The sequence below is a fragment of the Priestia sp. TRM10 genome, from assembly GCF_057808375.1.
The window spans coordinates 1-230,686 of the sequence record NZ_JBJZOT010000011.1 but is presented as its reverse complement, the minus strand read 5'-3'; the positions used below and the strand labels follow the sequence as shown (position 1 = coordinate 230,686).

The window sequence follows — 230,686 nt, the reverse complement described above, 5'->3', positions numbered from 1 at the left end:
TTGACGCTTGTCGTCTTCTTTAGTCATCTTTTTATAAATGCTAATAAAAGCCGTTGTAATAGCTCCTCCTAACACAGTATAAAGGAACATTGGAATCGTATAGGCTAATATAATAGAATCAGCCTTATCTGATGTTCCAAATTGATATCCGATAACTGCTTCCCTAAAAAAACCAAAAAAACGGGAAAGAATATTGAGTAGAGCCACAACGCCTATTACAGCTAAAAGCGATTTTTTTGACATACCCTTAGTTCTTTCCCTTCACATTCTCATCTATAAATGATTCAATCAGTGAGAGAATGTTATTTTTCCCACTATAAAAAGGCTGTGGTGTAAAGTGAGTAGCTCTTTGAAGGACCTCTTCAAAATTATCTTCATCTGTCCAAGGAATAAGGTGACCTGTTCTTGAAAATTGATTAACAATCTCAAGCTGATGATCATCATTATGCTCACCATATTTAATAAGCCGAGGAGCTGCAATTAATGTCTTTCCTTTTTTAAGACCTGATGTAATTGATCCTGTGCCACCATGCGTAATAATGACTCTTGCTTCATCGTACAAGCGATCCATTTCATCATAGCTTGTAAAATCGATAAGCTTCATATGTTTTGAATTAAATGGTGTATGTCCGACTTGAACAATAACATCCTCTTGAATTAACCCTGCTTCTATTGCTTCTTCAACAGCTTCTAGAAGCCTTGTGAAAGGGAGCTCATGAGTTCCTAAGACAACTAAAATCAATAGATTGAACCTCCATGCACTGCTTTTGGATAATGTACTTTCATCGTTTCCCACTGCACAATAAACAAATCAGCAATCGGATAAACAAGACGTCCTGATATTGTTGGAGTCGTTGTTTTTGCGAAGCTTTCTATAAAGATAACTTTCTTTCCGAATAGCTTTGCGATATAGCACATTGGAACAGCTGTATGAGCTCCTGTTGTTACGATAACATCAGGCTTTTCTCTTAAGAATAGATACAGCGATTTGAAGCAGTTATAAGTGAACTTAAATAAGTATCGAAACAAATAGTTACGAGCCCCATATACAAGAAAGGACATTTTATATTCCTTTTGAAGGGCTTCTGTAATAACAGAGCGTTCTGTAATAATATGATAATCATATTTTTGAAACAGTGGTTTTAACTGTAAGAGCTGTGTTAAATGTCCACCAACAGAAGCAATAAATAAAACTTTCTTTTGTTTGTTTTTCTTTCTTCCCATTTTCTACCCTCCAAGAGGAGAATAAACGTTGATTACTTTCCGTATTAACGTTTGTTGATCATTCTCTTGTGCTCTTTTCTCGCCATTTGAAATCAATTGTTCTCTAGAAGAAACATCAGTCAACACTTTATTCATTCCTTCAAAAAGCGATGAAACATTTTGCGGCTCTACTAATATACCGCTGTCTTCATTTAATAAATAACGCAGACCACCTACATTTGTGCCCACAACAGGCGTATGACAGCTCATTGCTTCTAACGCAACAAGACCAAACCCTTCAATATGAGATGGCAATACAAAGGCATCTGCAGCACTCATCCATAATGCAACCTCCTGTTGTGCTCGAGGTTCCAAGATATCTACATTCCCTACATTATGATCTTTAATGTAAGCTTCCAATTCTTCTCTAAAACGAACATCTTTTGTTGCTCCCATTAAAATGAGACGTTTATTATCCTTTGGAAGTTTCTCATAAGCTTGAACAAGATCCATTAGTCCCTTTTGCTTAATCAAATTGCCCACAAACAAGAAAATATGCTCATTCTGCAACAAATCTAACTTCTCTCGAGCTACTCCTTGGTCTGTAGGTTTGAATACTTCTCGATTCACGCCCATATTAATAATAGAGAGCTTTTCTTTTGGGACATGAAAGCTTTCATGAATCTCTTCATAAAGCTCATTTCCAACTGCAATCACATGATCTGCTTCTCTTAATATCTTTGCCGTCCACTTACGAATACGCGGAGATTTTTTCGCCATTTTATCAATATCTCCACCATGAGCTGTTATAATCATTCTACATTTAAATAATTTCTTATATAAAAGGGCTAACATCCCTGTTGGAAATACGTAATGAGCATGAACAGCATCATAAGAACGCCCTTTTGTAAGCAAGTTACCTGCTGTTTGGAGCGCCCATTTCCCATACTTTTTCAATACATTTGCTTTTCCCATATTTGGGTTTTGAACTGCTACTACGTCTACTTCTAGTCCCTGTTCTCTTAATGCGTTCACTTGGTTTTTAACAAAAATGCCAAATGTTAAAGCCTCTTTACTTGGGTACATATTACTTAATACTAGTAATTTTTTCGGTTTCATTTTCGTATCACCGCACTGTATTATTTTCTCGCTAACTTTTCTAACCCTTTTGCAGCACGCTGTGCGAAAGTTTCAGAAAGATCTTCATAAGCACACTGTGTCTCATCCCACTGTCTTGTCATTGCTTGTACTTTTTGCAGAAAAGTATCTTTTTCTTGTAAAGCTCCAATCTCTACAAAATATTCTTCCTTGCCAAGCGCTTGAAGAAAGTGCTCCACCTTATGATGATAACCAACGCCAAGCACAGGTGTACTTGCCACAACTGACAAAATTAAAGAATGAAGTCTAGTCCCGATAATTAAGTCTTGCTCTGCACAAAGCTTAACAATTTCGTCTGGGTGCAAGTTTTCATCTTCAAGATGGACAAACTGTTTATATGTCATCATATCATAAATCTCTCTTGTAACCTCAACATCTTGAGGGTACTTCGTTGAGAAAAATGTGACAATGGCGCCCTTTTTTTCAATAAGTTCATCTAGATTTTGAGCCATACCTTTTACATATGCCTCATATTTACTGTCATCTCGCTGTGGCCAATATTGTTTACTAAAGTAAGGAACAGCTGTAACAGCTACTTTTTTAAGCTCATTTGTTTTACTTCTTTTGCGAACTGGTTCAATAGCAAAGGCAGGGTCTCCGATAATGTCAATCTCTTTTCGGATTCCAATGTCCTTTAATAACTCTTTAGACTTTATATCTCTTACTGAGATAGAGTCTGCTTTATTTGCTAATGTTTTAATAAAAAACTTTCCTGCCTTTGTTGTAATAGGGCCAGCTCCTACTCCATAAATCACTACCTTACACTTAGCATAGTATCCGAGTAAACCGAGCGTACTATAAAGAGGCGCATCTCTTTTATACATATCCATTAAGAGACCACCGCCGCCAATAATAAGTAAGTCAAGGTCTTTCATAATTTTAAAACTTTGCTTGACAGTATGAAGGACAGAGAGAATAAAGTTACCTTTCTTATGTAAAAGAGGAACTGCCTTGATGTTGTAACGAGACTCTGTATTGCTTGGATTGTTACTAAAAATGACAATTTCACCTTTACGAATACCTAATGTATTTAACTGTGTTAAGATGCCTGACAAAATGGCCTCATCTCCATTATTGTCATGCCCGTAATTTCCAATAATACCTACTCTCATCATGTGTGCACCTATTATCCGACTTTCTGTTGTATTTATAATAAAATGTTGTTTTTAGCTGAAATTCGTCAACTTTTTTATTATACTACTCTTACTAAAAGGATTAAACCTTTGATACCATAATTTTTGTCGAAACTCGGACAATGAGATGGTCTTATTAAAATACGAAAAAAGAGAAGGATTTCTCCTTCTCTTTTTCTATTATAAGCTGTAGTAATTCTTAATTCCTAAGTAGATTGCTTCTGCAAAAAGATTGCGATAGTAATCAGATTTAAACTTAGCGGCATCTTCTGAATTTGTAAGAAAACCTAATTCAACAAGAACACTCGGCATATCTGTATTACGCACAACATAAAAATCGTTATCTTTTGTTCCTCTATCGTTCATTCCAACTAAAGAAACAAACTGTTCTTGAATTTCTTTTGCTAGAACTGCACTTTCTGATCCATTAGTATTTTGAGATGTATCATAGTACACTTCAGAGCCATTTGCAGAAGGTGCTGAAGGCGCTGAGTTTGCATGAACACTTACAAACATATCTGCATATTTGCTTTGCGCAAGGTCTGTGCGGTCTTTAAGCTCTGGATATGTTGCTGCATCAGTTCTTGTCATAATAACTGTTGCTCCAGCAGCTTCAAGCTTTTTCTGAACACGTTGTGCCACATCTAACACAAGTTCTTTTTCAACAACTCCATTACCGCTAGCACCTGGATCTTTTCCACCATGACCTGCATCAAGCACAATCACTCGGTTTGCTACAGAGCTTCCTTGCTCATTTTTAAGTTTTAAGTAGAGCTTATGTACATATCCAGTTTGTCCATTATAACGGACTTTTACCCAATAACCCTGTTGGTCCCCAAGATAGTCTACTTTTGTCCCTCTCTTTAAAGAAGCAACAACCCCACTGCTTGTAGATGGACCACTACGCATATTAAGAGAATCAGTTTTTACAATCCCATATGTACTTGTTGTTGCTGGAGGAGTTGTGGATGAATCACCGCTCTCTGCGCTACTAGTGCGATAGCTCGGTTCAATTGTTCTACTTAAGAATACAGAAAACTGAGCACGGTTCACACTGTTATACGGGCCATAGTGGGTACTATCAGTTCCAGTTGTAATTCCGTGTTGATAAAGTTTACTTACATACGGACGAAATTCTTGATTAATCCATACATCGCTAAACGGTTCAACTGTATCATCTTTAACAGAGAGATCATACTCTTGCTCAAAGGTTCTAACAAGAAGTTTACTCATCTGCGCTCTTGTTAATGTTTCCTCCGGTTTAAATGTACCATCATCGTATCCACTGATAATCCCTTTTTGTTTCGCTAAGCTGATCCATCCCGCTGCCCAATGGTCTTTTTTAACATCAGAAAATACATCGTTTGAAACAGTTGGTTCTTTTTCCCCTAAAGCACTTAAGATCATTTTAGCTGCCTGAGCTCTTGTAACTTTGTTATTAGGTAAAAAAGAACCATTGTTATACCCCTCAATAATTCCTTTTGAATGTAAGAAATTAATTTCCTTACTCGCCCAAAAACCACTTGAAACATCGTTAAAATTTGCTGCTGCATGTGCCTCTCTTGCGTTGCCTCCAAGAACAGACGGAAGCGGCGCAGAAGCTAGTAAAAAACCTGCTGCTGCACAAGAAACAACTTTCTTCCACATAAAAAAAATAGCTCCTTTCATTTTTGGTATAGCAGCGCAAAGCAACAGCTGCTCTGCTCACCTAAAAATACTAATATTTACTCATTTTTATAAGTTGTGACTCATTTGCCAATTATATCAAATTTTGTCGTAAATTCAATGTATGATAATAGATTGATAACTTAATAATCCCTTGACTAGCAAGGGATTAATCTATATAAACATCTAAATATTTTATTTTCTTTACAAATCAAAAACCACTTCTACATTCCTATTTCTTTATACCTAAATTAAGGGATAATAAGGGAACAAGAAGGAAAATAGGCATATCCCTTCCCTAGACAAATTTCCGCAATATTCGACAATCTTTATTTTATCATTTTATGGTTTAATTTCCATTTGCTCTTATACCTAACTTTTTGCATTTTTCAGGAAGTTTTTCTAGCTATTTGTGAGGAGTTTTGGTGAAAAAGGGAGATTTGACGCATACTAAAAGGTGGAATGAATTAATTTTACGGTATGTAAAAATTCATTCCACCTTTTTTCTTTTATCATTAATGTGTCCATATGTTCATTCCTTTGACAAGTGAGCCTATGCTATTTTAAATGCTTGCAAGCTGCTCTTGTTTTTCTAATAGTTTTGATACTTTATCTGCTACAGCTGAAATGTCTTCTCCTTCAACAACAACGTAAGTTTCTTGTGTTTTCTTAGCTGTTAATATAAAAGGAACAAGTTTTGTTAACTCTACAACATTACAAATCTCTAAATCTTTGTAGAAGAAAATTTTGCATCCATGTGTTTTCGTAAGCTTGTACAAATACGTTATTTCCTTAAGAGTTAACCGACTTCCTGCTAGATTAAATGAAACGATGTTTGACATTTTAACTGCACTCCTTATTTAAATAGTTAATTTTTGTAATTCTATTGTTTCATATATATACTGGTTTTGAAACCGGGTTATTTTGTCATAGAGACACTTTTATTGTTGAATAAGGATTTATCTTTCTACTTATTAAATACCCTTATTTTTATTTTGTAAACGTTAGCATTCACTCTTTTTGCGAGCGTACATTTTATAGATAACAAACACAATAATAACAATGCCTGCAATCACAAAAATATACGTCTGAGCCTGTGAGATAATGGAATTAGCCATTTTTAGATTACCTGCTCCCCCTACTAGAATCATTGCTAGTACCCATGGAAAGATACCTAAGAATGTTAGCAATAAAAATGGAAGAAGGCGTATTTTTGAAATTCCAGCTAGATATGAAACATAGTTGCCAACTCCAATTGGTCTTGCAAGCGCAATTGTCCATTGACCACATTTTTGGAACCAGTGCTGACTTTTCTTAAATACTTTTTTATCTTTCCATTTTTGAGATAGCTTATCTTCTAGCTTATAGCCAATTCCATAAGGGATAAGGCTGAATAGTGTATAGCATATGCTCCCTATAGTTGAGATCCAGAATGCATCGAGAAAAGAACTGTTTAGCAAATAACCATAAATAAGTGTGATGAGAGCACCTGGGAATGGTAGAGAAGAAGCCTCAACAGCAAGGCCAGCTAAAAGACCCCATATCCCAAAATCTTTAAGCGTTTCTGTAATAAAATCAATCATACCTTCCGACTCCTTCCCCTTTTGGAAAGAATATAGCCTTTATGATTGATTATTAAACAAGTTAATTAATGGAAAAGAAAAAAAGCGCATCGTGAAGACGCGCTAGGTCATAATTATAAGCGTACTGTTTCATTGTTTGTAATGATAACTAAAACTTTACCTTGATCAAGCTTTTCTTCATACATCTCAGCTTCAGTTTTAGAAAGACCAACCTCGCTTAATTTATGACGAAGCTCGTCCCCTTTTTTGTTAAACAAGTTGCTTGCAGCAGTGCCTAAACCCATTTCTTTAATGCCGATTGTATTTGCATCTGCATTATTAGCAACACGGTTTGTTCGTTCGTCATCATGTGATAATACGTAGATGTCTTTTGCATCTACTCCTTGGACTTGAAGTTTCTTCACATCTTCTTTTAATAACTCATCATTTGTATACTCGCGTACTACTGGTTTCATAATCTTAAATTCCTCCTTTATGAAATGTATAAATACTATTCCACAGAAAAAAAGATTTAAAACATAAAGAGCACATTTCAAAGGAGAAATTTAATAGTTTTATATATTAGGGACTTTGATGAAGTCGTTTGTTTTTTAACGTACGCCCTCCATAATAAAGAACTCCTCCTAGTATGAATGAAAGAATTAGGCCTAGGCTTGTAGCTTTTGATAAAAACTCTTGTTCTTCAATATTTAATACATAAAGCGCGTGTCCGAACAGCTCTGGGCTAGCAGTAAAAGTCGAGCTTCCTGTCATCATTAAAATCATCGGTGTCACAAACATTATAAATATATAAAGCAAAGATGCTGAAACACTTACTAATAAAGTGTTTAGGAATATTTTCATGCTCTTCCTCCTTAAAAAAAGGTTAATAATACCATTTTAACACAAGTCGCTATATAAATGTAAATTAATCCCTTTTATAAGGTATCTTTAATCCCTACTTTTAGCAGTATTTTACACAATGAAGAGGAATTAAATGCTCTATAAACATAAAATAAAAGCACTTTTTCAGTGCTTTTATTTTACCTTTATAGTGACATTTGATAATAATTCACCATTATCACTGCTAATAGTGCCTACAATACCTACTGTTTCAGCCTTCTTATTATTTGTAGAAGAACCCAAAGTTAAAATCACTTTATTCCTCTCACCCTCTACTTTTACAGGATGACTTCCTTCAACAGAAAAATCTTCCTTTGTAATGGACGTTTTTTCAACAGGTTTTGAGAAAGTTAATAAAACTTGTTCTTCATTTTCTGTTGCTTCATTAACTTCAAAATCTTCCTCCCCGCTCTCTCCTACTTCAAGAGCTCGATATACGAAAGAAGCAAACTGTGCTCGTGTAACTGCTTCACTTGGACGATACAAGCCATCATCAACTCGCGTTACTCCATTTTGAACAAGTGTTAGCACATATTTACGCATATTGCTTGGTACATAATCAAGATCTTGAAGATTATTAGGGTACGCAGTGCTCGGTTGTAAGCTTAGTGCTTCAACTAATACTTTCGCCATTTGCTGTCTTGTAATCGGCTTATTAGGCATCATTTTACCGTTAGATCCTGTCATAATTCCTTTATGATAAAGCTCGCTTGCAGCTAAAACAAGTTCTTGATCTTTATAGTCAGCTGGGACATCGCTGAATACAGATTCTTTCTTGCCTTCTCCATCAAGAAGACGAGAGAATATTTTCGCTACTTGCCCTCTTGTAATCTCTTGATATGGTCGATATGTTCCATCAGAAAATCCTTTAATAATGCCTCTCTCTGTTAAAGAAGTAATAGCTTCATAGTGATCAGAATCTTCTGAAACATCTTTAAATGAAGATGCATGTGCAACAGGAGCAACAATGCTTGCTATTACAGCTGCTGAAAGAGTTCCAACCAGAATTTTACGCGAAGTCTTCCCCATAAAAAAACCTCCATCTCTTTTTCTAGTTTCTAAAAAAAATGTCATATTATTGAATATACTCTCTTATCCTATCATAATTTGTTTCTTTGCTACATCCTCTTTTCTAACTAGAAAACAAAAAGTCACCAAAAGGCGACTTTTATTAAAGAGTAAAGTAATTTTCCGTAAAATATGGGACTCCTTCATTATTTATTGAAACACCAACTCCTAAATACGTCCAACGTTGATCAAGAATATTCGTACGATGACTTTTAGAATTCATCAATGCTTCGTGGGCAAAGATGCTGTTTTGCTGTCCCATAGCTATATTTTCTCCCGCAATAGAATAGTCTATATGGTCTTCTGCGATTCGATCAAAAGGCGTTTTGCCATTTTGGTTTTTATGACTAAAATAATCATTGTCAGCCATATCTAAACTATGATGCTGAGCTGTTTTAGCTATTTGGTCATTCCATACAAGAGGAAGAAGGCCATGTTTTACTCTTGTAGCATTAATAAGATCGAACATTTGCCATTTGAATCCTTCCTCTAACATTTGAGATGGATTACCATAGTAGCCTTCCTTTTCTTCTTCAGCACGTTTTGTAATGACTTGAACAGCCGTTACTTTTTGTCCATCTAGATTATCATAGAAAAATGTTACATAATATCCATCTAGCTCATACGTATCATATTCTTCATCTTCAACAGAATAGTTACTTCCATTTTTCTGGATAGTTTCAAGTGGAGAACCATATGCCTCTCTCACTTCATCAACAGTAGAGCCTGACTTTATCCCTTTGGTTGTTTCGAATACATCTTGGTTTGTATAAAGGGCAGCGACTTTTTCATCTTGATAACCAACCATAAAAAAATGATTGTAATTTTGATGATATGTGTTCCACTCTATTCCATAATCATTTGACGATTTTCTCATGGGGTCTCCGAGTTTTTGAAGAACAGATTCTTTGTTTTCTCCAATGAATATAGAATGAATTGTCACTAATGGCTTATTGTCTTGTTTTTCTACTTTCATGTCTTTATTAGAAGAAACTGTATTTACTTTCCCACTGTCTATTTTATTTTTATCTTGCTGTACTTCTGTTGTCCCTTTATCTATTACCTTATCTTCGTTCGAAATACTTTCTTTCTTTTCGTTAACCTCTCCCACACCATCTACTCTTTTATCAGTAGTTGCTGCTTCTGTTTGGGGTCCAATTATATTGTCAACGGCTGCTGCATACTCTGTTAACTTCATATTTGAAAGATCATTCTCTGAAAAAGGAGTCATATTGAATAAAAAGAAAAGGGCAACACTTGCACCAAATAATTTATTCATACTCTAGACACTTCCTTTATTAAAGGGGAATATCCTATCCCTTAAAAAACTTCTCTATGTGTTAACGTACAACACATACAAAAAGTTACACTGTATTAAACATTCTCCTTATTTCCTCACAAAACAGTCTCTCTACTGTCATACAATATAAAAAAGCTGCTAGAAAGATCTAGCAGCTTTTTATGGCTACTGAAACAGTAGCTTTAGGTTGTGAAAACCTCGATTGGTAGACTTAATATTAGTATGAAAAGAAAAAGATATCAACCAGTAATTTAAGCCATATATATAAAAAACAAGCCATTAGACTCTGTATAATAATGGAATGTAATCTTAATTAATTATTTTATTTCCAAATATAAACTTTAAGATTATAAAAGGGTTCTTTGTACCTACATATTTTCCAATATAATATTTTAAAGTAATAATAATACATAAATTATAAAATATATGAAATGAATTACGAATAAAAATTGAGTATAATAAAAATTGATAAGATTTTGGTTGGTAAACCATATTTTTGCTCATCTACTCATATAGATGGGCCTTTTTTATGTCCAAAAACTCACATTCTTCCATTTACTTCATTTTATTCCTCTCCTATTATTAAGAAGTATCTCTATATTAAAGGAGCAACAACATGAAAACTAAATATATATGTTGGCTAATTGTATTGTTTTCTTTTATTTTTTCTTTTTCTACCACTGTTAATGCTTCCTCTCTTCTCTACTTTCAAACTGAGGGAGAAGCTACAGCTTTTCTTGTTAAATATCCTGATGCGAAACAAAGTAACAATGTTGTCAAAACAGATCTCTCCAAATCAGAGATTCAAATACTAAAAAAACAAGGGACTATCTTATTTTATGAAAGTGAAAAAAAGAAAGAAGTAAGTGCTGAAACTCCTTCTCTTGTTAATGAACAATGGGGGCTAAAGCTTATTCATGTACCATCAACCTTACGGAAAAACAATAATCTCCTTTTAGACAAAGAAATCCAAGATGTTAATGAAGGAACATCTATAAAATATACAGGACAAACCTTTAAGACAGCTAACAAAGAAACGAAGCTAAAGATAGCATGGGAAAATCAAAAATTATCCCGCTTAAGCATCACACTTGATCATGTTGAGAAAGATTGGTCTGTTAAAGTATATAATGATGGCTCTCTGATTAGTGAACAAAAAGCAGGGCTAAAAAGGGCTGATGTGCTTCTTCCGAAAAAGATAACATATGGAAACATGGTTGTAGTGCTTTCCTCATTTGCAGGATGGAATAATACTCCATCTGTAGAGAACATAACAGCTGTGAACAATGCAAGAATTGCAGTTATTGATTCAGGTATAAATCAACACGAGGATTTCTGCGATAATATCTTAACAAGCCAAGGAAGGAACTATATCTCTTCTTATGATTGGCCTTCAGATAAGCTTGGCCATGGCACTCATATTGTAGGAATCATTGGAGCTTGTGCTTACAATAATAAGGGAATAGATGGAGCTATATTAAATGGAGCTGTAGATATTATTCCATTTAAAGTTCTTGATGATTTCGGGAATGGAAGTGACTTTGAAATTAGTCAAGCTATTGAAGATGCCGTAAAGAAAGATGTTGATGTTATTAACCTTAGTCTTGCTGGTAGTGGTGAAACTACTATATTACGTGAATCGATTCAAAATGCTCTTTCTCATGATATTGCTGTTGTAGCTGCAGCTGGAAATCAAAACAAAGATATTAGCACCATTTTCCCTGCTTCGTATCCTGGGGTAATTGCCGTTACAGGAATTACAAAAACTAGGACACCATTAGAAAACAGCAATAAAGGATGGGGAATTGATATAAGTGCTCCAGGAGAGAATATTTACAGTACATATGGCTTGAACGAGTACAAATCATACAGCGGCACTTCTGTTGCAACTCCCTTTGTAAGCAGTGCTGCTGCATTAATTAGAACAGTAAATCCAGACCTAGACTGGCTTTTAGTAAGAGACAAGCTTCTCTCATCAGCAGAGAATTTTTCAACAACCTACGGACTTCTAAATGTTGAAAAGGCTATTAATATGCCAACTTCGTCAGAAAAAGCAGAATTTCTTAATATAAAGAACGGACAATCTCTAACAGAACCTAAAAGTATCGCTCTAGCTTTTACTTCTAATCTTATAAACAAAAAACTTCTTATCACGAAAAATGGAGACATTATAAAGCAACAAAACATCACATCGCAGCTTGTTGATATTACTCTTCCCTTCTTAGATGACGGACTCCCTAACAGCGTAGGGTTATTCGTTGTAGACGAAGAAGGTACGATCTTAACTAAAAATAAACGAACCTTAACTTCTCGAGAAAAAAAGATGATTCCACAAGATTTAGACGGTGCAGTATGGGCGAAAAAGGAAATTCAGATAGGTCTTGAACAAGGATGGATTAGAGGATATAATAATAGATTTTTCAAGCCAAATGATTCTCTCACAAGAAGGCATGGTGTTATGATGATCTCTCGTTTTCTTTCATTAGAACCTAAATCAATCGACACCCCGTTTAATGATGTCGTTCTAGAACAAAGCGGAGGACTCGCTGTTCTAAGCGCCTATCAGCATGGTGTTGTAAAAGGTTATGATCATAAATTCAAGCCAGAAAACACCCTTACAAGAGCACAGATGGCCCTTATTCTAGATCGCTCACTGTCTTTGTCAGAGAAAAGCGCTTTTACTTTTGAAGATGTCCCTTCTTCCAATTTTTGCTTTGATGCAGTAAGTCGTTTAACCAAAGCTGGCATCATTACGAAACAAGACAAATTTAGACCATATGAACCAATTACACGTGCTCAATTTTCGGCTATGTTATATCGTGCTTCAAAACTGTAAAAGAGAAGACTTCATCGTCTTCTCTTTTCCTTCTATTTTTTTATTAATATCATTCATATTTTTAATGGGGAAGAGAAAGATTTTACCAAAAATATGTCTTTTTATGCTAATATATTGAATTAAGAGAATATTCTTTTATATCATTTTTAAGGTTCTTCTAAAGATTAATACCTCCTTTATGAAAGGTGTGATCACCAATGAATAAAGTATTAATTATTGTTCCTGCTTATAACGAGGAAGAAGCAATTTCAAATACGCTCTATTCATTACTTCATCTTAAGAATGAACATCCTAGCTTAGACATTTGTGTTATTAATGACGGTTCCAAAGATCAAACTTCAAAGATTGTAAAACGCTTCAAAGACGTTATACTCATTGATCTTCCCTACAATCTTGGAATTGGAGGAGCTGTTCAAACTGGTTATCAATATGCATATCGTCATAACTACGATATTGCGATTCAGTTTGATGCAGATGGACAACACGATGTAGATTCACTTCAAAGACTTATCCACCCCCTTCAAAAAGATGAAGCAGATATGGTTGTAGGCTCAAGATTTCTGAAAAAGACAGACTATAAAGGCGCTTTTTCAAGAAGAGTTGGGATTTATTACTTTACTTTGCTGCTTCGGTCACTAGCTGGACAAACATTCACAGACCCTACTTCAGGCTATCGAGCTATTAACCACAAAGTCATCAAAATATTTGCTAATACGTACCCAAAAGACTATCCAGAACCAGAGGTATTAATCCATCTCTCTCGTAAAGGACTTCGCATTCAAGAAATTACAGTTAATATGACGAATCGTCAAGGAGGACAATCCTCTATTACTCCTTTTAAATCTATTTATTACATGTTCAAAGTAACGCTATCTATTGTTATTCAACGAATTGTAAAGGAGTGACACCATGAAAATCACCATTATCTCTCTCATTATTGTAATTGGAATCTTTATATTTGTTATTGAGTCTGTAAGAAGAGGGATTCTTGAAACAAAGTACTCAATCATTTGGATTTTAACATGCTTAGGAATTGGTATTTTGAGTGCCAACTCTTCCCTTATCAATAAGATTGCTGATGTGCTTAACGTATACTATGCTCCATCAATCCTTTTTTTGTTTGGAATGCTTTTTCTTATTATTGTGATCTTTGACTTAACCCGAAGAATTTCTAAAATGAATCAGCAGCTTGTTACATTAACACAAGAATATGCCATCTTAAAACAAAAATATGAAGAAAAAGGACAACACCAACAGTGATTTATATTCTAATACTCTTAAATATTCTAATGCTCGTAACAGGACAAATTCTCTGGAAAGTAGCTGTAGCTAACGTTGATGCTTGGACTTTGCAAAAAGCTATTTCCGTTCTTCTTTCTCCATTCTTTATTGGTGGAGGAATTCTTTACGTTTTAGCTACTGGCTTATGGCTTGTTATCTTATCAAAGCTCCCTTTAAGCATAGCTTATCCCTTTCAAAGCATAAGCTATGTACTTGGAGCTATCGCTGCTTTTCTTATTTTTAAAGAAACCGTTACAGCTCAACAATGGTTTGGTATTTTTGTCATTATTATAGGCGTTTATTTCATAGCCCGATAATATTACTCAGTGAAACCTTGGAGGAAAATTTAACATGATGAAACTTGTAAAATTTCACACAGCTTTTCTACTACTGCTTCTTCTCTATTTAGTTTTTAACCTTTTCCTTCTGTTCACACATCCAGGCCTTGTGTTTAACAGGCCTGATATTTTTGGAGAACCGATTTCTACGTACGGTTCACGAGATGCTTCCCTGTATGCAAAAATGGCTTGGCAACTTATTCATGAAGGATTTTACGGATACAACGCAACTGTTTCAAATGCTTATGTAACATATGGGCACCCTCTTTATCTTGTAGCTATCTTTAAAGTTGCAGAACTTTTTAATACAAATCATATTATGCTCTATCGATTATCCAATATGATATTAAACATTGGTGCCTTCATCCTTATTTATGTAATTGCTCAAAAACTTTTTCACCGTCGTGTTGTTAGCTTTATTGCGGCTTTCTTATTTGCAATACATCCAGCACCAACTCACTACTTTCAAACAGCGCTAACAGAAACACCAACAATCTTTTTATTTCTATTAACAACCTTTATTTTTATTATTGCCCTTCAAAAAGAAGAATACCGCTATCATATTTTATTTGGAATCGTGGCTTCTATTCTCCTGATGTTTAGAGCTTCACCAGCTCTCTTACTTTGGCTCGCATGGGGTATTGTTGTATATCGAAATGGATTTAAAAAAGGGGTTAGGATTGGCTTAATATGGTGTATTGGACCTATTCTAATTATGGCCCCATGGGCGATTCGAAACTATGTAATGTTTGATCATATGTATCTTTTTTCATCACATGGTTCAAACCCACTCATTGCTGGAACTAATCCTTTTTACCTTGATGATTTTTCCCTATACGTACAGCAAGCAAAAGAGCTTGGAATGAGCACTGAAGAATTTTCCTTACATAAAATTCTAACTGGTCTACAAGATAATTTTCCACTTTACTTCTCATGGCTTACAATTGGAAAAACAACGTGGCTTTTTGTCGATCAAGCAGGGAACCCTGATGGACTTGGTGCATATGCTCACCTTTTACCAAACTGGATTGAAAAGCTTTCTAAATATCAAAACTTGCTCACAGTTGCAGCCGGATTTCTCTTTGCACTCATTTACTGTAAAAGAAAACCTGTCTTGTGCTTAGTTCTTTCTATTATTATTTATATTTGTTTCTCTAATGTCTTCCTTACTCTGCCACGCTATGGATTACTTATTTACCCTTTCCTCTGTATGCTAACTGGCTATGGACTCGTAGACATTGGCACAAAAGTGATCAAACGTCTAAAAGAGCGAAAAGTAAAAATGAAAGAAACTTCTGCTAAATATTAAAAAAACGTGTAGAGAAACTTCTCTACACGTTTTTTGCTACCTCTTGTGGAGGCGATGATTTTTCTTTTTGACTTTTAGCTTTCTTACTTTCAACAAACAAACTAAATCCATAACTTCCTATAATAATGAAAGATGGGATAATGAAGAAACGGTAACGTGTTTGAATTTCAATAAGAAAATGAATAAAAACATATCCAATAACAAGCAATAAAAATAGGGATTGATTCATATTACTCTTTCGAATAAGACTGTATAATAAGCCAAGAATACTACCAATAGCAATTGTCATGTACATGATTCGTTCACCAACATAAAAAATGTTATGAATAAATGATTGCCCTTGATAGCCAACACTCCACTTGATTGATGCATCTAAATCTCCCCACATTTTTTCGGATTTATTCCACATCAAATCAATTACAGCATCTTTATCTTCTAATCTTTCTTTAATAAGCTCTTTTTCAGCTTCTGTTCGCTCTTTCCCTAGCGTATATTGAGTCATAAAATTACTGTCTTCTGTTGAATACTGGCCAACTGTCTCATGGTTAAATCCAAGCACAAACTTCCACATTGGGTTGCGGTTTGATAACGGATAATCTGTTACACCAGCTGTCATAAAGGCAAAACTTACACCATAATGAAGAAGATAAAAAACAGCAACAATCCCAATAAATTTCTTAGCCACTGTCTTTTTCCGATCTTTCTTACTACTTATAAACTGTAAGAACATATAGCAAAATAATGCAACTAAAATAAATGCTCCAAGTGGACGCATAATATCTCCAAGTGAAAGAAGAATCCCAATAAAGAACCAACTGCTTTTGTGGTCTACTCCATTTTTCACGAGTAAATAAAATCCAGCATAAAATAAGATAATTGCAATATATTGATTTGTTAATACAGAGGTCATAAAAATACTTGGTAAGTATAATGTATAAAAGACACCTGCTACTCTACCTGCAGCCTCATTAAAAACATGCGTACCTATTTTATAAACCAAAAAGACGGTTCCAACTCCATATACGACATTTAGAAGTTTAAGTACAAATGCTCCTCCATCAAAAATGGATAAAACAAGAGCTTGATACATTGTAAAACCAATTTGGTACACCCATGATAAGAAGTATGGCGTTTGACTAAATGAGAAGTCTCCCTTACTCGCATCCACAGCAGCCGTATACAACACATTAAAATCAGATTGAATTGGTGTGTCTACAACAAGAATCCATATAAAGCGCAGTAAAAAAGCAACGCTTAACATTACAATTAAAAATGTCTTCTGACTTAACTTTTTTACATAGGAAGAAATTAAAAAGATAATCAACCCATAGATAATAATGCCCATTGCTATCACTAGAGTAGCTGTATTACTTGAAAAATTTAACTGTCCTACTTTTAGAAATTGAGATGTTGCTTCCCATGAAAAAACAAAGATGGCTCCAAAAATAACTAAAGTAAGTAGAACGAGAAATTTGTTAAAAAGACCACTAACAGCATTCATATTGAAATTCGACATATCGTATATACTCCTTACTTAATTGCTTGAAGCGCTATACACTTCATAAATAAAAAAGTTCACTTTCAACGCTTGTACTGTCTTAAGTGAACTTTTTAATTCTACTTTTCAATATGCTTAATTATACTGTATTCCGTTTTTGAAAACTAGATAGAAAAGGCTTAGTCTTCTCTAATGTCCGTACACTTTACAAGAGAAAAAGCCCTCTTCTTTCTATCAGCTTCTTCTTCCTTTACTCTACTGCGCTCTCTTCTTTATTCTTAAAAATAAAGTACTTACTTGCGATATAATTAACAAGAATAACAACAATGTTTGCTAAAATTTTAGCAATAATATCATCGATGGAAAGCCAGCTAACACATATAATCATAATAGCAAGATCTAATACGTATGAAAGTCCTCTAAAAAAGAAAAATGAAAGAAGTTCTCTAAACATAATACTAGTAGTAAGAGTTTTGCTCTTAAATACATAAAGCTTGTTTGTGACAAAAGCAAATAGAACAGATACAATCCAAGCAACCGTTGTGGCCCATCTAAAGTCTACAGAGAAGCCCTTTGTAAGTAAAATATATAAAGCAATGTTCACTACTGTTGTGAGAACTCCAAAAACAAGATAACTAATCATCTCTTTTGTTCGGCTGTTCATCCTTAAATCCCCTTAGATTCATAATAACGTTCTTTTTTCTCAAACATCACTTTCTCATTGTTATATTCATCAACAAAATAAAGTGGACGACGTTTCGTCTCAGTGAATATTTTTCCTAAATACTCTCCGATAATCCCTAAAGAAATAAGCTGAATTCCTCCTAGGAATAACATAACTGTCATAAGGGACGGATACCCTTGAACCATTTCCCCAACAACCAAGGTCTTTATAATAATAAAAATCATGTATATAAATGCACAAAGTGAAATAGTAAAACCAAAGTAAGTTGATAAGCGAAGCGGAGCTGTTGTAAAGGACGTAATACCTTCAATGGCTAAATCCATAAGCTTTTTATAATTCCATTTTGTCTCACCAGCCGCTCTTGGATTACGGTCAAATAAAATTTCCTTCTTATTATAACCGATCCAGCTGAACATTCCTTTTGTATAACGCTGTGTTTCACGTAGTGTACGAAGAGCCTCGATACAACGACGATCAAGCAAACGAAAATCTCCTGTGTTTTCTTGAACAGGAATCTTGGTGATTTTTTGAAGCACGCGGTAGAATGTTTTAGCTGTCCACTTTTTCATCCACGTTTCTCCTGCTCTGCTTCTTCGTTTTGCAAAAACGTCATCATAACCTTGCTCCCAATATTTAATCATCTCAGGAATAAGTTCTGGCGGGTCTTGAAGGTCAGCATCAATAATAATAACCGCATCCCCTTTAGCATAATCAAATCCTGCCATCATACCAATTTCTTTTCCAAAGTTTCTCGATAAATCAACATATGAAATGCGATGATCTGTTTCACGCATTTCTTTAATAATTTCTAACGTTCTATCTTTACTTCCATCATTGATAAACAAAAGTTCAAAATCATAGTTTGGAATAGCTTCAATCACAAACGTCAACTTCTCATATAGCTGCTCCAACACATCTTCTTCATTATAGGCTGGAATCATAATTGAAATAGTCTTCAATGATTTTTCTCCTTTCTATTAAACCTATGTTGGTGCCTATCTATACAAAATAGTCCATCCAACAAAAAAGTTCACTTGCGTCTAAAAAATAGAGCAAAAGTGAACCGAATTCTAAATTTTCTGTCACTTAATTATAACTTATCTTGTTTTTTTTCACTAGTAACACAGTGAAAATCATACATAGTTTAAGATTACTCCTCATCCTCCCTTCCTCTCCCTATCACTTAGCAATTTAGTATGATAAAAGAATGTAACAAATCCTAATGAAGCGATGATAGCTAGTGTTGGATTGATAAAAAACCGATATTTAGTTTGTACTTCAACGAGAAGATGAGCAAGAACATAGCCAAGAATAAGAATAAGGAAAAAAGCTTTCCTTTTGTCTATCTCTGTTCGAAAAGAAAGGAGTAAATAGGCTATCCCTCCAAAGAGTAAAAGAAGAAACATCATTCGTTCTGAGGCATAGAGTACTTTATGAATGTCTTGAGCAGATTCCTTTTGATGTCCCATGCTCCAGAAAATAGACTCATCTCGTATTCCCCACATGTTGTTAAACTTCTTCCCAAGTAAAACAGCCACCTCACTCTTATCTTCTAAGCGCTCTTTAATAAGCTTCTTTTCCACTTCATTACGTTCTGTACCTAATGAATAACGAGCAACATATTCTGCATCCTCTACTGAATATTGACCTTCTGTTTCATGATTAAATCCAAGAACAAATTTCCAGAGTGGATTGCGGTTAGAAAGAGGATATTCTGTAATTCCCCATGCAATGAAAGAAGCACTTATAAGGTAGTGAACAAAGTAAAATACCACAAATATCCCAATAAACTTTTTTACTACTCTTTCTTTATGTATCCTACCCTTCTTGAGAAAAGCTAAAAACATGTAGCAAGAAACAGCAAGTAAAATAAATGTCCCGAGCGGCCTCATGATATCTCCTAAAGCTAATAAAGCCCCAATAAAGATCCAGTTCCATTTATGATTAATGCCGTTCTTAATAAGAAGATAGAAAGCCCAGTAAAAGAAAAAGATAGCAATGTACTGATTTGTTAAAACGGAGGTCATTACAATAGCTGGGATGTAAAAGGCATAAAAGATTCCCGCTATTCTCCCTGCAAGTTCATTAAATAGAAGCGAGGCAATCTTATAAGTAAAGAAAACTGTGCCCACTCCATATAACACATTAAAAAATTTGATACTAGATGTTCCTTCACCAAATAAGAAAAGCAAAAACGATTCATATGCCGTAAACCCAAGTTGGTATGGCCAAGAATAGAAATATTCTCGCTGAATCGGTAACCAATCACCATAAAAAATTCCAACTGCACCATTATACATAGCTCTAAAGTCCGTTGCAGGTGGTGTATTAATAGTTAAGATCCATACAAGACGCACTGAAAAAGCTAAAGCTATAAGCAAAAATAAAAAAGTACGATTCTCTAGCTTCCTGATATAGTAACTTACTAAAAACACCAGTCCTCCTAATATAATAAGAAGAAACAATACAAGAACAAAGGTGCCTAAATTTGAAAATTTTAATTGTTCCTCAATATATTGTTGTTCTGTTCTCCACGAAAAATAAAACATAAGTCCAAAAAAAGAAAGTGTTATTATTATTAAAAGCTTATGTAATACCTTATTTAATCCATTAATCAATGCTGCCTTCACCTTCATCCACTAGTTCTTTTGTTATAATGAATTCACTTATATATATCTATTATACCTTATTTTGGAATAAAAACGGATCTAGGGACACTCTTATTTATATAAAAAAAGCCAACCACAGATGTGGTTGGCTTTTATGATTAGCTCCTATTATTTAGGAACGTTTACGCTAGTTGCTTTAATTGCATTACTAGCAAGATCTTGTACAGATGTAATGCTGATTGTTTGCGCGTCTGTTGGAGCTTGAGCAAAAGTAACTTTGAATTGCTTGTCAGATACTTTAGTAACAGAAGCTGCAGCGTTTTGAACTACTTGACCACCTTGGTTTACAGTGTAGTTGTCTTTATCAAGAGCAAACTTAGAGGCTACTTCGTTAGCTGCTTCTTCTGTTCCAGCTTGAACATCTTCACTGAAAGTAACAATAAAGTCGTTTTTATCTGACGTTTCTGTATCAGCAACAATTGTTACAGTAGGTGATACTGTATCAAGAACTGTATCTACATTTTCAACTCTTTCATTACCAGAAGTATCAGTTGTGCGAACTAGGATTCGGTATTTACCGTCAACTGATAGTAAATCGTAGTTGATTGTGTAAGCTTCCGAATCTGAGTTGATGCTTCCATCATTAATTGTAACACCAGTTTTTCCGTAAGCTTGAACTCGAGTTTCGTAGCTTCCGTCTTTGTCTGCATCACGGTATACTGCGTACTCAATGCTAGCTACTTCAACGTTGTCATTAGCTACGCCTGTAATCTTAACGTCTTTCTTGTTTGTAACGTCTCCAACGTTAGATTTTGGTGTACTTTCACCTGGGGTCGTTGTGTCACCAGAGTTTGCTGGAGTTTTGAAAGTTCCTTCTTTTGCATTACCACCAGCTGCTTCTACACCACTTACAGTAACGGTTTGAGCTTTGCTAGTGTTACCAGCTGCATCTTCACTTCTTACTTCAATTAGGTAAGTTGTTGATGCATTAAGTTGTGGTGTTGCAAATTTGTAATCTTCTTGTTTTTCATTGAATGAACCATCTGTTGCTGTTGCGTTTGTCCACTCAGTAGAAGTTGTATAAGCATTTGTTGATGCATTGTAAGTAGATACGCGATATTGCACGTTCTTAACATCGCTATCTACATCTGTTACTGAACCTTTAACTTCTACAGTGCGAGTTGCAGGTTTATAAGTTGCTTCACTGTTTACAGTTACTGGAGCTGTAATATCTTTCTTAGTGATTTCTAGAGTAGCTGCTACTGCAGAATCACTAACTTTTCCAGCTGCATCTACAGTTTGAACGTATACTTTATAATCTCCACCAGCAAAACCAGTAGTATTGATTGAACCTACAGCCGTTTCTGAAGTTTCATCAAAAGCACCATCTTCTGCATCTAGGGTTGTCCAGCTTGTGAATGTGTTATCTGGGTTTTGGATACGGTAACGAGCTGCAACGATATTGCTAGCATCGTCGTAAGCTTTAACATTTAATTTCACAGTAGTACCTGCATTAGCTGATACTTTTGTAGAAGTTTGAGCACCGTTAGTAAGTGTAGCACTTGCTTCTGGTTTTGCTCCATCAGTTACAGGAGTTACGTTAACTGTTTTAGAAGCAATAACAATTCCTTTATCAGATTTAACATTTTGGATGTTTAGAGAACCTTTATCTTCAGTTGATAAAGCACTATCATTGAAAGTTAATGTTACAACTTGACCAGCTGCATAAGGACCTACTGCTTCAGTGTTTACAGATGCACTTGTTGGATGAACAGGTACATTTGTAGTACTGTTACGGTCGTTGTCATAAGTGTAGTTAATAACATTTTGAGCTGTTGCTGTATCAACAGGGCTGTTGAAAATTACTGTCACTTGGTTACCTGCTGCACCTACAGAAAGAATAGAAGCTGCTGGAAGAGCGTCTACAGTAAAGCTTCCAGATTTAGCGTCAGTTTCTTTGTAAGATACAGAGTAAGATACAGTTTGCTTAGCAGTTGCTGCTTCTACTTTTTCTACGTTGAACGTAGCTGTTTTAGAGCTAGCATCGTAGTTGAAATCTGTTGGAGCTACAGAAGTTGCTGTACCACCGTTTACAGATTTGGTGATTGTGAAATCGTTAGCTGTTGGAGCTGTTTTAGGCGCTTTGTTAAACTCAACAGTTACTTTTCCATTAACAGCTGTTACATCTTGAACGCTTGGTTTAGCAGTTCTTGATTCTTTAACATCGTAAGCACGAACAATGAATGAAGCAAATTGAGCACGAGTTAGGTTTGTTTCTGGGTTGAACGTTTCAACATCAGTAACACCTAATTTAGAAAGAGTTTGAATATCTTCGCGATACTCACTGTATGCTTTGTCAAGATCCTTTACTTTCGAAGTATCATCGCTATCAACAAGCGCTTCTAATCCTAAGCCATTAACAAGTACTTTCGCCATTTGTTGACGTGTAATGTTTTGATCTGGAAGAAGTTCTCCACCGTTACCAGTAAAAACGCCAGCTGCACGTACTTTTAAAGAAGCTTCTACTAGCTCTTTATCAGAATAATTGCTTGGTACATCTGAGAAGTTCTCAGTTTTAGAAGTGTCTACATCGTCCCCCAGTGTACGAGCAAGGATTTTAACAACTTGTCCACGAGTTATTGTGTTATAAGGTTTGAAAGTTCCATCGCCATAACCTTTGATGTATCCTTTTTCAGATGCAGTTGCGATGTTTTGGTAGTGGTCTTTAACTGTTTCTTTTGTTACATCAGAGAAAGATGCAGCACTTGCAGCAGGAACGATTGCGCTTGCTACTACAGCAGCAGAAACAGTACCTACTAGGAATTTGCGATAAGATTTTGGTTGGTAAGCCATTGAGTTATTTCCTCCTTAGAATTGTGTTCTAGTAAAATAAGACTAATCTCAAGAGGTTGTTATATATGTATATCTCTTAACATTAGTTACTAAACAATTACAGATATTAGTATAGGTTTTCATAGATTTAATGTCAATATTTTTAACAAATGTAAAAAAAAGTTATTTATATGGGTAATCTATGAAAAATAACCAAAATAAATATATTAGGGAAAACCCTACCTATTATTCTACAATATTTCCTATAAGTTTCAATAGTTTTTACATAACTTTGTATTTTTTTAGGTCTTTATCGCCTGTTTTAACCTTATTTTTAAAGTGAAAAAAGACCTAAATTTAAATAAGAAAGGAGATGATTATAAAGATAATGTTATTTTTCTCAAGGTTTTATAAATTGCTTAATAAATTCTAAACACCCAAAATATATTGTAATATTTTTGTAATATAAAAGGTATAAAAAGGAAAAATAGAATTTATAATTCTAATTATTCAAAATTTTTACATTATTAATGCACATCTTTATCCCTATCTTTCTTCCACTATTGTAAAGTCCCTAACTTCAACATAACAAACTGTAGTTCTTTTGTTACATAACTGTAAAATAGAAGCGTGTTTTTCTATGATAAACTGTTATCATCTGTTGAAAAAGGTAGAATAATGAAATTTTAACATAGAAAATTTAGGAGAATTTGGAGGATACATATGATTAGACGAGTCACACTGACGTTGATTTCATGCTTTGTGTTACTATTATCAGGTCTACTGCTAGAACCATCTTCATCAGCCAAAGCGGCTAATCTTACAAACTATGATAAGTTATTACCTGCTGCTTATAAGTATATGGGCGTTCCTTATCGTTATGGGGGAACAACAGCTTCGGGATTTGATTGCTCTGGGTATGTACGCCAAGTATACAGTGAGGTAGGTATTTCCCTTCCTAGAACAGCCGCTCAAATGTATGGACAAGGTACAGCTGTTTCAAAAAGCAATCTACGTGTTGGCGACCTTGTTTTCTTCAAAACATCTGGTAAAGGGGTTTCACATGTTGGAATCTACGTTGGAAACAATGAATTTATCAATGCTGCAAGCTCAAAAGGTGTAAGTATCGCAAAGGTTAACGATCCATACTATTGGGGTTCTCGCTATGTTGGAGCAAAACGTATTTTCTCAACTGGAAGCGCAAAAGGCAACTTCCGTGATACTCAAAACAGCTGGATAGCTAAAGATGTAAATGCACTAGCAAATAAAGACATCGTAATAGGTTATTCAAATAACTACTACCGTCCGAACGAAAATATTTCTCGTGCACAAACTGCAACAATTCTTGCTAATACACTTGACTTAAAAATGACAAACCGCAAACAGCCATTTAAAGATGTAACATCATCATCTTGGTCTGTTGGAGCTGTAAATGCAGTAAAATCCGCTGGTATTTTTGAAGGAAATAACGGTTACTTTATGCCCGACAAAGCTTTAACACGCGCTCAAATGGCAGCTGTATTAACGGATGCATTTGATTTGAAAGCTAACTCTTCTTATACATTTAAGGACGTACCTAAAAACAATTGGGCTGCTGCAGATATTTCTGCTCTTGCTGCCGCAGGTATTACAACGGGATATGATGATGGAACATTTAAACCGAATGAGCCTGTTACACGTGCTCAAATGGCGGCATTTGTAAATCGTGCTGTAAACCGATAATACGAAAAGAGCTCCTTTCTCTAAAAGAAAGGGAGCTCTTTTTTATTTCAATGCTGCAGATCTCCGGAGAAAAAGAGCAAATTGACCTCTTGTTACATTTTCATAAGGGCGATAATACTCATTTAATACCGTAATCTTGTTCTCTGCTAATATATTAATATCGTTATAACTCCAAGAAGTTTTCTTTACATCTTTAAAAACTCTCTCTTGTTCTGCCTTCTTATATACTTTGCTGTAAGCTCTTGCTAGAACAGCTGCCATTTGTTCTCTTGTTAATGATTCTTTTGGACGAAGTTTCCCTCCTCGCCCCATAATGTCATATTGTTCTAAAATAGCGAGTTGTGTGTAGTAGAGATTATCTTTATTAACATCGGTTGCCATCATTTTGTATGTAGGATCTTTTGTTAGCTGCAGTTCCTGAACAAGCATTTTTGCTGCATGTTCACGGCTTAATGATTGATAAGGTCGAAATGTTCCATTTCCATAACCTTCAATAATTCCTCTTAGTTGCAGATAGCCTACTGCTGAAACAACTTCATTTTGAAAAACATCACTGAATATTGTTACATCTCCGCCTTTGATATATTCTGCTCGTATATATCCATTCTGCCCGTTAAATGTATTAACTTTATAAAAAAGATGACCATCTTTCAGCAGGGCATTTTCTCTAATTAAAACTGGAGTATATTTCGGGAGACTTGTAAGCGCTTTTCCCCCTGGTTGATTATATAAAACTCCTTTATCAGTATAAACATAGCCTTTTTGATTATTTATATATAAACTTGTTGATTCTGTTGTCTCTTCTAAAGGGTAAACTTTCTTTTTCAACTTAACTACCCCGTTATCCTGGCTAGCTTCTATATATGAGAGTTCCTGTAAATCCCTATCTATCATATCCTCAATATATTTGTATACAGAATGCTGAAAGTTATCTATTTTTTGGGGATTTGTATCTTCTGTAAAACCTCTATATGCTATAAGGGCAAAATACCAATGTTCTAACATTTTCTGATTTTTGTTCTTCATAGAGGGCAGCGTATTATCATTAAAATACTCTTTTAATAATTTCACTCCAATTTCAATATTATAAAGCGGGCTATATTTTAAGGATTCAAAATCAATATTTTGAGCCGTAGCCTGTTCAGCTGTTAATTTTACTCCCATAATGCCTATCCTACCGTTCTCATCTATCTTAGGCTGCTCATTTTGAAACTGCTCGTAATTAGAGCTTTCCGCTGCAACTGCTTTAATTAATTCATAGGGAACTCCCTGTCTGATTCCCTCCTGGAGCATTTTCTCTTCTATTTCCTCTTTAGTTAGATTTAAATGTTCAATAAGCTTAGCATTGCTTGTCTTACTCTCCTCTATATTTTGAAGATTGATTTTTAAGCGTTCTGATCCTCTATTAAAACCATCTTCGCTATGCTGAATAAGCTTGAACACTATGCCGCTATTTTGGTCTTTTGAGAAAAGCCAGCTTGATTTACTTCCAAGCTTCTCGCCCTCATACCATTTCCGTACTTGCATCACACCTTTAAAAGTATCAAAAAGGATTGGCAAATATTTATCTTCATCATCTTGGGCGACTAGGTAAGTGTCATATATTCCAAGGTTTAAAGCTGTTAATTGTAGGCTAAGCAAACTGGATGATTTATAATCCGTGAGATAAAGCGGAATAGTCTCTTCTGGCCTATACCCTTTTTCTTGTATGGCTTCTGTCCAATATTGCTGAATGCTCTTGTTTTCAAATGGTGATTGAATTTCACTATTCATTGGCATATGGGTAGCAATAGCTTTGCTAGAGCCAAATAACTCAACATAGTCTTCAGCTAATATCTCTGATAAATCCCACTTGTATGGAACGGGGCTTTGATTGAATGGCCCGTACTTTTTCATATGACGAATTTGTGCATATTGAGAGTCTTTCCACTTGTTAGGAACCAAATGCTCTCTTTTAAAAAGGTGATAAAACGTAAAATGATGTCCATACTCATGGGCCATAGTTGAAGCAATACTTTCCACTGTTGAATATTTATCACCTCCATAAAGATTAATTTTTCGATTTGGGGAAAGTGAGACTGATTTACTCCCATACGTATATTCCGCAAAATATTGTCCAAGCACATCTTGTCCAGCTGGATAGTCTGGAAAAATGTTAATTGTGGATAAAAGCTTGAGTTCTTCCCCATGCTTATTTTTAAGCAATTCTGTTTCAAGTGCTTTTAGTTTTTCTACTGTATTCCATTTTGTACTATAGCTTATAAAAGTAATCCCTGAATCTCCCCTGTACGTCATTACTTTATTTTGATAATAATCTTCATAATCAAACTGAGCTGTTTTTAGTTTTGTTTCATCCATAACTTGTGCAGAAGTATTTAAAGGGTGGATAATAAAAAATAAACTGACAACAAAAAACATAGGTAACAGCAGTTTCTTCATCATTTACTCTCCTTACATATTCATCCTTTTTTCAAGTAATATTCTCCTATTACCTTATTATTCTAGCTTACAGAAAAATGAAAAGCTAGCTTTCTTATATACTAGAAAGCTAGCTTACATCGTACTTATCTATTGTTTTGCAACTGTTAATTTGTAAGGCTTGGCACTAGAACGCATTTGCTTATCTTTAATTTCCATAAAATATTTTCCTTTGCTAAGATCTGCAAACCCAACTTCATTATCACCAATATAATAGTTGTTTAACTGTTTTACGAGTATACCTTTTTCATTGTAAACATTAATTACACCATCAATCTCTTTTGGAACATCCATATTTAGCTTATATGTGCCATTTTCCGAAACGTTAAGAGTATAGAAATCTCGATCACCAAAATCAATTCCAGCGTTTAAGTACCCTGCTGCTTCCCATGTATTCTTGCCTTTTGATTTAAAAGAGAGTGGTTTTGAAGGCACATTATTTTTAACAGTTGAGCCCTCATCCTCATCTTTCTTTGTTAACGTGTTTAGCAACATCTCGTACTCACCAATGTTTGAGCCACCGTAGTTTTCGGCAACGATGAAGTATCCTGTTCCTTTTTTCGCTTTAAATGATCCTGATTCAATTTCTCCATCAGTTTTATCAAAAAGGATAACTTTAGAGGCTTCATTATTATCTATTTCCATGTTTCCATTTGTATCTTCTACAATGGTGATCATAAGATCAAGTGGCAACCCCATTTCAAGCGGGAGGCCTTTCTTTTGATTTTCACTAACAGGTAGCGGATTTGCATAGAATCCATATAATCCATCTTCTTTGCGATGCTTGTAATAGAATGTATCAATGTCCCCTAATGGAGTGAAGTTTCCTTTTACAGGCTGATCTGGTTTTAAAACAGTTGCCTCAATCGGCTCATCGTTTGCTTCATTTTGATCAACTGGAGCATCCTTTACTTTTACGGATGTTAATTCATATTTATCCAGTGATAGCGGTGTGCCATTTTGAAGATGAATGTAGTATTCTTGACCTTTTTGAAGCATGATTGTTGTTTCAGAGGTTCCTTCATTCCCCCCTGTTAACAAGTCCATTAAAGGATCTCCTGAGCCACTTAGTTGGTTTAGCATACCTGATTCTTTATCATATTGGAATAAACCAATCATAGGTTTAAGTGTATGTGTTCCATTAGTTGATAGTTTATAGAAACCATCTTCCTTTACTTTTACTTTAAACCAATCTTCATCTTCTAGCTGTTGGAAATAGCCTGTTCCAACAGAGCCTATTTCATAACTTCTAGCACTTTTGAGAATAGCTTCTGTTGTTTCTTCATCAAATTCCATATACTCGCCTGTTAGTAAGTCAGTAAGAGCATCATATTTTTCCTTATATGTTGTTGGCTCTGGTAAGCTTTCTTCCTCCTCAGGCTCTTCTACAGGAGCGACAATAGCAAGTGGTAGACTATCTTCATCTTCTGGTAGATCTTTTACATTTGCTTTCAAGTCATACGGAATTAAAGAACCAAGAACTTCTTGTACTTCTCCGTCAGAGGAGCCCCCCATCATTAGTGCCATCATCATATCTAACATTTGTGACGAACTTACAGGACTTGACGTAACCTCTACAATATAAGAGGTATCTGGCAATGCTTCAAAAGCAAGTCCTTCCCCTTCACTCATTCCATTATTATTTGCCGCATATTCAGCAATTGGCCATTCTTCTCCTTCAGGAAGATCTGCTGGAGGCTTTTCTTTAAATGCTGCTTCATCGTATACTTTTATTTCTGTATCCACCCCTGGAAGTGCTGAAAGATCCAGATTTACTTTTTTGCCCTCTTTAAAGGACATACGGAAATAATCGCTATCTGCTCCTTCTTCACTATTAATAAGAGTTAAATCTCCTTCTGATTTTTTACTGCTATAAGGAAAGCTTTTAATTTTAGCTGGTTTCTCTTTTGATGCTTTACTATCATTAATATTCGTTCCTTTAGTTAACTGAAGGGTATATGTTGAAGCTCCTGATGTACTGTAATTTTCATTTCGGTCTTTAACACCAATTAACAGTTCTCCCTTTTGTTCTGCTTTATAAAGGTAACCTTCTGTTTTTCCTTGGGTAACACTGTCTACATCTACCTCTTGTTCTGTTCCATCTTCACCTCTAAATTTAAGTTCTAGCTTATAGTCATAGTTTTTAGAAGCATCTAGAACGGTTTGTAGAAATTCACCTTCTTCTACATTTACTTTATACCAATCTTGCTGAGCTGGTTTAATTAATGAGCCTGTTTTCTTAACGGTTCCTTTCCCAACATTAACAGTAGTTGCTTTTTTCACGATTTCATTCATTGTTAGCTTTTTAAATGAAGGAAGTTTATTTATATCAAAATCAAGGGCCTTTGATGGATCAACAAGTCCATATCCATAATCCATATCAAACCCTTTATTCCCCAAATCCTGAGCTGTTTGTTCTAAAATATATTCTACTTGATAAGAGTTTAAGTTAGGATACTTTGATTTAATAAGGGATGCTACTCCTGCTACTGCCGGTGAAGCCATCGATGTTCCACTCATTTTGACAAATGAGGATCCTGATTCTGGTGTATAAACAGTACTATAAATATCTTCACCTGGTGCTACAACATCAATGTTCGGGCCATATGTTGTAAAGTAAGACTTTTTATTTTGATCATTTGTTGCCCCAACCGTAATTACTCCATCATATGAACCTGGATAGTTATAGACCATATCCCCATCATTTCCTGCTGCAGCTACTACAACAACACCATTATCTACAGCTTTTTTAATAGCTTCTTCAACAAGCGGAATTTCAAATGGTGCTCCGAGACTCATATTAATAACGTCGGCTCCATTGTCAACTGCATGCATAATGCCATCAGCAAGTACATAATCAAAGCTACCATTTTGGTCAAAGATATTTACAGGCATAATATTGGCATTTGGATTAACACCATATCCACCAACTCCATTTCCTTTCTTACCGCTAATAATACCTGCAACATGTGTCCCATGGTCCCCTGCATCTCCAGGGTTTGCTGGATCTGTTACGCTATAAGGAGCAAGCAAATTTCCTTTTAGCTCCTCATGGTTTGTATCTATGCCTGTATCAATAACAGCCACATTCACTTTGTTTTTACCTGCTTTTTTCAGAGCTTCATCCACTTTTAATGTTTTTAAATGATACATACTGCTTGCTTTTGGATCACTCGTTTTTGAATTACTTTCTGTTGCAAATGTTTTAAGTTTCACACTTGGCGATACACTTTTAACGCCAGCTACTTTCTCATATTTTGAAATGGCCGTCTCGATTTTTTGCCCCTTACCTATTCTAACAACTTCATATTGAAATTCTGGGTATGAACGGATAACCTTTCCACCTAGCTTCTTATGTACTGAAGAAGAAAGTTTTTTGCTGTACTTTATAATGATTGTATTATTACTTAGGTTTTCCTTTTCTGCTTTTTTCTGTTGATAAAGTTTTTTGCTCTTTTCACTTTGGGACAAATTAAACTTCTCCATTACTTTGCTTTTCTTCTCTTTTACCTGTGATGCATTACTCTCTACTGCAGCTGAGGCAAAGGAGGGTACTAACAGGGTTAATCCTAATACTAGTGCAGTTAGAGTACGAATCCCTTTCTTCATATAAAATCCCCTTTCAAATTAAGAAAAATTTTCATCAGTATAGTTAGACGATTCAAAATCAAATAGGTTACAAAAATAATAGAATTTTCTTAATTTTTTATTGTTTTAATAGAATTAAAATAAAAAAGCAGATGCGAAATCTTTCATCTGCTTTTTATCTATCAATTTGTTATATGTTTTATAAAACGCTTTGCTTTGTTTTTAAAAGAATTTACTTCTGAAATATTTTCAAAATCCTTTATTGTTACTTTAGGTCCAATTCCTTGTCTTGCCAATTGGTATGAATCATCATTTGGGCTGACATATCCCGTTTTTGTTGTAAAGGCATACTTAAAACCAGCTTCCTTTACAAGATCAGCTGTATGCGGAGTATAATGACCAAATGGGTAAACAAATAGTTCTGTTTGATCAAGAAGATTTCTGTTTAACTTTAAGTCCTTTAGAATTTCTTCATCCGATTTCCTAAGCATATCCCCTTTTCCATCTTCACCTAGGTTATGTAAATTATCTGTATGTGCTCCTAACTCAAATACGCCTAAAGTATCTTTAATTTCATTCATTTTCATAAACTGATGCTTGTCTGGATTCCACGAACCATCGTTTCGATTTGTACGACTTGTAATAATATTTTCAATAGCGTGTAAATCATACTTCTCTAAAATAGAATATGCATAACGTTTCACATCCCTGCGTCCATCATCAAACTGAATCATTACAGTTTTAGTTGGAAACTCTCTTTTTCCATTTAGAAATTGATCTAACTCATCGATTGTCATTGTATGGTAGCCATTGTCATGAAGCCATTTCATCTGTTTCTCAAATGCTTCCACTGACAGAACATCTGGTTGGTTTTTATACAGTTTGTTTTCATCTTCTAACAATAAGCGGTGATATGTTAAAACAGGAATCATATCTGCCTTTTTAGTAAAACTTATAATAAATAAGGACGAAACTGCTACAGCAATTAGAACGACTAAAGCTACGACTATTATTATTTTTTTCTTCACATCATGTCATTCCTTTCAAAAGATTGGACATTGATGAGTATAACATTTTTTGACTTAATTTTCTAATTAATGAACATTTTTTCATAGGTCAATTGTCCTCTATTATCTTTTTATCTCCAAAATTTATATTTATTGATTTTTAAGCGTTACTTTATACCTTTAAAACTACTATTATTCCAATTTCATGAGGATTGTCCCTTCTCTTTTTATGTTTATATTTTCATTTATGCATTATTACCTTCTATTGTAATTACCTAAATCTTCTAATATACTTGGTTGTGGAAATCAAAATTAGGAGTTTTAGCATGAATAAAAGGAAATTATTGTACGCATTATTATTTTCATCCGTATTCGTTACTGCATTCGGGATTTATGCCTCATTCCAAAAAACTATGTCTAGAGCAGACGCATCCCAAGCACTAGTTGCCCAAGAGGAATCAGTAGCCATTTATGAAAAAGCCTCACATAGCAAAGGCACTAAAATTAAAGGCTATCTGGTGAAAGGAAATGCTTACATCAATTATGTTTCGTTTAATACGGATTGGTGGAGAATTCCTATTGGCAATTCATTTGGATATGTTTCTAAAAAAGAGGCTAAAATAGAGGAAACTGAGGCACCTCGCCCTAAACAGGTTTCTTCTACTTTTCATGGAGATGCTATTTTAACAGAAGAAAAAACCCCTGTTTATAGTTCTACTTCTACAAACTCTAAAAAAATGGGCCAGTTTAATGCACATATTCAAATAGAAGTGATAAATCAAAATGAGAATTGGTCAAAGGTTAATCTAGGAGGACTTGTAGGATACGTGCAAAAAGGAGATTTGCAGATTGATAACGGCATTCCGGTCTTAATGTATCATAATCTCTTTAGAGAAGAAGAAAACCATAAATTTAAAAGTACATTTGTAACGATTACTCCAGAATTTTTTGAAAGCCAGATGAAATGGCTCCATGATAACGGTTATCACACTATTTCCCTTAAAGATTTACAAGAATATGTTGAAAAGAAAAAGGCATTACCGGATAAATCATTTGTGATTACATTTGATGATGGATTTGTTTCGACTCGTCAATATGCTTACCCTATTCTCAAGAAATATGGTTTTAAAGCTGAAAATTTCATTATTACATCTCGTACCCCTGTTCAAAGCCAACCTTTTGATCCTGATCAGCTTACTACACAAGCTTTAAGTATGCAGGATATGGAGAAGATGAAGGATGTTTTTTCTTTTGGGGCCCACACTCATGCTCTACATGATCGCAAAGATGCCCATACAAGTGGATTATTAACACAGCTTCCATATGATGAAGTTGTGGCAGATTTAAAATTAAATAGAAATAAACTTCCTACTCCTTCTCCTTACTTTGCCTATCCTTATGGAAATCTAAATGAAACGGGTATAAGAGCTGTCAGGGATGCTGGATTTAAATTAGCCTTCACAACTCAGGAAGGGAGAGTCTTTCCAGGGGATAATCCATTAATTCTAGATCGCAAAGGGGTTTATCCAAATATGGATATGGGGGACTTCAAAAATATTTTTGCAACTTCGAATTAAAAAGGTGAAGAATTCCCCTCACCTTTTTATATAAATTTCTAAGTAGGAAATTATATATAATCTTTACCATATAACGGTGAAACAGTAAATAAAGAGTGCTATACTAGTTTTGTAGAAAGTCTAATATGCTAGGAGAGTTGTCGCATGGTGTTATCGTACATCAAGAAAGCAATGGGCGATAAGCAGGAAAAAGGGTTAAAAAAGCACTATAAAATTATAGAAGAAATTAACAGTCTTGAAGAACAATTTACACAGTTGTCAGATCAAGAGTTAAAACATAAAACAGTTCAATTTAAAGAAGCCTTAGCCGAAGGGAAAACGATATTTGATATCCAAGCAGAAGCATTTGCAACCGTTCGAGAAGCATCGAGACGGGTGCTTGGCATGCGTCATTACGATGTACAGATGATTGGCGGGCTTGTTCTGACAGAAGGAAATATTGCTGAGATGCCAACAGGAGAAGGAAAGACGCTTGTTGCTTCGCTTCCAAGTTATTTACGAGCTCTTGAAGGAAAAGGTGTCCATGTTATTACAGTAAACGACTATCTCGCAAAACGTGACTGTGAACTTGTTGGTCCAGTTCACACCTTTCTTGGTCTGACAATTGGACTTAACATAGCTGGCATAGATTATGAAAAAAAGAAAGAAGCTTATAACGCTGATATTACATACGGCGTTGGGACAGAATTTGGCTTTGATCACCTTCGTGATAATACAGTTATTGATCTAGCCCAGCGTGTTCAGCGGCCATACCATTTTGCTATTATCGATGAAATTGATAGTGTTTTGATTGATGAAGCAAAAACCCCCCTCATCATTGCTGGCAAATCTGGTGTAAGTTATAATCTTCATCAGCTTTGTGCTCAAATTGTGAAAGGCTTTGTGAAAGATGAAGATTATCACTTTGATGAAGAAACGAAAGCAACAGGATTTACAGAACAAGGGATTGAGAAGATTGAAAAAGGCTTTGGAATCGATAATTTATACGATGTAGAACATCAAACTCTATATCACTATATGATTCAAGCCCTTAGAGCCCATGTTATGTTTCAGAAAGACGTAGATTATATTGTAAAAGATGACGAAATTGTTCTTGTTGATGCATTTACAGGACGCACAATGGAAGGTCGTACATTAAGCAATGGTCTTCATCAAGCTCTGGAAGCTAAGGAATCTGTAACCATTACAGAAGAAAATAAAACACAAGCTTCTATTACAATCCAAAATTACTTCCGTCTTTATCCAACACTTAGCGGAATGACAGGAACAGCTAAAACGGAAGAAAAAGAGTTTCAACAAGTGTATGCAATGGACGTTATTCAAATCCCAACGAATCGTCCAATCCTAAGAATTGATGAAAGTGATCAAATTTATGAAACAGTGAACGAAAAATATAAAGCAGTAACAAAAGAAGTTATCCGTGTGCATCAAACAGGACAGCCTATTCTAATTGGCACAACTTCTATTCGTCAATCTGAAACAATTGCTCAATCTCTACAAGATGCGGGCCTTTCTTTCCAACTTTTAAATGCTAAAAGTGTTGAACAAGAGGTTGAACTTATCTCCAAAGCAGGTACAAAAGGTCAGATTACAATTGCCACAAATATGGCAGGACGCGGAACAGATATTAAGCTTGAAGATGGTGTTGAGGACCTTGGGGGCTTGTTTGTTCTTGGAACAGAACGACATGAATCAAGACGGATTGATAACCAGTTGAAAGGACGAGCTGGACGTCAAGGTGATAAAGGAAGATCACAGTTTTTCATTTCTCTTGAAGATGAGATGTTTGTACGCTTCGCCCATGAAGAAGTAACTAAACTGCGTAAAAATCTTCATAAAGATAGCACAGGGCTTATTCAATCAAAGAAAACTGCTGATTTTGTTGATAAGGTTCAGCGTATTTGTGAAGGAAGCAATTATGGAATTAGAGAGTATAATTTAAAACTTGATAACGTTATTAATGAGCAGCGCGGCGTTATTTATGAATTAAGAAATCGAATTTTAACAGATGAAAGCATTCTTACCCTCTTAACACCTATGATTTCCTCAACTGTTCATTATTATGTAGAAGGATACTGCTCACCTGAAGTCCTTCCAGAAGACTGGGATCTGAATTCTCTAGCAACTGATTTAACTAAGGTAATTGGGGAGAGTATTTCACTAGATATGCAAGGAATTGCAGAAATTCAGGATGTGCAAGATCAAGTAGAAGAAGCTACCCAAAACTATTTGAATTTAATTAAGGAAGTCATGGAAGAGGAAAAACCATTAGATGGTTTCCTAAGAACTACTGTGCTGCAAATTACTGACAGAGAGTGGATTAAACATATTGAAAATATGGAGCGTTTAAAAGAAGGAATTGGTATGAGAAGCTATAGCCAAGAAGACCCCATGCGTCAATACCAGCGTGAAGGTCTTGAGCTCTTCTCAACTTCATATCAAGAGCTTGAATACTATATGGCAGAAGCACTTTGTCAGGCAACAGCATCATTAAGAGCAGAGAAATAATCTACAAATAAGGGTGCTCCATTCATTTTTGAGTGACACCCTTTTATACTGAAAGGATGAGAAATTTGTTTCGCTTTTTTAAACGTGGAGAACAGAATATTAAGAAACAAGGTCTTGATAATACAATTGAACCTGAAGAAAGAGTAACAACAGAAAATCAAGAAGCTAGCATCTCCCCTAAACTTTCCTTACACCCTGATTGGCAAGCAACAGAAGAGGATCGCTATGTTTATCAGTTTTTGAATAATAGCTGTGCCCCACTGAAGCCTAATCAAGTTTCTTTATCAGGTGCAAATCTCGCAAAAGATGAAAATGGAAATGCTGTTGTAACAGCTCTTGTCCGCACGAGCTTATCAACCCCATTAACGCTAGATGTCATGAAACTTGTGTTAATGGATAGTGAGAAAAATATCATTGCTAAAAAATCTTTTAACTTTAAGGAGCTTGGCGAGATTCCTCCTGCTTCAAGCAGACCTTGGCAGTTTATTTTTGAAAAAGAAAACTTAAAAACAAAAGATCTTCCAAAGGAAAATTGGACATTAGCTTTTCAAGTAGCCCCTCCTCATAAGTTAGACTTAGATGAGACTTGGGAAAACAATTTATCAGAAAATGAAAAAGAGAGCCTAAAAAATCTTGTTGAAAAAGAAATGACTCCTCCTAAAGATGGAGAAGTAAATTTCCAAAGTCTACAAGCAGATCAGGCCAAGAACGGAAATCTACATATTTCCCTCCTACTAAGAAATGGAACAGATCAAGACGTAACATTTGAACAAATTCCTCTCATTGTAGAAGATGCTATGGGAGATCAAATAGCAGAAGGTGTCTTCCAAACAAAAGATCTACTAATTAAGGCATATACAACAAAACCATGGACATTTATTTTTCCAGCAAGCTTAATTCAAAAAGAAAATGCTGATTTCAGACGATGGAGAGCATATCCAAGTCAACCATAAATAGGATAAAAACGATCAAAAGTCTAGCATAAATGCTAGTTCTTTTGATCGTTTTTTCTTTCTACATTTCTTGTAAAAAACTTTTCATTTCCGTTACAAATACCCATAAAATAGGATAATATAATCTATTTATGGTAACATCTAACTTGTTATGAAACTTTAGACCTATTATGATTAATATTTTTATAGGTCTTAATATCTTTTAATTTATAACAAACTAAATCTATTAATCGTACAGAAAGGAGCTTTTGGTTTGAACCGTTTATCTTTGTGTTTGACGATTTCGTTTGCTGTTTTCATGCTTGTTTCTCCCTTCTCTACACAACGTGCAGAAGCTAGTAGCAATGTAAACAAAAACATTATGGGCGATTCAGTGTTGACAGCTTCACAAATGGCAGCATTTTTACATAGTAAAAACTCAAGCAATATTCACCTTTATGGCATTACGGTAGAGGAACTTGCTCAACTTTTTCTTATCGCTGGAAAACATGAAGGAGTACGAGGAGATGTAGCTTTTGTACAAGCTCTAAAGGAAACTGGGTATTTTAAATATGGCGGTGACGTTGTTCCAGAACAAAATAATTATGCTGGAATTGGGACAACTGGCGGGGGTGTAAAAGGACATTATTTTGATACCCCAGCTACTGGTGTTTACGCACAAATTCAACATCTAAAAGCATACGCTTCTAAAGAACCTCTAAATACTCCACTTGTTGATTCACGATATAAATATGTAACAAAAGGAATTGCTCCAACTTGGCCAGATTTGCAAGGTCGATGGGCAATGCAACCAAGAGGAAACTACGGGGATGATATTCTTTCGATTTATAAAGAAATGCAAGACTTTGCTTCTAAAATGAAGCCACCAGTTGAAAATGAAGGTTCTATTACTCTTCCAAGTAAAGATCCAAATCCATTCCCTTTAGACGTTTCTAAAAACAATGAAGAATATGAAGCTGTACAATTTTTCTTAAAGAACGACGTTATTGATGGCTATGATATTGACGGAAAAGTTTATGTAAAACCTTACGATAATATCACGAGATATCAATTTGTAAAGATTCTTGTTCAAGCTCTTGGCCTTGAGAAAGACGGAGATGCTTCAACATTTATAGACGTAAATCCTCACGATGAAGATTATGTGTACCTTGAAACTGCAGCAAGTTTAGGAATCGTAAAAGGAAGCGATGGAAAATTCATGCCTTATGAGAAAATTAAACGTGAACACATTGCAGCTATGATCTATCGTGCAACAGCACAGCTTTTAGACTATAACCAATATAGCGGACAAGAAAAAGCATTTAAAGATGTGAACATTTCTTCAGAGTTTTATGAAGCTATTTCTAAATCTTCTGCGGCTGGCGTTATTAATGGTTTCTCTGAAACAGAATTTGGTCCCACTAAGTATGCAACACGTGCACAAGGAATCATGATGATTTATAGAGTAATGGAAAAGATTAATGAACAAGCAAATTCATAATAACAAAAAAGCCTACTTCATCTGAAGTAGGCTTTTTTGTTATTATGCGTGACTTTCGGCCTATAGAACACTCTTTTTTATGCATAAGAAAAGACGCTATATATACAGCGTCTTTTCTTACTGGGTTACCAACCGAGGTTATTATTTCAAAATAAGGAAATATTTATCTCTTCCTCCATTTTATCATCTATACAACAAATCGACAATTTGTTTTTTCTACTTTTATGAAGGTTTTTAGGAAATTTATGATAGTCGATTAAACTGACCATCTCTGCGCTTATCTTGCTCAATAGATGTTGCAATAACGGCAAAACCAATCATGAGTAGGAAAATCAGATCAAGCAATCCTGTATGAATGGAAATCATAAAAATCGTTGTAACAAAACCATACGCAATTGTTTGATATGACTTTGTTGTTGTTTGTCTCATTCTGTTGTAAAGAAGAGATAGAATAATACCGAAGATACCCATTCCAATAACGATTCCAACGTATCCTCCGTCCATATACAACTGACCAATAACAGTTGGCGTTGTTGTTCTTCCAGGTCTTGTAACATACTCTCCAACCTGTTTTACTGCATAATCGTTAGCTGCTTCTGTTACAATCATACGTGGTGATTTTTGCTCACCTGGAAGCACTGTACCAAGAATACTTTTATGAAGTTCTCCGTTCAGGTAACCATGATCTTCTGTATAATCTTCAATTTTACTGATAACAATACGTCCTGTTACCATTGTTTCAGTTAAAGCTCGAACCCATTTTGGAGTTTCATTTACCTTACGAATAGCTTCTTGCTTTTCTGTGATTGCTTCTTCCTGCTGATGTTCCTCTTCAACTTGAGGTCCTTGACGTGTATTAAATTCTTTCGATGTATCCTCTGTTAATACACGGAAGAGTCCGAAGAGAGAGAATGAAATACCAATAACTGCTACCATTAAGATAATCCACGATGTTTTTACTCTCTTTACTAAGTAGTGGAAAGCAATGAGGGATGTAAAAAACATAATAGCAATTGGCGTACGATATCCCATAAGGATAAACGCAACAAGGATTAAGGCAATAATAACACCGTAAGAGATCTTCTGTTTCTTCGATAAACGGCCACCGCTTCCTACAACACCGTAGAAGACAATAAGAAGACCGCCAAACCATAATAGGGAACTTAGGAAATTAAGTTTTGGATCTAGATTACGACGTACAGATTCATCCGTAATTCCGATTTGACCTGTAAAAAGCATAGCTAAGTAGCTCACTAATCCTACAAGAGTTAGGAGATAAACAAAATAAATTGTTTTTCCCTTCAAGAAGGAAAGTCCAAATTTCGGGAATTTCCAACCGAGTTTTTGGATTAAAAATACCGCTATATAATAAGCAATAAGACCAACAATGACTGGTAGGAAAATATTGTTATAGGCCTTAAAGTATTGAATGCGACCAAAATCAAATAAACTCATAAAAAAGTAAATAGCAAAGATCGCTGGAAAGAAGATATAAGGTGAAAAAACGTCACCTTTATTAATAAATTGAATAAGTCGATTATTTTTAAACATAAATAAGGTTGTTACTACAAATATAGTAACGTTTACCTCCCCTCAGATGCTTCTCGTTTTAGTTGTTTAATGTTCAGAAGTTCTTTCATCGAACGTGATCTTGTTAGGAACAGAACAATAAAGTACGAAATAGCTCCTATAATAATCATAACCATTAAATATACATATTCATTCGGGCTGTATGTTTCTACAGTCCCCTTCATCAACATCAGCAATCCAAACATTGCACATGTAGCGATAAGTACTTTTCCATATTCCATTCCAACATAAGATAGAGAGAAACCATTTATCAATTTATACAAAGTTGTAAATGTAATAGCAGAATATATTAAGGCAACAAGTGAAAACGAAAGAGCAAGTCCTGATGCACCTAGAGTATTAACAAGAATAGCATTTAGAATAACGTTACATATGATAGATACAATTCCTACCCGTAACATATAATGTCCTTTTTCTAACGTATAAAACCCTTTTGCAATAACAGCTTGAATACTGTAGAAAAGTGCTGAGCCAACGTAGAATATTGCGTAATGGCTCGTGGCAGCAGTTGCTTCAGCCGTAAATTTCCCACGTTCATAGACTACTTTTACAACCTCAGGCATAAGAATAAGCATCCCTGCGAGAGTTGGTGCTAGGAATAAAAACATGAGTGAAAGTCCCTTTTCAATTCCTCTTTTAAAGAGCACCTTATCATCTTGTGATTTTGCACGGGCAAGCATAGGAAAGATAATTGTTGCAATTGTTACACCAAACACAGCCTGCGGAATATTAATAAGCCTGAAGGCAAGATTTAAATTTGTTGCCGCTCCGTCCCCAAGCTGAGCTGAAAAAATAGAGTTTACAAGCAAGTTAACTTGTCCAACTGCAATTGTTAAACCTACAGGAACAAAAATATAGTAGAAGGCTTTGATTTCGCTCCAATCCGACTTTTGCTTCCAATCAATAAAATTGGTTGGCTTAAGATACACAAGTTTGATTAGAAATGAAATTAGCGTCCCAACTAAATAGCCAAGCGGTACTGAATAAATACCAAGCTGCGCATGGAAGAAAATTGCTCCTCCAATTGTACAAAAGACAACAATAGTTTGGGAAAATACAGAGAAGGAAAATTTTCTTTGAGCGTCAAAATAGCCTTCAAAAACAGCGTTGACTCCAACAAGAAGAATGGAAGCAAAATAAATGACAGATGTCCAAATTGCTACATCTTTTGCTTCGCCTTGAAAATCATTATAAATGAGGGGCACTATAAAAGGTGACAACATCATTCCGATTAAAGCAATCAATGTCGCAATAACGGTTGTCCCCTTCACAACGTTTGTTAAGTGAGAAAATCCTTTTCCTTTTGCATCATATTTATAATAACTCGGTAAAAAGGCTTCTTTCATTCCCGTTAGCATAAATAAAACAATAGCATTTGGAATGACCATTGAAACTGTGTATGCATCTGTGATTCTAGTACTTCCAAAATAGTTTGTAATGGCTACATCCCTAAGCATACTAGAGAACTTTAATACAAACGTTGATACGAAAAATAGCAGTGTAACAAATTTAAGTTTTGACATTATACCACGTCTATCCTTTGAGTACTTTGATCAAAAATTTTGGTAAGATTAACTGTCTTTTAAAGCGCCAAGGTTCTTTGATAAGGCGGTAAAACCATTCAAGTCCAAGACGTTGGAAGAAAGCTGGGGCCCGATTTAATCGCCCAGAGATTACATCAAATGAGCCACCGACTCCTTGATAAACATATGGAGCTAATTTCTCCTTATGATTGATAATCCAATTTTCTTGGGTTGGACTACCTAGTGCTACAAAGATGATTTCTGCACCAGAACCATTGATAGTTTCTTCAATGACTTTCTCATCTTTTTCGTAGCCATTCAATGTACCGACGATGTGAATTCCTGGATACATTTCTTCAAGCTTTGCTTTAGCTTCATCTGCAATTCCAGGTTTTGCTCCGTAGAGGAAGACTTTTTTTCCATGAAGATGAGCTTGTTCACAAAGTTTCATCATCATATCAATTCCTGTTACTCGCTCTTTGATATTGCCTTTTTTTAACTTTGAAGCAATAAGTACACCAACGCCGTCTGGGATTTGGTATGTAGCAGCATTTAGCAGGTTCCTAAGAGATTCATCTTCCTGTGCCTTCATAATCTTTTCTGGATTAATGGCTACGATAAACGACTTACGCTTGTTCTCAATATCACTTAATAAATGGGACGCAAGCTGATCATACGTTTGGTCGCAAACATCTACTCCTAAGATGTTTTCCTTCATCTAATCACCTAATTTAGAAAATAGTAATAGTTTCGTAAACATAATGTTTCAAGCGGCACTCTTAATAAGCGCCGCTTTTAATTGTTCATCATACTTCTGAATGTTTAGAATCACCTAGTAAGAAAACATCAAACTGATTATCTTCCCAAAGCGTACGGTCAATACAGTTCTTAGTATCAAAGATCATCTTCGTACGCATACTACCCTCTACTACTTGTGGATCAAGGGTTTTAAACTCATTATGATCGGTTAAAATGACAATTAAGTCTGCATGATTAACTGCTTCTTCTAAGCTCTGTGTTTGTTTTGCTAAGTTATTTTGTTTAATATGAGGGTCATATGCTGTGTAGTCTACACCTAGTTTTTCTAAGTGTTCAACAACTTCAACAGATGGACTTTCTCTCATATCATCAATGTTACCTTTAAATGCTAGACCAAGCACTGCAACACGTCCGTTGTTAATTCCCTTTTCTTCCATGATCTGTTTTGCTTTTAGTGCCGTATATTCTGGCATAGAATCATTTGTTTGACGAGAAAGAGAAATGATTTTGGCTAGTTCTGGTTGAAGCTCAACAAGGAACCATGGATCAACAGCGATACAATGTCCTCCAACACCAGGACCTGGTAAATGGATATTTACACGAGGATGGTAATTAGCCAACTTAATCGCTTCCCATGCATTCACACCAATTTTCTCACTAACCTTAGCTAATTCATTCGCAAAAGCGATATTTACGTCACGGTAGGTGTTTTCAATTACTTTTACCATTTCTGCTGTTGTAGCATCTGTTACATGAATGTTTCCTTTTACAAATGTTTTATAAAGATCAACAGTAAGCTGGCTTGATTTCTCATTAATTCCACCAACAATACGGTCATTTTCAACAAGCTCTTCAAAAACTCGACCAGGAATTACTCGCTCTGGTGAATGAGAAACGAACAGCTGTGTACCAATTTCTAATGGAGATGTTTTAAGTACTGGCATCATCACATCTTCAACAGTACGAGGAGGCACTGTTGATTCAAGGATCACCAAGTTACCTTCTTTTAAAAATGGGACAATTGATTCTGTTGCTTCACGTACATAATCTAGATTTGCTGTCTTATCAGCTTTAATTGGAGAAGGAACAGCAATAATAAATACGTCTGCTTCTACAGGTTCTGTTGAAGCGGTAAAATGGCCGCTTTCAATCGCTGATACAAGACGATCTTGTAAGCCGTTTTCTTCTATATGAAGTTGCTTATTATTAATTAATTGTACTGCTTTCTCATTGATATCTACTCCATGCACTTTTAGTCCATGGTTTGCAAACATAACAGCCGTTGGCAATCCAATGTATCCAAGGCCGACTACGCATAACTTCTTTGACATTTCAAAAGGTCTCCTTTACATGACTTGCTTTGAAATTTAAACCTAACTGATATTATATCGAAAAATACAAATTCATGATAGCATTATTCGAAAAACATGAAAAGATTTTCTCGTTTTTTATAATTTTTTGCCATTTTATTAAGAATTATTTTCTACATTGTAGGATTCAATTGCCTTATAATATACAGGTTCCCTGCCAATTGACAGATACGTCACTTCCTCTTTTTTAGCTTCTTCAATATCATGACAGTTACGGCCATCTAAGATAACTGGCTCTTTCATAAGCTGTTTATATGTTGAAAAAGGAATCTCCTTAATTTCATCCCATTCTGTTACAATGAATGCTATATCAGCTTGTGCTAATGCATCTTCTGGTATTTCCATATAATTTAAAGTATCTCCATAAATATGTTGAATATGTCTAGTTGCAATTGGGTCATATACAGCGATTTGTGCCTCTTCTTGTTTGAGAGCATCAATTAAAAGGAGACTTGCCGCTTCACGAATATCATCAGTATTTGGTTTAAAAGCAAGCCCTAGCACTGCTACCTTCTTCCCTTTTAAAGAGCCATAAAGTTCCTTCGCTTTTTCATAAAGCAGTACTCGCTGATCATTGTTCACTTCAATCACAGATTTTAACAGATGAAAATCATAGTTAATATGATTAGCAAGCTGAGCTAAGGCTTTTGTATCCTTTGGAAAACAAGAACCTCCATAGCCAATTCCAGCACGTAAAAATTGATGCCCAATTCGTTGATCTGATCCAATTCCATTAGCTACATCATCGACATCTGCTCCGACTTTTTCACAAATGTTCGCAATTTCATTAATAAAGCTGATTTTTGTAGCCAAAAATGCGTTTGCTGCATATTTAATCATTTCTGCACTTCTAATATTTGTACTGATAATAGGAATGTTTAACGGTGCGTATAATTTTTCTAATGTTTCAATTACATAAGAATCTTCTGCACCAATCACAATTCGGTCTCCATGAAACGTATCATAAATAGCTGTGCCTTCTCGTAAAAATTCTGGATTTGAGGCAATACGAATTTTTACGTCATGCTTCTTGTGCTTTTCGATAATATCTTTGAGCCTGTCGTTTGTCCCAACAGGAACCGTACTTTTTGTGACAACGATTGTATCTTTTACAACATTTTCAGCAATTGCTTTTGCAACACTTTCTACATATTGAAGATTTGCTGAACCATCTTTCTGCTCAGGAGTTCCAACCGCAATAAAAATGATGTCTGCATCTTTATATGCTTCTTTTGGCTCATGAGTGAAAAAGAGGCGGTTTTGTTTGCTGTTTTTTTTCATAAGTTCACTTAAACCAGGTTCATAAATAGGAGAGAATCCATCTTTCATAAGCTGTACTTTATTCTCATCAATATCAAAACATGTTACTTTATAACCCACTTCAGCTAAACAAACACCTGTCACTAATCCTACATATCCTGTCCCAGCAATGGAAATATTCACAATCTTCCCTCCACCATCTTTACTTGTATAGTAAAATAATTTCTAAATTGCTAAGATGTCTTTCACATAAAAAGAGGAAGAATATCCTCCTATAAAGCTAAGAGGCTATTCTTCGCAGATTTTTATTGCTGAAGTTCATTTAGCTTCTTTTTCATATAATCTAAAAGAGCAGGCTTTAGCGCTTGACGCTCTAATGCAAAATCAATTGTTGCTTTTACAAATCCTAGCTTATCCCCCACATCGTATCGACAGCCTTCAAAATGGTACGCTCCTATGCTTTGAAAAGCGCTAAGTCTACTAATTGCATCTGTAAGCTGAATTTCATTTCCAGCTCCTGCTGGCAAATTCTCTAAAATGTGAAAAATTTCAGGTGTTAATATATATCGTCCCATAATCGCATAATTTGAAGGCGCTTCTTCTCTTCTTGGTTTTTCTACGAGAGACTTTACCCTAAAGTAGTCTTCTGTTAGTGTCTCTCCAAGTTCAACAATCCCGTACTTTGAAACATTTTTCCATTCTACTTCTTGAACGCCAATGACTGTATGATTTTCTTTTTCATACGCTTTTATAAGTTGCAGTAGGCAAGGTACCTTAGATTGAACAAGATCATCTCCAAGCATGACGGCAAAAGGCTCATTTCCAATGAAGGTACGGGCACAGTTTACAGCATCCCCCAGTCCCTTTGGCTCCTTTTGACGAATATAGTGGATGTTTGCAAGGCGTGAAATTTGTTGAATCTCTTCTAATGGGTCCCATTTTTGTCGCTTTGCTAACGTTTCTTCAAGCTCATACGATTTATCAAAATGATCTTCAATTGCTCGTTTCCCTCGACCGCTAACAATTAGAATATCTTCAATTCCTGAAGCTACTGCTTCTTCTACGATATATTGAATCGTTGGTTTATCTACAATTGGAAGCATTTCTTTCGGCTGCGCTTTCGTTGCAGGTAAAAAGCGGGTCCCAAGCCCTGCTGCTGGAATAATGGCTTTGCGAATTTTCCCCATACTCTTCACAACCCCTTTGAAAGTAGCTTTTATCGCTCATTTATGTTTTAAAGTAACAAAAGAGTGTTGCCAATATATAGTAGCCTTAATTTATCACATTCATATAATACCAAAATGAAAAAAAGGGCGCCAATTTTTACATTAAAGGTTAAAGTTTTACATCTTAATCCGATATGAGACATATTACGTGTTTTTATACTAATAGACGATAAATGTTAGCTCAAGTTTCAAAAATCATAGTATAATAAATTCAAGTATGATTGTTAAAAAATAACATATAGGAGGAATATATGTGAGGAAACGAGTACCATTTTTAACATCGTTAGCAGTTCTAGGCAGTGCTTATCTTTTTCAAACGTCCGCAGATGCAGCAAGTGTCGAAGTAAAGAAGGGCGATACCCTTTTTAAACTTTCAAAACAGTTTAATACAAGTGTCTCTGATTTGAAGAAGGTCAATAACTTAAGCAGCGACCTTTTACGTATTGGACAAGTTCTTCAATTACCAAATGGACAATCTGCAAATGAACAAAGCTCACAAGCCCAACCACCTACTTCAACAAGTAATCATACATCAACATATCAAGTGAAAAGTGGGGACACTCTTTACAAAATTTCATCCCAAACAGGGACATCTGTAGCAGAGCTCAGATCGTTAAATAATCTTAGCTCCAACTTAATTTACGTTGGCCAAACACTAAAAGTTTCAGGTGAAAGTACATCATCACCAACTACTGGATCTTCACCTTCACCAACAGGGGGACAAAGCGAACAAAGCAATGGTTCTTATACTGTTAAAAGAGGGGATTCCTTATGGAAAATTGCCTCTCAATACGGCATAAGCGTTTCTCAACTACAGAGCCTAAATGGATTAACAACCAATACAATATATGAAAATCAAGTATTGAAAATAACTGGTTCTCCTAAAACGGACAATAACACTTCAAAACCAGCACCACCAAAATCACCTGCTACACCTACACCAAATGGTTCGATTAATAAACAAAAATTTATTAATGATGCCCTATCTCTTCAAGGTATTCCTTATAAATGGGGAGGCACAACAACAAGCGGATTTGATTGCAGCGGATTTATTTATTATTTATTAAAAGATCAAACAGGCGGACAACGCTTAACAACGGCAGGATATTGGAGCACAACAACAAAAGTCTCTTCTCCACAGCCTGGAGACTTAGTTTTCTTCACTACATACCGTTCTGGTCCTTCTCATATGGGTATTTATTTAGGAAACAATCAATTTGTACATGCTAGTTCCTCAAATGGAGTAACCGTTTCATCACTTACAAATTCATATTGGAATCAACGTTATTTAGGAGCTCGAGCTCTTTAATAAAAAAAGACCAGCTACATATTGTAGCTGGTTTATTTTTGGAGAGGTAATAGAGGATAAGTTTATATTGTCTTTTTAGAAGGTATAAGAAGTGAGGTAATGTAAAACGACTTATCACCCCCTTTCAAGTTGTGATCTACCTAGGATGGTGCTCCTATTTTACGTTGCAAAAAGCGAATCCGGTCAGCTATGATTTCCGTTAGAAATACTTTTTCACCTCCATCACGTTCATACTGACGGGTTTGTACTCGACCTGTGATTCCAACTAAAGTTCCTTTTTCACAGTACTGAACTGTATTTTCTGCATTTTTTCTCCATACAGTAACAGAAACAAAGTCAGCGTCAAACTCTCCGTGTTGGTTGCGAAAAGAGCGCTGAACCGCTAATACTAAATGAGTATAAGCAACTCCGTCTGTTGTGTAACGAAGGTCCGGTATTCTTGCAAGACGACCAACTAACGTAACTTGATTAAACAATTAGTGTAACCTCCTTTCTCATTATTAGGGAGGATTAGAGTAGTTAAGGCTATAAAGGGTTTAAGTATGCTATACTAAATAATAATTTCTAATTTTGTGATGGAGGGATGTTATCTTGAAAACGTTTAAACTTGTCCACTTAGATATTGTAAGTCCGGACAAACGGAAGGATCTCTTACTAAAGGACGGATTAATCATTAATAAAGAAGATGAGCAAAACCTTTGGACAATTGAAGCATTGCTTCCCAAAACTGAATTAGACTACTTCCAAGAGCTTTGCAGATCAGAAGGAAAGCTAACTGTAAAAGCAACTATTTCTAAAAAAAATAATTTACCAGCTACTTTTCAAACAAAAGTAATTGCTACAACAGAGATGAAGAACTATGTTAGCGTGCTTATGAACGGCTATTTAAAAAACACACGCCCAAATATCGCAGAAGGAATTCTTGCTCAACTACTGCAAGAGGGTCTTGAAGGTGAAGCCCTGTTGAAAGAATTCAAAACAAAAGTTAATCAATCATATCAACGATAGTGCTTTTCGGGAAATGCCATAACATCATTTTCATATATAGGAGATAGAAAATTGTTTTTATAGGCTTTCCCAAGTACTATTGGCCTTCTTGCCTCCCGCTCTATGCTACTACACCATTTTGATTTACTTAAATAGAACTTCCTCATCTCTTTCATACCCCCTTTCGCATTTCTATCGTCATCATAATATATTCTCTCTCCTTTGCAACCTTCTTTTGCTATTAACATACTCCTCCTTTCTTTTTTTAGAAGGTTTTCACTGTAGATGTAAGGAAAACCTTTCGATAAGTTGACATAATTATACATATTTTATACAACAAGAGTAGACACACTTTTTAGTAGAAGATTTCTAGTTTTTCTTATTCAAAGATTTGGGTCTTTATACAATTAAAATTTTCCAAAAACTTTTCTACTTTTTATGATCTATTTAAGAACCGACAGGGCTATGTTCTCAAATAGCACTATGTTTTATTATTCTATTTAAAAGGAGCTTATTTATGGATTCTCTCTGTATGAACATTCGTCACTATCGTAAACAAAGAGGTTGGACACAAGCAGATCTTGCTGGAGAAATGGATATCTCACGTTCTACCGTTGCTAAATGGGAAAATGCTCATCTCTACCCTTCCCTTCAAGACTTCGTTAAACTCTGTGAAGTCTATCAAGTTTCCATGGACAAGCTATATGGAAAAGCAGAACAAAATACACCTTTCCTCAAAGAGTTTCAGCACACCTACAAAAACCATTATTCTAATGAAATTGAGCAGCTTGTTAAAGTCTTAAAAAAATATCCTAAGCTTCAAGAAAACCTCTACACTTTTATTTTTAAAAATGATAATGGGTCTAGAAGTCGTGTTCATTTCCTTACAAAGGTCCTTAAAACAATTATTGAGGAATAATAAAATAAAAAGACTGTTGATTTTATATCAACAGTCTTTTATGTAAGTTTATTAGTTAACAAATTTACGAATCCAGAATCTTGCTTCAGCTTTGCAAGAGTAATCTACGTTAATATTTCCTTGCTCTTTCGTTAAGCGCTCTAACTGTGCCACTTGTTCTTCCGTCGGCGGCTCTGTCACCACTTTTTGAATTGTCTCGTTAATCTTAACAGCGAGTTCTTGATGAAATTCAGGACTCTCTTTCATCGCCTCGTCAATTTTTTTAAACCAAGAAGCATTATTTCTAATATAGGTCTTCCATTGATCGATAAATTCATTAGAACTATATTGACCTTCATTCCACTTAATTTCATTCATATAGTCTTCAAAAGCTTTTGTAATAGAACGCGTAATACTGACTTTTACTCCTTGTGGCAAATCCTTTAACATTTAACGAAAGTACCTCCAAACTGTAAACTTTCTTTTAACTCATTATAACATAATCAGTTAAATTCTAGCATATTACCCTATTATATCTAAAGAAAAAAGCCGTGCTGCTGCAACGGCTTTTATCCTTCTTGCTTGTCCCCAAGTGCGAACATAATATCTGTCTCACATACAAGTTCTCCGTCAACAGTTGCTACCGCTTTTCCTTTACCAACAGCACCACGGAAACGCACCATTTCTACTTCTAAACGAAGCTGATCACCAGGACGAACTTGACGTTTAAAGCGACAGTTATCAATGCCTGCAAAGAAAGCCAAACGGCCACGATTTTCTTCTTTCATTAGCATCGCTACTGCTCCTACTTGTGCAAGTGCTTCCACAATTAAAACTCCTGGCATTACAGGATATGTAGGAAAGTGTCCGTTGAAGAAATCTTCATTCGCAGATACATTTTTAATACCAATTGCTTTCTTTCCTTCTTCAACCTCCAAAACGCGATCAACAAGCAAAAATGGATAGCGATGTGGAATAATTTCTTTAATTTGTTCAATATCAAGCATACTTTCTGCACTCCTTACTCTTTCACAATAAATTCCATAATGTGATTCCATGTAGACGGTTTTAAAGCATCGAAAACAGAGCCGTCCCCAATAAAGGCATAGCCAACGACAACCCCAATAAGAGCACTAACCGTCATTAGAACACTGACAATCATAACACGTAACCAAAGGGGAAACAATTTAACCCGATTTTTTCTCGCCTGCTGTAAATCATTCCATGCCGCTTTTAGAAATCCTTCTTTTTTCTTATGCTGGTGTCTTACCTCACTTGTTGGAGCTGTCATTGTCTTCCTCATCCCCCGTTCTTTTATAGGTTTATCTCATTGTATTAATTAAACCAAGCATTTGGTCTGAGAGGGTAATAGACTTAGCATTGAATTGATAAGCTCGCTGAGCATTCAACATATTTGCTAATTCATTACCTATATTGACGTTTGATTGTTCTAGCACGCCTTGTTCTAATCCAATTTGAGATCTCTCTTGCCCCCTAATGTTAATAAGCATAGGGTTCTCTATTCCCTGCTCCGCCGGGGCAGAAAAGAGATTGTCCCCATCCCTCATTAGAAGCGCAGGGTTCTGTGCATAAGCAATGCCGAGATCATATACGTTTAAAGGTACTGTTTCCTCTTCTCCATAAACAGCCAGTTCTCCTTGCGATGTAAAAGAGATTTTTTGATAGTTTGAAGGAATAACAATGGTTTCCCCATTTTCATCAAGAACAGGATTACCGTCTCCTGTTACAAGCACAATAGAGTTTTCATCTACTTGGGAAAGATTGAATGCTCCGTCTCTTGTATACTTTATTCCATCTTTTGTAGAAATAGTAAAGAAATAACCTTTTTTAGAGAGAGCCACATCTAAATCTCGCTTAGTTGTTGTAAGAGAACCTAATTCATTATTTGTACTCGTGTGGTCAAGCATCGCTCCTACTCCTTCTCTAATACCGCTCGGAGTTTTTCTGCCTTCGTTCCCTCTAGTATCATCAACAGGGATAGCAAATTGCTGATATAAAAGAGAATTAAAATTCGCTTCCTGCCTTTTATATCCTACAGTAGAGCTGTTGGAAACATTGTGCGAGATAAGATCAAGCTGCTGTTGCAACCCATTCATCGTATTTGCTGCATTGATCATCGAACGGTTCATAATAAGTCCCCCCTCTTAACTAATCCGTCCTACTTCATTTGCTGCTTTTTCCATACTTTTATCATAAGCCTGCATAACTTTCTGGTTTGCTTCAAATGAACGATAGGCAGCCATCATCTCTGTCATTGTTTGTGAGCTATCAACATTTGAATTTTCCAACATACCTTGATTTATCTTATAAGAAACCTCCGCATTTCCAATAGCGCTTGAAAGAGGAGTTTCAACGGAATAAAGTCCGTTTCCTTCTTTATTCAAGTCTTCAACATTATTTGAAAAAGCAATATCAATGGTACCAACCACTTCTTCATTTTGAGTGACTACACCTTGTTCACTAATCTCAAAATCGTCATCAGTTAACGAAATTCTTGTCCCATTTTGCCCTAAAACATAGTGGCCGTCGTTTGTTGTTAAGTAACCGTCATTGCTTAATGAAAAGTTACCGTTCCTTGTATAACGTACCTCATCACCTTGCTCTACTATAAAAAAGAACGAGCCTTCTTGTCCTGCTTCACCTTCTGGAACCTTTCCATCAATAAGGGCTACATCTGTAGAGCGGTCTGTACTCTGAAGTCCACCTTGAGTAAAATTAGGAGTTAATTCTTGCATATAAGCTCCTGTGTTCAGTGAACCTATTCTCTTACGAACCGGAATTTGATGATTATCAATTCCCTTTTCACGCTGCACCCTATCAAGCAACATCTCAGGAAAAGATCGAATTGAAGCCTGATCCTGTTTAAATCCAACTGTATTAACGTTTGCCATATTGTTTGTCAGCCGTTCAACATTACGCTGCTGCGTCATCATCCCGCTTGCCGCTGAGTAAAAGCCTTTGAACATATATAGACCTCCATTACTAAAATAAAGGGAAATTTCTATGTTACCGAAACTTCCCTTCTTTATGATAGAAACAATATAGAGTAGACTTCTTTTAAATAAATTGACGACGTGGTAGTTTATCCATATTCTCAAGCATAATACCTGTTCCAATAGCCACACAGTCCATTGGATTCTCAGCTACGAAAACAGGAACTTTTAGTTCTTCTGCTAATAGTTGATCCATTCCGTGTAAAAGTGCTCCACCGCCAGTTAAAATAATCCCTCTATCAATTATATCGGCAGAAAGCTCTGGAGGTGTTTGTTCTAGAACGCTTTTCGAAGCTTGCACAATAACGGCTACAGATTCTCGTAACGCTCCTTCAATCTCTTCAGACTTAATAGTAATAACACGTGGTAAACCACTCACCATATCTCGTCCTCTAATATCCATTTCTTCTTGACGATATTGATTAAAGACCGTTCCGATATTGATTTTAATCTCTTCTGCTGTTCTCTCTCCGATAAGCAGTTTATAGCGACGTTTAATGTAGTTAAGGATTTCCTGATCGAACTTGTCTCCGGCCATTTTAATGGATGCAGAAGTTACGATATCTCCCATTGATAAAACGGCTACATCTGTTGTTCCACCGCCAATATCAACGACCATGTTTCCGCTCGGTTGGAAGATTTCCATTCCTGCTCCTAAAGCTGCTACTTTTGGTTCTTCTTCTAAATACACTTTCTTTCCGCCACTTTTTTCAGCCGCTTCTCTAATTGCTTTCTTCTCAACAAGCGTAATGTCCGTTGGGCAACAGATTAGGATACGCGGTTTTGATAACACACCTTTTACATTTAATTTATCCATAAAGTATTTCAACATAGCCTCTGTTATATCAAAGTCTGCAATAACGCCGTCTTTTAACGGGCGAATAGCAATGATATTTGATGGAGTTCTTCCGACCATTTGACGAGCTTCCTCTCCGACCGCAAGAACTTTTCCTATATTTTTATCGATAGCTACAACAGAGGGTTCATTCAAAACAATCCCTCTTCCTCTTACATGAATCAAAACATTTGCCGTACCTAAATCTATCCCAATATCTTTTGCTAACATTACTGCTTTTTCCTCCTTCAAAATCTTCCTCTTAAAAACACGTTCTTTTGTCCTAATATAGTATTTTATCACAAAAGAGGATATATGTATGATTAATTTTAATATTTTCCCCATATACCAATATGAGTTATTTCTTTGATACTTTAGAACCTCTAAATCCTTATAAGTAGGGATTTAGAACTTAAGAAGCGAGCGCTCTAAAAAACAGACGATACCCTTTTAAAAATTAGAGTAATCGCCTGTTTTTTATCTTCTTAGACCTAACAAAACAACCATCTCTACAAATTATTTAACAGGTTCTTGAAGTTCTTCTTTCCTGTATTTTAACTTAGTGGCTTCTCCACCTCGTAAGTGACGAATTGATTTATGATAATCTAAAATCTCCTTCACTTCGTTAGCTAAATCAGGATTGATCTCTGGAAGTCGCTCAGTTAAATCTTTATGGACTGTACTTTTGGAAACTCCAAATTCTCTTGCAATCACTCTAACTGTTTTCTTTGTTTCCACAATATACTTGCCAATCTTGATTGTTCTCTCTTTGATGTAATCGTGCACACCACTCGCCCTCCCCAAATTGGATGTGAGAAGCGTAAGATGAGAGTTGTATACAAAGTTCTGTTTCAGCTTGTTCATGATTTAAAAAGAAGATAATAGAGGATAAGGTAGGATATATAGTTTCTCACCTCAAACATTCTCTTTGTTAGGTTTGTAACAGTGTATTAGCTTGGATGAAGATATATGCAACAAAAAGTCAATAGGGACAACAATTTATGAATATTTTTCTACTTTTTATTTTGGGGAATGAGCTTTTTGACAGAGTCAGTGACTTTTCAACAGAAATTGGGTCAATTTTCATTATTTGAGAATTTTGTCGTAAAAAAAGAAAGAGCTAGAAGTCTAGCCCTTTCTTTCACTTGTTACGCATTTAATTTTGCACTTGCTTGATCTGAAGAAGATTCTTCCTGCTTGTCTTGCTCATCTGAAGAGTTTTCTTGCTTCTCATCTTCTTTCTGATCATCAGCTTGCTCTTCTTCTACAGGAGCTTCTTCACTTGCTTTTACAGAACCAACTGTTTTTCCAAAATACTCATTTGGATTTACAACGTTATTATCTTTGCGCACTTCAAAATGCACATGTGTTTCAGCTTCTTTATTAAATAGACTTTGTCCTGCTTTTGCAAGTGCCTGTCCTTGCTTTACAGTGTCTCCAGCTTCCACTTTCACATCTTGTAGTGATTGATAATGTGTTACAACACCATCAGCATGCTCAACTTCAACAACATAGCCTAAAAGAGGATCTTTTTCTGCTCTTGTTACCGTACCACTTGCTGCTGCTGTTACTTTAAAACTTTTTCCATCTTCACGTGCATAATCAACACCTGTATTCTGATGGTACTGATTGTTGTAGAAAACAATTGCTTCTTCTTGTTCCTCCGGTTTTGCACTGTGGTCATAAAACTCTGTCTTTACAACCATTTTTTCTTCATTTGCAAAAGGTTTTGCAATTTCCTCAACACTTGAATTTACTTCTACAGCATCTTGACTTCCGTCATATACAGTTTGGTCATTATTTTTGTCATTAGCTTGATCATTGCTGTTTCCTTGGAACCAAAGAACTGCTGTAAGAATGATTGCTGCACTGAATAAGTAAACAGCCGGATATACCCAACGTTTTCTAAAAAACTTCTTGAATTTTGATGGTTGTGAAACGCGATTTTTTTCTTCGTCTCTCATATGTTATCACCTCAGCAACCATTCTGAACAAAAACAAGGCATTATATACACAAAAAGAATTTTTTCCACTTATTTTTTGCTAAAAACGTTAAATTATGCAGAAAATAAGAAAAAAGCTTAGAAAGTATGCTCTTTTCTAAGCTTTTATTTCTTGGCCATTAAACTATTCAACTCTTGATCATAGGAGGAAATAGAGACATCTTGATAATAGTGATGGACAATATCTTGATAATCTTTTCCTTCCTCTGCCATTCCATTTGCCCCATATTGACTCATTCCAATGCCGTGACCGTTCCCTTTTGTGTTAATGGTAATCTCGTTCCCATGCCTTTCAAATGAGAAATCGGTTGAAGCTAATTCTAATTTTGTACGTACGTCTTTACCAGTTAGTGTTTTGTTATCAAATTTCACTTTTTCTACTCGTTTACCAGGAGTAGTTGATATAATTTGCCCTATCTGTTCCCCATCTCCAAGAGTAACATCTAAACTTTTTTCAAACTGCTCAACTGATATGACTTTCTTTGCCGTAAACTTTGGTGATTTCTTATCCCAAGGACTTTCAACACTTTTCAAGTATGGAATTGAATTCGGCCAATATTCTTCTGAATTATCCGTATAACCATTACTTGTTGAAAAGAAGGTTGCCTCAATTGGATCACCATTATACGTTAAGATTTCTCCTGTCGTCTCTTCAACAGCTTCTTCAATCTTTTGAATTTTTTCTTCGTAGTTACCTTTCCAGAGTTTCTTTAGTTCTTTTCTATTGTGATAAACCTGATCTTGAACAGTATCCGTAACATTTGCTTTACCTGGAAGGTTAGAAGAGCCTGATGTTAAATGTTTTACAATATAAGTACGAGCTGCCAGAGCTTGAGCTTTCAAAGCTTCTTCTTCGAACTCTGCGGGCATTTCTGCAGCAACAACACCAACTAGGTACTCTTCAAGCGGAAGCTTCTCGATTTCTTTAGTTTCTGTTCTGTATACCGCCACTTTAACAGCTGTTGCGTTCTGTTTCTTTTTGGCACTAGCACTTTCTGTTTCCTTTTTGGGAGGTTGGACACTTTCCATACTCTCTTCACTAGCCTTTTCTCCAAAAGGAACAACTAGAAGAGCAGGAATGATTAAGACGACCGTAAATAGAACTGCTGCTGTGATAAAAAGGGGTTTGTAACGTTTCATGAACGCGTATAGCCTCCACTCTCTTAAAATTTAATCATCTATGTTCATTTTTATGGGAGTGGACAACCTTTTATGACTGAAGAAACCATAAAAAAAAGGTGGCTTTTAAAAGCCACCTTTTTATAAATTAAACGTTTATATCTGTTACTTTAGAAACTTCTGGTTTTACAGCTTCATCGTTCACGCGTTCAATGTCTGCTCCAAGGGCAAGTAATTTGCCATGGAAATTCACATAACCACGATCAAGATGCTTAAGCTCTGTAACACGCGTATAGCCTTCTGCTACAAGACCAGCAAGGATTAGAGCTGCTGCTGCACGTAAATCTGTTGCAGCGACTTCTGCTCCTTGCAATTTAGAAGGTCCGTTAATAATAACTGAACGCCCCTCAATTTTAATATCAGCATTCATGCGACGGAACTCTTCCACATGCATGAAACGATTTTCAAAAACGGTTTCTGTAATCATACCTGTACCAGATGCTTGAAGAAGCAATGACATCATTTGTGATTGCATATCCGTTGGGAAGCCCGGATGTGGCATTGTCTTAATGTCAACTGGAGTTAGTTTTTCTGGACCAATAATGCGTAAGCCATCGCCTTCTTCAGTAATGGTTACACCCATTTCTTCCATCTTCGCTACTAGAGAGCTTAAATGCTCCATAACAGCTCCTCTTACAAGGACGTTTCCTCCTGTAATTGCTGCAGCTACCATAAATGTACCTGCTTCAATACGATCAGGAATAATCGTATGTTGAGCGCCATATAATGTAGGAACGCCCTCAATACGCATTGTACCAGTGCCAGCTCCTCTGATTTTGCCTCCCATAGCATTAATAAAGTTAGCTAAGTCAACAATTTCAGGTTCTTTAGCACAATTTTCAAGCGTTGTTGTACCGTCTGCAAGAGCTGCAGCCATCATAATGTTTTCAGTAGCACCTACGCTTGGGAAGTCTAAATAAATTTTAGCTCCCTTTAGTCTTCCGTCAACATGAGCTTCAATGAAGCCATTTCCTACCTGTACTTTTGCACCCATTGCTTCAAAGCCTTTAAGATGCTGATCAATTGGTCTTGAACCAATCGCACAGCCTCCAGGTAAAGCTACACTTGCTTTTCCATTACGAGCCAATAAAGGACCCATAACAAGCACAGAAGCACGCATCTTACGTACATATTCAAAAGGCGCATCTGTTTTAAGTTCTTGTGATGCATCTACAACTACTTCATTACCGTTAATCTCTACTTTTGCGTTCAAGTAGCGTAAAACTTCGCTAATTGTAAATACATCGGAGAGAGCAGGTACATCATTCAGAATAGTTTTTCCATCACTAGCTAATAAAGTTGCAGCGATAACAGGCAACACAGCATTTTTTGCACCTTCAACTTTTACTGTGCCGTTCAACTGTTTTCCGCCGCGGACGATGATTTTTTCCAAGGTATTCCCCTCCGCGTCCATTTTCTATATATTAATATTCAGACGTAATAATGGGTGTGCCAACGACAAAGGTCGTCTTTTCGCCCATTCCTTGATTTCTTATTGCTATTTGTAAGTTCATTCTTTGTTGGTCTTGTGTCAGAAGAACGTCTTCCCACATTTCAGTATATGCTGTTACTGAAACAAATGCTTCTTCACTAAGCTCTTCGACAGAATCTGCTTTAAATGATTTCAATAGTTTCTGAGAGCCTAAAGACAAAACACCTTTAATATTATCATTGAAGTGCCCTCTAATACAAGCAAAACTTTCGAAATTTCCTGTAAATAATTCTTCGTTCTTCTTTGTTAAATATGGATTAAAATAAGACCAGACTTCCTGACTCCACTGCTTCCCTTTGACATCATATATAATATACGATTGATGATGTTCTTTTTTGAGGGTCATTAGCAGCTGAATTTTTTCATTAATTCCATACTTTTTCTCTTTCCCTACCCCAACAGCTTTCCAAACCTCTTTATCCTTTTGAATCGACCACTGAAAATGGGCATACTTCTTTTTTAATAAAGCCGCTTTGCTCTCAAAAGCCGCTTTTGTTGTTACATCAATTTTCTCTCGATTATAAATTGACCATTCTGTAACCGTTCCTTCTGATTTATGCACCCCATGAGCAAGCTCTTCAATTGGGTATTTTTCCCCAAAAGCAAAACTCACGTAATTACCATGATATAGGAATATAGCTAGAATGAAAATAGCTAAAAAGACACTATTTTTAAATTTTAACATCCAATTTCTCCCCCTTCTCCTTATCTCTCATTTTTTCCAAATGATAATGTCTCATACGTGAAAAAAATCGACAGAATTCAGAGGAGATTGTCTAACTATATGTCACTATAAAAAGAAGAAACATTCTGTCAGAACAATATTAGAAGAAAAGTGATGGCAACGATTGGGACCATGACAAAAAGTCCAGAAAAAAGTTGCTAACGCTTGTGCCGATGGCAATTGTAAGAAGCATTAATAAAAGTCGTGCTTGCACAACACGATTAGCTCTAATCATCTTATCAATGGAAAGAGCTTGAAGAGCCCACCATGTTACAACAAGAAAGATAAGATGTGAAAACATCCCAACTAATGCTTGTTGACCAATTGCTTGTAACATATTTTATCATTCCTTTTAAATCCTATTGTTTTTGCATGCTTGAATTGTTAATAAATATAGCTAAAAAAACCTCTAGGGTTTCTACGTTCGTTCCCTAGAGGTTTTTTTATGTTAAACGTTACGGCTACCTACTTTAATACGATTTAAAGCACGTCTGAGGGCAAGTTCAGCACGCTGAACATCAAGGTCAGCTTGCTTGTTAGCTAGTCGCTCTTCTGCACGTTGCTTAGCCTCTTCCGCACGTTTGATATCGATGGCACCTGCTGCCTCTGCTGCCTGTGCTAAAATTGTCACCTGATCCGATCTTACTTCTAGAAAACCGCCGCTTACTGCGATAAAGTCTGTTCCACTTGGCGTGTTAAGTTTTACAGCTCCGATTTTCAACGGTGAGACCATCGGAATATGACCTGGCAAAACACCTAGCTCACCGCCCTGTGTTTTGGCAATGACCATTTCTACATCTTCACTATATACCGGGCCATCAGGAGTTACCACACTGACATTCATCGTCTTCATCTAACACCCTCCTAGGTCCCTATCATTATGCTTGTTGCATTTCTTTTGCTTTTTCAACTACTTCTTCAATGCGTCCAACTAGACGGAAAGCATCTTCTGGAAGATCATCATACTTACCAGCAAGAAGTTCTCCAAATCCTTTAACAGTTTCTTTTACAGGAACATATGAACCTTTCTGACCTGTAAACTGTTCAGCAACGTGGAAATTTTGAGACAAGAAGAATTGAATACGACGTGCACGGTGTACTGTTAGTTTATCTTCTTCTGAAAGCTCATCCATTCCTAAAATTGCAATGATATCTTGAAGCTCTTTATAACGCTGTAGAGTTTGCTGAACTTGACGTGCAATATTGTAATGTTCTTCACCTACATATTCAGGTGAAAGCGCACGAGAAGTTGAAGCAAGCGGATCTACCGCTGGATAGATACCCATCTCTGATAACTTACGCTCAAGGTTTGTTGTTGCATCTAAGTGAGCAAATGTTGTTGCTGGTGCTGGATCTGTATAGTCATCGGCAGGAACGTAGATTGCTTGGATTGATGTAACAGAACCAACGTTTGTTGATGTAATACGCTCTTGTAATTGACCCATCTCTGTTGCAAGAGTCGGCTGATAACCTACGGCTGAAGGCATACGTCCTAGAAGGGCAGATACCTCACCACCTGCTTGTGTAAAGCGGAAAATGTTATCAATGAAAAGAAGTACGTCTTGACCTTGCTCATCACGGAAATGCTCCGCCATTGTAAGACCTGTTAGTGCTACACGTTGACGAGCACCAGGTGGTTCGTTCATTTGACCGAATACCATAGCTGTCTTATTGATAACTCCAGAGTCTTTCATTTCATAATAAAGGTCATTACCTTCACGTGTACGCTCTCCAACACCTGCGAATACTGAGATACCGCCATGCTCTTGAGCGATGTTATTGATAAGCTCCTGAATTAGAACGGTTTTACCAACACCCGCTCCTCCAAACAGCCCAATTTTTCCACCTTTAATGTATGGTGCTAATAAATCGATAACTTTAATACCTGTTTCAAGAATCTCAACTTCTGTTGATAAATTCTCAAATGTTGGTGCTTGACGGTGAATTGGATCACGCTGAATATCTGCAGGAAGATCTGGATCAAGATCAATCTTCTCTCCAAGAACGTTAAATACGCGTCCTAATGTAACATCCCCTACTGGAACAGAGATTGGAGCTCCTTTATCTTCCACTTCCATACCACGAACAATACCATCTGTTGATGACATTGCTACAGCGCGAACTGTGTCGTCCCCTAAGTGAAGAGCAACTTCTAGTGTAAGATCAATACTCACATTATTTTCATTATTTGCTTCACGAACAATGTGAAGCGCGTTATAGATTTCTGGAAGGTGTCCACTTTCAAATTTCACGTCTACAACTGGACCCAGAACTTGAGTAACGCGTCCTTTTGTCATCATGTTCCCTCCTAACGTACATTTATCAGTCTAAAACAAGGAATAGTATGTAAAATTCCTTTGTTTAATGTAAATTTCTATTCAAGTGCCGCTGCTCCACCGACAATTTCAGTGATTTCTTGTGTAATTGCTGCTTGTCGAGCACGGTTATAAACAAGTGTAAGCGAGCTAATAAGATCTTTTGCATTATCTGTCGCATTTTTCATTGCTGTCATACGTGCAGCATGTTCACTTGCTTTTCCATCTAATAAAGCTCCATAGATAAGGCTTTCTGCATATTGAGGAAGTAACACTTCTAAAATTTCTTCTTGAGAAGGTTCAAACTCATAAGATGTAAGGTTAAGAGACTTGCTCTCTGCTCCAATATCTGTTAGAGGAAGAAGCTGCTTCTCTGTTACTTCTTGCTGAATAGCACTTACAAAATGGTTGTAGAATAAATGAATTTCATCAAACGTCTCGTCACCAAACATGTTTACTGTTTGAGATGCAAGGTCTTTAATATCTGAAAAACTCGGTTGATCAGACAGACCAATAACTTCAAGCATGATTGGAACTTCACGCTTTTTGAAAAAGTCTCGACCAACGCGTCCAACGACAATAACGCCATATTCGTTTGGAGACTGATGATTTTGCTTAATTTTATTATAAACCGTACGAAGAATGCTGCTGTTATAAGCACCTGCTAAACCACGATCAGATGTAATGACAACGTAGCCTGTACGTTTAACTTCACGAGACTTTAACATAGGATGTGTAGCGTTACGGCTTCCGCTCGCAATACTTGCAACAACATCTTGGATTTTATCCATATACGGGTTAAAAGACTTTGCATTTGTCTCAGCTCGATTTAGCTTGGAGGCTGAAACCATCTCCATTGCTTTCGTAATTTGGCTTGTTTTCTTCGTCGAATTAATTCGAGACTGAATATCACGTAAAGATGCCAAAGGTCTCACCACCTTTTTTTCAAAAAGTCACGTTGAAGTTTAAAGAGGAAAGCTCTTTAAACTTCCCTTTTTATTCTTCTGATACAACGAACTTCGTTTTAAATTCTGCGATTGCACCTTTGAACTCTTCGTCTTCAGGTAAATTTCCTGTCGCACGGATAGAATTCATCATATCGCTCTTGTTCTTTTCTAACCATGTAAGATATTCTTCTTCAAAGCGTTGAATATCAACTACAGGGATATCATCAAGGAAACCACGAGTTAATGCATAAAGAATCGCAACTTGCTTATCAACTGTTAAAGGTTTGTTTAATCCTTGTTTCAATACTTCAACAGTTCGCTGTCCACGATTAAGCTTTGCTTGTGTTGCTTTATCAAGGTCTGAACCAAACTGTGCGAATGACTCTAGTTCACGGAAAGAAGCTAAGTCAAGACGAAGCGTTCCGGCTACTTTTTTCATTGCTTTAATTTGAGCAGATCCTCCAACACGAGATACAGAAAGACCTGCATTGATCGCTGGACGTACGCCCGAGAAGAACAAGTCTGATTGTAAGAAAATCTGTCCATCTGTAATCGAAATTACGTTTGTTGGAATGTATGCTGAAACATCACCAGCTTGTGTTTCGATGAATGGAAGAGCTGTAAGAGAACCTGCTCCTTTTGCATCTGAAAGCTTCGCTGCACGCTCAAGCAAACGAGAGTGTAAGTAGAATACATCACCAGGATATGCCTCACGACCTGGAGGACGACGTAATAATAATGAAAGTTCACGATATGCTGATGCTTGTTTTGTTAAGTCATCATATACAACTAGAACATGTTTTCCATTGTACATAAACTCTTCACCCATTGTTACACCTGCATATGGGGCTAAGAATAGCAATGGTGCAGGCTGTGAAGCAGATGCTGTCACAACAATTGTGTAATCAAGAGCTCCTTTTTTACGAAGCGTTTCTACTACATTACGTACTGTAGATTCTTTCTGTCCAATAGCAACGTAGATACAAATCATATCTTCGTCTTTTTGGTTTAAGATTGTATCGATTGCAACAGATGTTTTACCTGTTTGACGGTCACCAATGATTAACTCACGCTGACCACGACCGATTGGAACAAGAGCATCGATTGCTTTAATTCCAGTTTGCAATGGTTCATGAACTGATTTACGATCCATAACACCTGGTGCTTGGCTCTCTATTGGACGAGTTTTCGTTGCTCCAATTGGACCAGCTCCATCAACTGGTTGCCCAAGCGGGTTTACGACACGACCAATTAGCTCTTCACCAACTGGTACTTCCATAATTCTTCCTGTACGGCGAACCTCATCACCTTCACGGATGTCTGTATAAGGCCCTAAAATAACAATACCTACGTTATTTGTTTCTAAGTTTTGTGCTAATCCCATAACACCGTTTGAGAATTCCACAAGCTCTCCAGCCATAACACCATCTAAGCCATGAACACGAGCAATACCATCTCCGACCTGGATTACTGTTCCCACGTCATGAACTTGAACATCTGACTGATAGTTTTCAATTTGCTTTTTTATCAGTGCACTAATTTCTTCAGCTTTAATGCTCATGTGTTTCACCCCTATCTACGATCTCTTTGTAAGCGTGCTACGGACACGGTCTAGGCGTCCTTTCACACTGCCATCATATATACGATTGCCAATTCGAAGCTTTACACCACCAATAAGACTTGGGTCAACAATGTTTTCAATATGTAAAGACTTCTTGTTTACTTTCTTAGAAAAAGTATTGGAAAGCGACGATTTCTCATCTTCGCTTAGCGCTTTTGCAGAGTAAACCAGCGCTTTTGCCACGCTCTTTTCCTCATCATATAGTTCAAGGAAATGATCAATCACTTCAGTCACAATAGCAATGCGGTGACGATCTAAAAGTAATAAAAGCGCGTGCTGAACTGGTGGAAGACATGTAGAAAACGTTTCTTCCATCAACGCCTTCTTTTTCTGTCTATTAATCTTAGGATGTGTTAAAATTTCAAGAAATTGCGGATTTTCATTAAACACATTTTTAATGATTTCAAGCTGTTTGCTTGCCTCATCTAAAATATGTTGCTCTTTTGCTAATTGAAACAAGGCCACTCCGTAACGTCTTGCAACTACTCCGTTACTCATTACGCTCGCCCTACTTCATTAATATATTGTTTGATTAATTGTTCCTGATCATCTTCAGAAAGTTCTTTTTCAATAACTTTAGAAGCAATTAAAACAGATAGAGAGGCAACTTGCTCGCGTACAGAATCCATTGCTTGCTCTTTTTCAAGCTCGATTTCTCTTTTCGCAGATTCTTTCAAACGCTGTGCTTCATTTCTTGCAGCAGCGATGATTTCTTCTTTTTTCTCATCTGCTGTTTTACGCGCTTCTTCCATCATTGTTTGAATCTCTTGACGAGAATTTTTTAGAATTTCGCGTTGTTCTTCAGCTAGTTTTCTAGCCTCAGCATTGCTTTGTTCTGCTTGATCAATTTCATCCGCAATATATTGCTCACGCTTTTTCATAATACCCATAATAGGCTTCCATGCAAATATCTTTAAAAGCACTAGTAGGATAATAAACATAACAAGTTGGAAAAGCATATCTCCAACTAGAAAGCCTCCACCAGCCGCTCCTAACATAAGTGAATCTGGATTTAGAACAGACATCGCGATGCTCACTCCTTTCAGAGGGTTACCGTTTTTTTAATGTATTATAAAGAAAAAATAGTTTGTGAATAAAGGAAAGGCGAAGGTTCGTAGAGAATGATCTTCGCCATGTTCATCCTTGTAAGATTCTTGTTATTAACCTTGACCTTGGAAAATGAATGCCATTACTACAGCGATAATCGGTAATGCTTCAACAAGGGCAACCCCGATAAACATGATTGTTTGTAGTTTACCTTGTGCTTCTGGTTGACGAGCAACACCTTCTACTGTACGTGAAACGATTAATCCGTTACCAATCCCTGCACCAAGTGCACCTAAGCCAATTGCAATTGCAGCTGCTATTAAATTCATTTAAAAGCTCCTCCTTTAATTTATGTATTAATGTAGTTAATTTATATAACTTTTAATGGTCTTTTGTGACTTTATGAGCCATATAAACCATTGTTAACATAGTGAAAATAAATGCTTGAATTGTTCCTACGAACAAACTAAATCCTTGCCATAATAGCATCGGGATAGCTCCTCCAAGGATTCCAAAAACTCCACTTGCCGAAAGGCCTGCTAAAAGCCCTAATAATATCTCTCCGGCAAAAATGTTACCGTAAAGACGAAGACCTAACGTTAATGTATTGGCAAATTCTTCAATGATTTTTAATGGGAACAATAATGGCAATGGACGGAAATAGTCGCGTCCGTACTCTCCTACTCCCTTCATTTTGATGCCGTAGTAATGAGTTAGTACGACAACCATTGCTGCTAACGTTAGGGCAATTCCTGGATCTGCTGTTGGTGATTTCCACCAAAGCGTGTGATCTACAACTACAGCAAACGGTAATCCTAGCATATTAGAAACAAAGATATACATTAATAAGGTCGCACCTAGGAATAGAAAACGTCCTCCTGTCTTCCAGTCCATATTACTGCCAATGATTCCTTTTACAAAGTCTATGATCCATTCTACGAAGTTCTGCATTCCTGTAGGTTTCATAGCCAATGTCCTTGCACCAAGAACTGCAATGATGAATACAATGATCGAAGCTACTGTAATCATTAAGACATTACTCAAATTGAAAGAAAGTCCAAAGAATTCATGTATAGGCGCTTTATGATCCAATTTTGCTCACCTCTCTTCCCATTATTTATTACGTAAAATTTGAATAAGATAATCTATGACAATGACAATATAAACTGTCATTAAGCCAATCAATACTACAATGGGATCAAATAGCTCCGGATACTCTACTGCGATAATGACAGCAAGTAATGCTATCGCAAAGCGTGTAAAGGTACCAAGTGATTTAAGCTTTTTTCCTTCTTTCAGCGCCCTAGCTAATTTTTGCTGACCTCTTACCATTGTCCAAAGCATGTAAAAGCTAAAAGCTGCACCCATAATCAAACTAAGAAAGATGGTTTTATAAGGTGTAACTCCCCAGCCAACGGCAAACAGAGCTAGAATGGAAAACATGTACCCTCTTAACCTTATAAATAGATTTTGAATGTCTGACATAGGCATTAGTCTCCTGAGAAAAAGTACTTAATTGAGTAAAGCATCACATAAATCCCAAGGGCAATTCCAAGCAGTATACCTACTATAAGCCAAAGGGGATCTGTCCCAAACTTTCGATCAAGAAAGCCTCCAACAAACATACCAATCAATGGAAAGCCTGCTAGTTGTGAAACAATGGTTGTCATCAAAGACATTGCTTTAAGCAACTGATGAGGTCCATCTTTCATCACCTAGTTTCCCTCCCCCATTTTTTTAATATTTTTAAAATTCTTTTAATAATTTCTTGAAATTTTGATGTTTAAGAGTTGGGTTTGAGAGGAAAAATTTGTTACTGATTGTAAAAAACAAGGCTTTATAAATTGGTTGATTTTATGAGGAAAAACATTGATACTACAACTTTTTTTAGGGTGTGAAAACCTTACCATTCATATCCCCTGTTAGCATACAATACGACTATATTCATGTCAATGTGTTTAAAGTGAAAAACATCTTTATTCATCCAAAACTTCGCTTTTGTACACATTTTCGTCATATTTTCTCACAAACAAACCTAGATGTTAATATGCTTAACATTTAGGTTTGTTTACTATTCATTCTATTTTTATTTCACCTTCAAAAGTTTGCTGCTTTGCATTTTTATACACAAAAATGACTGCTTTATACTCCCCTTTCACAGGAAGTAATGAACGTTCAACAACAGAGGTAAATCTTCCTCTTCCAATATTTTCATGAACATCAACATATTGAACAAATCTTAATGTATCTTTTTCATAAAGAGCTATCCCTAACTTATCTGCTCCTTCAGGTAAGAAAAGCTCATATTGATAAAGATCGTCACTTTTAACTCGTGAGAATTGAAATCCCATAACTTTAGGATAGCTAGGTTCTCCTACAATAAAGAGATATGGAAGATGAACTTCACGATTAGAATCTTTTATAGACACAAGTCCATCATGAAGACCTTTTTTAAGCTTTGAGTTTTCAATAATAGCCTTTACTATAATTTCTTTTTTTTCACGTGGAAGAACATCTATAAATAAAGGTGCCTCCCAACGAATTCCTTCGCGTTTTGGAAACTGTAAGCTAAGTCTCTTAGGTTCTTCACTTATATTTTCAACTGTGAGAGCAGCCTTTTTCGTTGTTTCAACCTTTTTGGTTTCATGAATAATTCCAAGTGATAAAGATGGAGTGACAAATAACGTTTGTTCAATGGCTCTTTTTAAGTCAATGCGCCCTGATCCTTGAACATAAGCAGGTAAGTTTCTTTTTTTATCATCTTGAAGCGATATTGCTGTATTCATAAGAGCCGCTTTCACTTGGTTTGGAGACCAGGTTGGATGAGCTTGTAAAATAAGAGCACACGCTCCTGCCACATGTGGTGCAGCCATACTTGTACCATGAAGAGACATATAATCTTTCAATGCTGTACTATTAATCTCCATTCCTGGAGCTAATACGTCTGGCTTAATTTCCCATGTTGTTGTAACAGGACCTCTAGAGCTAAATGGAGCTATCTTGTCTTGAATCTCTTCATATTGAGTTACTCCATAAAGGCGGTTATCTTTTTTCTTTGCAAGAAGCTCTTTTCCATCATTATGACTAATTGCTGCGATGGGTATTCTGAGCTCAGATTGAAGAGCACCAGAAAATACCCCCCTCTCCCCCTCATTGTTTGAAATAAGAACTCCTTTTGCTCCAGCTTTTTCAGCATTAAGCGCTTTTTCTGTAAATGATATTTTCCCTCTTTTTACAAGAACTACTTTTCCTCTTGCATCTTCTAATTCGTTCTTTTGTCCATAACCCCCTGCTACAATTTCATAACTTTGTTCTAAATTCCAATTTGGCGATCCTTGTAGTTTTTGAAGCGCAACCTTCTTTCTGTTCACTTCAAGATAAGGCAGCTTTAATGGAGGAGCTGAAGCACCAACTGAAATAGCCTCAGAAGCGGTTGCTGGAGCACCGACGGTCCATAAATCAGGACCTGAGTTACCATTTGCAGCTACAACTACGACACCTTGGCGAACAGCTTCATTTACAGCTAGACTTGTGGGCCAATCAGGACCATTAATCTCGTTTCCTAAAGAAAGATTTAACACGTCCATTTTTTCTTCAATTGCTTTTTCTATTGCTAGAATAACTTGCTCTGAACTTCCCATCCCACCTGGTCCTAATGCTCTGTACATATAAATATCAGCTTCTGGAGCTACACCTTTCATTTTACCGTTTGCACCGATAATTCCTGCTACATGTGTTCCATGATAAGTAGGAGGTCCTTGCTTTTCCACCGTTTCCATTGGGTATTCATCAACATCAACGAAGTCGTAGCCTCCTTTGTATGAATGTTGAAGGTCGCGATGAAGCATGTTAATACCTGTATCAATAATTCCGATTTTTACACCTTTACCTGTCAAACGCTTATTTTCTTTGTCAAAGATCCCTCTCACTTCATCTCCACCAATAAATGGAACACTCTCATTCATTGTTTGCTGATAATAAGTTACTCCAAATAACTGTTCTGTCCACTTTTCTTTCTTGATTGCTTGAAGATCTATACCAAGCCCTTCTACTGAAAAACCTTCAAAAACATGATGATACATGTTCCTTATTTTTACATTCGGATAATGTGTCTTTACATTTCTTACAGCTTCTTGAAGATGTCCCTTCTTTACTACAATAATAGTCTTTTGTAATTTCTGAGAAAGGGCATTGTCAATTGAAGGAGGTTTTTCAAAAGCTTGGCTATATACATCTATAGGTAATAATAGAAAACATAAAACAATACTTATAAAGAAACATTTTCTCATAAAAAAACACCTCTCACATAGCATTTCACAAACAGCGCTTTTCATGCGAGAGATGTTTTTTTACAATATAGACCTTTTATGGATTGAATGTATCAGGTCGGTTTTCTTTTTGTTTAAAGTGATACAAAATAGCATCTGCAATACGAGCTGAAGCACGTCCATCTCCATAAGGATTTGAGGCTTTTGCCATTTGCTCATATGCTTCCTTATCTTCTAAGAGCTCTTTTGTAAGCTTATAAATATGTTCTTCTTCTAATCCTGCAAGCTTCAATGTTCCTGCTTCAATTCCTTCAGGACGCTCTGTTGTATCCCTAAGAACAAGAACAGGAACACCCAATGAAGGCGCCTCTTCCTGTACTCCACCTGAATCTGTTAGGATGATATGTGCACGTGAAGCAAAGTTGTGAAAGTCTACAACTCCAAGTGGTTCAATAAGCTGAATTCTCGGATCATTGCCAAGTACCTCATCAGCTAGTTCACGCACAACTGGATTAAGGTGAACAGGGTAAATTACTCGTACATCGTTATGCTCTTCGACAATTCGTTTTACTGCTTTAAACATGTTGCGCATTGGCTCACCTAAATTTTCACGACGGTGTGCTGTTAAAAGAATTAAACGATGGTCACCAAGACCATCCAAGATTTCATGATGATAACTTTCGTCTACTGTTGTTTGAAGTGCATCAATAGCTGTATTTCCTGTAATATAGATGTTTTCTTCTTCTTTGTTTTCTATCTTTAAGTTGTTTGCTGATTTATTTGTTGGAGCAAAGTGTAAATCTGCTAGCACACCTGTTAATTGACGATTCATTTCTTCAGGGTACGGAGAGTACTTATTCCATGTTCTTAATCCAGCTTCAACATGTCCAACAACAATTTGATTGTAGAAAGCTGCTAAACTTGCAATGAAAGTTGTTGTTGTATCTCCGTGAACAAGGACAATATCAGGCTGCACTTCTTTCATTACAGCATCAAGACCTTGAAGACCTCTTGTTGTTACGTCCATAAGTGTTTGGCGATCTTTCATAATGTTAAGGTCGTGGTCTGGTGTAATGTTGAAGATGGACAGAACTTGATCAAGCATCTCTCTATGCTGTGCTGTTACTGTAACAATTGATTCAAACTGTTCTGAGCGACTATTTAGTTCAAGTACAAGAGGAGCCATTTTAATTGCTTCCGGACGTGTCCCAAAAATAGTCATAACTTTAATCCGCTTAGCCATTTTTCATCACCTTTTATTTTGTTTATTTCGTTCCGTATAAACGGTCTCCTGCATCCCCAAGACCTGGCACAATATAGCCGTGATCGTTTAACTTTTCATCTAATGCTGCAATATAAATATCAACATCTGGATGAGCTTCTTGCATCACTTCTACTCCTTCAGGTGCTGCTACTAAACACATAAATCTAATGCTTGTTGCTCCACGTTTTTTCAGAGAGTTAATCGCTTCAACCGCAGATCCCCCTGTAGCTAACATTGGATCTACAACGATAAAGTCACGTTCTTCAACATCACGAGGAAGTTTTACGTAATATTCAATTGGTTTTAGTGTTTCAGGATCACGATATAAACCAACATGCCCTACTTTTGCCGCAGGAATAAGTTTTAAAATTCCTTCCGTCATTCCAAGACCCGCACGTAAAATTGGTACAATCCCAAGTTTTTTACCTGCTAATACTTTTGATGTAGCTTCACAAACTGGTGTTTCAACGTTTACTTCTTGCAAAGGTAAATCTCTTGTAATTTCAAAAGCCATTAAACTTGCTACTTCATCCACAAGCTCACGGAATTCTTTCGTTCCTGTACTTTTATCACGAATATACGTTAACTTATGCTGAATTAACGGATGATCAAACACATATACTTTTCCCACAATTACATCTCCTTTAGTTAAAATGTTACACATGGAACAAGGCATTCTAAAATAAGAAATCTTACTTTTAGAATACCTCTCAAATCTTGTTAGCCTCACATGTTCTGCCGTCAAGTACGCACAGCAATAGCGTTCACCAGCAATATGTAATACTGTTTATCATAAATAACGGTTCGTTTGTAATATCGCCTAAACGAAATAAACACATTGCGTTTATTTTACAGAAAAAAAAAAGTGAGTTCAAGTCCTTCTTCTAGAATGAAGCTTTTTTAAGACGATAAAAAGGCACGCCTTGAGCTATCCTCAAGACGTGCCTTTTTGATCTTTAGTATGTTGGGTAAAGCTTAAATTTGCTTGTTAAAGCTTCAACACGTTCTTTTGCTTCTGCAAGTTTGCTTTCATCTTCTACATTTTTCAATGTTAGACTCATAATTGAAGCAATTTCTTTCATATCTTCTTCCCCAAAGCCACGGCTTGTAACTGCTGCAGTACCAATACGAATACCACTTGTTACAAATGGGCTTTCCGTATCATAAGGGATAGCATTTTTATTTGTGGTAATTCCTACGGAATCAAGAGCTTCTTCAGCTACTTTACCTGTTAATCCCATCTCTTTTACATTGATTAGAATTAAATGGTTGTCCGTTCCATCTGAAACAATAGAGAATCCTTCTTCTTTTAGAGCACTTGCGAATGCTTTTGCATTATTAATGATTTGTTGAGCATATGTTTTGAAATCTTCCTCTAATGCTTCTCCAAATGCTACTGCTTTCGCTGAAATAACGTGCATAAGTGGACCACCTTGAAGACCTGGGAAGATCGCTTTGTCAATCTTCTTCGCAAATTCTTCTTTACATAGAATTAAACCACCACGAGGTCCACGTAATGTTTTATGAGTTGTTGACGTTACAAAATCTGCATATGGAACTGGATTTGGATGAAGACCAGCTGCAACAAGTCCAGCAATGTGAGCCATATCAACCATTAAATATGCGCCAACTTCATCAGCAATTTCACGGAAACGAGCAAAATCAATTTCACGTGGATATGCACTTGCACCTGCAACAATTAATTTTGGTTTATGTTCTACTGCTTTTTGTCTTACATCATTATAGTCAATAAGATGTGTTTTTTCGTCTACACCGTACTCTACAAAGTTATATTGAACACCGCTGAAGTTAACAGGACTTCCGTGTGTTAAATGTCCACCGTGTGATAAGTTCATACCAAGAACCGTATCACCTTGTTCTAGAATTGTGAAATAAACACCCATGTTAGCTTGTGCACCTGAGTGAGGTTGAACATTAGCATGTTCTGCCCCAAAAAGTTCTTTTACACGATCACGTGCGATATCCTCAACAACATCAACATGCTCACAACCGCCATAATAACGACGGCCAGGATAACCTTCTGCATATTTATTTGTTAATACTGAACCTTGCGCTTCCATAACAGCTTCACTTACAAAGTTTTCTGAAGCAATTAGCTCGATTTTAGATCTTTGTCTTGATAGCTCATCTTGAATGGCATTATAGATTTTTGGATCTTGTTTTGAAAGTTTTTCCATGGTGGTCCTCCCCTTCTTTTACGGTACTTTTTGTTATTTAGTCCTAAGTCTTTCCCTATTGTAGCACATTTCCTTAACTATGAGAGGCTATTTTTTATAAAAGTTCATGTTTTATATAAAAATAAATAGAAAAAGGACAAATAACAATGTTCATATCCATTTAAACACGAACATTAACCAATTTTCAATATGAAAATATATGTTAATAAGCTTAATTTTTAAGCATATGTTGCTCTGGCCCCACCAATGAACTTAGGTCTTGTTGTAGCAAAAGTAACATGTGCTTCTCCAAGTTTATTGCTTTGACACCGAACAGGAACAGCAACAGCTTTTAAATGCATTCCAATAAATGTGTCACCAATGTCAATTCCAGCTTCAGCTTTTATTTCTTCCACTACAACAGGGTCTTTCATATGTTCGTAAGCATACGTTGCCATTGATCCGCCAGCTTTTGCTGCTGGAATAACACTTACAGGATCTAATCCATGCTCTTTTGCTGTCTCCCTTTCAACGACAATAGCCCGATTTAAATGTTCACAACATTGAAAAGCTAATTTGACTCCTTTTTCTTTACTAAGTTTGTCCAAAGAAGAAAAAATCGTCTCTGCTACAGGGCTCTTGCCTGCTGTCCCAATTCTCTCCCCGCTCACTTCACTTGTACTGCAGCCAATGACTAATGTTTTATCATTCAAAGACACTTGTTCTGAAAAATCAGTCAACATTGCTTGAAAATCACTCGCTAGACTACTGAAGTTATTACTCAAAGTAAACACCTCTTTACGGTTAATATTCGAACTTTCCTTCATTATAACTTAAAACGTTGAATTGTGGATTTCAATTGCTCAGCTTGTTCCGCTAAATATTTCGCAACATTACTAACTTCTTTCATTAAATGAAGCTGTTCCTTAATTACGGCATTTACTTCTTCTGCACCTACTGATGTTTCTTCAGCGATTGCTGCTACTTCCTGAGATTGACTTGATGTTTGGCCTATGTTTTGTACTTGCTGTTGCGAGAAAGAGACGATAGTTTCAACAGAGGAAGAAACCTCATAAACAGATTCTTTCATATCTTTTAATACTTTTTGTGTTTTATCCCCTTTTAACACTTCTTGCTTTCCGATTTCGATTTGGTGATGAATTTGATTTACAACTTCACTAATTCCATTTTGGATATTTTGAATAAGCTTTGTAATACTTTTTACAGCTTGTGCACTTTCATCAGCCAATTTACGCACTTCTTCTGCTACAACAGCAAACCCCTCTCCATGCTCTCCTGCCCGTGCTGCTTCAATCGAGGCATTTAATGCAAGCAAATTTGTCTGCCTCGAAATGTCCCCTACAAGTGAGATAATATCTTCTACTTGTTTAGCGTGTTTCTCAAGTTGTCCAACAGCTTGCAAAGATTGACCATTCTGCTCAACCAATCGTTCTAGCCCTTTTATAAGCCCAACTGTTGCTTCACTTGTTCCATCTAGAGATCCAACCATTGTTTCAGAAAGACGTTTTGAGTGCAGTGCTTTTTCCCTCACATCTCCTGCTAGAACAAGTACATGCTCAATAGATTCTGCTGTGTCTTCAATAGCAGCTGCAGAGTTCTCAGCGCCTGCTGATATTTCATCAATTGTTTGGGAAATATGCGAAGAATGTCTAAAGGCATCATCTGCTAAATTAGAGATTTGAAGCACACACTCATTTGCTTTATTTGTGTTCTCTTCAATGGTCATAATTATGTCACGCATATTTTGCAACATTCTATTAAAAGCTTGTCCAATACCATAGATTTCATCATTTGAAAGTTTTAGATTTACTTCATCACTGAGATTACCCTCAGATGCTTTATTCACTACAATCTCTAACTTTTGCAAAGGACGGATAATGAAACCTGTTGCTAAAAACATTAACAATCCTGTCCAAAATACCCCAAGCGTGAGAACAAGAGCTGTAAAGACTGTCTGACTCATCAATTCTCCTGCATGGGGGCAGACAAAATATAGAAAAAAAGCACTTGTAGAATAAGTGATGACCGCTAAAATAAAAGTGAAAAATACAAGCTTAAATCTTAAATTAAATTTATATTGCTTCGACATAAAGACCCCTCACTTATCCAATAAATTATTCTCTATAATGCCTTCCATGCAACATTTAGAGATAATGGACTTCTGTCCTATTTATCGGCTAATTTAAGGATAAGTTGACGAATAAGTTCATCTAATTCACCGAGTGTTTCTCGGTAGATAGAGAGATCTCCCCCATATGGATCTTGTACATCTCCAACTGATGAAGTAGAAAATTCGTGCAGTGTAAAGGTTTTCTTAGCAGCAGAGGGATGCTGACTAACAATTAATTGTTTATGCTGATTTGTCATCGTAAAAATATAATCAGCCCATTCTGCAAGCTCTGATGTAAAGGGCTGTGAGCGGTGATTATGCTCTATTCCTTTTTCTAATAAAGCCTGAGAGGCTGCAGCGGAAATTGGCATTCCTTTCCCTGCAAATATTCCAGCTGACTGGACTTCAAAATCCTTTTTTTCCTTCAGCAATGCAGAAGCCATTGGACTACGGCATGTGTTACCTGTACAAACGAATAAAACTCTCTTCATGTAATCAACCTTCTCTCTAAAAAATAAAAAGCTCAAATCTCTGAGCTTTTGTTCATCTTCTTTCTATTATAAAAATTTAAAATGGCCAGAGCAATTTTATACCAAACGCAAGAAGGATACTTCCCCCAAGCACCTCACTATAAGATCCTAACAATCCTTGAACACGACGTCCAAGTAAAAGGCTTATCCATGTTAATACCATGCTGACAGCTCCAAACACAATAACAGTAAGCAAGGTTTTTGCTCCAAAAATCCCTAGGCTAAGTCCGACTGAAAAACTGTCTAAACTAACGCTTAAAGCAAAAACAATAAGACCAAATCCGACAGGTTTTATTAATATATCTTCCTCTTTTTTGAAAGACGAGTAAATCATTTGAATGCCAAGGAAAAGCAGAAGAGCTCCTCCAACATATGTTGCAAACATCCCAAATTTCTCTGAAAGTAAACGTCCCATTCCAATTCCTAACAAAGGCATAATGAAATGGAAAATGCCAATAGTTAGTCCAATATAAAAAATCTGTTTCATCCTCAATTGAATAAGACCCATTCCAAGACCGATTGAAAAAGCATCCATTCCTAGTGCAAATGCCATCACAAATAACGTAAGAAACTCACTCGCAAAATCAGGCAAGGCCATTTTTTCTCCCCCTCAGGTGTACATATCCTAATTCACCATATGCACGTCCAAGGGGGTTTAGAATGGTTCTATTCTTCTGAAATGATTTTATGTCCTGCAGCTTTAACAAGACGATTCATAATCGCCTCTCCTAATCCTTCTCTTTCAAAGCTTTCACTATAGATAATATCGAGATCTTCTTGATTGAAAGCTCGCAGTGAATCGTATAAAGAGGCAGCAATTGAAGCTTGATCTTCTCGATGTCCACATACAATGACTTTATCTCCTGGATAGAAAGAATGATTTTCTTCTGTAGAAAGGACACCTACTTTCTTTCCGTCTTTTTGTGCTTTCATAATAGTCTCTCGCATAAACTCTCGTGTTCCAGATACAATGAAAAGAGGAGCATTTGGTGCATAGTGCGTATATTTCATACCAGGAGATTTTGGTTTCTCCTCTCCCTTTAATAATGCTTGGTCAACTTCAACTTCTCCGATAACTTCTTCTAACTGTCGCTTTGTAATACCACCTGGTCGCAAAATAAGGGGCGGTTCACATGTACAGTCCAATACTGTTGATTCAAGACCTACTCCTGTTTGGCCACCATCAACAATCCCCACAATTCTTCCTTGTAAATCTTCGTAAACGTGCTGTGCAGTAGTTGGGCTAGGTCGGCCAGACAGATTCGCACTTGGAGCTGCAATAGGAAGGTTTACTTTTTGAAGAAGAGCAAGAGCTACAGGATGTGAAGGCATACGAATACCAACTGTGGATAGCCCTGCTGTCACTCCTTGAGAGATGCCTGCTTTACTTTTTAAGATAAGCGTAAGCGGGCCAGGCCAGTAGGCTTCTATTAGCTTTTTAGCTTTTAAGGGTACTTCCTCAACAAGTCCATCAAGCTGATTAGCATTCCCAATATGTACAATAAGAGGATTGTCGCTTGGTCGACCTTTGGCTTCAAAAATCTTCTTCACTGCTTTATCATTTGTTGCATCTGCTCCAAGACCGTAAACTGTCTCTGTTGGAAAAGCCACAACTTCCCCTTTTTTTAATAAAGAAGCAGCTTCTTCGAGTTGTGGATAACTATTTACATTATTTTCTGAATTATCCACAATCCACATGTTTGTTTTCATCTTCTTACCTCCTATTATCTTTTTATTTATCCCCATTAAAATAGGGGTTCTACTCACTTTTTTATTAAAAATAGCACCAATAAGCGCCCTTCGTCCACATTTTGTGGATAAAAGGCGCCGGGATGTTAATAACTCTGTGGATAGTATTTTTCATAAAAGTTATCAACAGCTTTTCTACGCTTCTTTCTTTACATTATAATGCATAAAATGAATTTCTTCATTTTCCTCAACAGCTTCTTGATAAAATCGTTGAAAAGCAGACGGTGAACTTACTGGATCAACTTCCTGAAAACCAAGCAGATGGAAAAACGGCAAAGCACTGCTTTTATTCGTCACTAAGTACAAATCTTTCAACTCTTTTTGCCATGCAAGTCGAAAAGCTTCGTGAAAGAGCGCTAAGATTTCTTCCTGACTTACTTTCTCACTCATAACAAGAGAACGTAGAAGCCCTTTATCACCTAGTTTATAAATACCTAGCGTTCCTTGTAGATTTCCTTGCTTGTCCTCCATTAAAACAAAATGTTGTATTTGCTCCTTAATCCCTTCTGAATCAACTCCAGCTTTCTCAATAAAGGCAAGTATATTTCTTTCATCACTCTTCTCAGCATAGCGTAAATGCATCTCTCTTCCCCCCTAGCCTTTGATATCTACTACCTACTCTATGAGGTGGAAAGAGAAATAGAACTAAGAGACCACTTTTTCAAACCATTCTACAACAAAGAACTTCACTTCTGGTTTTTGTTCTTTCTCTTCTATCTTGCTTTCTTTCTTTTTTGGTTTAGGATTTTTTGTTTCTTCTTCCTCTGCCTTTACTGATGGTTCTGGCTCTGGTTGTGCCACTTCTTCTTTCACCGGCTTTGAAGTTAATTCAGAAGCTTTTACACCTTCTTGTTCTGGAACAGCTTGACCATTTGAGAAATCAAGGAAACACATCGGTGGAAATAATACACACCACCAATTTGCGCCTTCACCTTCTCCAAGCGTAATCAATACTGCTTCATATTCCCCAGCAGGATATAATAAATTCCCATAAAGCTTCGTTGGAAATGATACTTTACCGAATTTAACGTTTGCTTCATATGAAAACCCTTGTTCTTTAAGAACTCTATTAGCAATTTCCTTAATCTCTGGAAGATTACTTTGAATTACTTTACTAGCTTCTTCAAAAGACGTTAGCTCTTCTACCCACTTATTAATTTCCTTGTTCACTTCATCGCGAACCATACGTTTTACTTTTTGATCTTTATCACTATCGCTATTAGCTAAAATTCGAAGCCTTATAGCGTCATTTGGAATAACCGTTCGTTCAGTGGCCTGTGCTGTTCCATTTCCTGTAACTTGGAGATATGCTCCTACAAATAAAAGTAATAAAAAAATAATTGCTTGTTTCTTCATTTCCCACACCGCCCTCTCACTAGAACAGTATGGGCAAAATTTGCTTTCTTAAACCTTGAAAAACTATTATTCTTTTATTTTTTCAGATAAGAGGTTCCTCTCCTAAAAGAGGAACTCGACTTAAAGACTTGCTAGAACAATTCGATCTTTGCCGTTAATGTCATCGATTGCTTTTACATCCGCTGTCGGAAAAGTTTCTTTCAGCATGTTTCCTACATCCTTTGTTTGTCCAACTCCAACTTCAAACGCTACAATTCCGTCTTTTTCTAATACATAAGGGAGTTCTTCCATTAGTTGACGATAAAAATTAAGCCCGTCCTCTCCTCCAACAAGAGCACGCATTGGCTCATGCTCTTTCACAACAGGGGAAAGTGCATCAATATCACCACTTGGAATATAGGGAGGATTAGAGACGATAACACTTGCCTTTTTCCCCATCTTTATTAATGGAGAAAGCATATCTCCTTCTAAAAATTCAACAGCTGCTCCGAGCAACCGAGCGTTTTGTTCTGCCACTTCAATTGAAGCTGGAGCAATATCAATAGCTTTTAGAGCTAAATTTGAGTTTTCTAGTGCAAGGGTAATCGCAATTGCTCCACTGCCTGTTCCAACGTCAACAGCGTTCATCTTCTTATTGCTTCCCCATTTTTGCTCTATCTTCTGCAAAACATGAAAGACAAGCTCTTCCGTTTCAGGACGTGGGATTAATACTTCCTTATTCACTAAAAAATCTCGTCCATAAAAGCTCTCTTTTCCAATAAGATATTGAATTGGAAGTCCTTCAGCATGACGTCGTACATCAGCTTCAAAAGCAGAGAAGATCTCCTGACTTACTTCATCATGAAGAGAAGCTAAAAGTTTTGAGCGCGTTGTTTTTAAATGGTGAATTAAAAGAAGTTCACCTGCATTTTGATCTCGATTATGTTCTTCTAAAAAAGAAGAAGCCCATTTAAGGACTTCAAAAATTTTTGTTCTGTTTTTCATCATTACATCGACTCTTCCATACGTTGAGCTTGATCTTCCATGATAAGTGCTTCAATTACTTCATCAAGTTTACCTTGCAAGATTTGATCAAGTTTTTGGATTGTTAATCCAATGCGGTGATCTGTTACACGGTTTTGTGGGAAGTTATACGTGCGAATACGCTCAGAACGATCTCCACTTCCTACCGCTTGTTTACGGTTTTGATCATATTCAGCCTGTGCTTCACGCTGGAATTTATCATAAATACGAGCACGTAAAACCTTCATCGCTTTTTCTTTGTTTTTAATTTGAGATTTCTCATCTTGACATGATACAACAACCCCTGTTGGTACGTGTGTTAAACGAACAGCTGACATTGTTGTATTTACACTTTGCCCACCTGGACCACTTGATGCGAAGGTGTCAACGCGAATATCTTTTTCATGGATATCAACCTCAACCTCTTCTGCTTCCGGCAAGCAAGCAACCGTTGCTGTAGATGTATGAATACGTCCACCTGATTCTGTCTCTGGTACACGTTGCACACGGTGTGCTCCATTTTCAAACTTCATCTTTGAATAAGCGCCTTTTCCACTAATCATAAAGATAATTTCTTTATAACCACCAACACCTGTTGAGGTTGCTTCCATTACTTCTGTTTTCCAACCATTTGCTTCTGCATAACGGCTGTACATACGATAAAGGTCTCCTGCAAATAGAGCTGCTTCATCTCCACCCGCTGCACCACGAACCTCCATAATTACGTTTTTATCATCATTTGGATCTTTTGGTACAAGTAAGATTTTCAAACGTTCAACAAGCTCTTCTTCACGTTCAGAAAGCTCCGAGATTTCTTCCTTTACCATTTCCTTCATTTCAGCATCAAGCTTATCTTCAAGCATTAATTTTGCTTCATCAAGCTGCTCTTTTACTTCTTTATATTCACGGTATGCTTCAACTGTTTCCTGAATATCAGACTGTTCTTTTGAATACTCACGAAGTTTATTTGCGTCATTTACAATTTCAGGATCACTCAATAGCTCATTTAATTTATCATAACGCATTTCTACTGAATCTAAACGATCAAACACGTTCTTCACCTCTATTATATTCCCTTAATCGCGTCTTAAAGACTTCTGAATAAATACCTCACTTTACACTTTACAGTAGTGAAATATAGACACTTCTAAGTGGAAATCAAATTTTATCCATAACATTATAATTATAGTATAGGCTGTAGCAAACGTCAAAAGCAAATAAGCTCACAGAATGTAGGTGATGAAGCATTCTCTTTCTATAATAAAAACGGTAGGAAACCAAAATGTCCTACCGTTTTTATTATTTTTCTCTCTCTAAGAAGGCCTTCAAACCCTACTTCAATTACCTCATCTTTAAAGATTTTTCAATAATAAAAAATATATTGTAAAAAAACTTCTATTTTTGATTTTTAATATAAGAAAAAGTGATAAAAACCCTTCAACTAGAAACGAATTTTCATCGCTTTTTCTATTACTATTTATTTTACAGAGGCGGATTAGCATGACATTTACGACAAACTGGATAGTAGGAATCATTTCCCCCAATTTGAATTTGTTCACCTGTATATACAGGCTTCCCAGCATCATCTACGCGCAAATTCATAATTGCTTTACGCTCACAAAACCAGCAAATTGTCTTCATTTCTTCTACTTTATCAGCATAAATTAATAAATAACGACTTCCTTCAAAAAGTTCGTTTTGAAAGTCATTTTTTAGTCCGAAACACATAACAGGAATATTGAGTTCATCTACAATACGAGCAAGCTGTAAAACGTTATCTTTATTAAGAAACTGAGCTTCATCAATAAGGATACAGTTCGGCTTTGGAGAATGATCAAAGACAATATTAAAGATGTCGGTGTCATCAAATATTGGAATAGCTTTTCGACGAAGGCCCACTCTACTTGAGACATATCCTATTTCATCTCTTGTATCAATTCCAGAAGTAAACATAAGGACTGTTTTATTTTGTTCCTCATAGTTGTTTGCCACTTTTAAAATTTCAATTGATTTTCCACTATTCATTGCGCCATATTTAAAAAATAACTGTGCCATCAAATTCTCCTTACCTTGTTATTCATCTCTCTTTACATATCCTTAGGAGTAGCTTTCCATACGTTGCGCTTTTCTATGTTTAGAGCGAACCACATTAAAAAGAAGATAAGTTTTATACATATCTTCCTAGGTGTCCTATGATAATATAAACATTTTATGTTTCACTATGTAAAAAACAGGCAAGAGCTTGAGCCGCTTGCCTGTTTTGATCGTACATATTTACGATTACTTAAGACCGTATTTTTTATTGAAACGTTCAACACGACCGTCTGCAGAAGCGAAACGTTGACGTCCTGTGTAGAATGGATGGCACTCAGAGCAAACCTCTACGCGTACCTCTTCTTTAACAGAACCAGTTTCAAATTCATTACCGCAAGAACATTTTACTGTTGCTTTTTTATAATCCGGATGAATTGCTGATTTCATGTTTTTCATCTCCTTCCGCCCTGAATCATCTGAAACAGAGTTATATCCACGCTGATTGCGTGATGTCGCACATCTTTGAATTATAACAAGGGTTTACTTCTTTTGCAATAGCATTGTTTTATAAGAAGAAAATGTTAACGTTTGCCGTGTGTGACCGCTTTTCTTTCCTCTGTCAACGCTTGAAAGAAATCTTCATTTGATTTCGTTTGACGTAAACGACGCATAAACTTATCAACAAAGTCAGGAGCATCTGCCATTGTTTTACGGATTGCCCATAAATGATCAAGATGCTCTTTCGGGATCAACATTTCTTCTTTACGAGTACCTGAACGACGAATATCAATTGCAGGGAAGATACGCTTCTCAGCAAGTGAACGGTCAAGATGAAGCTCCATGTTTCCTGTACCTTTAAACTCTTCATAAATAACGTCATCCATACGTGAACCTGTATCAACAAGCGCTGTTGCAAGAATAGTTAAACTACCGCCTTCTTCAATATTTCGGGCAGCCCCAAAAAATCGCTTTGGACGGTGGAACGCTGCAGGATCAATACCACCTGAAAGCGTACGTCCACTTGGTGGAATAACTAAGTTATAAGCACGAGCCAATCTTGTAATACTATCCATTAAAATAACCACATCTTTTTTATGTTCTACTAAACGCATAGCACGCTCTAGAACAAGTTCTGCTACTTTAATGTGATTTTCCGGAACTTCGTCAAATGTTGAACTAACAACATCCCCTTCTACAGAACGCTCAATATCTGTTACTTCTTCAGGACGCTCGTCAATAAGAAGAACAATAAGCTCTGCTTCTGGATTATTTGTAGCAATGCTATTTGCAATTTCTTTTAAAAGCATTGTTTTTCCTGCTTTTGGCGGGGCTACAATAAGACCACGCTGACCAAAACCAACAGGAGCAATCAAATCCATCACACGAGTTGATAAGTGATTTGGTTTTGTTTCAAGCGTAATTTGACGATCTGGATAAATTGGAGTCAAGGCAGGGAAATGCACACGTTCTTTTGCAGACTCTGGATCATCTCCGTTAACCGCTTCCACGTGTAACAAACCATAATAACGTTCATTTTCTTTAGGAGGACGTACTTTCCCCGAAACTTTGTCTCCATTACGCAAATCAAAACGACGAATTTGAGATGCTGAAATATAAATATCCTCTGAACTTGGAGAGTAGTTAATTGGACGTAAAAAACCAAAACCCTCTGATTGAATAATTTCAAGAACACCTTCCATAAATAGTAAGCCGTCCTTTTCAGCTTGTGCTTTTAAAATTGCAAAGATTAATTCCTTTTTAGTTAACTTACTATAGTATGAAACACTATATTCACGAGCGTGCTCATATAATTCTTTTAATTTCATATTTTCTAAACTCGATAATGTTAAGCTCATGGAAAACACCACTTTTCAAGATAAAATTTTTCAAAAATGCAAGATTTTATAAAGCATTAGGAAAGCTTGCACAAACAATGATAAAAAAACTAAATACTCGTTTAGCCTGTTCTTCCTAAATAATTCTTTTACTATTTTTCCGCTGGGATCAATCTATATTTTAGGAGAAGATAAATTAAAACTTCTAACGTGTAGGAGTTCATCTTTACTACTTTGTTCTGGATAAAAAGCAGTTGAGATAAGATAAACAGAAGTATAAAGAGTAGAGTAGTGTTTTTCTATTTGTGTAGCATTCTCTATTCTAACCCTTTTTACACTTTTTAATCAACAAAAAAGGTGAGCTATTATAATGGGACTCAGCAATGAGGATTAAAGATAAATTCGCGCTTATCCCTTCATTTCCTTCATTTTAGGCTAATGTCACTACAAAGGAAACGGAAACAAATTCCAGTAATATATCAAGCGTTGCCTCAATCTGGCAACGCTTGATCATTAGACTTTATATAACTATTAAAATAGTACATTCTGAAAAGAAATACAAGATATGATAGCTCTAATTTTAATTATGGTTAAAAAGTTCCGTTATGGCTTAATAACTAGGTTTGGCTTTTTCTTCAGGCTGTGACGACCATCAATAAAACGAACTGTACCCGACTTTGCTCTCATAACAAGTGATTGAGTTGTACCGATAGACCCTTTAAATTGAACACCTTTTAAAAGTTCACCATCTGTTACCCCTGTCGCTGCAAAGATGGCATCTTCCCCTTTTACAAGGTCGTCCATATAAAGAACGCGATCAACATCCTCAATGCCCATTTCTTTACAACGTTTTAATTCTTCTTCACTTTGTGGTAAAAGCTTCCCCTGAAGTTCCCCACCTAAACACTTTAAAGCAACAGCTGCTAAAACACCTTCTGGCGCTCCGCCTGAACCAAATAAAATGTCAACGCCTGTATTGTCAAAAGCGGTGTTAATAGCCCCTGCAACGTCTCCATCGTTAATAAGCTTAATGCGTGCACCTGCTTCACGAAGTTCATGAATGATTCTCTCATGACGTGAACGGTTTAGAACTGTTGCTACAACATCTTCAATATCTTTATTTTTAGCTTTTGCTACCGCTCTCAAGTTATCAATAACAGAAGCATTAATATCAACTTTGCCAACAGCTTCTGGACCTACAGCAATTTTTTCCATATACATATCAGGGGCATGAAGTAAGTTCCCATTATCCGCAACAGCTAATACAGCTAGGGCATTCCACCCTCCTGCTGCAACAATATTTGTTCCTTCAAGAGGGTCAACAGCAACATCAACACGTGGCCCATAGCCTGTACCAAGCTTCTCACCAATATATAGCATTGGCGCTTCATCCATTTCTCCCTCACCAATAACAACAGTCCCTTTCATTGGGATTGTATCAAAAACATCACGCATTGCAGATGTAGCAGCCTCATCTGCTTCTTCTTTTTTTCCTCTTCCCATCCATCGTCCTGATGCAAGAGCTGCTGCTTCTGTTACACGAACTAATTCCATTGATAAACTTCTTTCCATTCTCATCCATCTCCAGTCGGTGATTTAAGAATTTTGAAATTGCTCAATTTCCTGTTCTGTCATACGTTCGCGCCAAATAACTGCCCCTAAACCTGAGAGTTTATCAACAAGATGGCTATACCCTCTGTCAATATGCTCAAGTCCAGTAATCTCAGTGATGCCTTTTGCCATTAATCCTGCTGTTACAAGTGCTGCACCTGCTCGCAAATCAGAAGCCTTCACTTTTGCTCCTTGAAGCTCTGTCGGACCATTAATAATAGCAGAACGACCCTCTACTTTTACAGACGCATTCATTCTTCTTAATTCGTCAATATGTTTGAAGCGTGCACTATAAATAGTATCAGTTACCATGCTTGTCCCTTCTGCTTTCGTTAGAAGAGCTGTAATTGGTTGCTGTAAATCTGTGGGGAATCCAGGGTGAACGAGTGTCTTAATATCCGCTGCTTTTAAGTTTTCTTTTCCTCTAATAAGCACTTGATCATTGTTCGTTTGCACTTCTACTCCGATTTCACGAAGTTTTGCAATTAATGGTTCGATATGCTTAGGGATTACATTGTCAATTAACACTTCTTCTCCCATTGAAGCCGCCATTATCATATATGTACCTGCTTCAATTCGATCAGGAATAATAGAATGACGGCAACCGCTTAGATGATCAACTCCATCAATACGAATAACGTCTGTTCCTGCCCCTTTAATACGTGCTCCCATGCTTGTAAGAAGGGTAGCAACATCAATGATTTCCGGCTCTTTCGCCGCATTTTCAATAACAGTGCGCCCTTTTGCTCTCACAGCTGCAAGCATAATATTAATTGTAGCCCCAACACTGACAACATCTAAATAGATGCGTGCTCCTTTTAACTCTTCTGCTCGTAAATAGATAGCTCCCTGCTCATTGGTTACCTTTGCCCCTAGAGCTTCAAAACCTTTAATATGCTGGTCTATTGGACGAGGACCTAAATGACATCCTCCAGGAAGTCCAACAACTGCTTTCTTAAATCTTCCAAGCATAGCTCCCATTAAATAATAAGAAGCTCGTAGCCTTTTCACCTTTCCATTTGGGAGCGGCATCGAAATCATCTTTTCAGGATTTATTTTAAGCTCGTGAGCATCCATTGAAACACTTCCGCCAATTTCCTCGATTAAGCTGCTTAGGATAGCAACATCTGAAATATCAGGAAGACCTTCGATTGTAACAGGCGACTCAGCTAAAATCGTAGCAGGAATTAAAGCAACAGCACTATTTTTAGCCCCGCTTATTCTCACTTCACCTTTTAACTTGTGACCACCTTCGATTTTCAATTTTTCCATGTTATTCTCCTTTCTAGCAGACCGATGTTCTACTATGTCAGAGTTACGTATTATACGTTCGTCATCATTATTGCCGATAATAACTTATATGTTACAAAAATAATAAAAACTTTAAACAATTTATAATAGACTACCTTATGATAACACTTTCAAAAAAGGATGACGATAGGGTTTTTCACACATATGAGGAAAAAAGTAATTCTTTTTAATCCCTATCTTTTTTCTTATTCTAAACTTTCTTCTACCATACAATATATCATTCTTGCCTAAAAAAACAATTCTTACTTCCTCAAATTTCAATAAATGAATATAAGTACCTTGCAAAACAATATAGACTGGAATATAATGTATTAAAACTACCTTGCAAAGCAATATAGATAAGAATCGTGGTGATGAGAACAATTGGATAATCAAAGCCAGTTACTAAAAGGGATACTAGAAGGCTGTATTTTGCTTGTTATCTCTCGAAAAGAAGTATATGGATATGAACTTAGCGAGCGTCTTCATCAGGCAGGGCTAACTATGGTGAAGGAAGGAAGTATTTATCCGGTGCTTGCTCGTATGCAAAAACTAAAATGGATTAAAGGAACAATGAAACCTTCCCCATCAGGTCCAAACCGAAAATACTACAAACTGACAAGTGAAGGAGAAGAAGCCTTAAGGCAGTTTGAAGAAAATTGGGATGATATTATTGGTGCCGTTAGTCAATTGAAAGGAGAGATGTAGTTTGAATACGAAAGATATTATTAAGAGGAATAGAGAACTACAAGCATCTCTAAATACTCATAATGAAAAAGTTTACGAGAATATGGTTGTCTATATAAGACTGAACTCACTATCTGAACGAGCCACAGAAGAAACGTTACTTGAAATATTGGAACATCTCGTTATTGGACAGCAAAATGGTAAAAAGGCGGAAGAAATCTTCGGCTCTGATTTAAAAGCTTATTGTGATGATGTATTAGTCAATCTACCTAAGGAAACAAAAGCTCTTCAATTTATGAATATTCTTTATTTCAATACTTTAATTTTCATGTGGATGTTTATTCCTAAAACGATTGGAGAAATCCTTGGTCTCTTCTACCCTGCTTTTTCAGAAGACCATATTTCCCTTCTTCCTTTTTTAATTTCATGGCCTTTTACATGGATTATCATTTGGGCAGTTTTAAAAGCTATTAAAAATAGTGTTTATGGCTCAAAAGGCTGGATTGCCCTTGGAGTTTCTACGTTTGTCATCGGTACTATCTCATATGTTTTCACGAATCAAATTTTTAAAGACGTATGGACAGTTCCAATGAATCTGTTAATAAGCACTTCTATTACTTGTCTACTTTTCACTCTTCAGTATGCATTTAAAAAATATTCAAAGCATCTCGAAACAAAAATCTCCTACAGCTAAGCATTCACATAAACTAAAAAAATCTATAAAAGGAGCGAAAAACGTTGACTACAGAAGAACTAATTAAAAGGAATACTATTCTTCAACGAAGTTTAACAAAGGAAAATGCTTTCGCTTACGAAATAGTGCTTACCTATGTAAGAGGAAGCAATGTTTCTGAACGAGCAACAGAGGAAACGCTTTTAGAAATTATCGAGCATTTAATAACAGGGGAAAAATGCCGAAGATTTATTCGGGCGAGATTTAAAACAATATAGTAAAGACATTGTAGTGAACTTACCTAAGGAAACAAAATCAGTTCATCTAATTGATGCCTTTTATTTTGGAACCTTAATGCTTATGTGGATGTTTATTGTGGAAACAGCAGGGCAGTTTCTTAGCACATTTTTTGACAGATTCTCAAAAGATACATTTTCAATTATTCCTTATCTTATTAGCTTAATTTCTTTAGCTCTTCTTATTACTTGTTTCATGAAGTTACTTAAAAACGCAGATTCAAAGTTATGGACTGCGATTACTATCATCGTTGGAGTATTAAGTATTCCATCATTTATTGTCTCAAGGTATTTATTTGAAGGCGTTTGGACATTGCCTATTAATTTTTCCATTAGTTTCTTTATTACCTTATCATTATTCCTGATTCAATATATTTTTAAAAAATGGTCTAACTCCCTTCAGAATGGATGGGTCTAACAAAAGAATCCCTCTAGATATTTCTAGAGGGATTTTTTCATCTATCAAACGTTCACACGAGCTTCCCAGTCTTGTAGGAATTTCTCGATACCTTGTTCTGTTAATGGATGGTGGAAAAGTTGCATGATAACTTTTAACGGAATTGTCGCAATATCTGCACCACGTAATGCTGCTTCTTTAACATGTAATGGATGACGGATACTTGCAGCAATAATCTCCGTTGGTAAATCATGAACTGCAAAGATTTCAGCAATTTCACTGATTAAATCTAACCCCTCATGACCAAGGTCATCAAGACGTCCTAAAAATGGAGATACGTATGTTGCACCTGCACGTGCTGCTAAAAGTGCTTGGTTTGCAGAGAAAACAAGTGTAACGTTTGTTTTAATGCCCGCTTCAGAAAAATATTTGACAGCTTTTAAGCCATCGGGAGTCATTGGAACTTTTATCGTAATATTCGGAGAAATTTTAGCAAGCTCTTTTCCTTCTTCAATCATTTCCTCTGCTTTCAAGGAAATAACCTCCGCGCTTACAGATCCTGGAACAAGACTAGCAATTTCTTTCAAACGCTCTTCGAAAGATACATTCTCTTTTGCAACTAGGCTAGGGTTTGTTGTAACACCAGCTAGAATTCCTAATTCATGTGCTTCTTTGATTTCATCTAGATTCGCTGTATCGATAAAAAATTTCATTTTCCTCATCCCTTCTTTTTTCCTTTTATTTAAAACGGTTACAAGAAAGATATAAAAGCGAGGAAGCTTGTAAAAAAGACTTCCTCACATGTTTAATTATGCTTTGTTTGAAGAACCAAACTCACGCATTTTACCAATAACAGTCTCTTTAATTGCTTCACGAGCTGGTCCTAGGTATTTACGTGGATCATATACTTCAGCGTCTGCTGCTAATACTTCACGAACAGCTTTTGCAGAAGAAATTTGGTTTTCTGTGTTTACATTGATTTTAGCTGTACCGAAAGAAATCGCTTTTTGGATATCTTTTGTTGGAATTCCCGTACCACCGTGTAATACAAGCGGCATGTTTGTAAGACCACTGATTTCTTCCATTTCTTTGAACCCTAAGTTTGGCTCCCCTTTGTAAGGACCGTGAACAGAACCAAGTGCTGGAGCTAGGCAGTCGATACCTGTACGCTCTACAAGCTCTTTACATTCTTGTGCATCTGCGTAAATTACGCCGTCAGCAATCACGTCATCTTCTTGTCCACCAACAGTTCCAAGCTCAGCTTCAACAGATACACCGTGGATGTGAGCAAGCTCAACAACTTTAGATGTTACCGCTACGTTTTCTTCGAAAGGACCGTGAGAAGCGTCGATCATAACAGATGTGAAACCAGCATGAATAGCTTTTGCACAAGACTCAAAGCTTGAACCATGGTCAAGGTGAATCGCAACAGGTACTGTTACGTTGTACTCTTCCATAAGTGCTTCCACAAGTTTCACGATTGTTTTGAATCCGCCCATGTAACGGCCTGCACCTTCAGAAACACCAAGGATAACTGGAGATTTTTCTTCTTGTGCTGCTTGTAAAATCGCTTGCGTGAACTCTAAGTTGTTCAAGTTGAATTGACCTACTGCATAACCGTTATCTTTAGCAGTATTCAACATTTCTTTCATTGATACTAATGGCATTAGTAAATCCTCCTCTAAACTGTTGAAAGCTCGTTTCTTTAATAAAAGGAATAAAGCTTTAAAATAATGTAAGTACATCTTTAGGATACCAATTTACGAACTTGACGGCAATATAAAAGCTAGCAGAGTTCGACAAAAATAGGCAACCTCTCTTAAAAAAATGCCATATTTTTATACATTTTATGCAGTTAATACAAGAAAAAAACGCGCATAGCAAAGCCCGTGAGATTGAATAGTGATATGTAGAATTTCACAGCAACGAGGAGATTATAGTACTAGTTAGTATTAACTGGAATATATTTTTTTACAGCTTGACGAATTTCATCAATATCAAATGGTTTTGCAAAGTGTGTCAGCGCTCCTAAATCCTTTGCTTCTTGAATCATATCAAGCTCCCCATAGGCTGTCATAATGATGACTTTCACTGTTGCATCTAGTTCTTTTAGACGCTTTAAAATTTCAATTCCATCCATTCCGGGAATTTTCATATCTAATAAAACTAAATCTGGCGTGCGTTCTTTTGCAATATCAATAGCTTCAAAGCCGTTGGAAGCTTGAAGTGTTTTATATCCTTCTTTTTGCAACACTTCTGTTAAAAGAATGCGTATCCCGTACTGATCATCTACAATTAAAATTCGTTCTTCCACTTCTATCCCACCTTAAAATAAATTTTCGTACCGAGGACTACTTTACTCTATTCTACTTAGAAAAAGAAATCCCTTCTTTCACAAAAAATAACTTTTTGTACATTCTTAGCGGAGAAAGCGCTCGAACTTCTTAATTATAATCAAAAATAACATTTCGCAGAATAAAATACTTATTTTTTTATAGTTCGGCTTTTTAAATCCTTGGTGTTGTAAGCTATAATAGCTAGCAGAGGTGAATAATAATATGATGAAGATTTTTACAACCCAATTGAACGGATACTTCAATCGAATAAGTGAGAAAGAAGAGCTAAATATAGAAGATGGAGCACGCATACTTGCTCAAGGACTCATAGGCGATGGTAAACTTTTCGTCCATGGTTTTCAAGAGATGGAGGCTATTGCTATTGAAGCAACAAAAGGAGCAGATGCTTTAAATGCTGAACTTCTTCTTTCTAACCAAAACCTTGAAAATATAACAAGCGTTGACCGAGTTTTAGTTTTTAGTCGCTATGCTCATGACCAAGAAGCTATAGAATTAGCTAAATCTATCACTGAGAAAGACATTCCTTTTGTTACTATGGGGGCTCTTGACCCTAAACAAGAGGGAGAAACTGCAGCTGATTATTCAGATGTACATATTGATATAAAACTTCTTAAACCACTTATCCCTGGTGATGATGGAGAGCGCTTTGGTTTTCCTTCTACAATGGTTGGCCTATATGCTTACTATGCCGTACTATTCACAATAAAAGAAATGATGGAAGAATACGAATAAAAAAAGCAGCTGATGATTATCAGCTGCTTTTTAATATTATTGTTTTTTACCTAACTCAATTGAAGCACGAACAAACTCTCTAAATAGAGGTTGTGAACGCGTTGGACGTGATGTGAACTCTGGGTGGAATTGACAAGCTAAGAACCAAGGGTGGTCTTTTAACTCTACAATTTCCACTAGGCGACCGTCTGGGCTTGTACCAGAGAAAACAAAACCTTCATCTTCCATTGCTTGACGGAATTCATTATTGAATTCATAGCGATGGCGGTGGCGTTCATATACCACTTCATCTTTGTATGCTTGCTGTGCTAACGTACCATCAACAAGTTTACATGGATATAAACCAAGACGAAGTGTTCCACCTAAATCTTCTACGTCTTTTTGTTCTGGTAGAAGGTCAATAATTGGGCTTGTTGTCTCAGGTGCAATCTCTGCTGAATGAGCATCAGTAAGACCTAAAACGTGGCGAGCAAACTCTACAGATGCAAGCTGCATACCTAAACAAATACCAAAGAATGGTACTTTATTTTCACGAGCATATTTGATCGTTGTAATCTTCCCTTCGATTCCACGATCTCCAAATCCTCCCGGTACAATAATTCCATCAACATTTGCAAGTTCTTCTTTTGCATTTTCTTCTGTAATGTTTTCAGAATTTAACCATTTGATTTTTACATCTGTATCAAAATCATAACCTGCATGGCGAAGTGACTCAACAACAGAAATGTAAGCATCTTGTAGCTCTACATATTTACCAACAAGAGCAATCGTTGCTTTACCAGAAAGGTTTTTCACTTTATTAACAAGGCCTTTCCACTCTGTCATATCTGCTTCACGACAAGGAAGTTTTAAATGTTCACAAGTTAGCTGATCAAGGTTTTGAGCTTGTAGTGCTAAAGGAATTTCGTAAAGTGTTTCCGCATCTCCAGCTTCAATAACAGCTTTTGTATCGATATCGCAGAATAAAGCAATCTTATCTTTCATGTCTTGAGAAATTGGCATTTCTGTACGTACAACAATGACGTTTGGTTGAATACCTAAGCTGCGAAGTTCTTTTACACTATGCTGTGTTGGTTTTGTCTTCATTTCTCCTGCAGCTTTTAAATATGGAACAAGCGTACAATGAATATACATTACATTGTCACGACCAATGTCGCTTTTGATTTGACGAATAGCTTCAAGGAATGGAAGAGATTCGATATCTCCTACTGTTCCTCCAATTTCTGTAATAACCACATCTGCATTCGTTTCTTTTCCAGCACGGAATACACGATCTTTAATTTCATTTGTGATGTGTGGGATAACTTGCACAGTACCACCAAGATAGTCTCCACGACGCTCTTTTCTTAATACTGTTGAATAAATTTTCCCTGTTGTTACGTTGCTATATTTGTTCAAGTTGATATCAATGAAACGCTCATAGTGACCTAAGTCTAAGTCTGTTTCTGCACCATCATCAGTTACAAACACTTCACCATGCTGATATGGACTCATTGTTCCTGGGTCAACGTTAATGTATGGATCGAACTTTTGGATTGTTACGCTTAACCCACGGTTTTTTAATAAACGGCCTAGAGAGGCTGCTGTAATTCCTTTTCCAAGTGATGATACTACTCCACCAGTTACAAAGATATATTTTGTCATCTGTACTTCCCCCTCTAAATTTAGGTTATCTTATTTAAAAAATTCTATGAAAAAGCAAAAAGAAGGCATATGTATCCTTCTTAAAAGTTTGCACGAGCTTATAAGTCATCATTCATATAAAAATAATGATCAACACTTTAGCAAAACTTCCCTCCAAAAATGGGAGCTTCCAATTTATATAAAAAAATCAAAAAATTGCTCTTTATCTTATATACAACTCTATAAAAACAAAATTGCTCCCATCCTGCACATGCAGTAATGGGAGCAATATATATCTTATAAAAGATTGCTTTAATTTTAAGAGCCCAAAAAGAATTCTACAAAGTTCTCTCTTAAAAGTCAAGGCTCTTTATAATTTTTCATCCTCATCAAGCTCTTCATACTCTAATTCTTCATCTTCTAAATCTTCATCATCTAGTTCTTCATCATCTAGATCATAATCTTCTTCTTCAAGCATATCATCATAATCTTCTTCTTCATCTAGTTCTTCATAGTCTTCATCATCAAGACTATCTACATCATTGTACTCTTCGTAGTCATCATCAGCATCTTCATATTCATCAATATCGTCTTTAGCATATCTTTTTGCTTTTCTTTTCTTTGTTTTTACTGTTGCAACAAGATCTTCTTCTGACTGATCAACAGGATACCAGCTGCGTAGTCCCCAGTGGTTGTCCCCAAGCGTAACAAAACGACCATCAATGTTTAAATCTGTATAAAATTGAGCAATACGCTGACGCACTTCTGCTTCTGAAAGACCCACTTTTTTTTGAATTTCTTCCACTAAATCGTGAAAAGAAAATGCTTTTGGTTCTTTGCTATCTGACATAATTTCAAACGCTAACTCGATCATTGCCGTTTCGCGTAGTTCTTCTTGAGTATATTGGTTTAGACCCAAAATAGACACACCCTTCCTATGTATCAAACTTATCTATAAAGTTTTCATAACTGTACTATTATAGCCTGTCAATGTTGTGTAAACACACCAAGTATTATTTTATCACGTGTAACATGAAATACATACCATTCATTATAAACAAATTTTATCCATTTATGCTAGTGTTGATAAGCAAAAAATTCATTAAGCAAACTTCTTTTCTAAAAAAGGGAAAACCTTATGAAAGTCTCATTTCATTAAGGTTTTCCTCTCTATTACATATTCCGTCTATATTGCCCTCCTACTTCATACAAAGCATGAGTAATTTGACCAAGGCTAGCCGTCTTTACGGTATTCATCAACTCTGTGAAAATATTACCACCATTTCTAGCTACTTCTTTTAATTTTTCTAAATCCCTTTCTGCTTTTCCTCTATATTTTTCTTGGAAATTTTGCAGGTCAACAATTCTTTTTTGCTTTTCTTCTTTCGTTGAGCGAGCAAGCTCCATACTGTCAATGCTTTCTTCACTTTGGGCTTCAGGATTTTGGTACGTATTCACTCCAATGATAGGCAGTTCTCCTGTGTGTTTCTTCATTTCATAAAACATTGATTCATCTTGAATTTTGCTACGCTGATATTGCATTTCCATGGCTCCCAGCACGCCACCTCTATCGCTGATTCTTTCGAATTCTTTTAACACTTCTTCCTCTACAAGATCTGTTAATTCTTCCACAATAAAAGAACCTTGAAGCGGGTTTTCATTTTTGGTTAGTCCATGCTCTTTTGTTACGATAAGTTGAATTGCCATTGCTCGTCGAACAGATTCTTCTGTTGGAGTCGTAATGGCCTCATCATAAGCATTTGTATGAAGAGAGTTACAATTATCATGAAGAGCCATAAGCGCTTGAAGGGTTGTGCGAATATCATTAAACGAAATTTCTTGTGCATGCAAAGATCGACCTGATGTCTGCACATGATATTTCAGCTTCTGACTACGTTCGTTCCCACCGTATTTCTCTCGCATTACAATTGCCCAAATTCGTCTTGCTACCCTTCCAATCACTGTATACTCTGCATCCAAGCCATTGCTGAAGAAAAAGGAAAGATTCGGAGCAAATTCATCAATTTTCATCCCTCTGCTCAAATAATATTCAACATACGTAAACCCATTAGCAAGCGTAAAAGCAAGCTGAGAAATCGGATTTGCTCCTGCTTCTGCAATATGATAGCCAGAAATAGATACAGAATAATAATTTCTGACCTTCTCATCAATAAAATATTGCTGAATATCTCCCATCATCCGAAGAGCAAATTCTGTTGAGAAAATGCATGTATTTTGGCCTTGGTCTTCTTTTAGAATATCAGCCTGAACCGTTCCTCTCACAACATTTAATGTGTGCGCTTTCAATTCTTCAATCTCTTCTTGTTCAAGCTTGCGTAAAAGCTCCTTCTCTCTCCTATCTATCGCTTGGTCGATAGCAGTATTGAGAAACATCGCAAGTAAGATAGGAGCAGGGCCATTGATTGTCATTGATACAGATGTTGTTGGGGCACATAAATCAAATCCCTTATATAATTCTTTCATATCGTCTAATGTGCAGATGCTTACCCCGCTCTCCCCTATTTTCCCGAAAATATCAGGACGAATATTTGGATCTTCACCATACAGTGTTACAGAATCAAAAGCAGTGCTTAATCTATGTGCACTTTCCCCTTTAGAAAGATAATGAAAACGGCGGTTAGTTCGTTCAGGCGGCCCTTCGCCTGCGAACTGTCTTTTAGGATCTTCTCCTTTTCGCTTAAAGGGAAAAACACCTGCTGTAAATGGAAAGAATCCAGGGGTATTTTCTCTATAAACCCATTTTAAAATATCGCCATAATCATGGTAAGAAGGCAGCATAACTTTAGGTACTTTAAGACCCGATAACGTTGTCGTAACAAGCTCTGTTGTGATTGTTTTTCCTCTTACTTTTGTAGAAAAAGTATCACCTTTGTAAGAGGCTGTTTTTTCTTCCCACGTCTCTAAAATTTTAAGTGATTCTTTTGAAAGTTTTTCTTTTTCTTTTTCTTGTAGCTCCCTCATATGCTCTTTTACGTCTTCATTAAAAGTAAGTTCTTCTGCTCCTTGGAGTCTGTAAAGGTTTGTAGCATATTCTGCTTGCTGAAGTTTATCTTGATGATACCTCCGAACTGTATCAGAAATTTCCCGCATATAGTGCTGACGGCTTGGTGGAATAATCGTATGCTGCTCTTTTTTTTGACAAATATCTATCCCGCTGTCCGCAAATTTTTCATTGTATTGATTGTTAAGCTTCTTAACCAAGTCATTAAATAGAATATTAGTTCCACTGTCATTGAACTGATTTGCCATCGTTCCATAGACTGGCAATGAATCAAAGTCTTTATCAAATAGAGCGTGGTTTCGCTGATATTGTTTTTGGACTTGTCGTTTTGCATCTTCTGAGCCTCGTTTATCAAACTTGTTGATTACAATAAAATCTGCATAATCAATCATTTCGATCTTCTCAAGCTGCGACGGTGCTCCAAACTCACTTGTCATAACATATAGAGAAAGATCACAAATGTTCGTAATTGACGCATCCCCTTGCCCAATACCGCTCGTTTCAACAATGACAATGTCATAACCAGCTTCCTTCACAACGGTAACAGCATCGTCAATTGCAAAAGACAATTCATGATTCGATCTTCTTGTTGCTAGACTTCTCATAAAAACGCGAGGGGAATTAACGGCATTCATTCGAATTCGGTCACCGAGTAAGGCCCCGCCTGTTTTTTGTTTTGTAGGATCAATAGATAAAACAGCAATTGTAAGCGACGGAAACTGCATTAAAAAACGGCGAATAAGTTCATCTGTAAGAGAGCTCTTCCCAGCTCCGCCTGTTCCTGTTATTCCAATTACCGGAATATCGTTATGAGGTGTCCCTTTAGAAAGCTCTCCTCCATTCTCAACATGTGTAATAAGACGAGCTACTTCTTGGTCGTCGCTTGAATTTAGAGGTAATCTCACCTCTTTTGCTTCAAGTGGAACATCACACTCTTCAATAATTTTATCAATCATTCCCTGCAGGCCATAGTTCCGCCCATCTTCAGGAGAGAAGATATGAGAAATACCGTACTCATGAAGCATTCTAATTTCTTTTGGTAGGATAACTCCTCCACCACCGCCATAAATTTTAATATGACCTGCATTCTTCTCTTGTAGGAGATCATACATATACATAAAGTATTCCATATGTCCTCCTTGGTAGGAAGAAACAGCAATACCTTGGACATCTTCTTGGAGGGCTGCTTGAACAATCTCATCAACAGAACGATTGTGCCCAAGATGAATGACCTCAACACCGCTTCCTTGGAGAAGGCGACGCATAATATTAATGGAGGCATCATGGCCGTCAAATAAGCTTGAAGCTGTAATAAAACGTATATGGTGTTTTCTTTTATATCCCACATTCTCACCACCTTTTTGCCTTATAAATACCGTGAAATCACAAGCCGCTGAATTTCCTGAGTTCCTTCATAAATTTGCGTAATTTTCGCATCACGCATAAACCGTTCAACAGGGTAATCCTTTGTGTAGCCATAGCCACCAAAAACTTGAACAGCCTCTGTTGTCACTTTCATAGCTGTATCTCCGGCGAGAAGCTTTGACATGGCAGAGGCTTTTGCATAAGGCTCTCCTTGTGATTCTAGCCATGCTGCTTGATATGTTAAGAGTCTTGACGCCTCAACGCTTGTTGCCATATCTGCTAGCTTAAAAGCAATCCCTTGTTGAGCAATAATTGGTTTTTTGAACTGATGACGCTCTTTTGCATAGGCAACAGCTGCATCAAGGGCTCCTTGAGCAATCCCAAGAGCTTGGGCCGCAATGCCGTTTCTGCCCCCATCTAATGTCATCATCGCAATCTTGAAGCCTTCTCCTTCTTCTCCAAGAAGGTGTTCTTTACTTACTCGACAATCTTCAAAGATAATCTCTGTTGTCGGAGAAGCACGAATACCGAGCTTTCTTTCCTTCTTTCCAATTGAGAAGCCTTTCATATCTTTTTCAATAATAAAAGCGCTTGTTTCGCCTTTTCCATCACTATTGGTTTTTGCAAAAACAATATATATGTCCGCTTCCCCTCCATTTGTAATGAAAATCTTTGAACCATTTAGAATATATTCATTTCCTTCTTTTCGGGCAGTTGTTTTCATCCCTCCAGCATCTGATCCTGACTGTGATTCTGTTAAAGCATATGCGCCTAGAAATTTTCCTTCTGCCAGAGGAGTTAAATACTTTCTCCTCTGTTCCTCATTTCCAAATGTATAAAGAGGCCAACATGCTAGCGAAGTATGAGCTGAGAGCATAACGCCTGTTGAAGCACATACGCGCGAAAGCTCTTCAACAGCAATGCAGTACATTACATAATCACCACCAATACCTCCGTACTCTTCAGACCAAGGAATCCCTGTCAAACCTATTTCGGCCATTTTTTCAAAGATTGTTCGATCAAATCGTTCCTGCTCGTCTCGTTCTTCCGCTGTTGGACCTACTTCTTTGTCCGCAAAGTCACGTACTGTCTTCCTAATCATTTCATATTCTGATGATAGCTCAAAATTCATCTCTTCTCCCCCTTTAGTTTAGAGACTGCGACTGATTACTATCTTTTGAATCTCACTTGTTCCTTCATAAATCTCACAAACCTTTGCATCTCTGAAAAAACGCTCAGCATGATGATTTGGAAGCCCTCTATATTCTGCTAAACAATCAAGCACACCGCTTGTAACATAAACTGCTGTCTTAGCAGCAAAAAGCTTGGCCATTGAAGCCTCTTTCCTACATGGTTTTCTTTTTTGCTTTAAGAATGCAGCTTGATATGTTAAAAGCTTCGCACCTTCAATACGGGTAGCCATGTTCGCTAAAGGTAGCAGACTTTTTTTGCCCCTTTTCATAAAAAGAAGCGCCTCTTCTAGGGAAGCTTCCGCAATTCCTAAAGCTTGGGCTGCAATTCCAATTCTTCCGATATTCAAATTACTCATGGCAATTTTAAATCCTTCACCTTCATCTCCCAAACGGTTGTCTTTATGAACTTTCATATTTTCAAAGTAGAGAGATGTTGTGCGTGAACCATGCAGCCCCATCTTTTTTTCATCTTTTCCAACCTTCAAACCCACCGTTTCTTTATCTACAATAAAAGCCGTAATACCTTTATTTGTGCGCGCAAAAACAAGGTAAATATCTGCCTCTCCCCCATTTGTAATGAACTGTTTTGCTCCGTTTAGGATATACACATCTCCATCCTTCTCTGCTTTTGTTTTTAAGCTCCCTGCATCCGATCCTGCTCCTGTTTCTGTTAATGCAAAGGCACCCAAAATATCACCACTTGCTAATCTCTTACCATATCGTTCCCGCTGCTTTTCTGTGCCGAATGTTAAAATAGGATTTGTACAAACAGATGTATGAACAGATAAAATAACCCCTAATGCTGCATTTTTTTTAGAGATCTCATGAATGGCCAAGATATAAGAAATAAAATCCAACCCGAGACCTCCATACCTTTTGTTGAAGGGGATTCCCATGAACCCTTCCTTGCTCATTTTTTCAATAAGGGGCCTTGGAAAAACACCTTCCTCCATCCTCTCTACAAAAGGAGCAACTTCTTCCCTTGCAAACTTTTCCATCTCTTGTTGTATCTTGACATGCTCTTTTGTAAAAACGAGCATAGAATCACTCCTCTTATTCATACTCGTAAAAACCGCGCTTTACTTTATGACCAAGGTACCCCCCTTTCACGTATTGCTTTAGAAGTGGACAAGGTCGATATTTATCATCACCAAATCCTTCATGCAGTACCTCCATAATGAACAAGCATGTGTCAAGACCAATAAAATCAGCAAGCTGTAGAGGGCCCATTGGATGATTCATTCCAAGCTTCATCACTTCATCAATTGCTTCTTTTGAAGCTATTCCCTCGTATAAAGCGTATATTGCCTCATTGATCATTGGCATTAAAATACGGTTAGATACAAAACCAGGAAAGTCATTTACTAGCACAGGAACCTTTCCTAGAGACTCTGTTATACTATTAATCTCTTTATATGTTTCCTCAGATGTAGAGAGTCCACGAATTACTTCAACAAGCTTCATAACAGGAACAGGATTCATAAAATGCATGCCAATGACTTTCTCAGGCCTTTTTGTTACAGCCCCAAGTTCTGTAATTGAAAGAGCAGATGTATTAGAAGCTAATATAGCTTCCCTTTTTACTATCTGATCAAGTTTTTTAAAGACTTCTTTCTTTACTTCTAAATTTTCAACGATTGCTTCAATTACAATATCAGCATCATGCCCATTACTGAGACTTGTTGTGCCTTGAATTCTTGATAGCGTTTCATTCATCTCACCTTCTTTTATCTTTTCCTTCTGAACTGCTTTTTTAAGAGAGGTTTCAATTTTGCTCATCCCTTTTTGCAGTGCTTGTGTATCAAGGTCATAGAGAACAATATTATAAGAAGCGGAAGCGAGAACTTGAGCAATCCCCGCTCCCATCTGCCCTGCACCAATCACCATCGCCTTTCGCTTTTCCATTCCATTTCCTCCTTTCAAACTTTAATCATAAGTGCGTCACCTTGCCCTCCACCGCTGCATATTGAGGCAATTCCGAATCCTCCTCCTATCCGCTGTAATTCATGAATGAGCGTGACTAAAATACGGGCTCCGCTTGCTCCAATAGGATGACCAAATGCTAGGGCACCACCATTTACATTTACTTTTGAAGCTTGAAGGCCTTCTGTTTTCATATTTATTAAAGCAACAGCTGCAAAAGCTTCATTGATTTCAAATAGAGAAATATCTTCAACCTTCTTACCTGTTTTGGCTAATAGTTTACGAATTGCTAAGCCTGGTGTTTTAGGAAAGTCTTTTGGTTGAAGGGCTAATGATGTGTAATCGACAATTGTAGCTAATGGTCGATATCCTAATTCATATGCTTTTCTTTGGCTCATCATCATTAAGGAAGCGCTTCCATCATTGACTCCTGGGGCATTCCCAGCTGTTATTGTCCCCCCATCATTAAAAGCTGGCCTTAATTTTTTTAGTTTTTCAGCTGTTGTGTTTCGTCTCAGTGACTCATCTTCTTCTATAAAAAGAGAACCTTTACTATTCTTCACCTGAACAGGGACAATTTCCTCCTTAGAATATCCCTTCTCATAAAAGAGAGCAGCCCTTTCATGGCTTCTTACAGCCCACTCATCTTGTTCTTCTCTTGTAAGCTGAAATTCTTCAGCTGCTGTATCGCCATAACTCCCCATTGCAGCTCCTGTAAACGTACATGTTAACCCATCATGCATCATGAGATCTTTCAAACTTTGATTTCCCATTTTATGTCCAAAGCGAGCATGCTCCAAAAAATACGGAGCATTGCTCATAGATTCCATTCCTCCTGCAATAACCGCTTCACTTTCTCCAAGCCGAATTAAAAAGTCCCCTTCTATTACAGCTCTCATTCCTGAGGCGCATACTTTATTAATTGTCTCTGTTTTAACATTCCAGTCTAATCCACCTTTAAAAGAAGCCTGCCTTGATGGAAGCTGACCTTGACCTCCCTGTAGCACATTTCCAAGCAATACAGTATCAACAACCTCTTTCGCCTCTTTTTTCTCTTCTAACAAAGCTCTGATTGTCTTCCCACCTAAATCGCTTGCTGTTAAATTTCTAAAATGTCCTCCAAGTCTACCAAAAGGAGTGCGCTTTGCTGCAACAATAACTGATTTCATTATTTTCCCTCCTTTTATGCTTTCTCACTAGAGTCAAAGACAGCCTTCTCAAGAAGCTCTGCAACGTCGTATGTTCCGACTTTATCTTCTACTTCTTTTGCTTTTGTACCATCGCTTAACATTGTTAAACAATAAGGACACCCCGAACTAATGACAGTTGGTTTCACCTCTAATGCCTGCTCTGTTCGGGTTACATTAATTCGAGACCCTGCTGTCTCTTCCATCCACATTAAGCCACCACCAGCTCCACAGCACATCCCTTTCTCTCGATTTCGTTCCATTTCCAGAAGATTTACCCCTGGAATGGCTTTTAAAATCTCTCTTGGAGGTTCATATACTTCGTTGTAGCGGCCAAGATAGCAAGAATCATGGAATGTAATGCTTTCATTTACTTCATACTTTGGCACAAGTTTCTTTTCTTTAAGAAGAGAGGCGAGTATTTCAGTATGATGATATACATTGCCTTTAAACCCAAAATCAGGATATTCATTCTTAAACGTATTGTATGCGTGAGGATCAATTGTAATAATGTTCTTAACTTCATTTTTCTCAAATTCCTGAATGTTCGCTGCCACAAGTTCTTGAAAAAGAAACTCATTTCCTAATCTTCTTGGTGTATCTCCAGAGTTTTTTTCCTTATTACCAAGGATTGCAAATTCTACTCCTGCTTCACGCAAAAGCTTCACAAGAGAAAAGGTAATTTTCTGACTTCGGTTATCAAGCGCACCCATTGATCCTACCCAAAGTAAATATTGAAACGTTTTTCCTTCTTTTTTGAGCTCTTTCACCGTTGGAACGTTAACATCTTGAAGCGTACGCCACTTTTCCTTTTCTTTTCTGTTAATTCCCCATGGATTACCTTGACGCTCGATATTTGTCATCGCTCTTTTCCCGTCTCCATCCATCTTTCCTTCTGTTAAAACAAGATAGCGGCGTAAATCAATAATTTTATCAACATGCTCATTCATTACTGGGCACTGATCTTCACAGTTTCGACATGTTGTACAGGCCCAAATCTCTTCTTCTGTAATCACATCGCCAATTAATGATGGGTTATAGCTGAGAGTTGCTGCTGATTCCTCAATCCCCTGCTGTTTACTTTTTAGAGCAAGCTGATTGCCGTGTGTATTATTGAAAGCAAACGCAGGGACCCATGGAGTTCTTGACGTTACAGCAGCTCCTTTATTTGTGAGATGATCACGAAGCTTTAAAATTAAGTCCATTGGAGAAAGCATTTTTCCTGTTCCAGTTGCTGGACATACATTTGTACATCGGCCACACTCTACACACGCATAAAGGTCAAGAAGCTGACCTTGAGTAAACTCCTCAATTGTTCCAACTCCAAATGTCTCTTTGCTTTCATCTTCAAAATCAATTTTTTCAAGTTTACCAGGAGGAGTAAGACGATTTAAATAAACGTTAGCAGGACCTGCAATTAAATGAGCATGCTTTGATTGTGGGACATACACTAAAAAAGCGAGGAGCAATAAAAGATGTACCCACCATGCGACATAAAAAAGAACAGTGGCTCCTGTTTCTGGCAGAAAGCTAAACAAACTTGCAATAAGAGAAGCAACAGGCTCTGACCAACCTAGTTGTTCGTTATGCCAAATAAGGCTCATTCCATTTCCTGCAAGAACTGAGATCATGAGTCCACCAATAAAAAGAAGAACAAGACCTGATTTGAACCCTCTTTTCAAACGTACTAGCTTTTCAATATATCTACGATGAAAAGCCCATAAAACTGCAACTACAATTAGAAGCGTCACAATTTCTTGAAAAAAGGTGAACCCTCCATAGAAAGGACCAAATGGCAAATGATATCCTGGAAAAAGTCCTTTTATAATAAAATCAAGAGCTCCAAATTGCACAAGAATAAAACCATAAAAAAAGAGAACGTGAATAATACCGCTCTTTCTATCTTTCAACAGCTTCTTCTGTCCAAAAACATTTACAACAACCTTACGATAGCGTTCTTTCACTTCTCCATCAAATTCTATTTTCCTTCCTAACCTGATGTAGGCTAGCCTTGTTCTAATAAGATATGAGAACAAGAAAACAGCGTAAGCGGTTACAAACAAAAAAGCTAACATGTTAATCCATAAGAGCATTGTCACTTTTTCCCCTCCTTTTAACATGAAAACATCAGGAATCTTTTTGTAGTATAGTACTTTTATTGTATAAATTGAATGAACATTCAGTCAACCCTTTCCTTTCTTAAATTTAGAAATAATCTTAGTCAAAAAAGGGCAAGGTATAACAAAGCGAGGAGGCGGATTATGATTGCATTAACAATTATCGGTCTTATATTTTTATTGATTGTTCTTCTCATTATTGACTTTAACTGCGGTTCTGCTCTTCATAGAAAAACAGCTAAGGAAACCCTCTATCCGAAGCGAAATGGAGACGTTACTTTTTATACAGAAGGATATGATCTTTTTGAACAACTCTTCTCTGATGTACGAAATGCTACAAAAAGTATTCATGTACTTTTTTATATTATTCGCTCAGATGAAGTTGGACAGGAATTTCTAACTCTTTTGAAAGAAAAAAGACAGCAAGGTGTCGAGGTATGTCTTCTTCTTGACTGGGTTGGAAGCTCTCTTACTAAAAAAGATATTCAACTCTTAAGAGAAAAAGGTATAAAATTTTCATTTACGCACAAACCTACTTTTCCTTTTCTTTTCTATAAACTAAACACAAGGAATCATCGAAAAATCACAGTTATTGATAATTCAATTGGCTATATTGGCGGTTTTAATATTGGCAAAGAGTATTTAGGCTTTAATCCAAAGCTTGGGGCATGGAAAGATTTTCACCTCCGCATAACAGGAGAAGGAGTTGCAGATCTTCAAAATCAGTTTTGCGAGGATTGGAAACGGGAAACAGAAGAAGTACTATATCCACCTGAGCCTTCATACAACGGGACGTTTCCTTGTTCTTTCCAATTTAAAGCAACAGATGGTAAAACACTTGAACAAGATTTTATAACAATGATTGAGAAAGCCAAAAAAGACATTTATATTGGTACACCTTATTTTGTTCCGAGTCAAAAATTGTTTCAACCCCTTCTTGATGCAATAGATCGAGGGGTAAATGTAAACATTCTCACACCACTTAAAGCTGATCACCCTCTTATTCCTGATTCTGCTTTTCCCTATTATAAGCCTCTCCTAAAAAAAGGAGGCCGTGTTTTTCGTCATTACTATGGTTTTTATCATTCTAAAGTCATCGTGATTGATGATGTGATGTGTGATATTGGAACAGCAAATTTTGATAAACGAAGTCTTTTTCTTAACAAGGAAATTAACTGTTATATGTACTCTCCTTCATTTATTTTGCAGGTTAAAAAAATTGTATGTGACGACATAAACGATGCAGAAGAGTTAATGTTAGAAGATATCCAAAAAAGAACGTTGTTTCAGAAAACAAAAGAGCAAATTTCAAAATTGGTATCGCCACTTCTATGAGAGGAGTTTCACTATGTTTATTCGGTTTGGCTATGTGTCACATGCTTTGAACCTTTGGGAAGGTTCTCCTGCTAAAACAATGACATTTACGCGTTTTAAACAACTCGATAAAGAACAGCGGCTTGAGCAACTAAAAAATGTAACAGCACAAAATCTTCAAACAACATGGCGCATCCTTCACTATAATGTTGGCCATGAAATTGAACTTTATCGCCTTTCTTCTTCCCTTGTTCCACTTGCAACACACCCTGAGGTAAACTGGGACTACCTCGAGATTTTCGGTTCAAAATTAAAAGAGATTGGTACTTTTATTAAAAGACATAATTTACGGGTTAGCTTTCATCCGAATCAATATACGCTTTTTACGAGTGATAAACCTCATATCACAAAAAATGCTGTTCGTGATATGGAGTATCATTACAATATTTTAGAAGCAATGGGCGTTGAGAAAACGTCCCTTATCAATATCCACGTTGGCGGAACTTATGGCGACAAACCTTCTGCTATTGAACGTTTTCATAAAAATTTAAAAAAGCTCCCAACTCCTATCAAACAAAAAATGACGCTTGAAAATGATGATAAAACATATACAGCAGAAGAAACACTAAAAATATGTCAGCACCAAGGAATCCCTCTTTTATTTGATTATCACCATCATCAAGCAAATTTGAGTGAAACACCACTTGAAGAGTTGCTTGTACCTATTTTTGATACATGGAAAGAAAGGAACTTAAAACCCAAAGTACATCTCTCCTCTCCAAAATCCGAAAGCAGTTTTAGAAGTCATAGTGATTATTTATCACTCGATTTTGTGAAACCATTTTTCAAAACAGCTCGTGAGTTAAATAGAGATTTTGATGTCATGATTGAAGCAAAAGGCAAAGATAAAGCACTGCTTCAATTTGTAGAAGAGGTAAGTAAGCTACGCGGCATAAAACGAGCAAGCGGCGGAAGCATTGTTTGGCGATAAAAAAATCTCCCACAACATAGAGGGAGATTTTTTTATTTACATTTTTTCTGGAGCTGATACACCAATTAATGCGAGAGCATTTTGAAGTGTAATGCGCACTGTTTGTATAAGAGCTAAACGAGCTTTTGTTGTTTCAATATTTTCTTTATCTAGTACTTTCTCGGCATTGTAGAAGCTGTGAAGTGCAGAAGCTAGATCAAAGATATAGTTCGAAATGCGGTGTGGAATACGTTTTAACGCTGCTTCTCCAACAACCTGCGGGAATTCTCCTACTTTCTTAAGCAAATCAATTTCTTTCTCTGCTTTGATTAGAGAGAAGTCTACATCCTTATTAAACGAGATGTTCAGTTCCTCCGCTTGACGAAGCATACTGCAAATACGCGCATGTGCATACTGAGCATAGTAAACAGGATTGTCATTTGATTTTGATACAGCAAGATCCAAATCAAAGTCCATATGAGTATCAGCACTGCGCATTGCGAAGAAATAGCGAGTCGCATCAAGACCAACTTCTTCGACAAGGTCGCGCATTGTAACAGCTTTTCCTGTACGCTTACTCATCTTCATTTTCTCGCCATCTTTATAAAGGTGTACAAGCTGAATAATTTCAACTTCAAGCGTATCTTTATCGTATCCTAATGCTTGGATAGCCGCTTTCATACGGGGGATATAACCGTGGTGGTCTGCTCCCCACACGTTGATAAGTTTGTTGAATCCACGTTTAATTTTATCTTGGTGATATGCAATATCAGGTGTTAAGTATGTGTAAGAACCATCATTTTTAATAAGTACGCGGTCTTTATCATCACCAAATGTTGTCGAACGGAACCATGTTGCTCCTTCTTCTTCATATACATGACCTTGTTCTTTTAATGTTTCTAGAGCATCATCAATTTTACCGTTTTGATAAAGAGATGTTTCAGAATACCATACATCAAAAGGTACACGGAAGTTCTCTAAATCTGTTTTTAATTTTTCCATTTCATATTTTAAGCCGTATTCACGGAAAAATGCCAAACGTTCTTGTTCATCCATATTGACGTATTTATCGCCTTCTTGTTCTGCAAGTTTTTTTCCAATTTCAATAATGTCTTGACCATGATAACCATCTTCAGGCATTTCTTTTTCTTGACCAAGAGCTTGCATATAACGAGCTTCAACAGATGACGCAAGATTATTAATTTGATTACCAGCATCGTTAATATAATACTCACGAGAAACTTCATAACCTGCTTTATCTAAAATATTACAAAGAGAATCCCCAACAGCTGCACCACGTGCATGTCCTAAATGTAGACTTCCAGTTGGGTTTGCTGAAACAAATTCAACCTGAACTTTTTCGCCTTCGCCAACGTTTGTTTCCCCATATGCATCGCCAGCTTTCATCACAACTGGAATTAAGTCTGTTAAATAGCTATTATTCATATAAAAGTTAATAAACCCTGGACCTGCAATTTCTAATTTTTCAATAGATGCTTTTGTTTTATCAAAGTTTGCTACGATATCTTCTGCAATTGCACGAGGAGCTTTACGTGCAACACGAGCAAGCTGCATCGCCATATTTGTTGCATAGTCACCGTGTGTTTTGTCTTTTGGTGTTTCTAACACAACATCTGGAAGTTGTTCTTCAGTTGCTAATCCAGCTTTTAAAACAGCTTGTTTTACTTCTGCTTTCAAATTCTCCTGCACTTGTTCTACTATATTCATTGCTCTTCTTCCTCCTTGACTGTCACAGTGAGCGCATACTTTCCTGCTTTTTCTCCCTGTAGATATAAATCATATGATAAAAAAAGACGGACTTTCGTCTTGAATTGCTGATATTCAATGTTATGTGTTTCTGTTAAAACATGAAAAATGCCGTATGGACTTTTATAAGACCCTTCTGTTTTTTGCTGTTTTTTAAATGTTTGCTTCATTGTTACAGCACCAGAACGGTTCAGAAGTACTTCTACTTTACCAATTTTTAAAAGAGTACGAATTTCTTCGCCATCTTGTTCTTCGTCATATTTAATATAGATGCTGTCTCCCTTTTCATAAAGAAGCCCTCTTGAATTTGTTTTTACAATTTCTTTACGTGCTCCGTCACGAATATCTGAGACAACTTCTACGCTTACTTTTTTACCTGTTGATGATATGCTCATCTCAACACTTCCTTACAATTCTAGCATAACTATTAACCTTTATAGTATAAGGATTGTTTTCATAAAATTCAATGTGAGGATGCCTTTAATTTCATTTTTTACATTCTCTCGTATTCTAATCAATAAAAGAGTATTTACTGTTCACTAGCTTGATTTGCGCTCACTTTTTAACAAGTAAAGGAAATAAGGAGCTCCAATAACAGCTGTAATAATCCCTGCTGGAATTTCAGTTGGTGGAACAAGTCCTCTTCCTAGGCTATCAGATGCAAGAAGAATAACAGCCCCGCAGAGAGCTGAAGCAGGAAGCAATACACCTGCTCGATTTCCAACAAGTCTTCTTGAAATATGCGGAGCAATTAAACCAATGAATCCAATTGATCCAACAACAGCTACACTTAACCCTGTTAAAACAACAGCTACCGCTAAAAGAATATATCGAGTTTTTTTCGCCTTCTCCCCTAATCCCACTGCAACATCGTCCCCTAGAGCTAGAATATTCAGTTTTGAGGAGAGCAGGAAACAGAATGGAATAATAATGAGGCACGGGATAAGGAGAACAAGTTCATCCCATCCGCGACTCCAAAGGCTTCCTGTTAACCATACTAGTGTTGTATTCACATCGTCTGGAAACTTAATCATTGTATATTGAATACCAGCCTGACAAATAGCACCTAATGCCACACCAACAAGCGCAAGCGTGCTTGGTCTCATATTTGTTCGGTGCGAGAAAATCATAAGCAAAAGAGCAATAATAGAGGCCCCTATAAATGCAGAAATAGGCAATGTTATAAGAGGTGAACTTGGCAGTAAGATGATTACAATCGCAGCAGCTAAACCAGCTCCTTTTGTGACGCCAATCACATCAGGGGAAGCAAGCGGATTACGTAAGATCCCCTGCAATATTGCTCCTGAAATTCCTAAACAAGCTCCGACAACTAAAGCAATAAGGACGCGTGGAAGTCGATAGTTATAGAGAATAAAGAAATTATCTTGAACACCGAAAAAGAAGGTTTGCAAAACGCTCCACGGTGAAATATAGATGGAACCAACGCCTAGGCTCATAACGCTAAGTGCTAAAACAATAATGAGTAGGATAAGAATTGTTGAAACTGGATGTTTCTTCTTTATAGCAGCGGCTTTCTTCATGATTTAGCCTCCTTTCCTTTAGTAGCCAGATAGAGAAAGAAAGGGGCTCCAATTAATGCTGTAACAATACCAACCGGTGACTCAAATGGATAGGCAATAAATCGTGAGAGTACATCAGCATATACCATTAAAACAGCCCCAAATAAAGCTGAGAATGGAAGAATAATAGTATAATTTCCACTTCCAAAAATCTTTCGTACAATATGAGGAACAATAAGCCCAACAAACCCAATTGGACCTGCTACAGCAACAGAAGAGCCTGCTAAGATAACAACAATCAAGGAAACAAAAATTCGAATCCCTTTCACTTTTAGTCCAAGTCCTTGTGCAACACTTTCTCCCAGTACAAAAATAGAAATGGATTTTGCACAAAGTATTGCAGCTATTAATCCGACAATAGCCCAAGGTAAAATAATTTGCACATGACTCCAATCTTTCCCATCAATTGCTCCAACTAACCAATATAGAACATCTTTTGCCTGCTCACTCATTACAATAAAGGCCTGTGTTAAAGACGAAAGAAATAGATGAACAGCCATACCTGCTAAGGCAAGCTTCACATCTGTTATCCCTCCTCCAGAGGCAAATGAATACACAACAATGCCCCCTAATAGAGCTCCTAACAAGGCAAAATAGACGGTTGTAGAAACAGACATTGCCGGGAATAAAACAAGAGAGCTTACCACAATAAGCGATGCTCCTGCATTTACGCCGAATACTTGCGGCGATGCGAGAGGATTTCTTGTTAAAGCCTGCATAAGCGCTCCTGCTACAGCTAGATTAGCTCCTACAATAATAGCTAATATAGCTCTAGGGAGACGCAATGTTCGAATTACAACTTGCTCTTTTGAACCATCTGGATTGAATAAAGCACCTATAAATGTACCTACACCTGTATGTGTAGCTCCAATTAGAACACTTCCCATCGTACCAATCACAAGAAGGAAAAGAGCAAGAAGAAAAACACCATAAATTTTTATTTTTGAACTCTCCACTTCAAACACACCACACTTTTATGACTATTTCTCTCTACAAAAAAAGAAGTAAGAAAAGAGTTTTCTTACTTCTTTTTTCATAACTTAATCTTGTTTCTTTTCATCTAGCAACTTGTTTATGTCTTTTCCGATATTTTCAGCTGAAATAATACCACGGAAACGAGTCCATAAATCACGGTCAACGTTATAGACTTGATTATTTTTCACAGCTTTTAAGTCTTTCCAAAGTGGATTATCTTTCCACTCATCTGTTAAAAGCTTTCCTTCATTGTTTGCTAAAATCAAGATGTCTGGATCAATTTTTGAAAGCTGCTCTAAGTTCATTTGAGCATAAGCATCTTTTGTGTCGATTGGATTTTTAAATCCAAGCTGTTCTAAAAGCTGTCCATCATATGATGAAGAAGTATGAGCTTGGAACGAAGTATCACGTACAACAGCAGGTAGAACAGTTGCTTTTTCATTATCAGCAAGTTTTTCTTTTAAATCTTTCATCGTTTGTTTATGTTCTTCAAGACGTTTTTTGCCTTGTTCTTCTTTATTCATTGCTTTTGCAATTGTTGTGAACGCATCTAGGTTTTCTTCATATGTAGATTCACGGCTTTTTAATACAATTGTTGGCGCAATTTGCTGTAACTCTTTATAAATAGCTTTATGACGCTGTGCATCTGCAATAATTAAATCTGGTTGTAAAGAGCTAATAACTTCTAAGTTTGGCTGCTCGCGTGTTCCAACTGAAGTATAGTCCATTTTCTTGTCAACTAACTTTTCAATCATATCTTTTTTATTATCATCTGCAATTCCAACAGGCTCTACGCCAAGAGCATTAAGAGAATCAACAAATGATAGTTCCAATGTAACTACGCGCTTCGGTGTACCTGTAATTTCTGTTTTGCCTAGCTCATGCTGAACAGTTCTGGTTTCCTCTTTACTTGAGCTTTTCTTCTCTTTTTCTTCACTATTTTGCGAAGAGCTACATCCTGCTAATGCAACTATAAAAGTTAGCAAAATGGCTACAAGAGAAAAAGTCCATTTCTTGGTGTTACAAACCATTGTGAATTCCTTCTTTCTACTTAATACTTAATATTGATAACAATTATCAGTGTTATTATCTTACAACCCTTTCACATTGTGGGTCAATCCCTTATAAATTGTTTATTCGACATAATAACGTATTATTCACTAAATTCTTTCAGGAAATGTGAGCTATTTTGATTTATTTCCCAAGAAATTTTTCTTTAAGACCAACTATTTTGCACTCTATCTCGTCTTACATCATAGGAGGGATCATTGTGGAAGAAACACAACTAGTCAAAAGAGCTCAACAAAGGGAAAAAGGGGCTTTTGAACATCTGATGGAAATCTACGCACCTAGACTTCAAAGGATTATTAATGCCTATGCCCTTAATAAATACGATTTAGAAGATATTAAACAAGAAACAATCATTCGTATGTTTGTTTCTCTTCCAAACTTATTACACCATCGCTCCTTCACTTTCTGGATGAAGAAAATTGCCATTCATACTTCTATTGATTTTTATCGCAAAAAAGACCGAGAGATCCCAATTGAAAATGTACAAGAAATAAAAAAGCCTTATAAGGAAGAAAATGAACATTTATTTTGGGTTGCACAAATTCTTGATGAACTAGATAAGAGAAAAAGCCAAATCCTCTTTCTGAAGATTATCGATGATTATACATTCAAACAAATTAGTCATATTGTAGGTCTTACAGAAAGTACAGTGAAAAGTCATTATTATGGTGGCATAAAAAAGCTAAAAACGATTCTCGCAGCAGAGTCAATTGGGGAGGTTCAGAATATGTTAGAAACGTTAAAAGAAAAAGCAATTAGTATGTTCTCTATTCCTTCTAGTTATGACCTTTTGATTGAACAGGACTATTCAGAAGAAATATTATTTGCATGGGAAGATAAAGCTGAGGAAACTGGTTTTATGATCTCTTTTCATCCTAATGGAGAGCTACTCTCCTATTCAAGAGAGATGAACCATACTCACATTCGATACGCTGAGGAAGTATTATATAAAAAAGCCCTAATATTTCTCCAAGATCAAACAAATTTGTGCCCTTCCTCCTTTTCAAAAACTTCGCCTACTTTTTTAGCAAAAAGTATACGCTTTGAATGGATAATGAAACATAACGGCTATAAAATTGATAATAGCGGCTTCTTTATCGACGTTTCGTATGATGGATATGTGATTAATTTTAAAAGGTATTGTACAACTAATTTCCTTCATTTCCAAAATCCGCAAGAAGAAGTACATGTAGAAGCTGTAAAAGATTATCTTATGAAACAAACCTCATGCAATTTGTTTCTTTCAACATCCAATAATAAAGGGAAGCTTGTTTACAAAATAGAGCCTCCGTTTTATAGCGTTGAGGTTGATGAGTTTTCTTCATATCCTATAAAAGAAGAAGACCTAGTCTTATCTAAACCACTGAGGTCTGTAAACCCAAGTACAGAAACTGTTGAAGAAATGATTGGGCTAACAGATGAACATGAATGTATTCGAGAAAGTAAAGACCCTGAGTTAAGAGGAAAAGTGTTTCGAAAGAAAAATCTTACTATTGTCTCGTCAGATAAAAGTGTTGATAGCTATATGAGAGACCGAAACGAGGAGACCGTTAAAATCCAATATACAGAGAAGGGAAAAATAAAAGGAATCTTCTCGTTTGAGACTCCTCCTGCAAACTTAAGAAAGAAATGCAATCGAAAACAAGGATATGAGCGTGCACTGCAATTTTTGGAGAAGGTGCTTCCTTCTTATCAAACGGTTCTTCGCTTTGGTGGAGTTAAATATAATTCCGACGAATCATGGGTTCTCACAACTTTTTATCTTGACTCAGCCATTCCTTTTGAGTATGGAGGAGTTGTTCATGTTAGCATTTGTCGAAAAACTCAACATATCGCATATTATATGGGACCTGATTTTGAAGTCGAAGAGATTCTTGCTCTAGGGAAGCAAACACCTCATATTTCTGTTACAAGTGCAAAAGAAACTCTTCTATCATCCCTTGAGATAGAAGCTATCTGGCAAGAAGGTGAAGAGAAGGATTGCTTTACTTTACATTATCAAACAAATCTATTAGAACCTAACTTTCATTTACGTATGAATGCAAAAACAGGAGATCTTTTGGATTAAAAAAAGGCAGCTTTTTATAAGCTGCCTTTTCTAATTATTTTACCCAACCAAGCATCATTTCACGAATAAGTTTGCTTGCTGTATTTGCTGTTTGTTCTGAATTATCATAGATTGGAGCAACTTCTACTAGATCTCCTCCAACAACATTGATGTTAGAACGTGCGATTTCATGAATCGAAGCAAGAAGCTCTTTTGAAGTGATCCCTCCTGCGTCAACCGTTCCCGTTCCAGGAGCATGTGCTGGGTCTAATACATCAATATCAATCGTCACATAAACAGGACGTCCTGCTAGTTTTGGCAAGATTTCTTTTAAAGGCTCTAATACTTCAAATTTCGAAATATGCATCCCATTGTCTTTAGCCCATTGAAATTCTTCTTTCATACCTGAACGAATTCCAAATGAATAGACATTTTCAGCTCCAATATGCTCAGCAATTTTACGAATTGGAGTTGAGTGTGATAAAGGCTCTCCTTCATATTCAACACGCAAATCTGTATGTGCATCCATATGAATAATTGCAAGATTTGGATATTTCTTGGCCATTGCTTTCATAACAGGCCATGATACAAGATGTTCTCCTCCCATACCAAGTGGGAATTTGTCATCTTTAAGAAGATCACCTACATATTCTTCAATCATATCGATGCTGCGCTGTGCATTTCCGAACGGAAGTGGAATATCTCCTGCATCAAAGTACGCTACATCTTCTAATTCACGATCAAGGTATGGGCTATATTCTTCAAGTCCAATTGAAACTTCACGGATACGTGTTGGACCAAAACGAGAACCTGGGCGGTAGCTTACTGTCCAATCCATTGGCATTCCGTAAAGAACAACTTTACTTTCTTCATAACTTTTATGACTTCCGATAAACACATTACCAGAATAGGCTTCATCAAAACGCATTATACTGACTCCCTTCAAACAATAGGAAGCCATGAGAGTCCCCATGGCTTTTTCTTATTTTAGTAGATCTGCTACAAATTTAGGTAGAGCGAACGCTGCTTTATGCAGTTCCTTTGTGTAATATTTCGTTTCAATTTCATGGAAGCGTTCTTCACTTACTTCTAAAGGATCGTACTTTTTAGAACCAAGTGTGAATGTCCAAAGACCGCTTGGATATGTTGGAATGTTAGCTGTATAAAGACGCGTGATTGGGAAAATTTCCGCTACGTCACGTTGCGCATTTGCAATAAGGTCTGCTTTAAACCAAGGGTTGTCTGTTTGGGCAACAAAGATACCATCTTCTTTTAGCGCTTTATAAATCCCTGCATAGAAACCTTTCGTAAATAAGTTTACAGCAGGACCAACTGGCTCTGTTGAATCAACCATAATAACGTCATATGCATTTTCACTTTTTGCAATGTGCATGAATCCGTCACCAACTTGAACATCTACACGTGGGTCTTCTAATTGACCTGCTATTGTTGGTAAATATTTTTTAGAGTACTCGATTACTTTTCCATCAATATCAACAAGTGTTGCTTTTTTCACGCTTGGATGTTTTAAAATTTCGCGGATAACGCCACCGTCTCCTCCACCAACAACAAGTACATGCTCTGGATTTGGGTGTGTGAAAAGTGGTACATGTGCGACCATTTCATGATATACAAACTCATCTTTCTCTGTTGTCATAACCATATCATCAAGAAGAAGCATGTTACCAAACTCTTCTGTTTCTACCATGTCTAACTTTTGGAATTCTGTTTGTTCTGTGTGAAGCGTTTTATTAATTTTTGCTGTAATACCAAAGTTCTCTGTTTGTTTCTCTGTAAACCAAAGACTCATTATACTTCATCCCTTCTATATCAAATATCCTCTTGTCCACATTAACATTTAGTAGTGTATTCGCAAAATCGAAAAGTACACGTAAAATATGTACGAATTGTTCTTCAGATAAGGAGCTTGTTAACCTTATGTTAAGGCATACTCGCAAGTTTCCCACCTTAGTATAGATTAATCTCGTAAAAAAGCAAGCGTTTTTTGCATGATCTTATTCTATGAAAATTCTTCTAAAATTCAAGGCTATTTTGATGTTTAAAACTCCGCTTTTTTTTCAATACTGTTTTATGTATGAAGAAAACGGAGGTGAATACTTTGGAGCTAAATGCAAGCAAGTATCAACAGAAGCTCAAAAAAGTGGGGCGTCGAGCTATTGCCTTAAGCATTATCCTATTAATCTTATTTTGTATCTCTCTCGGCGTCATGTGGATGATAGCAAAAATTCAAGGAGCTCCTCCTCTATCTGTACCTCAAACGACTATTCTTTATAATGCTGATAAATCTCTATTAGAAGAAATGCATCATGGTCAAAAAAGATATTGGGTTCCAATTGAAAACATTTCTCCTCATGTTATTCAAGCAACTATATCTGTTGAAGATCAGAATTTTTATAATCATCATGGATTTGATCCCAAACGGATTGCAGGTGCTGCTGTTGCCGACTTAAAAGCAATGGCAAAAGTTCAGGGCGCGAGTACTATTACACAGCAATATGCGCGTAACTTGTTTCTTGAACATGATAAAACATGGATTCGGAAATTGCGGGAAGCATGGTATACAGTCCGGTTAGAAACGAACTATGACAAAGACCGTATTTTAGAAGGATATTTAAACACAATCTACTACGGACATGGGGTATACGGTATAGAAGCAGCTTCTCGATACTATTTTAATAAGAATGCTTCAAAACTCACGCGTAGTGAAGCTTCTATTCTTGCAGGAATCCCAAAGGGACCAAGCTACTACTCGCCTTTCAATAACCTAGAGAATGCCAAAGAAAGACAGAAAATCATCTTAGCCGCTATGCAAAAAGAAGGTTTCATTACACAAGAAGAAGAGAAGAAGGCTTTTGCTGCTAAGCTTTCCTTTCATGAAATAAAAGAGGAAGAAAAGCAAGATATTGCTCCTTATTTTGTTGATGAAGTAAAAAAACAAGTAAAGGAAAAGCTTCATTTAACAAATGAACGTGAACTTCATGGGCTACGAATTTATACTACTTTAAATCCAAAGCTTCAAAAGCTAGCTGAAAAGAAAGTGGAAAAAACAATTGACCCTGACTCTTCCATTCAAACAGGATTTATTGCTATGGATCCTAAAACAGGTGCTGTAAAAGCATTAATTGGTGGAAAAGATTACGAAGAAAGCCCTTTTAACCGTGCAACTCAAGCAGTGAGACAGCCTGGCTCAACAATGAAAGTACCGCTCTATTACGCAGCTATTGAACATGGACTCACTCCTTCTACATTATTTAAAAGCGAGCCAACCGTTTTTACATTTGGAAAAGGAACAAAAGAAACGAAATACAAACCAAGCAATTACCATGATTACTATGCAAATGATAATATTACACTTTCACAAGCCATCGCTCTTTCTGATAATATTTATGCGGTAAAAACAATGCAGTATATCGGAGCGGATCAGCTTGTTCAAACTTCAAAAGAAATGGGCATTAAAAGCAACATTAAACCTGTTCCTTCCCTCGCCCTCGGCACCTCTCCTGTTCGTCTAAGTGAGATGGTTAATGCATATGGAATGATTGAGAATGGAGGACGAGAAATTGAACCGACCTTTGTAACTAAAGTGGAATCTTATGATGGAAAAGTACTTTATGAAGCACCAAAAGAGCACAAACAAGTACTTGATGAAGATGCTGCATATGTGACCACACACCTCATGACAGGTATGTTTGATGAACGTTTAAATGATTATACAACTGTGACAGGGAATTCCATTAACAAAAAAACAACGCATATCTATGGCGGGAAATCCGGAACAACACAAACAGATAGCTGGATGATTGGATTTTCCCCAAGCCTTGTAGCAGGTGTATGGACTGGCTATGACAAAGACCAAACAATGGACAAAGTGACAGAAAGAAGCTATGCCAAAAACATTTGGGTTTCGTTTATGGAAGAAGCTCATAAAGGAAAAACAGTTCAAGCCTTTTCACCATCTAAAGGGGTTGTAGGCGTTCTGGTGAATCCAGACAACGGAAAGCTTGCTACTAAAGACTGTCCAAATACGAGGCTTACTTATTATGTTAAAGGCACAGAGCCAACGGAGTACTGTGATGAACATATGGAACATACTGAAGAGAAGAAACAAGAAAAAAAAGAAAAGAAAGAGGAAGATGGATTTTGGAAGAAAGTCCTTCCTTGGGCATAAAAAAGACGTGGAGCTTAAGCTCCACGTCTTTTTTATGCTTCTAGCAGCGCTTTTTTCAGTTCTGGTTCTGAAGCATTCCAAAGTGTTTCATTATGCCCTTTTAAAAATTCACGTAGTAAGTGTTTTGATTTTTCGTCCATATGATCGACAATAATATGGTGTTTCATTGATTTATCCATACGATTTACATGTTCTGGAAGAGACTTATATCCACGACGTGCTTCACGGTTAACCGTCATCTCACAAGCTGTTACTCCTGCATAATAAGGAGACTCTGGTTTTCTTCCAATCGTTACCCAAACAAGCCAATAAAACTTATCTCCTGCTGGCACTTCTTCACGGTTTGGTAAAAACTTAATTCCTTTTTCAACGACACTGCGAGCATGCATTGCACCGATGTCTACAAAAACCTCTTCATCTTCAAGATCAATGAAAACAGGTGAAACATTATCTAAACTAAGAGCTCCAACACCAAATCCTCCATGACCATCTGTTGGGTCACTTTTAATGATATTAAATGCTGCTTTTTTCTTTTTCGGTTGTTGATCCATTTTAAAACTTCCTCCTATCTTGTATACAGTTGTTTTTAAAAAAAGAACGGACTTAATATACGTGTAAATGTTTGCATTACGCTTGGAATCCCTTGATTGTAAATCGGTGAAATCACGTATTGATCAAGAGGTGTAATCACAATAATTAAAAATAGCAAAATTCCATATGATTCATACTGTTTCATCTTGATTCGAATATTTGTTGGGGCTAAATCCTCTAATATTCTATATCCATCAAGAGGAGGAAAAGGCAACAAATTAAAAATGAAAAGAAGAATATTCAGCATGATAAATAAGTTAAGAAATTCATACAAATACTGATTGTTTGATGCTACTTGCGCATTAACCAGAGCATAATAACAAATTGTCCCAATAAAGGCCAAAACAAGGTTGCTTAATGGACCTGCAATGGATACAAGAACACCCGCAAGTCTTGGACGCTTAAAGTTCCGTGGATTAACAGGAACAGGCCTCGCCCATCCAAACCCTGCAATAATAAGCAGAAGTGTTCCGAATGGATCTAGATGGGAAATGGGTGATAGCGTTAACCTTCCTTCATTCTTCGCTGTTGGGTCACCAAATAGATTGGCTACAAAGGCATGCGAGAATTCATGAATTGTAAAAGCTATAATAAGAGTGATTACAACAAAAGGCATTTGTTGTAATGGAAATGCTAAAAACTGTTCCACATCATTTCTCCTCTACACCATATTTAAAATTTCAACTTCTTGCCCTTAGTATACTATATTAGAGTCTCCTCTTCATGCAAATGGAAAGGTATGATTTTTCTTTCTAATTATAAAAGAAAGAGCTACACTAAATAATGATATCTATTTTAAGGAGGAACTAATATGCCATATGTAACAGTAAAAATGTTAGAAGGTCGCACAGATGAGCAAAAACGTGCTCTTGTTGAGAAAGTAACGGAGGCTGTTGTAGAAACAACAGGTGCTTCTAAAGAGAAAGTAGCCGTTATTATTGAAGAAATGAGTAAAAACAACTATGGTGTTGCAGGAAAGCGTATAAGTGATCAATAAAAAAAGAGGCTCTATTCGAGAGCCTCTTTTATAGTGGAGAATGAATCGTCTCACGAAGAGACGAGATATAGCTATATGCATCATTAACCTCTTCTTGTGTATAACGCTGTTTGCTTTTTAATGTGAATACTTTTTCCGCCACTTCTTCAGGTGGTAACGTTTCAAAGTAAAGAACGGTTGAAACAAGTTCAAGAAACCTTGAGCTTTGTTCATTCATGCTTTTCACACAATCATTCAAGAAAGGAAAATCTAAATCCTGGTGATGCTCTAGAAATATTTCCCCCTCTTGAGTTAGCTCATAGCGGTACTGCATATAACCGCCTTTGTTTTCTTTTATTTCTGTCAAAAAACCTAAATTACAAAGCTCTTCAACTCGAAGCGTCAATTCTTCTGAATATGGTCCAAAAAAATGAAAGTTGTATTTCTCATAAAACGGATAGTCTAGCTTCTTTGCAATAAAAATCATTTTCTGCAGCTTTTTTCGCCCAATAATTTCCCCTGCAGATAAAAATACTTTAATAATTTTAGCATGATCCTTCAACAAGGCCCCTTCAACTCCTATACTTCAAAAAATTTCCCTGGAAGCTTGTCTCTCGTAGCTTTAACGCTCTCTACTTTTAGTCTATTTAATAGAGTATCACGTTCATTTTTGCTCGTCACCCTAGCAAAATCTTAGAAATGTAACGTAAAACTTAAGATTATGCCCTTTTATCTCATTTCTTCAAACAAGAGCTTACGAATTTGCTCCTTGACTTTTCGTTTTGAGGATAGTTGGTCAATTGCATCCTGAGGGAAATAGAGCTTATGATCTGTTCTCTTCTTCCCTGAAATAGCTTCAACAATTTCAGACTGACGAGAAAGCTCACGTAATTCCCCACTTGGCATTAATAAATGGATTGGTAGACGCTCTTCTTCTTCACCAGGACGGTAAAAATCATATGGAAGATCACTGGATGAATCAATCACTAAATAATAATCTGGATCTATCCCCGCTTTTTTGAAAAGCTGTGTCAGTTCCATCCACATCTTCATTTTCACCTGTGAATTTGGATTGAATTCAATGTATTTGAATAAGTTGCGGTTAAGAAAACGACGGCAAAGATCTGACAAAATAGCATCTTCTTCTTCTTGCCATGTTTGAAAATAAAACATAATAATGGATTCATCTAACTTTACATAATCCTCAACAGTGACTTTTCCTTCAAAAATAGAATAAAAGTGACGCGGAGGCTGCTTGAATTCATAGTTCTTTTCATATAAATGTTTAGCTCGGTGGAGAATTTTCGTTAAAATTACTTCAGCACTTCTTGTTACAGGGTGGAAATAGATTTGCCAATACATTTGATAACGACTCATAATATAGTCTTCAACGGCATGCATTCCACTATGTTTAATAACAACCTGATCTTCTCTTGGACGCATAACACGAAGGATTCGTTCCATGTCAAAATGACCATAACTAACTCCTGTAAAATAGGCATCACGCTGCAAATAATCCATCCGGTCCGCATCAATTTGGCTTGAAATTAAACTAACAACAAGTTTATTTCGATATGTCTTAGCAATTACTTCTGCTACATCTTTTGGGAATCTATTTCCCATTCGGCGTAGAACTGCGTTAACTTCTGTATCTCCTAGAATAATTGCTTGGGTAAAATCCTCATGATCGAGATGAAAAACTTTTTCAAAAGAGTGCGAGAAAGGACCATGACCTAAATCGTGCAAAAGAGCAGCACAAAGACTTACTAGGCGTTCATTGTTATCCCACTCTTCCCTATCTTGAAAAACATCATCTACAATTCGGCGAATAATTTCATATACTCCTAGAGAGTGATTAAAACGGCTGTGCTCGGCTCCATGAAACGTCATATAAGTAGTTCCAAGCTGGCGAATCCGCCGAAGTCGCTGAAACTCTGCCGTACCAATTAAATCCCAGATCAGTTTATCTCGAACATGAACATAACGATGAACTGGATCTTTAAATACTTTTTCTTCACTTAGTTTTCCACTTGGATATGTCGTCATCTAGTTACCTCTCTATTTTTAAGCTTCTGTTATGTTAATCCCATTCGACAAAAGGTTGTTAATTCCTATATTGACTCTAAAACTTTCGATTTTAAGATGAGAGAGGAAAAAGAATGAACCTAAACGTGAAAAATCACCCTTGTGAAACAAACAAAGGCGATTTTTATTTCTTCATCTTCTTTTCAACTTTATGAATCAGCTCATCTTCACTCAAAGCTGCAACAGGACGATTATTTACAAATGCAAAAGATTTCTTTCGACCTGGGCCACAGTAAGACTGGCACCCTATTTTAATCTCTGCATTAGGATCTACTTTTTTAAGCTTTGGTACTAACGTTTTTATATCTGTTGCTTGGCAATCATCACAAATGCGAAATTCATTTGCCATTGTTATACCTTCCCTTCTTCACCATACCATTAAACCTAAAGGGTATTTTACCGCTAAATATAGCCTATTGCAAGTCCTACTTGTGCTTAACAAGTGTCGGTAAAATTCCTTCTCTACTCCTATAAAAATCCTATTATCTTTCTGCAAGTTTGGTATAAAGTACATTCTTTCTGTCAAACATATAACTAACAACATAATTCTTACAGCAAATAAAAGAAAGAAACTAAGGGAGTTGGTTTTACAATGAAAGAGCGTCAAGATGCATGGACAGAAGAAAATGATTTATTGCTAGCAGAAACAGTGCTTCGTCATGTTCGCGAAGGAAGTACACAGTTGAATGCTTTTGAAGAAGTAGGAGATGAATTAAACCGTACATCAGCAGCGTGTGGTTTCCGCTGGAATGCCGTTGTACGTCATCGCTATGAGAAAGCTCTATCACTAGCTAAAAAGCAGCGCAAACAGCGCCAGCGCGTTCTTGGTCAAGAACAGGGTAAAAAGAGATTACTTTATAACCCGCCTGTACCAACGTTAGAAGATATTAGTGAAACAGTATCTACTGATACTTACCAAGAATACGAGTTAATGCCATATGAACAAGAAGATAATCAGCATGAAGTGGAAAGAGAAATGGAAACTAAAAGTATTCAGCAACCTATCAGTTCTCCTCGTGAAGAAGGTAGCGAGATTCATGAAGTTATCCAATTTTTGAGAAACCTAGAAGGTCGCCAAAGCAACTCACAAGCTTACCGAGCAGAAAATGAGCGCTTAAAACGTGAAAACGAGCAGCTTACACAAGAAAATCTTATGCTAAAATCAAAAGTTGCGAAGCTTGAACAAGATACAACTACTATTCAAGAAGACTACGAAACATTAATGAAAATTATGAACCGTGCTCGACAGTTTGTTCTTTTTGAAGATGATGATCGCCAAGCTACAAAATTTAAAATGGATCGCAATGGTAATCTTGAGAAAATGGCTGAATAATGAATCCCTTTATCACATTCCCAAGGAGAGTGAACGCATCTTATTTCAAAGACGTTCATTCTCTTTTTGGTTTGAGCAAGAAGCGAATAAAACTGTGCTATAATAACGATGTTAAAGCTAGTTAAAGGAGCACATATTATGAATCAAGCCGTAGAGTTATTATCACAGCCAACATGGCGTATTATTGATCAGACAAGTTTAGGTCCTGCTTTTGATGCTCGACAATCGTTTGCCATGGACGACATGCTTTGCACAGTTGTTGGTTCATTCTCATCCCCACCTACAATGAGATCATGGGTTCATCATCAAACAATCGTTCTTGGTATTCAAGATACACGCCTGCCATATTTGAAAGATGGGCTTTCTTATCTCCATGACCAAGGGTTCAAAACCATTGTCCGTAATTCTGGTGGCCTTGCGGTCGTGTTAGATGAAGAAGTACTAAACATCTCTCTCCTTTTCCCAGAAGCAAAAATTGATATTGATCGTGGATATGATGCAATGTGGGAACTTATTAAATATATTTTTAAAGATTATAACGTTGAGATTGAAGCAAAAGAAATTGTTGGCTCATACTGTCCTGGCAGCTATGATCTAAGCATTAATGGAAAAAAGTTTGCAGGAATTTCACAGCGTCGGATTCGAAAAGGAATTGCTGTACAAATCTATCTTTGCGTTGATGGAAGTGGTTCAGAGCGCGCCAAACTTATTCAGCAGTTTTATGACAGAGCTCTTAAAAAAGAAGAAACTAAATTTACGTATCCAACGATTAAACCAGAAACAATGGCTTCTCTTACAGAACTATTGGGAGAAAAAATGACAGTGAACGATGTAATGCATAAAGTTCTAAGTACGTTGAAATCTCTCGGTAGCAAACTAACAACAAGGGAACTTTCTGAAGAAGAACAGGCTCTGTTCCAACAAAATCTACAGCGTATTTATGATCGAAACGAAAAAGCATTTCGATAAAAAAGAAGCTCCTTTATGAAAAGGAGCTTCTTTGCTTCTATTACAGTGCTTGAGCTGAAGTAATAATAGCTAATTTGTACACATCTTCCTCACTGCATCCGCGTGAAAGATCGTTTACTGGTTTATTTAATCCTTGAAGAATTGGTCCAACTGCTTCAAAGTTACCTAAACGTTGAGCGATTTTGTATCCAATGTTTCCTGCTTCAAGACTTGGGAATACAAATACGTTTGCATCACCTTTTAAAACAGAATCTGGAGCTTTCTTTGCTGCTACTTCTGGAACGAAAGCAGCATCAAATTGGAATTCTCCATCTAACACAAGTGTTGGGTTTTTCTCTTTCGCAATTGTCACAGCATCTGCTACTTTCTCTGTTTCAGGAGATTTTGCTGATCCTTTCGTTGAGAAGCTTAACATTGCTACTTGTGGTGTAATACCAAACATGTCTGCAGTGTTTGCACTTTCAATTGCAATCTCAGCTAAATCTTGGCTGTCTGGAGCAATGTTGATTGCGCAGTCAGCAAATACGTAGCGCTCTTCACCGCGAACCATGATAAATACGCCAGATGTCTTTTTCACACCTTGTTTTGTTTTGATGATTTGAAGCGCTGGACGAACTGTATCTGCTGTTGAGTGCGCAGCACCACTTACAAGACCATCTGCTTTGTCCATATGAACAAGCATTGTCCCAAAGTAGTTTTCATCTAGAAGAATTTTACGTGCATCCTCTTCTGTTGCTTTTCCATTACGGCGCTCTACGAATGAAGCAACCATGTCTTCAAACCCTTCATAGTTTTGAGGATCATAGACTGTTACTCCTTCTAAAGATGCGTTGATCTCGCCTGCTTTCTTTGCAACCTCTTCTTGGCTTCCAATCACAATTGGAGTTACAAGACCATCTGCAGCAAGACGGCTTACCGCTCCTAGTACACGCTCATCTAGTCCTTCTGGAAATACGATACGAATATTTTGACCTTTTACTTTGTCTTTTAATGATGAGAATAAATCACTCACACTAACGTCCTCCTTTAATAGAAATCATTTTTATTTATGTAACATTCCCTCTTTTACTAGGATAGCTCTTTTAAAGTTAAATGCAAAGGAATCTGACAAAACAATGTCGAATTAGTAAAGTTGTTTTAATTTCGAATATTCAAAATTAGCTTTTCTCTTTACTATCATAGACCAATCTGAATGCTTGTATGTTTCCCCCTGTTTCCTTTTTTTAACCCTCATTTCACAAAATATTCACCGAATTTATAGGTGTTCAATTCAGAAATATCGGTTAGACTGTGCTATAGTTGGAATAGATGCTAAAAACCCATATATAGGAGTGAAAACATTATGGTAGAACCAGCTCAAACACTAGATGGTTGGTATAGTCTTCATGACTTACGCGCAATGGACTGGGCAGCTTGGAAGATGCTAACGAGCGATGAACGTCAAGCAGCTCTTCATGAATTTCAGGGGCTCATGGAAAAATGGAACAACGTACAAAAAGCAGAGCAAGGAAGCCACGTTGTATACAAAGTAATCGGGCAAAAAGCAGACATTATGTTTATGTTCCTGCGCCCTACAATGGCTGAACTAAATGATATTGAAACAGAGTTTAATAAAACGAAATTAGCTGAGTTTCTAATTCCAACATATTCGTATGTTTCAGTTGTTGAACTTGGCTCATATATGGCTAAAGAAGGAGAAGATCCTTATGAGAACCCACATATTCGTTCTCGTCTATATCCTATCCTTCCTCAAACAGATTATATTTGCTTCTATCCAATGGACAAGCGCCGTCAAGGTGATGACAACTGGTATCGTCTTGAAATGGACGAGCGTAGCAAATTAATGTATAGCCACGGTATGATTGGCCGTCAATATGCTGGAAAAGTAAAACAGATTATCACAGGTTCCGTTGGATTTGATGATTACGAATGGGGAGTTACTCTATTCGCCGATGATGTTTTGCAATTTAAAAAGCTAATTTACGAAATGCGTTTTGATGAAGTAAGTTCTCGTTACGGAGAGTTTGGTAGCTTCTTTGTTGGGCATCGTCTAACAGAAGAAGGAGTTTCTCCATTTTTCCACGTATAAAATATATGCATAAAAAGCTGAAGAAGGGGCCTTCCTTTCTTCAGCTTTTTCTCGTTGCCATTCTTCAAAAGTCATCATATCCCCCCGCTCGCCTACATAATAATGAAATAGCGGCTAAAGAGAATGATATTTAGCTCTGTAAAACCAGCATATATTCGGGCTTATAAGCCTTCTGAAAGGCTTGAAACCTAAAAGCTTATACATTTTCTTTAAGGAGGAATTGGATAATGGCTAAATCAAAATCGTCGAATCAACCTGAGCAAGGAGGGCAAGGATATGGTGCATATCCACCATACTATGCTCCTTACTATGGATTTCCCTATGACCAGTATGGGTTTGCTCCACCTTCTATAAGGCAGGCGTCTGGGCAAATGTCTAGCAATGGAGGGCAAGGGCAACAAGGACAACAAGGGCAACAAGGGCAACAAGGGCAACAAGGGCAAGGCCAAATGGGGCAAGGCATGGGGATACCGATGATGCCACAAGGCCAAATGGGGCAAGGCCAAGGCATGCAAGGTGCACCAGGTCAAAATGTTCCAGGTATGCTACCTCTTCAAGAATCTTATATTGAAAATATATTACGCCTTAACAGAGGAAAAGTAGCTACTGTTTATATGACTTTCGAAAATAATAGAGATAAAACATTTAAAGGTGTAGTTGAAGCTGCAGGGCGTGACCACATTATTCTAAGCGATCCTCGTACAGGGATGCGCTATATCCTTCTTATGGTTTATCTTGATTACATTACATTTGATGAAGAAATTGAATACCAATATCCATATTTAAATTCCACTTCACTTAGCACTTATTCTTCACGCTAAAAAAAACCCTGCTTCTTAAGCAGGGTTCTTTTTATAAAAGTTTAGCAGCTGCAATTACGATTAGAAGCCACGCAACAATGAACGCCACTCCTCCAATTGGTGTAATGGCTCCAAGGATACCGATACCGCTTAATGTTAAGATGTATAAGCTTCCTGAGAAGAAAATAATCCCAACTAACATTACCCAACCTGAGGAAGAAATTAGGCTAGACTGTGGAAATAAGTTGGCTAGAAAAGCTACAACGAAAAGACCAAAAGCATGAAACATATGGTACTGTACTCCTGTTTTCCACACTTCTAGATATTTTTCTGAAACGCGGCCTTCTAACCCATGTGCTCCAAACGCACCTAATCCAACAGCAAGCATCGCATTAATAGCTCCCAATATTAAAAATATCTTCATTTTTCTCGCCCCTATGTAGTAAAAAGTATTTGATTTCTACAGTTCTTAAAAGTCAAAAAGACTGTCTCCATTAGATCCATCATTCTCTTCCACTTTGTTTGGTGGATTTGTTGGAGAACTTTGTTGGTAATTAGAAAATGTTTGGATACTTGAAACAGGAGAAGCCTCTGCTTTCTTAGAGATAGACGGAGAAGAAGACTGTTCACCAATAGCAAGTTCACAAAGCGTTTTTATCGCAATTAAATGATCTCGAACTTTGCCACCCTCTCCTGCCGAGTTTTTCTCTTTGGCTTCCGTTACTTCTGTCTGTAATTTATTTAACACATGCTGGATGGAAATATCGGCCATTGTTACACCTCATTTTTAATTTGCTTATCCTTTTCTATTGTATCAAAACATTCTTTTCTCCTCTATACTCTTCCTTATTCTCTATTTTCAATTTGCCAATCAATCGGTTCTTGGTTTGTTTCCTTTAAGAACTCATTTGTTTTTGAGAAATGATGGCTTCCAAAGAATCCTCTGTTTGCAGAAAGTGGGCTTGGATGAGGTCCTTCTAGAATTAGATGATGATCTTTTATAAGTGCTTTTTTCTGTCTTGCATTGTTTCCCCATAATAAGAAAACCATTGGCTTCTCACGTTCAGAGAGCTTTTCGATAATCTTGTTTGTGAAGGTCTCCCACCCTTTTCCTTTATGAGAGTTTGGTTTTCCTTCTCTTACCGTTAAGACTGTGTTTAGCATAAGGACTCCTTGTTCAGCCCATTTTACTAAGTAACCGTTGTTAGGAATATAGCAGCCAACATCCTGCTTTAGTTCTTTATAAATATTTACAAGGGATGGGGGTGTTTTCACTCCAGGTTGAACAGAGAAGCTTAATCCATGAGCTTGGCCAGGACCATGGTAAGGATCTTGTCCTAATATCACAACCTTTGTATCTTTATAAGCTGTGTAGTGAAGAGCATTATAGATATCATACATATCTGGATATATCGTTTGTGTTTTGTATTCCTCAACTAGAAACTCACGAAGTTCCTTATAATAAGTTTTTTCAAATTCCTCTGCTAATATCTCTTGCCAATCGTTTTTCAAAATGGTCATTTTAACACCTCTCAATAAATTTTTTAAAAATAAAGACAACTGGTAACTTCCTGTTCTTGACTTTAAGCTCTCTTCGCTACCGCATCTCTATCTTTTTACACATAAACTTTACTTTGTCTTATCAAGATTAAGTACAAAATACTTTTAAAGTAAAAGAAAACATGGAATAATAGGTACAAGCCATTAATGAAAGAATACTGTTTTTATAACTCTATTCTTTTTAAAATTATTACATATTTCATACGTAATTCAAAATAAAGTGAGGTTAGAGATGCGATGACAACGAGTTCAAATCCGAAATCAATTATTGTAATCTTTGGAGCTACTGGTGATTTAGCAAAACGCAAGCTATTCCCTTCTATTTACCGCTTATATCGCAACGGGAAAATATCTGAAGACTTTGCTGTTGTAGGCGTGGCAAGAAGACCATGGTCAAATGATACATTTCGTGACAATGTAAAAGAATCTGTTAAAGGGTTAAATGGCAAAGACATTGAGGAGTTTTCTTCTCACTTTTATTATCAACCATTTGATGTAACAGACCTAGAATCCTATCAGAAGTTAAACAGCTTATTAACAGACCTTGATGAGCAATATCATACTGAAGGCAACCGAATTTTCTATTTAGCAATGGCACCAGAGTTTTTCGGCCCAATTGCAGAAAATTTAAAATCTGAAGGTGTTACAAATACAAATGGATGGTCAAGACTTGTTATTGAGAAACCTTTTGGTCATGATTATCAGTCAGCTGAAGTATTAAACAACCAAATTCGTCACGCTTTTAGCGAAGATCAAATCTATCGTATTGATCACTACCTTGGAAAAGATATGGTTCAAAACATTGAGGTTATTCGTTTTGCTAATGCTTTATTTGAACCGATGTGGAATAACCAATATATTTCAAATATTCAAATTACATCGAGTGAGACACTTGGTGTTGAAGATCGTGGACGCTATTACGAGACGTCTGGTGCCCTTCGTGACATGGTTCAGAACCATATGCTGCAAATGGTGGCACTACTTGCGATGGAACCACCAATTAATTTAACAACAGAAGAAATTCGCAGTGAAAAAGTCAAAGTACTACGCGGACTTCGCCAAATTTCTGCGGAAAATTTAAATGACTATGTTGTACGCGGACAATACGGAGCTGGTGTTGTTGAAGAGGATAACGTAAAAGGCTATCGAGAAGAAAACGCAGTTGACGAACAATCTAATACAGAAACATTTGTCGCAGCTAAGCTCATGATTGATAACTTCCGCTGGGCTGGAGTGCCATTCTATATTCGCACTGGTAAACGTATGAGAGAAAAATCAACAAAAATTGTTGTTCAATTTAAAGATCTACCAATGAATCTTTATAAGAATAAAGGAAAAAGCATTCATCCAAACTTACTTGTTATTCATATTCAACCAGATGAAGGTATTACACTTCATTTAAATGCACGCAAAGAAAGTGGCGCTGACCCTTCAACTTCTACACCAATTGAACTTGATTACTGCAATAACTGCGGAGACAAAATCAATACACCTGAAGCTTATGAGCGCCTTTTATATGATTGCATGAATGGAGATGCAACAAACTTCACTCATTGGGAAGAAGTGGCCCTTTCTTGGAAATTTGTTGACAATATTTCATCAGCATGGGCGAATGAAAAAGCAACAAACTTCCCAAACTATGAATCAGGATCAATGGGACCAAAAGAAGCAGACGCTCTTTTAGCAGAGAATGGTTTCCATTGGTGGGATATTAACTCGCACAAAGGTTTTTAATTACTAGCATAGAAAGTGAGAGGAGTTTCTCAATGAAGTTTTATGATGTGACAATGTCGATTCACGAAAGTATGATGGTTTATAAGGATAAAGCAGAAAAAAAGCCAGTTTTTAATACGAGTACGAACGGTCATGTAACAGAAACGAAAATAACAATGGATGCCCATACAGGTACCCATATAGACTCTCCTCTCCATATGATTAATGAGGGAGATACGTTTGAAACAATCCCTCTTGATCGTTTTATCACAAAATGCAAAGTCCTTGATTTAACAACTGTTGAAGATGGAATTACAGCACGTCATCTTGAGCCTTTTGAAATTGAACAAAATGACTTTCTTGTTTTAAAAACAACTAATTCTTTTCATGAGAAAGATGAATTTGATCATGAATTTATCTACTTAAAAGAAGATGGTGCAAAGTATCTGATTGATAAAGGTATTAAAGGTGTTGCTACAGATGGTCTTGGCATTGAACGTAGCCAACCAGATCATGGTACACACCGCTCTCTCTTTAAAGAGAAAATCGTTATTATGGAAGGCTTCTCTTTAAAAAATGTACCACAAGGAGAATATTTGATGATTGCTGCGCCTATTAAAGTAACCGGCATTGAAGCAGCTCCTGCTCGTGTTTTCCTTGTTGAGGGAATGGAAGATATCGATATCCAATTTGCATAAAAAAAGACGCTCAAGCTTGAGCGTCTTTTTTTATATTTATTTTTCTAACCATTCTGTATGGAAAATACCGTCTTTATCAATACGTTGATACGTATGTGCACCGAAATAATCACGCTGCGCTTGAAGTAAGTTTGCCGGTAATGTTTCTGTGCGGTAGCTATCATAGTAAGCTAATGCACTAGAGAATCCTGGTACAGGAATTCCGTGTTTTACAGCAAGAGAAATTACTTCACGTAACGCTGATTGATAACCTTCAACAATCTCTTTGAAATATGGATCAAGAAGTAAGTTTGTTAGAGCTGATTCACGATCATATGCATCTTTAATTTTTTGTAGGAATTGTGCGCGAATGATACAACCACCACGGAAGATCATAGCGATATCTCCGTAGCTTAAGTTCCAATCGTACTCTTCAGATGCTGAACGCATTTGTGCGAATCCTTGAGCATATGAACAAATCTTACTCATATAAAGAGCTTTACGGATAGCTTCTACAAATTCAGCTTTATCACCTTCAAATGCTGAAGCTTCTGGTCCGCTTAGTACTTTACTTGCTTTCACACGCTCTTCTTTCATTGCAGAAAGGAAACGTGAAAATACAGATTCTGTGATAATCGGAAGTGGTACACCTAAGTCAAGAGAGCTTTGGCTTGTCCATTTTCCTGTTCCTTTTTGACCTGCTGTATCTAAAATCACGTCAACAAGTGGTTTACCTGTTTCTTCATCAACTTTTGTGAAGATATCAGCAGTAATTTCGATAAGGTAGCTGTCAAGCTCACCTTTATTCCATTCAGAAAATACTTCATGCAACTCTTGTGCTTCTAGACCTAAAAGATTTTTCATAATGAAATATGCTTCACAAATCAGCTGCATATCGCCATACTCAATTCCATTATGAACCATTTTCACGTAGTGACCTGCTCCATTTGGTCCAATATATGTGCAGCAAGAATCGCCATCAACTTTTGCTGAAATAGCTTCTAGAATAGGCTCTACAAGCTCGTACGCTTCTTTTTGTCCACCAGGCATGATAGATGGTCCTTTAAGCGCTCCTTCTTCCCCACCTGAAACTCCTGTTCCAATAAAGTGGATGCCTTCTTTTTCAAGCTCTTCATTACGACGAATTGTATCTTTAAAGAATGTATTTCCGCCGTCGATTAAAATATCTTCTTTATCTAAATAAGGTTTTAATGATTCAATTGTTGCATCTGTTGCTGGTCCTGCTTTAACCATTAACAAGATTTTACGTGGTTTTTCAAGAGAGTTAACAAACTCTTCTACGCTATATGTACCAACGAAATTTTTACCTTCTGCTTCATTTTTTAAAAACTCTTCTGTTTTCTCTGGAGAACGGTTAAAAACAGAAACTGAATACCCGCGACTTTCAATGTTAAGAGCAAGGTTTTTACCCATAACAGCCAAGCCAATAACACCAATTTGTTGTTTTGACATACTTTCTCTTCCCTTCTGTAATTAAAATATAGAGTGAATTTGCCCTAGCACATTTTGCATAGACAAAACGTTATTTTAAAAGCATCCATCCTGAAGCTTTTAAAACATTTTCGTTTTGTTGAACATACCACAATAAAAGTTCACTTTTCAAGCAGGATAAACTAGCTTGTAAAGATTGCCTATTATAACATGTGCCATGATACTTCTATTGTACACATTTTTCAGAAAAATTTCTTCTTTTCTTCCTCTATATGAAAGATTATTTTATTTTTTTAGTAAAAATAGATCTTAAAAACATAGTTTTGATTTCTCTTTACACAGAACCTTTTATTTTCTTGTATACTGTTTGTAAAAGCTTCGATAAATGAGGGGAAATTTATGAGTATAAAACAACACGATCCGTTCCAATCTAATTTTGACTCACTAGATGAATTTGCTGACCATATTAGTGATGTATTAAAGTGTCCTATTACAATTGAAGATGCGAACCATCGACTTTTAGCTTACAGCACACATCAAGATGAGATTGATCCTGCTCGTATTTCTACAATCATCGGTCGGCGCGTTCCTGAAAAAGTAATTAATAACCTTTGGAAACAAGGAGCTATTCCTGCCCTATTACAATCAAGAGAGCCTATTCGAGTAGAGAATATTAACGAGATTGGTCTTGGCAACCGCGTAGCAATCTCTATTTGGAAAAATGACGAAGTTCTTGGTTTTATTTGGGCTCTTGAAGTTTACCATAAACTCCAAGATTCAGATCTCATTCTGTTAAAGAGTGCGGCAAAAGCGGCAAAAAACAAACTATTGCAACTACAAATCCGCAAAAATAAAAAAGAAGAGAGATCTCAAGAGCTTTTCTGGAAGATAATCACAGACCATGTAAAAGAAGCAGATGATGTTCACATGCAATTTCAGCAAGTGCAACTTACACCCCCAACTTTATTTTCTGTGCTTGTTTTTCGTTTTCACCAAGAAATCACAGATGATATGGAAAGGAAGCTTTCTTATCTTCTTCAAACAACACAGCAAGTTCAAGTTTCTTTATATACAACAGATTTTAATAAATTAATTTTGCTTATCTCATTAAAAAATCGATCACAGCCTCTTCAGCAATGTGAAAACTTCATTGAATACTTCACAAAACAAACCGTAGAACGATTTAACCTTTCATTAGCTGATGCGAGCAGCGGGAATATATATGAATCCCTTGACTGTATTTCAAAAAGTTATAAAGAGGCGCTTACTGTTCTTTCTATAAAGAAACGATTTCCAAAAGAAACTCAGTCCATTTACACTTATCAATCATTAGGGATTTATCAATTTTTAGATGTCTTATTAGAAAAAAGACAAAGAGATGGATTCACAAACCAGACGGTAGAAAAACTTGTCTCATATGATCAAAAACATCAAAGCAACTTAGTTGAAACAATTGAGATTTTTCTTGATCGGGATCAGAACCTTCATGAGGCAGCAAAAGCATTAAACATTCATATTAATACACTTAATTATCGTCTAAAGCGAATTCAGGAAATTGGAGAGCTCAATTTAAAAAATCCTAATCAAAAGATTACCCTATACCTTGATATCAAACTTGCACGTTATGCTGAAAGTCTTCATTTGTGATTTTACACAAATGAACGGAAAATCTTTCTCTAAATACCACAAAGATGATTCCAATAATTCTGCTTATACTATAGATATAGTAATTCACTTACTACATTATCAGAGGAACGCTTGTTTCTCTCATATAAATATAGAAAACGCTTACATTGAAAGGGGTATAATAATTATGATTATCGGAGTACCAACAGAAATTAAAAACAATGAAAACCGCGTAGCACTTACACCTTCTGGAGTTGTTCAACTTGTAGCACATGGACATCGTGTCTTAGTTGAAGAAAATGCTGGCGTTGGCAGTGGATTTGTAAATGAGGATTACCTACAAGCAGGTGCTGAGATTATTGCAAAAGCAAAAGATGTCTGGGCTACTTCTGATATGATTATGAAAGTAAAAGAACCTCTGCCAAGTGAATATGACTACTTTAAAAAGAGACTTATTCTATTTACTTACCTTCACCTAGCAGCTGAGCCAAGCCTTGCTGAAGCATTGAAGAATAAAGGCGTTACAGCTATTGCTTATGAGACTGTTGCAAGTAATGGAAAACTTCCTCTTTTAACACCTATGAGTGAAGTTGCAGGACGAATGGCTGCTCAAATTGGTGCTCAATTTTTAGAAAAGCCTAAAGGCGGAAAAGGAATTCTACTATCAGGCGTTCCTGGCGTAAATCGTGGAAAAGTAACAGTTATTGGCGGTGGTGTTGTTGGAACAAACGCAGCTAAAATTGCAGTTGGCCTAGGAGCGGATGTTACAATTATCGACCTTAACCCTGAACGTTTACGCGAGCTTGATGATCTTTTTGGAAGTAACATTCAAACATTAATTTCAAATCCTGTTAATATTGCTAGCGCTGTTGCACAGGCTGATCTACTCATTTGCGCTGTTCTAATCCCAGGTGCTAAAGCTCCGACTCTTGTGACAGAAGACATGGTAAAATCAATGTCAAAAGGATCTGTAATTGTAGACGTTGCCATTGACCAAGGCGGGATCGTAGAAACAGTTGACCATATTACAACACACGATAATCCAACATATGAAAAACACGGCGTTGTTCACTATGCTGTAGCAAACATGCCTGGTGCTGTTGCACGAACTTCAACAATTGCCTTAACAAACGTAACCGTGCCATATGCTTTGCAAATTGCTGACAAAGGAGTTCAAAAAGCAGTTGCGGAAAATGAAGCATTAAAACTTGGTGTCAATGTAGCAAACGGTGAAATTACATTCAAAGCTGTTGCTCATGATCTTGGTTACACATATGTACCTGTTGAAACAGCTCTTTTAAACGGATTTGCTTCTGTATAATTTCAGCATGAGAGAAACTTCTCTCATGCTTTTTTGTTTCTAGGAAGATTAATCCTATTCTATGAAAAATCGCCTATTTATTGATATAATAGAATACAGAAGCACACTATAAAGATAACTTTTGCTTGGATGCAAGGAGGCTTTTTATCATTATGAAAAAAGTATTAACAATTGCTGGTTCTGACACGAGTGGAGGCGCAGGTATACAAGCTGATTTAAAAACCTTCCAAGAACGTGAAGTATACGGCATGACAGCTCTAACAACTATCGTTACGATGGATTCAAAAAACAAATGGTCTCATAACGTATTTCCTATAGATATTAATACGCTAAAAGCCCAGCTTTCTACAACTGTTGAAGGCATTGGAATTGATGCAATGAAAACAGGTATGCTTGGTTCTGTTGAAATTATCAACCTTGTGGCAGAAACAATCGATAAATATAATTTAAAAAACATTGTTATCGACCCTGTAATGGTTTGTAAAGGAGAAGATGAAGTCCTGCACCCTGAAACAGCAGAAAGTCTTCGTGACACGCTTACTCCACGCGCAACAGTCGTGACGCCAAATTTATTTGAAGCAGGTCAAATTAGCGGCCTTGGAACTCCTACAACAGTAGAAGAAATGAAAGCTGCAGCTGAGAAAATTCATGCTCTTGGACCACAGTATGTGTTAATTAAAGGTGGCGGAAAGCTACAGCATGATAAAGCAGTTGACGTTTTATATGATGGCAAAACGTTTGAGGTGCTTGAAGGTGAGCGTATTGACACACCGTATACACATGGAGCAGGCTGTACGTACTCAGCTGCTATCACGGCCGAACTTGCTAAAGGTAAAGACGTGAAAGAAGCTATTTTAACAGCAAAAGAGTTTATTACAGAAGCAATTCGTGAGTCATTCCAATTGAATAAATATATTGGACCTACAAAACATAGTGCATATCGCAGTAAAGAAAAGCAGAACGTTTAAAAAGGATGAGGGAAATTCCCCTCATCCTTTTCTTATATAAAGAAAAACCTCAGCTCAAATGAGCTGAGGTTTTTTTGTATTAATGATTGTGCATTCCGAATGACATAACCCAAACAGAACCTGCAACAATTACAATTGCGATAAAGAATGCATACACCATATTCCCAACCTGTACAGCACCTTCTCCTTCTCTTAAGTGCATGAACAGCACGAGCTGCATACCAGCCTGTAAGAAAGCAAGAATAAGCATAACAGTAAGAATAGCAGTGTTTGAGAAACCTGAACTAAAGGCTACCCATACGGTGATCAGTGTAATAACGATCGACAGGATAAAGCCGATAACAAGCTTCCAAGGAAAACCATCATGATGCTCTTGTGCATATCCTTTTCCAGCCATGATTATAACACCATCCCTGATAAATAGACTAACGTAAAGATAAACAACCAAACGATATCTAAGAAGTGCCAGTAAAGACCGATAATGAATACTTTACGAGCAGTTTTTGGTGTAAATCCACGCTGTTTTAATTGAATCAAGATACACGTTAACCAGCCGATACCGACTGTTACGTGAAGTCCGTGAGTTCCAACAAGAACAAAGAATGCTGATAAGAAAGCACTTGTTTTAATTGAAACACCTTCGTGTCCAATATACTCATAGAACTCAAAAATCTCACAGCCTAGGAATCCAAGACCAAGAGCCATTGTAATTAAAAGCCACGTTACCATTGCTTTCATCTTTTGAGCTCTTAAATAATGGATAGCCATACTTCCTGTAAAACTACTTGTTAAAAGTAAGAACGTCATAATTAAAACGATCTCTGGTTTAAACAAGTCAGCTGAAGTTGGTCCATTTGCTGGACGAGAATGTAAAACCATATATGTTGCGAATAGTGTTGAGAACAGGGCGATCTCGGCTCCAAGGAAGATCCAGAAGCCAAGAATGGTCATTCTGTCCTCGCCTTTGGAATATTCAAGCGGCGTATTAGCATCATGTGCGTGTGTAGATTCTGCTGCCATGCGTTACGCCCCCTTTCCGATTCGTTGTGTTCGTTTAATTTCTTCAACGCTGACATAGTAGCCATCATCATAATCAAAGGAACGAATAACCATACAGATTAGCATACCTGCTAGACCTGGAATAGCCATCCAGTACCATTCAAATACAAGACCAAAACCAGCAATGAACAAGAGGACTGACATGATAACACCTAAGCCAGAGTTGCTTGGCATATGGATTGGTTTTAAGTCTTCCTCTTTTACTTCACGAGCAGCTTCAAAGCCTTTTTCTTTCTTCTGATACCAATACTCGTCTAAGCGAGTCATTTTTGGTGTTGTAGCAAAGTTGTAGAATGGTGGTGGTGAAGAAACCATCCACTCAAGCGTACGACCATCCCATGGGTCACCAGTAAGATCGCGTTCACCATGACGAGCACTGTAGTAAATGCTATATACAAGTACAATGAATCCTAGACCCATTCCAACAGCACCAATAGATGCAATAACGTTTAATGGTGTCCAGCCAAGACCTGCTGAGTAAGTGTACATACGACGTGCCATTCCCATTAGACCTAAGAAGTACATTGGGAAGAAACATACGTTAAATCCGATCATAAATAACCAGAAACTAATTTTTCCTAAACGTTCGTTAAGCATATGACCGAACATTTTTGGATACCAATAATATAGACCTGCGAAACAAGCAAATACTGTACCAGCGATTAATACGTAGTGGAAGTGGGCAATAAGGAAATACGTATTGTGATACTGATAGTCAGCTGCAGCCATTGCAAGCATAACCCCTGTTACCCCACCGATAACAAAGTTCGGGATAAATGCTAGTGACCACATCATCGCAACGGTCATCTTAATGCGCCCTTTGTAGAGCGTAAATAACCAGTTAAATATCTTAACCCCTGTTGGGATTGCAATTGCCATCGTTGAAACAGAGAAGAATGAGTTAACTGCTCCGCCTGCTCCCATCGTAAAGAAGTGATGGACCCATACAAGGAAACTTAAACCTGCAATAGCAATCATTGAGAATACCATTGCTTTGTAACCAAATAATGTTTTACGTGCAAACGTACAAACGATTTCCGAGAAAATACCGAATGCAGGTAAAATAACAATATATACTTCAGGATGTCCCCAAACCCAGAACAAGTTAGCCCAAAGCATAGGCATACCGCCATCTCCTAAGTTAAAGAAGTTGGCATCAAATAGTCTATCAAATGTCATAAGTGCTAATGCCACTGTTAAAACAGGGAAAGCAAAGATAATAATGATAGCTGTAATAAGCGTTGACCAAGTGAACATTGGCATTTTCATTAATGTCATACCTGGTGCGCGCATTTTTAGGATTGTAACTAAGAAGTTAATACCTGTTGCAAGTGTACCGATACCGGCAATTTGAAGTCCTAACAGGTAAAAGTTTTGTCCAGGTCCTGGGCTTAACTCATTGCCAGCTAGAGGCATGTAAGCTGTCCACCCTGCATCTGGTGACCCCCCGATAACGAAGGAGATATTGAAAAGCATTGCCCCCATAAAAAATGACCAGAAACTAAGTGAGTTTAAAAATGGGAATGCTACGTCACGTGCACCAATTTGTAGTGGTACAGCAACGTTAATTAAACCAATTAAAAATGGCATAGCCATAAACAGGATCATAATTGTCCCGTGTGTTGTAAAAATTTCATTGTAATGTGAAGAGCTTAAGAACTCTGTCTCTGGAAGTGTGAGTTGAGCACGCATTAAAAGGGCATCCACTCCACCGCGGAAAAGCATTAGCACCGCAGCAATGATATACATGATACCAATTTTCTTATGATCTACGGATGTAAGCCATTCTGTCCAAAGCCATTTCCACTTCTTGAAGTAAGTTAAAACAAAGATGATACCTAAAGTGGCTAATACGATGGAAACATCCGCGCCATAAATTAGCGGATCACCTGTGACGAAAAATTCATCGAGCTTCATCTCTTAGCTTCCTCCTTCCGCTGTATTAGCAAAAATTAATATGTTGCGTTATAAAACTGTACATGATGAAAACATGCTGAAAAGCTTAGAGATTAATGACTGCTATGGTCCATGCCTTCCATATCCATGCCCTCTTCATGACCTTCATGATCTTCTTCAGATTTGTTATAAGTATCTTGCTTTGCATGGTCAACAAAGTCTAAGTGTGTGTTTGAGAAAGACTTACGACCAATAACGCTCTGTTTTAAGATCTCTTTGTTGTACTCTTTTTCTGTAAGCTTAGGAGCCGTATCTTTTACTTCATCAGCCCACTCTTGGAATTCTTCTGGTTTTTGAGATTCTACTTCAAATTCCATTTGTGCGAAACCTTCACCATTGAAGTTAGCGTTACGTCCCATGTAAGTGCCTTCGTGATCTGCTTGTAAATAAAGCGTTGTTTCCATACCTGCCATTGCATATTTTTGTCCACCAAGCTCTGGAATCCATAGAGCCGTCATTGAATCAGCTGATGTTAACTTAAATTCAACTGGTCTATCTTCTGGAATGTTTACATAGTTAACCGTCTCAATTCCTTGTTCAGGATAACTAAAAATCCATTTCCAGTCAGCTGATGTTGCATAGATCACAAGCGGTTCTTGTTGTTCTTCTGCATTTGCAGCTTGTGGTGGTTTCTCTAAGTCAAAGATGGCTTTGACTGTTGGGATAGATAGTGCAATAACAATGATAATAGGAATACCAGTCCAGACGATTTCAAGGAATGTATTTCCGTGTACCTCTGGTGGCTCGTAATTCATATTATCTGGTCTTTCACGATACTTAATAAGAACTACAGCAAATAAAACGAAAACAACCACAATGATAATAAGCATAAAACCAATTGACCACATAATTAAGTCATATTGAGTTTGAGCCACTGGTCCTTGTGGGTTTAATACACCCATCTTTAGATCACAGCCACTCAATAAAAAGAGAATAGCTAGAGCAGACAATGAGATCCACTTGCGACTCACTTTTTGAAGCTTTTTCATGGATGTTCCTCCTTTCCTTTGTTTTAAAAAAGGATATTATAAAATTTTAAACCTCAACTACCCCACTTACTATTTATGGAAGTTGAGTAGAGTAATATAGTAGAAGACAAAAAAAACACAACGTTTTATTTACCTATCCACAATACCACATATTTTACGACATTAACTTTCTTTTGACTAGTCGTCAAAAAATGATAATTAATTTGTCACAAATAAGTCACAAAATGTTCATCATTTATCCTTTTTTGTCCAAATAATGTAATATCATGTCTGTTATTGTCGCCTTTTTTTCTTGTTTTGGCAAGAAAAAACTGCTCGTTTTCTGAGCAGTTTTTTAACTATTTTGCTTGAAAGAACTCATCATAGCTCTTTGCTAACTTTTCAAAAGTTAATTCTTCTGTTTTTTCGACATAAAGGTCGGCATTTTTCATCATTTCGTCCTCCCCTACCCCAACTGAAAACATATTTGCTTTTTGAATTCCTTCAAGTCCTGCTCGTCCATCTTCTATTGCTATACAATCTTGTGGAGGAATTTGTAATTGACGTGCAGCAGTCAAAAAAATCTCGGGATTTGGCTTTCCTTTCTTAATTTTTGTCACATCTACAATATGATCAAAATATGATGAAAGCCCAATCTTCTCTATTAAATATGGGGCATTGGAGCTTGAGGACGCAACAGCTGTTGGAATTCCCCTCTTTTTCAACTCTCCTAGGAATACTTGAATTCCAGGAAGCACAACTTTTTCATCAAGGTTTTGAATGAGCTTTTTATATTCTTCATTTTTCTGTTCCCCTAGCTCATAGACTTCTTGCTCACTATAGGTTTTAGTACTGTCTTTTAGGAGCGTCATAATGGTTTGCTTCCGATTTACTCCTTGAAGCTGCTGATTCATTTCGGACGTAAAAGTAACACCTAACTTATCCGCGATTACTTTTGTTGCTTTATAATAAAGTGGTACAGTATCCACAATAACGCCATCAAAGTCAAAAATAACAGCCTGTATTTTCTTCATCTCTCTCCCCTCCCCTTTTCTTCACTTTTAAATATATTATTTTTTTTCTTTTGGAATAAACTCATAAATTTTCCCGCTCCTGATGCTCTCCACAAGCTTATGCAGCCAAGTATAATAAGGCTTTGAATCCTCAAGTTGATGATATAAATCTCTTGCTTCTGCCTGAAGATCTTCTCCAAGCTCCTTCATAATTAAGACATTTTTAATTTCCTCTTGAGCTTGTTCAATGGCTTCTAAATTTAGTTTTACTTCCCTCTCCCATTTATGAGTAAAGAAGTTAGCAAAAAAGTGAAAGAAATCTTTTTCAGCAACATACGTATGCTTTCTACTTCCTTTTATAAATGTTTTCTTCACAATATCAAGCTCTTGTAGTCTTCTTACTCCTGTACTCATACTCGGCTTGCTCATCCCAAGCTTTTCTCTCATCTCATCAAGCGTCATATCATTCTCAAAATACATTGTTCCAAACAAATTTCCAACACTTCCAGTTACCCCATACAAGTCCATTGTTTCAGCAATTGACTCTGTTACAAGACCTTTCGCATGTTCGATGGAAGCTCTTGCTTTTTCAGTCATCTTCCCTGCATCACCTTGTTCCATTGTGTCTCCTCCTCTATATGATCGATTTAGAATTTATATTTAAAATTTTCAAGTCAGCCCTATAGTAGCCGATGCACTTCTATTGTTATAGATATTTATCAATTAGTTTACTTCCCTCTGTAAAAAAAGAAAACTCTTTATCATTATAAGTTCATTTCTAAAAAGTGAAAATAACATCAGTTTCGTTAAATTTTTTCTTAACAAAGTTATACTGTCATTCTCTCAAAAGCAGGCTTACACCCCAATTTTAGTCTTAATTTATAAAGGTTTATAAGTTAAAAAGTTCTTTTTTGACAAGAAATGATTGCCATGTTAAGTTGTTAAATATAAACATTATTAAAAATATTCTTAACAAACTTTACGATTCATTAGGAGGAGTGAAGAGATTGGAAACAAAGAAAATGTTTATCAATGGTCAATGGGTTGAGGCCAAAAGTGGAGAAACAAGAGAAATTATTAATCCGTTCAATCAAGAAGTGATTGCTAAAGTTTCAGAAGGCAATGAAGAAGATACAAAAGCGGCGATAAAAGCAGCAAGAACTGCTTTTGACGAAGGTGAATGGGCTTTTACACCTGCCAATGAGCGCGGTTCAATTATTCAGAAGATTGCATCTCTTGTTCGTCGTGATCATGAAGAACTAGCAAAACTTGAAACATTAGATACAGGAAAAACGCTCGAGGAAAGTCGAGCAGATATGGAAGATATCGCAAATGTGTTTTCCTACTATGGAGGTCTTGCGGACAAAAATGGCGGTGAAGTCATCTCCTCCCCTCTTCCACATTCACAAAGTAGAGTAGTTCGTGAACCTGTTGGGGTTTGTGGCCAAATTACACCGTGGAACTATCCTTTACTCCAAGCATCTTGGAAACTTGCTCCTGCTCTCGCTGCAGGAAACACACTTATTATGAAACCTAGTGAAATCACTCCCCTCACAACAATTAAAGTATTTGAACTTATGGAAGAAGCAGGAATACCTAAAGGTGTAGTAAATCTCGTACTCGGAAAAGGAAATACAGTTGGTGCTGAACTTTCTTCAAGTACAGAAGTAGATCTTCTTTCCTTTACAGGTGGAATTGAAACTGGCAAAAAAATTATGCGAGCAGCAAGCTCTAACGTAAAGAACATTGCTTTAGAGCTTGGGGGGAAAAATCCAAATATTGTTTTTGCTGATGCGAATTTTGATACAGCCGTTGATCAGGCTTTAAACGCAGTCTTCTTCCATGGAGGGCAAGTATGTTCAGCAGGTGCTCGCCTGCTTGTTGAAGAAAGCCTCCATAACAAATTTGTTGAAGCACTAGTTGAAAAAGCTAAACGCATTAAGCTCGGAAATGGATTTGATGAAGGAACACAAAGCGGTCCTCTTATCTCAGCTGAGCATCGTGAAAAAGTTGAAAGCTATGTGGAGATTGGTAAAGAAGAAGGAGCTACACTAGCGCTAGGAGGAGAACGTCCAAAAGCTGAAGAGCTACAAAATGGTTTCTTCTACTCTCCTACGATTTTCATAAACTGCACATCGAACATGCGCATTGTACAAGAGGAAGTCTTTGGACCTGTTCTTACTGTAGAAAAATTCAGTTCAAAAGAAGAGGCCGTGAAATTAGCAAATGATACAATCTACGGCCTTGCAGGTGCTGTTTGGTCTAATGACATTACAAAAGCTGAGTATGTAGCAAACCGCCTTCGCATAGGTACTGTTTGGATTAATGATTTCCATCCATACTTTGCTCAAGCTCCTTGGGGTGGCTACAAACAATCCGGAATCGGTCGTGAGCTCGGTCATACTGGATTAGAAGAATATACAGAACTTAAGCATATTTATCGAAATACAAAACCAGAGCCTGTTGGCTGGTTCAAATAATTTTTTACTATTCTAAGGAGGTTTTTTAGTATGACACTAAATATGAAAATTGAACATATGACAAAATTTCATCAGTTTGAGATCCCTACAGCAATCAAACATGGTATCGGAGCAATTAGCCACCTAGGTGAAGAAGTAAAAAAATTAGGCGTATCAAAGGCTCTTTTAGTAACAGACCCTGGCATCTACAATGCAGGTGTTGTTGATCCTGTAATCAAGAACTTAAAAGAAGAAGGAATTGAAGTAGTTTTATTTAACAAAGTAGAACCAAATCCACCCGTTCGACTTGTTGCAGAAGGTTCTTCTCTTTACAAAAAAGAAGAATGTGACGGTCTTGTAGCAGTTGGGGGTGGAAGCTCTATGGATACAGCAAAAGCAATTGGAGTAGAGGCAACACATCAAGGCTCTGTATTAGATTACGAAGCTGCTGAAGGTAAAAAACCGCTTGAAAATCGAATCCCACCACTAACAACAATTCCAACAACAGCTGGAACAGGTTCTGAAGTAACACAGTGGGCTGTTATTACAGATGAAGAGCGTGAATTTAAATTTAATACTGGTGGGCCACTTATTGCTGCTCACCTTACAATTATTGACCCAAAACTTCATGTATCAATGCCTCCACGTGTTACAGCAATGACAGGCGTTGATGCACTAGCGCACGCTATTGAATGTTATACAATGAAATTTGCTCAACCAATTACAGATGCTGTTGCATTAATGGCAATGGAGTATGCTGCACATTATATCCGCCGTGCTTATGCAGATGGGGAAGACCTTGAAGCAAGATACGGAATGGCCCAAGCAGCTATGCTTGCTGGTCTTTCTTACGGCAGTGAATCAGCAGGAGCAGCTCATGCAATGAGCCAAACATTAGGCGGAATTATTCCAGTTGCTCATGGAGAATGCGTAGCAGCTATGATGGGGCCTGTGATGGAGTTCAACTGGAAAGGAAACCCTGTTAAATTTGCACGTATTGCGAAAGCATTTGGAATTGATACAAGTAACATGACAACAGAAGAGGCAGCAAAAGCTTCTGTAAACTGGATGTATGAACTTGTTGAAGATCTAGGTATTCCTTCTCTTGAAGATCAAGGGGTGCCAAAAGATATGATTGAACGTCTTTCAAAAGAAGCAATGAAAGACCCTCAAACAGGAGGGAATCCTCATGATCTTACTCAAGAAAAATATGAATGGATCTACAACCGCTGCTTTAACCTAACGCCAAAAACAGTTTAAAAATCATAAAAAAACCGGTCTCAATTATAGTGAGACCGGTCCTTTTTTATGAATAAAGATGTGAGCCTTCCTTTTTAAATGTTTCAGATTTCTCTTTCATACCTTCTTCTCTAATTTCTTCTATACTTTTGTCTTTTAATTCCGCCATTGAGCGAATATCGTGAGAAATTCTCATGGAGCAAAACTTCGGGCCGCACATGGAACAAAAGTGTGCTGTTTTTGCACCTTCTGCTGGTAGAGTTTCATCATGAAATTCCCTTGCACGTTCAGGATCAAGTGAAAGGTTAAATTGATCATCCCACCGAAATTCAAACCGAGCTTTAGAAAGAGCATCATCCCTGTCTTGAGCTCCTTTATGACCTTTAGCAAGATCTGCCGCATGCGCTGCAATTTTGTAAGAGATAACTCCCTCCCTTACATCATCTTTGTTTGGCAATCCAAGATGTTCCTTTGGGGTAACATAACAAAGCATCGCAGTACCAAACCAACCAATCATTGCTGCTCCAATAGCAGATGTAATATGGTCATAACCTGGTGCAATATCAGTTGTTAATGGTCCTAATGTATAAAAAGGAGCTTCATGACAAATATCCATTTGTTTATCAACATTTTCTTTTATTTTATGCATTGGTACATGTCCAGGCCCTTCAATCATTACTTGAACATCGTGCTTCCATGCAATCTTTGTAAGCTCCCCTAGCGTCTCTAACTCAGCAAACTGCGCTTCATCATTCGCATCCTTAATGGAGCCTGGACGAAGGCCATCACCAAGTGAAACAGCAATATCATAACGTTTTAAAATTTCACAAATCTCTTCGAAATGCGTATAGAGAAAATTCTCTTCATGATAAGCAAGACACCACTGAGCTAAAATAGATCCTCCTCTTGACACAATCCCTGTTGTTCGGTTAACCGTAAGTGGGATGTAACGTAGCAGAACACCAGCATGAATTGTAAAGTAGTCAACACCCTGTTCTGCTTGTTCGATAAGTGTATCGCGATAGATTTCCCACGTTAAATTTTCTGCAATTCCTTGTACTTTTTCAAGTGCTTGATAAATTGGAACAGTGCCAACTGGAACTGGTGAATTTCTTATAATCCACTCCCGCGTTGTGTGAATGTCTTTCCCTGTAGAAAGATCCATGATTGTGTCTGCGCCCCATTTTGTTGCCCACGTCATCTTCTCTACCTCTTCTTCTATAGAAGAACTAACAGCAGAGTTGCCGATGTTGGCGTTAATCTTTGTATAAAAGTTACGCCCAATAATCATTGGTTCACTTTCAGGATGATTAATATTCGATGGGATAATTGCTCGTCCTTCTGCAACTTCTTTCCGTACAAAATCTGCTTCTACTCCCTCTCGAATTGCAATAAACTCCATTTCCCGGGTAATAATCCCTTTTTTGGCATAGTGCATTTGTGTAACATTCTTTCCTTTACATGTTCTGAACGGGTGCTTAATTACATTTGGATAACAGGCAATATTTTGTTTTTGATTTTCACTTCGGTATCCGTTATCTTCTGGTTTGATTTCTCGTTTTTCATATTTTTCTACATCTCCTCTGTCCATAATCCATGCCTCTCGAACACGAGGTAACCCTTTCGTAATATCCACTTCCACAGCTTCATCACTATAAATTCCACTTGTATCATAAACACGAATTGGTTCATTTTTTTCATGTTTGCTATCTGTTTTTGTATCACTTTGTTTAATCTCTCTCATTGGTACTTGAATACTATGATGTTCACCTTCTACATAAACTTTCTTACTGTTTGGAAATGTTGATTGCAATGGAATGTTTACTTTTTTCGACATACAAATCTTCCTCCTTAGTATTGTTGTTGGGCTACACCTTTGGAGGAGATGAAATAGCAGAAATTTTTTCTTAAAATAAAAATTGGGTTCTCTAATATAGAGAACCCAATTGGATATGTAGAAAAAAACGCAATTCACTTTCTTACGTTATCTCTCCTACTTCCCTCCGCTGGTATAACCCAGATCAGGTTCGAAGAGTCAGAAAGATTTTGTCTTTCCTCTCAGCCCACAAAATTAGGGCTCCCCTAGTAGTAAAATATTGAATATTCAGTTTACATTTCGAACTATAGCATATCTAGTAAATGATGTAAACTACTCTTTTTTCTTTTTCACCCTACATAATAGCGCCAAACTCGGTCTACAGACCTTCCGTAAGCTTCTCCAAAAAGATTTAAATGAACAAGTAGATAAAAAAGTTGATAGAGTGGTTTTCTTTCCTCATACTCTGGAGAAAGCGGCCGAACTTCTTGATAAGCTTGATAAAATTCTGAAGAAAATCCACCAAAAAGTTCAGTAAAAGAAAGTTCAAATTCAGAATGACCATAAAATACTGAGGGATCAATCAAATAAGGACCTCCTGCTTTACCAACAATCCAATTTCCTCCCCAAAGATCCCCGTGAAGTAAAGAAGCCTCACAAGAATGAGGAAGCCATTTCTCCATTCTCTCAAGAAGTTCATAAAGCCCTGCTTCTCGTTCCTGATAAAGGTACCCCTTTTTCTTTGCAAGTTCTACTTGAGGGAGAAGACGACTTTTCGTGTAATATTCTGACCATTTCTCATAGTATTGATTTGGCTGTTCCATCATCCCAATATACGAAGAATGAGGAAAACCAAATTTATCTTTACTTACACTATGCATAAGTGCAAGCTGTCTGCCAAGAAGCTCTTCTGTTTTTTCATTTTTCTCTCCTTGAATCCATTCTAAAATAAGCCATCCTTCTCCGCTTTCTGTTGATTCATGAAAGTCGTACACATTTGGTACCTGAATAACACCTGTCTCTTTGATTTTCTTTAGGCCTTGAGCTTCTTGTTGAAAAAAACCAGGAGGTGTAGAATTATTATACTTAATAAAATATTCTTCTTTCTCTGTCTTCACATAAGATGCCTGATTGATATCACCACCAGAAACAGGCCGGATTAATTGAACGTTTGAAGTGTCACCTCTATTATAAATAGCTTGCTTAATGAGTTTTTCCAATCCTTCTAACTCCCCTTTCCTCTTAAAACCTTAAAAGAAAATGGTTCACATTTCAGTATCCAGTAGAATACTCCTTTTCTCTATATAATTCATGAAGCAGTGGAGAAATTCCTTCAATAATGTCTGTAGCTAGTACATCTAATGGAGAATGTGTAGATGCTACTAGTTGATCTGCTATAGCACCATGAATAAATACAGCATTACTCAGCGCCTTTTGTACATTTTCATACTGAAGAACAGATCCTAAAATCATTCCTGTTAACACATCTCCACTACCACCTTTTGCAAGAGCAGGATTTCCCGAGGAATTTACAAATTGCTCTCCAGCAGGAGTCGTCACGATAGTAAAAGGTCCTTTTAAAACAAGATATACGCCATACGTTTGAGCAAACTCGCGCGACTTTCCGAATCGGTCACTCTCTACTTCTTTAATAGACAAATCCAGAAGTGAGGCCATTTCACCTGGATGAGGAGTTAAAATTGTTGGAAAATTTCTCTCCTGCACTTTCTGTAAATGAGGTTTCACATGGAACAATGCATCTGCATCAAGCACAAGGGTAACCTGCTGTTTCAATATTTCCTCAACGATCTTTTCCGTCTTCTTATTTCTTCCAATTCCTGGACCAATGCCAATAGCATCTAGTTGCAAAGAGCTGTAATCTTTCACTTCAGAAAGCATACCTTGGTGGCTTTGATGAAGATTGTACATTGCTTCAGGAAGATGAGAGGCAATAATAGACTTAATGTTTTCGATAATGCCAATTGTGAGAAGTCCTATCCCACTTCGGGAAGCAGCCTTCGAAGAAAGAACAGCAGCCCCAGGCATATTTTCGGATCCTGCTATCATAAGAGCTCGCCCATATGTTCCTTTATGTGAGGAGATGTCCCGATGTGGAAGAGATGAAAGCACTTCATTTTTACTCCACCTTCTTTTCATATGCGAATTCTGTTCTATAACAGAAGAAGGGATGCCAATATCAACAGTTTTAATATCCCCATAAAAGTTTGCACTAGGAAACAAAAATGCCCCTTGCTTGGCACCTTGAATAACAAATGTAGTATGAGCTTTAATCGCTACATCTACTTCCCCTTCATCCGCATTGAGTCCACTTGGAATATCCACGGCATATATGATTTTGTTTGCCTCATTTATTTCTTCAATGATGCTTCGATATGGATCTCTCACCTTTCCTTTTGTACCAATCCCTAAAAGAGCATCTACAATAATCGTACTTTTCCTTAAAGAAGTTTGAAATACTTCTTCATTTTCTTCATAGATTTTATACGAATGCCCGCAATTCTCATAAATCTTTAACGCCCGTTGGGCATCTTCTGCAACACTTCCTCCTTTATGACTCATCCAAAGCTCAATAGAAAAGCCTCTCTCCTTTAAAATACGGGCAATAACAGCTCCATCTCCCCCATTATTCCCCGTTCCAGAAATGACAATAATCTTATCATTTTTTTTGATTCGACTTTCAATTTCTCGAGCTACTGTCTGCCCTGCATTCTCCATTAACATACCGTTATTTAATCCAATCTTCTCCATTGTTTCTTGATCAATGTTATACATTTCATCTTTTGAAAAAATTCTCACCCTATATTCCTCCTTACTTTCTTCTTTCTTTTTATTTTCCCGTTCTAAAAAAATCAATACCTAAAAAAAAGAATGGCTTAACATCAAATGTTCCACGGGTTTTTATAGGTATTACAGACTATATTTATTAAATTTAAATTTTTAACAGTACGGGAAATAATTCGACATTTCGACAAATAAGCTATTTTTTATATTATTTTAGAAAAACAATAGTGTTTTTTGGTATTTTTTTATAATAATTTCTATATAAATACAGACTGACAGTTAAATTGGTACAGAGATAACCGAAGTTCAGATCTATATTTTCTGAAAATAATTTTTTCTACCAGGAAAGAGGATCAAGAAAAGGTTGAAAAATAATAAGAGCCGAAGGAAAAAGTGGATAAAGGATATGAGGAAGCTAGCAGATCAAGAAACTGGTGGATAAGAAGTTGAAGATATTGATTATAGGGATAGGCTTCTCAAAAAGTAAGGGAGTATCCTTAGATGATGTACCACTATAAATACTGTTTTCTATCTGTTTTAGCCAGAAGGGAAACAAAAGATACGCAGGTAAGGGAGTTCATAGTATTGATAGGCAGCACTAAACCAAGAATGAAGAGTAAAAAAAGAGGATGAAGTTATGTCGTTAGGAAGAGAAAAGGCGGATATTGTAGAAGAACAGCTTTTTTGCTGTAAAAAGAAGTTGAAAAAGGTCGTATATAGGAGAATGGAGGAAGCGATTTATTCGAGGAAAGAAGAATTTAGAAAAAAGAAGTCTTTAAGTATTAAAAACTGTGGATAACCTTTCCTCTCTAAGTTATCCACAGTTTTTAGAAACAGAAAAAAAGCCTAAAACGGAGGATTTTAGGCTTTTTGAATGAAGACAACTTTTAAATAGTTTCCTTCTTTAAAATGAGGATTTGTTTTAAAATCTTTTGGTAACTTATATTCTTCGAGAATTTTATAGCGTTCTCCTTTAGCTTTGAAAGCTCCATCGATAAAGGTTTTAAACTTTTTCATATCAAAGCCACTATAGTTTGTAGAAGCAACAATTACTCCATTGTCGTTTGTTAGATCAATTGTGTCTTCTAAGAGCTTTTGATAGTCTTTTGCGACACTAAATCTAAACTTTTTAGAGCGGGCAAAGCTTGGAGGATCTAATATAACTAAGTCATACGTAAACTCTTTTCGTTTTGCGTATTTAAAGTAGTGAAAAACGTCTTCTACGATAATATCATGGTCTTCATGATCAAGTTGATTGACTCTAAACTGCTCAATTGTTTTACTTAAACTTCGATTAGCAACATCCACGCTTGTTGTTTTAGAAGCACCACCAACTGCAGCACTAACAGAAAAGGCACCTGTGTAGGAAAACAAGTTAAGGACCGTTTTATTTTTAGCATAATGATCTTTAATACGTTCTCGCACGTTGCGCTGATCTAAGAAAATCCCGACCATAGCTCCGTCGTTGAGGTATGTTGCAAAATTCACATCATTCTCTTTGATAATTAACGGAAATTGAGCACGCTCTCCATCTACAAAATCGTCATCTTCAATATATTGACCTTGCTGATCAAAACGCTTCTTCTCATATAAGCCTTTATATTGAACAACCTTTTTTAAAGCACTTAGGATTAAATCCTTGAAAGCATAAATTCCTTCACTGTACCAATTAATAACATAGTATCCTTCAAAATATTCAATCGTTAAACCGCCAATACCGTCTCCTTCACCATTGAACACTCGAAAAGCAGTTGTGGATAAGTTTTGAAAGAATGAAGAACGATAAGCAAGGGCTTGAGAGAGCTTGTTGATAAAAAAAGATTCATCAATCTTTTCGCGCTCGTTTGTTGTAAGAACCCAACCATACCCTTTATTTTGTTTTCCATAGTATCCTGTTCCTAAGAACTCGCCACTTTCTGTTACTAACCGAAGTAGCTGACCTTCTTTTTTAAGCACATGTGGATTCACAATGGCCTCTTTTTTTAATAGAGGAACACCACTTTTAATTTTTCCTGCGTCTTTACGTTTAATTTGCAGGGAAAGCATTTCACTCATTTTTTCATCTCATTTCTTCTATCATTAAAATTACACTTGTTCATTATCGTAGCACTTTTTCTTTTAAAGTGAAACAACACATACGTTTCATGTGAAACAGCTAAAAAAGCCGATACTTTGAAAGTATCGGCTTTTTTTCTCTTTTTTAAGACTGTTTTTCTTGAAAGGCAGCGATGTTTGCATACTCTTCTTTAAAAAGGCGCGCAAGGCGAATGTAAATAGAGGAAAGCTCTTGGTATGTTTGAGCATTCTCTTCATTTGGTGCATGTTGATGAGTTTCTCCAACCATTGAAGATACAGCATTTAAGGAATCAATCTCTCCAATACTATAAAGGCCAAGCAGAGCTGCCCCTAAGCATGAGCTTTCAAAGCTTTCCGGAACGGTTACTTCCTGTCCAAAGATATCGGCCATCATTTGACGCCAAACCTCTGATCGAGCGAATCCGCCTGTAGCTTTAATTTTCTTTGGTTCCCCAATTAACTCACTTAAAGCAAGAAGTACAGTATAAAGGTTGAATAAAATGCCTTCTAAAACAGCTCGCACCATGTGTTCACGCTTATGATGAAGTCCTAATCCAAAGAATGAACCTCGTGCATTAGCATCCCATAATGGAGCACGCTCTCCTGCCAGATATGGGTGAAAAATTAACCCTTCAGCTCCTGCTTTAACGTTAGAAGCCATTTCAGTTAATAAATCATATGAATTCTTACCAAGATCTTTTGCTTTTTGAATTTCTTGCTCTCCAAGCTGGTCGCGAACCCATCTGAAAATCATGCCTCCGTTATTTACAGGTCCTCCGATTACCCAGTGATCATCTGTTAGCGCATAACAAAAAATGCGGCCTTTCGGATCTGTTACAGGCTTATTTGTTACAGCACGAATGGCTCCACTTGTCCCAATTGTAACAGCTACAACACCTGGGTCGATTGCATCTACCCCTAAGTTTGATAAAACGCCGTCACTTGCACCAACAACAAATGGAGTTGAAGCAAGAAGACCTGTTTCCTGTGCAAACTTTTCATCCAAGCCTGTTAAAGAATGCGTGGTTGAAACCGGTTTGGAAAGATGATCTTTTGTCACTCCTGCTACTTCAAGAGCTTCCTCATCCCAATCAAGATTTCGCAAGTTAAACATTCCCGTTGCAGAAGCAATAGAATAGTCTACAACATATTCATGGAAAAGCTTGTAGAAAACATATTCTTTAATTGATACAAACTTATGCACAGAAGAAAATAGCTCGTTATGCTCTTCTTTTAGCCACAGCAATTTTGACAGCGGAGCCATTGGATGAACAGGTGTACCTGTGCGCAAATAAATTTCATGGCCATTATATTCATCCATGATTTTTTGAGCCCAATGCGCACTTCTGTTATCTGCCCATGTGATACATTTAGTAAGGGGTTCTCCCTTTTTATCCACAGCTACAATACTGTGCATAGCGGAACTAAATGATACGCATACAATATCTTCAGCATTAACGTTGCTTTTCGCTACTGTTTCTTTAATACTTTCAATAACAGCTGCAAAAATCACTTCTGGATCTTGCTCTGCTGTTGCTGGAGTTGGAGAAAACAGTGGATACTCAACCCCATGCTTTTCAATGACTTTGCCTGCAGGTGAAAACAAAACAGCTTTCGTACTTGTTGTACCAATATCGACCCCTAGTACATATTTTTCTCCCATGTTTCTTCCTCCTTTATGTTTCTCCTCTATGCTTGTTTATTTATTAACAACACTGTGCCCACCAAATTCATTACGAAGTGCAGCTACGACTTTACCAGAGAATGTGTCGTCTTCTAATGAACGGTAACGCATCATAAGAGAAAGAGCAATAACAGGTGTCGCTACTTGATAATCAAGAGCTGTTTCTACCGTCCATTTTCCTTCTCCTGAAGAGTGCATAATTCCTTTTAAGCCTTCTAACTTTGGATCTTTCGAAAATGCATTTTCGATAAGTTCCATAAGCCATGAGCGAATAACAGAGCCGTTATTCCAAACACGAGCAACCTCTTTATAATCGTAGTCATATGGACTTTTTTCTAATACATCGAACCCTTCTGCCATTGCTTGCATCATACCATATTCAATTCCGTTATGAACCATTTTCAAGAAGTGACCACTTCCACTTTCACCTGTATATAAGTATCCTTTTTCAACACAAATATCTTTGAAAATCTCTTCTACATAACTAAATGCATCTTTATTTCCACCAACCATTGTACAAGCACCATTACGAGCCCCATCTGTTCCTCCACTTGTACCAACATCTAACAAATGGATGCCTTTCTCAGCGAGACGAGTTGAACGTGCTAATGATTCTTTATAGTTTGCATTCCCACCGTCAATAATAATGTCATCTTTCCCTAGAAGGCTCTCAAGCTCGGTAATTACACCTTCTGTAATTTCTCCCGCTGGAACCATTACCCATACAACTTTACGTTCAGGAAGTTTTGAAACAAGTTCTTCTATTGAATAAGCTCCTTTAGCTCCTTCTTTCTCAATGTTTTGAACAGACTCTTTTGCAACATCAAAAGCTACCACTTCATGTTTATGATCTAATAAATTTAGAGCTAAATTAAAGCCCATTTTCCCTAGTCCAACGATGCCGATTTCCATTGTAAAACCTCTCTTTTGAAAAAAATTTTTATGTCCTTATCTATTATACGAAAAAAAATTTCTTGTTGCAATCGTTTACAAGTTTTGTTTTCTCGTTGTAAAATAAATATTAAACGCTAGTGAACGTAGAGGAAGTGATTTATGATATGGTACAAAACTGTTTAGGTAAAATACGCTCCCATTTTGCTCGATTTAGTGAAAAAGAAAAGAAAATCGCTAATTATATCTTAAATCATCCCGAGAAAATTATTCATGGGACGATTAATGAGGTTGCAGAAGATTTGCGTGTAGCAGATGCAACAGTATTTCGCTTTTGCAAACGAATTGGTTTCAAAGGCTATCAAGCAATGAAAATTTCACTTGCTTCTGAAACAATGAGTCCTGTTCAACAAATTAATGAAAAAATTTTAGAGGACGATGATGAAAAAACAGTCTCTCAAAAAATTTTTCATTCAAACATCCGAACACTTGAAAATACGCTTGAAATATTAGAGCAATCATCTATTCAAAAAGCGGTGCAATTCCTGCTTCAAGCACGCCGCATTCATTTCTTTGGAATAGGAGGATCCAGCGTCATTGCAATGGATGCTTATCACAAATTCATCCGATCAGGTATCGATTCCTTTGCTTTTATTGATTCACATTTTCAACGAATGTCTGCCTCACAGCTCACTGAAAAAGATGCAGCTGTCTTCATCTCCCACTCAGGCTCTAATAAAGAGATCATGGAAATTTTAGATGTTGCTAAAAAGAATGGAGTCAAAACCATTGGTATTACAAGTTTTCCAAAATCTCCTTTAAGTCAAGGTGTAAATGTAGCACTTTATACAAGCTCTGAAGAAACAGAATATCGTTCTGAAGCACTTGCTTCTAGGATTGGTCAATTGAGCCTTATTGATGCTCTTTATGCGAATATTATGATGCTAAATAAACAAAAAGCAGAGGTATCCTTAGAGAAAGTAAGGGATGCTATTTCAAATACAAGAATGTAAAGCTTGATAAGAAAATAAGGATAAAGAAACAATATCGGAGGGATAAAGGTTATGAAAGAACAGTTAGCCCGTTTAGAAGATATTTACCCTGAAATAGTAGAACTGCGCCGCTATTTTCATCAATATCCTGAACTCTCATTTCGTGAAGTACAAACTCCTGCTAAAATCGCAGATTATTTAAATTCATTAGGGTTAGATGTGAAAACAGGTGTTGGAGGAAATGGAGTTGTTGGCTTTCTAAAAGGTGGTGCTCAAGGAAAAACAGTTGCTTTACGTGCTGATTTTGATGCTCTTCCAATCCAAGATGAAAAAGATGTTCCATATAAATCTAAAAATCCAGGGGTTATGCACGCATGTGGACATGATGCTCATACTGCAACACTCCTTGGCGTTGCTAAGGTTCTCTCTGAAATGAGGGATAGGCTTTGTGGAAACGTCGTATTTATCCATCAATTTGCGGAAGAAATAACGCCTGGCGGAGCAAAACCAATGATTGAAGATGGATGTCTTGATGGTGTGGATGTTATTTTTGGCACACACCTTTGGACACCTATCCCCATTGGGGAGATTGGATACCGTAGCGGAGAATTTATGGCAGCTGCGGACCGATTTGATATTACAATTAATGGGAAGGGGGGCCACGGGGCTTCCCCTCATGATACAGTTGATCCAATCGCAATCGGAACTTCACTCGTTCAAGCTCTCCAGCACATTGTAAGCAGACGCGTTGATCCTTTAAAGCCCGCTGTCTTAACTGTAGCCTCTTTCCAAGCCGGTGATGCTTTTAATGTTATTCCGCAAAAAGCTACCATCAGAGGTACGGTTCGCACCTTTGATGAAGAAGTACAGCATTTTATTCAACAAGAGATGGAAAAAATCACGGAAGGTATTTGCCAACAAGGTGGAGCTTCCTATGATTTTACATATCAAAAAGGATATCCTGCTGTAATCAATCATTCTTATGAAGCAAATTTAGTTGCAGAACATTCTTCACTTATTGTTGGGTCTTCTAATACAAAAGAGGTTTTACCAAATATGGGTGGAGAAGATTTTGCTTATTATCTTCAAAAAGTACCAGGTGCATACTTTTTCACTGGTGCAGGCAATGAAAAGAAAAAAGCAAATTACCCTCACCATCATCCTAAATTTGATATTGATGAGAGGTCAATGCTTATTGCAGCAAAAATGCTGACTTCCCTTACTCTTTCTTATTTACAACCTTAATCAAAGGAGCCATATCAAGAGATTGATATGGCTCTGAGCTATTGATCTTGAACGGACAAGTCAATAATGTTATAGGCAATAAAGTACGTAACAAGAGAGTAAAAGGCTTCTCTCATTCCAAATACAAAAATAGAACTTCCAAAGATAATAAAGTTAAAGATCATCACATATTGACCGATAGAGAATCTTGTTCTCTTACTTAATAAAATAGCTAAAATCTCCGTCCCATCTAAGGCTCCTCCATAGCGAATAATCAATCCTATTCCAAGTCCTAAAATTGTTCCTCCTACGCCAATTACAACAAAAGGGTTTGTTGTAAGAACCGGGTATGGTTTCAACAAAAACATTCCGCTCCATAACGCAAAAATGGCAAGCATACTTAGAAATACAAATCGCCTTCCCATATATTGATATCCTACAAGAAGAAAAGGACTGTTTAATAAAAGAAGAAGAGGGCCTGCTTCAAAAGACGATAGATGAGAGAGAATGAGACTTACCCCAACAATTCCCCCATCAATGACGCTGTTTCTCACGAGGAAAAGCTCTAAAGAAACGGCAACAAGCATTGCTCCACAAAGAACAAAAAAAATTCTCCTGTATAAAGATGTTTTTCTAACACTGCTTTGAATTACATATTTCAATCGTTCAACGTACATATACGCCCCCTATCTAAACCTCTCCCGTACTTGTCCATAGTCCAATATATTCTTCAACCAAAAGAACATGACGGTTTTCTCGAGAAGGCGTATAAAACTATTTATCCCGCTTATAAAAAAGACTTAATAACATACCAAATATTAAATGGCCAAGAAGCCAAAACCCTAAAGAAGATAAAGATGAAAGAGAGGGGGTTCTCTCTGACATAATTGTAGAAGGATATAAAAGAAGACCAATACACATTGCCATCATAATTGTTGCTGTTCTGCTCTTTTTCTTCGTTAGATTGATTTTTTGAAGCACAACAAACCAAACAACAGAAACAATAACAGCTACTATAAGATGAAGAATAAGCTCCAATGGTTCATTTGATGTTACCCGTTTTAACAATGGAATATAATCTACATTTAGTAACAATGTATAAACACGAAGATGAGTTAATTCTTCGATTCCTTTTAAAAAAACACTCATTATGATACCTGAAATAATTCCACCTATAAAAGCTCTCCATTTCATATTTTGTCCTCCTTTTTTCTATGTTCTTGTCTATAGTGGAGCACTTGCAAAGATGCTACGAGATGTAATTACCAAAGGAACTCATCCGCTGATGAATCTCTACAGCCAAAAGCGGATCAACCTATAGAAAAAGCGTTTCTAAGCTAGCTTAGAAACGCTTTTTTCAGGCTCTAAATGTATGAGCAAGCTCTTTAATATGCTGTGGAGAAGTACGACAGCATCCTCCAATTAAACGGGCTCCTGCTTCATACCAGTCTTTCGATTCTTCATGAAATCCTTTTCCTGTTGAAGATCCATGCCACGTTTTTGTTTCAGCATCATACGCCTCTCCCGAGTTTGGATAAACAATAACAGGCTTACTACTGTAGTGATGAAGAGTACGAATAGCCTCTGTAACAACACTTGTAGCGGAGCAGTTCACGCCAACTGCAACAATCTGAGGATGTCCCTTAAAAGCTTCTGCACATACCTTAAGCGCACTTCCATCACTAATCTCCTTCTCATTTTTCAGGGAGAAAGAGAGCCAAGCATAAGCAGGTTGAAACTTTTCCAAAAGACCAGACAAGACCTTTGCTTCCTGCAAAGAAGGAATGGTTTCAAATGCAAGAACATCCGCTCCTGCTTCAATCAACGCTTTAATTCTTGCTTCATGAAAGGCTCGAAGGGTTTCATCATCAACCCCATAGTTTCCAACGTATTCAGAACCATCTGCAAGGTATGCTCCATATGGTCCAACAGATGCCGCGACAATAGGTTTTGGTCTCCCATTGCTCTTGTGTTCCTCCCAGAAATCATCACGTGCCTGTTTGGCAAGCTCTACCGTTTTTTTAATAAGCTTAATTCCCTCTTCTTCTTGAATTCCTCGCTGTTTAAAGCCATCAATTGTTGCTTGATAGCTTGCTGTAATGGCACAATCTGCTCCAGCAAGAAAGTATTCCTTATGAACTTTATATATAAGTTCTGGATTTTCAATAAGAACACGTGCAGACCAGAGAGGATCATTAAGGTCGCAGCCATACCCTTCTAGTTCTGTTGCAAGTGCTCCGTCTACAATTAAAGTTTGATATTTTTCTAGAATGTTTTTAACTGGATCTTTTCTCTCCACTAGCATATTCAATAGGCTCCTTTTTCTTCTTAAAATGTTGAGTTGTGTAATATACGATATAACATAAAATAATAAATGGAAGGCCGCAATACAAGGCTATACGCTGTGTTGGGTCAAAAGCAATCCCAATACATGATGCTAAACAAAGTAAAAATGATGCAATAGGGACAAATGGATAAAGAGGTGTTTTGTATACTAAATCTTCAACAGAGTTTCCTTCTCGAATATAACGGCGGCGGAAGAAAAGCTGTGAAAGACTAATGCTCATCCAAACTACAACAACGGCAAGTCCCGAGATAGAGACGAGAACAATATATACTGTATCAGGAGCAATAATGCTTGAAAATAAAGCAAGCACCCCTCCAACCATACTCAAAATTACAGCATAGATTGGAACGCCTCTCTTTGTTAATTTTGCAAAGATAGGTGAAATTGTTTTTTGATCAGCAAGTGACCAGAGCATTCTAGATGAAGCATAGAGCCCTGAGTTTGCTGCTGATAAAATAGCTGTTAAAATGACGAAGTTCATAATATCTGCTGCGTATGGGACACCTATTTTTTCAAGAACGGCAACAAATGGACTTTCTACCACTCCTGATTCTGAACTTGGTAAGAGTGCTGCCAAAATAACAATCGTTCCAACAAAGAAAATAATAAGCCGGAATAATGTTGTACGAATAGCCTTTGGAATGTTCTTTTCTGGATCAACTGTTTCCCCAGCTGCAACCCCAATAAGCTCTGTTCCTGAAAAAGCAAAGTTAACTGCAAGCATCGTCATTACAAGAGCTAATGCTCCATTTGGAAAAAGACCTTCACTCGTTATATTAGAGAAAAATGGAGCAGCTTCTGAATGCTCAAGCGGAATGATACCAAACATTGCTCCGGCTCCTAGAATAATAAAAAATACAATGGCTAAAACTTTGATAGATGAAAACCAAAACTCTGATTCTGCAAAAAATTTGACTGTTAAAGCATTAAGAACAAAAATCAAAATAGCAAATAATGCACTCCATATCCACACATTAATAGATGGAAACCAACGCTGCATAAGCAGCCCTGCTGCTGTAAACTCTGATCCAAGAGCAACCGTCCACGTTAACCAATAAAGCCATGCAACAACATATCCTGTTCCTGGACCGATATATTTGGCTGCATAGGCATGGAATGCTCCTGTTTCAGGCATATGAACAGAAAGTTCTCCTAAACATAGCATTACAAGATAGACAACAACGGCACCAACAAGATAAGAAAGAATAGTACCAAAAGGGCCTGCCTGTTGAATTGTATAACCAGAGCTGAGGAAAAGACCTGTTCCAATAACTCCTCCAAGTGAAAGCATTACAAGGTGTCTTTCCTTCATTTTTCTTTGAAATTCCTGTTTTGGTTGAGCTCCCATGCTGATTCTCCTTCATATTTCAATTAAAAGTCCAATAAAAAAACGCATCCAATCCATGGATGCGTTACTGACAAATAAAAACGTACGGTCCTATCTATCAGGCTAAATCACCCGCTGGAATTAGCACAGTGTCTATAATCGACCTGTTGCTGAGGCTTCAAAGGGCCAGTCCCTCCACCTCTCTGGATAAGAATTCAATTTTCATAACTATATCGTTCTCTTCATTAATTGTCAATACCATTCCAATAGTTCTGAATAGTCAGATATAATAAACTAAAAAAAGGGCAGAGAAACCTGCTCTTTTCGATCAACTCTCTTTATTTTCTTCATTACTAGCACTAAAACATTCTGCTCATTAATTTTCCTACTCTTGTTTCCAACTCTAATAAGTTGAACGGCTTTATCATATAATCATCTGCCCCAAGTTGAAGTGCTCTCGCCACACCCTCCTTACTGTTTCGTGAAATAAGCATAATTACTTTATAAAGCCCTTGCTGTTCTTGACTATGCAGCCTTTTTAGCACTTCTAATCCATCTACGTTTGGCATAATCCCATCTAAAATCACAAGACAAGGATTCTCCTCTGTTATATGCCATTTAGAATTCATAAAGTCTTTCCCATCCTTAAATGTTTTAACTTCAAGAACCATCTGCTGGTGAGGAAACTTTGTTAAGATGCCTTTGATAATCGTTCTAATAATTGGATCGTCATCAACTACTGCTACTTTCAATGTTTTTTGAGGCCAAAAACTATATAAGGCCTCTGCCTTCTGTACTCGATTGCGACCTTTTTTCTTTACCTCATAAAGAGCATTATCTGCTAGTTGTAACCAGTATTCGAGTGTATTTACATTGTTTACCTCTACAATCCCTGAGGAAAATGTGCAGAAAAATGTCCTTTTTCCTTCAAAGGACAACTCCTTAAATTTCCTCCGTAACCGATCAATCACCTCATACCCTTCCTGAATATTTGTTTTCGGAAAAAGAATGATGAATTCTTCTCCCCCAAAACGAACCACAATGTCATTCATACGTGTCTCCTCTTTTAAAAAGCGAGCAAATGCTTTTAAGATTTCATCTCCAACAAGATGACCATGTGTATCATTAATTTTCTTGAAATGATCAATATCTAAAACAGCTAAACAGTATGGTTCTCTAGAACGATTCCTTTCATTTTGCAACTGTTCATAAGCTTGATTTAAATATTTACGATTATACACATGTGTCAACTCATCAAGAAGTAACAGATCATGAATTTGATTTTTTCTGTCTAATTGCCTTTGAATACGAACAATAAACTCCGTTATATCAAACGGTTTCTGAATAAAATCATCTGCACCTTTTCGGTAGCTATTAATGCGTGTTTCTTTTTCTCCATCGCCACTTACTATCACAGTTGGAATGAATTGTTGTTTAAGCTTTCCATTTAAAAACTCAAGCAGCTCAAGTCCACTTTTCTCCTTCATATGAATATCAATAATCACACAATCTGGTTTCACATCGTAAAGAGCAGAGGCAGCCTTTTGAGGGTTTGCTACTACAATGACATACCAATTAGCTTCCTCTTCTAATTTTTCTTTCATATACATTAAAAAAGATGTGTCATCATCAATTAATAAGATGACAGCACTCTCTTTTTGTTGTTCATTAATCTTTTTGGAAAAGTCGATTATTTCTTGATAATCATATGCGTAACAAAGATGGATGACATCGAATATATAGTGCTCTACATTCTCCATTCCCCACTCTTCTTTATCCATATCTTCTAGCCCATTCATTAGCTCTCTTGCCTTTACTCTAATTTTATCCAAACCTATTGTTGCAGCTGTCCCTGCTATAGAATGAAGAAATCTGTAAAGCTCTTCATGAGAAATGAAAGAAACAACTTCCCAATCTTTTAGCTGTTTCCGTATATTTTTCAAGAAGTGCTGCTTATATTTTTCCATTTCTGATCTCCTTGTTGAAAGAAATTGATATAGAAAGAAGAAATTCTCTATCTTCCCATAAAGAGATTTCTTGTTTTTATTATAAAATTTTTCCATTAATATAGTATTTCCCCAAGTAAGCTCCCTTTTACTGAAATAAAAAAAGTGAAAGTAGCTGCACATTTTCTCTTCTAAACATATGAATTCACTTTTTATTTCTCCTGTTTTATTGTTAATTAAAAAATAGTCAAAGCATATGATGTAAACGATTTAAATATAGATTGACAACTACATAAATCGACATTATATTAAAAATATAGTTAGTAATGATAATCATTATCGTTTAATTGTTTTTATATACATAGGTGGATAATTACGATAATCGTTCATAAACTAACCACTATATTCTTTTAAAGGAGAAATTAATATGAAAAAATGGTTAGTGCCCCTTTCCCTTGTTTTCCTGTTACTAATAAGTGCATGCAGCAACGGAAACACTGATAAAGATAAGAATTCAGCTTCAAGTGATAGTAAAGAAGAAATGGTTACATATCAGTCAGAAAGCGGATCTGTAAAAGTACCGAAAAACCCGAAACGCGTTGTTGTTCTTTCTAGCTTTGCAGGTAACCTAGCTAGCCTTGATATTAATATTGTTGGAGTGGATAGCTGGGCTAAAGATAATCCTCGCTATAATAAGTATTTAAAAGATGCAGAGGTCGTTTCTGAAGATGATTTAGAGAAAATTATTGAACTTAACCCTGATCTTATTGTTGGTTTATCTACTACAAAAAATATCGATAAACTAAAGGATATTGCTCCTACTGTTACATATACATGGGGTAAACTTGATTACTTGGAACAACAGATTGAGATTGGAAAGCTTGTTGGAAAAGAAGACGAAGCACAAAAATGGGTGGATGACTTCAAGAAAAGAGCACAGCAAGCAGGTAAAGATGTAAAAGCAAAAATTGGTGAAGATGCAACCGTTTCTGTAATTGAATCAGCAAATAAAGAGCTTTATGTTTTTGGCGATAATTGGGCACGAGGTACAGAGGTCCTTTATCAAGGAATGGGGCTAAAGATGCCTGAAAAAGTGAAACAAGATGCATTAAAGGAAGGATATCGTTCAATTTCAGCTGAAGTTCTTCCACAATATGCGGGCGACTATATTATCTTTAGTAAGAGTTCAGAAGCTGATAATTCATTCCAACAAACAGAAACATACAAAAACATTCCAGCAGTAAAGAATGGCCATTTATTTGAAATGGATTCAAAAGAAGCATACTTTAGTGATCCAATTACGTTGGATTATCAGCTAGATTTCTTCAAAAAATCTTTCTTAGAAAAATAAACATAAAATTACTCCCCCGTCTCTTTCTAAATAAAGAGACGGGGGATTTTTATTTATGGTAAATGACTTTTAGTTAATAACTAGCAGAAACGAATGGATACCATTAATTCTTCCTTTTCGTATCCTAATTTCTTTTTTATTTGCAACGTAATTATGAGTTATGCTGAAATATTTAGCAAGAATAAAGGTATTACATCTTTTCCCTTAAATTAGAGCATTATATATAGGCTTTTACATGCTCAAAAGATAATATATATATAACATCAAAGGAGGTACTGCCATTGATATTAGTGTCTTTAACCGCTGTCAGCTTTCTTTTATTCTTAATTAGTTACTTAACGGATAAGAGACGAATCTTAAATGGATTTTTACTCACGATAAGCATGCTGCTTCTTATGATGAGTATTACAGTGGTTGTTCTAAAAGTGGAGTACCTTGAACCACTTAAATGGATTTTAGTTTTATTTGCTATTTTGTTTATCTTTCTTACCCCCTTTACCATTGTGTTTATTGCTATTTATCTAATCCGTAACGGTCGTGAACTTATTAGAAAAGAAGGAAAAAAGCCTACAAACCTGCTTTCCCTTACATTAGGAGTGGCTATTATTTTATTTATTGTCTCTTATGCAATTTTCTCACAATACCTTTTTCCTTCTATTATTTCTATAATCTTAGTTATCGCTATATTTTATGGGTTTTGGTTTTTCTGCTATTTAGTCTCTACCTACCTTTATTTCCTACACCAACCATTTCGGAATAAAGACTTTATTATCATACTAGGAAGTGGAATTATTGGAGAAAAAGTCCCCCCGTTACTTGCAAGTCGACTTGATAAAGGAATTTCTTTCTACTATAAACAGATAAAGAGAAAAGGAAAACGAGCTAAATTTATTGTAACAGGTGGACAGGGACCGAATGAATCGATTCCGGAAGGTGAGGCAATGGCTCGTTATCTACGAAATGCAGGAATACCTTCTGACGACATTCTAGTTGAAGACAAAGCAGTTGATACAAATCAAAATATGAGATTTTCAAAAGAGATAATGGAGAGAGAAATGCGGGATTATAAAGCCATCTTTGTTACAAATCGCTTTCATCTATTTCGAGCTGGGCTCTATGCTAAGAAGGCTGGACTTTCTATAGATGGAATTGGTTCTAAAACCGCTTCTTACTTTGTTCCAAACGCTTTTATCCGAGAGTTTATTGCGATTTTATTTATGTATAAGAGTGTACATCTCCTTTTGTTTATTCCCCTAGCACTATTAGCAGCAGCTTTCTTACTCTATCAGTAAGCAAGAAAAGGAAAAGGGTTTCAAAGGCGATTGATAGATGATTGATTCCCATTTAAAATACGAATATCAACTAATCAAGAAAATAGACGTAATGCCGACTAAATATAGAAAAAAGCTAGATGAAAGGATGTTCATCTAGCTTTTTTTATTGCTAATCTTCTATTCATCAACGTGGCTTCTTAAAACTGTAGGTTGAGGCTACATTATTACTTATTAAAAAGTTTCTTTGCATCATCTAAAGCAAGCTTATTACCTAGTGCAGAATAATCAAGCCAAGGCTGTTCTGGTACAACATAAACATGTTCATTTTTCACAGCTTTTAACCCTTTCCAAATTGGTGACTTTTCAAGTTCTTTGAACGCTGTTTGTGATTGATCATCTTCGTTTACAACAACAAAAATAGCATCAGCGTCAAAGTCTGGTAGTACTTCTTGAGAGATGACTTCATATGGTTGCGTTTGGTCAAGCTCTTTCACTTTTGAAGCAGGAGTTAATCCTAGATCTTCAAATAAGATAGGGCCCATTGGACGTTTTGTTGTGAAAACGCGAAGTTCTTTTGCTGTCACTCTTATAGCCATTGTGCTGTCATGTTCACCAAGCTCTTTCTGGATTAAACTCTTAACTTCTTTCTCTTCTTCTTCATAATCCTTAATGAACTGGTTTGCTTCTTTTTCACGATCCACGATCTTGGCAATTTCTTTTAAGTGATCTCTCCACGTTCCTTTATCCAAATCAAACACATGAGTTTCTGCAATTTTTTCGAACTGATTTAAATCACTTCCTGAGTATTCTTTATCAAGATAAATAGCATCTGGTTTTAGAGAGAGTAAAGCTTCCATATTTGGATCTTTGACAGAACCTAGCTTTTCTGTATTTTTCAAGTCTTCTTTAACATGAGGCAGAAAATCTTTTAATGCTCCACCAACAACTGATCCAGCTGGTGTTAGGCCTAGAGCAAGAAGGTCATTTGTTAAATGAATTGAAAGTGAGGCAATTTTCTCTTCCTTACCACTCTTTGTATCTTCTGATGTTTTACGATTTTCACTTGAATTGCTTTGACCACATCCAGCGAGAATACTTACCACCATGACAATGCTTAGTATTGTGATTAAATATTTTTTCATCTTGTACTCCTTTTTTTTATCTATTTATTTAGTTTTTATTAATAAGTAAAGAAAATAAGGGGCGCCAACAGCAGCAACAACAACTCCTGCTGGAATAGAATTAGGCTCAAATATATTTCTCCCAATCGTATCAGCTACAACTAAAATCAGCAGACCAATAAGAGCTGAAAGAGGTAAAAAATGTCGATATAATGGGCCTACAAGTCTCCTAGCAAGATGAGGTGCTACTAGACCAATGAAACCAATTCCACCTGCCATAGCTACGCTAGCACTTGATAAACCAACAGCTAAAGCTAATAGCAATAAACGCTTTTTTTGAACGGATGCTCCTAGACTTGAAGCAACTTGATCTCCTAAAGAAAGAGCATCTAAAGTTTTTGACTGAAACCATGAGAGCGGACCTAATACAAGAATCCAGGGCAAAAGAGTAATTACATGAATCCAATCTCTAGCCCATACATTTCCAACTAACCACCTAGAAGCAAACATATATGTTTCTTCATCTAGACGTAAGGATAAGAAAAGAGTAGCAGCGCTAAACCCTGCTGAAACAGCTATTCCAACTAGGATCAATCTAATTGGGATGACACCTTGCTGCTTATTGTATGTTAATAAAATAATGACAACGGCTGCTAATATCCCTCCTATAAAAGTGAAAAGAGGGATATAAAGAGAGGCATGTTCATTTAATGAGTGAAAATATGTAATGAAAATCATCAATCCAAAAGCTGAACCTGTATTAAGTCCAATAATTCCGGGATCTGCTAAAGGGTTGCGAGATAACCCTTGTAGAATAGCTCCTGAGATTCCTAATCCAATCCCAGCTAAAACGGTGATTAGTATACGAGGTAAGCGATAATCAAAAAGCACCGTCTCACTGTAAAAATCACCTTTCCCTAAAAATGTATTAATCACTTCTAAAGGAGATAGTGGGATTGTACCTGTATCTAGACTAATAAGAATTGAAACTAAACTTAGAATGATGAAAAGAATTGTTACAACATACGTTCTTCTTATTTCCTTGTTGTTCCATAAAGTTCTCACCTATAATTCCCTCCCTATTTTACGGGCAATATAAAGGAAAAATGGAACACCAACAAAGGCTACCATAATACCAATAGCAAGTTCTCGTGGAGGGTCAACGGTGCGGGCCCCCAAATCAGCGATAACTAATAAGATAGCTCCTAATAAAGCTGACATTGGAATAATAGCATAATAATTTGTTCCGACAATTTTCCTTGCAATGTGGGGAATTACAAGGCCAATAAACCCAATTGAACCAGCAACTGATACTGAAACTCCTGCTAAGATAACCGCGAGAACGATTCCTATAGCCTTAACTCTTAATGTTTTAACCCCAAGGTTAGCAGCCATATCATCTCCCATTGCAATAAGAGAAAGAGATTTACCTAAGCAAGTACTAATTCCAATAACAACGAGGATAATAGGAACTAATATGAATAAATGAGACCATTTTACTCCTGATACTCCACCTGCATACCAAAACGCTAGATCTTGACTCAAATCATAATAGATAGCAACTCCAGTTGTTAAAGAATGTAACAGAGCTGCTATAACTGCACCTGCTACTGTAAGCTTCATTGGGGTAAACCCACCCCGAGAAGCTACACTAATAGCAAAAATTAAAAGTGTACTCAAGATAGCTCCGATAAAAGAAAACACCATGAGAGTTGGGTAAGCGAGATTTGGTAAAAAAGCAAAACATAGAGCAACAATAAGCATAGATCCTCCATTAATCCCCAATACTCCCGTATCTCCTAAAGGGTTACGTGTAATGCCTTGAATAAGTGCTCCAGCTACAGCAAAAGCAGCTCCAATAACAGCAGCTCCAATGACCCTTGGAAGGCGTAGCTCATGAATAATTTGCTGAGCAGTAATTTGATTATTATAATGAAAAGTTGCTTGCCATACAGTTTGAAAATCTAGATTCTTCGCTCCAAAAGTAATCCCTATAAATACACAAATGCAGAGAATGATAAGAGCTAGTAAAAAAGAGAGAAAGATGACAGAACTTGTTCTCTTTCTAATAAATTTATTTGAAAGACTATTTCCCATATGCTCACTCCTCTAGTAGAAGCCTTCCTTATAAGAATCCCTTTTCTCAATTGATAATCATTTTCACAATATCCCTATTATAGCGAGTGAAAATACGAATGACAATCCTTACTTAATAGCGAACAAAAAGCCTAATCAATATTGATTAGGCTTAGAGTAAATAAAACAGAACAAGAACACTGATATTAATCGGCAAGCTCCACATCCTACTATACATCTGAGGTTTATTTTCTATTCTTTTTATGATATATCCCCTTAAACAATGCATTAATGAAAGTAAGCAGAAAAAAGATGAAAACAGATAAGGGCACCTTTTCTTGATATCCCTTTGTGAAAAGAAGAGAAAAGAAAATTGAAAGGAGAAATTATTAAAACGTTCCACGTGTAAATAATCTTGTTTTCCAAATGAATACCTCTTTTTAAAATACGTTCTAACTCCTTTAAGATTGGTTTGTTTCATGCTTCTCTCTGTTTTCTAATACTTTTTCCATATTTTCTAATCCCCAATTTCTCATAAATAAAATGAGTGGTTCTAGAGATCTTCCAAACTCAGTTAAGGAATATTCCACTTTAGGGGGAATTTGACGATAAATCTCTCTATGAACAATTCCTGAAGCTTCTAGTTCCCGAAGTTGAAGTGTAAGCATTCGCTGTGTAATTCCTTTGTTGAGTCTTTTTAATTCATTAAATCGTTTTGTTCCATTAAGTAAGTGATAAACAATAACACTCTTCCATTTCCCGCCAATAACATCAACTGTTGCTTCAACAGGACATGAATATCTCCCAAGAAAGGCTAAGTTTGATTCCTTTTCATTCATACAGACACCTTCTTTCCACAGTACCTTTTTTGATACTATACCACAAAAATGTGCGTACTTATATTTATTGTTTATGTGTACTATACTCTACCTATAAAACGAAAAAGGGAGAGGATAATGATGGCTACAAAACCAACCTTTAATAAAGAAGAAATCTTAAATGCTTATCAATATAGACATGCTAGTAAAGAGTTTGATAAAACAAAGAAAATTTCAGAAGATGACTTTAATTTTATTCTAGAAACAGGGCGACTTTCCCCTTCTTCATTTGGATTTGAACCATGGAAATTTGTTGTAGTTCAAAATGAAGAAATACGCGAGAAATTAAGAGCTGTTTCATGGGGAGCTCAAAAGCAGCTACCAACAGCAAGTCACTTTGTTGTGTTTCTTGCTCGCACAAAAGACAGTTTAGCTCCTGATTCAGATTACATTCAAGGAATGATGAAAAATGTGCACGCCCTTCCTAATGAAGCTGTGGAAGGTAGAGGAAAGGCATACCGCAATTTTATTGAAAATGATTTTGAATTAACTAAATACGATGAGCAAATGTTTGAATGGGCAGCTCGTCAAACTTATATTGCTATGGGAAATATGATGACGTCTGCTGCAATGATTGGAATCGACTCTTGTCCTATTGAAGGTTTCGATAAAGAGAAGGCAGAAAAAGTACTTATCGAAGAAGGTGTGATGCCAGAGAAAGGTTTTAATCTCGCTTGCACAGTTGCTTTTGGATATCGTCTAAATGACCCTCGCCCTAAATCGAGACAAATGTTACAAAGTATCGTAGAGTGGATTTAATCTAAAAGCTCGTTGCTTATAGCAACGAGCTTTTTTGTAAGCATTCCTCTCCCTCCTCCATTTTCATGCATACCATGTTACAATAAAAACATTAAAGCTTACACATATTTCAAATGATGGTGAGGGTCTATGCTATATTTTATTTTACTAATCATTCTTTCTGCTCTTATGACTTCTTTTATGATAATGAAAGAAGTTTATATTAAAACATCAACAATGGCCATTGTGATGGCATTGGGTATTATTACAGAAGGAGCCTTATCAAACTATTTTGGTTCTAAATTTTTTACATTAGGCTATGGAAAAGTTATTAGTATCGTTATCTTCTCTCTTTGGATTTCTTTTTTCATTTCTATTTTAACTTCACTTTTTCATCATAAATTTATTGAAAAACACTATAATGACCCTTTAAATCGATTTGGAATGGGAACCTGGATTGCTGGCACTTCAATTTCCGGTATTTTGCTTGCGAAACATTTTACTGACTTGCTTTTCGTTGCAAAGATACTTTCCCTTTTCAATGGTGGTTTGTGGACTATCTATATTTTCATATGCATAAAAACACTCCTAATTGCCCAAAGAGCTCAACTCCTGAAAAAGGCTCACGGAATTTTGCTTCTTACAACAGTTAGTACCCAATCAATTGTACTATTGTTAAATACCGTCTGGATTGATCTACCGCAAATACTTAATGTTTGCTTAGTCACAACAGGAATTCTTCTTTACTGTATTAGCCTCTTTTTTATAGCTAAACGCTATGTCAGTCGATCTTCTACTGGGAGAGTTGCTACACATTGGAATAATACTAATTGTATTCTTCATGGAGCTTTATCGATTACAGGGCTCGCCTGTATAACGTCTCAAGCCATTGATCCAGAAATGATTTTATTCATTTGGGCACTTGCTTGTCTTATGTTTTTTCTTGTTGAAGGAATTGAAATTTACCGCATGTATGAGCGCATTAAATTATATGGAATTCGAGAAGGTATTCTAACGTACGATGTATCGCAATGGAGCCGATTGTTTACGTTTGCTATGTTTTATACTTTCACTTCTTATGTTGAACCTTCATCAAAACTTCAAGCAATTGTTCAGCATACTACATTATTAACGGGCATTTGGGTTATTCTGTCCTTATGTCTTGCTGAACTTTTAATGCTCTTTTTTAGCTCTATTGCACATCCTAAAACAAACCAAATACAGCGTAGTGAACAATCTTTATAAAAAATAAAACTCCTGCGGTCCGCAAAAAGCCACAGGAGTTTTGTTTATATAACAAGCTTAAATATAGATAAAACAAGACCAATCAAGAACCCACAGAGAGCTCCATTGACGCGAATCCACTGTAGATCTTTACCAACATTTGTTTCTACCATATGGATAAGCGTGTCATTATCTAATTTTTCAAGGTTTTCTTTCACAAGGCTACCAATTTTAGAATGATTATTTTCAATAAAAGAAGAGGCTTGTCCGTGAATCCATGTTTCAATTGCGTTGACTTTTTCTTCATCACTCTTCGTTTTCTCAATAAGTTCTCTTACAGCTGAGAGCACATGTTTTTCAATAAACGCTCGATCCTCTAGCATTTTATGAAGTTTATCCTTATATCGCTCTAAAACAGCTTTTATTTTATCCGAGGCTTCAATGTTTTGAACTGTTTTATCTTTCCATTGATTGATTTCAGCCATAAGCTCTTCACGATCTGAAACACCGTTAATTTCCTGGCGAATACGATTTAAAATAAGTCCCCGATAAGGATTATCCTTATCTTGGAGGAGAACGATCTTTTCAAGAAGAAAAGGCTGAAGGATTTTTCCGAGCTTATCCTCATTGATAAAACTACTAAAAGAGCTCATTGCCATTTTTAAAAATCCATCTGACTCTGTATTATCAAGAAATTGTTTGGCCATTACACCAATTTTATGTCTTGTATCTTCTTTAGAAATCCATTTTTCTACTTCAGCTAAAATATAGTCTATTGCTTTTTCATCTAGATTTCTTTTTACAACTTGATCTGTTAGAGATTTTACAAAAACAGTAACATCTACAGATGAGATGTATTTTTTTAACTCTTTTTCAATGAAAATAGAAATTTTCTCTAAATCCACTTTATCAACAGCATGTTTAAGTCCCGATTGAGTTGCTTTATAAACACCTTCTGATGCCAGTTCTCGCTCTAGGAGTGGAAAAAGCTTGTCTGTAAATGTGATCTGTCCAATTTTCCCTTTAATACTCTCTTTTGTCAGCCAATTATTCTCAACCATTGCAATGGCTCCACGCACCATCTTATCACGGTTTTTAGGAAGAAGTGCTGTATGTGGGATAGGAATACCAAGTGGATGGCGGAAAAGAGCTGTTACAGCAAACCAATCCGCAAGTCCCCCAACAAGCCCCGCTTCAAATCCTCCTTGTAGAAGTTTGCCAATAATAGAATCTTGAAAAGGAAGGGTTGCTAGAAACCCTATACCCATAATTCCTAGTGAAATACCTGCAAAGTATCTGGATTTTTGTTGTTTTTTTGCCATTATAACTTCCCTCAAATATAGTTTTTTATCGCTTTCTTTCATGATTATTCTCAATATAAGAGCTCATATACTATGAAAAGGCCACACTTTAAAATGTAGAAAAGTGACAGCTTGCTCGTTTATTTTATCAAAGAACGTTATCATTAGCCACTTCTTACCATAATTAAGAATAAAAAAAGAGGACCTTTAAACTCACAAGGTCCTCAACTAATAGCTATTGTATCTAGCTTCTAAATACATTTCAATAGACTTTATTTTTAATTCTGTATAGATAGATTTTCGGAAACTCAGCACGTCTAGTACTTTATAAAAGTATAGATCTGCTTTCGAGTAACATCCAAGTGGATCTTTAGTTGCTAAAAAATTCACCCGTCTCACATCCTTTAAAAGAAGTGACATTGTATATACCAAATTATAACATATCAAGATTAAAAGAAGCCAAACCAATTCATTGTTTGGCTTTAATCAACAGTTTTTATTGATAAAGAGTTCATAATATTGATTGAAGCGGCAACATTTCTCGCTGCTCTCTTCATGTATCCTTCTGCATTTTCAATAGCATCAGAAAGGGATGTTACACATGGAACAATTGTAAATAACGCATCGATTCCATGTTCATGTACAACTTCACTATCTTCAGAGAGGGAACCCGCAAATCCAATGACAGGAACTCCATATTTTTTGGCAGCTTTTGCTACCCCAATCGGCGTTTTGCCATAGATCGTTTGACTATCAATTCTTCCTTCTCCTGTAATAATAAGGTCTGCCTTCTTTGCATGCTCTTCAAAATCTACCGCATCTAAGACGATATCAATCCCTCTTTTTAATTGTGCGTTCAGGAAAGCAAACAAACTTCCCCCAATTCCTCCAGCTGCCCCACTTCCCTTAATTTCTCGAAATGATATTCCTAACATTTCTTCGGCAATATCGGCAAAATGCGCAAGGTTATTATCAAGAATATCAATCGTTTTAGGAGTAGCACCTTTTTGAGGACCAAAAACAGCCGACGCTCCTCTCTTTCCTGTTAAAGGATTATCTACATCACATGCTACTTCAATTTGAATATCTTTAATTCGCTCATCAAAGTGTTGTAAATCTATTGTTGAAAGCTTTTCAATTGCCCCACCGCCAGGACCAATTTCTTTTCCTTCTTGATCTAATAGCTTAGCACCTAAAGCTTGCAGCATACCTGCTCCACCGTCATTTGTTGCACTTCCGCCAATGCCAATAATAATGTGGTTGACACCCAAATCAAGGGCAGCCCCTATTAATTCTCCTGTTCCTCTTGTTGAAGTAATAAGTGGATTTCTTCTTTCATGTGGAACAAGATGTAGACCAGATGCAGCCGCCATTTCAATGATGGCTGTTCCTCGGTCTCCTGTTAAACCAAAGAAAGCCTCGACTTCCTCTCCTAAAGGACCTGTCACTGTTCTTTTCTCAATTGTTCCCCCTGTTGCATCAACTAACGATCTCACCGTTCCTTCCCCGCCGTCGGCCATTGGAAGCTTTACATAAGAAGCTTCTGGAAAGATTTCCTTAAACCCTTTTTCGATTGCATCAGCAGCCTCTAATGCAGATAAGCTTTCTTTAAAAGAGTCAGGAGCAATGATAATTTTCATTTTATTCATCTCCCTTTTCACATCTGTTTTTTAGTCCATAACTATCCAAATAATTTAAATACACCAAAGATAAGGGTAGAAACAATGGCAAGCGTGAGACCAATTAGAGATTCATAAGGCATTAGCTTTAGCCTTTCTTTCATATTCATATTGACACTTCCCGCTGTAGAGTGAAAGAAACTCCCATGTGGCAAGTGGTCAAGAACAGTCGCTCCTGCGTGTACCATAGCTGCTCCTGCTAGTGCCGATACACCTAATCCAACAATTGTGCTACTAAACACAGTACTTGCTACAGCTGTTCCTGCTGTTGTAGAAGCAGTTGCTGCCGACATGAAAATCCCAGAGGCTGGTGCTAATAAATAAGGAGGCATTCCTGAAGCACTTAAAGCTTGTGTTACAACATCTTTCAACTCTGAATTTGCAATAATACCCGCTAATGTTCCTGTTCCTAATAGCATGATAGCCACGCCTGACATTTTATTTAAGCCAGAGATAGCATAGGCATTAATATGTTTAGATTTTCTCATCGCAATTGCGCCCACAATCCCCCCAATTGGTAAAGCGACCATTGGATCAATATTAATCCCGAAAAGCAGGCGAAGTGCTAACAAAATAATCGTAACAATTGGAGCAACTAAAGCTGTGATAAATACTGGAGCTTTTGCATTGTCCTTCATTTCAATTTCTTTACTTTCAACAAATGACCCTTTATTTGCCAACTTTTTAGCTAAAATATAAGTTATAAATAGGCCAAAAACAGCTGGAATAACGCCTGCTACCATAACAGATGTAAGAGGCACCTTGAAGGCATCTGCAGCTGCAATCGCATTTGGGTTTGGTGACATAATGTTCCCCGCCTTCCCCCCTCCAATCATTGCGAGCAAGATTGCTGTTTTCGATAAATTCGCTCTTTTTGCAATGGCTAGAGCAATCGGAGAAACAGTAATAACTGCTACATCCACAAAAACCCCAACAGCTGTCAAAATGGTTGTTGCTAATGCTAAAGCAAGCAGCGCCCGTTTTTCGCCTAGTTTTTTAACAATGGTTTCAGCAATCGAAGATGCAGCACCTGATTCAATTAACACTCCTGCTAAAACCCCTGCTGCCATAATCCTCAGCACTGCTGAGATAATATCTTGTGCTCCTTCCATCATCAATGTAACTGTATCTGTAATATTTACTCCACCAATTAGTCCCCCGATTAATGCACCAGCTACCATCCCATATGCTGGAGGTACCCTCCTTAAGATTAAAACAATCGCAATAATTAAGGCACTAATCGCTCCCCATACGCTTACTGTCATATCCATTAAAGCTCCCTTCCCCTTCTTTCTCACGGATGTTACTTACATTGTAAGCGTTTACTTAATGAGTATCATTGTGAAGAGTGATGAAATATGAACAAAATATCGTCTTCATTATTGTGCATTTGCACAGTTATGTAAGATCATTTAAAAGTTTTGCTATATACAGTTCCATAACATCTTTCATGTTTTTTGGATCTTTTCCTGTTATGGTTAAAATCCGTTCAAGGCGGTATCTTAATGTATTGCGGTGAATAAATAGGCGCTCAGCCACCTTGTTTAATTCCCCACTCTCTTCTATGTATATCTCTAGTGTTTTAATCAACTCTCCATTTTTATCATGTTCAATCAGTCTATGATAAAAATGGAACATCTCCTTACTACTTGTAAGCTGTGACAATGAAATTTCAAGCTGATACTCTTCATAGTGATAAAAGCACTTTTCCGGATGAAGCTTCTGACCAATTTCAATTGCCTTTTTTGCATACTGAAAAGAAGATTTCACATCCAACAAATCATCCACAACAAATCCTGCCCCTATTACAAGCGTGTTGTCGTATTTATTGATCCACTTCTTAAATAGAGAGAGCCAGCTTCTAAAATCTGTCTCGTTGATGACATTCTTCAGTATAATAATGTTATCATTAATCGTAACTCCAATTAGGTCTTCTTGGGATAATTCATAGCGAAGTGCGCGAATGATTTTATGATTAGAAAAGTCTATTCTAGTTGATTGTTTAAGCACCACTGCTACTCTTGATTTACTAAGGTTTACACCGAGAAATTCTAATCGCTCTCTTATCCCGTTTTCATTCATTTGTAGTCCTGAAATAAGTTGGTTCACAATTTCACTTTGCAACCTTTCCTTCCACTGCACTCGGTCTAATAAAACAGACTGCTCCAATACAAGTTCAGCTGCCATTTTAACAAGCTGAGCATAGTTTTGAATTTCATGGGGTTCCCCTGTAATTCCAATCACTCCAACAGGCTGATTATTAAAATAGATTGGGAGGTTAATGCCTGGTTTTGATCCTTTCATTTCTGATGCTTTCACTTGATCTAACTCAATGCTTTCTTCATTTTTTAGAACAAGTAAAGCTCCAGCATGAAGCTGATTAATTCGGGTTTGATCACCAGAACCAATAATAATTCCCTCACTGTTCATCACATTAATATTTCGATTTAAAATTTTCATTGTTCTCCCTACAATCTCTTGTGCTAATTCATGGGTTAGAAACAGCATCAATTTCCCTCCCTTTATTTTTTTCTTCAATCTACCATATAGAGGAGCAACAATAAATAAAAAGAACATACAAGTTTAGAGAGATGTTTAATCCCTATTTCTTTAGCACATCCTATAAAACGGCACAGGAGCAAGGCGCAAAAGTTGTAAAAAGCACACCAGTCTTTTATAATCGATGTCTCAAATGAATAAGAAGGAATGATACCATGATTTCATTAAAAGGAAAAACAGCCATTATCACAGGCGGAGGTAGAGGCATTGGACGCTCTACTGCTATTGCTTTAGCTAAAGAAGGCGTAAACATAGGTTTAATCGGACGCTCAATCGAAAACCTTGAAAAAGTGAGTGCTGAACTTGCAGAGTATGATATTAAAGTTTCAGCAGCAACAGCAGACGTTGTTGAGCTTGAAGCTGTAGAACATGCCGTTGAGCACATTAAATCAGACCTAGGCACAATTGATATCCTTGTAAACAACGCAGGAATCTCAAAATTCGGTGGATTCCTTGACCTTGACCCACAAGAATGGGAAAATATTATCCGCGTCAATTTAATGGGTGTTTACAATGTAACGCGCGCAGTGCTCCCTGAAATGATCGAACGAAAATCAGGAGACATTGTAAATATTGCTTCAACAGCTGGTCAAAAAGGTGCCCCTGCTACAAGTGCTTATAGTGCTTCTAAATTTGGAGTTCTAGGTTTAACAGAATCTCTTATGCTTGAAGTAAGAAAGCATAATATTCGTGTTACAGCTCTTACACCAAGTACTGTTGCAACAGATATGGCGAAGGAGATTGGTCTTATTAATAATGATCCTGAGACAATGATCAAGCCAGAAGATTTAGCTGATATTCTAGTTGTAGGATTGAAACTTCATCCAAGAGTTGTTATGAAAACAGCTGGTTTATGGTCTACAAATCCATCTTAATATGTAAAACAAAAAGGCAACAGGAACATGATGTTTCTGTTGCCTTTTTTATTATAGAATAAATTTTTCAAGAATCTAACAACGTTTAAAATTTTCCGTGAGCGAGAAGTATATAAAGAAGAAAGCTCATTTTATCCACTATAGTTCATGTACAAAACCATAAATCTCATATATTTACGAGGAGGAATTGAAAATGGCAAAAGTTACGGTAGGAGAAGAGAATGGAAGTCCAATTGAACTGTATTATGAAGATTATGGGAGTGGAAAACCTGTAGTTCTTATTCACGGTTGGCCTTTAAGTGGACGTTCGTGGGAATTTCAAGTTCCTGCTTTAACTGAAGCTGGTTATCGTGTTATTACATATGACCGTAGAGGTTTCGGAAAGTCCTCTCAACCATATAAAGGATATGAATATGATACGCTAGCCTCTGATCTTAATAAACTTCTTGAGCACCTTGATCTTCATGATGTTACGCTTGTTGGATTCTCAATGGGTGGTGGTGAAGTAGCTCGCTATATTGGAATATACGGAACAGAGAGAATTGAAAAGGCTGTTTTAGCAGGAGCTGTTCCTCCTTACCTTTATAAAACTGATGAGCATCCTGAAGGTGGGCTTGATGATGCAACGATTAAGGAATTTGAAAATGGAGTGAAACAAGATCGCCTTGCATTCCTTGAAGACTTTACAAAGAATTTCTTCTCTACAGAAGATCAAAAAGACCTTGTAAGTGAATCATTCCGTCTATATAACAAAGATATTGCCGCTTTTGCTTCACCAAAAGGCACATTAGATTGCATCTCCGCTTTTGGAAAAACAGACTTCCGAAATGATTTAAAGAAAATGAACATTCCAACGTTGATTATTCACGGTGATGCAGATTCCATCGTTCCATTTAAAGTAAGCGGAAAACTTTCTCATGAATTAATTGAAAACAGTGAACTAGCTCTTATTAAAGGTGGACCACATGGGTTGAATGCAACACATGCCGAGGAGTTTAATAAGGCCCTTGTAAACTTTCTAAATAAAGAAAACTAAGGTATATGAAAAACAGAAGCGAGAAGGCCATAATTTATGGTCTTCTCACTTTTGTTTCAATTTCTATACTCAAATGTTTTAATCTTCTTTTTCGTTTAAAGGTGTAAAAGATTTAGATATTAAACTAAAACAACCTAAATTCTCATCTGAAAAAATCATTTCACCTACGTTTTATGTTACTGTCCATTTGTTTTCTTTTTCCCTCTAGTCCCATATAAAATAAATAATAGAATAAACCATATCGGCGTCAATAATAAGGCTGGACGTGTTTCCTCAGAGAACAGCATAATAATAAGAATCATAGCAAACAACGTTAGAACAACATAATTTATAAATGGGGTTAATGGCGCTTTGAATTTTGACTTTGAATGTAGGTGTGGACGTGTTTTCTTATATCTTAAATGACAAATAAGAATAATACTCCAAACCCAAATAAAACAAATGGCACTAATGGTTGTCACGATTCCAAAAGCTTGTTCCGGTATAAGTTTGCTTAAAAGAGCTCCCACTGAGATGACAAGTGTAGATATTAACAACGCGTTACCTGGTACATGGTTTTTATTCAATTTTTTAAGATTTGATGGACCCTGGCCATTAGTGCTTAAACTATATAGCGTCCGGCTCGTTGAAAACATTCCACTATTACAAGCAGAAGCGGCTGAAGTTAATACAACAAAATTAATGATTCCTGCGGCAACCGGAATACCAATCAAACTAAACGTCTTAACAAAAGGACTTTCTGTTGCATTTAGTTCCATCCATGGATTAATACATAATAGAACAATAAGTGCACCAACATAGAAGAATAAAATTCTTAGAGGAATTTTATTAATAGCTGATGGAATATTTTTTTGTGGATTAGATGTTTCTGCTGCCGATACACCTACTAATTCCACACCAACATATGCGAATATAACCATTTGAAATGAAAGCAGGAAACCTGAAATTCCATTTGGAAAAATCCCTCCATGTTCCCAAAGGTTTTTAATCGTAACTGGTCCTGTATCTGTCTTGAATCCCATCACGAGCAAAATAATCCCAACGCTAATTAATACAAGAATAGTAATTACTTTAATTAAAGCAAACCAAAACTCCAATTCTCCAAAAAGCTTCACAGTTAATAGATTGAGTCCTAACAAAATGATTACACAGATGAGTGCAGGTATCCATTGCGGGATATTAAACCAATATTGCACGTATACACCAACAGCAATCACATCAGCCATTGCTGTCATAATCCAACAAAACCAATATGTCCATCCAGTCACAAACGATGCCGCAGGTCCAAGATATTCTTCTGCAATATCTGTTAAAGATTGATAACCTGCTTTAGATAACAGCAGTTCCCCTAGCGCCCTCATAACAAAAAAGAGGGCAATACCTATAATTAAATAGGCAAAGATGATAGAGGGTCCTGCCAATTGTATCGCTTTACCAGATCCTAAGAATAGCCCAGTACCAATGGTACCTCCAATTGCGATGAGTTGAACATGACGATTTGATAAATCTCTCTTCAATCCTTGCTGTGCCAAACCTAACTCCTCCTTAAAATGGATGAAATTTTCATGTGAAACTGTGAACAATAAATTAACCCAATAAAAAAAGAGATTGGATGGCCTCCAATCTCTTGATCATAAGAATAACAAATAATATTCGTTACGCTAATTATTATCAGCATCACAAATAAATATCCGATACTCTTCTGTCCTTTTGCCTGAGATTGTGAACCCTTCGGCGCCGCAAACTTTCTGCGGTCTCTCCAGAAGCTGCTCCTGCTATAGTGTGACCCATAGCAATCATAGCTTTCTATTTATTAAATTTTTGGATAGGTATAATTACTGTCGAATAGTTTTTTATTCTAATGTTAGTTAAATGTTTTGTCAATAACAAAGATAATTCTCATTTATTGAATCTCCCTGAAATAAGGAGATAGAAATCATTCAATTAAAACCTACATTACTTATGATATAACTCTCACCATACTTATTTAATCATTGCTTTATAAATCCCTACATTTATAAAGTATATAACTCCCGTTTCTCCCCATATCTTCTCTATTTATTTTACGTTATAAGAAATGACTAGTAAAATAAGAATATATCAATTTCTAAATCCTATAAAATATTTATTTAAAATAATAAACGCATTTTAATTGACAATAGTATTCAATTCTATATAATAATTAGTATAAATTAATAATTATTATATGAGGTTTACAAATTCACTGAACAAACTCTCTATAATAATTAAATAGTAAATCTAGGAGGAATTTTAATTATGTCTCTAATTGGAAAAGAAGTACAACCATTTACAGCACAAGCTTATAAAAACGGTGAGTTTATCGAAGTTACAGAAGAAAATCTAAAAGGTCAGTGGAGTGTCGTTTGTTTTTACCCAGCAGATTTCACTTTCGTTTGCCCAACTGAGCTTGAAGATCTTCAAGAGCAATATCCTGCACTTAAAGATTTAGGAGTTGAAGTATTCTCTGTTTCAAGAGATTCTCATTTTACACATAAAGCATGGCACGATTCATCAGAAGCAATTGGTAAAATTACTTATACTATGATTGGTGATCCTGCACATATCCTTTCTCGCCAATTTGATGTATTTATCGAAGAACTAGGTCAAGCTGACCGTGGTACTTTCATCCTTGATCCTGATGGTGTTATCCAAGCTGTTGAAATCAACGCGGATGGCATTGGTCGTGATGCAAGCACACTTATCAATAAAATTAAAGCTGCACAATATGTTCGCAACAACCCAGGTGAAGTTTGTCCTGCTAAATGGCAAGAAGGCGGAGAAACACTTAAGCCAAGCCTTGACCTTGTAGGTAAAATTTAAGGAGAGCGATTATAAATGGCACTTGATGCAGAAATTAAATCACAATTAAATCAGTATCTTCAACTATTAGAAGAGAATATTCTGCTTAAGGTCAGTGTAGGTTCAGATGACGTATCAAAGGAAATGCTAGCTCTTGTTGAGGAGCTAGCTTCCATGTCATCTAAAATCACTGTCGAAAAAGTAGAATTAAATAGAACACCAAGCTTTAGTATCAACCGTGTTGGCGAAGAGACTGGCATCACTTTTGCTGGTGTACCTTTAGGACACGAATTCACTTCTTTAGTATTGGCTCTATTACAAGTTAGTGGACGAGCTCCAAAAATTGACCAAAGTGTAATTGATCAAATTAAAAAGATTGATGGTGAATATCACTTTGAGTCTTATGTCAGCCTAACTTGCCACAACTGCCCTGACGTTGTGCAAGCACTAAACATTATGAGTGTGCTTAACCCTAACATTACGCACACAATGATTGATGGAGCTGCATTTAAAGAAGAAGTGGAAAGTAAAAATGTTATGGCCGTACCAGCTGTCTTCCTTAATGAGAAATTCTGGAATGGTGGTCGTATTTCACTTCAAGAAATTATTGCTAAATTAGGTGAAGGTTTAAGTGCAGAGGATTTAGCAGATAAAGATCCATACGATGTCCTCGTTGTTGGGGGCGGACCAGCTGGAGCAAGTGCAGCCATCTATGCAGCACGTAAAGGGATCCGTACAGGAATCGTTGCTGAACGCTTTGGTGGACAGATCCTTGACACACTAAGTATTGAGAACTTTATCAGTGTAAAAGCTACTGAAGGACCTAAACTTGCACAGGCTCTTGAAGAACATGTAAAAGAGTATAATATTGACGTGATAGACCTACAGCGTGCTAAACGTTTAGAAAAGAAAGATCTTTTTGAAATTGAACTTGAAAACGGTGCTGTTCTTAAGAGTAAATCTGTCATTATTTCAACAGGTGCTCGTTGGCGAAATGTTAATGTTCCTGGCGAACAAGAACTTAAAAACAAAGGAGTTGCGTACTGCCCTCATTGTGATGGTCCGTTGTTTGCAGGAAAAGACGTAGCGGTTATCGGTGGCGGTAACTCGGGTGTTGAAGCAGCAATTGATCTTGCAGGAATTGTGAAACATGTTACAGTTCTTGAATTTGCGTCAGAGTTAAAAGCAGACCAAGTCCTTCAAGAGCGTCTTAACAGCCTGCCAAACGTAACAGTTGTAACGAACGCTGTTACTCAAGAAATTACGGGTACTGACAATGTAACTGGTATTACGTACACTGATCGTGAGACAAATGAAGAACATCATGTTGAATTACAAGGTGTGTTTGTCCAAATTGGACTTGTACCAAATACTGAATGGTTAGAAGGTACAATTGAGCGTAATCGCATCGGTGAAATCGTTGTTGATAAGCGTGGAGCTACTACAATGCCTGGAGTGTTTGCAGCAGGAGATTGTACAGATAGCGCCTATAACCAAATCATTATTTCCATGGGATCAGGTTCAACAGCAGCCTTGGGTGCATTTGATTATCTCATTCGAAATTAATTTAGAACTTAACTAGTGAAATCCTAGTCTAACGGTTCTTTTGATATTTATAAATTCCTCCAACATTTATAAATACCGTTAAAAAACCTGTTAGACTGAGATACATCACCTTACCATAAACAATTTTAACATTTTTTTCAGAAAATCACTATCCTGTCTAGTTAGATAGAATAGTGATTTTTTTTATTACTCCTTATTTTTAGTTATTTATTATATTTAAAAAAGCTTATAATAGAAAATTTCAATACAAAAGACATAGTTCCACAACCTTCTATTATTTTACAAATCGAAATATTTTTAGGATTCCACAGTAATGGGAACTTAAAATATTAAAGCTCAAAACCTCTCTACTTCCTTTAACAAATTCTTTTCACCATGTTACCGCTTGTAACCTTATCCTTATAGAGCGCTTCATTCTTGTCGCTTCCACAACTATTAATAATTAATAACGTTAGCATTGTAACAAGGAGCACCTATACCTTAATAAATATAATACATCCTTCTTATTCGAGCCCCTCCCCTTCTTTCTCTCTTTATACAAATATATTCAACCAGAAATATCTCATAGTTTTAGAATAAAAGGGACTTTTCTCTTCACTGCTTTTTACTTATTCTTCAACTTCTCAGCAAGTTCATATAGGGAATAGTACTGCTTAATGTGATAATACCGCCCCTCTTTTTGTAAGTATCCCTTATCGCAAAATTGTGTAAGCACATGCAGCAAGTGTCGATATGATACACCTAAATAATCGCAAATTGTTACGTGTTTCTCCTTATAAACTCCTTCATCAGCAGTTTGCAAAATAAAATCTGCAAGCCGGTTTTCTAGAGGAAAGGCGAGGCTTTGTGAATACTTTGCAGCCATAAGGGTTGCCTTTACACTTAAAAATTTGGTTAACTCACATAGAAATTTCGTATCTTCTAGCAAACATGTACGATAGCGCTGAACAGGCAGAGCAAAACAAACGGTCTTCGTAGAAGCTTGAATTCCTTTTGTATAGTAAACTTCATGTAATAGTTCCATTTCTCCAATGTAATCGTTTGTGTTAATAAAATTAATTAAAGAAACTTTCCCATTTTGATGTGTTACATATATTTTTGCTTTTCCTTCAATAACATAGAATAAAAAGTCTGGTCTCATGCCTTCTTGAATAATCCATTCATCACGTTGATATTCTTGTATTTCTATAAACTCTTCAACTGGAAAAGAAAATAAATCTGCGATATAGTTCTTCTTTAAATACAGTTCCTTTTTCTCACCCTTATAGATTTCCATAATCCACCTCAAAATATGAGATATCTCATATGATTCGTATGTATCTCCATGATATCATGCAAATATCAGGGAGGGATACAGAATGAAAACACATCGTTGGATGAGTATACAGTTTTTTAGTTTTTATATGACATGGGGAATTTTCCTCCCCTATTGGACAGGATGGATGATTCATACAAAAGGAATTACAGTTGCTCAAGCTAGTTTAATTATGAGCTTAGGTTTGGTTGCAAGAGGACTTTCCACACTATTTGCTTTTCCTTATTTATCAGGGAAATTCAGTAGTAAAATATTATTAAATGGAGCTGGAGCAGGAACTCTGGTTGCCATTCTATGTTATATTCCGGCAAACTCCTTTGTGAGCTTACTTATAGTCACTCTCGTACTGCACTTTTTTTATCCACCGTTAATGCCTGCTTTAGATAGTGCTGCTGGCATCTTAGTGCAAGGTAAACAGTTAAGACATTACGGGAAAAGCCGCAAGTGGGGATCCATTGGGTTTGTCGCAGCTGGCATAATTTTAACCTTCTTTACAGGGAGACTTGGAGATGAAGTAATTTTATGGGCCCTGTTACTTGGCACATTGATATTCGTGTGTCTTGGTTTTATGCGCGCACCTGTTATTTTATCTAAAAAGCCACAAGTGGACCAAACACAAAAAAAGGGTATGTTAGAATTGTTTCGTATCAAACACTTTAGTTTGGTACTCATCATTGTCATCTTACTGCAGGCAGCACATGCTTCTTATTACAATTATGGTTATCTCTTTTTACAAGAAATCCATGCACCTAAATATTTAATTGGTTTGATTATTAACATTGCCGTGATTGCAGAAATTGTTTTTTTCGCAATTGCAGATCGGCTATTTCATAAATCTTCAGTAGGATTCTTGCTCGCACTAGCAGCACTTGGTTCTTCCATACGTTGGATATTAGTATTTTCCTTTCCAAATGTGATTGTTTTCTGTATTGCGCAAACATTACATGCATGTTCATTTGCTATGGGGCATTATGCATTTATGAGATACTTAATCAAAAACATTCCACATGAGCAGATTACGAAAGCACAAGGTATGTATTCAGCACTGGCACTTAGCTGGAGTACTGCATTGTTCACGATTTTTGGCGGCTTTTTATACGAAATTGAGCCAAGATATGCCTTTATCGGAATGATTATTTGTACCATTCCCTCAATGCTACTTGCACTTGTATATCAAAAGCTGGAACTTAGAAAAGATGTTTTAATTTCTATTTAGTTCTTTTACTTAAAATCTTACAAAGCTGAGTCAACCTTATCTGCTGTATAAACTTCAAATACTAAGGCAAGGTATATTTTTATTTTATCTGACGTCTGAAATCCTTGCCAAGCATATAGACATAAGATAATACCGATTATGATAAAACAGGCTTATCCATTTTGGATAAGCCTGTTTTATGCATGTTTATAGGATATAAGGAGAAACTTTATTTACTTATGATAAGATTCACTATAATGCATCTTAATGAGGTTTCAATTCAATTCTTTATTTGATATAACAATGAATAGGGAATTAAGTTCATAATATTTCTCCCTTTAGAAAATCAAATTAAAGCATCAGCATACCTAATATAAGTAGCCCATTCAATTCCCTTATTGGAAACTCAATCTCAATCCCTATATTTTTTGTTCCGGTAACATCCCCTACTATTTTATTTTAAACAAAAACATATGCTTTCTTGTTTAGTATAGTACTATACTAAAACTATGCAATATATAATCCTTTGGAAAGGAACTTAAGATGAATTCATCATTAGAAATGCTAATCCAAGTTTTTGAACGGGCAGCACTCTTGTTAATTTGCTTGTTTTTTTTAACAAGAGTCCCTAGGTTTAAAGAATCTCTCCATAAAGAACAGCACTCACTCTCGGAGAAAATTGTCATCACTCTTATCTTTTGTTTATTTGCTATTTTTGGCACCTATTCTGGAATTAAAGTAGAAGGGTCTTTAGTCAATGTAAGAATTATCGCTATCATGTCTGGGGGCATATTATTCGGGCCCTGGGTAGGTATCATTACTGGAATTGTTTCAGGTGTGCATCGTTTTTTAATTGATATTGGCGGCGTAACATCTGTTCCATGCCTAATTACAAGTATTATTGCCGGGATAGCATCTGGGTTTATTAACCTTAAAGTTAAAAAACCTCAGCGTTGGATTTATGGGATTGGCGCAGGTATGATCTGCGAAGTCCTTACTATGCTATTGATACTTGCTATGGCAGAACCCTTTAAACTTGGCCTCGATATTGTATCAAAAATTGGCTTCCCTATGATTGCAGGTGAAGTCAGTATCGGCTTGATTGTTTTATTGGTCATGAGTGTGGAAGATGAAAAGGAAATGATTGCTGCTAAACAAGCAAAGTTAGCCTTGGATATTGCCAATAAAACATTACCTTATTTTCGCTCAATCAATACAGAATCTTTGACAAAAATTTGCACAATCATTAAAAATCAAATTCATGCCGATGCAGTGGCTATAACTGATACAGAAACTGTCCTTGCTTATGTTGGTTTTGGTGAAGAACGGTATAAGATTGGACAAGAAATCATCAGTGATCTAACGAAAGCAGCAATCCGTAGCGGTGAAATCACGATTAGAAATCATGTGGCTGATCAACAAACTCCTGAAATTCAGTCTCTGCTCATCATGCCATTTGAAGAGCGGGGAGAAGTCACGGGATCTCTCAAAATTTATTCTCGAAAAGCCTCCGAAATGACCTATCCTTTGCAAACGATGGCAATTGGTTTATCACAAATTATTTCTACCCTTATGGAGATATCTCGTGTCGAGCAGATTAAGGAGGCGGCCAACAAAGCAGAACTAAAGGCACTGCAAACAAAAATTAACCCGCACTTTCTCTTCAATGCACTGAATGCCATTGCATCAACAACCCGACGCAATCCAGAAAAAGCCCGTGAATTGATTGTTACTTTATCAAGCTATATGCGATACAATCTGGAGTTAAGTGATGAATTTATCAATATTCATGACGCACTAAAACAGGTGCGCGATTATGTTGAAATTGAAAAGGCTCGTTTTGGATCTAAACTTCAGGTGGAATATAATATTGAAGAAGTAAACATAAAACTTCCAAGTCTGCTTATTCAGCCACTGGTCGAAAATGCAATTATTCATGGCATACTAAAAAATGGTCCTGGTACTGTTACAATTTCTGTGAATGATCTCGGTGATAAAGTCCGGATTAGCGTAAAGGATACGGGAGCTGGGATAGCAGGTGAGGTGATAGAGAATTTGTACCGGGATGAGGTTCCTGCAAATAAAATCGGATTATATAATGTACATCAACGAGTCAAATTGATTTATGGCAAAGGGCTAATCATCAAAAGATTATCTCCGGGTACTGAAGTTTATTTTGATATTGTAAAGGAGAAAAGATGAAAGCGATTATTGTTGAGGACGAATTTCCTGCAAGAGAAGAATTAAAATATCTTATTGAAACACATAGCAGCATCCAAGTGACTAATTGCTTTGAAGATGGATTAGATGTCCTAAAATTTTTACAAGAAAATGACACAGATGCTATTTTTCTTGATATCAACATTCCATCTCTTGATGGGATGCTGCTGGCAAGCAATATAAGTAAGTTTGCAAAAAGACCCTATATTATTTTTACAACGGCATATAAAGAGCATGCGGCCCAGGCATTTGAACTTGAAGCTTTTGATTATATCCTTAAGCCATATGATGAGAAGCGGATTGCTTCTATGTTACATAAGCTTGAATCTGCTTTTTTGCGTGAGCTAGATCAAATAGATAAAGAAGAGAAGTTATCTTTCCCAAAAAATGATTCAGTTAAAGTTTTAGGAACAGATGCTCGAGTAAATTTGCGAAAAAACGATAAAATAATCGTCACAGACGTGAATGATATTTATTACGCGCTGGCGAGTGAAAAGGTAACATTAGTCTATACGTTTGATGAAGAATATACAATGCCAATGAGTATAACAGAGTTCCATTCTACTCTTCCTCAGAATCTTTTCTTTCGCTGTCATCGCTCTTATACGGTAAATTTATCCAAAATCCGTGAAATTGTCCCTTGGTTTAACCAAACCTATATGATTCATCTTAAGGACTTTAATGCTGAGATTCCTGTAAGCCGGAGCAAAGTAAAAGAGTTTCGACAAATTATGCGATTTTAACTGCAATTCATTCCCTTCTTTAAGCATTTGGTTCTGAATACGGTTTCATGATTTTTTTTAGTGGTATGATCTTCTTGTAAACGCATTCTACTAAGAAACCAGCATTGGTTTCGGAAGTTGAAGGGAAGATCAACATGAATTCACAAACAAGTAATCGCTGGCTGATTGTTCTGGGAACCATTATTGTTCAGATGGGATTGGGAACTATCTATACATGGAGCTTATTTAACCAACCATTGATTGATCACTTTGGCTGGCAATTGAACTCGGTAGCCATTACTTTTTCAATTACAAGCTTTGCTTTAGCTTTTTCAACACTATTTGCCGGCAAACTTCAGGATCGCTGGGGAATTCGCCGCTTAATCGCAACTGCAGGCATTGTCTTGGGCGCAGGTTTAATCATTAGCTCACAAGTCTCATCATTATGGATGCTTTATATCTTGGCTGGTGTTGTGGTAGGATTTGCCGATGGTACTGCTTATATCACATCATTGTCAAATCTTATTAAGTGGTTTCCGGAGAGAAAAGGGCTTATTTCTGGAATCTCTGTCGGTGCTTATGGTACAGGAAGTTTGCTGTTCAAATATATTAACGGGTCACTAATTCAAAACGTTGGCGTATCTTATACATTTTTATACTGGGGCATAATCGTGATGATTATGGTTATAGGCGGCTCATTCTTAGTTCGCGAGGCACAGGTAACAGGCCAGTCCCCAGCTGTTAATGGAGTACAGGCTAAAGACTACACAGTTAAAGAAATGCTTAAAACAAAAGAAGCTTACTTATTGTTTATTATGTTTTTCACTGCGTGTATGAGCGGTTTATATTTAATCGGAGTTGTAAAAGATATCGGTGTAAGTTTAGCTGGTTTGGATGTGGCAACAGCAGCCAATGCTGTTGCATTGGTAGCAATTTTTAATACAATTGGACGCATTATCCTTGGAGCATTATCAGATAAAGTTGGCCGTTTAAAGGTAGTAGCAGGCGCTTTGTTGGTAACTGCAGTAGCTGTATCTGCTTTAAGTTTTCTAGAACTAAATTATGGATTGTTCTTTGTGTGTGTTGCAGGAATTGCTTTCTGTTTTGGCGGAAATATAACCATTTTTCCTGCAATTGTTGCCGATTTCTTTGGCTTAAAAAACCAAAGTAAAAACTATGGGATCATTTATCAAGGGTTTGGGATCGGTGCATTGTCCGGATCATTTATTGCCGCAGCGCTTGGCAGCTTTGTTTCTACCTTCACGTTTATTGCCGTGTTAAGTATAATCTCAGTAGTCATTGCGCTGTTTATCAAGGCACCTGGTCAAAGAGATGTTTTGAAAAAAGAAAAAACTCATGCCGCATGAAAGGCTACCAAGATTGGTTACCCCCTGCAAAATAGCCTTCATAGGTCACTGTATTAGAATAATAATGTGCTAAAAGGTACCTCTAAAATAGAGGTACCTTTTATTCATAAAATCATCGTTTACTTATGGTACGGTTCTCCTCGATTAATTCGAAATCCGCGATAAATCTGCTCCACTAAAATCAATCTCATCAACTGATGTGGAAAAGTCATTTTTGAAAATGACAATGTATCATTAGCTCTTTTCATTACATCACTGCTTAATCCTAGTGATCCACCAATAACAAAAGCAATTTTACTTTTTCCATATGTAGCAAGCTTGTCTAAATCACCTGCAAGCTGTTCAGATGACTTCATTTTTCCTTCAATGGCAAGAGCAATGACATGTGTATCTTGTGAAATTTTAGCAAGGATGCGCTCTCCTTCTTTTCCTTTCACTTGTTCCATTTCAACCTCACTAAGGTTTTCAGGTGCTTTCTCATCTGGAAGTTCAACTACTTCTATCTTTGCATAAGCTGATAAGCGTTTTAAGTACTCATTAATACCTTGTTTTAAGTATTTTTCTTTTAATTTTCCAACTGTAATAATCGAGATATTCACAGGTTGTCTCCTCTCTGTAAATAGTTTACAAACAAGTTATACACAGAAATTATCCACATATCCACAAAGAGTGGCATATATGGTATAGGATCACTCGTTCCCCACTATATATGTAGCATTATTTTCGCAATATTCACAAGTTATACACAGTTCTTTATCTAGCTCTTTCATAATTGGTGCTTCTTCTGTTTCATCAACAATAATATCAAGCGCAAGCTCTACGTGCTCAAGGCAACAATTCACTTTCATATTTTCTTCTCCTTTACGTTTTCTTCTTTCTGTGGACAAAATAATACACAGAAAATTCTGGAGTTATCCACAAGTTATTAACGTAAAAACAGGAGAAAGATTTTCTCCTGTTTTACTTTGGTTCTTCCACAAGTTTTAACGTTTCGTTTTTCTTCTTTCCATTGCGATAAAACGTAACATCTAATGTATCATTGACTCCTTTTTGATACAAGTATTTGCGTAGGTCAATGATGTTTCGCACTCGATGTCCATCCATCTCCACAATAACATCATATTCCTTTATTCCAGCTTTAGCTGCTGGTGAAAGACGAGAAACGCGGAGCACTGCTACTCCCTCTACAATGCTTTTTGGCAACTTTAATGTTTCTTGTAGATGATAACCTGAAATTTGCGACAGTGAAAGAGTACTTACGCCAATATACGGTCTGTGGACTTCTCCATCTTTTTCAAGATCTTCAATAAACGGTCGTGCTGTATTAATCGGGATTGACAACCCAATTCCTTCAACGGCATCTTGAGCAATTTTCATGGAGTTGATACCAATAACTTTGCCTGCTACATTAATAAGAGCTCCACCGCTATTTCCAGGGTTAATTGCTGCATCTGTTTGAATAACCTCTGCTTGCCAGTCTGGGTTTCCGTCATTGTTTAAGTCTTGAGGAATTAATCTGTTTGTACCTGAGATAATTCCTTGTGTGACAGAACCTGCAAACTGAAGACCGAGAGGATTACCAATTGCAATTGCAGGTTCTCCTGCTTTAATACGGTCTGAGTCTCCAAATTCAGCGAGTGTTTTAATATTCTTACCATCAATCTCAATGACCGCTAAATCTGTTAAATCATCTCCACCACGTACTTTTCCAGCAATACGTGATCCATCTTTTAAACTTACTTCAATCTCATTTGCACCTTCAATAACATGATAATTGGTGACAAGATATGCTTTATTTCCACTCTTTTTATAAAGGACTCCTGAACCTGTTCCAGCTTCAGCTGATTCACTCTCATCTTCCCAGAAACCACTTTTTTGGATGTTCACAATCCCCACAACAGCATCAGATACTTTATCAACAGCTTCAGTAATGTCTGTTGTCACATCAATCGAAACAGACTGCTCTTCTGAAATGTTGTTTCCCTCTTTATTACTGCTCTCTGTGCGGCTTGATAAAATACCATTTCTCTCTAAGGCAGGAAGAGCAAACAGGATAAGAATAGCACCGATAATTGCACCAATAAGACATGTAAAAAATATAGTTCTCTTTCTTCCTTTCCGTTCATCGTAAAGCCCCACTTCAAACATTCATCCTTTCTCACATTAGACATATGCTTTTATAGTATGGATGTTTGAAGTTTTTCTATCCTTCATTTAGAGGGATTTACGTGTGTGAAAGATCAATAAGAGGCGTTGGCTTTTTCGGATCAGTATCATGAATATTGAACTGAATGCCAACTCCATGGTCTTTTTCTTTTAATGTTTGCTCTGCTGTCATTCTAGCAAGTTCTTTCATATTGTTATCTTGGCTTAGATGAGCTAAGTAAATATATTTTGTATGGTCTCCAATTACTTCTGACAAAGCGATAGCTGCATCTTCATTCGATACGTGACCAAGGTCGCTCAAAATACGTCTCTTAATATTCCACGGATAATGTCCCATGCGAAGCATCTCAACATCATGATTGCTCTCAAAAATGAAGGCATCGCTATTTCTAACAATGCCTTTCATTCTATCGCTAACATATCCGGTATCTGTTAAAAGAGTGAGCTTTTTTCCTTCACTATGAAACGTGTAAAACATTGGCTCTGCCGCATCATGGGAAACCCCAAATGATTCTACTTCAATTCCTCCAAAGCTTTTTACATCTCCAATTTCAAATGAAAACTTTTGCTCTGTTGGAACTGTCCCAATTAAGTGCTCCATTGCCTTCCACGTTTTTTCATTTGCGTAAAGAGGCAGTTTATATTTTCTTGCGAGCACCCCAAGACCTTTAATATGGTCACTATGCTCATGGGTCACTAAAATGCCTGATAAGTTCTCAATTGATTGATCAACCTCTTTAAAAAGTTGTTCCATCTTTTTGCCACTAAGTCCTGCATCAACTAGTAGTGATTCTTTTCCATTGCCAACAAAAAGAGCATTTCCTGTACTCCCACTTGCTAGCACACTAAATTGTAAACTCACCGTTCTCACTCCGTTTTTTTAACCATTACGTCTTTCTCTAATCAAGGGCTGTAACATAGTACACTTCAACCTCACCTTTTTTCTTATCCACAGTTACTCGCCATGTTGGGGCTAAGATTTGTGAATCAGTTGCAGGTGGGAAGTACGCGTAATATCCTAAATCCATGCTAACTTTACTACCTTGATTAACTTTATTACTATTATACAGTTCGGTAACAGCATTCACTGGACTTTTCACAGTTTCAGCTTCTGTTCTCTGTTCAAACTGCTCTAGCATCCTTTGTTTGTAAGATACCATTTCGTTCTTTTCATTAAGTTGAATGGTAATAAAAGTTTTAGTGTTATCATAAACAGGCTTCTGTCTATACAACTGGGCAAATGTAATTTGTCCACCATCTTTATCAATCTGTACTAGCTTATACTGATCACCATTTATCATGTTCTTTTTCACAAAGTCTTCTAATTTGTTCTTTTCATCAGAAGAAGGTAAAGATGTTGGCTTTGTGAATTCTCCATGAAGCTCTTTTCCATCTTCCTGAACCTCAACCTTTTGGTCTTTTAAACTACTCGTTTCTTTCTCCGTAAATGTGTGAACATAAGCTTTAATATATCCTGCCTTCTGATTGCTGCTTGGGGTCTCTTTAAACGTAATATTGGCTTCTTGTAATAATTCTTCACCTGTTCGTTCTGAAATCATCTCAAGCTGGTTAGCTTCCCTTTTAACCATAAATTGACGAGCAAGAAAAAGGTCCAGGATAAAGAAGATAACGATAAAAATCGTTTTCGTCTTATTCCAATCCATCCTTATCTCCTCCTTGCTCTGCTTTATCTACAATTTTGTACCATATTCCATCATACTTATAAAACCAATATGGCTTGAGCGTAAGTACATTTGTAAAGTCTTTCTCTGTTTGTAGCTCATAACCTACTACAATATTTTTTAATTTGCTGTCATCAAAGTTTTCTCTTGCTTTAATTTCTTTTATAACATCTTCACCAGATGGTAATTTAATCTTTTTTCCATACTCGTCTGAAAGTTTTCCTAATTGAAATGTTGGACGTTTATAATCAGAGATATTTTGTCCTGAAGATTGTAACGTAACCTTCGACAAATCATCATCATTAAAAACAGGGTAATAATCTTCATGAAGCTGGAACGTTACGTTCTGAGCTTGAGTATCACTATTCCATTCTGTTAGATAATATGGATCTGTCCACCCTGCATGAGCATTTACAAAGTCAAATGATCTTTTTATCGCTCCCTCTTTATCTATAACTACATTTTGGTCAGCATCTTCATAGTTTGTGTATGCCATCAATGGTTTTGTCTTGGACAATTCCAACATCCGTTTTGAATCGTTATAAACGGTTTGACCTGAAAGCTCACTTTCTTCAACGATTTTCATATTATCAAACAATGCATTGCGAAACTTATCGGATGAAATCATTTCTTGTTTATAACTTTTTTGTTGAAGCGGTGTTGGTTGTTCTGGTAAGAAAAGAACTGATTGATCTTCTCTTTTAAATGCTATATAATCCTGTCCCTTGCTTTGTAGGTCTCGGTAATGTTTCTCCCATGCAACTTCATTAAATCCCTTTATATTTGCCTCGTAAATCTGTTCTGTTTCGTAATTAACAAAATAAATACGAACAGACTGCGATACATTATCCGCTTGACCTGGTTTAAGAATAATTCGATCAAATGTCCCAGATGGCATTGTCCCTTTTACTTCATACATACTTTGAAAAGTTGATAATGGCATCTCTGTTGGATAGATGATTTCCATTGTCTGATTCCCATGTACAAAATCATAGAAATCTTCTGGATCATCAAAAGAAGTATTCGAAATACGTACTACATCAGAGATAGACCATTTCTTCATCTCATTAGTCCATGTATCCATATCTTTATTGAAAAGTCCTTTATGAGTGGAAGCAAAGTGAGCTAAAATTAAGGACGGCTGAATGTGATCTTCTAACGTCTTAGTTTTGCCGATTTTCACATCATCTACATAAGATTGATTATCCATCTGTTTATATGTAGGCGTGTAGGTCCATAATGTCCACGTTAAAATAAGACTAATCAAAATTAAACATGACAATACTACGGTTTTGATATTTTCATATCTCATATCCATTCATCCTCGTCTTGTTCTACTTGTAAAGGAAGCGTAAAGTGAATGGTTGTTCCTTTTCCTTCTTTACTTTCAGCCCAAATTTCACCTTTATGAGCTTCAATCATTTCCCGGGCAATGGCTAAGCCAAGACCTGTTCCTCCAAGCTGTCTTGTTCTTGCTTTGTCAACTCGGTAAAAGCGTTCAAAAATTTTCTTTACTTTTTCACGAGGAATGCCCATTCCTTCATCCTTCACACTAACAAGAATGAAGAACTCTTGAGGCTGAACAGAGAACGTCACTTTTCCACCTTCAGGAGAATATTTAATTGCATTTGAAATAATATTATCTAATACTTGTGTAATCTTATCCTGATCAAATTGAATTGAGATTGGCCCTTCTGGCAGTTTACGAACAAACTCGATATTTTGACTTTTGCTCATATCAAAGCGATCAATAATATGGTTGTAAAAATCAATAAAGTCCACTTGTGATTTTGTCAAATGATAATCTCTGCTGTCCATTCTTGATAGCTGAAGCAAATCATTAACAAGCCGAATCATCCGCTCTGTTTCTGTTTGCGTAACGTCTAAAAAGCGCGGGGCAATCTCTTTATCTTGCCATGCTCCTTCTGCAAGAGCTTCTAAATAGCTGCGCATCGTTGTAAGTGGTGTGCGGAGCTCATGTGAAACGTTCGCAACAAATTCACGACGTTCACGCTCAATTTTCTCCTGCTCTGTAATATCATGAAGCACAACGATAATCCCATTAATAAATCCTGTTTCCTTCTGGATAGGAGAGACAGTAGCTCTTAGAATATATGGCTCATCATATTTATCAAATTCTAGAATAAGTGAATTTTGCTCTTCTAATAACGTATCAAACGTGTATTCTTTTTCAATGTTTAACAGCCTTAAGATAGATTCCGAAAGAACAGTTTCACGTGAAACATCTAACATTTGTCCAGCAGGCTCGTTAATTAAAATAACGCGACCTTTTCGGTCTGTTGCAATGACGCCATCTGTCATATTTGTTAATACAGAAGCAAGCTTCCGACGCTCCCCTTCTGTTGTTGCCTGTGCTTCTTGGAGTTTTCTCGTCAAATTGTTAAACGTAATGGCAAGCTGCCCAATTTCATCATAGCCATATACTTTTACTTTACGAGAGAAGTTTCCTTTCGCCATTTCAAGTGCTTGGCGACGCATGTCAGACATCGGTCTTGTGATTGTACGAGCAAGAAGGATCCCCAAAATAGCTGTGAGTAAAAGAGAAAGAAGCGTTCCTTTTGCAAAAATAGCGTTCACTTGTTTCATTTGTTCATAAAGAGATTCCATTGAAGCTTCAAGATAGATAGCTCCAATTGTGCCTTCACTAGAATTGACCGGAACAGCTACAACTCTCATTCTCTCGCCTTTTTCATTCACCATCATATTATTATAAGTACCGCCTGATAACGCTTTGTTCACAGGATCTGTAATAGACTTCTTACCAACAGTACTTTTAGCATCATAGTTTGAAACGGCAAGAACTTGATGATTTTTGTCCACAACGCTAATCTCACTAATATCCTCAGACTTAAAATCATTCAGAAGTTTGGCAATCTCCTCTTCTAAAGTTGGATCACCTTCACTCCTTTTCTCTGCCATTTCTTTTTCCACACTATAAGCGAGCACATCTACTCGCTCATTAATTGAATTTCTAAAGTTCGTAATATTGTTCTCTTCCTGTTTTTGAACAAAATAGGCCCCAATAATTTGGGTCGCAATTAAAATAAGTAAAATATAAATTAACACAAACTTAAAATGAATCGATTGAAAGAATCTAACCTTTTTCATTTCTACTACTCCTGCTCTGGATTACGGAGATAGTACCCCACACCTCTTCGTGTTACAATCCAAGTTGGATGACTTGGGTTGTCTTCAATTTTTTCACGTAAACGGCGAACTGTTACGTCAACAGTACGTACATCTCCAAAGTAGTCATAACCCCATACTGTTTGCAATAAATGTTCACGAGTCATAACTTGTCCAATATGTTTAGCTAAGTAATGTAGGAGCTCAAACTCACGATGAGTTAGTTCAATAAGCTCTCCACGTTTAGATACAATATACGCATCAGGATGGATCACTAAAGAGCCAATCTGAATTTCATTCTGTTGTCCTGCTTCAGAAGCTACTGCTTGATGACGACGCAGATTTGCTTTTACCCGAGCAATTAATTCCCTTGTGCTAAATGGTTTGGTGACATAGTCATCTGCTCCTAGCTCAAGACCTAATACTTTATCGATTTCTGAATCTTTAGCTGTTAGCATAATAATAGGCATTTCATATTTTTTGCGAATTTCTCGGCAGACTTCCATCCCATCTTTTTGAGGAAGCATAATATCTAATAAAACAAGTTCTGGTTGCACTTCTTCTACTTTTTCTAATGCTTCTACTCCATCGTAAGCGCAGTGAACTTCATATCCTTCTTTTTGTAGGTTAAATTTTAAAATATCCGCGATTGGTTTCTCGTCATCAACGACTAGAATACGTTTATCCATTTTATCCGGCTCCTTTAATTGCATAAAATCATACGAATACATCGTACCTTTATTATACTGCATACACACTTTAACATTCTAATATAGTTTGGTCTATATTGCTCATTTCCACTACAGGAAAGCCTCTAGACAGAGCTAGAGGCTTTTATTTTTCTATATTTATCTTTATTGTATATATCATGAAAAGTCAACCCTGGATGCCTTTTACAACTTTCTCTTTCTAAAAATAGAAATTTAGTTACTTAAAATATAAAAAGGCATTTTTTCCAACTTTATTAATGTATCATACCTTAAAAAAGATATCACTGATAAAGGAAAATTTGTAATTCATTTGTATTACTTTTGTCATATGTGAAAAGTCTTTTTTCCATACAAAAAACACGACAAATATTGTCGTGTTTTAGAAGTGGCTCAGGACGGAATCGAACCGCCGACACATGGATTTTCAGTCCATTGCTCTACCAACTGAGCTACTGAGCCATGGCGGTCCCGACGGGAATCGAACCCGCGATCTCCTGCGTGACAGGCAGGCATGTTAACCGCTACACCACGGGACCAAACCGTGTTAAAGTATGTATTATAAAGATGACCCGTACGGGATTCGAACCCGTGTTACCGCCGTGAAAGGGCGGTGTCTTAACCGCTTGACCAACGGGCCACATTGATTAATATCTTAGCGACATTGATTATATTATCATCACTTTAAATATAAAGCAATAGTATTTTAGAAATTTATTCACTTTTTTTGAAAAAAATTTTAAAAAAAGAAAAAAAGCCTGCAATTTGCAGGCTTTTCCCTTTATCTTGGACCATATACGCTGCGAATAACGTTTGTTTGTGTACGATCAGGACCGACTGAAAAGACTGATAGCGGAATTCCTGTAAGTTGTGATACACGTTCAATATAATGACGAGCATTTTCAGGTAGCTCACTTAAAGATTTCACACCTGTGATATCTTCAGTCCAGCCAGGCATTTCTTCATAAACAGGTTCACATTCTGCTAATGCTTTTAAGCTTGCTGGGAATTCTTCGATAACTTCCCCTCTATAGCGATATGCAACACAGATTTTCACTGTTTCAAGGCCTGTTAACACATCAATAGAGTTAAGAGATAGGTCTGTAATACCGCTAACACGACGAGCATGACGAACAACAACGCTATCAAACCAACCAACGCGGCGTGGACGACCTGTTGTTGTACCATATTCACGTCCAACTTCACGGATTTGTTGACCAATTTCATTATCTAACTCTGTTGGGAAAGGACCGTCACCAACACGTGTTGTATAAGCCTTTGCTACTCCAACAACGTGCTTGATTTTACTTGGACCAACACCAGAACCAATTGTTACGCCACCTGCTACAGGATTTGAAGATGTAACAAATGGATATGTTCCTTGGTCAATGTCTAGCATAACGCCTTGTGCTCCTTCAAATAGAACACGACGACCTTCATCAAGAGAATCATTCAAAACAACAGATGTATCACAAACATATTTTGCAAACTGTTGACCATATTCATAATACTCATCTAAAATATCTTCAATCTTGAAACCTTCTACTTCGTACATTCTTTCAAGAAGACGGTTTTTCTCTTTTAGATTCTGTTTTAATTTTTCTTCGAATGATTCACGATCTAAAAGATCTGCAATTCGGATTCCAACTCGGGCAGCTTTGTCCATGTATGCTGGGCCAATTCCTTTTTTCGTTGTTCCGATCTTGTTTGCTCCTTTTCGCTCTTCTTCTACTTCATCTAATTTGATGTGGTATGGAAGAATAACGTGCGCACGGTTACTAATACGTAAATTATCTGTTGTTACATTACGATCGTGTAAATACTTAAGTTCTGTGATAAGTGCTTTTGGATCTACAACCATTCCATTTCCAATAACACAAATCTTATCACTATAAAAAATTCCTGAAGGAATTAAATGTAGTTTATATGTTTCACCATTGAATTTAATTGTATGTCCTGCATTATTTCCACCTTGATAACGAGCAATTACCTCAGCATTTTCTGAAAGGAAGTCAGTAATTTTACCTTTTCCTTCGTCTCCCCACTGTGTACCAACAACTACTACAGAAGACATATGATCGCACCTCCGCCTTTACAATTAGAAGTCTATTTCCTTATTGAACGTTCTAAGTGTACCAATTTAAGATTTGCAAGTCAACAAAACACGAACAATTAATATTTCCTTTTCAAATATGTTCGCCTAAAAAGCGTTTTCTTTATTCTAAAAAAGTAAAAAACCTCTTCATCAATTATGAAGAGGTTTCTATGAAGCTGGCGGAGGTGCACTTGCATCATCAAAACGCCGCTCAAGGTTTACGAATTTATTATATTCTTTTACGAAAGCAAGCTGAACAGTTCCAACAGGACCATTACGCTGCTTTGCGATAATAATCTCGATAATGTTTTGATTTTCTGTTTCTTTATCATAATAATCATCACGATATAAGAAAGCTACAATATCAGCATCCTGCTCAATACTTCCTGATTCACGAATATCAGACATCATTGGACGCTTATCTTGTCTTTGTTCAACTCCCCGAGAAAGCTGTGAGAGCGCAATTACAGGGACTTCTAACTCACGAGCTAACCCTTTTAAGGCACGTGAAATCTCAGAAACTTCCTGCTGACGGTTTTCACCTTTATGGCGTCCACTACCTTGGATAAGCTGTAAATAGTCAATTAAGATCATTCCAAGGCCATTTTCTTGTTTTAAACGTCGACATTTTGCTCTAATATCTCCTACACGTATCCCAGGAGTATCATCAATATAAATCCCTGCATTTGAAAGAGAACCCATTGCCATCGTCAATTTGCTCCAGTCCTCTTGAGTGAGATCCCCAGTTCTCATATTTTGAGCATCAATGTTTCCCTCTGCACATAGCATACGCATAACAAGCTGCTGAGCACCCATCTCAAGACTGAAAATAGCCACATTCTCATCTGTTCGGGTAGCTACGTTTTGTGCAATATTTAATGCGAAAGCAGTTTTCCCTACAGAAGGACGAGCCGCAACAATAATGAGGTCATTTCGCTGAAATCCTGCGGTCATTCGGTCTAGCTCAGTAAAACCTGTCGGGATACCTGTAATATCTCCCTTTCGATTTTGAAGTTCTTCAATATTGTCATATGTTTCAACTAAAACATCACCAATGCTTTGAAAAGCTCCTGTATTTTTACGCTGAGCTACTTCTAAGATACTTTTTTCAGCATCATGTAAAAGCGCCTCAACATCATCCTCCCTTGTATAACTATCAGAGGCAATTGTTGTTGAAGTACGAATAAGACGACGCAAAATGGATTTTTCTTCTACTATTTTGGCATAGTATTCAATATTTGCTGCTGTTGGTACTGATTCTGCTACATCACTTAAGTAAGATACGCCCCCTACTTCTTCAAGCGTCTTTTGATCAGCAAGCTCAGACGTTACAGTGACAAGGTCAACAGGTTCCCCTTGATCTGCTAGTGTAAGCATACAGTTGAAAATACGCTGATGTGCAGCTCTATAAAAATCTTCTGGAATCAAAATCTCAGAAGCCATTGTTAATGCAGATGGCTCTAAAAAGATTGCCCCAAGCACTGCTTGTTCTGCTTCAATATTCTGGGGCGGAATACGATCTGCAAACAAATCACTCATAGTTATTTGCCCCTTCATTTCCATTATTTTTATTCGCTATGAATGATAATAGACAGCCTTCATGCTGTCTATTATCTTCATCTCTATAGTTATCATTAAGCTTCTGTAACATGTACTTTTACCGTTGCTGTCACTTCAGGGTGAAGCTTAACAGGAACGTTTGTATAGCCTAAAGCACGAATAGCATCATCAAGTTCAATTTTACGTTTGTCTACTTTGATATTATGCTTTTTCTTTAATTCCTCAGCAATCTGCTTACTTGTAACAGATCCAAATAAACGGCCACCTTCACCAGATTTAGCTGTTAGCTCAACCGTTAAAGCCTCAAGTGTCTTTTTAAGCTCTTGGCTTTCTTTTAGCTCCTCTGCTTCAACCTCTTTTTGTTTTTTCTTTTGAGCATCAAGTTGTTTAACATTACTGTTTGTTGCTTCAACAGCTAAACCTTGTTTTAATAGAAAGTTATGTGCATAGCCATCAGCTACGTTTTTTGTTTCTCCTTTTTTACCTTTACCTTTTACATCTTTTAAAAAGATTACTTTCATGATTGTGTTCCTCCTTCCAGGTACTCATCAATGACTTCTTTTAATCTATTTTCAGCTTCATCGATATTGATATTTTGCAACTGTGTAGCGGCATTTGTCAAATGTCCGCCTCCTTGTAGACCTTCCATAACGACTTGAACATTCACATTTCCTAATGAACGAGCACTAATTCCAACTTGGTCGTCTTCACGCTTAGCAATAACAAAAGAGGCGACAACACCGTCAATTGAAAGCAATGTATCTGCTGCTTGAGCAATAAGAACTGGGCTAAAAGCAACGTTCTCTGGGGCTTTTGAGATAGCAATCCCTGCTTTATATATACAAGCTTTTTCGATAATCTTTGCCCGCCTAACATAGTGATCCATATCTTCCTTTAAAAACTTTTGCACAAGCACAGTATCTGCACCTTGTGAACGTAAGAAAGAGGCTGCATCAAATGTTCGAGATCCTGTACGAAGCGTAAAGCTTTTCGTATCTACAATAATCCCTGCAAGCAATGCTGTAGCTTCAAGCATATTAATACTAAAACGCTTTGGTTGATATTCTAAGAGCTCTGTTACAAGCTCAGCTGTTGAAGAAGCATATGGTTCCATATATACAAGAAGAGGGTTTTTAACGAAGTCTTCTCCTCTTCGATGGTGGTCAATAACGACAACACTATCTATTTTATTAAGCAAACGTTCTTCGATAACAAGAGATGGCTTGTGGGTATCCACCACAACAAGGAGCGATTGATCCTGAGCCATATTAAGTGCCTCTTCTGGTGAAACAAAATGCGGCCACAAATTCTCGTCTTTTTTAATCTCGCTTAATAGTTTTTGTACACTAGAGTCTGTTCTTTCTTGATCAAGCACAATATAGCCTTTTTTATTGTTCACAGCTGCTACCTTTAAGATTCCAATGGCAGCTCCAATGGCATCCATATCTGGATACTTGTGTCCCATAATAATCACATTTTCACTCTCTGTGATAAGTTCCTTTAACGCATGGGAGATAACGCGTGCTCTTACTCGAGTTCGCTTCTCCATAGGGTTTGTTTTCCCACCGTAGAATTTTACTTTTCCACTTGGAAGCTTAATTGCTACTTGGTCACCACCACGCCCTAACGCTAAGTCAAGGCTTGACTGAGCCAGTGTTCCTAACTCTGGCAATGATGAAGAGCCAATCCCAAGTCCAATACTTAAAGTTAGAGAAATGTTTTGCTTAGAAGTTTCTTCCCTTACATGATCTAGAATAGAGAATTTGTCTCGTTCTAATTGAGAGAGAATACGTTCATTCAAAATGGCAGCAAAGCGCTCAGAAGAAGTTCTCTTAATAAGAATGCCTTGTTCATTTGCCCACCGATTAATGATCGATGTTACCTGATTATTTAAATTACTTTTCACTTGATCATCCATGCTTTGAGTCAAGTCATCATAGTTATCAAGAAAAATGATGCCAAAAACTGTTTTTTCTTCTTCATATAGCTTCTCAATCGTAGCCTGTTCTGTTACATCAAAGAAATAAACTAAACGTTCATCTCTTTTAATGATAACTTTATAACGGCGATCATAAACTGTAACAACTTCAGATTCTACTTCTTGTTTAATCAGCGGCACAATGCTGTCTAATACATCATAAAGCGATCTCCCTACTAACGTTTCTTCAGCAAAACATGAAGCTAGAAAAGAATTAGTCCACTCAATTTGATAATCATCATTGAAAAGCATAATCCCAATAGGCATTTCCATTAGAGCTTCTGTTCCTACTTTCTTCACACGATGCGAAAGTGTGGAAATGTAGGCTTCTAACTCTGTCATGATCATTCGTTCCATTTTTATATAGAGATACAACATGCCAAGAAGAACAGCAAATCCCGCAGCCCCTACATACCAATTTTCATACGTAATGATTGCTGTTATAATCAAAGCAAAACTATATAAAAGGTAAAAAGGAAGACGAATGATATGCTTTTTTTGAAAGATAGGCATACATTTCAACTCCCTATTTAAACTACTTATTTATTCTATTATACACGCAAAAATGCCTTCTTGTTTGAAAGAATATGCTCTATTCTAGGTTAAGATTCAGAATTGTTCTTTCTGAGGTTAAACCCTAAATCTACAATTCCAACAATACGTAATACTGTTCCAGCAGGTGGAATAACTAAAGCAATTATCGTAATAACAACAGGGATTGCTTTTGATCTTCCTTTGCTATGAAAGTAATAGAAAAGAAACGATACACCTTGAAGAAACATAAGCCACTGAAGTACCATAAGTAAGTTAATCACTGCTATATACCCAAATGATCCTTCATCAAGTGGGATAAGGGAGCATACTAAAGTGATAAGATAGTACCAAAGAAGAGACTTAGGTAAACGTAAATCACGTAATGGTGGAAATGAAACCGGTTTATGTCCTAAGCGTTTCAGCACTGGTACAGATAAAAGCTGAGTAACAAATGCTAATATTACACCAGCCCCAACAAGTACTGTTGGGATAAGATATGTCATCATCCGCATGTTCTCTCGGATGAGTTCAATCTCTTCTTCTACAGGGACTTGCCCAACTGATTTCATAATCTCTTCTGACCTCTGTATTGAGTCATTTACAGATTGTTGAAAAAACCCTTGTAAATCAATATTAAGGAAAACGCCAGCTACTACAAACTGCAAAAGCAATGTTAAAGCAAAAGAAACGGTTCCTCCTAAGAGAACCACATATGCTAATTTCGTTTTTGAAAAAAGATGTCCCATTACAACCCCACTAATTCCGAACATCAATGCAAAAGGTAATAATACATATGTACCAAGAAGCAATGTTATAGGGATAGCTATAATCACCATAAAAATCCCATTTTTAAGCCCATGACGAACTGTATATATAATAAAAGGGATAGAAAGGGTAAAAGCAGCCAAAACACCAAGAGCTGGAACGTAAATTGTAATGAGAAGCAGAACAATAAAAATTGCTAAGTTCATTGCTCCTTCAGTTAATGTCCGTGCTTTATTCACAACTTCACCTCACTTTTTAAACTACACTATCTTATATTTTATCTAGATGAGACACCCGACGCAAACTTTTACATCAAATAACCCTTATGTCAAAAAGTGTTCACAATATGTTTATACGATAAAAAAAGAGACAGTAAGTGTAACTTACTGTCTCTTTTTAAACAACTTACTTCTCGTCTGCTACATATGGAAGAAGTGCCATTTGACGTGAACGCTTGATAGCTCTTGTAAGCTTACGTTGATATTTCGCACTAGTTCCTGTTACACGACGAGGTAGGATCTTACCACGTTCAGAAACGAACTTTTTAAGAAGATCTACATCTTTATAGTCGATATGAGTGATTCCGTTTGCTGTGAAGAAACACACTTTACGACGTTTACCGCGACCTTTACGTCCTCCTGCTGCCATGTCAAGTCCTCCCTTCTATTTGAGATTATTAAAACTCGATCTATTGTGTGATGAATTAGAATGGCAGATCATCATCTGAAATGTCAATCGTATCTCCGTTGCTTGAGAACGGATCATCATCTACACGTGTATATCCTTGATTGTTGCGGTTCTGATCTTGTCCAAATGGAGAACCTTGATTTGGAGAGCTTTGGAAATTGTTATTAGCATTTCCGCTTCCGCTCTTCGGCTCAAGAAATTGAACGTTGTCTCCTACCACTTCAGTGACATAGACACGACGGCCTTCTTGATTGTCATAGCTACGGGTTTGAATTCGGCCATCAACACCAGCTAAACTTCCTTTCTTCAAGAAGTTTGCTACGTTCTCAGCTTGACGACGCCAAACGACGCAATTAATGAAGTCAGCTTCACGGTCGCCTTGCTGATTTGTAAATGTGCGATTAACTGCCAAACTAAAAGTTGCTACAGCGACTCCATTTGGCGTATAGCGTAATTCAGGGTCTTTCGTTAAACGGCCAACAAGAATAACGCGATTGATCATGAGAACCACCTCTTACAGAATTTCGTTCAATAATTAAGCTTCTTCTCTTACAACAATGTGACGAATGATGTCTTCGCTGTATTTAGCAAGACGGTCAAATTCGTTAACTGCTTGAGTTTCACCTTGTACTTTTAAAAGCATATAGTATCCATCACGGAAGTCGTTGATTTCGTAAGCTAGACGACGCTTACCCCATTCTTTTGCTTCTGTAACTTCAGCACCATTGCTTGTGATAACACCGTTGAAACGCTCAACTAGTGCCTTTTTACCTTCATCATCAATGTTTGGACGAATGATGTACATAACTTCGTACTTTTTCATTATAGTCACCTCCTCTTGGTCTAAACGGCCCTATTTGAAAATAGAGCAAGGAGCAATAGTCATTACTCACATCTAAAAATTATAGCATAGGAAACTATACGTTGCAATGACTGATAAAATAAATTTTAAACATAGCGTTTTAGTTTCTTTGATTAAGTTGATTGTCCTCTTTTTACTATCATATCAAAGAAACGTATGTTCGTCTATTTGTATAAAGAAAAAAACCGAGAAATTCTCGGTTTTTTATACGTTGAAGCGGAAGTGAATAACATCTCCATCTTGAACAATGTACTCTTTTCCTTCTAAACGTACTTTTCCAGCTTCACGAGCTGCACCCATTGTTTTAGCTTCAAGAAGATCCTCATATGCTACTGTTTCAGCACGGATAAAACCACGCTCAAAGTCTGTATGGATGATTCCAGCACACTCAGGAGCTTTCATACCATTACGGAACGTCCATGCACGCACTTCTTGTTCACCTGCCGTAAAGTACGTTGCTAGTCCAAGTAACTCATATGTTGCACGAATAAGCTGATCTAATCCAGACTCTTTAATGCCTAGTTCTTCAAGGAACATTTCTTTTTCTTCTCCTTCAAGTTCAGCAATTTCAGACTCGATTTTTGCACAAACAACAATTACGCCTGCGCCTTCTTTTTTAGCATAGTCTTGAACAAGTTTTAAATATTCATTTTCAGAAGCATCTGCAACTTCATCTTCCGCTACATTTGCTACATAAAGAGTTGGTTTAATTGTAAGAAGGTGAAGACCTTTTACAACACGCGTTTGTTCTTCAGTGAAGCTAACAGCACGCGCTGGCTTTTCTGCTTCAAATGCTTCTTTTAGCTTTTCAAGAATCTCATATTCAAATACTGCTTCTTTATCTTTTTGTTTCGCCATTTTACCAACGCGACCAATGCGTTTCTCAACTGTTTCTAAATCTGCTAAGATAAGCTCTAAGTTAATTGTCTCAATATCTGCAATTGGATCGACTTTGCCTGATACGTGTGTGATGTTATCATCTGCAAAGCAACGAACAACTTGACAGATAGCATCTACTTCACGGATATGTGATAAAAACTTGTTTCCAAGTCCTTCACCTTTACTTGCACCTTTTACAATTCCTGCAATATCTGTGAATTCAAATGCTGTTGGAACTGTCTTTTTTGGTTTTACAAGTTCTGTTAATTTTTGCAATCGCTCATCAGGTACTTCAACAATTCCTACGTTCGGGTCAATTGTACAGAACGGATAGTTTGCTGATTCTGCTCCTGCTTGTGTGATGGCATTAAATAATGTTGATTTCCCTACGTTTGGAAGACCAACAATTCCTGCTGTTAAAGCCACTTCAACCACTCCTCTTCATTTTGAACAATCTATTGTCTAACACGTCTCATGCCCGTGTTCACTATTACTTCAACCTTTCACAATTATAGAGATTTCTGAAAAAGAATACAACCTTTCTTTCCTAGAGCTTCTCTATGTTTACAACACAATCATAAAGAGAGCTTCCTAATCCATTATCAGAAAGAGCACTAGATGTAAGTACGTTAACGGTTTCTCCCATCGTTCTCCATCTTCCTTCATCAATATTAACTGTTCTAGGATGGGCTTCTTTTAAAATTTTCACTTCTCCCTCTAGCACACCTCGATCATTGTACACACGGATACGATCTCCGTTTTTCAATTCTCTTTCAAGAGCAATATCGGGTGATATATCAATTGTTGCCTTGTCCATTCCTTTCAAGACATGATAGTGCTGGGAATGATTAGACCTTAAAGGATGAATAGATAAAAGTGTATAAGGATATCTTGAGCTCTCTTTCCCCTTTTCTTTTTCCACTTCACCAGGTAATGATGCTGAGAGAAGGCCGCTATATCCTGCTTTACTAGCTTTAAGAGACGTAAATTCATACTTTCCGCTTGGTGTCTTAAAACGCCGATCTTCCCAAGGCACAGCTTTAACTGGTAACAACATATGATGCTTTTCTTTTAGTTTTTCAAGGGTTATGCCCTTTTCACTCAAAGAAGAAAGACCCATTGCTAAAAATTCATCAATCGTATAATTAAAGAGATCGAAAAACCCTAACCGTTTCGAAAGTTCTGTCCAAATCCACAAATCGGACTTTGCTTGTCCTGGAGGCTCTACTGCTTTTTCACTATAGTTCATATACCCATGATACATAGAAGAAAAATAGATATCCGTTTCTTCAAAAACTGTTGTAACAGGCAATATATAATCAGCAAGAAGCGCTGTATCCGTCATAAATTGTTCAAATACAATCAATGTCTCCACATTAGAAAAAGCTTTATGCACGCTATTTGTGTCCGGAACTTGAGTAAGTGGATTTCCACAAGTAACAATTACTGTTTTGATTGGAGGTTCATTTGCCCCCATCATTTCCTTTGCTTGAGTCATCATGGAAAACTTACGGTTTGTTTCTTTTAAATCTTGTTTTGAGAGCTCTTTTATATTGAAACTCTCCCCAACTTGCGTATTTCCAAAATGGGAACCTCCCCCTTTGATTCCTACGTTCCCACTTAGAGCAACAAGAGCATCAATGAGTCGAATCGTATTTCCTCCATTTTGATAACGTTGCATACCGAGACCAAGATAAGTTGAAGTTGGACCACTTTCATAAAGAGATGCAAGCAAAGAAATAATGTCTCTTGAAACTTCTGTTTTATCTAAAATCTCTTCCATTGTCAGAGAGTCTAAAAGCTTACAAAGATCAGAAAATCCATGTGTATATTTTTCTACAAATTCTTTATCATACACATCTTTTTCAAGGAGTTCTTTCATAATCCCAATTGCAAGTAATCCATCCATACCAGGCTTTACTGACACATAATGATGAGCAAGTTTTGCTGTTGCATTATGAATAGGGTCAATAACCGTAATTATTGCGCCCTTTTTCTTCGCTTCTTGTAAATAACTAAAAAGATGCATATTTGTACGAGCTACGTTGCGTCCCCAAATCACAATATTTTTACTGTGTAAAATATCTTCTGGAGAATGACTGTGTGAAGCACCGAAGTCCCATACTTGTGCTTCAATACCACTTCCCCAGCAAATACTTCCGTAAAGCTCTGTAACTCCTCCAAATGCATTAAAAAAACGTTTGTCTAAATTTTTCAAAAGACCATTATTAGCATAGTCATGACTATGTAAAACAGCTTCTGAACCATATCTTTCCTTTACATTTATTAAATTTTGACTAATCTCTTCTAACGCTTTTTCCCATGAAATTTCCTTAAATATACCGTTGATTTTTTTCAAAGGAACGGTAAGGCGCTTAGATGAGTTTGTTCTCGTTTCTAATGCTCTTCCTCGTCCACAAATTTTCCCTTTTGTAATCGGGTGAGTAGGGTCTCCGTCGACTTTTCTCACCTTCCCATCTTCAACTTCGATATGAAAGCCACAGCTATCCCAACAGTTCAATGGACAAGCTGATTGTCTGATTTCGCCCATTCTACCCCTCCTTCTTATGAATAATGCTAAAAAAACAACCTCATCGCTTTAAAAAGGCGATGAGGTACAATTATTCCTCGTGTTTTACAAGGATCTTTTTCAACTTTCGAGAGAATTCTCTTCTTGGAATCATAACACTATGTGAACATCCTTCACATTTAATTCGGATATCCATCCCCATACGGATGATTTTCCAGCGATTTTCACCACAAGGATGTGGTTTTTTCATTTCAACAATATCATAGAGATCAAATTCTTTATCCACTACTATTCGCTCCTCTTTCTATTTTTTAAAGGGGCTTTGTGCTATTTGATAGATTGTACATCATCATTTGAGCAAATGGAACTTGAATACCATTCGCATCTAGAACACCTTTAATGTCTTTGCGCATTTTTCTAGCAATTGGAACATGTGTCATTGGTTTCACTTCACAGGCAACTCTTATCATCACTTCTGTTGGCCCCAAACTTTGAACTCCTAAAAGTTCAGGTTCTTTTACCATATTTTCATAACGAGCAGGAAGCTGTGGTAAAAGTTCTAAAATTACCTTCTCTGCTTTTTCGATATCTTCTTTATATGAAATATTCACATCAACTACAGCCATGCTATTGTGGATAGAAAAGTTTGTCACATCAGTAATGTTTCCATTTGGAAAAATGTGAAGCTCTCCTGTCCAGCTTTTAATTTTTGTTGTCCGAATTCCAATTTCTTCAACAGTTCCTTCAAAGTTTGTAATTCGTACATAGTCTCCAACTGAGAACTGATCCTCAAATATAATAAAGAAACCTGTAATAATATCACGTACTAAGTTTTGTGCTCCAAATCCAATAGCAAGTCCAACAACTCCTGCTCCCGCAAGAAGAGCTCGGACTTCTAAGGAAAGCGTCTCTAGAATCATAACAATTGCAACAAAGTACGTAAAATAAGTTAGCGTATTTTGGAGGAGGCGACTAATAGTAGCTTCCCGTCTTTCTGAAATTCGCAGTGGACTCTTCATTCTGACTTCAAAAGATTTGTTTAATAGAGCTTTTCCTACTCTAATAAAAAGAAAAGACAGAACGAGAATTAAAATGATTTTTAAACATTTTTCCCCAATTAAGATCCATAGGTCTTCATTGGATAAATAACCGACAATTTTATCTATTGCTTTCTCTGTTGCATTCACTTTTTATTCTTCCTTCCCCTATTCGTTCCGAAAGATAGAAAACTTCCTTTATATTTTAGCAACTTTTCATTCAGATTTGTACCGATTTATAATAGGATATGCTAAAATTCCCGCTAGTAAATAAAGGTTCAGAATCCCATAAATAGGGTAAAGAACAGCAATTAACGTTGAGAATCCTACCATTGTAAACGGAACCATAATAAGTAATAATAACACAGCAAGGATAGGAAGAGGTAATCCGACGGCTTCTTTAATGCGAGCTAAAAACCCAAGAATGCTAGAAACAGCTGTTGTATATATAGCCGATATTAATAGAATGGTCATTATGAATGACATTAAGTAAGGAAAACTTTTCATAATTGCAAAAAGTGGAATTTCGTAATGACTCATTTCACTTTCTACAAACAATAAAGCACGGTTATAAATGAAAGAAAGAAATCCAATGATAAGGCCGCTCCCAATGCTTGCAATTTTAATTTCCTCTATACTTTTAATCTTTTTTCCAACGGCTGCTAGCACAGCTACAAGGGAAAGCACATTTAAAGATGTAAAAGTAAAAGCAGAGGGCCAATTCCGCTGAAGCTTTTCAAAGAGAGGCATTACCCCTTGGTCATGACCAATAAAAATAAGCAGTGTTGCCAATAAACCTAAAATTAAAAGAGGAGTTAAAAGCGTATTTATCGTAATCATACCTTGTACACCTTTAAAAAAGATAATAACAATACATACACAAAATAAAATCATGCCTCCCCAATAGGAAAAACCAAATGCCTCTAGTGATGTACTTCCACCCGCGAGCATAACGACCGTTGTCGTAAAAAGATAGAGCATGATTAAAATATCATAAACAGAGGCCCACCTAGCACCAACTAGTTTCTCTAATAATGGCATAAAATGTTCTGTTTTTTGTTCATAACTCACTTTCATAATTGTATAGCAGCAAAGAGAAAAGATAATAGTGAATAAAACTATAGCTAGCCCGCTTTCCTTTCCAAAGAACTGCCATAGCTCTCGGCCAGAAGCGTAGCCAGCGCCAATGATTGTCCCCATAATTAAGAAAATCCACTGAAAACCTGATTTCCACATTCCCTTTCCCCCATTTCTTTCCCTTCATACGTATAGAAAGCTTGTTTTATTCGTATACTGTTACTACTATGTGTAAGGAGTGGACCCTATGAATCTAAAGCATTCTTTATTTGATAAATCAAAATCCCTATTCCGTGTTGCTCATGATGAAAGCTTAGCAAGCGAGAAACTTGCTGAACGGTTACTCACAGAGCTTGTTCCACTTTCACCTCACCGTTCAATTGTCTTTGTTTGTATTGGAACAGATCGTTCTACAGGTGACTCATTGGGTCCATTAATCGGTACTAAACTTCAAGAACAGCCTTTCTCCCCTTTTCATGTATATGGCACATTAGCCAAGCCTATTCATGCCCTTAACCTTGATGAAATGCTAGAACATATTCAAAAGCTTCACGTGAAACCTTTTATTATTGGAATTGATGCTTGCCTAGGGAGAAGCAAAAATATTGGAACTGTAACTTTAGGGATTGGTCCTGTCAAACCAGGAGCAGGAGTAAATAAAAATCTCTCACCTGTTGGAGACATTCATATTGCAGGAATTGTAAACGTAAGCGGTTTGATGGAATTCTTTGTTCTTCAGAATACAAGACTTCACCTTGTAATGAGCATGGCTGATATGATTACAGAAGGAATAGCACTTGCAGGAAAAGAAATGCAACGTATTCGCAAACCAACATTACTCAAAGTTCCCCCAACATTGAAGGAAACGTAAAAAACCGCTACACATCAGTATGTGTAGCGGTTTTTTATTTCATTTGAAGCAAGTCTAGAAGACGGTTTAAATCATCAGGTGAGAAAAACTCAATCTCAATTTTTCCTTTTTTCTTATGTTGTGTAATATGAACAGATGTTCCAAATCGCTCTCTCAAGCGTGTTTCACTTTCTTTTAAGAAAAGATCTTTCTTTGGCTTCTGTTTATCTTCTTTTTGACTTTCTTCTTTATTTAACTTTGTAATATATTGTTCGAGATAGCGCACGTTCCACTTCTCTTCTACCACTTTTTGAGCTAGCTTTACGAGAAGGGACTTGTCCTTTACTCCCAACAAAGCACGGCCATGTCCCATAGAAAGCTTTCCTTCAGTTAAATACCCTTGTACTTCTTCAGGCAAATTTAATAGTCTTAAATGGTTAGAAATATGCGGTCTGCTCTTACCTAAACGAGAAGCAAGCTGTTCTTGGGTCATTTCAAGTTGACTGATTAAAGTTTGGTAAGCAATACCTTCTTCAATTGGAGTTAAATCTTCACGTTGAAGATTTTCTAAGAGAGCAAGCTCCATCATTTGCTTCTCTGTTAACTCCCGCACAATAACAGGAACAACTTCAAGTCCTGCTTCTGTTGCTGCCCTGTATCTTCTTTCCCCAACTACAATCTCATATCCTTTAATACTTTTTCGTGCTACAATCGGCTGAAGAATCCCATGCTGTTCAATTGATTCTTTTAATTCCTGAATCGCTTCTTCATGAAAGATTTTCCGAGGCTGATATGGATTTGGTCGAAGTTCACGTAACGGAATCTCTTGTACTGTTTCATCCGTTTTTTCGTCATAAGTAGAAAAAAGAGCGTTAATTCCTTTCCCCAATCCTTTTCCCATTGTAAATCACTTCCTTTGCAAGCTCCATATAAACTTCTGCTCCGCGAGATTTATGGTCATATAAAATAATAGGTGCACCATGACTAGGCGCTTCGCTTAAGCGAACATTTCTCGGAATAATCGTTTGATACACTTTATCTCTAAAGTACTTTTTAACTTCCTCTGTAACTTGCAATCCTAAATTTGTACGCGCATCAAGCATTGTAAGTAGAACACCTTCAATTTTAAGAGCTTTATTCAGGTGTTTTTGTACAAGGCGCACTGTGTTCAATAACTGACTAAGACCTTCTAAAGCATAGTACTCACATTGAACAGGAATTAAAACAGAATCCGCGGCTGTTAATGCATTTATTGTTAACAACCCTAAAGAAGGCGGACAGTCAATCACAATATAATCATAGTGTTCTTTTACTGTATCAAGTGCTCGTTTTAGACGAACTTCCCTAGAAATAGTTGAAACAAGCTCAATTTCTGCACCTGCTAACTGAATTGTAGCAGGTAAGATGTGAAGATTTTCTACACCTGTTGGATAAACCACTTGTCTTGGTTCAACATCTTCTGTAAGTACATCATAAATGCACTGTTCTACATCTCCTTTTTCAATACCAACCCCACTTGTAGCATTTCCCTGCGGATCACTGTCTACGAGTAACACTTGATGGTTTTGGGCCGCAAGACATGCCCCAAGATTAACAGCCGTAGTTGTTTTACCAACTCCACCCTTTTGGTTAGCAACCGCGATGATTTTCCCCATGCTGTCACCTACCCTTTATTTAACATTGGAATAATGAAACTCTTATTGATAGTTTATCACGAATTTTCTAAAATCTCTTTCAGAAAGGGAAAAACCTCATCAAAACTAGGGACGATGAGGACAACGTTTGCTATGCATCAAGTCTATAAGAAACGACTACTTTCTATTTTTTCGGAATTCGAATTGTAAATTGATAATAATCATCAAACTCTTCTTCTTCAGAATTTAACGTAATGCCGCTATCTTGTACCATTGTTAGCGATTGACGAATTGTGTTCATCGCAATTCGAGTATCTTTGCTAAAAGCTTTTCGCTTTGGTTTTGCTTTTCGTTTTGTTCCGTCTAATAACTGCACAATTCGATCTTCTGTTTGCTTCACATTTAGGTTCTTCTCAATGATTTCATGCAGTAGTTCAACTTGCTTCTGCGGAATTTTCAAGGAAATTAAAGCTCTTGCATGACGTTCTGTAATTAGCTTTTGACGGATGCTATCCTGAACCTCTTCAGGAAGTTTTAGAAGTCTAAGCTTGTTAGCAATTGTGGATTGACCTTTACCTAACCTTTGAGCTAATGCTTCTTGTGTCAAATTGTGAAGCTCTATCAACTTTGCATAGGCTACCGCTTCTTCAATTGGAGTAAGCTCCTCACGCTGAAGGTTCTCAATAAGGGCAACAGAAGCTGTTTCTGTATCATTGAACTGCTTTACAATAGCTGGAATGGTCACCCATCCTAGAGATTGCACAGCTCTCCATCTTCTTTCCCCGGCAATAATCTCGAATTGCCCCTCTGTCATTTTCCGAACAATAATCGGCTGGATAATACCGTGAGTGCGGATTGTTTGAGCAAGCTCTTCTATCTTATTTTCCTGGAAAATAGTACGCGGCTGATAACGGTTTGGGCTAATTTGACTAACAGGCAACTCCTTAACTTCATCACGTATTTCCTTTTCCTCAATATCAATCTCATGCTCTTCTGGCTTGTCTTTCAAATTAAAAAAGCGAGAAAAAGCAGATTTCATTGTCCAACACCACCTTAAGGAAAATCCCTCTTACATAATTCGATATACGGTCCAAATTTCCTTCTTGATTCATAGCTTAAAATTTTTCAAGACGTTTCATATGAAACATTATTCAATTGGTGTTTTGATTGGAACGCCTGGCTTGCGTGGATATTTTTTAGGTGTAGCTTTTACTTTATCAATTGTCACAATGTAGCGTTCACTTTCTTCAAATGGAAGTGTGAAATGATGGATTTCACGAAGTTTACCACCTAGAACTTCAAGTGATTTTTCACCATTTTGAAGCTCTTCTTGAGCACTAGCACCTTTCATTGCAATAAATGTGCCATTTTTCTTAACAAGTGGAAGACAAAATTCGTTCAAAACTGAAATACGTGCGACAGCTCTTGCTGTTACAGCGTCAAATTTCTCACGAAACTGCTCTTTCTTTCCAAAAATCTCAGCTCTATCGTGATAAAGAGATACATTGTCCAATCCTAACTCAGAAACAAGATGATCTAAAAAACCAATTCGCTTTTTTAAAGAATCAACAATGCTAACATGAAGATGAGGGAAACAAATTTTAAGAGGAATACTTGGAAAACCTGCTCCTGCGCCTACATCGCAAAGTGTATGTAGAGATTTAAAATCAACAAAAAAAGAGGCTGAAATAGAATCAAAAAAATGTTTCTCATATACGGCTTCTTTCTCTGTAATGCCTGTTAAATTCATTTTTTCATTCCATTCAACAAGAATGTGGAAGTATTGTTCAAACTGATGAAGTTGATGAGACGAAAGAGAAATCCCTTTCGCCTCCAGCAACTGTTGAAATTGGGTAGAATTCATTAGGTAAATTCCTTTCAACTTAATTTATAAATTTAATTAGATTCATTTGAGACTTTTGCAATACGTCCTTGTTCAATATAAACAAGTAAAATTGAAATGTCTGCTGGGTTAACCCCTGAAATACGAGAAGCTTGAGCAACCGTAAGTGGTCGAACTTGTTTTAGTTTTTGACGAGCTTCTGTTGCTAAGCCTGTAATTGCATCATAATCAATGCCATCTGGGATTTTTTTATTCTCAAGTTTTTTCAGACGTTCTACTTGTTGCAATGACTTTTGAATGTAGCCTTCGTATTTTGTCTGAATTTCAACTTGTTCTTCAACATCAAAATCAAGTTCCTTATCAGCTGGAACAAGCTTTTTAACCGCGCTATATGTCATTTCGGGACGCTTTAATAAATCTGAAGCACGAACAGCATCTTTTAGCTCTGTTCCACCTGCTTCTCGAATCACTTCTTGAACTTCGTCCGTTGCTTTAATAATTGTGTTATATAAACGTTTCTTTTCTTCTTCAATCTCTGCTTTTTTAGTATTAAATTTCTCATAGCGTTCTTCAGAGATCAATCCAAGTTTATGACCAATATCTGTTAGACGAAGGTCCGCATTATCATGACGAAGAAGAAGACGATATTCAGCACGAGATGTTAATAAACGATAAGGTTCATTTGTTCCTTTTGTAACAAGGTCATCAATTAAGACACCGATGTAAGCATCTGAACGACTAAGAATTAACTCTTCTCGCTCTAATGCACGAAGACCTGCATTAATTCCTGCCATAATTCCTTGTCCTGCGGCTTCTTCATATCCAGATGTTCCGTTAATCTGACCTGCTGTATAAAGGTTTTTCACACGTTTTGTTTCAAGTGTTGGCCAAAGCTGTGTTGGTACGATTGCATCGTATTCGATGGCATAACCTGGACGCATCATTTCCACATTTTCAAGACCTGGGATTGTTGACAACATTTCGCGTTGAACATGTTCAGGTAGACTTGTGGATAACCCTTGAACATATACTTCTTGTGTGTTACGACCTTCTGGCTCAAGGAAAATTTGATGACGCGGCTTATCATTAAAACGAACCACTTTATCTTCAATAGATGGACAGTAACGAGGTCCTGTTCCTTTAATCATGCCAGAATACATTGGTGAAAGATGTAGATTTTCATCAATAATTTGGTGTGTACGCTCACTTGTATATGTTAACCAGCATGGAAGCTGATCTGTAATATATTGCGTTGTTTCGTAAGAGAAAGCACGTGGTGATTCATCACCAGGCTGAATCTCTGTTTTGCTGTAATCAATGGACTGACTCTTTACACGAGGTGGTGTTCCTGTTTTAAAACGAACAAGATCAAACCCAAGTTCCTCTAAATGCTCAGACAAATGAATAGATGGCTGCTGATTATTTGGTCCACTTGAGTATTGAAGCTGTCCAAGAATAATTTTCCCGCGTAAGAATGTTCCTGTTGTAATAACAACTGTCTTAGAATTGTAGATGGCTCCTGTGTTTGTGATAACACCTTTACATTCTCCATCTTCTACAAGAAGTTTTTCAACCATTCCTTGCATAAGCGTAAGGTTTGGTTCTTCTTCTAGTGTTTTTTTCATTTCGTGTTGATAAGAGAATTTATCAGCTTGTGCACGTAGCGCTCGGACAGCAGGACCTTTGCCTGTGTTCAGCATACGCATTTGAATATATGTTTTATCAATGTTGCGCCCCATCTCTCCACCAAGCGCATCAATCTCGCGAACAACGATTCCTTTAGCAGGACCGCCTACAGATGGGTTACAAGGCATGAAAGCAACCATATCTAAGTTCAGAGTGAGCACAAGTGTTTTAGCCCCAAGGCGAGCAGAAGCTAATCCAGCTTCACAGCCAGCATGACCTGCCCCAATAACAACAACATCATAATTTCCTGCTTCATATTGTTGCATATCTTGCGTATTCCTCCTTATTTTCCTAAACAAAATTGAGAGAACAGCTGGTCAATTAAACTTTCGTGAACAGCATCTCCGATAATTTCACCTAAAAGCTCCCACGTACGTGTTAAATCAATTTGGACAATGTCAATTGGAACACCGCTCTCAATGCCCATAATTGCTTCATCAATCGAATTTTTCGCCTGATTTAAAAGCGCTACGTGACGCGTATTTGATACATATGTTAAATCCTGTCCTTCAACTCCGCTTTCAAAGAAAAGAGAAGAAATAGCTTCTTCTAGCTCATCAATCCCTTGTTCTTGAAGAAGAGAAGTTGAAATGACTGGTTTTCCACCTGCAAGAGTTTTCACACGTTCTAAATCAATTTTTTGCTCTAGATCTGTTTTATTAATAATAACAATATAATCCATACCGCTCACAGCTTCAAAAAGATGCTGATCTTCTTGTGTAAGGGCATCATGGTAGTTAAGGACAAGCAAAATTAAGTCTGCTTTTTTTAAATACTCACGAGAACGTTCTACACCAATTCGCTCAACAATATCTTCTGTTTCACGAATTCCGGCTGTATCAACAAGGCGAAGTGGTACCCCCCTTACATTTACATACTCTTCAATTACATCTCGAGTTGTTCCTGGTACATCTGTTACAATAGCTTTTGTATCATGTACAAGGCTATTTAAAAGGGACGATTTGCCGACGTTTGGACGTCCTACAATAACAGTCCCAAGACCTTCGCGCAAAATTTTCCCTTGTTGAGAAGTTCTCAACAGTTTTTCAATCTCACTTTTTACACCTGTTGCTTTCTCGATTAACACATTATGGGTCATTTCTTCTACATCATCGTACTCAGGGTAATCAATGTTCACTTCAACATGTGCAAGCGTTTCAAGGATTTCTTGACGAAGATGACGAACAAGTTTCGAAAGTCGCCCTTCAACTTGACCTAAGGCCACATTCATGGCACGATCTGTTTTAGCACGAATTAAATCCATAACGCCTTCTGCTTGAGAAAGGTCAATACGACCATTTAGGAAAGCACGTTTCGTAAACTCACCAGGCTCTGCTAAACGAGCTCCTTGTGAGAGAATGAGTTGTAGCACTCGATTTACGGAAACAATACCACCGTGGCAGTTAATTTCAATAAGATCTTCTCTTGTAAAGGTTTTAGGTCCTTTCATAACAGACACCATTACTTCTTCAACAATTTCATCTGTAGCTGGATCTTTAATATGGCCATAGTTAATCGTATGTGATGGAACATTGCTTAGACGTTTACCATTTGGACTTTGAAAAACTTTATCCCCAATAGAAATTGCCTCTTGGCCGCTCAATCTTACAATAGCAATAGCTCCTTCTCCCATTGGAGTTGAAATGGCTGCGATTGTATCAAGTTCAAGCATATTTTTCACCTCTTTTCGATATTCTATCTATAAAAAACAATGGTTTTGTGTAAAATAAAGCTCTAATATATTAGAATAACATAAATCTATAATAGACAAAATTGCCTTTTGTTGAAAGTTATACACATTGTTTTGTAAAAAACATTTCTATTCTACATTATTAACATGTGGATAACAATTCTTTCACAATATCTTTTTAAAAAAAGAAGCTTGAGGACTCCCTCAAGCTTTTTTTGATTATTCTGTTGTTTTCAGAAGAGTTGCTGTCCTTTTTTCAATATGGTCTTTAACAAAGAAGCTTTGAGCAATCATAAAAATGTTGCCAACACTCCAATAAAGAGAAAGAGCAGCAGGAAAATTCAAAGCAAAAATAACAATCATAACAGGCATAACCCAAAGCATCATAGCCATCTGTGGATTATCATTCTCAGCTCCTGCCATAATCAGTTTTTGACCCATATAAGTAGTAATGCCCGCAATGATAGGCAGAAAATAGTATGGATCAGGGCTACCTAAGTTCATCCAAAGAAAATTATTTTCGGAAATTTCCTTTGTTCTCGTAATAGCATGAAAAAAAGCAATGAGAATAGGCATTTGAATTAAAATTGGTAAACAACCAGATAGTGGATTCACATTATAATGGCTAAAAAGTTCCATCATCTTTTCTTGGAGCTGTTGCTGTGAATGAGCATCTTTATCTGGATACTGCGCTTTCAGCTTCTCAATCTCAGGCTGAAGGGCTCCCATTGCTTTTGTATTTCTTATCTGTTTCACCATCAATGGGAAAATAAGAACTCTAATCATAACAGTAACGATAATAATTGCTATGCCAAAGTTATTCCCAAAGAGTTGAGCAAGGTAGATGATCGTTTGTGAAATGGGGTAAACAACATACTCGTTCCACAGTCCTTCACTCTCTCTTGTAATAGGCTCCTGAACCTCAGTACAGCCGCTTAGAAAAAAGAGAGCAACAAGGCATAAAGCGAGAACTCTACTTCTCACCGTTTTCCCTCCTTCTCTCCCCGCCCAACTCTTTGATGTAAATCTATTGAATAAGCTTTGCTCGTTTTAAAACATGAAAAAGACTTTTTTGAATTTCGCTGTGTGACATCTCAGCGGTTGGAAAGCGGGCAATAATAATATAATCCTTGTCTTTTGGCAACTGATCTTTTACTTCTTGCAGCGCCTCACGAATTAAACGCTTAATTCGATTTCGTGTTACAGCATTTCCTAACTTCTTACCGACAGAAAGTCCTACGCGAAAATTTTGTTGATCACGCTTATCGAGTGTATAAACAACAAATTGTCTATTTGCCGTTGACTTTCCTCTCTTAAATATTTTCTGAAAATCTTCATTTCGTTTTACACGATAACGTTTTTCCATCTCTAACAGCTCCTGGACTTCTTCATTCAACAGTATAGCCAACTTTAAGAAGCCTCTTACATATATTTTTTAAAAGCATCTTCTCATTTCAAAATTATAAAATATTTACTCGCTTATCCGAGAAAATTTGTAATAAAAATAAGAAAAAAAAAGACCACTGACAGTTCAGTGGTCTAAGCAGATAATACTTTTCTTCCTTTACGACGACGACGAGCTAAAATGTGACGTCCGTTTTTAGAGCTCATACGGTTACGGAAACCATGAACTTTACTACGCTTACGTTTATTGGGTTGAAACGTTCTTTTCATTATATTACACCTCCCTGAGGAATATCTTAAAAAGACAGTCTTACTAATTATAGAGAATACCCCTCGATTCTGTCAACTTCAAATCATGAAATGATTAAAACCATAATAAACCAAGAGCAATAAAAAAGGCTGATTTTCTTTATGCATTTAGAGGCCTTTTGTGCTCTGTGGATAAAGTTACTCCTCTTTTTAACGATCATTCACCATTTATCGACATATATTACACATAATCTAGTACTGTGGAAAAGTTTACTCCACAACCTGTAGTCATTGTGGATAAGTTTCTGAAATTCATTGCAACTATTGTTTTTCTTTGATATGATATTTTTGTTTTCACTTTAATAGATCATCATTATTTCTAACTTTATCCACAAATTGTGGATAAAGTGTGGACATTTTTACCACAGGGTGTATATAAACTTGTCCACAGGCTGTTAATTTTGTCGAATACTCTAGTTTCTTCTATATTATATACTTATTCACAATTGGTTGTTTGCATAAATATGTATTATGATTTATATCGTCAATTTGTTTAAAAATCTAAGTTGTACAACAGTTGTACAACCCTTTAGTTTTCAAAAAAGGAGGGGTATTGTTGGAAAATATTCATGATTTATGGGATAAGGCACTAGTAGAAATTCAAAAAAAATTGAGCAAGCCTAGCTTTGAAACTTGGCTAAAATCTACAAAAGCACATTCACTTCAAGGAAGTTCACTAACAATTACAGCACCAAATGATTTTGCCCGTGATTGGCTTGAGGCTCATTATGGAAACTTAATTTCAGAAACGCTGTACTCACTTACTGGGGAAGAGCTTGAAATTAAATTTATTATCCCTCAACACCAATCTTCAAATGAGCTTGACGTTGTCCAGCCTAAAGAAAAAAAGAAAAAAGTAGATGATGTAGCAGAGTTTTCTCCAAGCATGCTTAATTCCAAATATACATTTGAAACCTTTGTTATTGGGTCTGGAAACCGTTTTGCCCATGCTGCATCACTAGCAGTTGCCGAGGCCCCAGCAAAGGCCTATAATCCGCTTTTTATTTATGGGGGAGTAGGACTTGGCAAAACTCACCTTATGCATGCTATTGGTCATTATGTATTAGAGCATAACCCATCAGCAAAAGTTGTATACTTATCTTCTGAAAAGTTTACAAATGAGTTCATTAATTCAATTCGAGATAATAAAGCAGTTGAATTTCGTAATAAGTATCGCAGCGTTGATGTATTGCTTATAGATGATATTCAATTTCTAGCGGGGAAAGAACAAACTCAAGAAGAATTCTTCCATACGTTTAATACATTGCATGAAGAAAGCAAACAGATTGTCATTTCAAGTGATCGACCACCAAAAGAGATTCCAACACTAGAAGATCGTCTTCGTTCACGTTTTGAATGGGGATTAATCACTGATATTACCCCTCCAGATTTGGAAACAAGGATCGCCATTCTGCGCAAGAAAGCAAAAGCAGACGGATTGGATATTCCAAATGAGGTTATGCTCTATATCGCAAACCAAATTGACTCGAATATTCGTGAATTAGAGGGCGCACTCATAAGAGTTGTTGCATATTCATCTCTTATCAACAAGGACATCAATGCTGACTTAGCAGCTGAAGCCCTAAAAGATATCATCCCAAGCTCAAAACCACGTGTTATTACTATTCATGATATCCAGCGTGTTGTCGGGCAACATTACAATGTAAAGTTAGAAGATTTTAAAGCGAAGAAGCGTACAAAATCAGTTGCTTTTCCGCGTCAGATTGCTATGTATTTATCTCGCGAATTAACTGATTTCTCTCTACCGAAAATTGGGGAAGAGTTCGGAGGACGAGATCATACAACAGTCATCCATGCACATGAAAAGATTTCAAAATTACTTGACTCTGATGCTCAACTTCAAAAGCAAGTTAAAGAAATTCAAGATATGCTACAAAGATCATAGTGAATTATGTGAATAACTTAGACTCATTTACACACAGTCTGTCCACATGTGGATAGACTTTATTTTCTGGGTTTCTGAGAGTTATCCACATTTTCACAGCCCCTACTATTACTACTGCTATTTTTTATTAAAAAATAATAAATAAAAGAACTCTCCAGATAAAAAAAGGAGGAACAATAGAAAATGAAATTCTCAATTCAAAAAGATTATTTAGTTCAAAGTGTTCAAGATGTGATGAAAGCTATCTCTTCTCGTACGACAATTCCAATCCTTACAGGGATCAAGATTGTTGTTTCTGATGAAGGAGTAACATTGACAGGAAGCGATTCAGATGTTTCAATTGAATCTTTCATTCCAAAAGAAGATGAAGACAAACATATTGTAGATGTTGAAAAAGAAGGCAGTATTGTTCTACCAGCTCGTTTCTTTAGCGAGATTGTTAAGAAGCTGCCAAAAGAAACAGTAGAAATTGAAGTTCAAAATAACTTTTCCACAGTTATCCGTTCTGGAAAAGCAGAATTTAATTTAAATGGCTTAGATGCAGAAGAATATCCACAACTTCCACAAATTGAAGAAGAAAACATGTTTAGTGTACCTACAGACTTAATTAAAAACATGATTCGACAAACAGTGTTTGCAGTGTCCACGTCAGAAACACGCCCCATCTTGACAGGTGTAAACTGGAAACTTGAGGATGGTGAGTTGACATGTATTGCAACAGATAGCCACCGCTTAGCTTTAAGAAAAGCTAAAATTGAGACAACAAATCAAGAAAAATATAGCATTGTAATTCCAGGAAAGAGTTTGAATGAATTCAGCAAGATTCTGGATGATTCAAGCGAGCTTGTTGATATCGTCATTACAGAGAATCAGGTCTTATTTAAAACAAAACATCTGCTGTTCTTCTCTCGTTTATTAGACGGTAACTATCCTGATACATCTCGTCTTATTCCAGATGACAGCAAAACAGATGTTGTATTGAATGTAAAAGAATTTCTTCAATCTATCGACCGAGCATCATTATTAGCTCGTGAAGGACGAAACAATGTTGTTAAACTTTCTACAATGCCAGAGGGAATTATTGAGATTTCCTCAAACTCTCCTGAAATCGGAAAAGTAAGTGAAGAAGTGCAAAGTAAATCAGTAGATGGGGAAGACCTAAAAATCTCTTTCAGTGCTAAATATATGCTTGATGCACTTAAGGCTTTAGAGGGCAGTGAAATTAAAATAAACTTCACAGGGGCTATGCGTCCATTTGTTATTCGCACATTAGATGACGATTCTATGTTACAATTAATTTTACCAGTACGAACATATTAATTCATAAAGAGAACAAAGCTACTAGAAGAGGACTAGTAGCTTTCTTTTCTCTTTTTAAATTTTTTAGTAAAATAAAAAAGATAGATCATTTTGGAAAGTAGGAGATATTGATGGCTCAAGAAGTGCAAATTTCAACAGACTTCATTACTTTAGGGCAGTTTTTGAAGCTTGCAGACGTGATTCAGTCTGGTGGAATGGCTAAATGGTTCCTTAGTGAACATGAGGTTTTTGTAAACGGAGAAAGCGAAGATCGCCGTGGACGAAAATTAAGAACGGGTGATCAAGTGGATATTCCGACAGTTGGTCAATTTGTTGTTTCATAAAAGTTGGTGAAATCTTGCATATCAATGAACTACAGCTGAAAAATTATCGTAACTATGAGAAAGCTACTATTTCGTTTGAGAACAAAGTGAACGTCATTTTAGGCGAGAATGCACAAGGGAAAACAAACGTGATGGAAGCTATTTATGTGCTTTCTATGGCAAAATCTCATCGTACATCAAAAGATAAAGAACTTATTAAGTGGGACTGTGATTTTGCTAAGATACAAGGAGAGCTTACTCGAAATTCAGGACCTTTATCTCTTGAACTGATCGTATCTACGAAAGGGAAAAAGGCTAAGTACAACGGACTTGAGCAAAAACGACTCAGTCAATATATTGGAGCAATGAACACTGTGATGTTTGCTCCAGAAGACCTTAATCTTGTAAAGGGAAACCCACAAGTAAGACGACGATTTCTTGATATGGAAATCGGACAAGTTTCTCCTGTTTACATGCATGACTTAGCCAAATATCAAAAAATTCTCCATCAACGTAATCAATATTTAAAACAGCTCCAAACGAGAAAAGTAACTGATCAATCTTTATTAGATGTTTATACAACTCAGCTTTCGGAAGTCGCTGCATCTGTTTTAAAGAAGCGATATGAGTTTCTACAGCTTCTTCAAGATTGGGCAGAGCCTATTCATCATGGGATAAGCAGAGGGCTTGAAACGCTGAAAATTCAATATAAAAGTTCTATTGATGTATCAGCTGAACAAGATTTGTCGAAAATGATACAAGCATACTATGAAAAGTTTGATAAAATAAAGATGAGAGAAATCGACAGAGGTATCACATTAGCAGGTCCACATCGCGATGATTTAATTTTCTACGTAAATGATAAAGATGTGCAAACTTTCGGTTCTCAAGGACAGCAGCGTACAACAGCACTCTCTATAAAACTTGCTGAGATTGAGCTTATTCATGGAGAGATTGGAGAGTATCCGATTCTACTTCTCGATGATGTATTATCTGAATTAGATGATTATCGTCAGTCACATTTGCTCAATACGATTCAAGGAAAAGTTCAGACCTTTGTGACAACAACAAATATTGACGGGATTCACCACGAAACGTTACAAAAAGCAACCACCTTTCATGTGAAAGCTGGGGAGATTGAGAAAGTTTGACAGTCTGTTAATGGGAATAAAAGAGTCATATTCAAGATCAATTTAACCTAGCTCAGGGGAGGGAAAAGGATTGTCCTCTTTATGAGAGGATGAAAGTGATTTGGCCCAATAAAAAGTGTAGGTGATATAGTTGACAATGGAACAAAAAGAAGTACAAAACCAATCATATGAAGCTGATCAAATTCAGGTATTAGAAGGTTTGGAAGCCGTCCGGAAAAGACCTGGTATGTACATTGGCTCTACAAGTGGAAAAGGTCTTCACCACCTTGTGTGGGAAGTTGTTGATAATAGTATTGACGAGGCGTTAGCAGGTTTTTGTGATGAAATTACTGTCACAATTGAGAAAGATAATAGTATCACTGTACAAGATAATGGACGTGGAATTCCAGTTGGTGTCCACGAAAAAACAGGTCGTCCTGCTTTAGAAGTTATCATGACTGTTTTACACGCAGGAGGTAAATTCGGCGGTGGCGGTTATAAAGTGTCAGGTGGACTTCATGGGGTAGGGGCTTCAGTTGTAAACGCACTTTCTACTTTCTTAGAAGTGCATGTTCATCGTGATGGAGAAATTCATTATCAAAAATATGAGCGAGGCATTCCTCAAGAAGATATTAAAGTAGTCGGAAAAACTGACCATACAGGAACAATTACTCACTTTAAACCAGATCCAGAAATATTCCAAGAAACATTGGAGTATGACTATGATACACTTGCTAACCGTCTTCGCGAGTTAGCGTTTTTAAATCGTGGAATTAAAATCATTATCCGTGACAAACGTGAAGAAGAGAAAGAGAATGTATATTACTACGAAGGCGGAATTAAGTCATACGTAGAACATTTAAACCGTTCACGTGAAGTTCTTCATGAAGAACCGATTTATGTAGAAGGAGAGAAAGATAATATCTCCATTGAGGTTGCGCTTCAGTACAATGATGGTTTCGCAAGCAATATTTATTCGTTTGCCAATAACATCAACACGTACGAAGGTGGAACACACGAGTCTGGTTTCAAAACAGCTTTAACACGTGTAATCAATGATTATGCGCGAAAGAATCAAATCTTTAAAGACAATGATACAAATCTAACAGGGGAAGATGTTCGGGAAGGTTTAACAGCGATTATTTCTATTAAGCATCCTGATCCACAGTTTGAAGGACAAACAAAAACAAAGCTTGGAAATAGTGAAGCACGTACAATCACAGATTCATTATTTACAGAACGCTTTGAAACTTTCTTACTTGAAAACCCAAGTGTTGCAAGACGTATTATTGAAAAGGGACTTACAGCTTCAAGAGCCCGTATTGCTGCAAAGAAAGCACGAGAAATTACAAGACGTAAAGGTGCTTTAGAAGTCTCACATCTACCAGGAAAACTTGCAGATTGCTCTTCAAAAGATCCATCAATTGGTGAGATTTACATTGTTGAGGGTGATTCAGCTGGAGGTTCTGCTAAACAAGGGCGTGATCGCCACTTCCAAGCTATCCTACCTCTAAAAGGTAAAATCCTTAATGTAGAGAAAGCACGTCTTGATCGTATTCTTTCTAATGATGAAGTTCGAGCTATTATCACAGCAATTGGTACAGGTATTGGAGAAGACTTTGATATCTCAAAAGCTCGTTACCATAAAATCGTAATTATGACTGATGCAGATGTTGATGGAGCTCACATTAGAACACTTCTTCTAACATTCTTCTATCGTTATATGAGAAATATTATCGAAAAAGGATATATATACATTGCACAGCCACCATTGTATAAAGTTTCTCAAAATAAGAAAGTTGAATATGCTTACACAGATCGTGACTTAGAACAAGTTCTTCAAAACTTCTCTGGAACATCAAAGCCTGGTATTCAGCGTTACAAAGGACTTGGAGAAATGAATCCTGAGCAGCTTTGGGAAACAACGATGGATCCTGAATCAAGAACATTGCTTCAAGTTAGCTTGAAAGATGCAATGGAGGCAGATGAAACATTTGAGATTTTGATGGGAGACAAAGTAGAACCGAGAAGAAACTTTATTGAAGAAAATGCAAAATATGTGAAAAACCTAGATATTTAACACCGGTGCAGGGTAAGTTGATGAGTTCTTATCCTGCATTATATATGGAACAGAGACTTGTTATTGGGTCTCACAAGGAGGTTTACTGTTATGGCAGATACGCCAAGCTCTCGAATTCATGAAATTAACATTAGCCAAGAAATGCGAACTTCATTCCTTGATTATGCAATGAGCGTTATCGTTTCAAGGGCTTTACCAGATGTGAGAGACGGACTTAAGCCTGTGCACCGTCGTATTCTCTATGCAATGAATGATTTAGGAATTACCGCTGATAAAACATATAAGAAATCCGCACGTATTGTTGGGGAAGTAATCGGTAAGTATCACCCACATGGTGATTCAGCCGTTTATGATGCAATGGTACGTATGGCACAGGATTTCAACTATCGTCATATGCTTGTTGACGGCCATGGAAACTTCGGATCAATTGATGGAGACGCAGCAGCAGCTATGCGTTATACAGAAGCTAAGATGTCTAAAATCTCTATGGAACTTCTGCGTGACATTAATAAAGATACAATCGACTATCAAGATAACTATGATGGGGTAGAGAAAGAACCTGTTGTTTTACCTTCTCGTTTCCCTAATCTTCTTGTAAATGGTTCGTCAGGAATTGCTGTTGGTATGGCTACAAACATTCCACCACACCATCTTGGAGAAGTAATTGACGGGGTATTAGCCGTTAGTGAAAATCCAGAGATTACAACAATGGAGCTTATGGACATTATTCCTGGTCCTGATTTTCCTACAGGAGCTCATATCATTGGAAGAAGTGGGATTCGTAAAGCTTATGAAACAGGAAAAGGGTCTATTACATTAAGAGCAAAAGTGGATGTTGAACAGAAGAGCAATGGAAAAGAAACAATTATTGTAACGGAGCTTCCTTACCAAGTGAACAAAGCAAAGCTTATTGAGAAAATTGCTGATCTAGTTCGTGATAAGAGAATTGATGGAATAACAGACTTACGTGATGAATCAGATCGCCGTGGCATGCGTATTGTTATTGAAGTTCGTCGTGATGCGAATGCAAGCGTACTTCTTAACAATCTCTATAAACATACAGCTTTACAAACAAGCTTTGGAATCAACACTCTTGCGCTTGTTAACGGTCAGCCTAAAGTACTTAGTCTGAGAGAGTGTTTACAACATTATCTTGATCACCAAGTAGTAATTATTCGTCGCCGTACAGAGTTTGAATTGCGTAAAGCAGAAGCGCGTGCTCATATTTTAGAGGGACTAAAAATTGCACTTGATCACCTTGATGAAGTCATCCAGCTTATTCGTAGTTCTCAAACAGCAGATATAGCTAAAGAGGGGTTAATGGAGAATTTCTCTCTTTCTGAAAAGCAAGCTCAAGCAATTCTAGACATGCGTCTTCAACGTTTGACAGGTCTAGAGAGAGAGAAAATCGAAGCTGAGTACCAATCCCTATTAGCTTTAATTGCAGAACTTCGCGCAATTCTAGCAGATGATGAAAAAGTACTTGAAATCATTCGTGAAGAACTTACAGAAGTGAAAGAGAAGTTTAGTAATGACCGCCGAACAGAAATTTTAGATGGTGGCATTGAAAACATTGAAGATGAAGACTTAATTCCAGAGCAGAGCATTGTTATTACATTGACGCATAATGGTTATATTAAACGTCTTCCTGTTTCAACATATAAAAGTCAGCGTCGGGGTGGACGAGGCATTCAAGGGATGAATATGAATGAAAATGACTTTGTTGAACAGCTTTTAACAACTTCTACACATGACACGATTCTATTCTTTACAAATAAAGGAAAAGTATACCGAACAAAAGGGTATGAAATTCCTGAGTATAGTCGAACAGCAAAAGGTCTACCAATCATTAACCTTCTAAAAGTTGAAAAAGGAGAATGGATTAATGCTATTATCCCAGTGAAAGAATTCACAGATACAGATTATCTATTCTTCACAACTAAGGATGGAATTGCTAAGAGAACACCACTGTCATCCTTTGAGAATATTCGCACTAATGGACTGATTGCAATTAATCTTCGTGAAGAAGACGAATTGATTTCTGTTCGCCTAACAAATGGAGAACAGCATATGGTCATTGGAACGAAGAAAGGATTGCTTATTCGTTTTGATGAGAACGATGTTCGTTCAATGGGAAGAACAGCTACTGGTGTAAAAGGAATCACTCTTGCTAATGATGATGAAGTAGTGGGAATGGAAATCTCAGCAGATGAAGATGATATTCTTGTAGTCACGAAGAATGGATATGGAAAGAGAACTCCAGTTGAAGACTATCGTATCCAAACGCGTGGTGGTAAAGGACTCAAGACGTGTAACATTACAGAGAAAAATGGTGATGTTGTAGCTTTAAAATCTGTTAATCTTGACGATGATTTAATGCTTATTACTGTTCATGGTGTTCTTATTCGTGTATCTGTTGAGGACATCTCTCAAACAGGAAGAAATACACAAGGAGTTAAACTAATTCGTCTTGGTGATGATGAATATGTTTCAACTGTTGCTCGTGTACAAAGTGAAGATGAAGATCTTGATGAAGAAGGAGAACATCTTGAAAGTCCTCAAGGTGAAGAAACAGAGGAACAAGAAGATTAAACCTTCTAAATAAAATCAATGAAAAAAGAGCGCTATATGCGCTCTTTTTTTAGTATAATTTTACTCATTCATAGAAATGCTGTTTGAGGAGGCGAGAATAGTGAACGTTTTAGTTCAAGATTTAAAAGCAGGCTTTGTTGTGAAAGAGGATGTATGTTCTCAAGATGGGCATATTATTATGCCAAAAGGAATGAAGATTACAAAATATAGAATACAAGTTTTGCGAGCTTTTCTCATTAAAGAGATAAGAGTTCAAGAAAGAACATCATTGTCTAATCCAGAAGAAGAAATAAATGGATTATATGAGAGTGTTGAAAAGTATAATACATTTGTTGATCAATATAAAAAAACTATAGAGGAATATAAGAAAATATTTCAAGGATGGCAAGCTGGGATGATGGTTGACATGATAGATATCAGAAAAAGATTTATTCCCTTTTTCAAAGATTTTTCTACTTCCTCTCATATTTTAAATTTCTGTAGATATCAATCAAAAGAAAATTATTTTTATTATCACCCAGTAGCTGTAGGGTTAATCGCTGCTTTTATCGGACGGAAAAAGAACGTTAAACAAGAGGAATGGGTTGACATAGCTTTATCAGGACTTTTAATGGACTGTGGGTTTTCTCGTGTGAAAGAGCATCTTTTCTTGAAAAGTAATGAGGTGCTGAGTGAAACTGAAAAAAGAATGATTAAAGCCCATCCTAGTAAAAGCTATCAAATGGTTCGACACCTACGTTTGTTAACAGAGGGAAGCAAGCTTGCTGTTCTTCAACATCATGAGCATCTTGATGGCTCAGGGTATCCTCTTGGTCTTATCGGAAATCAAGTTCATCCTTATAGCAAAATTTTAGCAGTTGCAGATACGTTCTATGCTATGGTAAGTGGTAAAGCGCATGGAGAGGAGAAAATACCTTTCACTGTACTAGAAGAAATGCGAAAAAAAACTTTTGGAAAATATGATTTTGAGTATCTCACAATCCTTATGAAAGAAATATCTTCAACAGCCATTGGAAGAAGAATTTCATTAAATAATAATCAAAGAGGAGAAATTGTTTTTATTAATCAAAGTGATCTTTCCAATCCACTTATTAGACTTGATAAAGATGCTTCATTTCTAGACTTATCAGAGAAGAATGGTCTATACATTGCAGAAATTTTATAAAAAAGTGAAAAAGGGGTTGTCAATGTAAGTATTTCTATGATAATATTTTAAAAGTCAGCTCAAGATAACTTAGAGCTAAAAAAAAGAGGTTGACAAGCTTAGTAGATATGAGTTATACTAAGTAAGTCGCTTAAGACAAGTTCTTTGAAAACTGAACAAAATACGTCAACGTTAATTCTATTTTATTTTTAAAACAACGTTTCTTATAAGAAACAAAAAGCTATGGACATCGAAAGATGAAACCAAACTTTCTATGGAGAGTTTGATCC

Annotated in this window: 210 protein-coding genes, 3 tRNA genes and 3 riboswitches (1 of these 216 cut by a window edge); of the genes, 57 read left to right on the top strand and 156 right to left on the bottom strand. The window is 36.7% G+C overall.

Annotated features, from left to right (window positions below; genetic code table 11):
* From murJ (ACK3CR_RS09500) to ACK3CR_RS09445, 12 genes are all read right to left on the bottom strand, one after another.
* Positions 1-243, bottom strand: partial view of a murein biosynthesis integral membrane protein MurJ gene (gene murJ / locus ACK3CR_RS09500; RefSeq protein ID WP_488975294.1) — the 5' end (the start) only. 1,281 nt of this gene lie to the left of the window's left edge; the window shows 243 of its 1,524 coding nt (coding positions 1-243); it begins with the start codon at positions 241-243; the stop codon falls past the left edge of the window.
* 4 nt (positions 244-247) lie between these two features.
* The gene (gene pssE / locus ACK3CR_RS09495) at positions 248-742 is read right to left on the bottom strand and encodes a PssE/Cps14G family polysaccharide biosynthesis glycosyltransferase (RefSeq protein ID WP_243516460.1); all 495 of its coding nucleotides are present in this window, start codon (positions 740-742) and stop codon (positions 248-250) included.
* Positions 739-1,224: a PssD/Cps14F family polysaccharide biosynthesis glycosyltransferase gene (pssD, locus tag ACK3CR_RS09490; RefSeq protein WP_243516458.1), complete on the bottom strand. Its 486-nt coding sequence runs from the start codon at positions 1,222-1,224 to the stop codon at positions 739-741. Before pssD ends, pssE begins: the two co-directional genes overlap by 4 nt.
* A 3-nt stretch (positions 1,225-1,227) precedes the next feature.
* Positions 1,228-2,322, bottom strand: coding sequence for a glycosyltransferase (locus ACK3CR_RS09485; protein ID WP_328122106.1), 1,095 nt, complete (start codon positions 2,320-2,322; stop codon positions 1,228-1,230).
* Between the two features lie 20 nt (positions 2,323-2,342).
* Complete coding sequence (locus ACK3CR_RS09480; protein ID WP_328122105.1) at positions 2,343-3,476, bottom strand: polysaccharide pyruvyl transferase family protein; 1,134 nt, start codon at positions 3,474-3,476, stop codon at positions 2,343-2,345.
* Positions 3,477-3,674: 198 nt separating this feature from the next.
* On the bottom strand, positions 3,675-5,141 hold the full coding sequence (locus tag ACK3CR_RS09475) for an N-acetylmuramoyl-L-alanine amidase (RefSeq protein ID WP_243516453.1): 1,467 nt from the start codon (positions 5,139-5,141) through the stop codon (positions 3,675-3,677).
* Positions 5,142-5,722: 581 nt separating this feature from the next.
* Entirely contained in the window at positions 5,723-6,001 is a 279-nt protein-coding gene (locus ACK3CR_RS09470) for a hypothetical protein (protein ID WP_430239880.1), read from the bottom strand.
* Positions 6,002-6,163: 162 nt separating this feature from the next.
* Entirely contained in the window at positions 6,164-6,742 is a 579-nt protein-coding gene (locus ACK3CR_RS09465; RefSeq protein WP_328122103.1) for a DedA family protein, read from the bottom strand.
* 113 nt (positions 6,743-6,855) lie between these two features.
* Positions 6,856-7,197 carry a YflT domain-containing protein gene (locus tag ACK3CR_RS09460; RefSeq protein WP_243516447.1) on the bottom strand — a complete coding sequence of 114 codons (342 nt, stop codon included), beginning with the start codon at positions 7,195-7,197 and terminating at the stop codon, positions 6,856-6,858.
* Positions 7,198-7,303: 106 nt separating this feature from the next.
* Positions 7,304-7,585, bottom strand: coding sequence for a hypothetical protein (locus ACK3CR_RS09455; protein WP_328122102.1), 282 nt, complete (start codon positions 7,583-7,585; stop codon positions 7,304-7,306).
* Between the two features lie 174 nt (positions 7,586-7,759).
* Positions 7,760-8,653 (bottom strand): S-layer homology domain-containing protein, encoded by an 894-nt coding sequence (locus tag ACK3CR_RS09450; RefSeq protein ID WP_488975293.1) that lies wholly within the window; start codon positions 8,651-8,653, stop codon positions 7,760-7,762.
* Between the two features lie 142 nt (positions 8,654-8,795).
* The gene (locus ACK3CR_RS09445; protein ID WP_328122100.1) at positions 8,796-9,971 is read right to left on the bottom strand and encodes a CAP domain-containing protein; all 1,176 of its coding nucleotides are present in this window, start codon (positions 9,969-9,971) and stop codon (positions 8,796-8,798) included.
* A 637-nt stretch (positions 9,972-10,608) separates the two neighbouring features.
* On the opposite strand from ACK3CR_RS09445, the gene ACK3CR_RS09440 reads away from it, so the two are divergent.
* The 5 genes from ACK3CR_RS09440 (at position 10,609) to ACK3CR_RS09420 (ending at position 15,756) form a co-directional block, all read left to right on the top strand.
* Entirely contained in the window at positions 10,609-12,828 is a 2,220-nt protein-coding gene (locus ACK3CR_RS09440; protein WP_488975292.1) for a S8 family peptidase, read from the top strand.
* Positions 12,829-13,025: 197 nt separating this feature from the next.
* Entirely contained in the window at positions 13,026-13,733 is a 708-nt protein-coding gene (locus ACK3CR_RS09435; protein ID WP_488975290.1) for a glycosyltransferase family 2 protein, read from the top strand.
* 4 nt (positions 13,734-13,737) lie between these two features.
* Positions 13,738-14,088, top strand: a complete 351-nt coding sequence (locus tag ACK3CR_RS09430; protein WP_019394847.1) for a DUF2304 domain-containing protein — start codon at positions 13,738-13,740, stop codon at positions 14,086-14,088.
* Positions 14,085-14,426 (top strand): EamA family transporter, encoded by a 342-nt coding sequence (locus ACK3CR_RS09425; protein WP_019394846.1) that lies wholly within the window; start codon positions 14,085-14,087, stop codon positions 14,424-14,426. Before ACK3CR_RS09430 ends, ACK3CR_RS09425 begins: the two co-directional genes overlap by 4 nt.
* Before the next feature lie 34 nt (positions 14,427-14,460).
* The gene (locus ACK3CR_RS09420) at positions 14,461-15,756 is read left to right on the top strand and encodes an ArnT family glycosyltransferase (RefSeq protein WP_488975289.1); all 1,296 of its coding nucleotides are present in this window, start codon (positions 14,461-14,463) and stop codon (positions 15,754-15,756) included.
* Between the two features lie 22 nt (positions 15,757-15,778).
* Here the strand turns inward: ACK3CR_RS09420 and ACK3CR_RS09415 are convergent, their stop codons facing one another.
* From ACK3CR_RS09415 to ACK3CR_RS09395, 5 genes are all read right to left on the bottom strand, one after another.
* Complete coding sequence (locus ACK3CR_RS09415) at positions 15,779-17,272, bottom strand: ArnT family glycosyltransferase (protein WP_328122096.1); 1,494 nt, start codon at positions 17,270-17,272, stop codon at positions 15,779-15,781.
* A 232-nt stretch (positions 17,273-17,504) separates the two neighbouring features.
* Positions 17,505-17,918 (bottom strand): GtrA family protein, encoded by a 414-nt coding sequence (locus ACK3CR_RS09410; protein ID WP_243516428.1) that lies wholly within the window; start codon positions 17,916-17,918, stop codon positions 17,505-17,507.
* Positions 17,919-17,920: 2 nt separating this feature from the next.
* Positions 17,921-18,898, bottom strand: coding sequence for a glycosyltransferase family 2 protein (locus ACK3CR_RS09405; protein WP_243516426.1), 978 nt, complete (start codon positions 18,896-18,898; stop codon positions 17,921-17,923).
* Between the two features lie 198 nt (positions 18,899-19,096).
* Positions 19,097-20,374 (bottom strand): ArnT family glycosyltransferase, encoded by a 1,278-nt coding sequence (locus tag ACK3CR_RS09400; protein ID WP_488975288.1) that lies wholly within the window; start codon positions 20,372-20,374, stop codon positions 19,097-19,099.
* A 342-nt stretch (positions 20,375-20,716) separates the two neighbouring features.
* Positions 20,717-23,401 carry an S-layer homology domain-containing protein gene (locus ACK3CR_RS09395; RefSeq protein WP_488975287.1) on the bottom strand — a complete coding sequence of 895 codons (2,685 nt, stop codon included), beginning with the start codon at positions 23,399-23,401 and terminating at the stop codon, positions 20,717-20,719.
* A gap of 702 nt (positions 23,402-24,103) precedes the next feature.
* Here ACK3CR_RS09395 and ACK3CR_RS09390 point away from each other — a divergent pair.
* Entirely contained in the window at positions 24,104-25,102 is a 999-nt protein-coding gene (locus ACK3CR_RS09390; protein WP_488975286.1) for a C40 family peptidase, read from the top strand.
* 42 nt (positions 25,103-25,144) lie between these two features.
* Here ACK3CR_RS09390 and ACK3CR_RS09385 read toward each other — a convergent pair whose 3' ends face one another.
* The 3 genes from ACK3CR_RS09385 to ACK3CR_RS09375 form a co-directional block, all read right to left on the bottom strand.
* Entirely contained in the window at positions 25,145-27,544 is a 2,400-nt protein-coding gene (locus ACK3CR_RS09385) for an S-layer homology domain-containing protein (RefSeq protein WP_488975285.1), read from the bottom strand.
* 126 nt (positions 27,545-27,670) lie between these two features.
* The gene (locus ACK3CR_RS09380; RefSeq protein WP_488975284.1) at positions 27,671-31,189 is read right to left on the bottom strand and encodes a S8 family peptidase; all 3,519 of its coding nucleotides are present in this window, start codon (positions 31,187-31,189) and stop codon (positions 27,671-27,673) included.
* A 161-nt stretch (positions 31,190-31,350) separates the two neighbouring features.
* Positions 31,351-32,196: a polysaccharide deacetylase family protein gene (locus tag ACK3CR_RS09375; protein WP_488975283.1), complete on the bottom strand. Its 846-nt coding sequence runs from the start codon at positions 32,194-32,196 to the stop codon at positions 31,351-31,353.
* 305 nt (positions 32,197-32,501) lie between these two features.
* Between ACK3CR_RS09375 and ACK3CR_RS09370 the strand changes: the two genes are divergently transcribed.
* From ACK3CR_RS09370 to ACK3CR_RS09355, 4 genes are all read left to right on the top strand, one after another.
* The gene (locus ACK3CR_RS09370) at positions 32,502-33,752 is read left to right on the top strand and encodes a polysaccharide deacetylase family protein (RefSeq protein WP_430239900.1); all 1,251 of its coding nucleotides are present in this window, start codon (positions 32,502-32,504) and stop codon (positions 33,750-33,752) included.
* A 147-nt stretch (positions 33,753-33,899) separates the two neighbouring features.
* Complete coding sequence (gene secA2, locus ACK3CR_RS09365; RefSeq protein ID WP_488975336.1) at positions 33,900-36,260, top strand: accessory Sec system translocase SecA2; 2,361 nt, start codon at positions 33,900-33,902, stop codon at positions 36,258-36,260.
* Positions 36,261-36,325: 65 nt separating this feature from the next.
* Positions 36,326-37,213 (top strand): accessory Sec system S-layer assembly protein, encoded by an 888-nt coding sequence (locus ACK3CR_RS09360; protein ID WP_488975282.1) that lies wholly within the window; start codon positions 36,326-36,328, stop codon positions 37,211-37,213.
* A gap of 253 nt (positions 37,214-37,466) precedes the next feature.
* Positions 37,467-38,693, top strand: a complete 1,227-nt coding sequence (locus ACK3CR_RS09355; RefSeq protein ID WP_488975281.1) for an S-layer homology domain-containing protein — start codon at positions 37,467-37,469, stop codon at positions 38,691-38,693.
* A 243-nt stretch (positions 38,694-38,936) separates the two neighbouring features.
* Here ACK3CR_RS09355 and ACK3CR_RS09350 read toward each other — a convergent pair whose 3' ends face one another.
* The 6 genes from ACK3CR_RS09350 to galU all read right to left on the bottom strand — a co-directional run bounded on the left by ACK3CR_RS09350 (position 38,937) and on the right by galU (position 46,382).
* Complete coding sequence (locus ACK3CR_RS09350) at positions 38,937-40,244, bottom strand: oligosaccharide repeat unit polymerase (RefSeq protein WP_243516398.1); 1,308 nt, start codon at positions 40,242-40,244, stop codon at positions 38,937-38,939.
* A 32-nt stretch (positions 40,245-40,276) separates the two neighbouring features.
* Complete coding sequence (gene murJ, locus ACK3CR_RS09345) at positions 40,277-41,806, bottom strand: murein biosynthesis integral membrane protein MurJ (protein WP_243516396.1); 1,530 nt, start codon at positions 41,804-41,806, stop codon at positions 40,277-40,279.
* A gap of 10 nt (positions 41,807-41,816) precedes the next feature.
* Entirely contained in the window at positions 41,817-42,524 is a 708-nt protein-coding gene (locus ACK3CR_RS09340; RefSeq protein ID WP_061804774.1) for a WecB/TagA/CpsF family glycosyltransferase, read from the bottom strand.
* A gap of 88 nt (positions 42,525-42,612) precedes the next feature.
* On the bottom strand, positions 42,613-43,896 hold the full coding sequence (locus ACK3CR_RS09335) for a nucleotide sugar dehydrogenase (protein WP_243516394.1): 1,284 nt from the start codon (positions 43,894-43,896) through the stop codon (positions 42,613-42,615).
* Positions 43,897-44,034: 138 nt separating this feature from the next.
* Entirely contained in the window at positions 44,035-45,378 is a 1,344-nt protein-coding gene (locus ACK3CR_RS09330; protein WP_488975280.1) for a UDP-glucose dehydrogenase family protein, read from the bottom strand.
* A 122-nt stretch (positions 45,379-45,500) separates the two neighbouring features.
* Positions 45,501-46,382, bottom strand: a complete 882-nt coding sequence (galU, locus tag ACK3CR_RS09325; protein WP_243516383.1) for a UTP--glucose-1-phosphate uridylyltransferase GalU — start codon at positions 46,380-46,382, stop codon at positions 45,501-45,503.
* 292 nt (positions 46,383-46,674) lie between these two features.
* On the opposite strand from galU, the gene ACK3CR_RS09320 reads away from it, so the two are divergent.
* Complete coding sequence (locus tag ACK3CR_RS09320) at positions 46,675-47,730, top strand: C40 family peptidase (protein WP_328122085.1); 1,056 nt, start codon at positions 46,675-46,677, stop codon at positions 47,728-47,730.
* Positions 47,731-47,870: 140 nt separating this feature from the next.
* Here ACK3CR_RS09320 and ssb (ACK3CR_RS09315) read toward each other — a convergent pair whose 3' ends face one another.
* Positions 47,871-48,206 (bottom strand): single-stranded DNA-binding protein, encoded by a 336-nt coding sequence (ssb, locus tag ACK3CR_RS09315; RefSeq protein WP_243516376.1) that lies wholly within the window; start codon positions 48,204-48,206, stop codon positions 47,871-47,873.
* 115 nt (positions 48,207-48,321) lie between these two features.
* On the opposite strand from ssb (ACK3CR_RS09315), the gene ACK3CR_RS09310 reads away from it, so the two are divergent.
* Positions 48,322-48,738 carry a YwpF family protein gene (locus ACK3CR_RS09310; RefSeq protein WP_488975279.1) on the top strand — a complete coding sequence of 139 codons (417 nt, stop codon included), beginning with the start codon at positions 48,322-48,324 and terminating at the stop codon, positions 48,736-48,738.
* Here ACK3CR_RS09310 and ACK3CR_RS09305 read toward each other — a convergent pair.
* Positions 48,729-48,965 carry a hypothetical protein gene (locus tag ACK3CR_RS09305; protein WP_488975278.1) on the bottom strand — a complete coding sequence of 79 codons (237 nt, stop codon included), beginning with the start codon at positions 48,963-48,965 and terminating at the stop codon, positions 48,729-48,731. The two genes, ACK3CR_RS09310 and ACK3CR_RS09305, sit on opposite strands and share 10 nt — an antisense overlap.
* A gap of 269 nt (positions 48,966-49,234) precedes the next feature.
* Here ACK3CR_RS09305 and ACK3CR_RS09300 point away from each other — a divergent pair, with 269 nt between their 5' ends.
* Complete coding sequence (locus ACK3CR_RS09300; RefSeq protein WP_430239912.1) at positions 49,235-49,636, top strand: helix-turn-helix domain-containing protein; 402 nt, start codon at positions 49,235-49,237, stop codon at positions 49,634-49,636.
* Positions 49,637-49,687: 51 nt separating this feature from the next.
* Here the strand turns inward: ACK3CR_RS09300 and ACK3CR_RS09295 are convergent, their stop codons facing one another.
* From ACK3CR_RS09295 to murA (ACK3CR_RS09100), 40 genes are all read right to left on the bottom strand, one after another.
* Entirely contained in the window at positions 49,688-50,065 is a 378-nt protein-coding gene (locus ACK3CR_RS09295) for a hypothetical protein (protein WP_243516372.1), read from the bottom strand.
* Between the two features lie 119 nt (positions 50,066-50,184).
* A complete protein-coding gene (fabZ, locus tag ACK3CR_RS09290) occupies positions 50,185-50,622 on the bottom strand; it encodes a 3-hydroxyacyl-ACP dehydratase FabZ (protein ID WP_019394820.1) in 438 nt (145 codons plus the stop codon).
* 14 nt (positions 50,623-50,636) lie between these two features.
* Positions 50,637-50,906 carry a DNA-directed RNA polymerase subunit beta gene (locus tag ACK3CR_RS09285; protein WP_019394819.1) on the bottom strand — a complete coding sequence of 90 codons (270 nt, stop codon included), beginning with the start codon at positions 50,904-50,906 and terminating at the stop codon, positions 50,637-50,639.
* A gap of 31 nt (positions 50,907-50,937) precedes the next feature.
* A complete protein-coding gene (locus ACK3CR_RS09280; RefSeq protein ID WP_243516371.1) occupies positions 50,938-51,765 on the bottom strand; it encodes a flagellar hook-basal body protein in 828 nt (275 codons plus the stop codon).
* Positions 51,766-51,780: 15 nt separating this feature from the next.
* Complete coding sequence (locus ACK3CR_RS09275) at positions 51,781-52,602, bottom strand: flagellar hook-basal body protein (RefSeq protein ID WP_488975276.1); 822 nt, start codon at positions 52,600-52,602, stop codon at positions 51,781-51,783.
* A gap of 91 nt (positions 52,603-52,693) precedes the next feature.
* Positions 52,694-53,695 carry a rod shape-determining protein gene (locus ACK3CR_RS09270; RefSeq protein WP_243516369.1) on the bottom strand — a complete coding sequence of 334 codons (1,002 nt, stop codon included), beginning with the start codon at positions 53,693-53,695 and terminating at the stop codon, positions 52,694-52,696.
* A 285-nt stretch (positions 53,696-53,980) separates the two neighbouring features.
* A complete protein-coding gene (gene spoIIID / locus ACK3CR_RS09265; RefSeq protein ID WP_019394815.1) occupies positions 53,981-54,250 on the bottom strand; it encodes a sporulation transcriptional regulator SpoIIID in 270 nt (89 codons plus the stop codon).
* Positions 54,251-54,612: 362 nt separating this feature from the next.
* On the bottom strand, positions 54,613-55,428 hold the full coding sequence (gene spoIIQ, locus ACK3CR_RS09260; protein ID WP_488975275.1) for a stage II sporulation protein SpoIIQ: 816 nt from the start codon (positions 55,426-55,428) through the stop codon (positions 54,613-54,615).
* A gap of 144 nt (positions 55,429-55,572) precedes the next feature.
* Positions 55,573-56,607 carry a stage II sporulation protein D gene (gene spoIID, locus ACK3CR_RS09255; RefSeq protein WP_488975274.1) on the bottom strand — a complete coding sequence of 345 codons (1,035 nt, stop codon included), beginning with the start codon at positions 56,605-56,607 and terminating at the stop codon, positions 55,573-55,575.
* Between the two features lie 127 nt (positions 56,608-56,734).
* Complete coding sequence (murA, locus tag ACK3CR_RS09250; RefSeq protein ID WP_488975273.1) at positions 56,735-58,039, bottom strand: UDP-N-acetylglucosamine 1-carboxyvinyltransferase; 1,305 nt, start codon at positions 58,037-58,039, stop codon at positions 56,735-56,737.
* 31 nt (positions 58,040-58,070) lie between these two features.
* Positions 58,071-58,823, bottom strand: coding sequence for a YwmB family TATA-box binding protein (locus tag ACK3CR_RS09245; RefSeq protein WP_243516366.1), 753 nt, complete (start codon positions 58,821-58,823; stop codon positions 58,071-58,073).
* 139 nt (positions 58,824-58,962) lie between these two features.
* Positions 58,963-59,199 carry a DUF1146 family protein gene (locus ACK3CR_RS09240; RefSeq protein WP_019394810.1) on the bottom strand — a complete coding sequence of 79 codons (237 nt, stop codon included), beginning with the start codon at positions 59,197-59,199 and terminating at the stop codon, positions 58,963-58,965.
* A 111-nt stretch (positions 59,200-59,310) separates the two neighbouring features.
* On the bottom strand, positions 59,311-59,715 hold the full coding sequence (locus ACK3CR_RS09235; RefSeq protein WP_243516365.1) for a F0F1 ATP synthase subunit epsilon: 405 nt from the start codon (positions 59,713-59,715) through the stop codon (positions 59,311-59,313).
* Between the two features lie 25 nt (positions 59,716-59,740).
* Positions 59,741-61,159, bottom strand: a complete 1,419-nt coding sequence (gene atpD, locus ACK3CR_RS09230) for a F0F1 ATP synthase subunit beta (RefSeq protein WP_019394808.1) — start codon at positions 61,157-61,159, stop codon at positions 59,741-59,743.
* Between the two features lie 77 nt (positions 61,160-61,236).
* The gene (locus tag ACK3CR_RS09225; protein ID WP_019394807.1) at positions 61,237-62,103 is read right to left on the bottom strand and encodes a F0F1 ATP synthase subunit gamma; all 867 of its coding nucleotides are present in this window, start codon (positions 62,101-62,103) and stop codon (positions 61,237-61,239) included.
* Positions 62,104-62,173: 70 nt separating this feature from the next.
* Positions 62,174-63,685, bottom strand: a complete 1,512-nt coding sequence (gene atpA / locus ACK3CR_RS09220) for a F0F1 ATP synthase subunit alpha (RefSeq protein ID WP_243516363.1) — start codon at positions 63,683-63,685, stop codon at positions 62,174-62,176.
* Positions 63,686-63,700: 15 nt separating this feature from the next.
* The gene (locus ACK3CR_RS09215) at positions 63,701-64,243 is read right to left on the bottom strand and encodes a F0F1 ATP synthase subunit delta (protein WP_243516355.1); all 543 of its coding nucleotides are present in this window, start codon (positions 64,241-64,243) and stop codon (positions 63,701-63,703) included.
* Positions 64,243-64,770: a F0F1 ATP synthase subunit B gene (gene atpF / locus ACK3CR_RS09210; RefSeq protein ID WP_061804793.1), complete on the bottom strand. Its 528-nt coding sequence runs from the start codon at positions 64,768-64,770 to the stop codon at positions 64,243-64,245. The genes ACK3CR_RS09215 and atpF overlap by 1 nt, the downstream gene beginning before the upstream one ends.
* A gap of 135 nt (positions 64,771-64,905) precedes the next feature.
* Entirely contained in the window at positions 64,906-65,121 is a 216-nt protein-coding gene (gene atpE / locus ACK3CR_RS09205; protein ID WP_019394803.1) for a F0F1 ATP synthase subunit C, read from the bottom strand.
* A gap of 52 nt (positions 65,122-65,173) precedes the next feature.
* Entirely contained in the window at positions 65,174-65,884 is a 711-nt protein-coding gene (gene atpB / locus ACK3CR_RS09200; RefSeq protein ID WP_243516353.1) for a F0F1 ATP synthase subunit A, read from the bottom strand.
* Between the two features lie 21 nt (positions 65,885-65,905).
* Positions 65,906-66,277, bottom strand: coding sequence for an ATP synthase subunit I (locus tag ACK3CR_RS09195; RefSeq protein WP_243516352.1), 372 nt, complete (start codon positions 66,275-66,277; stop codon positions 65,906-65,908).
* Positions 66,278-66,282: 5 nt separating this feature from the next.
* Positions 66,283-66,504 carry an AtpZ/AtpI family protein gene (locus ACK3CR_RS09190; protein WP_026009747.1) on the bottom strand — a complete coding sequence of 74 codons (222 nt, stop codon included), beginning with the start codon at positions 66,502-66,504 and terminating at the stop codon, positions 66,283-66,285.
* A 363-nt stretch (positions 66,505-66,867) separates the two neighbouring features.
* On the bottom strand, positions 66,868-69,081 hold the full coding sequence (locus ACK3CR_RS09185; RefSeq protein WP_488975272.1) for a S8 family serine peptidase: 2,214 nt from the start codon (positions 69,079-69,081) through the stop codon (positions 66,868-66,870).
* Positions 69,082-69,157: 76 nt separating this feature from the next.
* Entirely contained in the window at positions 69,158-70,303 is a 1,146-nt protein-coding gene (gene wecB / locus ACK3CR_RS09180; RefSeq protein ID WP_243516350.1) for a non-hydrolyzing UDP-N-acetylglucosamine 2-epimerase, read from the bottom strand.
* Positions 70,304-70,325: 22 nt separating this feature from the next.
* Positions 70,326-70,955: a uracil phosphoribosyltransferase gene (gene upp, locus ACK3CR_RS09175; RefSeq protein WP_019394797.1), complete on the bottom strand. Its 630-nt coding sequence runs from the start codon at positions 70,953-70,955 to the stop codon at positions 70,326-70,328.
* A 325-nt stretch (positions 70,956-71,280) separates the two neighbouring features.
* On the bottom strand, positions 71,281-72,522 hold the full coding sequence (gene glyA / locus ACK3CR_RS09170; RefSeq protein ID WP_268583074.1) for a serine hydroxymethyltransferase: 1,242 nt from the start codon (positions 72,520-72,522) through the stop codon (positions 71,281-71,283).
* A gap of 218 nt (positions 72,523-72,740) precedes the next feature.
* Complete coding sequence (locus tag ACK3CR_RS09165; RefSeq protein WP_243520675.1) at positions 72,741-73,244, bottom strand: TIGR01440 family protein; 504 nt, start codon at positions 73,242-73,244, stop codon at positions 72,741-72,743.
* Positions 73,245-73,327: 83 nt separating this feature from the next.
* The gene (locus ACK3CR_RS09160; protein WP_488975271.1) at positions 73,328-74,485 is read right to left on the bottom strand and encodes a methyl-accepting chemotaxis protein; all 1,158 of its coding nucleotides are present in this window, start codon (positions 74,483-74,485) and stop codon (positions 73,328-73,330) included.
* A 203-nt stretch (positions 74,486-74,688) separates the two neighbouring features.
* Positions 74,689-75,123, bottom strand: a complete 435-nt coding sequence (locus ACK3CR_RS09155; protein WP_243516345.1) for a low molecular weight protein arginine phosphatase — start codon at positions 75,121-75,123, stop codon at positions 74,689-74,691.
* A gap of 76 nt (positions 75,124-75,199) precedes the next feature.
* Positions 75,200-75,760: a manganese efflux pump MntP gene (locus ACK3CR_RS09150; protein WP_243516343.1), complete on the bottom strand. Its 561-nt coding sequence runs from the start codon at positions 75,758-75,760 to the stop codon at positions 75,200-75,202.
* Between the two features lie 68 nt (positions 75,761-75,828).
* A complete protein-coding gene (locus tag ACK3CR_RS09145; protein WP_243516340.1) occupies positions 75,829-76,872 on the bottom strand; it encodes an L-threonylcarbamoyladenylate synthase in 1,044 nt (347 codons plus the stop codon).
* Positions 76,873-77,046: 174 nt separating this feature from the next.
* On the bottom strand, positions 77,047-77,493 hold the full coding sequence (locus ACK3CR_RS09140) for a GNAT family N-acetyltransferase (RefSeq protein WP_243516339.1): 447 nt from the start codon (positions 77,491-77,493) through the stop codon (positions 77,047-77,049).
* Positions 77,494-77,556: 63 nt separating this feature from the next.
* Complete coding sequence (gene spoIIR / locus ACK3CR_RS09135; protein WP_243516337.1) at positions 77,557-78,267, bottom strand: stage II sporulation protein R; 711 nt, start codon at positions 78,265-78,267, stop codon at positions 77,557-77,559.
* Between the two features lie 120 nt (positions 78,268-78,387).
* Entirely contained in the window at positions 78,388-79,254 is an 867-nt protein-coding gene (prmC, locus tag ACK3CR_RS09130; protein ID WP_488975270.1) for a peptide chain release factor N(5)-glutamine methyltransferase, read from the bottom strand.
* Complete coding sequence (gene prfA, locus ACK3CR_RS09125; RefSeq protein WP_081496143.1) at positions 79,254-80,330, bottom strand: peptide chain release factor 1; 1,077 nt, start codon at positions 80,328-80,330, stop codon at positions 79,254-79,256. Before prfA ends, prmC begins: the two co-directional genes overlap by 1 nt.
* A 421-nt stretch (positions 80,331-80,751) precedes the next feature.
* Positions 80,752-81,324, bottom strand: coding sequence for a thymidine kinase (locus ACK3CR_RS09120; RefSeq protein WP_243516333.1), 573 nt, complete (start codon positions 81,322-81,324; stop codon positions 80,752-80,754).
* Between the two features lie 225 nt (positions 81,325-81,549).
* Entirely contained in the window at positions 81,550-81,750 is a 201-nt protein-coding gene (gene rpmE, locus ACK3CR_RS09115; RefSeq protein ID WP_019394784.1) for a 50S ribosomal protein L31, read from the bottom strand.
* Positions 81,751-81,884: 134 nt separating this feature from the next.
* A complete protein-coding gene (rho, locus tag ACK3CR_RS09110) occupies positions 81,885-83,159 on the bottom strand; it encodes a transcription termination factor Rho (protein ID WP_061804808.1) in 1,275 nt (424 codons plus the stop codon).
* 582 nt (positions 83,160-83,741) lie between these two features.
* Complete coding sequence (gene glpX, locus ACK3CR_RS09105) at positions 83,742-84,710, bottom strand: class II fructose-bisphosphatase (RefSeq protein ID WP_243516330.1); 969 nt, start codon at positions 84,708-84,710, stop codon at positions 83,742-83,744.
* Positions 84,711-84,734: 24 nt separating this feature from the next.
* Positions 84,735-86,021, bottom strand: coding sequence for a UDP-N-acetylglucosamine 1-carboxyvinyltransferase (murA, locus tag ACK3CR_RS09100; protein WP_113750236.1), 1,287 nt, complete (start codon positions 86,019-86,021; stop codon positions 84,735-84,737).
* 402 nt (positions 86,022-86,423) lie between these two features.
* Here murA (ACK3CR_RS09100) and ACK3CR_RS09095 point away from each other — a divergent pair, with 402 nt between their 5' ends.
* The 4 genes from ACK3CR_RS09095 to ACK3CR_RS09080 are packed head-to-tail and all read left to right on the top strand — an operon-like array spanning position 86,424 to position 88,113.
* Entirely contained in the window at positions 86,424-86,747 is a 324-nt protein-coding gene (locus ACK3CR_RS09095; protein WP_040365750.1) for a PadR family transcriptional regulator, read from the top strand.
* 1 nt (position 86,748) lies between these two features.
* On the top strand, positions 86,749-87,420 hold the full coding sequence (locus ACK3CR_RS09090; RefSeq protein ID WP_410914276.1) for a hypothetical protein: 672 nt from the start codon (positions 86,749-86,751) through the stop codon (positions 87,418-87,420).
* A gap of 44 nt (positions 87,421-87,464) precedes the next feature.
* Positions 87,465-87,677 carry a hypothetical protein gene (locus ACK3CR_RS09085; RefSeq protein ID WP_488975269.1) on the top strand — a complete coding sequence of 71 codons (213 nt, stop codon included), beginning with the start codon at positions 87,465-87,467 and terminating at the stop codon, positions 87,675-87,677.
* Positions 87,678-87,690: 13 nt separating this feature from the next.
* A complete protein-coding gene (locus tag ACK3CR_RS09080) occupies positions 87,691-88,113 on the top strand; it encodes a hypothetical protein (protein ID WP_243516315.1) in 423 nt (140 codons plus the stop codon).
* Between the two features lie 44 nt (positions 88,114-88,157).
* On the opposite strand, the gene fsa is transcribed toward ACK3CR_RS09080, so the two are convergent.
* From fsa to ACK3CR_RS09065, 3 genes are all read right to left on the bottom strand, one after another.
* Positions 88,158-88,805: a fructose-6-phosphate aldolase gene (gene fsa / locus ACK3CR_RS09075; protein WP_243516313.1), complete on the bottom strand. Its 648-nt coding sequence runs from the start codon at positions 88,803-88,805 to the stop codon at positions 88,158-88,160.
* 96 nt (positions 88,806-88,901) lie between these two features.
* Entirely contained in the window at positions 88,902-89,759 is an 858-nt protein-coding gene (locus ACK3CR_RS09070) for a class II fructose-bisphosphate aldolase (protein ID WP_488975268.1), read from the bottom strand.
* A gap of 275 nt (positions 89,760-90,034) precedes the next feature.
* Entirely contained in the window at positions 90,035-90,406 is a 372-nt protein-coding gene (locus ACK3CR_RS09065; protein WP_019394775.1) for a response regulator, read from the bottom strand.
* A gap of 244 nt (positions 90,407-90,650) precedes the next feature.
* On the opposite strand from ACK3CR_RS09065, the gene ACK3CR_RS09060 reads away from it, so the two are divergent.
* Positions 90,651-91,181, top strand: a complete 531-nt coding sequence (locus ACK3CR_RS09060) for a DUF2529 family protein (protein ID WP_488975266.1) — start codon at positions 90,651-90,653, stop codon at positions 91,179-91,181.
* Positions 91,182-91,217: 36 nt separating this feature from the next.
* Here the strand turns inward: ACK3CR_RS09060 and pyrG are convergent, their stop codons facing one another.
* The 8 genes from pyrG to ACK3CR_RS09020 form a co-directional block, all read right to left on the bottom strand.
* Positions 91,218-92,825: a CTP synthase gene (gene pyrG / locus ACK3CR_RS09055; RefSeq protein ID WP_243516309.1), complete on the bottom strand. Its 1,608-nt coding sequence runs from the start codon at positions 92,823-92,825 to the stop codon at positions 91,218-91,220.
* Positions 92,826-93,174: 349 nt separating this feature from the next.
* Positions 93,175-93,732, bottom strand: coding sequence for a DNA-directed RNA polymerase subunit delta (gene rpoE, locus ACK3CR_RS09050; RefSeq protein ID WP_328123913.1), 558 nt, complete (start codon positions 93,730-93,732; stop codon positions 93,175-93,177).
* A 245-nt stretch (positions 93,733-93,977) separates the two neighbouring features.
* Positions 93,978-97,172: a fused isobutyryl-CoA mutase/GTPase IcmF gene (icmF, locus tag ACK3CR_RS09045; protein ID WP_410914202.1), complete on the bottom strand. Its 3,195-nt coding sequence runs from the start codon at positions 97,170-97,172 to the stop codon at positions 93,978-93,980.
* 20 nt (positions 97,173-97,192) lie between these two features.
* Positions 97,193-98,323, bottom strand: coding sequence for an acyl-CoA dehydrogenase (locus ACK3CR_RS09040; protein WP_488975265.1), 1,131 nt, complete (start codon positions 98,321-98,323; stop codon positions 97,193-97,195).
* 18 nt (positions 98,324-98,341) lie between these two features.
* On the bottom strand, positions 98,342-99,424 hold the full coding sequence (locus tag ACK3CR_RS09035; protein ID WP_410914200.1) for an acyl-CoA dehydrogenase family protein: 1,083 nt from the start codon (positions 99,422-99,424) through the stop codon (positions 98,342-98,344).
* Between the two features lie 13 nt (positions 99,425-99,437).
* On the bottom strand, positions 99,438-100,289 hold the full coding sequence (locus ACK3CR_RS09030; RefSeq protein ID WP_410914199.1) for a 3-hydroxybutyryl-CoA dehydrogenase: 852 nt from the start codon (positions 100,287-100,289) through the stop codon (positions 99,438-99,440).
* A gap of 14 nt (positions 100,290-100,303) precedes the next feature.
* Positions 100,304-101,479: an acetyl-CoA C-acetyltransferase gene (locus ACK3CR_RS09025; protein ID WP_328123917.1), complete on the bottom strand. Its 1,176-nt coding sequence runs from the start codon at positions 101,477-101,479 to the stop codon at positions 100,304-100,306.
* A gap of 11 nt (positions 101,480-101,490) precedes the next feature.
* Positions 101,491-103,593 carry a (Fe-S)-binding protein gene (locus ACK3CR_RS09020; protein ID WP_488975264.1) on the bottom strand — a complete coding sequence of 701 codons (2,103 nt, stop codon included), beginning with the start codon at positions 103,591-103,593 and terminating at the stop codon, positions 101,491-101,493.
* 162 nt (positions 103,594-103,755) lie between these two features.
* On the opposite strand from ACK3CR_RS09020, the gene cls reads away from it, so the two are divergent.
* Together cls and uvsE are read left to right on the top strand one after the other, a co-directional pair.
* Positions 103,756-104,946 carry a cardiolipin synthase gene (gene cls / locus ACK3CR_RS09015; RefSeq protein ID WP_243516276.1) on the top strand — a complete coding sequence of 397 codons (1,191 nt, stop codon included), beginning with the start codon at positions 103,756-103,758 and terminating at the stop codon, positions 104,944-104,946.
* A 13-nt stretch (positions 104,947-104,959) separates the two neighbouring features.
* The gene (uvsE, locus tag ACK3CR_RS09010; RefSeq protein WP_488975263.1) at positions 104,960-105,916 is read left to right on the top strand and encodes a UV DNA damage repair endonuclease UvsE; all 957 of its coding nucleotides are present in this window, start codon (positions 104,960-104,962) and stop codon (positions 105,914-105,916) included.
* Between the two features lie 36 nt (positions 105,917-105,952).
* Here the strand turns inward: uvsE and argS are convergent, their stop codons facing one another.
* The 5 genes from argS to ACK3CR_RS08985 all read right to left on the bottom strand — a co-directional run bounded on the left by argS (position 105,953) and on the right by ACK3CR_RS08985 (position 111,248).
* On the bottom strand, positions 105,953-107,623 hold the full coding sequence (gene argS / locus ACK3CR_RS09005) for an arginine--tRNA ligase (protein ID WP_243516272.1): 1,671 nt from the start codon (positions 107,621-107,623) through the stop codon (positions 105,953-105,955).
* Positions 107,620-108,057 (bottom strand): YwiB family protein, encoded by a 438-nt coding sequence (locus ACK3CR_RS09000; RefSeq protein ID WP_243516270.1) that lies wholly within the window; start codon positions 108,055-108,057, stop codon positions 107,620-107,622. Before ACK3CR_RS09000 ends, argS begins: the two co-directional genes overlap by 4 nt.
* A 144-nt stretch (positions 108,058-108,201) precedes the next feature.
* A complete protein-coding gene (locus ACK3CR_RS08995) occupies positions 108,202-109,203 on the bottom strand; it encodes a FecCD family ABC transporter permease (protein WP_410914197.1) in 1,002 nt (333 codons plus the stop codon).
* Positions 109,200-110,198, bottom strand: coding sequence for a FecCD family ABC transporter permease (locus tag ACK3CR_RS08990; RefSeq protein WP_410914196.1), 999 nt, complete (start codon positions 110,196-110,198; stop codon positions 109,200-109,202). The genes ACK3CR_RS08995 and ACK3CR_RS08990 overlap by 4 nt, the downstream gene beginning before the upstream one ends.
* Positions 110,199-110,282: 84 nt before the next feature.
* The gene (locus ACK3CR_RS08985) at positions 110,283-111,248 is read right to left on the bottom strand and encodes an ABC transporter substrate-binding protein (protein WP_410914195.1); all 966 of its coding nucleotides are present in this window, start codon (positions 111,246-111,248) and stop codon (positions 110,283-110,285) included.
* Between the two features lie 239 nt (positions 111,249-111,487).
* On the opposite strand from ACK3CR_RS08985, the gene ACK3CR_RS08980 reads away from it, so the two are divergent.
* Complete coding sequence (locus ACK3CR_RS08980) at positions 111,488-113,356, top strand: RNA polymerase sigma factor (RefSeq protein ID WP_410914194.1); 1,869 nt, start codon at positions 111,488-111,490, stop codon at positions 113,354-113,356.
* Between the two features lie 34 nt (positions 113,357-113,390).
* Here ACK3CR_RS08980 and speB read toward each other — a convergent pair whose 3' ends face one another.
* Both speB and speE read right to left on the bottom strand, forming a co-directional pair.
* A complete protein-coding gene (gene speB, locus ACK3CR_RS08975) occupies positions 113,391-114,263 on the bottom strand; it encodes an agmatinase (RefSeq protein ID WP_488975262.1) in 873 nt (290 codons plus the stop codon).
* A gap of 54 nt (positions 114,264-114,317) precedes the next feature.
* Positions 114,318-115,145 carry a spermidine synthase gene (gene speE / locus ACK3CR_RS08970; RefSeq protein ID WP_019394756.1) on the bottom strand — a complete coding sequence of 276 codons (828 nt, stop codon included), beginning with the start codon at positions 115,143-115,145 and terminating at the stop codon, positions 114,318-114,320.
* Between the two features lie 309 nt (positions 115,146-115,454).
* Between speE and mtgA the strand changes: the two genes are divergently transcribed.
* A complete protein-coding gene (gene mtgA, locus ACK3CR_RS08965; RefSeq protein WP_488975261.1) occupies positions 115,455-117,524 on the top strand; it encodes a monofunctional biosynthetic peptidoglycan transglycosylase in 2,070 nt (689 codons plus the stop codon).
* A 32-nt stretch (positions 117,525-117,556) separates the two neighbouring features.
* On the opposite strand, the gene ACK3CR_RS08960 is transcribed toward mtgA, so the two are convergent.
* Together ACK3CR_RS08960 and ACK3CR_RS08955 are read right to left on the bottom strand one after the other, a co-directional pair.
* A complete protein-coding gene (locus ACK3CR_RS08960) occupies positions 117,557-118,075 on the bottom strand; it encodes a YwhD family protein (RefSeq protein ID WP_243516252.1) in 519 nt (172 codons plus the stop codon).
* Positions 118,076-118,110: 35 nt separating this feature from the next.
* Positions 118,111-118,764: a site-2 protease family protein gene (locus tag ACK3CR_RS08955; RefSeq protein ID WP_243516250.1), complete on the bottom strand. Its 654-nt coding sequence runs from the start codon at positions 118,762-118,764 to the stop codon at positions 118,111-118,113.
* A gap of 162 nt (positions 118,765-118,926) precedes the next feature.
* Here ACK3CR_RS08955 and thmT point away from each other — a divergent pair, with 162 nt between their 5' ends.
* Positions 118,927-119,112: a 2-hydroxymuconate tautomerase gene (gene thmT, locus ACK3CR_RS08950; RefSeq protein WP_019394752.1), complete on the top strand. Its 186-nt coding sequence runs from the start codon at positions 118,927-118,929 to the stop codon at positions 119,110-119,112.
* A gap of 28 nt (positions 119,113-119,140) precedes the next feature.
* Here the strand turns inward: thmT and ACK3CR_RS08945 are convergent, their stop codons facing one another.
* From ACK3CR_RS08945 to ACK3CR_RS08935, 3 genes are all read right to left on the bottom strand, one after another.
* Complete coding sequence (locus ACK3CR_RS08945; protein ID WP_243516248.1) at positions 119,141-119,656, bottom strand: YwgA family protein; 516 nt, start codon at positions 119,654-119,656, stop codon at positions 119,141-119,143.
* Positions 119,657-119,820: 164 nt separating this feature from the next.
* Positions 119,821-121,137, bottom strand: coding sequence for an HD domain-containing protein (locus ACK3CR_RS08940; RefSeq protein ID WP_243516246.1), 1,317 nt, complete (start codon positions 121,135-121,137; stop codon positions 119,821-119,823).
* Between the two features lie 163 nt (positions 121,138-121,300).
* The gene (locus tag ACK3CR_RS08935; RefSeq protein WP_019394749.1) at positions 121,301-121,525 is read right to left on the bottom strand and encodes a YuzB family protein; all 225 of its coding nucleotides are present in this window, start codon (positions 121,523-121,525) and stop codon (positions 121,301-121,303) included.
* 243 nt (positions 121,526-121,768) lie between these two features.
* On the opposite strand from ACK3CR_RS08935, the gene ACK3CR_RS08930 reads away from it, so the two are divergent.
* Together ACK3CR_RS08930 and lipL are read left to right on the top strand one after the other, a co-directional pair.
* The gene (locus tag ACK3CR_RS08930) at positions 121,769-122,509 is read left to right on the top strand and encodes an RsfA family transcriptional regulator (protein WP_040060377.1); all 741 of its coding nucleotides are present in this window, start codon (positions 121,769-121,771) and stop codon (positions 122,507-122,509) included.
* Between the two features lie 138 nt (positions 122,510-122,647).
* Positions 122,648-123,478, top strand: coding sequence for an octanoyl-[GcvH]:protein N-octanoyltransferase (gene lipL, locus ACK3CR_RS08925; protein WP_488975260.1), 831 nt, complete (start codon positions 122,648-122,650; stop codon positions 123,476-123,478).
* Between the two features lie 40 nt (positions 123,479-123,518).
* On the opposite strand, the gene pta is transcribed toward lipL, so the two are convergent.
* Positions 123,519-124,490, bottom strand: coding sequence for a phosphate acetyltransferase (gene pta, locus ACK3CR_RS08920; protein ID WP_328123910.1), 972 nt, complete (start codon positions 124,488-124,490; stop codon positions 123,519-123,521).
* A gap of 330 nt (positions 124,491-124,820) precedes the next feature.
* On the opposite strand from pta, the gene hemQ reads away from it, so the two are divergent.
* A complete protein-coding gene (gene hemQ / locus ACK3CR_RS08915) occupies positions 124,821-125,567 on the top strand; it encodes a hydrogen peroxide-dependent heme synthase (RefSeq protein ID WP_061804842.1) in 747 nt (248 codons plus the stop codon).
* Positions 125,568-125,794: 227 nt separating this feature from the next.
* A complete protein-coding gene (gene gerQ / locus ACK3CR_RS08910) occupies positions 125,795-126,388 on the top strand; it encodes a spore coat protein GerQ (RefSeq protein WP_488975259.1) in 594 nt (197 codons plus the stop codon).
* A 31-nt stretch (positions 126,389-126,419) separates the two neighbouring features.
* On the opposite strand, the gene ACK3CR_RS08905 is transcribed toward gerQ, so the two are convergent.
* From ACK3CR_RS08905 to ACK3CR_RS08895, 3 genes are all read right to left on the bottom strand, one after another.
* On the bottom strand, positions 126,420-126,791 hold the full coding sequence (locus ACK3CR_RS08905) for a DUF423 domain-containing protein (RefSeq protein ID WP_019394743.1): 372 nt from the start codon (positions 126,789-126,791) through the stop codon (positions 126,420-126,422).
* A 45-nt stretch (positions 126,792-126,836) separates the two neighbouring features.
* Positions 126,837-127,139 (bottom strand): YwdI family protein, encoded by a 303-nt coding sequence (locus ACK3CR_RS08900; protein ID WP_243516241.1) that lies wholly within the window; start codon positions 127,137-127,139, stop codon positions 126,837-126,839.
* A 74-nt stretch (positions 127,140-127,213) separates the two neighbouring features.
* Positions 127,214-127,888, bottom strand: coding sequence for a uracil-DNA glycosylase (locus tag ACK3CR_RS08895; protein ID WP_111923830.1), 675 nt, complete (start codon positions 127,886-127,888; stop codon positions 127,214-127,216).
* A gap of 276 nt (positions 127,889-128,164) precedes the next feature.
* Between ACK3CR_RS08895 and zwf the strand changes: the two genes are divergently transcribed.
* A complete protein-coding gene (zwf, locus tag ACK3CR_RS08890; protein WP_243516239.1) occupies positions 128,165-129,661 on the top strand; it encodes a glucose-6-phosphate dehydrogenase in 1,497 nt (498 codons plus the stop codon).
* 32 nt (positions 129,662-129,693) lie between these two features.
* Positions 129,694-130,338: a cyclase family protein gene (locus tag ACK3CR_RS08885; RefSeq protein ID WP_243516237.1), complete on the top strand. Its 645-nt coding sequence runs from the start codon at positions 129,694-129,696 to the stop codon at positions 130,336-130,338.
* Between the two features lie 36 nt (positions 130,339-130,374).
* Here ACK3CR_RS08885 and gndA read toward each other — a convergent pair whose 3' ends face one another.
* Complete coding sequence (gndA, locus tag ACK3CR_RS08880; RefSeq protein WP_019394738.1) at positions 130,375-131,790, bottom strand: NADP-dependent phosphogluconate dehydrogenase; 1,416 nt, start codon at positions 131,788-131,790, stop codon at positions 130,375-130,377.
* A gap of 378 nt (positions 131,791-132,168) precedes the next feature.
* Between gndA and ACK3CR_RS08875 the strand changes: the two genes are divergently transcribed.
* The 3 genes from ACK3CR_RS08875 (at position 132,169) to pdxK (ending at position 135,684) form a co-directional block, all read left to right on the top strand.
* The gene (locus ACK3CR_RS08875; RefSeq protein ID WP_243516235.1) at positions 132,169-133,416 is read left to right on the top strand and encodes a PucR family transcriptional regulator; all 1,248 of its coding nucleotides are present in this window, start codon (positions 132,169-132,171) and stop codon (positions 133,414-133,416) included.
* A gap of 166 nt (positions 133,417-133,582) precedes the next feature.
* Positions 133,583-134,716 (top strand): alanine dehydrogenase, encoded by a 1,134-nt coding sequence (gene ald, locus ACK3CR_RS08870; RefSeq protein ID WP_488975258.1) that lies wholly within the window; start codon positions 133,583-133,585, stop codon positions 134,714-134,716.
* Between the two features lie 152 nt (positions 134,717-134,868).
* Complete coding sequence (pdxK, locus tag ACK3CR_RS08865) at positions 134,869-135,684, top strand: pyridoxine/pyridoxal/pyridoxamine kinase (protein ID WP_488975257.1); 816 nt, start codon at positions 134,869-134,871, stop codon at positions 135,682-135,684.
* Positions 135,685-135,763: 79 nt separating this feature from the next.
* Here pdxK and qoxD read toward each other — a convergent pair whose 3' ends face one another.
* The 6 genes from qoxD to cudC form a co-directional block, all read right to left on the bottom strand.
* Positions 135,764-136,081, bottom strand: a complete 318-nt coding sequence (gene qoxD, locus ACK3CR_RS08860) for a cytochrome aa3 quinol oxidase subunit IV (RefSeq protein ID WP_019394734.1) — start codon at positions 136,079-136,081, stop codon at positions 135,764-135,766.
* A gap of 2 nt (positions 136,082-136,083) precedes the next feature.
* Positions 136,084-136,704, bottom strand: coding sequence for a cytochrome aa3 quinol oxidase subunit III (gene qoxC / locus ACK3CR_RS08855; RefSeq protein ID WP_243516233.1), 621 nt, complete (start codon positions 136,702-136,704; stop codon positions 136,084-136,086).
* A 3-nt stretch (positions 136,705-136,707) separates the two neighbouring features.
* A complete protein-coding gene (gene qoxB / locus ACK3CR_RS08850; protein ID WP_040060393.1) occupies positions 136,708-138,660 on the bottom strand; it encodes a cytochrome aa3 quinol oxidase subunit I in 1,953 nt (650 codons plus the stop codon).
* 92 nt (positions 138,661-138,752) lie between these two features.
* A complete protein-coding gene (gene qoxA / locus ACK3CR_RS08845; RefSeq protein ID WP_061804852.1) occupies positions 138,753-139,688 on the bottom strand; it encodes a cytochrome aa3 quinol oxidase subunit II in 936 nt (311 codons plus the stop codon).
* A 338-nt stretch (positions 139,689-140,026) separates the two neighbouring features.
* On the bottom strand, positions 140,027-140,701 hold the full coding sequence (gene pgmB / locus ACK3CR_RS08840) for a beta-phosphoglucomutase (protein ID WP_328123909.1): 675 nt from the start codon (positions 140,699-140,701) through the stop codon (positions 140,027-140,029).
* A gap of 36 nt (positions 140,702-140,737) precedes the next feature.
* Entirely contained in the window at positions 140,738-141,301 is a 564-nt protein-coding gene (gene cudC, locus ACK3CR_RS08835; RefSeq protein WP_488975256.1) for a choline uptake/conversion transcriptional regulator CudC, read from the bottom strand.
* Positions 141,302-141,702: 401 nt separating this feature from the next.
* Between cudC and betB the strand changes: the two genes are divergently transcribed.
* Both betB and gbsB read left to right on the top strand, forming a co-directional pair.
* Positions 141,703-143,160, top strand: a complete 1,458-nt coding sequence (betB, locus tag ACK3CR_RS08830; RefSeq protein ID WP_243520666.1) for a betaine-aldehyde dehydrogenase — start codon at positions 141,703-141,705, stop codon at positions 143,158-143,160.
* A gap of 30 nt (positions 143,161-143,190) precedes the next feature.
* Positions 143,191-144,399, top strand: coding sequence for a choline dehydrogenase (gbsB, locus tag ACK3CR_RS08825; RefSeq protein ID WP_328123908.1), 1,209 nt, complete (start codon positions 143,191-143,193; stop codon positions 144,397-144,399).
* A gap of 46 nt (positions 144,400-144,445) precedes the next feature.
* Here gbsB and thiC read toward each other — a convergent pair whose 3' ends face one another.
* The 3 genes from thiC to ACK3CR_RS08810 form a co-directional block, all read right to left on the bottom strand.
* Positions 144,446-146,215, bottom strand: coding sequence for a phosphomethylpyrimidine synthase ThiC (gene thiC, locus ACK3CR_RS08820; protein ID WP_488975255.1), 1,770 nt, complete (start codon positions 146,213-146,215; stop codon positions 144,446-144,448).
* A 144-nt stretch (positions 146,216-146,359) separates the two neighbouring features.
* Positions 146,360-146,472: riboswitch (TPP riboswitch) on the bottom strand.
* Positions 146,473-146,544: 72 nt separating this feature from the next.
* Positions 146,545-147,414 (bottom strand): fructosamine kinase family protein, encoded by an 870-nt coding sequence (locus tag ACK3CR_RS08815; RefSeq protein ID WP_243516222.1) that lies wholly within the window; start codon positions 147,412-147,414, stop codon positions 146,545-146,547.
* Between the two features lie 52 nt (positions 147,415-147,466).
* On the bottom strand, positions 147,467-149,011 hold the full coding sequence (locus ACK3CR_RS08810) for an NAD(P)H-hydrate dehydratase (RefSeq protein WP_243516220.1): 1,545 nt from the start codon (positions 149,009-149,011) through the stop codon (positions 147,467-147,469).
* 622 nt (positions 149,012-149,633) lie between these two features.
* On the opposite strand from ACK3CR_RS08810, the gene ACK3CR_RS08805 reads away from it, so the two are divergent.
* On the top strand, positions 149,634-149,795 hold the full coding sequence (locus ACK3CR_RS08805; protein WP_488975254.1) for a hypothetical protein: 162 nt from the start codon (positions 149,634-149,636) through the stop codon (positions 149,793-149,795).
* A 62-nt stretch (positions 149,796-149,857) separates the two neighbouring features.
* Here the strand turns inward: ACK3CR_RS08805 and ACK3CR_RS08800 are convergent, their stop codons facing one another.
* The 3 genes from ACK3CR_RS08800 to gnd all read right to left on the bottom strand — a co-directional run bounded on the left by ACK3CR_RS08800 (position 149,858) and on the right by gnd (position 153,668).
* Entirely contained in the window at positions 149,858-151,051 is a 1,194-nt protein-coding gene (locus ACK3CR_RS08800) for a class I SAM-dependent rRNA methyltransferase (RefSeq protein WP_328123907.1), read from the bottom strand.
* A 145-nt stretch (positions 151,052-151,196) separates the two neighbouring features.
* Positions 151,197-152,735, bottom strand: coding sequence for a gluconokinase (gene gntK, locus ACK3CR_RS08795; protein WP_488975253.1), 1,539 nt, complete (start codon positions 152,733-152,735; stop codon positions 151,197-151,199).
* Between the two features lie 36 nt (positions 152,736-152,771).
* Positions 152,772-153,668 (bottom strand): phosphogluconate dehydrogenase (NAD(+)-dependent, decarboxylating), encoded by an 897-nt coding sequence (gene gnd / locus ACK3CR_RS08790; RefSeq protein ID WP_243516208.1) that lies wholly within the window; start codon positions 153,666-153,668, stop codon positions 152,772-152,774.
* A 146-nt stretch (positions 153,669-153,814) separates the two neighbouring features.
* On the opposite strand from gnd, the gene ACK3CR_RS08785 reads away from it, so the two are divergent.
* Both ACK3CR_RS08785 and ACK3CR_RS08780 read left to right on the top strand, forming a co-directional pair.
* The gene (locus ACK3CR_RS08785) at positions 153,815-154,660 is read left to right on the top strand and encodes a MurR/RpiR family transcriptional regulator (RefSeq protein WP_019394720.1); all 846 of its coding nucleotides are present in this window, start codon (positions 153,815-153,817) and stop codon (positions 154,658-154,660) included.
* A 51-nt stretch (positions 154,661-154,711) separates the two neighbouring features.
* Positions 154,712-155,884: a M20 family metallopeptidase gene (locus ACK3CR_RS08780; protein WP_328123906.1), complete on the top strand. Its 1,173-nt coding sequence runs from the start codon at positions 154,712-154,714 to the stop codon at positions 155,882-155,884.
* 38 nt (positions 155,885-155,922) lie between these two features.
* Here ACK3CR_RS08780 and ACK3CR_RS08775 read toward each other — a convergent pair whose 3' ends face one another.
* From ACK3CR_RS08775 to ACK3CR_RS08755, 5 genes are all read right to left on the bottom strand, one after another.
* Positions 155,923-156,540: a YitT family protein gene (locus tag ACK3CR_RS08775; RefSeq protein ID WP_040060414.1), complete on the bottom strand. Its 618-nt coding sequence runs from the start codon at positions 156,538-156,540 to the stop codon at positions 155,923-155,925.
* Between the two features lie 97 nt (positions 156,541-156,637).
* Complete coding sequence (locus ACK3CR_RS08770; protein ID WP_410914190.1) at positions 156,638-157,057, bottom strand: DUF6789 family protein; 420 nt, start codon at positions 157,055-157,057, stop codon at positions 156,638-156,640.
* 163 nt (positions 157,058-157,220) lie between these two features.
* On the bottom strand, positions 157,221-158,168 hold the full coding sequence (mmuM, locus tag ACK3CR_RS08765) for a homocysteine S-methyltransferase (protein WP_488975252.1): 948 nt from the start codon (positions 158,166-158,168) through the stop codon (positions 157,221-157,223).
* Positions 158,140-159,558 carry an S-methylmethionine permease gene (gene mmuP, locus ACK3CR_RS08760; protein ID WP_488975251.1) on the bottom strand — a complete coding sequence of 473 codons (1,419 nt, stop codon included), beginning with the start codon at positions 159,556-159,558 and terminating at the stop codon, positions 158,140-158,142. Before mmuP ends, mmuM begins: the two co-directional genes overlap by 29 nt.
* Before the next feature lie 87 nt (positions 159,559-159,645).
* A riboswitch (SAM riboswitch) is annotated at positions 159,646-159,751 on the bottom strand.
* Positions 159,752-159,896: 145 nt separating this feature from the next.
* Positions 159,897-161,504: a diguanylate cyclase gene (locus ACK3CR_RS08755; RefSeq protein ID WP_488975250.1), complete on the bottom strand. Its 1,608-nt coding sequence runs from the start codon at positions 161,502-161,504 to the stop codon at positions 159,897-159,899.
* Positions 161,505-161,910: 406 nt separating this feature from the next.
* Here ACK3CR_RS08755 and ACK3CR_RS08750 point away from each other — a divergent pair, with 406 nt between their 5' ends.
* Positions 161,911-162,834, top strand: a complete 924-nt coding sequence (locus ACK3CR_RS08750) for an iron-hydroxamate ABC transporter substrate-binding protein (protein WP_488975249.1) — start codon at positions 161,911-161,913, stop codon at positions 162,832-162,834.
* Positions 162,835-163,124: 290 nt separating this feature from the next.
* Positions 163,125-164,126, top strand: coding sequence for a YdcF family protein (locus ACK3CR_RS08745; protein WP_410914205.1), 1,002 nt, complete (start codon positions 163,125-163,127; stop codon positions 164,124-164,126).
* A 206-nt stretch (positions 164,127-164,332) separates the two neighbouring features.
* On the opposite strand, the gene ACK3CR_RS08740 is transcribed toward ACK3CR_RS08745, so the two are convergent.
* The 4 genes from ACK3CR_RS08740 to ACK3CR_RS08725 all read right to left on the bottom strand — a co-directional run bounded on the left by ACK3CR_RS08740 (position 164,333) and on the right by ACK3CR_RS08725 (position 168,144).
* A complete protein-coding gene (locus ACK3CR_RS08740; RefSeq protein ID WP_040060423.1) occupies positions 164,333-165,250 on the bottom strand; it encodes an ABC transporter substrate-binding protein in 918 nt (305 codons plus the stop codon).
* A gap of 24 nt (positions 165,251-165,274) precedes the next feature.
* Entirely contained in the window at positions 165,275-166,267 is a 993-nt protein-coding gene (locus tag ACK3CR_RS08735) for a FecCD family ABC transporter permease (RefSeq protein WP_410914204.1), read from the bottom strand.
* A gap of 27 nt (positions 166,268-166,294) precedes the next feature.
* Complete coding sequence (locus ACK3CR_RS08730) at positions 166,295-167,326, bottom strand: FecCD family ABC transporter permease (protein ID WP_488975248.1); 1,032 nt, start codon at positions 167,324-167,326, stop codon at positions 166,295-166,297.
* A 440-nt stretch (positions 167,327-167,766) separates the two neighbouring features.
* A complete protein-coding gene (locus tag ACK3CR_RS08725; RefSeq protein ID WP_040060427.1) occupies positions 167,767-168,144 on the bottom strand; it encodes a winged helix-turn-helix transcriptional regulator in 378 nt (125 codons plus the stop codon).
* 120 nt (positions 168,145-168,264) lie between these two features.
* On the opposite strand from ACK3CR_RS08725, the gene ACK3CR_RS08720 reads away from it, so the two are divergent.
* Both ACK3CR_RS08720 and ACK3CR_RS08715 read left to right on the top strand, forming a co-directional pair.
* A complete protein-coding gene (locus ACK3CR_RS08720) occupies positions 168,265-168,942 on the top strand; it encodes an NAD(P)H-dependent oxidoreductase (RefSeq protein ID WP_430239967.1) in 678 nt (225 codons plus the stop codon).
* A 129-nt stretch (positions 168,943-169,071) separates the two neighbouring features.
* Positions 169,072-170,166, top strand: a complete 1,095-nt coding sequence (locus ACK3CR_RS08715) for a TDT family transporter (protein ID WP_488975247.1) — start codon at positions 169,072-169,074, stop codon at positions 170,164-170,166.
* 44 nt (positions 170,167-170,210) lie between these two features.
* Here ACK3CR_RS08715 and ACK3CR_RS08710 read toward each other — a convergent pair whose 3' ends face one another.
* The 4 genes from ACK3CR_RS08710 to ACK3CR_RS08695 form a co-directional block, all read right to left on the bottom strand.
* The gene (locus tag ACK3CR_RS08710) at positions 170,211-171,467 is read right to left on the bottom strand and encodes a DUF445 domain-containing protein (protein WP_488975246.1); all 1,257 of its coding nucleotides are present in this window, start codon (positions 171,465-171,467) and stop codon (positions 170,211-170,213) included.
* A gap of 461 nt (positions 171,468-171,928) precedes the next feature.
* The gene (locus ACK3CR_RS08705) at positions 171,929-173,086 is read right to left on the bottom strand and encodes a glycerate kinase (protein WP_243516182.1); all 1,158 of its coding nucleotides are present in this window, start codon (positions 173,084-173,086) and stop codon (positions 171,929-171,931) included.
* 41 nt (positions 173,087-173,127) lie between these two features.
* A complete protein-coding gene (locus tag ACK3CR_RS08700; protein ID WP_488975245.1) occupies positions 173,128-174,396 on the bottom strand; it encodes a GntP family permease in 1,269 nt (422 codons plus the stop codon).
* 127 nt (positions 174,397-174,523) lie between these two features.
* The gene (locus ACK3CR_RS08695; protein ID WP_488975244.1) at positions 174,524-175,633 is read right to left on the bottom strand and encodes a CdaR family transcriptional regulator; all 1,110 of its coding nucleotides are present in this window, start codon (positions 175,631-175,633) and stop codon (positions 174,524-174,526) included.
* 206 nt (positions 175,634-175,839) lie between these two features.
* On the opposite strand from ACK3CR_RS08695, the gene ACK3CR_RS08690 reads away from it, so the two are divergent.
* Together ACK3CR_RS08690 and ACK3CR_RS08685 are read left to right on the top strand one after the other, a co-directional pair.
* Entirely contained in the window at positions 175,840-176,559 is a 720-nt protein-coding gene (locus tag ACK3CR_RS08690; protein ID WP_488975243.1) for a 3-ketoacyl-ACP reductase, read from the top strand.
* A gap of 193 nt (positions 176,560-176,752) precedes the next feature.
* Positions 176,753-177,595, top strand: coding sequence for an alpha/beta fold hydrolase (locus ACK3CR_RS08685; protein ID WP_488975242.1), 843 nt, complete (start codon positions 176,753-176,755; stop codon positions 177,593-177,595).
* 176 nt (positions 177,596-177,771) lie between these two features.
* On the opposite strand, the gene ACK3CR_RS08680 is transcribed toward ACK3CR_RS08685, so the two are convergent.
* The gene (locus ACK3CR_RS08680; protein WP_328123895.1) at positions 177,772-179,127 is read right to left on the bottom strand and encodes an amino acid permease; all 1,356 of its coding nucleotides are present in this window, start codon (positions 179,125-179,127) and stop codon (positions 177,772-177,774) included.
* A 160-nt stretch (positions 179,128-179,287) separates the two neighbouring features.
* Positions 179,288-179,368, bottom strand: a riboswitch (glycine riboswitch).
* Between the two features lie 504 nt (positions 179,369-179,872).
* Here ACK3CR_RS08680 and ahpC point away from each other — a divergent pair.
* Positions 179,873-180,436 carry an alkyl hydroperoxide reductase subunit C gene (gene ahpC / locus ACK3CR_RS08675; protein WP_243516169.1) on the top strand — a complete coding sequence of 188 codons (564 nt, stop codon included), beginning with the start codon at positions 179,873-179,875 and terminating at the stop codon, positions 180,434-180,436.
* Positions 180,437-180,451: 15 nt separating this feature from the next.
* A complete protein-coding gene (ahpF, locus tag ACK3CR_RS08670) occupies positions 180,452-181,981 on the top strand; it encodes an alkyl hydroperoxide reductase subunit F (protein WP_488975241.1) in 1,530 nt (509 codons plus the stop codon).
* 604 nt (positions 181,982-182,585) lie between these two features.
* Here the strand turns inward: ahpF and yeiL are convergent.
* Positions 182,586-183,257, bottom strand: coding sequence for a transcriptional regulator YeiL (yeiL, locus tag ACK3CR_RS08665; protein ID WP_243516160.1), 672 nt, complete (start codon positions 183,255-183,257; stop codon positions 182,586-182,588).
* Positions 183,258-183,339: 82 nt separating this feature from the next.
* Between yeiL and ACK3CR_RS08660 the strand changes: the two genes are divergently transcribed.
* The 4 genes from ACK3CR_RS08660 (at position 183,340) to ACK3CR_RS08645 (ending at position 188,800) form a co-directional block, all read left to right on the top strand.
* A complete protein-coding gene (locus tag ACK3CR_RS08660) occupies positions 183,340-184,512 on the top strand; it encodes an MFS transporter (protein ID WP_488975240.1) in 1,173 nt (390 codons plus the stop codon).
* A gap of 522 nt (positions 184,513-185,034) precedes the next feature.
* Positions 185,035-186,693, top strand: coding sequence for a LytS/YhcK type 5TM receptor domain-containing protein (locus ACK3CR_RS08655; protein WP_488975239.1), 1,659 nt, complete (start codon positions 185,035-185,037; stop codon positions 186,691-186,693).
* Entirely contained in the window at positions 186,690-187,454 is a 765-nt protein-coding gene (locus tag ACK3CR_RS08650; protein ID WP_430239978.1) for a LytR/AlgR family response regulator transcription factor, read from the top strand. The genes ACK3CR_RS08655 and ACK3CR_RS08650 overlap by 4 nt, the downstream gene beginning before the upstream one ends.
* A 134-nt stretch (positions 187,455-187,588) precedes the next feature.
* The gene (locus tag ACK3CR_RS08645) at positions 187,589-188,800 is read left to right on the top strand and encodes an L-lactate MFS transporter (protein WP_488975238.1); all 1,212 of its coding nucleotides are present in this window, start codon (positions 187,589-187,591) and stop codon (positions 188,798-188,800) included.
* A gap of 119 nt (positions 188,801-188,919) precedes the next feature.
* Here the strand turns inward: ACK3CR_RS08645 and rlmH are convergent, their stop codons facing one another.
* The 24 genes from rlmH to ACK3CR_RS08525 all read right to left on the bottom strand — a co-directional run bounded on the left by rlmH (position 188,920) and on the right by ACK3CR_RS08525 (position 210,665).
* Complete coding sequence (gene rlmH / locus ACK3CR_RS08640; protein WP_488975237.1) at positions 188,920-189,399, bottom strand: 23S rRNA (pseudouridine(1915)-N(3))-methyltransferase RlmH; 480 nt, start codon at positions 189,397-189,399, stop codon at positions 188,920-188,922.
* 90 nt (positions 189,400-189,489) lie between these two features.
* Positions 189,490-189,648 carry a CxxH/CxxC protein gene (locus tag ACK3CR_RS08635; protein ID WP_019394689.1) on the bottom strand — a complete coding sequence of 53 codons (159 nt, stop codon included), beginning with the start codon at positions 189,646-189,648 and terminating at the stop codon, positions 189,490-189,492.
* Positions 189,649-189,760: 112 nt separating this feature from the next.
* The gene (locus tag ACK3CR_RS08630) at positions 189,761-190,948 is read right to left on the bottom strand and encodes a S1C family serine protease (protein WP_488975236.1); all 1,188 of its coding nucleotides are present in this window, start codon (positions 190,946-190,948) and stop codon (positions 189,761-189,763) included.
* Positions 190,949-191,024: 76 nt separating this feature from the next.
* Positions 191,025-191,828: an MBL fold metallo-hydrolase gene (locus ACK3CR_RS08625; RefSeq protein WP_040060450.1), complete on the bottom strand. Its 804-nt coding sequence runs from the start codon at positions 191,826-191,828 to the stop codon at positions 191,025-191,027.
* 37 nt (positions 191,829-191,865) lie between these two features.
* Entirely contained in the window at positions 191,866-192,630 is a 765-nt protein-coding gene (locus ACK3CR_RS08620; RefSeq protein WP_243516146.1) for a two-component system regulatory protein YycI, read from the bottom strand.
* Complete coding sequence (locus tag ACK3CR_RS08615; RefSeq protein ID WP_243516144.1) at positions 192,617-193,960, bottom strand: YycH family regulatory protein; 1,344 nt, start codon at positions 193,958-193,960, stop codon at positions 192,617-192,619. The genes ACK3CR_RS08620 and ACK3CR_RS08615 overlap by 14 nt, the downstream gene beginning before the upstream one ends.
* Positions 193,957-195,777 (bottom strand): cell wall metabolism sensor histidine kinase WalK, encoded by a 1,821-nt coding sequence (walK, locus tag ACK3CR_RS08610; RefSeq protein ID WP_243516134.1) that lies wholly within the window; start codon positions 195,775-195,777, stop codon positions 193,957-193,959. Before walK ends, ACK3CR_RS08615 begins: the two co-directional genes overlap by 4 nt.
* Before the next feature lie 5 nt (positions 195,778-195,782).
* Positions 195,783-196,484 (bottom strand): response regulator YycF, encoded by a 702-nt coding sequence (yycF, locus tag ACK3CR_RS08605; RefSeq protein WP_019394683.1) that lies wholly within the window; start codon positions 196,482-196,484, stop codon positions 195,783-195,785.
* 407 nt (positions 196,485-196,891) lie between these two features.
* Positions 196,892-196,964, bottom strand: a tRNA-Phe gene (locus ACK3CR_RS08600).
* Position 196,965: 1 nt separating this feature from the next.
* A tRNA-Asp gene (locus ACK3CR_RS08595) sits at positions 196,966-197,041 on the bottom strand.
* A 29-nt stretch (positions 197,042-197,070) separates the two neighbouring features.
* Positions 197,071-197,142 (bottom strand) — tRNA-Glu (locus ACK3CR_RS08590).
* A 141-nt stretch (positions 197,143-197,283) separates the two neighbouring features.
* Positions 197,284-198,576 carry an adenylosuccinate synthase gene (locus tag ACK3CR_RS08585; RefSeq protein ID WP_124051733.1) on the bottom strand — a complete coding sequence of 431 codons (1,293 nt, stop codon included), beginning with the start codon at positions 198,574-198,576 and terminating at the stop codon, positions 197,284-197,286.
* A 189-nt stretch (positions 198,577-198,765) separates the two neighbouring features.
* Positions 198,766-200,136 carry a replicative DNA helicase gene (gene dnaB / locus ACK3CR_RS08580; protein ID WP_019394681.1) on the bottom strand — a complete coding sequence of 457 codons (1,371 nt, stop codon included), beginning with the start codon at positions 200,134-200,136 and terminating at the stop codon, positions 198,766-198,768.
* A 95-nt stretch (positions 200,137-200,231) separates the two neighbouring features.
* Positions 200,232-200,678: a 50S ribosomal protein L9 gene (gene rplI, locus ACK3CR_RS08575; RefSeq protein ID WP_243516132.1), complete on the bottom strand. Its 447-nt coding sequence runs from the start codon at positions 200,676-200,678 to the stop codon at positions 200,232-200,234.
* Positions 200,675-202,648 (bottom strand): DHH family phosphoesterase, encoded by a 1,974-nt coding sequence (locus tag ACK3CR_RS08570; protein ID WP_243516130.1) that lies wholly within the window; start codon positions 202,646-202,648, stop codon positions 200,675-200,677. The genes rplI and ACK3CR_RS08570 overlap by 4 nt, the downstream gene beginning before the upstream one ends.
* Before the next feature lie 89 nt (positions 202,649-202,737).
* On the bottom strand, positions 202,738-203,673 hold the full coding sequence (locus tag ACK3CR_RS08565; RefSeq protein ID WP_410914355.1) for a YybS family protein: 936 nt from the start codon (positions 203,671-203,673) through the stop codon (positions 202,738-202,740).
* Positions 203,674-203,839: 166 nt separating this feature from the next.
* The gene (gene rpsR, locus ACK3CR_RS08560; RefSeq protein ID WP_019394677.1) at positions 203,840-204,082 is read right to left on the bottom strand and encodes a 30S ribosomal protein S18; all 243 of its coding nucleotides are present in this window, start codon (positions 204,080-204,082) and stop codon (positions 203,840-203,842) included.
* A 55-nt stretch (positions 204,083-204,137) separates the two neighbouring features.
* Positions 204,138-204,623 (bottom strand): single-stranded DNA-binding protein, encoded by a 486-nt coding sequence (gene ssb, locus ACK3CR_RS08555; RefSeq protein WP_488975235.1) that lies wholly within the window; start codon positions 204,621-204,623, stop codon positions 204,138-204,140.
* Between the two features lie 33 nt (positions 204,624-204,656).
* Positions 204,657-204,944 (bottom strand): 30S ribosomal protein S6, encoded by a 288-nt coding sequence (rpsF, locus tag ACK3CR_RS08550; protein WP_019394675.1) that lies wholly within the window; start codon positions 204,942-204,944, stop codon positions 204,657-204,659.
* A 243-nt stretch (positions 204,945-205,187) separates the two neighbouring features.
* Positions 205,188-206,288 (bottom strand): redox-regulated ATPase YchF, encoded by a 1,101-nt coding sequence (gene ychF, locus ACK3CR_RS08545; RefSeq protein WP_488975234.1) that lies wholly within the window; start codon positions 206,286-206,288, stop codon positions 205,188-205,190.
* 121 nt (positions 206,289-206,409) lie between these two features.
* Positions 206,410-208,413 carry a molybdopterin-dependent oxidoreductase gene (locus ACK3CR_RS08540; RefSeq protein ID WP_488975233.1) on the bottom strand — a complete coding sequence of 668 codons (2,004 nt, stop codon included), beginning with the start codon at positions 208,411-208,413 and terminating at the stop codon, positions 206,410-206,412.
* Between the two features lie 70 nt (positions 208,414-208,483).
* Positions 208,484-208,684: a DUF951 domain-containing protein gene (locus ACK3CR_RS08535; protein ID WP_040060458.1), complete on the bottom strand. Its 201-nt coding sequence runs from the start codon at positions 208,682-208,684 to the stop codon at positions 208,484-208,486.
* Between the two features lie 19 nt (positions 208,685-208,703).
* Positions 208,704-209,579 carry a mechanosensitive ion channel family protein gene (locus tag ACK3CR_RS08530; protein WP_488975232.1) on the bottom strand — a complete coding sequence of 292 codons (876 nt, stop codon included), beginning with the start codon at positions 209,577-209,579 and terminating at the stop codon, positions 208,704-208,706.
* Between the two features lie 66 nt (positions 209,580-209,645).
* Positions 209,646-210,665 (bottom strand): YkvI family membrane protein, encoded by a 1,020-nt coding sequence (locus ACK3CR_RS08525; protein WP_019394670.1) that lies wholly within the window; start codon positions 210,663-210,665, stop codon positions 209,646-209,648.
* A gap of 88 nt (positions 210,666-210,753) precedes the next feature.
* Between ACK3CR_RS08525 and yyaC the strand changes: the two genes are divergently transcribed.
* Positions 210,754-211,377 carry a spore protease YyaC gene (gene yyaC, locus ACK3CR_RS08520; protein WP_040060460.1) on the top strand — a complete coding sequence of 208 codons (624 nt, stop codon included), beginning with the start codon at positions 210,754-210,756 and terminating at the stop codon, positions 211,375-211,377.
* A 34-nt stretch (positions 211,378-211,411) separates the two neighbouring features.
* On the opposite strand, the gene ACK3CR_RS08515 is transcribed toward yyaC, so the two are convergent.
* The 9 genes from ACK3CR_RS08515 to rpmH all read right to left on the bottom strand — a co-directional run bounded on the left by ACK3CR_RS08515 (position 211,412) and on the right by rpmH (position 219,883).
* On the bottom strand, positions 211,412-212,257 hold the full coding sequence (locus ACK3CR_RS08515) for a ParB/RepB/Spo0J family partition protein (protein WP_243516114.1): 846 nt from the start codon (positions 212,255-212,257) through the stop codon (positions 211,412-211,414).
* On the bottom strand, positions 212,229-213,011 hold the full coding sequence (locus tag ACK3CR_RS08510; RefSeq protein ID WP_019394667.1) for a ParA family protein: 783 nt from the start codon (positions 213,009-213,011) through the stop codon (positions 212,229-212,231). Before ACK3CR_RS08510 ends, ACK3CR_RS08515 begins: the two co-directional genes overlap by 29 nt.
* A gap of 163 nt (positions 213,012-213,174) precedes the next feature.
* Complete coding sequence (gene noc / locus ACK3CR_RS08505; protein ID WP_243516112.1) at positions 213,175-214,029, bottom strand: nucleoid occlusion protein; 855 nt, start codon at positions 214,027-214,029, stop codon at positions 213,175-213,177.
* A gap of 108 nt (positions 214,030-214,137) precedes the next feature.
* A complete protein-coding gene (gene rsmG / locus ACK3CR_RS08500) occupies positions 214,138-214,854 on the bottom strand; it encodes a 16S rRNA (guanine(527)-N(7))-methyltransferase RsmG (protein ID WP_328123891.1) in 717 nt (238 codons plus the stop codon).
* A gap of 32 nt (positions 214,855-214,886) precedes the next feature.
* A complete protein-coding gene (mnmG, locus tag ACK3CR_RS08495) occupies positions 214,887-216,785 on the bottom strand; it encodes a tRNA uridine-5-carboxymethylaminomethyl(34) synthesis enzyme MnmG (protein WP_243516107.1) in 1,899 nt (632 codons plus the stop codon).
* 17 nt (positions 216,786-216,802) lie between these two features.
* On the bottom strand, positions 216,803-218,191 hold the full coding sequence (gene mnmE / locus ACK3CR_RS08490; protein ID WP_243516105.1) for a tRNA uridine-5-carboxymethylaminomethyl(34) synthesis GTPase MnmE: 1,389 nt from the start codon (positions 218,189-218,191) through the stop codon (positions 216,803-216,805).
* Positions 218,192-218,428: 237 nt separating this feature from the next.
* The gene (gene spoIIIJ, locus ACK3CR_RS08485; protein WP_243516102.1) at positions 218,429-219,193 is read right to left on the bottom strand and encodes a YidC family membrane integrase SpoIIIJ; all 765 of its coding nucleotides are present in this window, start codon (positions 219,191-219,193) and stop codon (positions 218,429-218,431) included.
* A gap of 43 nt (positions 219,194-219,236) precedes the next feature.
* Positions 219,237-219,575: a ribonuclease P protein component gene (gene rnpA / locus ACK3CR_RS08480; protein WP_243516100.1), complete on the bottom strand. Its 339-nt coding sequence runs from the start codon at positions 219,573-219,575 to the stop codon at positions 219,237-219,239.
* A gap of 173 nt (positions 219,576-219,748) precedes the next feature.
* Positions 219,749-219,883 carry a 50S ribosomal protein L34 gene (rpmH, locus tag ACK3CR_RS08475; RefSeq protein ID WP_019394660.1) on the bottom strand — a complete coding sequence of 45 codons (135 nt, stop codon included), beginning with the start codon at positions 219,881-219,883 and terminating at the stop codon, positions 219,749-219,751.
* 595 nt (positions 219,884-220,478) lie between these two features.
* Between rpmH and dnaA the strand changes: the two genes are divergently transcribed.
* From dnaA to ACK3CR_RS08440, 7 genes are all read left to right on the top strand, one after another.
* The gene (gene dnaA, locus ACK3CR_RS08470; protein WP_061804915.1) at positions 220,479-221,828 is read left to right on the top strand and encodes a chromosomal replication initiator protein DnaA; all 1,350 of its coding nucleotides are present in this window, start codon (positions 220,479-220,481) and stop codon (positions 221,826-221,828) included.
* A gap of 183 nt (positions 221,829-222,011) precedes the next feature.
* Entirely contained in the window at positions 222,012-223,148 is a 1,137-nt protein-coding gene (gene dnaN / locus ACK3CR_RS08465) for a DNA polymerase III subunit beta (RefSeq protein ID WP_019394658.1), read from the top strand.
* A 110-nt stretch (positions 223,149-223,258) separates the two neighbouring features.
* Positions 223,259-223,471 (top strand): S4 domain-containing protein YaaA, encoded by a 213-nt coding sequence (gene yaaA, locus ACK3CR_RS08460; protein WP_019394657.1) that lies wholly within the window; start codon positions 223,259-223,261, stop codon positions 223,469-223,471.
* Positions 223,472-223,485: 14 nt separating this feature from the next.
* Positions 223,486-224,601, top strand: coding sequence for a DNA replication/repair protein RecF (gene recF / locus ACK3CR_RS08455; protein WP_328123890.1), 1,116 nt, complete (start codon positions 223,486-223,488; stop codon positions 224,599-224,601).
* Between the two features lie 136 nt (positions 224,602-224,737).
* On the top strand, positions 224,738-226,660 hold the full coding sequence (gyrB, locus tag ACK3CR_RS08450) for a DNA topoisomerase (ATP-hydrolyzing) subunit B (protein ID WP_019394655.1): 1,923 nt from the start codon (positions 224,738-224,740) through the stop codon (positions 226,658-226,660).
* 90 nt (positions 226,661-226,750) lie between these two features.
* Entirely contained in the window at positions 226,751-229,252 is a 2,502-nt protein-coding gene (gene gyrA, locus ACK3CR_RS08445) for a DNA gyrase subunit A (protein WP_488975231.1), read from the top strand.
* 100 nt (positions 229,253-229,352) lie between these two features.
* Positions 229,353-230,417: an HD-GYP domain-containing protein gene (locus tag ACK3CR_RS08440; protein WP_488975230.1), complete on the top strand. Its 1,065-nt coding sequence runs from the start codon at positions 229,353-229,355 to the stop codon at positions 230,415-230,417.
* The last annotated feature ends 269 nt before the right edge of the window (positions 230,418-230,686 follow it).

Coding starts and splice junctions, on each gene's coding strand:
- ACK3CR_RS09470 (WP_430239880.1), bottom strand. CDS start 6,001: ATGTCAAACATCGTTTCATTTAATCTAGCAGGAAGTCGGTTAACTCTT.
- mmuM (WP_488975252.1), bottom strand. CDS start 158,168: ATGCTAGTGGAGAGAAAAGATCCAGTTAAAAACATTCTAGAAAAATAT.
- ACK3CR_RS08740 (WP_040060423.1), bottom strand. CDS start 165,250: ATGAAAAAATATTTAATCACAATACTAAGCATTGTCATGGTGGTAAGT.
- ACK3CR_RS09385 (WP_488975285.1), bottom strand. CDS start 27,544: ATGATGAAGAAACTGCTGTTACCTATGTTTTTTGTTGTCAGTTTATTT.
- ACK3CR_RS08585 (WP_124051733.1), bottom strand. CDS start 198,576: ATGTCTTCTGTAGTAGTTGTTGGTACACAGTGGGGAGACGAAGGAAAA.
- ACK3CR_RS09410 (WP_243516428.1), bottom strand. CDS start 17,918: ATGAACAGCCGAACAAAAGAGATGATTAGTTATCTTGTTTTTGGAGTT.
- thmT (WP_019394752.1), top strand. CDS start 118,927: ATGCCATATGTAACAGTAAAAATGTTAGAAGGTCGCACAGATGAGCAA.
- ACK3CR_RS08715 (WP_488975247.1), top strand. CDS start 169,072: ATGCTATATTTTATTTTACTAATCATTCTTTCTGCTCTTATGACTTCT.
- rpsF (WP_019394675.1), bottom strand. CDS start 204,944: ATGAAAAAGTACGAAGTTATGTACATCATTCGTCCAAACATTGATGAT.
- spoIIR (WP_243516337.1), bottom strand. CDS start 78,267: ATGAAGAAACAAGCAATTATTTTTTTATTACTTTTATTTGTAGGAGCA.
- ACK3CR_RS09120 (WP_243516333.1), bottom strand. CDS start 81,324: ATGGCACAGTTATTTTTTAAATATGGCGCAATGAATAGTGGAAAATCA.
- ACK3CR_RS09340 (WP_061804774.1), bottom strand. CDS start 42,524: ATGAAGGAAAACATCTTAGGAGTAGATGTTTGCGACCAAACGTATGAT.
- gbsB (WP_328123908.1), top strand. CDS start 143,191: ATGACACTAAATATGAAAATTGAACATATGACAAAATTTCATCAGTTT.
- zwf (WP_243516239.1), top strand. CDS start 128,165: ATGACAACGAGTTCAAATCCGAAATCAATTATTGTAATCTTTGGAGCT.
- ACK3CR_RS08985 (WP_410914195.1), bottom strand. CDS start 111,248: ATGGTTTGTAACACCAAGAAATGGACTTTTTCTCTTGTAGCCATTTTG.
- atpF (WP_061804793.1), bottom strand. CDS start 64,770: ATGTCTGTTCTAAATCCAGATTCACTTATGTTAGGAGCGGCTGGTGGA.
- ACK3CR_RS08885 (WP_243516237.1), top strand. CDS start 129,694: ATGAAGTTTTATGATGTGACAATGTCGATTCACGAAAGTATGATGGTT.
- ACK3CR_RS08630 (WP_488975236.1), bottom strand. CDS start 190,948: ATGTTTGAAGTGGGGCTTTACGATGAACGGAAAGGAAGAAAGAGAACT.
- ACK3CR_RS09460 (WP_243516447.1), bottom strand. CDS start 7,197: ATGAAACCAGTAGTACGCGAGTATACAAATGATGAGTTATTAAAAGAA.
- spoIIQ (WP_488975275.1), bottom strand. CDS start 55,428: ATGAGAGACGAAGAAAAAAATCGCGTTTCACAACCATCAAAATTCAAG.
- ACK3CR_RS09485 (WP_328122106.1), bottom strand. CDS start 2,322: ATGAAACCGAAAAAATTACTAGTATTAAGTAATATGTACCCAAGTAAA.
- ACK3CR_RS09390 (WP_488975286.1), top strand. CDS start 24,104: ATGATTAGACGAGTCACACTGACGTTGATTTCATGCTTTGTGTTACTA.
- mnmG (WP_243516107.1), bottom strand. CDS start 216,785: ATGCAACAATATGAAGCAGGAAATTATGATGTTGTTGTTATTGGGGCA.
- ACK3CR_RS09165 (WP_243520675.1), bottom strand. CDS start 73,244: ATGTTGACTGATTTTTCAGAACAAGTGTCTTTGAATGATAAAACATTA.
- ACK3CR_RS08510 (WP_019394667.1), bottom strand. CDS start 213,011: ATGGGGAAAATCATCGCGGTTGCTAACCAAAAGGGTGGAGTTGGTAAA.
- ACK3CR_RS08725 (WP_040060427.1), bottom strand. CDS start 168,144: ATGAATGAAAAGGAATCAAACTTAGCCTTTCTTGGGAGATATTCATGT.
- ACK3CR_RS09190 (WP_026009747.1), bottom strand. CDS start 66,504: ATGAAAGATGGACCTCATCAGTTGCTTAAAGCAATGTCTTTGATGACA.
- ACK3CR_RS09300 (WP_430239912.1), top strand. CDS start 49,235: ATGGATTCTCTCTGTATGAACATTCGTCACTATCGTAAACAAAGAGGT.
- ACK3CR_RS09420 (WP_488975289.1), top strand. CDS start 14,461: ATGATGAAACTTGTAAAATTTCACACAGCTTTTCTACTACTGCTTCTT.
- wecB (WP_243516350.1), bottom strand. CDS start 70,303: ATGGCTAAGCGGATTAAAGTTATGACTATTTTTGGGACACGTCCGGAA.
- ACK3CR_RS09335 (WP_243516394.1), bottom strand. CDS start 43,896: ATGTCAAAGAAGTTATGCGTAGTCGGCCTTGGATACATTGGATTGCCA.
- ACK3CR_RS08655 (WP_488975239.1), top strand. CDS start 185,035: ATGAATTCATCATTAGAAATGCTAATCCAAGTTTTTGAACGGGCAGCA.
- ACK3CR_RS08895 (WP_111923830.1), bottom strand. CDS start 127,888: ATGACCATTTTGAAAAACGATTGGCAAGAGATATTAGCAGAGGAATTT.
- pyrG (WP_243516309.1), bottom strand. CDS start 92,825: ATGACAAAATATATCTTTGTAACTGGTGGAGTAGTATCATCACTTGGA.
- ACK3CR_RS08875 (WP_243516235.1), top strand. CDS start 132,169: ATGAGTATAAAACAACACGATCCGTTCCAATCTAATTTTGACTCACTA.
- pdxK (WP_488975257.1), top strand. CDS start 134,869: ATGAAAAAAGTATTAACAATTGCTGGTTCTGACACGAGTGGAGGCGCA.
- galU (WP_243516383.1), bottom strand. CDS start 46,382: ATGGGGAAAATTCGCAAAGCCATTATTCCAGCAGCAGGGCTTGGGACC.
- ACK3CR_RS09270 (WP_243516369.1), bottom strand. CDS start 53,695: ATGTTAGCAAAAGATATTGGGATAGATTTAGGTACGGCAAATGTTTTG.
- ACK3CR_RS09275 (WP_488975276.1), bottom strand. CDS start 52,602: ATGTTCAAAGGCTTTTACTCAGCGGCAAGCGGGATGATGACGCAGCAG.
- noc (WP_243516112.1), bottom strand. CDS start 214,029: ATGAAATCTGCTTTTTCTCGCTTTTTTAATTTGAAAGACAAGCCAGAA.
- ACK3CR_RS08805 (WP_488975254.1), top strand. CDS start 149,634: ATGTCGTTAGGAAGAGAAAAGGCGGATATTGTAGAAGAACAGCTTTTT.
- murA (WP_113750236.1), bottom strand. CDS start 86,021: ATGGAAAAATTGAAAATCGAAGGTGGTCACAAGTTAAAAGGTGAAGTG.
- rplI (WP_243516132.1), bottom strand. CDS start 200,678: ATGAAAGTAATCTTTTTAAAAGATGTAAAAGGTAAAGGTAAAAAAGGA.
- ACK3CR_RS09160 (WP_488975271.1), bottom strand. CDS start 74,485: ATGAGTCAGACAGTCTTTACAGCTCTTGTTCTCACGCTTGGGGTATTT.
- mmuP (WP_488975251.1), bottom strand. CDS start 159,558: ATGGGAGCTCAACCAAAACAGGAATTTCAAAGAAAAATGAAGGAAAGA.
- ssb (WP_488975235.1), bottom strand. CDS start 204,623: ATGATCAATCGCGTTATTCTTGTTGGCCGTTTAACGAAAGACCCTGAA.
- ahpF (WP_488975241.1), top strand. CDS start 180,452: ATGGCACTTGATGCAGAAATTAAATCACAATTAAATCAGTATCTTCAA.
- gntK (WP_488975253.1), bottom strand. CDS start 152,735: ATGGGAGAAAAATATGTACTAGGGGTCGATATTGGTACAACAAGTACG.
- pssD (WP_243516458.1), bottom strand. CDS start 1,224: ATGGGAAGAAAGAAAAACAAACAAAAGAAAGTTTTATTTATTGCTTCT.
- argS (WP_243516272.1), bottom strand. CDS start 107,623: ATGAATATAGTAGAACAAGTGCAGGAGAATTTGAAAGCAGAAGTAAAA.
- uvsE (WP_488975263.1), top strand. CDS start 104,960: ATGTTTATTCGGTTTGGCTATGTGTCACATGCTTTGAACCTTTGGGAA.
- ACK3CR_RS09475 (WP_243516453.1), bottom strand. CDS start 5,141: ATGTGGAAGAAAGTTGTTTCTTGTGCAGCAGCAGGTTTTTTACTAGCT.
- ACK3CR_RS09060 (WP_488975266.1), top strand. CDS start 90,651: ATGATGAAGATTTTTACAACCCAATTGAACGGATACTTCAATCGAATA.
- ACK3CR_RS08775 (WP_040060414.1), bottom strand. CDS start 156,540: ATGTACGTTGAACGATTGAAATATGTAATTCAAAGCAGTGTTAGAAAA.
- ACK3CR_RS08515 (WP_243516114.1), bottom strand. CDS start 212,257: ATGGGAAAAGGATTGGGGAAAGGAATTAACGCTCTTTTTTCTACTTAT.
- gerQ (WP_488975259.1), top strand. CDS start 125,795: ATGGCTAAATCAAAATCGTCGAATCAACCTGAGCAAGGAGGGCAAGGA.
- ACK3CR_RS08800 (WP_328123907.1), bottom strand. CDS start 151,051: ATGAGTGAAATGCTTTCCCTGCAAATTAAACGTAAAGACGCAGGAAAA.
- ACK3CR_RS08905 (WP_019394743.1), bottom strand. CDS start 126,791: ATGAAGATATTTTTAATATTGGGAGCTATTAATGCGATGCTTGCTGTT.
- ACK3CR_RS08785 (WP_019394720.1), top strand. CDS start 153,815: ATGGTACAAAACTGTTTAGGTAAAATACGCTCCCATTTTGCTCGATTT.
- ACK3CR_RS08720 (WP_430239967.1), top strand. CDS start 168,265: ATGGCTACAAAACCAACCTTTAATAAAGAAGAAATCTTAAATGCTTAT.
- ACK3CR_RS09395 (WP_488975287.1), bottom strand. CDS start 23,401: ATGGCTTACCAACCAAAATCTTATCGCAAATTCCTAGTAGGTACTGTT.
- ACK3CR_RS09430 (WP_019394847.1), top strand. CDS start 13,738: ATGAAAATCACCATTATCTCTCTCATTATTGTAATTGGAATCTTTATA.
- ACK3CR_RS08940 (WP_243516246.1), bottom strand. CDS start 121,137: ATGACGACATATCCAAGTGGAAAACTAAGTGAAGAAAAAGTATTTAAA.
- rnpA (WP_243516100.1), bottom strand. CDS start 219,575: ATGGAAAAACGTTATCGTGTAAAACGAAATGAAGATTTTCAGAAAATA.
- ACK3CR_RS08730 (WP_488975248.1), bottom strand. CDS start 167,326: ATGGGAAATAGTCTTTCAAATAAATTTATTAGAAAGAGAACAAGTTCT.
- mnmE (WP_243516105.1), bottom strand. CDS start 218,191: ATGCTTGAACTTGATACAATCGCAGCCATTTCAACTCCAATGGGAGAA.
- ACK3CR_RS09440 (WP_488975292.1), top strand. CDS start 10,609: ATGAAAACTAAATATATATGTTGGCTAATTGTATTGTTTTCTTTTATT.
- ACK3CR_RS08960 (WP_243516252.1), bottom strand. CDS start 118,075: ATGGATCAACAACCGAAAAAGAAAAAAGCAGCATTTAATATCATTAAA.
- qoxD (WP_019394734.1), bottom strand. CDS start 136,081: ATGGCTGGAAAAGGATATGCACAAGAGCATCATGATGGTTTTCCTTGG.
- ACK3CR_RS08770 (WP_410914190.1), bottom strand. CDS start 157,057: ATGAAATGGAGAGCTTTTATAGGTGGAATTATTTCAGGTATCATAATG.
- pgmB (WP_328123909.1), bottom strand. CDS start 140,701: ATGAAGAAAATACAGGCTGTTATTTTTGACTTTGATGGCGTTATTGTG.
- qoxC (WP_243516233.1), bottom strand. CDS start 136,704: ATGGCAGCAGAATCTACACACGCACATGATGCTAATACGCCGCTTGAA.
- rho (WP_061804808.1), bottom strand. CDS start 83,159: ATGAGCTTAACATTATCGAGTTTAGAAAATATGAAATTAAAAGAATTA.
- ACK3CR_RS09150 (WP_243516343.1), bottom strand. CDS start 75,760: ATGGCCTTGCCTGATTTTGCGAGTGAGTTTCTTACGTTATTTGTGATG.
- ACK3CR_RS08935 (WP_019394749.1), bottom strand. CDS start 121,525: ATGGCAAATGAATTTCGCATTTGTGATGATTGCCAAGCAACAGATATA.
- dnaN (WP_019394658.1), top strand. CDS start 222,012: ATGAAATTCTCAATTCAAAAAGATTATTTAGTTCAAAGTGTTCAAGAT.
- ACK3CR_RS08685 (WP_488975242.1), top strand. CDS start 176,753: ATGGCAAAAGTTACGGTAGGAGAAGAGAATGGAAGTCCAATTGAACTG.
- ACK3CR_RS08615 (WP_243516144.1), bottom strand. CDS start 193,960: ATGAGATATGAAAATATCAAAACCGTAGTATTGTCATGTTTAATTTTG.
- ACK3CR_RS08750 (WP_488975249.1), top strand. CDS start 161,911: ATGAAAAAATGGTTAGTGCCCCTTTCCCTTGTTTTCCTGTTACTAATA.
- fsa (WP_243516313.1), bottom strand. CDS start 88,805: ATGAAATTTTTTATCGATACAGCGAATCTAGATGAAATCAAAGAAGCA.
- ACK3CR_RS09145 (WP_243516340.1), bottom strand. CDS start 76,872: ATGAAAACAAACATGTGGATTGTGGATAATTCAGAAAATAATGTAAAT.
- ACK3CR_RS09465 (WP_328122103.1), bottom strand. CDS start 6,742: ATGATTGATTTTATTACAGAAACGCTTAAAGATTTTGGGATATGGGGT.
- ald (WP_488975258.1), top strand. CDS start 133,583: ATGATTATCGGAGTACCAACAGAAATTAAAAACAATGAAAACCGCGTA.
- ACK3CR_RS09435 (WP_488975290.1), top strand. CDS start 13,026: ATGAATAAAGTATTAATTATTGTTCCTGCTTATAACGAGGAAGAAGCA.
- ACK3CR_RS08690 (WP_488975243.1), top strand. CDS start 175,840: ATGATTTCATTAAAAGGAAAAACAGCCATTATCACAGGCGGAGGTAGA.
- ACK3CR_RS08705 (WP_243516182.1), bottom strand. CDS start 173,086: ATGAAAATTATCATTGCTCCTGACTCTTTTAAAGAAAGCTTATCTGCA.
- ACK3CR_RS08900 (WP_243516241.1), bottom strand. CDS start 127,139: ATGGCCGATATTTCCATCCAGCATGTGTTAAATAAATTACAGACAGAA.
- rsmG (WP_328123891.1), bottom strand. CDS start 214,854: ATGAATTCTACCCAATTTCAACAGTTGCTGGAGGCGAAAGGGATTTCT.
- glyA (WP_268583074.1), bottom strand. CDS start 72,522: ATGGAAAAACTTTCAAAACAAGATCCAAAAATCTATAATGCCATTCAA.
- gyrB (WP_019394655.1), top strand. CDS start 224,738: ATGGAACAAAAAGAAGTACAAAACCAATCATATGAAGCTGATCAAATT.
- ACK3CR_RS08570 (WP_243516130.1), bottom strand. CDS start 202,648: ATGCCTATCTTTCAAAAAAAGCATATCATTCGTCTTCCTTTTTACCTT.
- ACK3CR_RS09380 (WP_488975284.1), bottom strand. CDS start 31,189: ATGAAGAAAGGGATTCGTACTCTAACTGCACTAGTATTAGGATTAACC.
- walK (WP_243516134.1), bottom strand. CDS start 195,777: ATGAAAAAGGTTAGATTCTTTCAATCGATTCATTTTAAGTTTGTGTTA.
- dnaB (WP_019394681.1), bottom strand. CDS start 200,136: ATGAGTGATTTGTTTGCAGATCGTATTCCGCCCCAGAATATTGAAGCA.
- ACK3CR_RS09140 (WP_243516339.1), bottom strand. CDS start 77,493: ATGCATTTACGCTATGCTGAGAAGAGTGATGAAAGAAATATACTTGCC.
- thiC (WP_488975255.1), bottom strand. CDS start 146,215: ATGTCGAAAAAAGTAAACATTCCATTGCAATCAACATTTCCAAACAGT.
- murJ (WP_243516396.1), bottom strand. CDS start 41,806: ATGTCAAAACTTAAATTTGTTACACTGCTATTTTTCGTATCAACGTTT.
- ACK3CR_RS08645 (WP_488975238.1), top strand. CDS start 187,589: ATGAATTCACAAACAAGTAATCGCTGGCTGATTGTTCTGGGAACCATT.
- speB (WP_488975262.1), bottom strand. CDS start 114,263: ATGCGTTTTGATGAAGCCTATTCTGGTAATGTGTTTATCGGAAGTCAT.
- prmC (WP_488975270.1), bottom strand. CDS start 79,254: ATGATGAAAAACAGAACAAAAATTTTTGAAGTCCTTAAATGGGCTTCT.
- ACK3CR_RS09155 (WP_243516345.1), bottom strand. CDS start 75,123: ATGAAGAGAGTTTTATTCGTTTGTACAGGTAACACATGCCGTAGTCCA.
- ACK3CR_RS09070 (WP_488975268.1), bottom strand. CDS start 89,759: ATGCCATTAGTATCAATGAAAGAAATGTTGAATACTGCTAAAGATAAC.
- gnd (WP_243516208.1), bottom strand. CDS start 153,668: ATGGAAATCGGCATCGTTGGACTAGGGAAAATGGGCTTTAATTTAGCT.
- rpsR (WP_019394677.1), bottom strand. CDS start 204,082: ATGGCAGCAGGAGGACGTAAAGGTCGCGGTAAACGTCGTAAAGTGTGT.
- ACK3CR_RS08660 (WP_488975240.1), top strand. CDS start 183,340: ATGAAAACACATCGTTGGATGAGTATACAGTTTTTTAGTTTTTATATG.
- yyaC (WP_040060460.1), top strand. CDS start 210,754: ATGAATCTAAAGCATTCTTTATTTGATAAATCAAAATCCCTATTCCGT.
- ACK3CR_RS08695 (WP_488975244.1), bottom strand. CDS start 175,633: ATGCTGTTTCTAACCCATGAATTAGCACAAGAGATTGTAGGGAGAACA.
- ACK3CR_RS08650 (WP_430239978.1), top strand. CDS start 186,690: ATGAAAGCGATTATTGTTGAGGACGAATTTCCTGCAAGAGAAGAATTA.
- ACK3CR_RS09185 (WP_488975272.1), bottom strand. CDS start 69,081: ATGAGAAAATGTTTCTTTATAAGTATTGTTTTATGTTTTCTATTATTA.
- ACK3CR_RS09450 (WP_488975293.1), bottom strand. CDS start 8,653: ATGGGGAAGACTTCGCGTAAAATTCTGGTTGGAACTCTTTCAGCAGCT.
- ACK3CR_RS09455 (WP_328122102.1), bottom strand. CDS start 7,585: ATGAAAATATTCCTAAACACTTTATTAGTAAGTGTTTCAGCATCTTTG.
- atpA (WP_243516363.1), bottom strand. CDS start 63,685: ATGAGCATTAAAGCTGAAGAAATTAGTGCACTGATAAAAAAGCAAATT.
- rpmH (WP_019394660.1), bottom strand. CDS start 219,883: ATGAAAAGAACGTTTCAACCCAATAAACGTAAGCGTAGTAAAGTTCAT.
- ACK3CR_RS09285 (WP_019394819.1), bottom strand. CDS start 50,906: ATGACAGCTCCAACAAGTGAGGTAAGACACCAGCATAAGAAAAAAGAA.
- hemQ (WP_061804842.1), top strand. CDS start 124,821: ATGGTAGAACCAGCTCAAACACTAGATGGTTGGTATAGTCTTCATGAC.
- ACK3CR_RS09370 (WP_430239900.1), top strand. CDS start 32,502: ATGAATAAAAGGAAATTATTGTACGCATTATTATTTTCATCCGTATTC.
- ACK3CR_RS09445 (WP_328122100.1), bottom strand. CDS start 9,971: ATGAATAAATTATTTGGTGCAAGTGTTGCCCTTTTCTTTTTATTCAAT.
- ACK3CR_RS08540 (WP_488975233.1), bottom strand. CDS start 208,413: ATGGGCGAAATCAGACAATCAGCTTGTCCATTGAACTGTTGGGATAGC.
- ACK3CR_RS09195 (WP_243516352.1), bottom strand. CDS start 66,277: ATGTCAGACATTCAAAATCTATTTATAAGGTTAAGAGGGTACATGTTT.
- ACK3CR_RS09235 (WP_243516365.1), bottom strand. CDS start 59,715: ATGAAGACGATGAATGTCAGTGTGGTAACTCCTGATGGCCCGGTATAT.
- rpmE (WP_019394784.1), bottom strand. CDS start 81,750: ATGAAATCAGCAATTCATCCGGATTATAAAAAAGCAACAGTAAAATGT.
- gyrA (WP_488975231.1), top strand. CDS start 226,751: ATGGCAGATACGCCAAGCTCTCGAATTCATGAAATTAACATTAGCCAA.
- ACK3CR_RS08995 (WP_410914197.1), bottom strand. CDS start 109,203: ATGAAGAAAGCCGCTGCTATAAAGAAGAAACATCCAGTTTCAACAATT.
- ACK3CR_RS08525 (WP_019394670.1), bottom strand. CDS start 210,665: ATGTGGAAATCAGGTTTTCAGTGGATTTTCTTAATTATGGGGACAATC.
- ACK3CR_RS09035 (WP_410914200.1), bottom strand. CDS start 99,424: ATGCTCGTTTTTACAAAAGAGCATGTCAAGATACAACAAGAGATGGAA.
- qoxB (WP_040060393.1), bottom strand. CDS start 138,660: ATGAAGCTCGATGAATTTTTCGTCACAGGTGATCCGCTAATTTATGGC.
- ACK3CR_RS08700 (WP_488975245.1), bottom strand. CDS start 174,396: ATGGATATGACAGTAAGCGTATGGGGAGCGATTAGTGCCTTAATTATT.
- betB (WP_243520666.1), top strand. CDS start 141,703: ATGTTTATCAATGGTCAATGGGTTGAGGCCAAAAGTGGAGAAACAAGA.
- ACK3CR_RS08710 (WP_488975246.1), bottom strand. CDS start 171,467: ATGGCAAAAAAACAACAAAAATCCAGATACTTTGCAGGTATTTCACTA.
- ACK3CR_RS09350 (WP_243516398.1), bottom strand. CDS start 40,244: ATGTTTAAAAATAATCGACTTATTCAATTTATTAATAAAGGTGACGTT.
- ACK3CR_RS09415 (WP_328122096.1), bottom strand. CDS start 17,272: ATGTCGAATTTCAATATGAATGCTGTTAGTGGTCTTTTTAACAAATTT.
- qoxA (WP_061804852.1), bottom strand. CDS start 139,688: ATGAAAAAGCTTCAAAAAGTGAGTCGCAAGTGGATCTCATTGTCTGCT.
- yeiL (WP_243516160.1), bottom strand. CDS start 183,257: ATGGAAATCTATAAGGGTGAGAAAAAGGAACTGTATTTAAAGAAGAAC.
- cls (WP_243516276.1), top strand. CDS start 103,756: ATGATTGCATTAACAATTATCGGTCTTATATTTTTATTGATTGTTCTT.
- ahpC (WP_243516169.1), top strand. CDS start 179,873: ATGTCTCTAATTGGAAAAGAAGTACAACCATTTACAGCACAAGCTTAT.
- ACK3CR_RS09030 (WP_410914199.1), bottom strand. CDS start 100,289: ATGGAAAAGCGAAAGGCGATGGTGATTGGTGCAGGGCAGATGGGAGCG.
- spoIID (WP_488975274.1), bottom strand. CDS start 56,607: ATGAAACGTTACAAACCCCTTTTTATCACAGCAGCAGTTCTATTTACG.
- ACK3CR_RS09240 (WP_019394810.1), bottom strand. CDS start 59,199: ATGTTACAAGCAATTGGTCAACAAGCATTAGTTGGGATGTTTTCACAT.
- ACK3CR_RS08930 (WP_040060377.1), top strand. CDS start 121,769: ATGAAAGAGCGTCAAGATGCATGGACAGAAGAAAATGATTTATTGCTA.
- ACK3CR_RS09215 (WP_243516355.1), bottom strand. CDS start 64,243: ATGAGTAACGGAGTAGTTGCAAGACGTTACGGAGTGGCCTTGTTTCAA.
- ACK3CR_RS09000 (WP_243516270.1), bottom strand. CDS start 108,057: ATGAGCATATCATCAACAGGTAAAAAAGTAAGCGTAGAAGTTGTCTCA.
- ACK3CR_RS08635 (WP_019394689.1), bottom strand. CDS start 189,648: ATGAAAGTGAATTGTTGCCTTGAGCACGTAGAGCTTGCGCTTGATATT.
- ACK3CR_RS09245 (WP_243516366.1), bottom strand. CDS start 58,823: ATGTTAAAATTTAAAAATAGTGTCTTTTTAGCTATTTTCATTCTAGCT.
- ACK3CR_RS09480 (WP_328122105.1), bottom strand. CDS start 3,476: ATGATGAGAGTAGGTATTATTGGAAATTACGGGCATGACAATAATGGA.
- ACK3CR_RS08780 (WP_328123906.1), top strand. CDS start 154,712: ATGAAAGAACAGTTAGCCCGTTTAGAAGATATTTACCCTGAAATAGTA.
- yycF (WP_019394683.1), bottom strand. CDS start 196,484: ATGGATAAACGTATTCTAGTCGTTGATGACGAGAAACCAATCGCGGAT.
- atpD (WP_019394808.1), bottom strand. CDS start 61,159: ATGACAAAAGGACGCGTTACTCAAGTTCTGGGTCCAGTTGTAGACGTG.
- fabZ (WP_019394820.1), bottom strand. CDS start 50,622: ATGCTTGATATTGAACAAATTAAAGAAATTATTCCACATCGCTATCCA.
- ACK3CR_RS09295 (WP_243516372.1), bottom strand. CDS start 50,065: ATGTTAAAGGATTTGCCACAAGGAGTAAAAGTCAGTATTACGCGTTCT.
- gndA (WP_019394738.1), bottom strand. CDS start 131,790: ATGTCAAAACAACAAATTGGTGTTATTGGCTTGGCTGTTATGGGTAAA.
- lipL (WP_488975260.1), top strand. CDS start 122,648: ATGAATCAAGCCGTAGAGTTATTATCACAGCCAACATGGCGTATTATT.
- ACK3CR_RS09280 (WP_243516371.1), bottom strand. CDS start 51,765: ATGAACCGTTCGATGATCAATGCAGCAAATACGATGAATGGGTTGCAA.
- ACK3CR_RS08620 (WP_243516146.1), bottom strand. CDS start 192,630: ATGGATTGGAATAAGACGAAAACGATTTTTATCGTTATCTTCTTTATC.
- speE (WP_019394756.1), bottom strand. CDS start 115,145: ATGAGTCTTTGGTTTACAGAGAAACAAACAGAGAACTTTGGTATTACA.
- cudC (WP_488975256.1), bottom strand. CDS start 141,301: ATGGAACAAGGTGATGCAGGGAAGATGACTGAAAAAGCAAGAGCTTCC.
- glpX (WP_243516330.1), bottom strand. CDS start 84,710: ATGGAAAGAAGTTTATCAATGGAATTAGTTCGTGTAACAGAAGCAGCA.
- atpE (WP_019394803.1), bottom strand. CDS start 65,121: ATGAATTTAATAGCAGCTGCAATTGCAATTGGCTTAGGTGCACTTGGT.
- ACK3CR_RS09305 (WP_488975278.1), bottom strand. CDS start 48,965: ATGTTAATAGCAAAAGAAGGTTGCAAAGGAGAGAGAATATATTATGAT.
- yaaA (WP_019394657.1), top strand. CDS start 223,259: ATGGCTCAAGAAGTGCAAATTTCAACAGACTTCATTACTTTAGGGCAG.
- ACK3CR_RS08755 (WP_488975250.1), bottom strand. CDS start 161,504: ATGGAAAAATATAAGCAGCACTTCTTGAAAAATATACGGAAACAGCTA.
- ACK3CR_RS09040 (WP_488975265.1), bottom strand. CDS start 98,323: ATGAATTTTGAGCTATCATCAGAATATGAAATGATTAGGAAGACAGTA.